Origin of the sequence: Ewingella americana (assembly GCF_006438725.1) — a bacterium.
GTDB lineage: Bacteria > Pseudomonadota > Gammaproteobacteria > Enterobacterales > Enterobacteriaceae > Ewingella > Ewingella americana_A.
The window spans coordinates 228,665-406,298 of the sequence record NZ_RCZD01000004.1; the positions used below are offsets into that span (position 1 = coordinate 228,665).

Sequence of the window (177,634 nt, forward strand, 5' to 3'; positions counted from 1 at the left end):
TCTAGCCATAGAGTGAAATGACTTTTCAAGGCCATTAATTGGGAGTTACGCTTTCCTTGCGAAAGTTGCGGAAAGGATTCACTGAGACTGAGATGAATAAAAGAACAAGCTTTGAGCTCATCACGTATGTCGATATTTTCAATAATAATCTTGGCGAGTTTTTCCTCGATAGAAATATTGAGGATGACTTGGTTTGCCTCAAACCAAACGGCATGCTCCTGAGCCCAGGCCGATTGTTCGGCTAGAAAGTGGGATAATTGCTGAGTGTCTAATAAATTCAAAACCAGCTCTGTCGGCATAATTAGTTTGCTGTCAATGCTTGCAAAGCGGCATATTAATTCAACCGCTAATAATTTCCCTTTACCGGAATATATAGGTTGGCAAAGGTAGTTGCTGTTAAAAGCCGTATCGAATTGTATTTTCATTTTTTTCCAAAACATCAACGGCGCTACGCAATGATTAATAACTCTGATGTGTATCAATAAAAATTAGGACGGTAACCGGGTGCCGAGGCATACCCAATGCAATCCTGTTACTGATACCAAAAAAGTGCCTATCTGGGGTTAAGCATGCTGCACAGATTTCCTAAAAAGAAGCGAAATCAATATTTTCAGAATACCTCCCCCTCCTTTGTTGCTCTCTCTTTTCAGGGGCATAAAAGGGGAAATCGGGTGTTATCTTTCAATCTTATCGTTAGCCGCACCTTCGTGCAACTGAGTAAATTCTTGCGCGTTTCATGAAAAAAAACACGCTGCAAATGTCGTTCACAACAGCAGTTGCTGGAACTCGATTTTTCTTATTGCACGCAACTGACCAGCCAATCTCGTAACTCACTGAGTTCAGCGCGCTGCTGCGGATACTGCGCAATTATATTCAGGCATACCGTCGCTATTTCAGAAGGCCGATATAACGTATCCACCAGTTGTGCTGCCAGCGCATTCAATGGCGAAGGGTTGAGACTGTCGGTAAAAAGCTGCGTGCGACTGATCCGGCCTTTTAAAATATCAAAGTGAATATCCACGCCGCCCCAGACAAAACGCTCATTCAGTAAATGGCTGAATGCTGGCGCTTTACCGAAATTCCACTCCCAACTGCTTTGTTTGGTGAATTGTTCAGCAAAACCAGGTAAATCGGGGAATACGTCAGGGGAGATGATTTCTGGCTCAACCCGTAAGCCATACCAATCAAAGAAGGATGTGATGATCGCATCGCATATTTGTGGATGATCAATACCAGGAATGAGTTCACCGAGATTAGCTACGCGCGAACGCACAGAGGTGATGCCCTTGGCTTGTAATTTTTTCGGATCAGGATTTAGATAGTCTGCCAGCCGGCTGAGGTCAGCATTGAGCAATAAAGTACCGTGATGGAAGCCACGATCCTGCGTTTCTTTATAGGCAGAACCGGAAATTTTACGTTCGCCATCGACAGTATTCGCCACCAAATCATTACGCCCCGAGGCACTGGCGTTGATACCCAACGATGTCAGCGCATTAAGAATAATGGCCGTTGAGACGCTTTTATCATATTCCGGCTTGCCCGCCATAAAGGTAAAGCAGGTATTACCCAAATCATGAAATACCGCCCCGCCGCCGCTGCTGCGTCTGGCAAGGCGGATACCATCCTGCTCCATGCGACGGGTATTGCACTCTTTCCACGGGTTCTGCGCTTGCCCAATAACCACGGTTTCAGCATTGCGCCACAGGAATAATACGCGCTGGGTGGTCATCTGGCGGAAGATACACTCTTCCACCGCAAGGTTAAACCAGGGGTCGAAGGAGTCGGAAAGCAGTAATCTGAGAGGTTTCATCACGTTTCATCCTGAAAGAGGTCTGACGTGATGATAGCAGGTTAAAAGCGAGCTAAATACGCGGAGGCAATGGGGAATTATGCCAGGCTAAATTCTACGTGCCTGCCAATAAACTTTGCGCCAATAGACGTTATCGAGCGAGGAACGCGTGACGCCCTGACTGGTGGAAGCATGGATAAACTGATCGCCGGTGTCGTAAATGCCCACGTGCAGGCCGTTTTCACCGCTGCCGGTTTTGAAAAAGACCAGATCGCCCGGAAGCAGTTCGTCGCGGGATACTTTATTGCCAATTTTGGTTTGAGCGGCGGTGGTGCGTGGCAAGATGACGCCAAAACGGTCACGGTAAGTGCGAAATACAAAACCGGAGCAATCAACGCCGCTTGGCTGTAAACCGCCATAGCGATATGGCGCACCATGCCACTGACTGAGTTGATCATTTAATTGTGCAACGACGGCGATGGAATCGGAGAATTTACCACTCGGCGGCGGTGCATGGCTGCTACACCCATTGAGTACCAGCGCGGCGGCTATCAGCAGGGAATATAGTGTTCCGGTCTTCCAACGCATGGCGGCCTTTCCTTCTGGATGACGGTCATAGTGAAAGGATCAAGCCAAAATCGGCTAAGACACGCCACTATGCTCTAAGATCTGGTTATTAGAGGATAAAAAGAATCTAACGCTATTTTATCCGTCATCCAATCGAAAAACGCAAATTTGTTGGAATTTATCGCTTTTAGTGAGCCTCCTGGCTCGGTTTACTGTGGATTAGCCAGACGCCAAACAGCACCAGTAATCCTCCACAGGTTTTCAGCAGATGGATATCTTCATTGAACCAGGGGAGCGAAACCGCGGCCAGATAGACCAGAGCATAGCTGAGACTCAGCAGCGTATACGCCCGATGCAACGGCAATATGCGCAGCGTGAAGTACCAGCAAACCATCGACAAGACATAACCGGTGATACCACAAGCTACCGATAATAACGCCGGCAAGTGGTTGAGTATCCAGGGTAATTGAATATCAGACAGTGAAAATAGCGGGATTTGTACCATTCCCCACTTCATCAGCAGTTGCGCGAGGGTCACCAACAATAAACTGGCACTTCCCCACGCGTAGCCTTTCATTATTTCGGTGGTTTTCATGCGTTAATACTCATCAGCGCTATCCCCAGCATGATAAAACCGACCCCTATCCAGTGGCGTCGGTCTACCTGTTCTTTGAAAATCCAGCGCGCGCTGAGGGTGATCAACACAAAGTTAAGGCTGAGCATCGGATACGCTATGCTCAGCGGCAGCTGTTGCAGCACGTGCAGCCACAACAGCATGGCAAACCCGAGCAGACATATCGCCACCGCCAACCAACGTAGAACCCGTGTGACATTGCCTTTCTCAACTTGCGAGGCTTGCTTTTGACAAAGCTGCCCCGCACAGGTCAGCATGCTGACCACTAATACCAACAGATAACCGGTCATGGCAGTTTGTTGTAGAACAACAGGGCTAAGCGATCCATTTCAACAATTTTATCCGGTACAGGAAGTTTGGAGTTATCAGCATCGATGCTCTCCTGCTTCACAGCAACCGCAACCATACCTTGCTGACGTGCATTTTGTAGCCATACAGGGAAGCGCTGAGCATCAATATAGCGATGTTGTGCATCAGGATAACTCAGGCCATATTGCACCTCCCCTTTTTCATCGTACATCAAGATATCGCTGCGTTTGAGTGTCCAGGCGAGCCCGGTTGCTATGCCAACGTTATCAGCCAAAACGTACTTGCTCTCTTTTAACAACGCGATATTGGCATCAATAAATGCCTGCGGCTGTTTGGAATCGATCACCTTTTGCGGAATAACCTGACCCACCAACAAAGCCAATACCAGCGGACAGGCGGCCGCCCAATACCAGCGATTACGCAATGAGGTCAGACTGAGTGCCCCCGCCAGTGCCCAAACCGCGAAGCACAAGATGGCAATGACGACTTTCGGGAACTCTGCGGCGGTGTAAACGGGCTTGATATGCAGCGGTAAGCGTCCGGAAATGACGACCAGCGCGATCACCGCCAGTACACCAAAGACAATGTTGATAATACCATTGGCCCTGAGGGCTTTAAGACGACCGGACAGTCGTATCTGGTCCAGATAATCCGCCATCAGCAAGGCCAGTGGTGCAAAGCACGGAAGGATGTACGTCGGCAATTTCCCTTTAGCGATGCTGAAGAAAATCAACGGCATCACCGCCCAACTAAGCAGGAAAAACAGTTCAGGACGCATCACGCGTTTGGTCCATCCACCCGCCACCGCGCCCGGCAGTAATCCCATCCACGGCAATGCACCAAGGAAGACCACCGGAATGTAGTACCAGAACGGCGCTTTGTGCTGGGCATTCTGTTCAGCGAAGCGCTGAATATGTTCGACCCAAAAGAAGTAATTCCAGAAGTCCGGCTCGCGGTGCGCAATCGCCAATACCCAGGGCAGGCTCAGCAAAACAGCACTGAGGATGGCCAGCGGCCCCCAACCAAACAGGGTTTTGAACCTTTTCTCGCGCCAGATAATCGGCAGCACGGCGATCACCGGGACGGCCAGCGCCAGAAAGCCTTTGGTCATAAAGCCCATACCACAAGCCAGGCCGAGCGCTATCCAGCTCAGTGCTTTATGCCGGGTACTGGTGACCCGCAGACAGTAATAACTGGCGACCATTGCAGCCGTCATCCACAGCGTGATCATCGGATCAAGAACGCTGTAGGTTCCGATAGTGAAAACCAGCAGGAAAGAAAGATAAATCAGTGCGGCAACACAGGCCGTCTGGCGGTTACGCCACATCAGCATCGCCAGCCAGAACACCATTATCGTACTAAGCAACGTGCAGAATACTGAACCGAAACGCACGGCAAAGTTAGTGTCACCGAAGATCATCTGGCTGAGGTTATTAAACCAGTAGCCCGCCACCGGTTTTTCAAAATAGCGCAGACCCAGCAGATGCGGCACCACCCAGTCACCCCGTTGCAGCATTTCGCGGCTGATTTCCGCATAGCGGGTTTCATCAGGCTGCCATAGCAGGCGGGTATTCAGTGGGACCAGATAAACCAGGGCAAAGAACAGGAGGAGTACGGTGCTCCACACACCTTTGTACGCTTTCAACATCAGGAAAAACCTTCTTGCTGGCAACCTAACCACCCTTCCCGTCCGGGGAAGGAGGAACGAACGACACGACCGACCGGTAAACTGGACAGATCGTCAGGCAATAGTTCACCCAGTGCACAGAACTGAATGCCCTGTTGAGCTGCGCGGGTCAGTAAATCGTCAAACATGTCGGCCAGCGACATACCTTCTACTTCGGCATGAATGGTATAGACCGGCACGCCGTTGTCATGCTCGATGGCCTGCAGGATAAAGTCATTAAACGTCGCCGTGGTCACTTCATTGCCAATGACTTCATCGTAGGTCGGCAGGGTCACAGGGATTTGTACCGTGCCTGTTTCGCCGTTTTCCAGCAGCGGTAAGAATGGCCGCTTGCCCCTGCAGTCGCTGTTGTAGCGAAAACCAAAGGTCTGTTTGACGTCAATCACCCGCTGGTCAGCGCGCCAACCGGCCACCGCAGAGCAATCCACCGCTTTGCCGATGCTGTTTTGCAGTGCTTCCAGACCGAGACGAATCTGTTTTTCCAGTTCAGGCTTAGACCATTTCGCCACTTTCGCCTGCCAGCCCTGATGATCCCAGGCGTGCAAGCCGACCTCATGACCACGCTCAGCCGCCTCTTTCATCAGTGGTGCGAAATCACGATAGATTTTTTTACCCGGCCACGCCGTACCGGCCAGCAGAATATCCAGACCGTACAGTGACGCCGCGTTAGAGCGCAGCATTTTCCACAGGAAGCGCGGACGCAAAAGGCGCCATAAATGACGCCCCATGTTGTCCGGACCTACGCTGAAGAAAAAGCTGGCAGTGATGTGATGTTTTTCCAGAACACGCAGTAACTGAGGGACACCCTTTCGGGTGCCGCTCCAGGTGTCGACATCAATTCGTAGACCGACTTTTTTCATCCACAAATTCCGTTATGCCTGATTGTTGTCTGGATTAACCGAACGCAGGAAGAAGTCGAGAGTTTTGTCGACGGTTTTATCCATCGAAACTTCAGGCGTCCAGTTCAGCAGACGTTTAGCATTTTTGATGCTAGGCGTGCGGTGCTCAACATCCTGATAGCCTTTACCGTAGTAGCTGCTGCTTTCCACAGATTTGAAACCGGCAAATGGCGGGAACTGATCGCGTAATGGGTGCGCTTCAAAGCTGCGCAACAGCATTTCGGCCAATTCACGGATGCTGGCTTCGTTAGTCGGGTTACCGATGTTCACGATCTGGCCGTCACAGCGGTTTTCTTTGTTCTCGATGATGCGGAACAGGGCTTCGATACCGTCGTTGATGTCGGTGAAGCAGCGTTTTTGCTCACCCCCGTCCACCAGTTTGATCGGAGAACCTTCTACCAGATTCAGGATCAACTGGGTAATGGCGCGTGAACTGCCGATACGTGCTGCGTCAAGGTTATCCAGACGCGGCCCCATCCAGTTGAATGGACGGAACAAGGTGAAGCGTAAGCCTTCTTTGACGCCATACGCCCAGATCACGCGGTCGAGCAGTTGTTTGGAGACGGAGTAGATCCAGCGCTGTTTGTTGATCGGGCCAACAATCAGACGTGAAGTATCTTCATCGAACTCTTTGTCGTCGCACATGCCGTACACTTCAGAGGTGGACGGGAAGATGATGCGTTTTTTGTATTTCACGCAATCACGGACAATTTTCAGGTTTTCTTCGAAATCCAGCTCGAACACGCGCAGTGGGTTGCGGGTATATTCGATTGGCGTGGCAATCGCCACCAGCGGCAGGATCACGTCACATTTCTTGATGTGATACTCGATCCATTCGGAGTGAATGCTGATGTCGCCTTCGACAAAGTGGAAATGCGGGTTATCCATGAAACGGGAAATGGCATCAGAGCTGATATCCAGACCGAAGATTTCATAGTTATCTTCGCGCAGCAGACGTTCACTCAGGTGGTTACCGATAAAGCCGTTCACACCGAGGATCAACACGCGGGTACGGCGTTTCATCGCGGACGTCGGTAATGAGCTGAGTTTTACATCAGGCATGATCCCCAGTTCCAGTGACAGGCGCGAACCCTGTACATAAAGGCCTGACTCACTCTGACCCGCCTGAATTTCCAGTGCACCTTCAGCACAAGCAACGACCAGCGGGTCGCTCGACAACACGGTTCCCGGTTGTTTGTCATGAGCAATCACCAGCGGACGTGAACGCCAGATGGTCATTTTACGCTGGCCGAGGTAGGTGAATGCCCCCGGATAAGGTTCGGTCACAGCACGGACCAGGTTATTAATTTCGGTTGCCGATTTGTGCCAGTGAATTTCACCATCAGCCGCAGTACGGCGACCAAAATAGCTGGCCTGAGATTCATCTTGTGGTGTCAGGGTGATCTGACCCTGCTTCATTTTAGGCAATACGTCGGCCAGCAGAACCTGCGCAGCATCGCGAACTTTAGCATGCAGGGTCAGCGCAATGTCATCAGCGCTGATTGGCACGGCGCGTTGTGCAACAATGTCGCCCGCATCGGGACGGCTAACCATTTTATGCAGAGTCACACCCGTTTCACTTTCGCCTTTCAACAGCGCCCAGTTAACTGGCGCCCGACCGCGGTAGCGTGGCAATAATGAACCGTGCAGATTGAAGCCGCCTTTTGGCGCCAGAGACAACACGTCATCGCTGATCATGTTGCGATAGTAGAAGGAGAAAATAACATCCGGCTGCAATTCACGGATACGGTCAACCCACAGCGGATGATTCACATCCTCAGGCGCATAAACCGGCAGATTTAAACCGGCACCCAAGCGGGCAACGGAGGCGAAAAAGTTGTTTTCGTCTGGCGAATCGGTATGAGTAAATACCGCTTGTACGTCATAACCTGCGTCAACTAAGGCCTGTAGCCCAACGCAACCAATATCATGGTACGCAAATACAATCGCTTTCATCACTCTTCTTCCTGGCTGTTTTCGTCAGAACGCATTCCAACGACTTTTTGAACAAAATAGCGGGGACGTGCACGAACATCGTTATAGATTCGCCCGATGTACTCACCGAGTAATCCCATGCCCACAAACTGCGCACCGATAAACATAAATAGCAGGGCAAACAGGGTGAAGACCCCATCTGCGGCCCATGCAGGCCCGTTGATTAAACGCATCAAAATCAAAAATACCGCGAGTACGAAACCAAACAGGGCAATGAGACTACCCACCACACTGAGCAAACGCAGCGGTGTAGTTGTCAGGCAGGTGATCAGATCGTACATCAGGTTAATAAGTTTCATCAGGCTGTACTTTGAGTCGCCAAATTCGCGTTCCGAATGCTGCACCGGAATCTCTGCGGTTTTGCGCGCAAAAGTATTCGCCAAAATAGGAATAAACGTGCTGCGTTCATGGCAATGCAGCATGGCTTCGATGATGTGGCGGCGATAGGCGCGCAGCATACAGCCGTAATCCCCCATGGATTTGCCTGTCGCACGCTGGATCATCATGTTGATCATTTTAGATGCAGACTTACGGAACCATGAGTCACGGCGGTTAGCGCGAACGGTGCCAACGACGTCATAGCCCTCTTCAGCTTTCGCCACCAGACGCGGGATCTCTTCCGGCGGGTTTTGTAAGTCGGCGTCAAGGGTGATCACCAGGTCGCCCGATACATGGCTGAAACCGGCCATAATCGCTGAATGCTGACCGTAGTTACGGTTAAGTAGCACAGCAATTATGCAGTTTTCCGGTTGCTCAGCAGCGTGAGTTAACATCTCTGCGGAACGGTCACTGCTGCCATCGTCGATTAAAATGATCTCGTATTTTTGAGTCAATTGACCACACGCGGCCTGCGTACGGGAAAGCAGTGCCGGCAGGCTCTCTTCCTCGTTATAGACCGGGATGACGATCGAGACTTTACGAATAGGTTCAAATTGTACCACTAGTGGGCCTCCACGAGGGAAAATAAGGCCGCGACAACGCGGTCTACATCGCTGTCCTGCATATCAGGGAACAGCGGTAAACTGCACAAACGGTCGGTGTTCCATTCGCTGTGTGGCAGGCTGAGAGTGGGATAACGATCGCGGTAATATTTTTGGGTATGCGCTGCACGGAAATGTAACCCGGTGCCAATGCCGAGGGCTTTGAGGCGCTCCATCAGGACATCACGGCTGATACCACAACGCGCTTCATCCACACGGATCATAAACAGATGCCACGCATGCAGGTGCGGATATTCCGGCACCTTCATTGGCAGGAACGGCGAATCCTGGAGCTTTTGCAGATACAAATTTGCCAATTCGGTGCGACGCGCATTGATTTCAGGCAGCCGACGCAATTGAACTACGGCAATCGCTGCATGAATATCAGAAAGGTTGTATTTGAAACCCGGTTCAATCACTTCAGCCTGTGGCTTACGCCCCTGCACTTCGCGGTCAAATGCATCAACCGCCAGACCGTGGAACTTCAACGCCCGGACTTTTGCTGCCAGTTCGTCGTCATCGGTCGCCACCAGACCACCTTCGGCACAGGTCATGTTTTTAATTGCGTGGAAGGAGAATACTGCCGTCCCCTGCGCACCAATCCAGCGATCGCGGTAACGGGTGCCTGCGGCATGGGCGGCATCTTCAACAATGGCAATGCCATGTTTTTCAGCCAGCGCGTACAGCGGGTCGAGATCCAAAGGTGCACCCGCATAATGTACCGGGATAATCGCTTTGGTTTTTGGTGTGATGGCGGCAGCGACATCGTCAACGCTAATCATCAGGGTATCCGGGTCAACATCAATCATTACCGGCTCTGCACCCAGCAGAACGATCATGTTAATGGTGGAAACCCAGGTCTGAGAAGGGGTGATAACTTCATCGCCGGGGCCGATGCCCAGCGCCATCAGGGTGACGTGCATACCGCCAGTTGCCGAACTGACGGCAATGGCGTGTTTACATCCGAAGGTCGCAGCAAAATCCTGTTCAAGTTGATGCGTCTGCGGACCTGTGGTGATCCAGCCCGAGCGCAGTACATGACTCACCGCCTCAATCTCTTCCTCGCCCATGGATGGACGGGAGAAAGGCAAAAAATTTTCCATGGCACAATCCTGCTAGAGGTAATTTACTCGAATCAAACTTTAGTACGAGTTTAATGAACAATGATTAAACGCCAGACTTCAATATTTCAGGCACAGTGCCAGTTTAAGCTTAATTAAACCTTAAGGCTCGTCAAGTTAACTTGATGAAAAATAGAAAGATATGTGATGATGTCGGTGATTGAAAAACAAATCCCCATAAATATCATAGGGATGGATAATTTCTGATTATGATTATATTAAATACTCTATTAACAATACTTCAACGAACTCGAATTTATTGTTAGCGCGCAATCTATTTTCACATGGATAATTAGATTGTAAACAAGCGTGTCATCAATTATTACAACACACTATTAAAGAATATTCTCATGTCACTTTTCCGACAGAGTCGTCATCAGCCACTGTCTTCCCGCCACATTATGCATCTGGAAATTAACGCCAAACACGCGGGTCAAACAGTTTACCTGCATAACATCTTCACGTTTTCCGGCAGCTATAACCTGCCCTTTCGCCATTAACCATACTTGATGGGCGTGGTGCAACGTGTGATTAAGATCGTGATCGCTGATGATTGCCGTACGCCCACTGGCACAAAATTGGGTGATAAGCCCGTCAAGAGCTTGCTGTTGGGCTACATCGAGGCTGTTCATTGGCTCGTCCAGTAACAGCAGCGTCCCCTGAGGATTGAGTGTCGGCCAGACTTGCAAAAGTACGGCAACCAGACGCACGCGTTGCCATTCCCCACCCGATAACCGTGTCACTGGCCGGCAGAGCTTATCCTGCAAGTGCAATGCCGATGTCAGCATCGCGATTGTTTGTTCGAGTAACGCGGTGTCAACCCCCGCAGGCTGGTGCAGTGAAAGATACTGAAACACCGGCATCATCGATACGGGGAGCGATTGTTGGCAAAGATAGCCGCGCAGCCTGGCACGCTGCACGCCCGTTATCCCTTCAAGCGCCTGTCCGGCGAGGTTGATATGCCCCTCCCCGTCCAGCATTCCGGCAATACGGGCCAACAGGCTGGTTTTCCCAGCACCGTTAGGGCCAATAATATGAACACGGCTACCGGTGCTTACGTGGGTTGTAAATGCCTGCACTCTCCCAGGCACACTCACTTTATGACATTCCAACATGGGCTATCCCTGCGCAGCAATGTGTCGTTATTTTGCCAGTGCCTGTTTGATGGCATCCAACAGCAGAGGATCTTCTGGCGTCATATCAGGCGCAAAACGCTGAATCACGGTGCCATCTCGGCCGATAAGGAATTTTTCAAAGTTCCAAAGAATATTCTCCGGGTGCAACGGCTCGCGCCCTTTACTGGCAAGACGCTGGTAGAACTCGCTGCCTTCGGGTTTGATGGCCTGCGGACAAGCAGCTATCAGGGCTTTGTACAGCGGATGTCGGTTTTCACCATTAACGTCGATTTTGCTGAACATTGGGAATTTGACACCAAAATGGGTGGTGCAGAAATGTTGAATTTCTTCTTCGGTGCCCGGCTCCTGAGCACCGAACTCATTGCATGGAAAGCCTAATACCTCAAAGCCCTGCTCGTGCCAAGCCTGATAGATGTTTTCCAAACCTTCATACTGCTTAGTCAGTCCGCATTGTGATGCGACGTTGACCACCAGCAGTACTGAGCCTTGGTAGGCACCCAGAGTCGTTGCCTCACCGTTAATTTTTTTCAGGGGAAGATCAAAAATTGCATTGCTCATCTTTTATATCCTGCGGTTATTTGCCAATGTCATTAAGGCTGAAAGGTAAACTGAAGCACAGTAAAGATAGTCCGTCTCGCGCATATCGTGCACTAATCCTGTCTGATTCAGGCGGCTTTGACCAGCAGCCAGATGAAAAGGGGTGCCCCCAGGGTTGCCGTCACCACGCCTATCGGCAGTTCCGCAGAGTAGAGTGCGATACGCGCAAGAACGTCAGCCAGCAGTAGCACAGCCCCCCCAACAAGGGCGCAGGCAGGCAATAAATGACGCTGGTCGGTAATCCCACAGAGCCGCAAAATATGAGGAATAATCAGCCCGACAAAACCGATCACGCCGGCTATCGCCACGCTCAGGCCTACGACCCACCCGACCGCCAGTACCAGAAGATTTCGCCATACGGCGATAGACACACCAAGCTGCTGCGCCTGTCCGATGCCCAGCGAGAGAAGATTCAGCGTTTTACCCTGAAAAATCATCCAGACGACCGCAGGAATTAACAATAACCCCAGCCAGCTTTGACGCCAGTCAACGCCACCGAAACCGCCCATCATCCAGTACATTAGCTGGCGCAAATCCAGGTTAGTACTGAAGTAAACCGACCAGGTCATGACTGCGCTGCAGACAATACCAATCGCAACACCCACCAGAAGCAAACGGGCGTTAGTCAGCAAACGCTGTCGGGCAAAATGCAGTAAAAAGAAGGTGATGATCAGTGCGCCGGCCACGGCTGAAAGGCTCATCAACCAGACAGGCAGCAGGCCATTTCCCAGCATGACACACAATACCAGCGCTACCCCCGCCCCATTAGCTACGCCCAGCAGGCCGGGTTCTGCCAGCGGGTTCTCAAACAGAGATTGCATCACTGCGCCGGAGACGGCCAGTCCGGCTCCCACCAGCACGACGGCAAGGGCTCGCGGCAGACGCAGTTGCCAGACAAAAAGTTGGCCCTGCTGGCCGAACCAGGCGTCCGGCCATAACCAGTTTTCACCGGCGCACAAACTAAACAGAAAAACCACGATCAGCACGCCGCCAAACAGGCACAATAAACGGCGGTCGCGGCGCTTTTGCTGCTGTTCGAGAGCGGTGAACGTGGGGATATCTTTCATCAGATCCGGCATGAGAATAGGCATCCTGACGCGTTTGCATGGCGGCAAATCAGCGAATACGGGGAGTAAGAGGATCAGTATCTTACCGATATTAAGCAGTTTTTTGCCTGATATCTCTTAAAAAATGAATAAAAAAAAGGCCAGCGCTTTCGCGCCAGCCTGAGAAATAAGAGTAAAGTTAGTGACGTTGGCCATCTGGAGGGATGGGTTGCCCGTTCCCTTGATGATCATTGTTCCCGCCCTGATGCTTATTATTCCCACCCTGATGGCCATTATTATCATGGTGCTGATCATCACGGTGACTGTTCTGATGAGGCTGCTCATGCCCGCGGTTGTGCGGGGGTCTCGGCGGCGGGGAGGGCTGCCAGCGGTCGCCGCGCCAGTACATGCCACGATCATTACGCTCGCCCACGTGATTTCCCTGATGGCCGCGCCACCACTGTGGTGGACGCCAGTCGTAACCATCCCAATAGTATCCGCGCTGATCCTGATCTCCGAGGTGAACAGAAACGCCGGGGACATTGACGTCAACGGTCACGCCTGCCTGTGCGACGACAGGCAATGCCAGTACACAACAAAGCAGTAAAAGAGATTTTTTCACAGTATTTACCTTATTAATTTTATTAACCTGTTCTTGAGGGAATTTATAACAAGCAGAAATAAGGCTGACTATGAGAGAAAAGGAGCTTTTCGGTTAACTTTCTTGCGGCTTACAATAACAATACAAATGTATCCCCGCAGAAATATAACAGCAGGGTAAAGAGTGGAAACCATTCAAATCTTATAATGCTCTTAACATATCTTAACGTAAGCCTGACAACAGCCTGACACCATTCTATTTATACTGAATGTGTTTATTCAAATGAAGGATATATTTATGCGTCGCATCTTAGCTTTCTTTAGTGTCGCTCTGGTTATCGTCAGCCTCAGTGGTTGCATCTTCCCCGGCCCTTACGGCCATGGCGGCGGTCATCATGACGGTGGACATCCGCACTACTGGCATTGATAGTTAATCTGTTAATGACTGGCTCTCATGGTTATCACTGACTGGCATCAGTAAAAACCATTATTTTCTTGGTCAAAGATATAATAAGGGGCTTCGGTCCCTTACTTTTATTTATAACGCAATGATTGCATCCATTCATAATAAATCACCCCACCGCGACTCAATTTAATCTATCAGACTATTCCTGAATACAAAACCTTCTTAACACTATATTTTCGTTTTAAGTGCGATTACTTTATATTTGTAATATCTAGCGCGACTTGAAAGGTGCATTTGCGGAGAAACCTAAAAAAAAGGCCGCTTGCGCGACCTTTTTGTTCAACTCACTTATTCTTTAGGAGTGGCATTCTCAACCCGGCTTTTCAACTTCTGCCCCGGACGGAAAGTCACCACACGGCGCGCCGTGATCGGAATATCTTCGCCGGTTTTCGGGTTACGTCCCGGACGTTGGTTTTTGTCACGCAGATCGAAATTGCCAAAGCCAGACAATTTAACTTGTTCGCCATTCTCCAAAGCGCGACGCACTTCTTCGAAGAATAGTTCGACCAGGTCTTTGGCATCCCGTTTGCTAAGCCCGAGCTTTTCAAACAGGTGTTCTGACATTTCAGCTTTAGTAAGCGCCATAGGTTCAATCCCTCAAGGATGCTTGGAATCGCTGCTTTAGAGCCTCTACGCATTTTGCAACGGTAGCGGCGATCTCTTCTTCTTCCAGTGTACGAGCGGTATCCTGCAATACCAGACTGATAGCCAGGCTTTTATAACCCTCTGCCACGCCCTTCCCACGATACACGTCAAATAAGTTTACGCCAACTACCTGATTTGCGCCAACTTTCTTACACTCCGCCAAAATATCGTCTGCGGGGACGTTTTCAGCAACCACAACAGCGATGTCACGACGGTTTGCCGGGAAGCGCGAAATGGCTTTCGCATCAGGCAGCACGCGGTCTGCGAGGTTATTCCACAACAATTCAAACACCACTGTGCGACCGTTTAGGTCAAGCTTACGTTCCAGCTCAGGATGGACTACACCAATGAAACCAATACGTTCGCCGCGTAAATAAATTGCTGCACTCTGCCCAGGATGCAGCGCAGGATTCGCTTCAGCTTTGAACTGGACATCATTTAATTTGCCAGTAAGTTCAAGAATCGCCTCAAGATCGCCTTTCAAATCGTAGTAGTCAACTGTCTGGCGCGCCAGATCCCAATGCTCTTCATTTTTATTGCCGGTGATCACAGCAGACAGCATGACGTCCTGACGGATACCCAGATTCGCTTGGATATCAGGTACAAAGCGCAGACCACTTTCAAAAATACGTACCCGGCTTTGTTGACGGTTTTGGTTGTAAACTGCGGAGGTCAACAAACCCGTCCATAGCGAAAGGCGCATGGCAGACATTTCAACCGAGATTGGACTTGGTAAAATCAGTGCTTCTTCGCCAGGATGCAGCAAACTTTGAATTTTTGGATCGACGAAGCTGTAAGTAATCGCTTCCTGGAAACCACGGTCAACCAGCAGATTTTTAACACGTTTTAATGACAAATTCGCTTCGCGATGCTTGGTCATTTCCAGATTGGCTTTAACCGGTACATCCGGGATGTTGTTGTAGCCATACACACGCGCGACTTCTTCAACCAAATCCTCTTCGATTTGCATATCGAAACGCCAGCTTGGTGCAACAGCCGTCCAACTATCACCCTGTTTTTCAACCTGACAGCCCAGGCGTGACAGAATGTCAGTCACCTGTGCATCACCAACATGATGGCCGATCAGGCGATCCAGTTTTTCACGACGCAGCTGAATGATCGCGGCTTTTGGCAAATCTTTTTCCGAGGTGACGTCAATGATCGGACCCGCTGCCCCTCCACAAATATCCAATAGCAGCGCCGAAGCGCGCTCCATGGCTTTATGTTGTAATGCAGGGTCGACGCCACGCTCATAGCGGTGTGATGCATCGGTATGCAGGCCCTGGCGGCGTGCACGGCCAGTGATGGACAATGGATTGAAGAAAGCACACTCCAGCAGTACGTCCTGCGTCTCTTCATTAACGCCCGAGTGTTCACCACCAAAAATACCGGCCATTGCCAGCGTTTTTTCGTGATCCGCAATAACTAACGTGTCGTCATTGAGCTTAGTTTTGGTGCCATCAAGCAGCGTCAGCGCTTCGTCTTTCTGCGCCATACGCACCACGATACCGCCCTGAATGCGATTCAGGTCAAATGCGTGCATCGGCTGGCCAAGTTCAAGCAGCACGAAGTTAGTGATATCGACAACCGGATCAATTGAACGGATACCGCAGCGACGCAGTTTCTCACGCATCCACAGCGGAGTGGCCGCTTTGACATTGATACCTTTAACGACACGACCCAGATAACGTGGGCAATCCTCGGTGGCCTGTACATCAATGGGCAGGACATCGTTGATGGTGGCCGCGACTGGCGACATGTCAGGTTCAGTTAACGGCAACTGATAAAATACCGCCACATCGCGGGCTACACCGATGATACCCAGACAGTCGGCGCGGTTTGGCGTCACGCTGATCTCAATGGTGCTGTCGTCAAGCTTGAGGAATTCACGAATGTCGGTACCGACCGGTGCATCAACCGGTAATTCGATGATGCCATCGTGGTCTTCGGAAATCCCCAGCTCAGAAAACGAGCACAGCATCCCTTCAGAAGGCTCGCCACGCAGTTTTGCTGCTTTGATTTTAAAATCACCCGGCAGCACGGCGCCCACGGTGGCTACCGCGACTTTCAGACCCTGACGGCAGTTTGGCGCACCGCAGACGATATCGAGCAAACGTTCGCCACCCACGTTCACCTTGGTGACACGCAGTTTATCGGCATTAGGATGCTGACCGCACTCGACAACTTCACCGACCACAACGCCGTGAAAAGCACCAGCAACTGGCTCTATGCCGTCAACTTCCAGACCGGCCATGGTAATTTGGTCAGATAATGCTTCGCTGCTGATGGCTGGGTTTACCCATTCGCGCAACCAGAGTTCACTGAATTTCATGTGATATTTCCGCCTTACTTAAACTGTTTGAGGAAACGCAAATCGTTTTCGAAGAATGCACGCAAGTCTGTCACGCCGTAGCGCAACATGGTAAGACGCTCCATTCCCATACCGAAGGCGAAACCAGAGTAGATTTCAGGATCAATGCCAACATTGCGCAGTACATTCGGATGCACCATGCCGCAGCCCAAGACTTCCAGCCATTTGCCATTTTTGCCCATTACGTCCACTTCAGCGGAAGGTTCAGTAAACGGGAAATAGGAAGGACGGAAACGGATCTGCAAATCGGCTTCAAAGAAGTTATTCAGGAAGTCATGCAACGTGCCTTTCAGATTGGTGAAGCTGATGTCTTTATCAACAATCAGGCCTTCCATCTGATGGAACATCGGTGTGTGTGTCTGGTCGTAATCGTTACGGTAAACGCGGCCAGGCGCGATAATACGAATAGGCGGCTGCTGCCCTTTCATGGTACGAATCTGTACACCAGAGGTCTGTGTACGCAACAAACGGGTGGCGTCGAACCAGAAGGTATCGTGGTCCGCACGGGCCGGGTGGTGGCTCGGAATATTCAACGCATCGAAGTTATGGTAGTCATCTTCAATTTCAGGCCCTGTTTCCACGGTAAAGCCCAACTCACCAAAGAAAGTTTCAATGCGGTCGATAGTACGGGTCACTGGATGCAAACCGCCGTTTTCGATGCGACGGCCAGGCAGAGAAACGTCGATAGTCTCTTCAGCCAGTCGGGCATTCAGTACTGCGGACTCCAGCGCATTTTTACGCGCATTCAAAGCATCCTGAACCTGCGTTTTCGCTTCATTGATCACGGCACCCGCTGCCGGGCGCTCTTCCGCTGGCAGTTCGCGGAGAGTTGTCATCTGGAGTGTCAGGTGGCCTTTCTTACCAAGATACTCGACACGCACGTTATCCAGCGTGGCAATATCCTGAGCACTCTCTACGGCGGCCTTGGCGTGGGCAACCAGTTCTGCGAGATGTGGCATTGCTTTCCTCTTCTTCTGGCCTGCATGGCCGGATGTGAAATAACTGTTATTAATCAGGGGCGCGATTTTGGCCCTGAACCTTAGTGAATAAAGAACAGATACAAAAAAGCCTCCACGAGGGAGGCTTAGGCGCTACTTTTCGTTTCTTCTCTTACGCGCGAAAGCCTTCCTGAATCAGGCGCTAAAGTAAAAAAAGAAACGGAAAATAGCAGCATTCATGCTTGCAGGTACCTTGTTGGTTTGACGCAAAACATGCGACGTGATCATCAGGATGGAATTAAACCATTAATCCGATTGATTATAAACAAAAAAGAGGGAGCAAGCTCCCTCTTTTTTAGCTGACTTACGCCAGTGCTGCTTTCGCTTTTTCGACCAGTGCGCTGAACGCGAACTTATCGAAAACGGCGATATCAGCCAAAATCTTACGGTCAATTTCAATAGAAGCTTTTTTCAAGCCGTTAATGAATTTGCTGTAAGACATGTCGTTCTGACGAGCTGCTGCGTTGATACGCGCGATCCACAGCTGACGGAACTGACGTTTCTTTTGACGACGGTCACGGTAAGCGTATTGACCAGCTTTGATAACAGCCTGGAATGCAACACGATATACGCGCGAACGGGCACCGTAGTAACCTTTCGCCTGCTTTAAAATTTTCTTGTGACGTGCACGTGCAATCACACCACGTTTTACGCGAGCCATATGCTCTCCTGAGTATTATTCTTGATTAAAAAAAAGTATTTATGCGTACGGCAGACATGCGGTGACAAGGCCCAAATCGTTCTTGGATACCATGCCTTTAGGACGCAAGTGACGTTTACGCTTAGTCGCTTTTTTGGTCAGAATATGACGCAGGTTTGCGTGCTTACGCTTAAAACCACCACTACCGGTTTTTTTGAAGCGTTTAGCGGCGCCGCGTACTGTTTTGATCTTTGGCATTTTACATTCCACTTCGCATTGTTATTAACATGAATCAGAAAGGCGAATTTTCCCCGCGCAGCGCAAGCACTGCGCGGGGAAAGTTACTTGGAAGCCTTACTGTTTCTTCTTAGGTGCGAGCACCATGATCATCTGACGGCCTTCGATCTTCGTAGGGAAGGATTCGACAACGGCCAATTCAGAATCTTCACACAGGTCTTTACGGACGCGGTTAAGCACTTCCATACCGATCTGCTGGTGCGCCATTTCACGCCCACGGAAACGCAGGGTGATTTTGGCTTTATCGCCATCTTCCAGAAAGCGAATCAGGTTGCGTAGTTTGACCTGATAGTCGCCATCATCGGTACCAGGTCGGAATTTGATTTCCTTAACCTGAATAACTTTTTGTTTCTTCTTCTGCTCTTTAGTCGACTTACTCTTCTCGTAGAGGAATTTGCCGTAATCCATGATTCGACAAACTGGCGGCTCGGCATTCGGACTGATTTCTACTAAATCGACGCCCGCTTCCTCAGCTTTTTCAAGAGCTTCATTCAGACTGACAATACCAATCTGCTCGCCATCGACGCCGGTGAGGCGAACTTCTTGCGCGCGAATCTCTTTGTTAATGCGATTAGGACGCGCCGGTTGAACTCGTTTTCCGCCTTTAATACTTTATTCCTCCAGTTGATGAAGACTTCTGCTGCGGATCTCCGCGAGCAGTTTGTCAACGACTTCGCTAACGGCCATGCTTCCTAAGTCTTTTCCGCGGCGGGTACGAACGGCAACTTTGCCCGCTTCGACCTCTTTATCGCCACAAACCAACATATAAGGAACACGACGTAGCGTGTGTTCGCGGATTTTAAAGCCAATCTTCTCATTTCTCAAGTCGGCTTTAACGCGAATGCCTGCTTCTTGCAGTTTTTTAGTTAATTCTTCGACATAGGTAGCTTGTACGTCAGTAATATTCATTACGACTACCTGAACCGGAGCAATCCATGTTGGGAAGAAGCCCGCATATTCTTCGGTAAGAATACCGATGAAGCGTTCCATTGAACCCAGAATTGCACGGTGAATCATTACCGGTACCTGACGATCATTGCTTTCGCCAATATAAGAGGCGTTCAGGCGGCCGGGTAATGAAAAGTCGAGTTGCACGGTACCACACTGCCACGCACGATCCAAACAATCATGCAAGGTGAATTCAATTTTGGGGCCATAAAACGCCCCTTCACCCGGCTGATATTCGAATTCAATCTTGTTTTCGGTCAATGCTGCCGCGAGGTCATCCTCGGCCCGGGTCCACATTTCGTCAGTACCAATGCGTTTTTCAGGACGGGTTGATAACTTAACCACAATCTTTTCAAAACCAAAGGTGCTGTACATGTCGTATACCAAGCGGATACAACTGTTAACTTCGTCACGTACCTGCTCTTCGGTACAGAAGATGTGAGCATCGTCCTGAGTGAAGCCACGTACGCGCATCAGGCCATGTAATGCACCAGAAGGCTCATTACGGTGACAGCTACCAAACTCAGCCATGCGTAATGGCAAGTCACGGTAAGACTTCAAGCCTTGATTGAAAATCTGTACGTGACCTGGGCAGTTCATCGGCTTGATGCAATACTCACGGTTTTCAGAAGAAGTTGTGAACATTGCCTCTTTGTAGTTATCCCAGTGACCGGTTTTCTCCCACAGTACGCGGTCCATCATGAAGGGACCTTTCACTTCCTGATAGTCATATGACTTCAGTTTCATGCGCACGAAGGCTTCCAGCTCACGGAATATAGTCCAGCCATCGTTGTGCCAGAAAACCATGCCTGGCGCTTCTTCCTGCATGTGGTAGAGATCCAACTGCTTACCGATTTTACGGTGATCGCGTTTGCCGGCTTCTTCCAAACGTTGCAGGTAAGAGTTCAGTTGTTTCTTCTCAGCCCAAGCAGTGCCGTAGATACGTTGCAGCATTTTATTTTTGCTGTCGCCACGCCAGTAAGCCCCGGAAGTTTTCTGCAATTTAAAATGATGGCAGAAACGCATATTGGGAACGTGGGGACCACGGCACATATCCACGTACTCTTCGTGGTGATACAAGCCAGGCTGGTCATCATGGCTGATGTTTTCATCCAGAATCGCCACTTTGTACTGCTCGCCACGATTTTCAAACGTATCGCGCGCTTCCTGCCAGCTGACTTTCTTTTTAATAACGTCGTAATTTTTTTCAGCCAGTTCATGCATACGCTTTTCAAGCAGATCAATGTCTTCCTGAGTCAGCGTGCGATCTAAATCGACATCGTAATAAAAACCATTGTCGATAACCGGACCGATAGCCATTTTAGTGTTTGGCCATAACTGCTTAATCGCGTGGCCTAACAGGTGCGCACAAGAGTGACGCAAGATTTCCAAACCGGCTTCGTCTTTGGTGGTGATGATCGCTAACTGTGCGTCTTCGGTGATCAAATCTGTCGCATCGACCAGTTCGCCATTCACACGGCCTGCGATACAGGCTTTCGCCAGACCAGGACCAATATCAAGGGCAACATCAAGAGGTGAAACAGCCGCATCAAACGAGCGCTGGCTTCCATCAGGAAGGGTAATAACAGGCATTTTAATTCCTTATCTACAGTGGTGCCCCACACGACAGAGCACATATAGAAAAATATTTGAGTGTGAATTCATTCGATTAGTTACGCTATTCAGCTCTACTTTGCCGAATATATGCACCCGTGAAGCCCTGATTTCATGACTTCAGGATGCGACGTAAAAAACGCCAGTCAGTGTAACATCCGTAAAGTGCGCTTTTCCAGCAACCTGAGTTGCTTAATGGTGATATTTTTCGTGTAATTCATGCCAGCACACTAACGTTAAAAGGACGTAATCAGATGGATGATAATTTATGACCGAAATCGGCCTGCTGTTTAAAGCCATCGGCTTAGGATTGGTGATCTTGCTGCCACTGGCGAATCCGCTGACCACGGTCGCATTATTACTGGGGTTATCAGGCAATATGACCGAACAAGAGCGCAACCATCAGTCATTGATGGCTTCGGTCTATGTGTTCGTTATCATGATGGTGACCTATTACGCAGGCCAGGTGGTGATGAATACCTTCGGTATTTCTATTCCCGGGCTGCGCATTGCCGGGGGGCTGATCGTCGCCTTTATCGGTTTCCGCATGCTTTTCCCTCAGCCCCATGCTGAAGAGAAAACCATGGTTGAGAACAAAACCGAGGAGATGAAAAAACAGGACTCACCGAATATCGCCTTCGTTCCCCTCGCCATGCCAAGTACGGCAGGCCCCGGTACCATTGCAATGATCATCAGCAGCGCCTCGGCTATTAAAGATGGCGTGGATTATCCTGCATGGGTTATCGCTGTCGCACCGGTTTTAATCTTTCTCATTATTGGCCTGATTCTTTGGGTTTGCCTGCGCAGCTCAGGCGCCATTATGCGTCTGGTCGGGAAAAGCGGGATTGAAGCAATTTCACGTTTGATGGGATTCTTACTGGTCTGTATGGGCGTGCAGTTTGGTATTAACGGAATTCTGGAAATTATTTCGCACTATCCATCAGCGACCTGAGAGGTACGCTGATGGACAGAATGAACAAGGCTTATCGCATCGCCAGATAAGCGTTGTTCACTTTCCACAAGTAGCGAGGCGCTTGCGGTGCAGGATGTTTCTGCTGTACGTGCTGATAAAATTGTTCCGGCGTCATCTGATTAATCTTCGCCACAGCATAGGTTTTGTCGCTGGAGAAGGTTCTCAGCAAGGCGCCGGCACCGTTCACATAGGCAACGGTGGTGGCATATCGTCGGGTCTGGGGATCGCTGATACCCGCCAACTGCTGTTGCAACATACTCAGATACGCGGTGCCTAAATCAATATTAACCGCCGGATCTTTCAATTCATGCGTACTGGGTTGACCGTAACGTCCTTTCATTCGATAGGCATCACGCCCTGCGGTTGACGCTTTCAATTGCATCAAACCCACGGCATTAGATTTGCTCACGACAGTGGGATTAAACCCTGACTCAACCTGAATAATCGCTTTTACCAGTGTTTCATCAACACCATAGGTATTAGCGGCCTGGTGGATAACGCTTCCGTAAGGTCCCTGATGCATCATGGACGTGTCCGGGGTAGCGGCCGGTGGATTCAGAAAGTGAGTCCGTTGTACCGGCGTTTCTTTAGCGCAACCTGCTAATAAAAGCGCGGCCATCAAATAAAGAATTTTTGGTTTCACGTTATGCCTCTCGCGACGTTGACGGAAGCCAGCATATACATCTTCTTCGCACACCTGAATATATTTTTTAGTCTATGATCAATAATGTTCTGTTAAACAAAGGTGTTAGAAGTTAGTCGATAAGATAAATCTGGTTATATTTGACCATTCATTTCATTTATTCCTATTTTTTGGTTTTTCATTGATCCCAACACACGACGTTTTGCGAGCGAATCGATATATATTTACCTCACGACCTGATTTAGCTGTGCGCCGGATCGGGTTTTTTAAGCGGTAAAAACGCTAACTTAATGAATTATCAGGCCAGTCCGAAGGGGTGATTCCATGTGGCAAGCCGTTAATCGTCTGTTAAGTGAACATCTTGGCAATGCTGAAATCCGCGAGCGTGTGGAGCTGCCGGGGGGAGAAATTCACCCCGCCTGGCGACTGAGCTACGGGGACCGCGACGTGTTTGTAAAATGCAATTCACGTGAAATGTTACCGATCTTTTCTGCTGAGGCAGATCAGCTCTCACTGCTTGCCCACAGCCAAACCGTGCGCGTACCAGAGGTTTATGGTGTCGGCAGCGATCGCGACTACAGTTTCCTGCTGCTGGAATATTTGCCGCTTGAACCGCTAGATGCCGACAGTGCTTACCTTCTCGGACAACAGTTATCTGACCTTCACCAGTGGAGCGAGCAGCTGCAATTCGGCCTCGATTTTGATAACGAACTGGCAACATTGCCGCAGCCCAATACCTGGCAGCGCCGCTGGGCGACTTTTTTCGCCGAACAACGCATCGGCTGGCAGTTACAGCTCGCGGCGGAAAAAAACATGATCTTTGGCAATATTGACGATATCACCGCCATGGTCGAGGCTCGTTTGCATAACCATCAGCCCCGCCCGTCCCTGTTACACGGCGATTTGTGGCCACATAATTGTGGTTTAGCGCCCAGCGGCCCGGTGATTTTCGACCCAGCCTGTTACTGGGGAGATCGCGAATGCGATCTGGCTATGTTGCCGTTATATCCTAAAGTCCCGGCTAATATTTATGATGGTTATCATAGCCGGACACCTCTTCCTGAAGATTTTGCCCTGCGTCAGCCGGTGTACCAGTTATATTATTTACTCAACCGAAGTAATCTTTTCGGCGGGCAACATTTGGTTGTGGCGCAACGTGCCGTTGAGCGCTTGCTACGCAGCGACGATTTATGAACAGACAAAAAAAAGCCTGAGTCAATTTCCGTCTCAGGCATGCTGGATTGTAATGAGAAAGAGTCTCTTATTGCAGCCTACATCAGCCGAATAAACCTAACAGTTTCAGAATAAAATAGGCAACGACCGCCAGAATAATTGGCAGGATATACAGTGGGAAGAACTGAACAAAAATAGTATGGCGCGGCAATATAATGCGCTCTTCAATTTGTTGTTTCGTCCGTCCTTCATTTCCCTTCGCTTGTTCCAGAATCAACTGATCCTGAACGCCTTCACGAATATGTATCACCTGACGTGACATTCTTGCGCCAGACGCCTGTAACGCCAGCCCGATGAAAATCAGCCAGTAAATGATGAAGAACATAATATTCGCGGAAGTAATGCCTTGCCCCAAAACCGGCACCGGTGAGTTGTACCAGAACATGTTCAGGAAAGAGGTGTTGAAACGCACCATATCGACCATAACATGCACAAAATCCAGCATCACGGCGTTGATCCCCTGCTGGGCCTTACTGTGCTCATAAACAAAGTTCAGTAGTGAAATCCCCGTGGACAATAATGCGGGAATGAACACAACCCACCCCATAATCCGTTTTAACACAGCAACACGTCCGGCTTGTTGATACGTCATGAATTCCCCTTGTAAGGACGTCTCAGTTATCGCCTAAGTTTACCTACAGATTATCGACACCGCCCAGTGTTTTAATGGCTTAGCGCAAAAGTCAGGGAAAATGGGGGGCCGGCGCGGTTCTTTTCACTATTTCATCCGCGCCGGAACGAATGCTAAAGTGACTTTCCCTTACTAAGGAGTGAAAACTAATGGCATATACACGCCCCGTTACTGCAGCAATTTTTGATATGGATGGCCTGCTGATCGATTCCGAACCTTTATGGACGCAGGCAGAATTGGACGTTTTTGCCGATTTAGGGCTAGATCTGTCACAACGACATTTATTGCCGGACACCTTAGGCCTGCGTATCGATCAGGTGGTCAGAATGTGGTATCAGGCCATGCCTTGGCAGGGGCCGACTCAAACTGAAGTCACACAGCAAATTATCGCCCGCGCCATTGAACTGGTGGAACAGACGCGCCCTCTCCTGCCAGGTGTCACACACGCGCTGGAATTGTGCCGTGAGCAAGGGTTGAAAATTGGTCTGGCTTCCGCATCACCTCTGCATATGCTGGATAAGGTGCTGGAGATGTTCAACCTCACCGCCTATTTCCAGATACGGGCATCAGCCGAAAATCTGCCGTACAGCAAACCGCACCCTGAGGTCTATTTACAGGCAGCCTCTCAGTTGCAGGTTGATCCCCTGAACTGTGTGACGCTGGAAGACTCTTTCAACGGGATGATCGCCACTAAGGCCGCACGTATGCGCTCAGTGGTTGTTCCAGCTCATGAATTCAGTGCTGATGCACGCTGGGCGCTGGCTGACGTCAAGTTGTCTTCGCTTGAACAGTTAAAGGCGGTACATATCCGCTAATGACACAGGGCGCACCGCAGGGTGTGCCCGTCGTTTTTAAGCCGGACTCACGTTAAAGAAAATCAGCGCGCTTAGGTGAAAATGTATCAATCAGCACACTGTCCTGCTCAAGTGCCACTACACCATGCATCTCATGTTTTACCGCCCGATAGGCATCTCCCGTCTTAAGCACTCTTTTTACACCGTCAATTTCCACTTCAAAACTGCCTGCGGCAACATAAGCGATCTGATCATGAATATCATGCTGGTGAGCAACCCCAATCGCTCCCCGATCAAAATGCACGGCCACCATCATCAGCTCATCACTCCAGGTCATGATCTTGCGCTTAATTCCATTTCCCAGCACTTCCCAGGGGGTTTCATCAAAAATAAAGAAAGTTTTCATCACAGATCTCCGTCACAGACGATGGCAAAATTACCTTATTGCGCCGCGATAAGCAGCGCTTCTTCAAGGCATTCTAATGATCGCAGCAGCATTGCCACGGTTTAATGTCTGAAATCTTGAACTCCCTCATAAAATAAATAAAACATCATTTCATTTTTATTGAATTAGCATCCCAATGCTTCTATGCTGCTTGCAACAAGGATGAGCCGGGCAACAGGAACCTTGCGGTGATGTCACTGCCACACACGCTGCAATCCGGTTCGGTGATTCCTCCATTCGTAACACTGACCACGCACGAGAGGCACAGACATGCAAGTCCGTCAAAGCATCCACAGCGATCATGCCAAACAGCTCGATACCGCAGAATTACGCCGCGAATTTCTGATCGAGAAAATCTTCGAAAAGAATAACTACACCATGACCTACAGCCATATCGACCGCATCATCGTCGGCGGTGTTATGCCTGTCGATATTAAGGTTTCCGTGGGTAATGAAGTGGGCAAGCAACTCGGCGTGAGCTATTTCCTTGAACGTCGCGAGCTCGGCGTGATCAATATCGGCGGGCCGGGGCTGATTGTCGTCGATGATATAACCTATGAAATAGGGCACGAAGAGGCATTGTATGTTGGCAAAGGGGCCAGGCAGGTTGAGTTCAGCAGCCTTGATTCGTCCAGGCCTGCCAAGTTTTATTACAACAGTGCGCCAGCACACACGACCTTTGCGAATAAAAAAATCACCTTAGCAGAAGCATCCCCGCAGACCATTGGCGACGCGGCAACCAGTAACCGCCGCACCATCAATAAATTCATTGTTCCTGACGTGCTTGAAACCTGCCAACTGACCATGGGCCTGACCAAACTTGAACAGGGAAGCTTGTGGAACACCATGCCGTGTCATACCCACGAACGCCGTATGGAAGTCTACTTTTACTTCGATATGGACGATGAAACTGCAGTCTTTCACATGATGGGACAACCACAGGAGACGCGCCATCTGTTGGTTCATAACGAACAGGCGGTTATTTCTCCAAGCTGGTCAATTCATGCAGGCGTTGGCACCAAACGCTATACCTTCATCTGGGGCATGGTGGGAGAAAATCAGGTATTTGATGATATGGACCACGTCAAAGTCAGCGAACTGCGCTAAACAGCCAGCTCTGCCCAATACCGGCGGAGCATCCCTTTACGGCGGGAGCGCCGTTGTATAAGTGAGAGAAAACATGATACTCAATACATTTGATTTAGCAGGAAAAGTAGCTCTGGTAACCGGCTGTAATACGGGTCTTGGCCAGGGAATGGCGCTTGGGCTGGCTCAGGCTGGTTGCGACATCGTTGGTGTCAATGTCAGCGCACCCGATGAGACAGCACAAAAAGTGACCGCTCTGGGTCGCCGTTTTCTTGATTTACGCGCCGATCTCAGCACGATTGCAGGCATCCCTGAGCTTATTGACACCGCAGTAAGTGAATTCGGCCATATTGATATTCTGGTCAACAATGCCGGAATAATCCGCCGCGAAGATGCTATCGAGTTTAGCGAGAAAAACTGGGATGATGTGATGAACGTAAACAGTAAAACGCTGTTTTTCATGTCGCAGGCCGTGGCGCGACAGTTCATAAAACAGGGACATGGTGGCAAAATTATAAATATCGCCTCCATGCTTTCCTACCAGGGCGGGATCCGCGTGCCTTCCTATACGGCGTCAAAAAGCGCAGTGATGGGTATTACGCGTTTGATGGCGAACGAGTGGGCAAAACACAACATTAATGTGAATGCCATCGCACCAGGCTATATGGCAACCAACAACACCGAGCAGCTGCGTGCGGACGAAGATCGTAGTAAAGAGATCCTCGAACGTATTCCTGCCGGGCGCTGGGGCATACCCGAAGATGTCATGGGGCCGGTTGTGTTCCTGTCCTCCAAAGCCTCTGACTACATCAACGGTTATACTATTGCAGTAGACGGCGGCTGGCTGGCACGATAGGTTGCCGAAATGTGATTGAAAGGCGCAAAATTTGCGCCTTTTTGCTTTTTTATCAACCTGTTGACAATTCGTTACAGCGTAACACTTCCCTGATTGTGACACTTTCACATATACTGGATAAAATAACAGTCATTCAGTTCGGAAGCTTCATGACGGCGGAAGGCCATCTCATATTTTCCATTGCCTGTGCGGTGTTCGCCAAAAAAGCACAGCTCTCACCGGAGCTGGCTCATGGTGATTGGTGGCATATTATCCCGGCGTCTCTGCTGACTTCGCTGCTGCCCGACATCGATCACCCAAAATCCCTGATAGGCCAACGCCTGAAGTGGATTTCGCATCCTATTGCCCGCATTTTTGGTCACCGGGGCTTTACCCACAGTTTGCTGGCGGTGATTGCCAGTATATTCTTATTCCGCACCCACTTTCCCCACGACTGGATGATCCCTGTTGATGCCCTGCATGCCATGATCATTGGTTATCTCAGCCATATCCTGGCGGATATGCTGACACCTGCCGGTGTTCCATTACTGTGGCCTTGCCGCTGGCGTTTCCGATTACCGCTGATCAACAGCCAAAAAGGCAATCAGCTTGAGCGGACGTTATGTTTGCTATTGGTCGGTTTCACCCTGTTCTGGCCAAACTGGACGCCCATTATTGGTGCAATAAAACCTGAGTCTTTCAGCAAAATTTTGAACCTGATCACGTAACTCTGGTTAAAAATCCATCACTTCGTATTTTTTGCATACAAAATACGATTAAACGTTATAAGAAATTCTTTTTGAATATAATTGATGACTGCACTGACCTGATATTCTGTCGCCCAATGCTGCGTGATGGTGCACTCCTCGCTGAGAACACCCGTAAGCAATTCATAACGATATAATGAAAATTTGGAGATCTGGGTATGAATCTTCCGCTCGTGATTAACGTAGTGGTCTTCGTTGCCCTCCTTCTGCTATTGGCGCAAACCCGCCATAAGCAATGGAGTCTGGCAAAAAAAGTATTAGTGGGTCTGGTAATTGGTGTGGTGTTTGGTCTGGCATTACAACTGATTTATGGCTCCGATGATCCGGTTCTTAAAGCCTCAATCAGCTGGTTTAACATTGTCGGTAACGGCTATGTGCAACTGCTGCAGATGATTGTTATGCCACTGGTTTTCGTCTCCATACTGAGTGCCGTTGCAAAGTTACATAACGCGTCTTCACTGGGTAAAATCAGTTTCCTAACTATCGGCACCCTACTGTTCACCACGCTCATCGCCGCATTGGTCGGTGTGTTCGTGACGGGCCTGTTTGGCCTGACCGCGGACGGCCTGGTACAAGGCGCTCAGGAAACCGCGCGTCTGTCTGCGCTGCAGAGCACTTACGTTGGTAAAGTCGCCGACCTGACGATGCCACAGCTGATTCTTTCCTTTATTCCTAAGAACCCGTTTGCTGATTTGACCGGTGCTAGCCCGACGTCAATCATCAGTGTGGTGATCTTCGCCGCCTTTGTTGGTGTTGCAGCCCTGCAATTGGTCAAAGACGATCAGGAAAAAGGCCCACGCGTTCTGGTGTTCATCGATACCCTGCAGGCCTGGGTAATGAAACTGGTTCGTCTGGTCATGAAACTGACCCCTTACGGCGTGCTCGCATTGATGACGAAAGTCGTCGCGGGTTCCAACGTGCAAGATATCGTCAAACTCGGTAGTTTCGTGGTCGCTTCTTACCTCGGCCTGGCGATCATGTTTGTGGTACATGCACTGTTACTGTCATTCACCGGCGTGAATCCGGCTAAGTTCTTCCGTAAAGTCTGGCCGGTGCTGACCTTCGCCTTCACCAGTCGGTCGAGCGCGGCAACCATTCCATTGAGTGTGGAAGCACAGACCCGTCGTCTGGGCATTCCTGAATCCATCGCCAGCTTCTCGGCTTCTTTTGGTGCGACTATCGGCCAGAACGGTTGCGCGGGTTTATACCCGACGATGCTGGCAGTGATGGTTGCACCAACGGTGGGGATTAATCCATTTGACCCAATGTGGATAGCCACGCTGGTCGGGATTGTGACCCTTAGCTCTGCCGGTGTTGCTGGTGTGGGTGGTGGTGCAACCTTCGCTGCGCTGATTGTTCTGCCTGCGATGGGCTTACCCGTGACGCTGGTTGCCTTGCTTATCTCGGTTGAACCGCTTATCGATATGGGCCGAACCGCACTCAACGTCAGTGGTTCAATGACCGCAGGGACCATCACCAGCCAATTACTGAAACAGACCGATAAATCAGTCATGGATGCTGATGAGAATGCGGAACTGGCGCATCGTTAATCGCCTATTCCGTCAGTTAACTGAGTGATAAAAAAACCGAAGCGCAGGCTTCGGTTTTTTTTGACTGCTCATCCGGCAAAAAATCAGAACGGATAATCGTGATAACCAAGCTGCTGTGAAATATTGCGTGCGGCAGTGTGCAGCATGCTGACATATTCACTTTTACGCTCTTCGGAGAAGCGGATGGTTGGGAATGAAATACTCAGCCCCGCAGTTACCACGCCGAAGCGATCAAATACCGGTACGGCGATGCATCGCAAGCCTTGCTCTTGTTCTTCGATGTCTTCGCCGAATCCCTGCTCACGCACAATCTCAAGCGCGGCACGCAACGCCTTGGCACTCAGAATAGTGTTATCGGTACTGCGGGTAAATTCCATTCCCGCCAACAGTCCATCCACTTCACTGCGATCGCCCCAGGCCATCAACACTTTGCCGATTGCCGTACTGTGCAACGGATTACGCCGTCCAATGCGTGAATGCATACGCAGGTTATACATAGAATCAATTTTGTGAATATAAACGATGCCATCTTCATCCAGCGCACCCAAATGGATTGTCTCGCGGGTCAGGCGCGATAATTCGCGCATCTGAATATCCGCGCTGCGGATAAGATCAACATTCTGCAAGGCTTTCGCCCCAAGTTCGAATAATTTCAGCGTCAGTGAGTATTTTTCCGACTCGCCTTCCTGCGCCACATAACCTAATGATTTCATCGTCTGAAGGAAACGGTAAACCGTGCTTTTTGACATCATTACGCGCTGTGAAAGCTCAGTAATTCCTATCTCGCGCTCTTCACCGAGGGCCTGTAAAATGCCAAAGACCTTCAGTACTGAGGAGACGGAATCCGGTTGTTTATCAAGATCTGCGATAGCCATAGTCTCTCTTACCTGCTCGCTTAAGTTTTGTTTCAAAAAAAATAGAACACGGTTTTCATTATACTGGCAAGCAATCAGGATACGCAATCACCAGCCAGAATTGCTGCGCTGTGCCACAGGTATTCATAATTTTTCTTACAATATTAAAATCATTCTCAATAATCACGGTTGTCACCTTTTAATCACTCACGTGATAATATCCCCACTTCTGATTATCTTAATGCCGACACTCATTCATGACTCTCACGCCCAATGACGGACTTCCCGTTCCGCAGCGCTATGGTGCGATCCTTGCTATCGCTCTCGGCATTACCGTTTCGGTGCTGGATGGTGCGATCGCTAATGTCGCATTGCCCACCATCGCCAGGGATCTGAATGCCAGTCCTGCATCATCAATCTGGGTGGTCAACGCCTATCAGTTGGCTATCACCATATCCTTGCTCTCACTGGCTTCGCTCGGCGACATTTTTGGTTATCGGCGTATCTACCAGACTGGCCTGTTGGTATTCAGTATTACGTCGCTGTTTTGTGCGCTGTCGGACTCACTGACTACCCTGACTATTGCTCGTATCTTACAGGGGTTTGGCGCGGCAGCGATCATGAGCGTCAATACCGCGCTGATACGCATCATCTATCCTCAGCGTTTTCTCGGGCGGGGAATGGGCATTAATGCGCTGATCGTGGCGGTCTCATCTGCCGCTGGCCCGACGGTAGCTGCCGGCATACTCTCCTTTGCGTCATGGCAATGGCTGTTTGCCATTAACCTGCCTATCGGGCTGGCAGCGCTGGCCCTCGGCTTGAAGTACCTTCCGGGCAACAGCACCAAAAGTCAGGGACAGAAATTCGATTTCACCAGCAGCATCATGAACGCCCTCACCTTTGGGCTGCTCATCACCGCCATCAGCGGGTTTGCACAAGGCCAAAACCGTCTGTTGATTTTGGGTGAGGTGGTGGCGTTATTGACCATTGGCTGGTTCTTTGTGCGCCGCCAGTTGTCACGTCCTTTCCCGCTATTACCGGTAGACCTGCTGCGCATTCCTATTTTTGCGATGTCTCTGGGTACGTCGCTGTGCTCCTTCAGCGCGCAGATGCTGGCCTTCGTCTCACTGCCCTTCTTCCTGCAAAACACGCTGGGACTCGACTCCGTTTCAACCGGCTTACTGTTGACACCATGGCCTCTGACCACCATGGTGATGGCACCGATCGCTGGCCGCCTGGTTGAGCGCTATCATCCCGGTATGCTTGGCGGAATTGGACTGATTGTGTTCTCGTTTGGTCTCTATTCGCTTTCGCTGTTACCTCACGACCCGTCGAATCTGAATATCATCTGGCGCATGTTGCTATGCGGTGCAGGCTTCGGGCTATTCCAGTCACCGAATAACCACACCATCATCACCGCCGCACCACGAAACCGCAGTGGTGGCGCCAGTGGACTGCTCGGTACGGCGCGACTCCTCGGCCAGACCACCGGCGCGGCTATGGTTGCACTGATGTTCAATCTTTTCCCTGAGCACGGCACGCATGCATCGTTAGTTCTGGCAGGAACGCTGGCAGGCAGCGGCGCGATAGTAAGTTTCATGCGCATGACCCAGCAAACATCAAGCCAGAAAGAGGCCGCAGGCAAGTCGTAACGGAATACCGCACTGCTAATTTTTGCCCATAAAAAAACCCGGCATCGCTGCCGGGTTTTCCATTTCTGTGGGTTATTTCTTGTTACTTCAGATATTGCCCGCTGCGTAACGCTTCAATGCGTTTATCCAGCGGCGGGTGCGACATAAACAACTCGCTAAATGACTTCGACTTACCGTTAATACAGAACGCCATCATGCTGCCGGCTTCCTGCGGTTCGTGGCTGGTTTTCAACCGTTGCAAGGCGGCAATCATTTTCTCGCGACCTACCAGCTTGGCTGATCCAGCATCTGCGTAGAACTCACGATGACGTGAGAACCACATGGTAATGATACTGGCCAGAATACCGAACACCAGCTCCAGCACGGTCGCTACAGCGAAGTAAATCATTGGGTTACCGCCATTGCTTTCTTCGCCGTCACGGTTGCCAGAAAGAAACCCTGACGCAACCTGAGCGATCAGGCGAGAAATAAAGATAACAAAGGTGTTCACGATGCCCTGGATCAACGTCATCGTCACCATATCACCATTCGCAACATGGCTGATTTCATGGGCGATAACCGCCTCAGCTTCATCCTGACTCATGCTTTGTAGCAGGCCAGTACTCACCGCTACCAACGAAGCATCACGCCGTGCGCCAGTTGCAAAGGCATTGATGTCAGGTGCGTGGTAAATCGCCACTTGCGGCATGGCAATGCCCGCCTGTTGTGACTGACGGCGAACCGTCTCAAGCAGCCAACGCTCCGTTTCGTTACGTGGTTGTTCGATGACTTCACCACCGACTGAACGCAGCGCCATCCATTTGGACATCAGTAAGGATACGAAGGAGCCACCGAAACCGAACAGGCCAGCCATGATCATCAGCCCTTGTACGCTGCTTGACTGAATACCCGTGAGGCTCAGTACCAGACCAAAGATCAGCATGACCGCCAGGTTAGTTATCAGGAACAACCCTATACGCATCATAAAATTTTCACTTCCTCATTGTTGTTTCATCATTGTGCAAGGTGAAGGCCACAAAAACTATCCGGCCGACTTAGATCCTATGGGCTAATGTTGCAGATTCAAGAGCCTGAGAAGTATAAGCCGTTAAATTCACAATACTTTACAAATCGCAGCGTTTGATTTCATATTCTTGCCGTATTTTCCTGCAATACGAGGGTATCCGTCCCCTGCAGATCCTCAGGCAATAAAAAAGCGCACCGGAGTGCGCTTTCATAAAGACTGATTTTTCAGACAACGTCAGCTTATTTGCTGGCCGCCGGTGCCTGATCGCCCTGGGTTTTCAGTAAACGAGCCAGATCAACAGCAATGTTGTCGGCTTCATCCAGATACGGGTCTGGAGCAACATAATCTTTCGGTAAATCTTCGAGAGATTTCAGCGGCTTCTTACCCTCACGAGCGAAACGCTCATTTAGGCGAGTCAGACGTGTAGCATCATCCTGCTTGTCTTCTTTATCACGCTGAGCGTAATTCAGAGAAACAATATCGCGTTTTTCTTTCAACGCTTTGTAGCGTGTAATATCTTGCTGGATGTACTGGAATTCCGGGTCTTTAGCGATACGCGCTTCGTGATCCTTCAGCAGCTCAGGTTCGAAAGGTTTCAGATCACCGGTCTTGGTGTAGGTCGCAGCGTTAACGCTGTCCCATGGCAAGGCGTTATCTTCAAATTTCTCACCCGTCTCAATCGCTTCAATACCGGTAGGCATCAGAATTTCAGGCGTTACGCCCTTACGCTGAGTGCTGCCGCCGTTAATGCGATAGAACTTCTGAATCGTGTATTGTACTGACCCCAACGCTGGCCACTCAGGGCGCAACATCTGATCGTAAATACGGTTCAGAGAGCGATATTGCTGGACTGTGCCTTTACCGAAGGTCGGTTCACCGACAATCAGCGCACGGCCGTAATCCTGCATAGCTGCGGCGAAAATTTCTGACGCAGAAGCGCTAAAACGATCAACTAAGACAACCAGCGGGCCTTTATAGTAGACGACGCCATCGGTATCGCTGTCCTGGCGGATACGCCCATTGTTATCACGTACTTGCACGACCGGGCCGCTAGGAATAAACAGACCTGAAAGTGATACAGCCTCGGTTAATGCACCGCCGCCGTTAGTACGCAGATCGATAACCAGACTGCTGACATCTTGCTTGGCCATTTTCTGCAATTGCACTTTAACGTCGTCCGTAAGACCAACGTAAAAGCCCGGGATGTCCATCACAGCAACTTTCTCATTGCCAACTTTCTTGATGGTCATTTTCACCGCGCGATCTTCCAAACGGATTTTCTCGCGGGTCAGAATAACGGTACGTGTTTTGGTGCCTTTACCTGCTGGCAGAATTTCGAGACGTACTTTGCTGCCCTTCGCGCCTTTGATCAGAGCGACAACGTCATCAAGACGCCAGCCGATCACATCAACCACACCTTTACTGGTCGCTACCTGCCCTACGCCGACAATTCGGTCACCGACTGCAATCGCTTTGCTTTTGGCCGCCGGGCCGCCTGCTACCATTGAGTTGATCACGGTGTAATCGTCGTCGCCCTGCAATACTGCACCAATACCTTCCAGAGACAGGCTCATTTCAGTATTAAACTGTTCAGTACTGCGCGGGGACAAATAGTTTGTGTGCGGGTCGATTTCATGCGCAAAGGCATTCATCACCAATTGAAAAACGTCTTCGCTGTTACTTTGCGTCAAACGTTTCATCGCAAAGCGATAGCGTTTGGTCAGCACATCTCGAATTTCCTGATCGTTCTTACCGGTCAGTTTGAGGTTTAGCTCATCATATTTGACTTTGGCATCCCATAAACTGTCCAGTTCTGCCCGGTCTTTCGGCCAGGGAGATTTAGCGCGGTCAAGATTAATTGTGTCGGTGCCGGTGAAATTCATCGGGCGAGCCAGCACTTGTAACGCATAGTTATAGCGTTCAAAGCGACGTTGCTGCGCCAAATTGAATAAGGCATACGGCGTGGTCAGTTGACCTGACTTCAGTTCTTCACCCAAGGTATTACGCTTGGATGCAAACTGTGCCACATCGGATGCCATCAATACGTTATGGCCATAATCGAGCATGTTGAGATAACGGTCGAAGATTTTCCCGGAGAAATCTGCATTAAGGTCAAACTGACGATAATGCGAACGGGTAAAGCGTGCCGTAACACGCTCGCTCACCGTGGCGTCCTGAGGTTCTTGTGTCAGTTGCTTGAGCTGATCGATAGTCACCGGTGCACTATCGTTAGCATAACTGGTGTTAACCAGACTGGCTCCTGACAACAACAGACCTGCAATAACGCTTAATCTGACAAATTTGTTCATGCCTGAGTTGGCCTCCGTATCAGAACTGCAAGTGTTCTGCGCGCACGATCATCGCCAGACCCGTAGAGAGCTGCACTCGGACACCGTCTTTGGCAATTTCCAAAACGGTAGCATCCATCGCACTCTGTCCTGCTCTGACTTTGATTTCCTGGCCAATTTGCAGTTTTGAGATATCTGTTACTGGCACCTGACGCGGTTCACGTTTTTCCTCACGCGGTGGGCGAGGTGTACGTGGTTTGCGATTTTCCTGACCAGCCACAGCTGCAGGCGCATTTTCACGACGCGGTGCAGGTTTCTTAGCAGCCGGACGTGGACGACGTGGTTCGGCTTCACCGGCTTCACGACGTTTTGCCTGTTGTTCGGCACGTTGTGCTTGAACGCGGGCTTTCGCTTCTTCTAATTGCTTACGTGCGTGTTCGACGTGCTGCTCTTCCAACTCGCCACAGGCATTGCCGTCAAGGTCAACGCGCTGTGCGCCAACTTTAACGCCGTACAAATAACGCCAGCTTGAGGTATAAAGGCGCAGAGCAGAGCGTAACTGAGTTTTGCTCAGATTCTCTTCACCTTGCACGCGTTCGACCAAATCCGCAAAGATACCGATCTTTAAAGGGCGTGCTTCGCCTTCGGCGCTAAAACAGAGCGGAAAACGCTCAGCCAAAAAGGCGATGACTTCTTTACTACTGTTCAACTTAGGTTGATTTTCCATGAAATTTCCTGATTACAACGGGTTTGCCAACCGGCGCAGGCATGAACAGGCGTCATTATAATGACGTCATCATTAAATGCCACGTTATCCGTAGATCAACTTACGATCAGATTGACATATTTTGCCGCATCGCTGTTTTGCAGATGTTGGCAAAGCCCGGCGACCAACTCTGTCAGCCCCTGTTCATCCGCTTCATCGAAGCGTTGATAAACCGTGCTGTCAATGTCCAGAACACCGATCACTGTGCCGTTAACGGTCACCGGCAACACAATTTCTGCATTGCTGGATGCGTCACATGCAATATGGCCAGGGAAGGCATGCACATCACCAACGCGCTGTACGCGGTTTTCAGCCACAGCCGTGCCGCAAACGCCTTTCCCAACGGGAATACGCACGCAGGCGATTTTGCCCTGAAACGGTCCCAATACCAGTGAGCTGCCATCCATCAGATAGAAACCCACCCAGTTAACCCCTTCAAGACGTTCAAAAAGCAAGGCGCTGGTGTTCGACAGAGTGGCAATAAAATTGTTCTCTCCGGCGAGCAATGCGCTCAGATCGCGTTTTAATTCCGCGTAGAATTCATCTTTATTCATGTAATAACCAATAATAACCCAGGAGCAGGCAGCCGTTATACTGTGCTTAACCTCTATAAAATAAGCATTAAATGCTTGTCTGAACAAGGTTAATCCTATGTGACTTCAAAAAGACTGACCTACAATGACTGTTTGCCGACCGCATAATACGTTATTTTGTCGGAAAAACCTGACAGATCTTAGCATCACTCTCCTGTTCTGCATTTCAGATGGGTGAACAATTGTTACAGCAGGCAAATTTACGCTCAGGCCCTATGAAAATACTCGCAATGTCAGGACCGTTACCGCAACCACGCTACCAACGCTGTAGTGAGTGCGATTACCTGTTTTCTATTCCCGATCTTAAAAAAACACAAACTGCGCATTGCCCGCGCTGCAATGCAAAAGTTGAAAAAGGCCGCGTTTGTTCTCTACCGCGTCTGATTATCATTGCCATCAGTATCCTTTTACTGATGCCTTTTGCCTATACCGAACCGCTGATCAGCATTCGTCTGCTGGGCACTCGCATTGATGCCAGCCTGTTTGAGGGGATCTGGCAGATGTCCAGCCAAGGCTCGCCTCTGACTGCCAGCATGGTGGCGTTTTGTACCATCGGTGCACCACTGACGCTGGCCTGTTCGATTCTCTATCTGCATTTTGGCAGCCGCTGGGGAATGAATCTCAAGCCCGTGCTGTTGATGCTGGACCGTCTGAAAGACTGGGTGATGCTCGACATCTACCTGGTTGGCATGGCTGTTGCCAGTATTAAAGTCAAAGAGTACGCGGATATCGACGTGGGTATCGCGCTGGCGGCCTACCTGATGATGACAGTTCTGGTCACCCTGACGTTGATTAATCTCAATATCGAACAGTTATGGGAAGAATTTTACCCACAACCACGCCCAAAGGGGATGCCTGCCTCACTTAAACTGTGCCTGTCGTGTAAATTCACAGGTCATGCTGATGAGCAAGGTCGCTGCCCACGTTGCCATGTCCCGATGACCGCACGTTACAAACATAGCCTGCAAAAGACCTGGGCGGCACTGATTGCCGCTATGGTGCTCCTGATCCCGGCTAACCTGATGCCTATATCTATCATTTACGCCAACGGGCAAAGAATGGAAGATACTATTTTCTCAGGCGTGGTATCACTGGCAACCTCCGGTAATGTGCCGATAGCCGCCATTGTTTTTATTGCCAGCGTCTTGGTGCCTTTTACCAAAGTCATCGTTATGCTGACCCTCTTGTTAAGCATTCATTTCAAAGCGATTCAGGGATTGAAAACGCGGATACGCTTACTGCGGCTGGTGACGTGGATTGGTCGCTGGTCGATGTTGGATCTGTTTGTTATTTCCCTGATGATGTCACTGGTCAACCGTGACCAGTTATTGTCATTTACGATGGGACCGGCGGGCTTCTTCTTTGGGACTGCCGTGATCCTCACAATACTTGCCGTAGAATGGCTGGATAGCCGCTTGATTTGGGATGCACATGCAACAGGAAACGCCGAATACACCGACTGAAGCGCGGGTTAAAAATAGACGCCGGATCTCGCCATTCTGGTTACTGCCGTTTATTGCTTTACTGATTGCCGGTTGGCTTATCTACAGCAATTATCAGGAGCGTGGTACCACGGTTACGATTGATTTCCAGTCAGCGGCAGGCATCGTCGCCGGACGTACGCCTGTCCGTTATCAGGGTGTGGAAGTGGGTACCGTTGAGTCGATAAGTCTTAGCAAAGACTTGCGCACTATCATGGTCAAGGTGAGCATTAAGAGTGATCTCGCTGACTCACTGCGTGATGGCACTCAGTTCTGGCTGGTGACACCCAAAGCGTCACTCGCGGGGGTATCCGGCCTTGACGCACTGGTTGGCGGGAACTACATCGGCATGATGCCGGGCACCGGTAAAGAGAAAGATCATTTCGTTGCGCTCGATACACAACCCAAATACCGCCTTAATACCGGCGAACTCATGATTCATCTGCATGCCCGTGATCTCGGGTCACTCAGCACCGGCTCGCTGGTTTATTATCGTAAAATTCCGGTCGGTAAAGTCTATGACTACGATATAGAAGCTGGAAATGACGGCGTCACAATTGATGTGCTGATTGATCGTCGGTTTGCACACCTGGTAAAAGACAGCAGCCGCTTCTGGAACGTCTCTGGCTTCAAAGGTGATTTCAGCCTGAGTGGTGCCAAAGTGGAAATGGAGAGCCTGGCAGCTCTGGTCAACGGCGCCATTGCGCTGGATTCGCCAACTGACGGTAATATTGCCAAGCAGGAACAGTCCTACGAGCTTTACCCTGATCTGGCGCAAAGCCAGCGCGGTGTTGAGATTGACCTCGATTTGCCAAACGGTGATGGCCTGAATGAGGGCCGCACACCGCTTATATATCAGGGCTTGCAGGTTGGCATGCTGACTAAAGTCACGTTACAGCCTGACAATAAAGTCACCGGCAAACTGACCGTTGATCCGTCAGTACTCGACATGATGCGCAGCGGAACCCGCATAGAAATGAACAGTCCGAAGATCAGCCTCAACAATGCCAAACTCAGCCAGTTGCTGACCGGCAATACGTTGGAGCTAATCCCCGGTGAAGGTCAGCCGCAAAAACACTTCGTGGTCCTCGACAGTAATCAACGACTGCTGCAAGACCCTGGCGTACTCAAGGTACAACTGATAGCCCCACAAACTTACGGTATTGATGCAGGGCAACCCGTGTTATTGCACGGCATTGTGATCGGTCAGATCTTAGACCGTAAACTGACCGACGAAGGTATTCTGTTTAACGTTGCCATCAAGCCCGAATACAAAGATCTGTTGCACAAAGACAGCAAATTCGTGGTAAACAGCCGGGTTGACGTCAAGTTAGGCATTGACGGCATGGAAGTACTGGGCGCCAGTGCTCAGGAGTGGATCGACGGCGGCGTGCGCATTTTGCCGGGCAGCAAAGGAGCACCAATGCAGAAATATCCGCTCTTCAGTAATGCTGAAAAGGCTGCAGAAGGCATCCAGGGGGAACAACCCGGTGCCACTCTGACCCTCACCGCCAAGAGTCTGCCCGATGTTCAAACCGGTTCGGTAGTGTTGTATCGTAAATTCCAGGTTGGTCAGATTGTTAACGTCACGCCAAAAGCCAACGAATTCGATATTGACGTTTATATCCGCCCCGAATACCGCAAACTTCTGACTGATAAAAGCATCTTTTGGGCCGAAGGGGGCGCGAAGGTCCAGCTTAACGGCAGCGGGCTGACAGTTCAGGCCTCCCCGCTTGACCGTGCGTTGAAAGGTGCGATCAGCTTTGATAACTTCGAAGGGGTATCGCTGAGTAAAGGCGTAAAACGGGTGTTGTATGACTCTGAAACCTCAGCGCGTGCCGTAGGCAGCCAGATAACCCTTAACACCTATGATGCCAGTAAACTCTCGCCGGGTATGCCAATTCGCTACCTCGGCATCACTATCGGTCAGGTGGAATCACTGAAACTTGAATCGAAACTCAATCAGGTATCAGCCAAAGCCGTACTGTATCCCGAATACGTCGATACGTTTGCCCGTGTAGGGACACGTTTCTCGATTGTCTCACCGGAAATTTCAGCAGGTGGCGTCAGTAACCTCGATACCTTGTTACAGCCTTATATCAACGTTGAAGCAGGTAAAGGCCCGGCCTCACGGACCTTCGATTTACAGGAATCGACCATCACAGACTCCCGGTATACCGATGGTCTGGGTATTGTGGTCGATGCCGCTGAAGTGGGGTCATTACAAATTGGTACGCCGGTGCTGTTCCGTGGAATTGAAGTCGGTACAGTAACAGGCTTCTACCTCGGCGCCATGGCGGACCGCGTCAATGTCACCTTGCGAATCAGCAAGAAGTATCAATATTTGGTTCGTGACAATAGCGTGTTCTGGTCGGCGTCCGGCTATAACTTGCAATTCGGCCTAACGGGTGGGGTGTTTAAAAGTGGCACCTTCCAGCAATTTATTCGTGGCGGCATTGCCTTTGCCACGCCGCCAACGACGCCGGTTGCGCCGACAGCGGCTGCAGGGCGACACTTCCTGCTTAACCCTGAAGAGCCAAAAGACTGGCAGAAATGGGGAACGGCGATCCCGAAAAACTGAGTGCCAGCGCGTCTCACTGAGGCCACCTTCGGGTGGCCTTTTTATTGCTATCGACCTTGTGCTTTTTGTCTGAGCCTCTCTGCACGCGGCATATGCCGTCAGGATCATGCTAAACTCGCGTCAATTTTATTATCCGTTCACCATCGACGAGATCCCCGACTTTGTCCAAACATGCCCAAGCGTCAACACATACCGCTAAACTTCCTCCCGCATTTCTCAATGCCACCCGTGAAATCATGCCTGCAGAACTGAGCATGGATGAATTTATTGCCGCGTGTAACCGCCCGCTGCGCCCCAGCCTGCGCGTCAACACACTAAAAATCAGCGTGGCCGATTTTATAACGCTGGCAGCGTCCTATCATTGGGAATTAACGCCGATTCCCTGGTGTGCGGAAGGTTTCTGGATCCGTCGTCACGATGATGATGAAACCCGCCTGGGCAATGCCCTCGCCCACCTCGCCGGTCTGTTTTACATTCAGGAAGCCAGTTCTATGTTGCCGGTCACCGCGCTGTTCGCGCATCAGACCGAGCCACAACTGGTGATGGACGTCGCGGCAGCCCCTGGCTCGAAAACCACTCAAATCGCCGCATTAATGAAAAATCAGGGCGGTATTGTGGCGAATGAATATTCCGCCAGCCGCGTTAAGGTGCTGCATGCCAACATCAGCCGCTGCGGCGTTACCAACACCGCGTTAACCCATTTTGATGGCCGCGTTTTTGGCGCAGCATTGCCGGAAACCTTCGATGCCATTCTGCTTGATGCTCCCTGCTCCGGCGAGGGCGTGGTCCGTAAAGACCCGGATGCAATGAGTAACTGGTCTGAAGCAAGCGTCGTCGAGATAGCAGCGACGCAGCGCGAACTGATCAACAGTGCTTTTCATGCGCTCAAGCCCGGTGGCGTACTGGTCTACTCAACCTGCACGCTGAACGCACAGGAGAATCAGCAGATTTGCCAATGGTTGCTGGATGAGTACCCTGATGCCGCAGAAGTCGAATCACTGGAAGGTTTATTTGCAGGCGCAGAAAAAACACTAACCACCGAAGGCTATTTGCATGTCTTCCCACAGGTGTATGACAGTGAAGGTTTTTTTGTGGCCAGACTGCGTAAAACAGCCCCGATAGACCGCCTGCCAGCCCCTGGGTACAAAGTCGGCCGATTCCCTTTTTCACCTTTATCGCGCAAAGACAGTGCCGACGTCATTCTCGCGGCCAAGGCATCAGGTATTGTCTGGCCGGAGAAAACCATGACGCTGTGGCAGCGGGACAAAGAGCTGTGGCTGTTCCCTGCAGTCCTTGAGCCTTTATTTGGTAAAGTCCGTTTCTCTCGTATCGGAATGAGGCTGGCTGAGCGTTTTTCCAAAGGTTTCCGCTGGCAGCACGAAGCGGTTATCGCCCTGGCTGCAACGTCCAGTAGCAACCATTTTCCTATTGATGACGAGCTGGCACAGGCCTGGTTTCGCGGGGTCGATATTTATCCACCACAAACCCCGGATACCGATGAGTGCACCGTCGTCTGGCAACAGCAACCGCTGGGTTTAGCTAAGCGAATAGGCAGCAGAATAAAAAACAGTTTGCCGCGTGAACTGGTCAGGGATGGGGCTATACGCCCGCAGAATCTGACCACTGATTGAACGTACTGCGACCAACAACAAAACATCTGATCACCACCGTGAATATTTCCCGATAAATATTCACGGTCTGACTTTCCTGTTCGATTACCCAACGCTGATCACAGTAATAACATTTTATGCTGCTAAATCATCATATTTCCTTATATATGCCAGCCACCTAATTTGAATTATTAGTAGGAATAATCCTAAGCAGGCATGTATTATTGCGTTCATGAATGCGATGCTGGGAAATTATTATTTCCAGATATGAAGCATATAGCCTGCTGTTGAGTAAAAGCCCTGCCAGTCGGAGAAGTATCATGTCGGATGAAATTCAGTACCTATCAACGGAGGGTAACCTTCTTCGAGAAATGGCTAGCCTTCGCGATATCATCGACAACAACTCTGACTGGATTTGGGAAGTTGACGTGGAGGGCCGCTATGTCTTTTCATCCAATAAATGCATCGAATTCCTCGGTGTCCCCCCTGAGCAGGTTCTGGGTAAAACACCTTTCGATTTCATGCCCGCAGGTGAAGCTGAACGCGTAAGCGCTCAGTTTGCGGCTATTGCAGAGCGTCGGGTACCGTTTGGCGGACTGCTTAATCGCAACGTCCGCGCAGATGGAAGCGAAGTTATTCTGGAAACCAGCGGTATTCCACTGTTTGGCCCCGATGGCGAATTTCGGGGCTACCGTGGCATTGACCGCAACCTGACCAACCTCGATCAGGCCCCCGGGCAACGTCTTTTCCAGTTAGAAGCTATCTACTCCAACGCACCGGTCGGATTATGTTTTATTGACCTGCAAATGCGTTACGTCACTGTGAATGACGCCATGGCCAGTATTATTGGTTTGCAGCCTTATGAAGCGATAGGCCGCAAAGTCAGCGCATTCCTGCCCGGCCTCTCTCCCCTGCTAACCAATGCGCTAGAGTTGGCACAGCGTAACGAAGTCACACCCGACAAAGAGTTCTCACTGCCGGGCAATAACCAAATCTTCTTCGTACGCATTAAAACGGCTTTTGATACTCAAAATCAGCTCACCGGGCTGTCAGTTGCCATGACGGATATCACCAGTCTGAAACGCATGGAACGCGCATTGCGTGAAAGTCAGGAGCACTACCGCAATATGGTTGAGCTGAATCCACAAATTCCGTGGACTGCGGATGCGAAAGGCATGCTTAATGACGTCAGTTCACGCTTTCAACGCATAACCGGCATGACACGTCAGGATATTCTGGCAGATAAATGGATCCAGAGTATGCATACCGAGGACCGCCGCGGTGCCGTGCAGACTTGGGAGCAGTGCTTGAAAACCGGTGCGCCGCTGGATATTGAAGTACGTTTTTGCCACGTCGACCGGGGCTGGAACTGGATGCGCATTCGTGCTGCGGCCAGTTATGCGCCTGATGGCTCAATTCAACGCTGGTATGGTACAGCGGAAGATGTGCATGAGCGCAAACTGCTGGAACTCAAACTGGTTAAAGCTAACCGCCGTCTTGAGATTCAGGCCCGTACCGACTCGCTAACAAAATTGCCTAACCGCCGTGAATTCAAAAAAGTCCTTAGCCATGAGTACATGCGTGCCAAGCGTAACCGCTCACCGCTTTCTATCGTCATGATTGATATCGACTACTTTAAACACTTCAACGACCATTATGGCCACCTGTCCGGGGATGCCTGCCTTCGTCTTGTTGCCAGAACGCTGCGCAAGTCACTCAAGCGTAATACCGATATCGTCACGCGTTTTGGTGGTGAGGAATTCGCCGCGATCCTGCCTGATACCGACCAGAAAGGTGCCTGGATAGTCGCGCGCCAAATTATGGAATCCATCGAAAGTTTGGGTATCAAGCATAGTTTCAGCGAATTTAACCGGGTCACCATCAGCCAGGGCATTGCAACCTATTCACCTGCGTTCGACCCAGAGCTTGCCGACCAGTCAGATATTGTCAGTGCTGCCGATGAAGCGCTGTATTTGTCTAAGAATCATGGCCGCAATCAGATTAATGCCATGCCCGTCTCCGCCCGTCACAATCAGCTGTAGGTATTGCCTGGCCCTGCCCTTACTAACCTGAAAATCAGCAACGTGCTATGAGGAGAAAATTCTTATGGCACTTTCAGTGCTGTCGTCTATTCTCAGTAGATGACCCAAACTGGTCATACCTCCTCCAATGTATTCTGACTTTCACACATTAAGGTGACTCTTATGGGTAAATCCGTGATTCGAATAGGTAGTTATGAAATCGATGACGCTGAGCTGTCTACTCCCGAAGCCAAAGGGGGTGACAAGGTATACATCCCTTGTAAATCTGACCCTGATTTGTGTATGCAACTTGATGCCTGGGACGATCACACCAGCGTCCCGGCTATTCTTGATGGGCGCCACTCAGTCCTTTACAAAGAAAAGTATGACAGTCAGAAAGATGAATGGATTATGAGACTGGAGTGAGCACACATGGCGAACAAGGTTTGTTCGCCATGCAGCAGATACTGTGTAGATCAGAAGGTTTCGAGTAGAACAAACTTCATCAGCAGCAGGGGCATATTAGGGGAAAACATCTCGTACTCCTCAAAGAAGCGTTGATGCTCTGTACGCCAAGATGCCAAAGTTCTGTCACCTTCACCTTCTTCCCATGCGTGTTGTTCTGTGACCAAATCAAACGGGACTTGTTTAACTTCAGTAAGTTTTACTGCACATACCGGATTATTACGGCCATCCACAATCACAAAAATTTCGCCGGGTTCGGGTTCGCCTTCGTCATCAAGATTCGCGCAGGTCGCCGTTTTAATGCCATCAATGACACGTTTAGCGACTTCATCAGCTTGCGCCTCGTTGTCTCCAAAAGACCAACGCTCTGCGGCTCTGTACTTTTGTGGGATTTGAGGGATCATAATTTATCCTTTTAATTAATAGGGTTCGTGTTATTCGCTAACTGCATCATGAGGCGTACATTGTGCCGGCATATTTTGCGGCCACTGACGTTTACTTCCCACCCCATACAACACCTGAATACCGCACTCGTTATCAACACGCGCCAATGGCTTGCCAGTGATATCGATCATCATTGAAGTCTTGTCAGTTGAAACGACGCTGACATTGCTGTCAAACGGAGAAACGGCATTAAATACCGGTGGAATAACAAAACTTCCCTGTGCATTGATGAAGCCATAGCGGTTATCTACTTCAGCAAACGTCAGTCCGTCTGACAACAATCCCAGATCAGAATAGCTAATATCCGGCACGACATTACCCTGCGCATCAATCCACACTTTAGAGGTGTCATCACGGGTCAAAACTGCACGCCCGTTCACCATTTGGCTGCCTTTACCCGGGACAGATAGCACCAGTTTACCCGTTGCATCGACATAGCGGGTGGTGGCAACATCGTCCTGCGGATCATAAGATACCGACATTTCACTGGCGAGTGGCAAATACCATTTTCCTGCCGGCATAGCAGCAACACGCGCCCCCGTATTGTCAATCAACTCAGTGCCCTGTGCCGTCGTCCGTAAGGCCCGGCCCTTAACAAATGCAGAGCTTTGTGCCGCATTAACTGGCGCGATTTGCCAACTGCCCTGTGTGGATAAATAACCTTCCTGCGGCTGGCGTGAGAGTTTTATCCAATCTCCAACGGCACTGATTTTGGTCTGTTGCTCGTGCAGTTGGATATTGCCCTGAGCATCCAGCAACCAGGATTGACCGCCTGCAGAAGTGGCTAAAATCCGGCCATCGCTGAATTGAGTTACATTTAACCCCTCTGTCGGAGCAATACGCTGCTTCGCATCCGTTCCCACAACTTCCGCTAATACTGAAGACGCTGACGTCTCTGCAACGGTTGGATCGGTCAGTAGCCAAAGGGCACCGTTGATGCGCTTAACTTCAGCATATTTAGCTTCAACCAGAGTTTTGCCGGTCAGGTCAACAATGCCCCATAAATTATTCGGCAGTTGCACATCAGCCTGACTGTTGGAATAGTGCCCAATCGACTGGTACACGGGTTGTGAGATGACTTTTTGAGTCACTGCGTCATAGATCCCCCACAATGCCCCTTCAGCCGCAGTTTCACGATACCGGAACCAACCATTGCCCAGAGATTCAAGTTCAAAGACATCGGGCAAGTTATAATGCTTCCCACTGGCATCAATTGCGGTGAGCTTACCGTTCAGGTAATCAAGCGCATAACCAGCCTCAAAGGGTGAGATATTGTCTTCGGTCAGTGGAATGAGGATCTTACCTTGGTCATCAACCACGCCGGTACCTTGGGCAGTTTTTACGATGTAGTGATTACTACCCAATGCGTCAGACGCTTCGCCTGCTGCTGCAGGCTGAATATCCTGCCACTTACTGTCCAGTTGAAGAGAGCCATCAGCGCGGACAAAACCCGCCCCTGATTTAGACGTTGAATCTATCGGGCGAACTAAGGCAACTGGCAACGATACTGAAGGACTCTCAGCACCATTTTTAACCGGTTCGAGACGGTATCCATCAAGTGTTGCCATACTTTTCTGAGTAAGCAGCGCCTTGCCGTTCTCATCGACAATATTGACAGTCACACCCTGAGAATTGCGCAACCATAAACGCCCGTTGATAACCTCAGCATCGGACACCTGAGAAAGCCACCCGACTGTCTGTGCCCCACCGATCATTCCCCCGGAAGGTGAAACGATGGCATTTACTTTTTGCTGTTCGCCTTTGATTGTCACCAGGAAGCGTCCAGAGTCTTGCTTCAGCGGCTGGCTACCCGAAGGTAACAGCAGGGGTTGTTTGCGCCCAGGGACATAGACAGAAACGGACTCTTTTGACTGGTTATCAAGAACATAATTACCCTGATAATTTAATGAGCCAGCCGTTTCGGCATCAAATGATGCAACAACAGTACTGTCGTTATCGAGTAATTTTACCGTATCTGAATTTTTAGCCAGCCAGAATTCTGGAGTGACTGCTTTTACTGATTGATATTTTTGCGTGTCAAGGGAACCGTCAGCACGAATAATCGTGAGCCCATCATTGTTTGATGCTAACGCCAGTTGATGATTATGCTCATCTAACTGAATATCTTTAAATTGCGGAGCAACACGCCAGACCAGATTTTGGTCTGCAATGCCATAACCTTTATCCGCATCACGCGCAATAAATAACCTGCCGCTGGCGAAAGGTTGAAGTATTTCCATTTTGTCATTGGCAACGTGACGCGCACCGTCGGGTGAAAGCAGAACCGTTTTATAATCCAGTCTTAAACGCGCAGGCTCACCATCGCTTAACAACGCGGTATCCACTAACTCATCCAACGCCTCACCAACCTGAGCACCTTTGCGATCAATAAGTTGTACTTTGCCATTTGACGTGACAACAGCAAAACCTGACTGCGTAAAGTTCTGGACCTCATCATAAACCGGTTGTATCAGCCAATTGCCTGTAGGGTCGATGTAACCCCACTTACCGTTTTGTTTTGCCGCCGCCACACCGAAGTGGTAGTCACCGACATTGTCGAAGGTTGGTTTGATAACCAGTTGACCCTGTACATCAAGAAACCCCCAGCGATGCCCGCTCAGTCCTTTTTCCGATGCCACATCATCGACAGAACGGCTGGCATCAGGCAATAACACCGCTGCTCGGCCTTCGTGCACATCGCGGATACAGTTATTCTGCATCCGCGGTAATGCCAGCAAGAGTTGTTTGTCAGATTTCTGCATTGGCAAAGGGGCAAAACAGTCCTGAGTTTGCCCGGCAATAGCAGGATGTGTAATGGCCAATAACGCCATCATACTGCCTGAGCGAACAGCAAACCCTATAGCCCGATATAACGACACTGGAGACTTCGACCGGGTCATTGCGCGCCTCCGTTGGTACAAGTCACAGGTTTGGAAGGCCAGAATTGATGTCCTTTGCTGTCAGTGATTAGCCGCTGGTTACAACGTATCTGCAACTGAGCTACCACTCCACCGTTGGTATTGAGCAACTGAGTCTGACCTTTCATGCCAACCCATGCACGTTTCTCACTGAAATCGCTCGCCCACTCGAAGGCAGGGACCATGGTGAAACGCCCACCTAAATTGATAAAGCCGTAATTGGAACCGTAAGTGGATTGCTTAACGGCTTTCGCCAAACCATCTTTGATCGGGCCCACTTTTTCGAAATAAGGACCAATGATTTTTTTACCGCTAGAATCAATAAATCCATACAGGCCCTTAGTATCATGCAGTGGCACGGTACCTTCACTGGCGTTATCAATTTGAAGGCTATCCAGGCCGGCATAACGCTGTATTTCATCGCCAGAACTGTCGAATAGTACCGTTTCACCCGTTGTTGGATCATTGAGTACCAGACGTGCCATAGACGGTAATGGTTCTGCGGATTCAAACCCGTCGAGAGGCGCGCCACCTGATGAGTCAATCAAAACTACACGGTTATCACTGACGGCACTGGCCCAGTTAAGAGGTTGTACAAAGTTCAAGGCTGCGGAATAAAGCGGCTGTATTTTCCACTCGCCCTGGCTATCAATGGCACCAAAGCGTGGCTCAAAGCCAAGTAACACCCAGTCACCATCAATATCTGTTGAAGATGGAACAATAGATCTACTCACTACGGCACGGCCGTCGTTGTCGATCAAAGCCACGCCACCTTCAGCAGGTTGAATCAGCCAGTGATCCTTTCCGACATTGACCGGCTTACTGAGCAAATCAGTTGCCACCGTTTGTCCATTCTGCGCATTGAAAATGCTGAAATGATTGGCTGCACTGTCACGCTCACCCGGCCTATCATTGTCAGCCATGATGAACATGCCATCGCCAATATATTGGGGTTTGCTGCTAAGTTCCGTATAGGGGGAAATCGCCCATTTGCCGCTCATAGCGATAACACCCCACCCACCATCTGCCCTTGCAACGGCATAACCTTCATAGAAATCTTCAATTTCAGTAAATTGAGGTGCCGCCAGGATACTTTTACTGTTGATGTCCCACAGCCCCCAGCGGCGATCTTTGCCCTCGCCTTGCGCCGTCAGCAATATCCCAGCATTCATACGCTGGCTTGTTTGAAGTATTTTGGCAGGCACATCAATAATGTTACCAGCACGGTCAATCACATGCCTGCTGTCAGCTTTTTCATCCGTGGTCGCCCAACTGTAATCCCCCTCAAATGGGGTGATTTGGGTAAAAATAGGCTGAATAACCCATTTACCACTGGCATCAATTGCGCCCATTTTGTTGTTCTCGGTACGAACGACTAACGGAGCCTGATGAACGCCACTGTCAAATGCTGACCATTGTGGATCGGAGAAGACTTCTCCTTGAGAAGTCAGGATGGCAGCAGGCTTTTTATTGTCATCTGATTTCAGCAGTGCCCAAGGCAGGCGGTGGGAGGCATCACTATCTTCTGTAAAGGGAAAATCAGCTTTTTCACGTAATTCATTGGCAGCCAAGGGTTGAACCTGGTAATCACGCAAAGCAGCCAATGTAGTATCAGCCAATAACCCAACCCCGTTGGTATCGTATATTTGAATGATCTGTGCTGACTTTCCGTCAGTTTGCATTACCCAAAGTCGACTGCCTTGCTGCAAGAGCTGAGGTTTATTGGCTTTAACATTGATGAATTGGTTTTGCGGTCCAATAAGGTTAACACCTTTAGCACCTTTCGTTACCAGCCAGTCGCCCCATATAACGAACTCCCCAGACTGATCAATGGAGACATCCTGCACTTTTTCGAGCTTATTATTCAGTAATTGCTGAGCATTATTGGCATCTGTTACCAGCCAACTTCCCGACTTAAGTACATAAACCGTTTTATATTGGTCTTTGCTGAGAGAAACACCTTGCCTGTCGAAGAAGCTCCACCCAGTTTTTCCTTTAACCGCAACCGTGTCGCCATTGAGCAAAGGGGCACTGCGGGTTTTTAAAATCATGGGATCAATGGCCCATTCGCCATTCTCGTCGAGATACCCCCAATAGCCACTGTCTGCTGCGTCGCGTTTTTGCGCCGGAATAAGCCCTGACTGAGGATTTCCCAACGCCATTACGTCATCGGGAAGTGCCAGCGACTTACTGGTTACAGCATTCCATAATGCAGGTGATACCTGAGCCCGAACGCTGGCTAAAGACTGGCCTCTGACAAAACCCTCGCTGGTTAGAGACGCTGAAAAAGGTAACGTTTTAATAACCGCGCCTTTACGGTCAATCAAAGCCAAGCGGTCGTCAGCCACAACTAAAGCGGTGCCTTGAGCATTAAAATCTGTCGCCCGGGTAAAACGAGGTTCAATAGCCCAGTGGCCTTTTTTATCGATAAAACCAAAGCGATCGTCTTTACGCGCAACGGCCAAGTCATTGGAAAATCCGCGAACTTCACGGAAAATGGGCTCAATTACCATATGTCCAGTAGGATCAACATAACCCCAAAGCCCTTGAGCATCACGGATTGATCCCATTAAAACCGGCGCCAGACCTTGCTGAAAGGGCAATTGACAGTTTTCAGCGGTTTTAGAACTGCTGCATGCCCGTAACCACGCTTCGTCTGCGTGAACCGGCAAGCTAAACGTCGCATTCAGAACTAACGCTAAGGCGCTAAAATTTCTGAGATGTTTGAATGTGTCGGAGCAAATCATCCGATTCCCTTAATGGCAAGATAATGAGAAAGTTTAGCGCACAAACCCTGATGATATCCGCTGAAGACACGTTAAACGGTAAAATTCCGATAATAATCAAGTTCAATGACACCAGCGCGCTACTGCTTACAGGGTGTCAGCTTGTGAGAAAAAAAGCAGCTAATTTATTACCCTGCAACCAATGAATACACTTTATAACGGCATTTTTGCGTAAAAATTCAACGGTATTATAAATATTTTTAGCATCACTGCTTTTTTGGTGTTGAAAAGCCGACATCTCACAGATATCAGGCATTCTTTAGCTGTCAACGCTCACTGCAAAAACACCGTTCCGAAGATGCACTGCACGCCTTCAAATACTAGAAAACCCGGTCAGGTACGTCCATGGGAAATATCTTGGCTTGCGAGAAGTCTCGGAGAAAACATTAACCTGTTTCATCAGTTGCATAACGGTATTGAATTGAACATTCCAGACATAAATAAAACGTATCAAAGCTACGTTTTTCCCTGTTGCCATAAGCTTTTCCCCATTGCATTCTGTCTAACAAATCACGCCACTACTCGGCAATGAAACCGGGTATTTCTTTTCGGAGCAGACAGAACATTGCCATGAATAATAAAAAATTTTGCACCATCGCTGACGTGGCCGATCTCGAAACCAACTTGCGGGAGTTTCGCCAACACCTGCACCAATATCCTGAGCTTTCTAACGAAGAAACTGAAACGGCTGCTTTAGTCGCCAGCAGATTGCGCGAATTGGGCTACGAGGTGACCACAGGCATCGGTGGTCATGGAGTCATCGGGGCAATGAAGCGTGGCTCAGGAACACGCAGTATCGGCATACGTGCGGATATGGATGCGCTACCCATCACCGAGCAAACGGGAGTGCCATACACCAGTAAAAACACCGGCAAGATGCATGCCTGTGGCCATGATGGTCATACAGCAATGTTATTAGGGGCTGCAGAACAACTGTCCCGCAGCCAACACTTTTCAGGCACGGTTAACCTTATTTTCCAGCCTGCCGAGGAAAGTGGTTTCAACAGCGGCGCAGAGAGGATGCTTGAAGAAGGGCTGTTCGAACGCTTCCCCTGCGATGCGGTGTATGGTTTGCACAATCACCCTGGTTATCCTGTCGGTAAAATGATGTTCAAGTCGGGCCCTTTTATGGCGGCCTGTGACACCGTGAATATCACCGTCTACGGTAAAGGCGGTCATGCAGCTCGCCCACATATGACCGTAGACCCCATTCTGGTTGCCAGCAGTATCGTGATCGCACTACAAACGTTAGTCTCACGTAATATCGATCCAAACGAAACGGCTGTAGTGACTGTGGGTTCTCTGCATTCAGGCCATGCAGCCAATGTTATCCCAGAGACTGCACGGCTGGAAATCAGCGTTCGGTCGTTTGATGCGGACGTTCGTAAAATTCTTGAAGAACGTATCCGAACACTGGTGGAACACCATGCCACAGGCTACGGTGCACGCGCCGACATTGAATATGTCCCCGGCTATCCGGTTTTAGTGAATCACCAAAAGGAGACCGAGTTTGCACAAGAAATCGCAAAGGAGCTCGTGGGGGAGCAAAACGTTATCGAGAATTTACCCGCTATTTCTGGTAGCGAAGATTTTGCCTATTTCCTGCAACAAAAACCCGGCTGCTTCTTGCGATTAGGTAACGGTGATAGTGCGACACTGCATAATCCCGCTTACAACTTTAATGATGAAAGTCTGCTGTTCGGGGCTGCATTCTGGACCCGTTTGGTTGAGCGATATCTGGTTGATAAGCCTATCTGACAGTGCTTTTAAAAGGCCATAAGCTGGTGTGACAGCCTGACGCTATTTCTAACTGTCTGTAGTAAAACCCTTAACTAACGACAAAAACCAAACCAGCGCATCCCAAAATGAAAATGGTTAGCATGTGCCGCGTTGTAATCCGGGCCAATGGAGTTTCCAAAATACTGGCAACTTTCGTTAAAGATAAGGCGGATAAAATTCCCGCTTCCGCCCTCTTGTCTCCAACCTTTGAGTACGGTCACATTCGTACCATTGCCTAAATGAAAACCGGCGATATCCAGTGCTTCTGCCGTCGCGTGTTCGCTCAGCCGTCCTTCAGCACGGTTGTACACATTACGGCACGCGTAACTGCCAAGGTGGTCAATACGGGTGAGTGCAGAGCCAAGCTGCACTTGCGCCTGAGGCTTTACAACCTGTGAAACAAACATCGCACTGCTCAATGCCAGCCTGCAACTGGCCAGAAAACCAGAACTCAATGAAACCGTGCCAAATCGCTGCACGTAGACCGGCGAATATAGCGGACAAGTACCGCGCCTATTTTCGACAACAGCATACGAGATAGCGCCCGCCTCCCTGGTTTTTTCTAATACCGCCATACACGCCTCTGGATTGTTATCCAAACGACGCAATTTGTACCTGGTCATGAAATTAGGTGGATCACTGACCGACAAAGGTGCAAATGGATCGTATTGAGGAGGTAAAAAACGACTGATCCACGGAGCGGTGTAAATTAAAACAACAAATAGAATGAGGATACCGATAATGTATCGCATGAGCACTGGCCTTATCACCGTAAGATTTTATCTCTTACCTCTTTAAATTTATAAAGATAGTTAGATCATTGTAACTTCAGTTGGAAGATGCGATTCATCTGAATCCACTGATTCATTTCATTGGCGGCAAAGTACCGGCAGAAGGTCATAATCAATAGAACCCTATACAACTGAGGTGAGCTTAAGTGATTGTTTTTAAGGTAAGTTGCTGATTTTAAAAATGGGTAAAAAAAAGACCGAATACGATTCCTATATTCGGTCTAGGGAAATGGCTCTTGGGAGAGAGCCGTGCGCTAAAAGTTGGCATTAATGCAGGCGGTTAAGCCGTACAACTTAAAGCGTAGTTGAGTGTTGGTTATTTTCCAGCCAATTAGTAACCAAGTGATAATAATAACGCTAAATTAATATCACTTTGTGACAACAATCTCAAAACATTGGATTAACAATGAAGAGTAAGATGTTGATTACCTCTCAGCAGAGCGTTTTGGCTTTAGCGATAAAAGGTGCGAGGCTCATCTTCTGCCCTGGTTTTTTCGGGTCATCGAGTAGGATTGTCTCTAGCGGAACGGCCTGAACCTGATGGGCTTTAACCTGTGCTCTCGCGATATCATTGAGCGGATACTGGGCCAACGTACTGTCATTAATGACGTACAGCGCGCTACCCGCCCGACATTGCAACATGACTTCTTCACGGGTAAATGCCCAGTCTTTGCCATATTGCAAGCGGGTAACCGTCGCCAGCTCTGGTGCAGCGAAGCTGCTGGCGGAGATTGCCATCAACAAGCAGACAAGGAGTGATTTCCTCATGACTATTCCTTATTTTTCAAGATTTACGGATACAAATTTGACGATTGCTTAGCGCGGTGCCAGCGTGGCAAACCAACTCACCAGCAGCAAGACTGCCAATGACAAACCGACTTCAAGCCAGGTTGTTGCAATCAGGCGTTGGTGTGCCAGTCGTGGGTTGACCACCATCAGCGGGACCAACCTATAACGGTTGTAAATCGCAACGCCCACCATGCCCCCCACCAGCACAATTTTTCCCCATAGCAGCAACTGATAAAGAGACGACAAGTCAGTCGGCCAGTGCTGTAAAATGATGGCACTATTAAGTGTACCGGTGATGATCACTAAACCTACGGCAATGTGCCCACAGGTGGAAAATCGAATCAGCGTAGTGATCGCATAAGGACGCATAGCCTGCTGCTCAGTGTTGTGCAGACACCACAACAGCGGTACCAGACTGCCAAACCAATAAGCGGCGCTGAGCAAATGCACAGCATGATTACTTCGCTGGACAATGCCGAGCAGACCTTCATGCATCGCTGCATGGCCGATAAGTGCCAGGCTTAACAGAAGTGCAGCGCTGGATAAAAGTATTATCCTCGAGCGCCCGGGCAGCCAATCCATCAGGCAAACCAGTAGCAATATTGCCGTCATTAGCAGGTGCCAGCGCCAGACCTCGCCAAAGGTGGTAGTCAGAACCAGCAGCCACACATTCAGGTTCAGGCCGTCTTGCCAGCCGTTGCCCATCAAACTGGCCTGTATCGCCAACATGCCGATGGAGGTCAGCGCCGCCAGACCGGCGGAAAGCGTCATTAATCGCTGGTTCTGGTGAAGTAATCCTGCCGCGAAACCTTTGGGGGCAAGCAATGTCACCATGACACTGATGCCAAAAACCTGCATCAGCGAAGCAAAATGAATGAACCGGCACAGGACGAATAGAGTGGCCAAAGTCATCGTTTACTGCACAGTGAAACTGTACTGCCCTTCCGTTTTGTGACCATCAACTGAAACGACTTTCCAGGACACAGTGTATTTACCCGCACTAAGTGGAGTGTTCAGTGGCACGATGGCCTGCGTATTGTCGTTGGCGGCGAGCACCAGCGCACCGGTTGCGACCTGGCTTTTATTAGGCCCGCTAAGGGTGACTTTGCTGAAATTAGGCTCGATCCCTTCACTGAAACCCAGGGAGAGTTCAGTTGGAGCCGTTTTGATGGAGGTATCAGCAGTTGGCGTCTCAGTTTTTAAATGTGCATGAGCGAAGGCCTGTTGAGACATCAGCCCGGCAACGAGTACAGCGGAAGTTGCCATAATACGGCAGAGAGAAGAGGATTGTTGAGACACAATTTTTCCTTAGCTTTCTGGTTGAGGGATTTTATCGCCGCAACTTTAGCGCAAAGTAGCCTTGTGAGTCTGTCAAATTTAAGCGGTCGGAGGGCAATATCTGAATGGACATCGCATTTGGCACGTTTGGCACAAAGAAAAACCGCAGCCCAATGTGCACGCATTCGCGAACACGGTCTGCGGTGTTATTCGTCATACGGGCTATCAGGCAACCGGCATCTGAGCTGCCATGGTTTTGAGATCTTTATCCACGAAGAACAGTCCATTGCCAGTATTGCTGACCAGGCCCAGTTTATCGAGGACGGATTTAAACAGAGTCTCTTCTTCATGTTGTTCTGCTACATACCACTGCAGGAAGTTGAAGGAGGAGTAATCTTTCAGCGTCATCGCCAGATCGGCAAGTTCATTGATCTTGTTGGTGATGTGTTGTTCATGTTCGTAAGTCTGCTGGAACAGGTCAGATAAGGATTCAAACTCAACGGGCGGCGCAGCAATGGCGCCCAGCAGCGGCAGCGCACCTGTGTCGCTGACATATTTAAACAGACGGTGCATATGTCCCATCTCTTCCTGGGAGTGCTTCATCAGAAACGCAGCGGCACCTTCAAAACCTTTATCACTGCACCATGCGCTCATTTGCAGATATAAATTGGCAGAATAAAATTCAAGGTTCAGCTGTTCGTTAAGCTGATCGATCATTTCTTTTTTAAGCATTATAGCTCCAGAAAATTGGCGTAATTGCAGGATGAATTCATTATTTTATGCATTATGCCGATCATCAAACAAAATAAAAACAGCTGCGTCACAATTATATCCACTTAAATAACATCAGATAATAACCCACTGTTTTAATTGCACTTAAATAAAAACATCAAATCTTATTGAGAACTATTCAAAGGCATTAAAACATTAAAAAGAATCATTCTTATTCTTTGCGCTATTTATTTTCGTCACTTACCGGCTTTATATGACAAATATTTTCTTGGAATAATTATCATTACCAGAATAAAAGACTTCTCATTCCATATGGTTTATCGGGATGTTGCTGCCGGCAGCATGTAGAAGGGTAAAGTCTGACGCCAGCATTCACCCCGCGAGCTGGCTCGGGTACAATGCGCACGAAACAGTGACTTTAGGAAAGAACAATGAGCAGTAACCTGGCAGAACTGACGAAAGAAGAGATGGATAAGATTAACGTCGATCTGGCTGCTTCAGCCGTGGCGTTTAAAGAACGCTATAACATGCCTGTGGTGGCTGAAATGGCGGAGCGCGAACAGCCCGAACCTCTGCGCGCTTATTTCCGTGAGCGTGTGGCGCACTACCGCGCGCTGTCCCATAAATTTTCCCGCCTGCCTTATGAACCAAAGCAAAAATAGCGGCAGTTCGCCGTCAGACGGGCATGATTATTTTTTACCAGTGGCAAACTGCTGATTGGCGCGAATTAGCTGATCAAGGATCCCCGGTTCATCGAACGAATGGCCCGCGCCTTCAATGATATGCAACTCGGCTTCCGGCCAGGCTTGTGCAAGATCCCAGGCATTTTGTACCTGACAAGCCATATCGTAGCGCCCATGGACAATCACTGCGGGAATATGCCGAATGCGCGTTACGTTTTGCAGCAACTGGTCGTCGCTGTCCATAAAGCCCATGTGCGTAAAATAGTGATTTTCGATACGTGCAAAAGCCAGGGCAAATTCATCCTCACCGAAAGAAGCGGCATCATCAGTCGGTAATAGCGTAACGGTCTCCCCTTCCCACAGGCTCCATATTTTTGCCGCCTGAAGTTGAACTGCTCGGTCGGGTGAAGTGAGTCGCTTACGGTAAGCGGCGATGACATCCTTTCGTTCTTCAAGAGAAAGAATCGACATCATACGCTGCCATTTTTCTGGAAAGAAACGCGATGCACCTTCCTGATAGTACCAGTCCAGCTCCTGTTTTCGGAGCGTGAAAATGCCGCGTAATACCATCTCGCTAACGTGTTCAGGGTGCGTTTGCGCATAAGCCAACGCCAGGGTGGCCCCCCAGGAACCGCCAAATACCAGCCACTTTTCGGCTCCCACCATCTGGCGTAAACGTTCGATGTCGTCCACCAGATGCCAGGTGGTGTTGTTATCCAGACTGGCGTGAGGTTTGGAACGCCCGCAGCCGCGCTGATCAAATAACATAACGTCATAGTCATTAGGATCAAATAGCTGACGGTGTACTGCTGAACAACCACCACCTGGCCCGCCATGAATGAAAACTGCCGGTTTTCCCTGTGGATTTCCACTGCGTTCCCAATAAATTTGATGACCGTCGCCGGTGTCCAACATCCCGCTGGCATACGCCTCTTTCGGCGGATATAACCCTTTCAATTTCGCCATGACGTTTCCTGTTTTTATTTTTCCAGAGTACTCACTCACGCGTGCGCTAGTGACCATAACAACGCATAGCGTAGGGCCGGTCAATCAACAACATGTTGTTAACAATAAAAAAGCGCATTTTTTCGATCAGTCGCGCAGTAATTACACAAGACGACAAAAAGGAATGCTGCCTATCGTTGAAAAAATCGCCGTCAAAAGACCCGCTGGAGAATAATTTGCGCAGAAACAGTCTGTTGAACGAAACTTCTCCGGCATCTCTTGCATGTTTGTGGAAATTAGCGGTAAATAGGTGAGCAACCCAATCCACTGGTTTTAGAGAGGCGATCATGAGTAAAGGGATGGATAGCAAAAAGAATGCGAAGAAGAAGCCGCTGAAAACTCCAGCCGAGAAGAAGGCAGAAAAGAAAGCCAAAAAAGCAACCGCGTAACGTTTGGTTGTTAGGCTGTGTGCTTCGTATTGAGACCAACCCGCTTATGGCGGGTTTTTTTGTTCAGTTTTGTGGCCGGGTCAATAGCAAATCCGACGATTTACACACTAAGGAAACAGCCATGAATGACATGATTATTGCGGCCGCCCAATTACGCTGTGCCGCCGGTGATATTGAAAATAATATTCAGCGCCATCTACAAACAGCTGAACAAGCCGCATTGCACAACGTCGATTTTTTGCTGTTTCCTGAACTGTCGCTCACAGGTTACGAGCCTCAACTGGCGGATCAACTGGCCATAACGCTTCAGGACCCACGTTTAGCCGGTCTTCGCGAAAGTGCAATCAAACACCAAATGACATTGGTGTGTGGCGCACCGCTACGCTCCAGCGATGCTGACGCGTTATATATCGGGGCAATTGTTTTCGCGCCTGACGGCACGCTGTACTCCTATACCAAACAGCATTTACATGGCACGGAAGCAGCTATCTTTACCGCAGGTCAGGGAGGCCCACTGTTGCAGGTACAGCAGCATCAGATTGGTTTGGCAATCTGTGCAGACATTCTGTCTGATTCTCATCCGCAGCACGCCGCCGACTGCGGTGCGACATTGTATGCCGCCGGTGTGCTTATCTCGAAAAAAAGCTATCCGCTGGAAAGTGCCATGTTGCAGCGTTATGCTGAAAAACATCGCATGGTCGTGATGTTAGCCAATCACTGTGCGCCCACCGGTGGCTGGGAACCCGCCGGTCAGAGCGCGATTTGGGATGAGGCCGGACGGCTCATTGTGGTCGCATCGACCAGCGATGACGCCTTAGCCATTGCCCGAAAAAGTGACGCCGGCTGGCTGGGTGAAGTACAGCGCTTAACGCTGACGGCATAATGTCAGCACAGAGGAGAAATCAGGTATGACGTTCCGGGTTATTGATACGGAAACCTGCGGCCTTGATGGCGGCATTGTAGAAATCGCGACGGTCGATGTGATTAACGGCGAAATTGTCCAGCCGATGAGCGACCTCATCAGCCCCGACCGCCCTATCAGCATCGATGCAATGGCTATCCATCACATTACAGAAGAGATGGTAGAAGGCAAACCGCGCATCGCCGCGGCCATCGGTAAATATCACGGCAGCCCGTATTACGTTGCCCACAACGCCGCGTTCGATCGCGGCGTACTGCCGGAAATGCATGGCGAATGGATTTGTACGGTGAAACTGGCACGGACGCTTTATCCCAATATCCGCTACAGCAATCAATATTTGCGTTATGCGCTGAATCTTGACGTTACGGTGCCTGACGGCTTGTATCCGCACCGTGCACTCTATGATTGTTATGTCACGGCGGCACTGCTGCAAAGGATTATGGCGGATTCAGGCTGGACCGCCGAACAGATGGTGGAGATCAGTAACCGGCCAGTCTTGTTGCGGACGCTAAAATTTGGCAAATATCGCGGGCAAAAAATTGAAGATATCGCCGAACAGGATCCGGATTATCTGCGCTGGATGTTGAAATCGATCAAGGATTTAAACGGGGATATGCGTTTTAGCATCGGGCACTACTTGTCCCAATAGAATGTAGAAAACAAGGCAGCCCTCACCGTAAGGTGAAGGCTGCCAGTATCGCACTCATTATTTTTTATCAGCCAACGCCAGCACAAAGGCATATTCAAGTGCGATATCTTCATACGCTTTGAAGCGTCCTGACTTACCCCCGTGCCCCGAGTCCATATCGGTATACATCAGCAGCTGATGGTCGTCCGTTTTCACGTCCCGCAATTTAGCTACCCACTTGGCAGGTTCCCAATATTGCACCTGAGAATCATGCAGGCCGGTCGTCACCAGCATATGCGGATAATCCTGCGCTTTCACCTGATCATACGGACTGTATTGCAGAATATAATCGTAGAAGGCTTTATCGTTTGGATTACCCCACTCATCATACTCTCCGGTTGTTAGCGGAATGGACTCATCAAGCATCGTGGTCACAACGTCAACAAACGGCACCTGCGCAACAATGCCGCGGTAAAGCTCCGGTGCCTGGTTAATCACCACCCCCATCAGTAAGCCTCCGGCGCTGCCGCCCATGGCATACACTTGATCGGCATCGCCATAACCCTTCTCCACCAGCGCTTTGGTCACGTCGATGAAGTCATGGAAGGTGTTCATTTTGTTGAGCAACTTGCCGTCTTCATACCACTGCTGACCCAGTTCCGCACCGCCGCGGATATGCGCCAGCGCAAAGACAAAACCGCGGTCGAGCAGGCTAAGACGGCTGCCGCTGAAAGCGGGATCCATACTACTGCCATAGGAGCCGTAAGCGTAAACCATCAGCGGATTGCTGTTAGCGCTGAACAGGTCGTGACGGTAAACCAGCGAAACCGGCACTTCTACGCCATCGCGCGCAGTAACCCACACACGTTCACTTCGGTAGTTCGCCGCATCAAAACGCTTCACTTCCTGCTGTTTAAGCAGTGTGCGTTCTCCGGTATCCAGATTCAGTTCGAACAAAGAACTTGGCGTAGTCATCGATGAATAACCGTAACGCAACAGCGCGGTGTCAGGCTCCGGGTTATATGCCAGCCAGGTGACATAGGTCGGGTCATCAAAGGCCAGCGATTTCTCGTCACCACTTTGCCAGTGAATCTGGCGCAGATGGGTCAGCCCCTGCTCACGCTCCTCCACCACCAGCCAGTCGCGGAACAGGCTGAAGCCTTCAAGCATTACCGCTTCTCGCGGTGCAATCAGCGTTTGCCACTGTGCCTCAATGTTGTCTGCACTTTTATACAGACCGAAATTTTTGCCATCCTTGCTGCTACTGATGTCCCGGTTGGAGCGAATATAAAAATCCCCCTGATAATGGTCCAGCGCATATTCGTGATCTTTACGACGTGTGAGGAACATCTGTGGTTTTGCCTGGGGATCGCTCGCGTCCAGTAACAAAACTTCTGAGGTGGTGGTGCTGTCGAGATGAATCAGGATGTATTTTTCTGAGGTCGTTTTATCCAGCCCAACATAAAAAGTGTCATCTTTCTCTTCGTACACTAATTGGTCGGTTTTAGGATTGGTGCCAACGGTATGGCGATAAACCTGATACGGCAGCAACGTTTTCTTATGTTTACGTACGTAGTACAGGGTTTGTGAGTCATTGCCCCACTCGCTGCCACCGGAGGTGTTTTTCAACACATCATCAGCCCAGCTGTCGTCCGACAGGTTTTTGATACGAATGTCATACTGACGGCGTGAAAGAAAATCTTCTGCCACCGCCATGCGCTGGTTATCCGGGCTGATATCCAGCCCGCCGAGCGTATAAAACTCGCTGTCACTGGCTCGCTCATTACCGTCAATTAACGTTTGCCATGCTTCACTTTCGGCGGCAGGCTGACGCAGGTAAATGGCATATTCGTTGCCCGGCTCATAGCGGGTCTGGTAACGGAAACCGTGTTTCACGTAAGGCACTGAGTGGTCCTGCTGGGCGATGCGTGCCACCATCTCTTCATACAGGGTTTCGCGCAGTGCCTGATGTGGCTGTAAAGCCTGCTCAGTAAAAGCATTTTCGGCAGTGAGATAGTTCAGCACATCGGCATCGGTGCGGTCATCGTCGCGCAGCCAGTAATAGTCATCGATGCGATTTTCGCCATGAATGGTCAGCGTTTTGGGGCGTTTTTCAGCCTTCGGAGGTGTCATCATCTCGCCTTCTCTCAATGTTCTTGATTGTGCAATCAGAGTGACAGGTTTATACAGGGAAACCAAGCGGTAAGGGCGCAGGGAAGCGTGGGTTGAACATGAAAAAAGCGCCGACAGGCAAGGCCATGACGACGCTTAAGGAAATTATTGCGGGTTGCCGTAGGTAATTTCGCCCAGTTGGCAATTAAGCGTAACCGGGTAGGTTTTGTCGGTGTGATCGCCACGCACTTTAACCGGAACGATCCATTTGGCATTGTCACCGGTAATGCTGTCGGGTGTGATCCACACGACTGGCGTTGACGTTCCGAGGATCTTTTTATCTGCATCCCAACGAGTAATACGGTTTTGCAGGAAATCGCGTTTAACCAGCGCCGCAAGTTCATCTTTACTGGCATTGCCGCACGGCGCGATTGTCGCGGTACGGTTTTCAGGTTCCGCCGCCTGCGCAACATGCACCACACTGCTCAACCCGGCCACTGCCACTAATGCACTAATCATTACTTTTTTCATGTACCGCCTCCTGAGCGTTATTTTCAGTCCCTGCTGACCACTGCACGGATTAATATCCTTATTCCGTATGTGGTCATCGTTAACAAGAACATAATAATCCCAGACAAGGACATAACACAACGTTAACATGAAGGCGGTATGAAACAACGTACTAGCGTAAAATAATTGCCTTACAGCCTTTGCCCTTAATTTTACCTTCCAGCAAACGTTGTAGCGCTTTTTTGGCGCTCTTTTGGCGGATGGCAACGTAGGCATGAATGGGGAACATGTCGATTTTCCCGACTTCTGCCGCCGTCAGCCCGGCTTCCCCGGTCAGCGCGCCCAAAATATCGCCCGGACGGATTTTGGCTTTGCGGCCACCGTCAATACACAGGGTGGCCATTTCGGGATCCAGCGCCACTGGCGAGGCAGACAATACCTGCGTCGCAGGCTGCCAGACCACGGTTTGGTGGGTGTAATCTTCCAGCGCATGCACGCGTACCATCTCCTGTGGCGTGACCAGGCTGACCGCCAGACCGCTGGTGCCCGCACGACCGGTACGGCCTACGCGGTGAACATGCACTTCTGGGTCAAAAGACAGCTCGTAGTTAATCACCAGCCCCAACTGTTTGATGTCCAGCCCGCGCGCGGCAACGTCAGTCGCGACCAGTACGCGACAACTGCCGTTGGAGAAACGCACCAGCACGCGGTCACGGTCACGCTGTTCGAGGTCGCCATTCAGTGCCAGCGCACTGATGCCTTTGCCTGCCAGCGCTTCGTACACTTCCTGGCAGTCACGTTTGGTATTGCAGAACACCACGCAGGAGGCTGGCTGATGCTGATACAGCACGGCCGTTAAAAGTGACAGACGCTGATGACGGTCGGTTTCGATAAACACCTGCTTGATATCGGCAATGTCATCTTCGCCTTCAATCTCCACGTTCAGCGGCTGGCGCTGAAATTTGTTGCTGATGCGTTCAATACCGCTTGGATAAGTCGCAGAGAACAACAATGTCTGGCGGTCCTGCGGTGCGTAGCTCACAACATCTTCAATATCTTCACTGAAACCCATGTCAAGCATGCGGTCCGCTTCGTCCAGCACCAACACTTTTAACTGATCAAGCTTGAGCGTGCCTTTACGCAGGTGCTCCTGAATACGGCCCGGCGTGCCAACGATGATATGCGCCGGATGCACCAGAGATTCAAGCTGAGGCCCGATAGCCTGGCCGCCACACAAGGTGAGGATTTTGATATTCTGGGTGAAACGCGCCAAACGGCGAAGCTCTTTGCTGACCTGATCGGCCAATTCGCGCGTTGGGCAGAGAACCAGTGCCTGGGTAACAAACTGACTGACGATAATTTTGTCCAGCAGACCGATACCAAAGGCAGCGGTTTTGCCACTGCCCGTTTTGGCTTTCGCGCGGACATCCTGCCCTTGCAGAATGGCTGGCAAAGACGCGGCCTGAATCGGCGTCATTTCGGCATAACCCAGTTCAATCAGGTTAGAAAGTTGCTCAGCGGGCAAAGTCAGGACGGAAAATGAATGCGTGCTCAAGGCGATAACTCTTTATATAAGGCAGAAAATTCGGGGCAGCGGCAGAAAACATGACGCCATGGTTTGGGATAAATGATAACAGAGACGCAGCTTCACTGCCTTATCCACCAAGTACCCTGGGCAAAATAACCCCCATAAAGCGTTGCCAGCATCTCGGACCTGAAGGTGCGCAATCGTTTTCGTCGTCACTATTTTCGGCTATACTGCGCCCGACCGGGTCACGCCTGGAACACTTCACGGGCCAGTGACACTGCGTCAGCACCTATTCTCAACCACCACAGATCTGGGTACGAAGCTATGTTAACCATGGGTACTGCACTGCGCTCTGGCGCAACTCGCGTGATGTTATTGGGTTCCGGCGAACTGGGTAAAGAAGTGGCTATCGAATGCCAGCGTCTTGGTCTGGAAGTGATCGCCGTGGACCGCTATGCCGATGCGCCAGCGATGCAAGTCGCTCACCGCAGCCATGTGATCAACATGCTCGACGGAGATGCACTGAAACAGGTTATCGAAACTGAGCGCCCTGATTTTATCGTGCCTGAAATCGAAGCCATCGCCACCAGCATGCTGGTAGAGCTGGAAAAACAGGGCCACAACGTGGTGCCCTGTGCTGAAGCCGCCCGCCTGACCATGAATCGCGAAGGCATTCGTCGTCTGGCCGCTGAAACGCTGCAACTGCCGACGTCTACCTACAAATTTGCTGACGACGAAGCCTCGTTCCGGACAGCTATCGATGAAATAGGTTATCCATGCATTGTTAAACCGGTGATGAGTTCTTCCGGCAAAGGCCAGAGCCTGATCCGCAGCGAAGAAACCCTGTTACAGGCCTGGGAATACGCCCAACAAGGCGGCCGTGCTGGTGGCGGACGCGTGATTGTTGAAGGGCTGGTGAAGTTCGATTTTGAAATCACGCTGCTGACCATCAGCGCAGTAGACGGTATTCATTTTTGTGCGCCAATCGGCCACCGTCAGGAAGATGGTGACTACCGTGAGTCCTGGCAACCACAGCAGATGAGCGAGTTGGCTTTGCAGCGCGCCAAAGAGATTGCCGAAAGCGTAGTGACCGCGTTGGGCGGCAAAGGGCTGTTTGGCGTCGAGCTGTTTATTTGCGGTAATGATGTGGTATTCAGTGAAGTTTCGCCTCGCCCGCATGACACCGGGATGGTGACGCTGATTTCGCAGGATCTGTCTGAATTCGCGTTGCACGTCCGCGCGTTCCTTGGTCTGCCAGTCGGGCAGATCCGTCAGTTTGGCCCGTCAGCATCCGCCGTTATCCTGCCAGAACTGACCAGCAACAATGTGACATTTAGTGGCCTGGAGCAGGCGCTGGTGGGTTCAAATCAGGTGCGCTTATTTGGTAAGCCGGAAATCAGTGGTAAACGTCGTTTGGGCGTGGCGTTATCGATTGGTGACAGCGTTGAGCAGGCGGTAGAAAACGCAAAACTGGCGGCAGCGGCGGTTATTGTAAAAGGCTAATTATCACCTCACGTTGATGTCAAAAAAACCGGGCCTGCAAAGGACCCGGTTTTTTATTATGTGTTAACGAGGAATAAACGGGGACTTACTCGTCTTCGTCGTCGAAAATAACGGTAACGCGATCGCCTTTATGCTTATCGCGAATTTCCTCTGCTACCGTGGCAATGGCTTCGCCACTGCTCATTCCGCCAGCCATCATTTCGCGGATACGGTCGGCGGCCTGTTCCTGTTCGCTGTGTGAAAGTGAAGGCATACCTGCAAGCATGGGAGTGTCCTGTTTCTGGGTGTCGGTATTAATTCGATGGGAAGTGGCGCTGTCTGAGCGCAACCACCGTGATTGACCAGAGAGTATACGCCTTCTTCTTCCGCTGGCCTATGGTGCAGAAATCTATGTTAGGATCACAGCCTGTCCCCGAAACGTGTCAGAAACCGTGAAACCGTCCATGCAACCTGCCCAGTCCGTTACATCTTATTCGTTACATTACCAACCCGATGCCCTGCTCACGCGCTTTGCCCCCCTCTCTTCACAGCCCTGGGCGATGCTGCTGCATTCGGGTTCGGCGCAACATGCGCATAACCGGTTCGATATTATGGTCGCCGATCCGCTCATCCGGCTGACAACACGGGGCGACCAGACAGAAGTTGCGACACATCAGGGGAGTGAGCTCAGCGCAGCCGACCCTTTCGTCCTGCTGGAGCAGCAGTTGGCGCAGTGCGGGCTGCAGGCGGAATCTCATGCCGATCTGCCTTTTTTAGGGGGTGCACTCGGTCTGTTTGGTTACGACCTTGGTCGGCGGGTAGAAACGCTGCCCACCACGGCCTGCCAGGATATTGATTTGCCGGACATGGCAGTAGGAATTTACGACTGGGCGTTGATCGCCGATCACCACTTGCAACGGCTAACGCTGGTATGCCACGGGGATGTGCAAACCCGTCTGGCGTGGCTGGAACATCATGCTGCACAGGTAGAACCGGAACCGTTTCATCTGCATGGCGGCTGGCAGGCCAATATGAGCCGCGAAGAGTACGGCGTGAAATTCCGCCAGATTCAGGACTACCTACACAGCGGCGACTGCTACCAGATCAATCTGGCGCAGCGGTTTACCAGCCGTTATTCGGGTGATGAATGGCAGGCTTTTTTAACACTCAATGCGGCTAATCGTGCCCCCTTCTCAGCGTTTATCCGCCTGTCGGAAAACGCCGTGCTGAGCCTTTCGCCCGAGCGTTTTCTGTGGCTGGAAAAACAGCAGGTACAAACCCGCCCAATTAAAGGCACGTTGCCACGGCTGGCTGATGACCAGGCCGATGCACAGCAGGCCTTACGCCTTGCCACATCAGAGAAAGATCGCGCGGAAAACCTGATGATTGTCGATCTATTGCGCAATGATATCGGCCGTGTGGCAACGCCCGGCAGCGTGCGCGTGCCTGAACTGTTCGTGGTCGAACCCTTCCCGGCGGTGCATCACCTGGTCAGCACAATTACGGCACAGTTACCGCCAGAGTGCCACGCCAGCACGTTATTGCGTGCCTGCTTTCCGGGAGGGTCAATCACCGGTGCGCCGAAAGTGCGTGCCATGCAAATCATCGAACAACTCGAACCCCACCGCCGTAATGCCTATTGTGGCAGCATCGCCTACATCAGTTGCTGCGGCACGATGGACAGCAATATCACCATCCGCACCTTGCTGACCGAAGGCGGACATATTTACTGTTGGGCCGGCGGCGGCATTGTGGCCGACAGCCTGGAGCAGGCCGAATATCAGGAAACGTTCGATAAGGTCGCACGCATTTTGCCACAATTAGGGGAATCGCTGCCGTGAGCATGCCTGAAGAGCCGCTGGCTTCTGCACGTTACTCACCGGCAGTTATGGAATTCATCCGCCGCTTTCAGTTGCAGTTACCGATATCACCGTCGCCTGCGCTGCGCGGACGTCGCCAGGCCGCAGTGCTGATTCCAATCATCTGTCGTGAACAACCGACGCTGCTGTTGACGCGACGTGCAGATTTTCTGCGCAACCACGCCGGTCAGGTGGCGTTCCCCGGGGGGGCTGCCGACGCATCGGATGCTTCGTTGATCGTGACTGCACTGCGGGAAGCACAGGAAGAGGTGGCGATCCCGCCGGCTGACGTCTATGTGTTAGGTACACTGGCACCGTTTGACAGCAGCAGCGGTTTTCAGGTTACGCCGGTGGTCGGTTTACTGCCTGTAGATGTACCTTTGCATCCCTGCGAGGACGAAGTCGCTGAGCTGTTTGAAATTCCGCTTGAAGAGGCCTTTAACCTTGCCCGTTACCATCCCCTCGATATTCACCGCGCCGGAAAACATCACCGCATTTACCTTTCGTGGTATCAGCAGCAGTTTGTCTGGGGGCTGACTGCCGCCATTATCCGCCAGTTGGCCGAACAGATTCAGGCCTGAACTCTCAGCGCCCGCCCAAAAAATCACAAATAAGTCACAATTTTGCATCAAATTAATTTATTTCATGCGAAAAAAGCAACTTTCCGTCACAAGCCCTTTTAGACTGTATGTTAAGTCAGGCATAAAACTGCGATAATCCACTATCAATTAAGTGTTACACAGTAAATTTATCCGGGCATGGCGCTCATTTCAGTGCCATCTCCCAAAATAGGAGTATTCGACGTGATTAGCGTTTTCGACATGTTCAAGGTCGGGATTGGCCCTTCCAGTTCCCATACTCTCGGCCCAATGAAAGCGGGCAAACAGTTCGCTGATGACCTGCTCGAAATGGGCATGATGCCTGATGTGACGCGTGTTGCTGTGGATGTCTACGGTTCACTCTCACTCACCGGGAAAGGCCACCACACCGATATCGCCATCATTCTCGGCCTGGCGGGCAATAAACCGGATACCGTGGACATTGACGCCATTCCGCACTTTATCCGCGATGTCGAGCAACGCCAGCGTTTACCGTTAGGTGAAACACATCACGAGGTGGATTTCCCACGCGATACCGGCATGGTGTTTCGCGGTGAGAATCTGCCTAAGCATGAAAACGCGATGCAAATCCACGCGTTTTCTGGCGATAAGCTGCTGTATAGCAAAACCTATTATTCCCTCGGCGGCGGTTTTATTGTTGACGATGAGCATTTCGGTCAACCGGTTCTCAATGAAGTCAGCGTGCCTTACGCCTTTAATTCGGCCAGTGAAATGCTGGCAAAATGTAAAGAGAACGGGCTGTCGCTCTCGGGCCTGATGATGAAAAACGAGCTGGCCCAGCACAGTAAACAAGAGATCGAACAGTATTTCGAAACGATCTGGCACACCATGCAGGCCTGTATTGATCGTGGCCTGAACACCGAAGGCGTGCTGCCTGGACCGCTGCGCGTGCCGCGTCGTGCCTCAGCGTTGCGCCGTATGCTGGTGTCCAATGACAAGTTGTCCCAAGACCCAATGAACGTGATTGATTGGGTAAATATGTTCGCACTGGCAGTGAATGAAGAGAATGCTGCAGGTGGACGGGTGGTGACTGCACCGACTAACGGTGCCTGCGGGATAGTCCCTGCCGTGCTCGCCTACTATAACCAGTTCGTTGAATCGGTCAGCCCGGATATTTATCTGCGCTATTTCCTGACCTGCGGTGCCATAGGCATTTTGTATAAAATGAATGCGTCTATATCGGGTGCCGAAGTGGGTTGTCAGGGTGAAGTGGGCGTTGCCTGTTCGATGGCGGCTGCGGGTTTAGCCGAATTATTGGGCGGCAGCCCGGTTCAGGTGTGCATCGCAGCTGAAATCGGCATGGAACATAATCTGGGGCTGACCTGCGATCCGGTTGCCGGCCAAGTGCAAGTTCCTTGCATCGAACGCAATGCGATTGCGTCGGTTAAGGCAATTAACTCTGCACGTATGGCGCTGCGCCGTACCAGTGAACCACGCGTTTCGCTCGATAAAGTGATAGAGACTATGTATGAAACCGGCAAGGACATGAACGCTAAATACCGTGAAACATCACGGGGCGGTTTGGCTATCAAAGTACAATGTGATTAATCAGTCGCACCTATAGCCTGTTACCAGCATCCTGTTTCGGCGTTGAGAACCGGGATGCTGCCGCAGGAAATCTTTCGCATAGTGGTACAAACGATAAAATCGCCTCTATTAACAAAAACCCTCTGTATTATCTGGATAACTCTTTTCATATGCTTGCATTCAACCTCCGGGCTACGGCATTCTGAACGCTTTGCGAAACGCTGTTACCTTATCTTTTCTGGTTGTGACTCCCCAATAAAACCAATTAGCCGCTATAACCAGCAGAATAAAAGAGTATGAGTAAGAGCGACTTTAAGTGACAACGTCACATTTGCGAAAAACATCGGAACACAAGGATTATCACGATGCCTTTCAACCAGATTGCGCTTGCGAAATATCGCTACTATCGCCTGGCACTGGCTACAGCGATGGGGCTTCTGACGTTAATTTTGACGCTTGGCTTCCGCATTTACGAACAGACACGGGTGATTGAGCAGACACAGCAGCGGGTAGCCTGGCATACCATTAATAAATTGGAGCTGTTGCTGCAACCGGCCAATCTCGTGGCCTTCGATAGCCTCATTCAACCTGGCCAACAGTGTTTGTCGCAACTACCGGTGCTGCAGCAGGTGGTGGCGCGGTTACAGACATTGCGCGGTATTTCTCTGGTTCAGGACGGAAAGATTGTCTGCTCCAGTCTCGTCGGCCCCGTGAATTATGATTTCAACCAACTCTTCCCCCTGCTGGCGCTGGGCAAAAGTCATCTCCAGTTGCGTGCGTCAATGCTGGCTCCCGATTCTATCCCCACGCTGGTGCTGTGGCGCCCTGAAGGTGCCAATAACCGCAACGGCCTGCTTTTTGTGTATAACATCAGCGTGCTGGCTAATTTCCTGCTTGAACCCCAACTCCCCTATGCCAGCAGCATTGTGCTAAATGTGATGAATAAAAGTCTGGAGTACGATAATACCCAGATCATCCATCGCGACGCGCTGAAGCAGACACCGACACTCTCGGCACACTCAAGTCATTACGACTTCTCCGTTTCCATTTATGGCGATGATGCCTCCACGCTGGCCTGGCACGCATTGCCTAACCATCTGCCGCTGTCACTGCTTATCAGTCTGCTGACCGCCTTTGCCATATACCTGCTTTCAGGTAGCCGCATCAGCCTGGCGTACCCTATCAGCCATGCCATTTCTCACCGTGAATTTCAGGTCTATTGTCAGCCGATCATTAATAGTACTGATGGCCGTTGCGTTGGGGTTGAGACGCTAATGCGCTGGAAAAATCGCCGCCAGGAGTGGGTATCACCCGATGTATTCATACCGCTGGCCGAGCAGCATGACCTGATCATTCCCCTGACCCGTTATCTGATCAAACAGGTGAGTGACAATCTTGCACTGTTTCCGGCACGGCCGGATTTCTACGTCAGCATCAATGTGGCTGCTCAGCATTTCAGCGATATGGTGATCGTCGATGATATTCGCCGATTATGGTTATGTGCAGACCCTCAACTTTCCTTGATGCTCGAACTGACTGAACGCACCCGTTTGCAGGAGCTTCGCGCCGAGCAAATCAGTGTGCTCAAAGAAATGGGCATTATGCTGGCTATCGACGATTTCGGCACCGGCCACAGTTCGCTCAGCTACCTGAAAACGCTCAATCCTGATGTACTAAAAATTGACCGCGCGTTCACGGCATCCATCGGTACCGACGCCATCAACGCCACGGTCACCGATAGCATTATCACTCTCGCTCAGCGCCTAAAACTGAAACTTATCGCTGAAGGCGTAGAAACCCGCGAGCAGGCCGAGTATCTGCGTAAGCGCAAGGTGGATTCACTGCAGGGCTATTATTTTGCCCGCCCGATGCCGATCGATATTTTCCCGCTATGGCTTGACCGGTATGAAAAAGAGGGTCTGAGCGCGTTCGCCCCTACAATATAGCCATGTCAGACAGATAAAAAACGGCGACCGAAGTCGCCGTTGGCATTCATAAGAGACCTATGTCCCCAGGCTTACTCGCCTTCACGCCACTCGTCTGCGTTGGCTTTTGTGATACGAACCCGGTCGATGCGGTACTCCGAGACGTCAAGGATCTCAAAGGTCAGCGGCGGCATGGTAATAATTTCCCCTGCCACTGGCATTTGCCCTGACTGCGACAGCAGGAAGCCCGCCAGTGAGGCGTAATCCGCCGTTGGGCTGACCAGGTCGGTGGTATCAAGCAGCTGTTGCAGCAAGTGCAAATCGGTGCCGCCTTTGGCAATCCAACCATCACCATCGACTATCACATCAGGGGTTTCGTCTTCATCCGGGAACTCACCGGCAATCGCCTCCAGAACATCCAGCGGCGTGACCAACCCCTGAATCACACCGAATTCGTTACTCACGACCACCAGGCGCCCTTTTGCCCGCCGCAGTACGGCCAGCAGGTTAATGACATCCATGGTTTCTGGTACGACAATCGGTGGAGTTTTCTCCGCGAACGCCACGATGTTTTCACCATTTTCCAACGCCACCAGCAGGTCTTTGGCGCGAACGACGCCAATGACATCATCAAGTGAGTGACGGCATATTGGGAACAGGCTGTGCGGCGTATCGAGAAGCTGCATACGGATCTCCGCCGGTGAGCGCTCGCAGTCGACCCACGAAATTTCGGTACGAGGCGTCATGATGCTCCGCAGCGAACGTGATGCCAGTGTCAAAACGCCGCTTATCATATGACGCTCTTCCTCCGCAAAGGTCTCAGACGCACGTTGAGACGGCGCCTCGGCATGATCTTCATCCTGATTCTGACGCTTTCCCCCCATCAGGCGCTGAATGGCCTCAGCGGTACGCTCACGCATTGGCCGGTTCGACTGGCTCTTCAGGAAGTTCCGGCGGGCAATCTGGTTAAACAACTCAATCAGAATTGAGAAGCCGATTGCGGCGTACAGGTAACCTTTCGGAATATGGAAGCCAAAACCTTCGGCAATCAGACTCAGACCGATCATCAACAGGAAGCTTAAACAGAGCACGACCACTGTCGGGTGATTGTTCACAAAGCGCGTCAGCGATTTGGACGCCAGCAGCATCACGCCCATGGCGATCACCACGGCGGTCATCATGACTGCCAGATTGTTCACCATACCGACGGCGGTGATCACCGCGTCAAGGGAGAACACCGCATCCAGCACCACGATTTGTGCCACCACCGACCAGAAACTGGCGTAACCGCGATTGTTGTTGCCGTGGCTTTCATGCCCCTCCAGCCGCTCATGCAGTTCGGTGGTGGCTTTGAACAGCAGGAAGATTCCGCCCAGCAGCAAAATCAAATCACGTCCTGAGAAACTGAATTGCGCAACGCTGAACAACGGCGTAGTGAGTTTGACCATCCATGAAATAAGCGACAACAAACCGAGGCGCATGATCAGCGCCAGCGATAAACCGATAATGCGGGCTTTATCGCGCTGTTTAGGCGGCAGTTTATCGGCAAGGATGGCAATAAACACCAGATTGTCGATGCCCAGAACAATCTCGAGCACCACAAGTGTCAGCAAACCGACCCAAATCGATGGGTCCATTAAAAATTCCATATCAGGCCCCGTTATGAGCAGTGTGAGAACAAAGACGCAATACGTTCCCGCCAGACAAAGTCTGTGGGTTGTGATCAGTGGGGATCAGTGGAAACGCTTTCAATGCGACGATAACCCGACCTGAAAAGGTGAAGTTGCCGGAAAAAAGAGGTGAAAAAATAGAGGATAAGTGACGTCGGTGACAGTCCATAGGGAGGGCTGAGGCCCGATACTCCTGTTCAATAGTGTGGAAAACAACTCTATCAGGAATCATTAATGTGGAAAAGAATGTTTTTTTACCGGCAGCATCGTTTTGTAACACCTATGCTGTTTTTATATGCAATGCACCAACACATTCACTTCAGGTATTTCAATAGCAGACAGAAGTCACAAAATTTATTTTTTCACACACTAAAATAAATCGGGTCGCACAACCTGTTGAGGTTTTGCAGTACATACTTTTTATTGTTTATCAGAAAGTAATGCCTTAAACGCAAGGACGTTCTGAGTCAGACACTCAATGAACATTGCGCAAGGACAGCAAACATTCGCTGAAGGAATAAAAAGCGGTGAATGACATCAGCACCATCACTTATGTGCATAACCCTTCACAGGGTTAACAGAGGAGGTAGCGAGTGAGTATTGCTATTATCATCGGCACGCATGGGTCAGCAGCGGAACAGTTGCTGAAAACGGCGGAAATGATCTTAGGTGAACAGGACAACGTTGCCTTTATCGATTTCGTTCCCGGCGAAAATGCCGAAACATTGATTGAGAAATACACGGCAAAGCTGGGTGGGCTTGATACCAGCAGCGGCGTTCTTTTTCTGGTTGATACCTGGGGAGGCAGCCCGTTTAATGCCGCCAGCCGTATCGTTGTCGATAAAGAAAACTATGAAGTCGTCACCGGGGTTAACATCCCAATGCTGGCAGAAACCTTTATGGCGCGTGACGACAATCCTTCCTTTGCGGAACTGGTCGCCATCGCCGTTGAGACCGGCCGTCTCGGTGTCAAAGCCCTGAAAACACCTGAACCAGCAACGGAAACGCCTGTGGCTCATCCTGCTGCTTCAGCCCCAAAAGTTGCTGCTCCTGCCAAACCTACTGGTCCTAACGATCATATGAAAATCGGCCTGGCCCGTATCGATGACCGCTTGATTCATGGTCAGGTTGCGACGCGCTGGACCAAAGAAACCAATGTTAACCGCATTATTGTTATCAGTGACGAAGTCGCTGCTGACCACGTGCGCAAAACATTGTTGACTCAGGTTGCTCCTCCGGGCGTGACTGCCCACGTTGTTGATGTTGCTAAAGCTATTCGCGTGTATGACAACCCAAAATATTCCGGCGATCGCGTCATGCTGTTATTCACCAACCCAACCGACGTCCTGCGCGTGGTGGAAGGTGGGGTGAAAATCACCTCGGTGAATATCGGTGGTATGGCATTCCGTCAGGGTAAGACTCAGGTTAATAACGCCGTATCCGTCGATGAAAAAGATATCGAAGCTTTCAAGAAATTGAATGCTAAAGGTATTGAGCTTGAGGTGCGTAAGGTCTCTTCCGACAGCCGCCTGAAGATGATGGATCTCATTAACAAGATGAATTAATAAACTCAGCGAATTAAAGCGACAGATTTCCTCAACGTTGTCTGTTTTTGATGAGCTTATTTTACTCAGCGTTTTTTTGGTTATAGGAGAAGTGCAATGGAGATCACCACACTACAGATTGTGCTGATATTTATTGTTGCATGTATTTCCGGGATGGACTCCATCCTGGATGAGTTCCAGTTCCACCGTCCGCTGGTGGCTTGTACATTGATCGGTATTATTCTCGGCGATATGAAAACCGGGATCATTATCGGTGGTACGTTGGAAATGATTGCTCTGGGTTGGATGAACATCGGTGCCGCCGTGGCCCCTGATGCCGCCCTCGCCTCCATTATCTCAACCATTCTGGTTATCGCAGGTGGTCAGTCGGTCGGTGCGGGTATTGCCCTGGCTATCCCTCTGGCGGCCGCTGGCCAGGTTCTTACCATCATCGTTCGTACTATCACCGTGGCCTTCCAACATGCGGCTGACAGTGCGGCAGAGCGCGGCAACTTAAGTACGCTGTCCTGGATCCACGTTTCGGCGCTGATCCTGCAGGCCATGCGTATCGCTATTCCTGCCGTGATCGTGGCTGTTTCTGTCGGTACCGAAGTTGTTCAGGTCATGCTGTCTTCCATTCCTGCAGTCGTCACCAATGGTCTGAACATCGCAGGCGGCATGATTGTCGTTGTCGGTTACGCGATGGTCATCAACATGATGCGCGCTGGCTATCTGATGCCGTTCTTCTACCTCGGTTTCGTTACCGCTGCTTTCACTAACTTCAACCTGGTTGCCTTGGGTGTGATTGGTGTGGTTATGGCAGTGCTGTACATCCAGTTGAGTCCTAAATACAACAAGTCTGCACATGCAGCGGGACCAGCACAGGGTGTTAACGATCTCGATAACGAATTGGATTAAGGGTGAAAGAAATGGTTGATCAAACTGCAGTTAGCCAAACCCCAGAAAAAAAACTGACACCGGGTGATATTCGTGGTGTGTTCTTGCGCTCGAATCTGTTCCAGGGTTCATGGAACTTCGAACGTATGCAGGCACTGGGTTTCTGTTATTGCATGGTACCGGCGATTCGTCGTCTCTATCCTGAAAATAACGACGCACGTAAAGCGGCGATCAAACGCCATCTGGAGTTCTTTAACACCCATCCTTACGTTGCAGCCCCTGTGCTTGGCGTGACGTTGGCGATGGAAGAACAACGTGCCAATGGTGCGCCGATTGATGATGCGGCAATCAACGGCTTGAAAGTCGGCCTGATGGGCCCACTGGCCGGTGTCGGTGACCCGATCTTCTGGGGTACTGTTCGCCCGGTGTTCGCAGCCCTCGGTGCTGGTATCGCGATGAGCGGTAGCCTGCTCGGACCTTTGCTGTTCTTCATCCTGTTTAACCTGGTACGCCTGCTGACCCGCTATTACGGTGTAGCCTACGGCTACACCAAAGGTGTCAATATCGTTAACGATATGGGCGGCGGTTTCCTGCAAAAACTGACTGAGGGGGCGTCAATTCTCGGCCTCTTTGTCATGGGAGCCTTGGTTAACAAATGGACGCACGTCAATATTCCATTAGTGGTATCGAGGATAACCGACCAGACCGGTCATACGACGGTAACAACGGTACAAACTATCCTCGATCAGTTAATGCCGGGCCTGGTCCCGCTGTTGCTGACCTTCGGTTGTATGTGGTTGTTGCGTCGTAAAGTTAATGCCCTGTGGATCATCATTGGCTTCTTCGCCATTGGTATCTTTGGTTACTGGATTGGCCTGCTAGGTCTTTAATCGCAGACAAAACCGGGGGACACTCTCCCCCGGTTTTTTTATGCCCGTTGATTGGGCTATCATGTTGTCCCGCCGGTTACACACCCGGTAAGTCCGCTGGAGAAGTTTCATGTCCGTCACTGATATCGTCCTCGCCCTTTTCTCTCTTCTGCTGCTGGCGTATGCCGTCTACGATGAATTCCTGATGGGAATGAACAAAGGAGTCACCCGCCTGAAGGTGAATTTACGCCGTCGCAACAAACTGGACTGCATAATCTTCATTGGTCTGCTGGCGATTTTGCTCTACAACAACATCAATGCGCAGGGAACCGCGGTAACCAACTATTTATTAATCGCCCTGGCGCTGATCGCTTTCTATATTTCATTTATCCGCTGGCCAAAACTGTTGTTTAAAACAACAGGCTTTTTCTATGCCAATGCTTTCATTACTTATGACCGTATCAAAGCGATGAATCTTTCAGAAGATGGCGTTTTAGTGATTGATCTGGAACAGAGAAAATTATTAATCCGGGTAAATAACATGGATGACTTACAGAATATTTATAATTTAATGATTGAAAATCAGTGAGTTACAACAAGTATGCAATGGGCTATATTTGATAGCCTTATATTTAATTCATATCCTTTGGCCACAAATATATATTCATCATTAAGTCCACAGTTTGTGAGTTTATTATTTAATCAATGTAATTAATGTGTGTACTTAATGAAAATCATTAGCCTGAAAAAACCTAAACCTTATTTTATTTGTTGTTGTTCTCAATTTAAATATTATGTTAAGGTTGCGCCGTCATTTGGGGAGTAGCCGGTTTTTACATCAATTTGCCCTGCGCAAAGTATGTGAAAACGCCCGTATCAACATACTCGTTTTAACAATAAAACGTGGTGCGGGCAGCCTGAAAGGTTGGCGAGACCATAGACGCGTAGCTCCGTCGTAAGGTTGGGGGTGGGTTACGTGTATATGGAAATACCCGGCCGGGGTTACTCTCGTGAATTTATCCGCAACGCTTATTCTGGCTTTTGGCATGTCAATGGACGCTTTCGCGGCGTCAATCGGCAAAGGAGCCTCTCTTCATCGTCCACGCTTTCGTGAAGCCTTGCGCACCGGTCTCATCTTTGGTGTGATCGAAGCCATTACTCCGCTGATCGGTTGGGGCATTGGCCTGGTCGCCAGCAAATATATTATGGCGTGGGATCACTGGGTGGCATTCACCCTGCTGTTTATCCTCGGCGCACGCATGATTGTCGAAGGCCTGAAAGATAAACCTGAAGAAGAGAGCACCAGTCAACGCAGTCACGGCTTCTGGATACTGGTGGTCACCGCCGTAGGTACCAGTCTTGATGCCATGGCGATTGGCGTCGGCCTGGCCTTCCTGCAGGTCAATATTATTCATACTGCTTTAGCTATTGGCATGGCGACCATGATCATGGCCACCCTCGGAATTATGCTCGGACGGTTTATTGGCCCACTGTTAGGTAAATGGGCTGAGGTACTTGGAGGGGTGGTACTGATTGGTATCGGCTTTAATATCCTGCTGGAACATTTAGGCTATATCGGCTGAGATTCCTGCTGGTGCGTCATCAGAATTACGCTGATGCAATCTGATGACGAAATCCGTTTCGCAGGCAAATACCCTTTCATTTTTTAATGCCGTCCCCATCTCTTGTGTTGCACGCCACGCAAACGGCGTCATCTGCAACAAATCAAAGGCTTCAGTGCCGCTGAGTGTCATAGGATATGCCAATGTCTCCGAGCGTATCCGCTCAAATCCTGCCAGCTGTTCATCCATTTCTGCGTGTAGTTGCACCTCTGAATAAAGACAGGCCTTAAGCTGATATAAGTGCCTCGGCCCGGGAGCTACGGTCAACACCAGACCGCCCGGCTTGACTGCGCGATATAATTCTTCCGCCTTACAGGGCGCATAAATTCGTAACACAGCATCGAGAGATTGATCAGCAAACGGCAGACGATGGCTGGAAGCCACACAAAACTGCACGTTGTGATAACGTTTCGCAGCATTACGTACAGCCACTTTCGCAACGTCCAGCCCAAAGACGGTGATAGCCCTGTGTTGCATGAGTCTGCTTGCCACTTCGGTAGTGTAGTACCCTTCGCCACAGCCGATATCCAACAATGTTTCAGCATCAGCGGGAAGCACTTCATCAAGCAATTGTGCAGTGCGATCGCGCAACGGCTGATAATGTCCGCCATCCAAAAAGCGACGCCGTGACACCATCATCTCAGGGCTGTCTCCGGGTTGCTTTGAACGCTTATGCTGTACGGGCATCAAATTGACATACCCTTCTTTCGCATGGTCAAACTGATGATTCTGCGGGCATCGCCACTGTTTTTCAGTGAGTGTAAGTGGTTGATGGCAAAGCGGGCATTGATAACTCATGAAGGATCCAAAGATGTGTCAGGGCGCCAAACTGCATAATGTCGTCAAGTCTAAAGAAGGCACCTGTCAGTTGCAACTGCTGGCATAATTGCGAAAAAGCCAGCTACACTAAGCGCTCGTGGCTTTACCTTTTGAAGTGATTTCATATGACTGATATTTCGGCCTTACTGAGCCAAATCCCCGGGACCTACTACGGTTTTGGCAATAAAAGTGCCTTGCTGCCTGACGTACTGCAACCCTTTGAAGCGACACGCCCCAATAAGAAGCAGGTCCACGGTGTGCGCATCGTTGACGTGGTCGAACCGGCTCAGGAGAGTGGAGAGGCCGATGGTTTTTATACCGCGTTACCCGGCATCTTACTGACTGTTTTCAGTGCAGATTGCCTGCCGGTGATCTTCTGCAGAAAGGATGGGAAGCGCGTTGGTGTGATTCATGCAGGCTGGCGAGGGCTGAAGGCCGGCATCATTGAGAAAATGGCTGAGCGCATCAATCAGGACGGTTCAACCGCTAACTGGGTGGCGTCAGTGGGTCCTTCGGCGCACCCTTGCTGTTATGAAGTCAGTCAGGCGTTGGTCGATGAGTTCCTGACAGAACTGGATCTGCCTCCTGCGCTGATGGTCCCTTCGCCACGGTATCTGAACCTTGCAGCCATTGCTGAAGCTAAACTGTATCAACTTGGCTTTGGATCGGTAGACCACGCCGGTAGCTGTACGATTTGCAGCACGGTTTCTGACACATCCGGTAGCGAGAGTTATAAATACACCAGCTTTCGCCGCAATAGCCACCAGCGGGCTGAAAACCCTGCACATCCAGGTATCAGTGGCAGAAACCAGCAGTCAGGTATCATCATCATTCCAAAGTGACAGAGACAAAAAAACCCGCACATGGCGGGTTTTTACAGCGCTAGGCTGCTTAGATAGCCATTACGTTCACGGCTGAAGGGCCTTTCTGGCCGTCCTGGATTTCGAACTCTACGTTCTGGCCTTCAGCCAGAGTTTTGAAGCCGTTACCCTGGATTGCAGAGAAGTGTACGAACACGTCTTTGCTGCCGTCAGCAGGAGTAATGAAACCGAAACCTTTAGATTCGTTGAACCACTTAACTTGACCTTTGATCTTTGCCATCTTGAGTATTTCCTTTGGATTGTTTTTAACCGCCCGAAAGCGTTACATAGACAAACTAGAGTCGTTACTGCTTGAGGCACTAAGATATAAATCGGCAGAGAAGCGGTATTCAACGATAACGTTTTTACTCAGGTCTTCTTTACTGAAAATGCCACACATATACAGAACCGTACCTCGTTTTACCCAGATGCGTTATCACATACTCTGAATTCGATGGCAAGCCATTTTTAATCAGTGATGGATGTGTCGCACATATTTGAGTTGCTTAGCGGCGGTGACTCTCCTGCTAAGCTGAAATATGTTGATAGACATGCTTTTTTCTGCTTAACAGTTCAATCAGCCTGTCACTCAAAGCAATAACGACCCGCCCTGATTATTGATCATTTAATGCCGTACGATAAGCGTGAAAAACACATTTATTTGAATTTTTATCTTTTACGTTATTCCCCAGAGGGCTGAGGTAAACCGGACCCTTTGCGCGTGGAATACACCCGATGTCCCACCCACTTCAGATTGGTCAGATGACATTCAACCCTATGTTGCCTGCCTTGTATGGCAGAAAAGTGTCAGACAGGCGAGAAACAGTCTGTTCATTTTTAAACCGTACTGAGATCGCTGCAGGCGTCACATTACTGACGGGTTATGCATTAGCCAAAAGAGGCGTACCCTCAGCCTGCGGTGCAATAGATTCATGATAAGCGAATAAACTGCACCGTGACCGTGCAGAGGTGCTGTTATTTTTGTTAAAAAATTCCGAATGCAAAAAAATGACAAACCTAAAGTAAATGTCCTGATGAGAAAAGGGAAATAGCGGTCAACATCAATTTTTGACAATATGATGAAATAATAATTTTCCGAAGATTACATTGTTGTGGCAGGTATTATCACTCTCTCTATCTCCTGCGCTTCGACATAAATATAATTCACCATGTTAAGTAATAATTTAACCGTGACGTACTTCACGATTTTATTTATTGATGGAGAAAAAAGCCTTCAACGCTCAACTTGTTATGCGCAGTAGACTTCCCGCCTCTGGTGATCCTGGCCTCATGCAAGATAGGATCTTCTGTGCGAATTAAAAATGCAGCAGGCAATAAAGAGCTGCCTTTATTCCCTGCTGCTTCAAACATCATTTCAGTCCGGTAATATACTCTGGCCTATTTTCAGCGGTGAAAAATGCGGCCCTATATCCTTTCTCCCCAGCGTCGCCTGGGCTAATTCCAGTAAAGGCGCATCCAGGGATTCATCGGCCAATTCAAATACACCCCAATGAATGGGTACGGCTTTACGGCATTTTAGCTCGGAAAACACCGTCACGGCCTGCTGGGGATCCATATGCTGTGCACTCATGAACCATCTTGGTGCATAAGCGCCAATAGGGATGGCAGCAAGATCGAAGGGACCCAACCGGTGACCGATCTCTTTAAACTGATTGCTATAACCACTGTCGCCGGAGAAATAAAAACGCAGTGCCGCGCTGCTCACCACCCAACCACACCACAAAGAGCGATTACGATCCCAGGGTGTCCGCATACTCCAGTGGCGCGCAGGAACGGCATGGAAAGTCAGCCCCCACATGCTGTGCTGCTGCCACCAGTCAAGTTCTTCAACATAGTGTGCCCCCTGACGTTCTATCCAGCGCTTCATCCCCAAAGGTACGATAAAAATCAGCTGCGGAAATCGCTTCAGCAGCTTTTTGATGGTCGACTTATCCAGATGATCATAGTGATTATGCGACAACAGGACATAATCAATTTGCGGCAAGTCTGCGACGCTGGCCGCTACCGGAGTCTTTCTTTTCGGGCCGTAAAACCGCAATGGCGATGCCCGGTCAGAAAGTGCGGGGTCGGTCAGTACAGTTTTCCCAGCAACCCGGAGCAGTAAGCACGCGTGGCCGAGAAACCACAGCCGGTCTTCTGTCCCGTTGAAATCCGCTTTTTGCCACCACTGCGCAATAAACTGCTGATAGCCCATCTTGGGTGGTTTTGGCAATTGCTGCGTTTTACGCTCGCGTTGCCACCGTTTAAAGTCGCCATCCTTGCGATCATGGGGTTCAGGATTGGTGAATCCTTCCGGCGTATGGTGCGCCCTTGTAGCATCGTAATAGCGATTCTTGACGGTCATAACACTCCTGCGGTTTCGGGACAATAAATCACAACTGCGCGGGTTGTTGCCTGTTCCGATCACAGGCCAAACCTTTAAATAACATAAAATCCACAAACAATGCTTATCACAAAGTGCATGTAAATGTGGCCAGCATGAACCCGACAGGCCAACCTTCCCGCCTTCTTCCCGCCTTAAGTAAATCTTAAGAAGACAATGTTGTTATGGTGATAAGTAACTCAAGGAGGCAACATGACTCAGCACAATTCAAGCCGTTCAAGCCTTTTCATCGAACGTGTTAACAACGGATTTAACACGCAGCGTCAATACTGGGCACTCTGGTTCAAATCACGTCTTCGCCGCACTCGGGTGCCGCAGGTCTTTATGCTGATGGCTGGCGTACTGCTCAGCGCATTAATGCTGAGCATCGTTATGGCGACCATTGTTACTTTTGACATCGCTTTGCTTTTGGTTTCAGTGCTCAAAAGGCCATTTCACCGCAAAAAAACTCTGCGGTTCACGGTATTCAGGGCCAATGCATGAGTCAGACCGTTAAATAAAAACCGCGCTGAAAGGTAAGTTTCAGCGCGGTTGGGTATTAATGGAAAACAGTTGTACAAAGTCTTACTGCATACACAGCGTTAAGGCTTTCCTCAGGCCGCCTCGGCACAAAGTTTGGTGAGATTTCTGGCTCCGATCATAAGGGTAGCAACGTAGGATTGTCGGCGGGTAACAACTTCTACCGCCACTCGAGCATTTTTATATTTGATCAGGTAAGTCGAGGGCCAGCCCTGGCGTCGTGTGCCATAAGCTTTTTCGTGACTGTCAATGGCTGCATGGGCAACCACCAGATGGGAGAGAGTTTTATCACCTTTAATGATGCGCTTCATAATGGACTCCGCCTTAGACACAATTGTCAAAATGAGGAAACATTAATCACTTGATACGCATCGCTTTATGCGACGCTTATTCGAATCACTTCTTTGCAACTTTGTTACAGATTGAGTATCTCTGCGGTTTTCTTTATGCGCAAGTTTTACTTAGCAGGAAGCAGATCATCGCTGCGCGCAGCGGTCTGTTGCTGTGAGCATTCCAGAGTCCCTGCTCACTGACGATCTGTGCTGACCAGGAGGTTTTATCCGGTGTTTCGGTCGCATTAAGGCTGATTTTGTTGGCGCAGATGATCGGCCATGCATCGGTGGGGTTATTACAATAATCTTTGCCTTTGACGCCGCCGTAGGGATACCACTTCTCAGGTTCTTCGCCGGTCAGCAGGGCAATACCGTGGTTCACTTCACTGTCGTTCTCTTCGGACCATTTAATCATGAGTCTTTCCATCATATGAAATTGCTGCGTTGCAATGAGGCTACGACAAAATTAAGACAGTTTTATGACCGGTGAAGTGACAGTAAAGTACAGATAAAGAAAAGCCCGCCGGGATTGGGCGGGCTCTCATCAAAAACGAAGGATTATCTTTCTGGAATAAACCCACGCAGACTGAGTGCAGAATCATCATCCATCAATTCCACGGGTGCCTGCCCCTCAACCTGCCCGGCTAAAATTTTCAACAACTCAGTTTGTTGGCGCTGATGATCAGCAATTTCCTGCAAAAGCTGAATTTGTTGGTTGGCGCGGACGCTGGCCCGATTGACAACAAACCACAGCAGTAAAAACAGTAAAACAAAAAGTACACACAGCACCAATGAGGCCAGGCTGGATTGGCCCATTGCGAGATCAAACATTGACTACCCTACTGCTTAATTTTTCCGAACGGATATCTTACCACTCCAACTCGGTCAGGGAAGACATTCGCAAAAAAACAGCGCTTCCGGCTCCAGGACCTCCGCCCACAATGCTACCAGGGGATAAAAGAGGTGATCGAACAGACACCCAGATCAAAATTTCCACCCTGGTCACAATAGCTATTCAGCGCAAGAAGATACAACGCGACGCAGACAAACAGAAAAACCACGAACATCAAGATTTTCCTGATATTGAAGACTGGCCTTTTCAGTTTGACGGCACCTTGCTTACGGTTTAAAGCGCGTTTATTGAGGCTCAAAGTCTGCACCCGACACGTAGATAATAATTGATTAATCCTACGCCATGGAACTTAAACAAAATTATAACAAAGTATTCTGCATATTCTCCCTGAGCACGGATTCCTTAACGACATGTCGTAGAAATGTCTGACACGGCCCTTCAATGGAATCAGGGACATTCCACCGCTTCTCATTCCTGAGCAATAGCACAGAGATTTACACTGAATGGTCCTGTAAAGGGTCATTTTTATGCATTCTGAAGCAGCTAAGAATTACCTGTATTTTTCAGTGAGGGATAGCGATGAAATATCCATTACATCTATACTTCTCAACATCCTGAGGCCCTCAGGAAATACAATAAGAGGAATACTGCTGATGAGTGCAATCAAAGCCATCATAGTACTGGCGATTATTTACGCCGTTTTTCTGTTTTCAGGTTATGGCGTGACGGTAGGCAGCAGTGAAAATGCCGCAGGCTTGGGGCTTAAGTGTCAATATTTGACAGCGAGGGGCATCGTCGATTCCCAGTATTTGCATACTGACAGCGGGATTATCGGCGTGGCTAAATGTCCTATTTTCAAACAGGTCGATGAAGTCGTAGATAAAAAATAATGCTCAGGATGCCTGCTATTGCGGGCATCCTTCTTTACTATTCCACCATACCGCGATTAACTGTCGTGCTTGGTAAATTTCAGATCAATAAGAGAGATGGCTTTCTCGATAGCGCGTTTAGTCACAGGATCTGACCCTGCCGGGTGGCGTGAGAAATCAATACTTTTCAGCTGATGCGACATTTTGTCACGCACTTCCGTCGGCGCAATCACATCGATCACATCCAGAATCTGCTTAATCACTAACTGACACGCCACCAGATCGGATTCAAATTCCTGCTCTTTCGTTAATAGCTCAGACATGCGGGCTCCTTTCTCTATTCCACTCATCATAAAATTGCGGCCGTCAGAATAACATGTCGCGTACTCTTTTTACCCCGCCCTGTTCGTTATCTCAAAGGTTGCCGCCAAGGCTGCTCAAATATCAGCCAAACGGACAGGCCCGGCTGTGGTTATAACAGCAAATCTTCTATGCTTAATAGAGTGGAGCGAAAAGGGGAAACTATGTTCGCACTTGTATTAACCATTTGTTATCTCGGTGGCGGCTGCGAAGATTTAGCCATCGATGCTTTTGATACCAAGCAACAATGTATGGTGGCTATGCGCCAGGAAGGTTTACGCCACGCGGCATGTTACCCCATTGAAGATTTCATTGATGGTTACTGGTCACCGGCTCAGGAAAATGCCGACTTCTGAGGCCAAGATCCCCTATTTTATGCTGTTCTTGGCCCTTGCTTAACATAAATGTAACTAAAGTATTGCCAAACATGACGACCAAAGGTATCACTACCCTGTTACTCATTGATATTTAACTATATTGACAGGGCAGGAAATGGCAATGACGATGCAAAGACGTAAAGCGGTTTTCAAGAAAATCCCTCTGGCTCTCTTTCTTTCCGGTGCTTTCCTTACTTACTTTCCCGCGTTTGCCGCACAGGTACCTGCAGGCGTTGAACTGGCAGCAAAACAGGAAATAGTGCGTAACAACGGCAGCGAACCGGCTTCCCTTGACTCCCACAAAGTCTCCAGCGATGTGGAATTCAATATTCTCGGCGATCTGTTCACCGGTCTTGTGATCATTGATGACCAGGGCAATCCTCATCCCTCTTTAGCCACAAGCTGGGAGAATAAAGATAACAAGGTCTGGACGTTCCATTTACGCCCGGATATCAAATGGTCTGACGGCTCACCCATTACCGCTCAAGACGTGGTCTTCAGCTGGCGTCGCTTGGTCGACCCGACTATCGGTTCACCGTACGCGACCTATCCCGGCAGTATGCACATGCTTAATGCCGTTGATATCGTCAACGGCAAGAAGAAACCGGATACGTTGGGCGTGAAAGCGCTGGATGAACACACGGTTGAGGTCACGCTGGATCAACCTATTTCTTATTTCCTCGGTATGCTGGCCCACCCGACCCTCTTCCCGCTCAATGAGGCCGCCATTACAAAATACGGTGATAAATGGACTCAGCCGGGCAATTTAGTCAGCAGCGGTCCTTTTAAACTTGATAGCTGGACAGTCAACGAACGCGTTGTTGCCGTGCGCAACCCTAATTATTGGGACAACGAACACACCGTCATCAATAAAGTCACGTATTTACCGATTGTTTCCGGCACCGCAGACGTAAACCGCTATAAAGCCGGCGAAATTGACATCACATCAACGGTTCCAGAAATACAATTTTCCTCACTGAAAAAACAGTTGGGTGGTCAGGTTCACGTCGGCCCTAAACTGGGTGTTTATTACTACTCACTGAATACGTCCAAACCGCCATTTAACGATGCCCGCGTCCGTTTAGCCCTCAACCTTGCCTTAGATAAAGACATTATTGCTGGCAAAGTGTTGGGCCAGGGGCAAAAGCCGGCATGGAATATCGTCCCGGATAACACCGGTGGTTTTGATTTTAAGAAAAGTAAATATCAGCAAATGACTCAGGAACAGCGTGTCGCTGAAGCGAAAAAACTGCTCAGTGAGGCCGGTTATGGCCCTGATAAGCCCCTGAAATTTAATCTGCTGTATAACACCTCAGAATCACATCAGCGCATCGCTATCGCAGCGACATCCATGTGGAAGAAAAATCTGGGCGTTGACGCCACACTGCAGAATCAGGAGTGGAAAACCATGCTGGATACCAAGCGTCAGGGAAACTATGACGCTATACGTTATGCCTGGATTGCCGATTACAACGAGCCATCAACGTTCCTCAATACACTGCGCACGGGTGACAGCGAGAACTCATCGAAGTTTAGTGATCCCGCTTATGACAAAGCGCTGGATAACGCTTTAAATGCAACCGACAAAGCGCAAGTCGGTCAGTATTATCAAGAGGCTGAAAATATTTTGAGTACTCAGGTACCGGTGATCCCGCTGTACCAGTATGTAAGTGCCAAACTGGTCAAACCTTATGTGGGTGGCTATGACAATCTCAGCCCGCTGGGATATATCTACGCCAAAGATTTATACGTTATTAAGCATTAAAAACGTTATTAAATAATCGGTAACACCTGTTTTCATACGGCTTTCTGGCAGGCTTCAGCCACCGGGAAGCCGTATTCGCACCCTGCCATCGGCCCCCTGTTTTCTTCACATGCTAAAAATCCCTGCTCCACGAGACTTGCCACGCCGTGTCCAGATGCTAAATTGGGTATAAATCACACAACGGGAGGTAAGATGAAATTCTCGGAAAGTGAGATCCAACCACTATGGGATGAAGTCTCGCGCATTATTGGTGATGCCGTCATTCAACTGCATCATCACGGTAAACCCTTTAACGCGGAGGCACTGGTCGGGTATCTTAGCCACCAACTGGGCGAAGCCGGAGAGGTAAAACGCCGCGTCCTGCTGGGTGCTGCGATTAATATGTTGAAAACTAACCGCATGCGTAACTGATCACCCGCATCAGGTCAGGCTGAAAGCACAATCTCGGGCGACACTGTGCGCAGACACTTTTCGAGCACCACATAACTGCCTTTATCGCCATACACGTGGCTGTTGATCACCATCCAGTGCAGTGTGGCTTCAAAGTCTGCAATCAGTTCCCGTGCATCCAGCCACGGTTCTCCGACTCTTTCTCCTTCGTGATCGATAAAAAAGTAGTCGTAATTCGCGGCCGTAACAAAAATGCTGCTTGGCGCATCGGCATTCGCTTCTTTATCGATAGCCCACCCGATGACCTCCTCCCCAAGTTCCCCCTGAGCCAGCGCCCGGTTGATGATCCCCAGCGTATCGAACTCAACGGGGCGGGGTAATGCCTCGATCATTGTGGCCCTAATTGTTTTATAAAAAAGAACGAAATTTTGCATGACCACCTCGAATATGCACCCACTCATCCTCCGGCTACACACGTAGCCAGAGGATAATTGTCGGTAAACTGATTTATTAATTAGAAGGTTCGCAGTAAAAAGCGTTACCTCAACGTCACTCACCCATCTTATTTAGACTGAGCCGCCCTTCCCTGAGCAAACAGAAATATTCTTTGGGTAATATCATCCGCCCCCAGGATATTACCTTTTTGTTCCAGGTTGGCGCGGGCGTAGGCAATATTATGGGCCTGATCGACCATCGTGATCACCTTATCACGCGTATTTTTATCAAGATTCCCAAGTAAAGTTGTCAGGATTGCCTGATAAGCGTTCGACGCGTAGGTCAGCTGTTTTTCGCGTTGTTCAAGCGCATCAATACGCGCTACCAGAGACTGCAAAAGGTCATGATCAGACATAGCGGCATCCTTCTGTTCTGGTGGATATGACCTCATTTAATACTGGCAGCGAATGAGTGCTCCATGCATACCACAAGGTTTGTTAATAAGTTTAGCAGAAACAGAAAAAGTGCTTTGTGGCCGTTTACCCCCGGAGGTAAACATCCGGCTGATAGCGCTCCATCAATATATTCATTAAACCAATATTCAACAGATCATCAACTCCCTGTGCTAATGAATCGAGTTGTAACTGTGATAATTATTTTTACTGGCAAGCGAACGCAGATGCCTTCTGGTTTACCACGCTATATCGAAAATTTTGCGTAACAACCGCAGTACCTGGTTACAGATAGATGAATGGCATAACGTCCCGTGCTGTGACATTTTCACCATCAGGTTTACTGGATTAACATGATGAAGAGTGAGATGAGATTTATGGCAAGAAATACGGTTACAACTCTGGCTTTAGCACTGATGCTTTCAGCAAGCTCATTGGCTCATGCGGCCGGTTGCATTAAAGGGGCTGTCGTTGGCGGAGTTGCAGGACATCTTGAGCATCATGCCGTTCTCGGGGCCATGGCCGGTTGCGCCGTGGGCCATCATATGGCGGCAAAAGCCAAGGCCGAGCAGGCTAAAGCGGCGGGAAAATAGTCGCATATTCACTGCATGGCACCACGTTTTACTCACTTAATCACTCAGTTTAAGACGGCGAGACTACCCGGTTTCGCCCTTCCTGCTTAGCACGATACAGCGCTTCATCCGCTTTTTTCAGTACCCGCTCGACCTGATTCTTACCATGGCCCCCCGCAGCAACACCCAAAGAGATGGTGATCTTACTGGCCTGTGGTATCTGCATCTCTTCGACACTTTGGCGCAAACGTTCAGCAATTAACGTTGCCACTTCAAGTGACGTACCTGGCAATACCATCAGAAACTCTTCCCCACCGTTACGGCACAGGATATCGCTCTCTCGCGAACCTGCACGAATTTGCTGGGCCAGTTGCTTGATCACCTCATCACCTACATCATGACCATGGGTATCGTTGATCTTTTTGAAATGGTCGATATCCAATGCAATCACTGAAAAATTCAGCTTCATTTGCTGAATATACTCCAGTGCGCTCGCCAGCCCGCGTCGATTGAACAATCCGGTCATCGGATCGGTTTGTACTTCAAACTTCAGCTTGCCGATTTTTTTTTGCAGCAAACTGATGCCAACCAGCAATGCACGCTTGAGCTGCGTCGCCTCAAAATACCAATCGGGTATCAAACGGATGCTATTAGAGATGTCCGGTTTGTCCATGTTATTGGCACTGCTTGCCAACTGACGGAGCGGTCGCGCAATCAAACGCGACAGGATCCAGACGCACAACAGCGTTAATAACGCCAGCGGCGTTAAGTGACGCAGCACCTTAAACATCAGCCCCTGCAACGGTTTAAGGGTCGAGTCTGTCGGCCTGATCGTAATGATAGCCCACCCGGTTGAAGGCACCACCGCATAGCCCGCCAATACGGGCTCACCCACAGTATTGACCATCGTCATGCTGCCATTTGACACATTTCTGACAGCGTATGTAATCGGTTTAGGCGCCAGCACTTCACCGATGCGCGCAGGGTCATGGTGGTAGAGGATCCGCCGGTTGCGATCAAGTACCACAATGTAGGAACCATCGCGGTAATAGTGCTCCCCCAGCAATTCGTTAAGTATGCTTTTTTGGCGTAAGTAAATAGTGCCGCCAATATATCCGCGGTAAAGGCCCTCAGCGGTAATGATCGGGGTGGAAATATTGATTACCAGATTATTGGCGGCCGAAATATAGGGCTTGCTGATCAACGGTCGGCGCAGTTTCAGGGCTTCGAGGGCACCGGGGGTGCTCAGCTTGCGTCCCATTAATTGCAGGCTGTCAGGAGATGTGGCGCGGATAAAACCCTGCGCATCGGTGATCCCCACCGAGTTAAAACTGTCACTCTGGTATTTCAGACGTGCAGTTTCTGCCTGCAGGGCGGCAGTATCGTCAAACTTAGCCGCTGCAATACGGCTGCTGTAGGACAGCTGTTTTTGCATGCTAAGGATAAAAAGCTCAGTGCTGGATGCAAGTTTAGTGGCATAAACCCGATTAGCTTCCAGCGTATTGTCGATAAGCAACTGCCGCTGCACACTGTAACTGGCATAGAAACTGTTCGCCAGGGTCACAAAAGCACTGGTCACGGCCAGAATCAGGATCAGGCGACGTAGATCGAGACGAAAAAAGACGCTGAAAAAAGATGAACGTGACAAGGTAATGGCCCCGGAGAAAAAAGTGGCTAATGTTTACCACCGTCGGCTCTTCTGCACAAGAAGATGGGCAAAAAAACGTCTGCCATTTCGAGGCGACAGCCCTGGCTTTGGCCTCTACGCCACAGGTATTGAAACCATCACGAAATTCTCAAGAAACCTGGTTTCGGCGGCCGTCTGGTTTTCAGCCATGATCCATAACTCAAGGTCAGTTATTCCCCCCATCTTCAGGAAAATTCTCATATAGTTTTGTCATCGGCATCATGCAATGGCAAAATGCTACAAACTCAATTTTGCGAATTTTTCGATTGAATACTTTTTTACGTTATGCATCGGTCGGGGTAGTCAACACACTTATCCACTGGGTCACATTCTTTGTACTTATATTTATAGGTGTAACCAGCCAAGCTTTGTGCAACTTTGCGGCATTCTCGCTCGCAGTTTCATTCTCTTTTTTTGCCAATGCACGATTAACGTTCAAAGCACAAACCACGACCTTGCGTTACCTGCTTTACGTTGGATTCATGGGCATGCTGAGTTACGCAGTAGGATGGGCGTCAGACTCATACCGTATCCAGCCAATATTCACCCTTATCGTCTTTTCAGTAATCAGCTTAGTTTGCGGGTTCTTTTATTCTAAATTCATCGTTTTTCGGAGTCATAAAGCGTGAGAATTTCCCTGGTAGTTCCCCTACTCAATGAGGAGGATGCTATACCAATTTTTTATAAATCAGTGCGCGAATTTCACGGATTCACAGGTTATGAGGTTGAAATAGTTTTTATCAATGATGGCAGTAAAGATGCCACAGAGTCGATTATTCGTGCTCTTTCCGTAGTGGATCCTCTTGTGGTTGCTCTTTCCTTTACACGTAATTTCGGCAAAGAATCTGCATTGTTTGCTGGACTTGAGCATGCGAGCGGAAATGCAGTAATTCCCATTGACGTAGATCTGCAAGACCCTATTGAGGTTATCCCTCTGCTTATAGAAAAGTGGCAAGCGGGAGCGGATACAGTACTCGCTAAACGAATTGATCGAAGCTGCGATGGACACCTAAAACGCAAATCAGCAGAATGGTTCTACAAAATTCACAATAAAATAAGTGACCCAAAAATAGAAGGGAACGTAGGCGATTTTCGCCTGATGTCACGAGAGATGGTCGAAAATATTAAACTCATTCAAGAGCGGAACCTATTTATGAAAGGTGTGCTTTCATGGGTAGGCGGCCGGACTGATATTATTGAGTATACCCGTGCAGAACGCATAGCAGGAAAAACAAAGTTCAATGGCTGGAAACTATGGAATCTAGCCATTGAAGGGATCACATCATTCTCTACCCTCCCTCTTCGTATTTGGACATACATCGGGCTATGCGTAGCGGCGATGTCCTTCTTATACGGCACCTGGATGATCGTAGATACTTTGGCATTTGGCAACCCTGTGCATGGCTACCCTTCTATTTTAGTATCGATACTCTTTTTGGGTGGAGTGCAACTAATCGGAATCGGTGTGCTGGGAGAGTATATCGGTAGAATTTATATTGAGACCAAGCATAGGCCTCGTTACATAATAAAAAGATGAGATGAGATTTTAAATGATTTGTAAAAATGACCAGAAGACCTTAGCGTTCTACTCGGGGGTAGCTCTGCTATTCATATATCCTCTTATCAACGCGGGGGTATTTTACAGAGATGATTTGGACAGAGCCATCACTGGACAATATGGGTGGCGTGGTTTAGGTAGGCCCATGGCAGATATTCTAATGAGAATCCTCTCTGCCAGCGGTCACTATAATCTTGACCTATTCCCATATACCATGCTTGCATCTTGCGTATTTTTAGGTGCTTCATCTTTATTGCTCAGCAAGCATTTAAATAGAATGGACGTTCCACACACAATTTTCGTTGCCGCCCTTTTAGTCTTCAATCCCTACATATTGCAAAATATCGCCTACAGATATGATTCTTTAGGAATGGCTATTGCCTTCTACTTAGCCGTTTTAGCGTATACTTATAGAGATAAAAGCATAATTCGTGAGAGAACGATAAAAATAATATCAGGCATTACTGCTTTAACACTATATCAGCCATGTGCAAACATATTTATCGGGTTACTTGCAGCAGACATTATGATCCTGGGGATTAGAAATAATTCATCCACATACGATTCAATAAAACTCGTCATAAGAAAAGCTGCAGAGTTTATATTTTTTTACATTTGTTATATGCTATTTTTTTCCACTAAAAACAACTCGCGTGCAGAGCTAATATCTCCTAACTCTGAAGGTTTAAAACGCTTATCCAATTCTATAAAAAATCTCTATGAACTTGTTTCATCTTACTTCCATGGTCCTGTATATATTTATTTTGCAATACCTATATTGATCGCGCTTTCATTTTCAATGACTAAATTTTTCCACAGCAAAAAAAAGTTATTGATATTTATTACGTTCACCATAGCGTCAGTTTTTATTTTTTCGTTTTCTCTATTGGGACCAACTATCTTCCTGCAGGAGGCTCCTGTGTTGCCAAGAACACTGATATCCTTCTCAGTACTGTTTGTGATCATCGCAATTTTAATCGTTGAACTCTGCCCTAAATTTAGATATTTAGCATTGATCCCTATAATTACAACCTTTGCTTTCAGCGCTCAACTTAGTAGCGCTCTAAAATCTCAACGTGATTACGAGGATTTTGTTTTTAGCATGGTAGCAAGAGATATCCTTAACTATAAAAATATAAAATCAATTGGAACTGTGGGTCAAGTAAATATTAATGAGCGGACAAAGTTGCTAATAGAAAACAAGCCACTAATTGGCTATTTCCTTAGTCCTGCTACTGAATTCCTTGCCTCATTTCAACTCATTAATAAAGGAATACCACAAATGTCACATGGTTATGGTGACGAACAGGGCAATAAACAAAATATTGAAAACATTGTAAAAGAGAACATAGCTCCGGTTGTTTCAAATAAAGACTACTCTATTTACATAAAAGATAGTTTAGCAGTGGTTAAATTAGGTAATGACAACCTTAACTAGCTGTCCATGTTGTGAATTCCCCAAGACGGTTGAGCAATAAAAAACGGGAGCTTTCTTAGCTCCCGTTTGGGTGAATCCGCAAATCCGAATTACATATTTGCGATCATCGCGTCACCAAACTCTGAACATTTCAGCAGTTTAGCGCCTTCCATTTGACGTTCGAAATCATAGGTCACGGTTTTCTTAGCAATCGCGCCTTGCATGCCTTTAACGATCAGGTCTGCCGCTTCGAACCATTCCATATGACGCAACATCAGAGCGATACAAATAAGGTAATACATTGATTTATAATGCGAATAGCCTACTTACCTTATCTCTTTATATGCAAAAGCTGGTGTTTGTAAATATTTGATTTTACTTAGAATAAATTTAGTTTTGCAGAAAGAATTTTGGCGTTTATCCTATCCTGATTCATTCTAAAAGGATAAAAAATGCCTCCGCTCGTATATGACAAAAAAACTCATCTTTACGACGTCAATGGTGACCTTTTGAGTGAGGTCAAAATCGATATTGTTCCGGGTGCTGTACACCTGTTGTATTTTGGTGAGCTGGAAGGAAATCAGATTTTAAAACTGGATGATGGCCGTGAAATCGTTTTGAAAGGATTTGAGCAAAATAAGGAAAATCCCTCTAAGCATATTGTGTATGCTGCAATTTAGTAAGGTGAAGAAGGCTCAATACGTATACTCTTGCGCATGCGTGATTTTTCAGTAAATTAGACGAGTCACTTTCCGGCTTCTGTTCACGACAATGCACATGTGTGAAATATCTATGCTCCATGCATGCCCCATAGATTCGTTTATACTTTTACCCGCATCGTGTACGCTGGATCACGCAGGACACCGGCATCAGATGATGCACCATCCTAAAAATTCCCAGCTGACTATATAGAAAGGCAACTCGCACACGTATCGAAAGATAAAATACGAGGCATCTATAATCACGCGCAGTAGTTGCCGGAACGCGCAGAGATGATGCAGTGGTATGCCGACTATCTCGATTCTCTGTGATCTGAAAGGTTGTAAGATGAACCTCAAATGGTAAGATCCGCTGAAATTTTTCAGGGTTGACACTGTGAAATCATTAACGGCACACAGACAGGCTGTGGTGTATGCATCTGTTGGCTTGGCTAACATAGCTGACTATCATGATATCCATATCAATAGCCGTAAAAGAGTTTTATCAAGAATTACTGCGCTAATTAAGACGAGCACAATGATGCTATTTGATAACAAGGAACGATACGTTAAATGACCAAGAATAAGTATGGGACGCTGCCTGATTCTAACCACAGATCAAGACCTCATATGATCTTTGTATGGATTATGTTTTCTGTAAGTTTTCTGCCTATTGTCTTAGCGATACTTCAGTCACCAGCACTTTTTGGCCCCCTAACAAATGCATTCCCAGCGATTAAATCACTTAGTGACTGGTATTCATCCAAAGTAGAGCAAGTGCAGGAAATGCGTATCTTGACCCCATTTCCTACACAGTGGGATGGCTCTTGGTATGCGATTGATAAAAATTATGGCCACTTTGAAAAATGGTTTAACGATCACATGGGGCTTAGAGATTTTTTCATCAGATCCAAGAATGAATTGGATTATAGGCTTTTCGGGTCATCAACCCGCGTCTATTATGGTTCTGACAACTATATCTATGGGAGAAACCTCCTTGATAATGAGTTGCCAGCCACTGAAAGGGAAATGGCTTCCTCAGAAAGCAGGAGTGCCATTATAAATGGCATGGCTTCCTTTACTGAAGACCTTAAAAAGCAGGGAGTTACAACATATTTCATTACTCCCATGCAAAAAGAATACTTTGTTAAAGATCGGCTTCCATTTTTTGCCCCTCACGTTCCGCAAAACAGTAATTTTATGCATTTCTACAACGCCCTGAAAGCAGACTCGAGACTGAATATTATTGACGTTGACCAATTGATCAAGTCTGTCCCAGGTGAATATAGTACGTTTTATACGCAAGACTTTCATTGGACGAATGTATCTGCATACTATATATCTCGCGATCTAGTAAATCGCATTGCGACTAAAGAGAAATCTCCTTTGGTTTGGAATCATAAGCTCGAAATTGAATATATTCCGTTCCTTGGATCTGATGCGAGATTTTCATCGCGCCTTATAGCCGATGAGCATGTGATGGAGCCGGATGTTAAGAAAACGTGGCTCCCAATTCATAAAATAAGTCGATTGAATGTTGCTCAGACAGGTCTTGAGTTCGAAACTGATGCTGTGCAGGGAAATGGGTTACTCCCGGAAACATGCATGTTTGGAAATAGCTTTAGCGATGGAATGTTAGATGTTGGCGTGACTGATTTCTTTAGCAAGTTTACTAAGTTGGATAGAAATCGTCCGTTGTCAGATGTTCCAAAGTTAATAGAGGGAAGATGTAAGTATCTCATTGTTCAAATTTTGGACATTCAGCCCGGGCACTGGTTATATTTCAAGAGTCAATATAGGAAAGGAATTTAAAAAATGGTTTTCTCATCACCGGCATTCTTATTTATTTTCTTTCCATTATTTCTTGCAATTTACTTTTTACTGCCCATAATTATGCGCAATGGGTTTATTTTGCTTGCAAGCATTTTATTTTACTTGCTTGGAGTGGGTTCTTTAGTAGCGGTTGCCGGTGTTCTTCTTTTAATAAATTGGTTGGCTGCATTGAAAATAGGCGCTATATACAAAGATGGAGGAGACTCCCTGGAAAAATATGTATTGTTGTTTACAATAATTGCAAACATTGCTCCACTTGTTTTTTTTAAATATCTTATTTTCTTTGCTAGTATTATAAATGATTTGTTTGGTTTTAATTATATTACCAAAATCAAAGATCTGCACTTGGTGCTTCCTCTTGGGATTTCATTTTATGTTTTCCATTTCATTTCATACATAACTGATGTTTATCATAAAAAAATAACACCAGAAAAAGACCTGAAAAAATTCGCTGTCTACATTTCTCTTTTTCCTCATTTAATTGCTGGTCCTTTAGTAAGATACTCAGAGATAAAGCAACAACTTGATGTAAAACATCGACGACTAATTAAAAGTGATGTTTTTTGGGGCATGGTGATTTTCTCTATAGGTCTTGCAAAAAAAACACTGATAGCCGATCCGCTCGGCGTCGTAGTCGATGCAACGCATAATCCGATTGCCATTATTACGACATACTCAGCGTGGCTTAGCTCAATATGTTACTCTTTCCAAATATACTTTGACTTTTCAGGGTATACAGATATGGCGATCGGTATGGCTAGAATGGTCGGATTTCGATTCCCTCGCAACTTTAACCGACCGTATGCCGCCAATACTATAACTGAGTTCTGGAAGCGCTGGCATATGACTCTATCGCGGTGGTTGCGCGATTATGTATATATCCCTCTCGGCGGCAATAGAAGTACTGAGTTGAAAACCTACCGAAATCTATTTGTGGTATTCGTTGTATGTGGCTTATGGCATGGTGCCGCTTATACATTTCTCATCTGGGGTGTAGGCCATGGGTTATTAATTATCCTTGAACGAATGGGGATAATTAAGTTGGAAAAATTAAAACTTGGCAGCATTCCATTACTGGTTTTGACAACATTACTTTGGGTGCCGTTCCGTAGCGTCGACCTCGCAGAAACTAAAACATTTTTTAGAGCGATGTTTAATATTGGTGATAATGTTCAGATATGGACGGAGGCTAATTTAGGTTTAGCAGACCCGAAGGTCATATTTATACTAATACTTTCGCTTACCATTTGCCTACTGAAAGACAGAGTTTTTTATAAATTCAGAGATACTTTGTTCAAACACCCAGTAGTTATTGGCGCCTACAGCCTGATTGTTTATTTCCTATCTTGCATCTCCATAGTAGAACACGGATTTAACCCATTTATATATTTCCAATTCTAATCAAAAAGAACCAATTCCACAGATATTTTCACAAGCATCCCGCTCATTGGTCAGATAAGCAATTTCAACGCTGCCAAAACTTGAGCATCATTGCTTGAATCTAAGGATAAACCACCAGCAGTAACGACATCGGCTAATTCACGCTGGACCGTATTAAACCAGGCGGCATCTAATATTGTCGGCAGCGTTCCTGCAGCAACATTGCCATTTGTCCATTCGCCGTTGGCATCCGCTGTGGACGTAATACTTCCAATTTTTTGCATAAAAAATCCTCGCCAGTAAAGGCGCTTAAAGTTGAATAAAAAATCAATTAAGAGGAATAACCAAACTTCACGATGGTGTGTGAGGGAGCCAGACCAGTGAGCCTGCATTCCAGGCGCTTATTACCCCAAGACCGTAGAGGGTCTCCGCAATAAGACATCCCGGCCTGAGCATAAGTGATCGTCGTTTTCGGTGCGGTGACCAGCCGGGTAAAGGGCCAATTCTCTCCATTTAACGCATCACCACAAACAGACATCCCTACGCGAGCCTCTCTAAAAACAGAGATCGTGATGTCATACACTATCTGGGTGACTGGGGTAATCCCCGCAACTATGCCGTCATCGATGAGCCACTTCAGGGCCTCCGAGGCATAACTTTCTGCCTTATTAGCCGTGGCCACAGTGAGCTTTTGGCGGCGAAGAAGCCAAAGCCTGGAACCAATCGGGTATTCCTGTTCAATATCACCCCACCACCCGCGCCGGTCCTCTCCGTCATATTCATCGTCTGCCCGCGCCAGCCAATCGGTAAAGAGGCTGATCAGGATGGCGGTGTCGAGATCGTTGCCCTCCTGCAGGTCGCCTGACGCCTCAACCTAATCACCGACGGATTGTTCCGCGTTCCAGAGCGTTGTTATGTCTGTCATTAAACCTGCTCCCCCGGTTTCTCACTGGTCGGTGATGAACTGCCGCTCTGCACATTTTCCACAACATGATTGTGCCCGTTGTAGGTATCGCGCAAATTTTTCAGGGTAGTGGTGTTACTGCCTGCGTTATCAATAATATCACCCGTGCATTTTAGCACCGGCGTGTCGGCATAGATTTCTTCTGAGGCAACGATGGTCACCTTCGTCGAGTTGATGACTTTCGCCGGCTGGCCATTAGCATCAATTTCTATCCCCGTTTCGCTCAGCTTCATGTGCATCCCCCACAGGTTGTATAGGATAGTTTCACCCGGATTAAGGCCGGTCTTTCGGCTGCCTTTATGCCCGGAGGCGATCACAATAGCGTTTGAGCGGTCACCGTACCCGCAGACGGGGGCCATGTTCGGGAGCAATCGCAATAAGACGGGTACGCATGCGGGAATATTCTTGTCCAACGGCAGAGATCATATCTTTGTATGGCAGCACCTGGCCTGATTTGATCTCGTACTCGAGCTGAGTTAATAGCGCCAGAAAGTTTTATTTCAACGTTCTGGCCCCGTCAAGTGTCATTTTGGCGTCGCGTTCTGCGACCATGCGTTCAACAATTTTCGTCGGTGAATCTTCGGGGTCACTCGCAGATTTGTTATCTAAGTTGTTACCCTTGGACTTGTTACCTACTTTGTTACCCTGTTTGTTACCTGTTGCACTTTTATCGTTTTTTTTCTCGGCGCGTGTAACAGTTTTTCGGTAGCGAGCAATGTTGGCATTTGATGCTTCAACATCGATGTCGTCACCATCAAGAACCAGCCAACCACGGGCCTTCCACGTTGTTACCGTCTTGCGGCTGACGTCGTGAAGTTTGGCAAAATCTGACTGGTTCATTTGTTACCTCAGTTGTTACCTGTTACCTAAATTTCAAAATTTTATAGCTAGGCGCAGAACGCGGCGCGCAATGCCCGTGAGTTAAAAAAGTCCGGGGAAGGACCCATTTTTTTATTGGGCGTAAAGCCGGCCGACTGGAGGCAAATATAAAAAAAGCTGCCAATTGGCAGCCTAATTGTTGAATTTGATTTGCTAATCCACGGTGATGCGCACAAATACTTCAGTTCCGCATCATTGAACGTTTAAAAACATAAAATATCGGAACGTCTTTACCGGACACAAGGCATAGATACTCAGAAGTTATTAGGACACAAAAGTCAGATGATGACTGATAGGTATAACGATGATCGGGGCAAAGACTGGGTTGTTTTGGCAATTTAATTGGTATGATTTTCAATCGGTTTTGCAGAAGGGTTTTGCAGAAGAAATTTAGAAGGGTTGAAAAATAAAGGGGGCGCACTGCCCCCGATGTTCATTTTAACAATGCCGCAATTACATATTTGCGATCATCGCGTCACCAAACTCTGAACATTTCAGCAGTTTAGCGCCTTCCATTTGACGTTCGAAATCATAGGTCACGGTTTTCTTAGCAATCGCGCCTTGCATGCCTTTAACGATCAGGTCTGCCGCTTCGAACCATTCCATATGACGCAACATCATTTCTGCAGAAAGAATAATTGAACCTGGGTTCACTTTATCCTGGCCTGCATATTTTGGTGCCGTGCCGTGAGTTGCTTCAAACAGTGCGCAATCAGAACCGATGTTAGCGCCCGGTGCGATACCGATGCCGCCAACCTGCGCCGCCAGGGCGTCAGAAATGTAGTCACCATTCAGGTTCATACAGGCAATGACGTCATATTCAGCCGGACGCAACAGAATCTGTTGCAGGAAGGCATCAGCAATCACGTCTTTAATGATGATATCTTTGCCGTTGTTCGGGTTCTTGATTTTTACCCATGGGCCGCCGTCGATAAGCTCACCACCAAACTCTTCACGAGCCAGCTGGTAACCCCAATCTTTGAATGCACCTTCGGTGAACTTCATGATGTTGCCTTTGTGAACCAAAGTCAGGGAATCACGATCGTTAGTAATGGTGTATTCGATGGCAGCACGAACCAGACGTTTGGTGCCTTCTTCAGAGCAAGGCTTGATACCGATGCCGCATTCCTGTGGGAAACGGATTTTCTTCACGCCCATTTCTTCTTGCAGGAATTTGATCACTTTGTCGGCTTCAGCAGAACCGGCTTTCCATTCAATACCTGCGTAGATATCTTCGGAGTTCTCACGGAAAATCACCATGTCGGTGTCTTCCGGGCGTTTTACCGGGCTAGGTGTACCGGTGTAATAACGTACCGGGCGCAGGCAGATATAGAGATCAAGCTGTTGGCGCAGGGCAACGTTCAGGGAACGGATACCACCACCGACGGGTGTGGTCAGTGGGCCTTTGATGGCAACGCGGTAATCGCGGATCAGGTCCAGCGTCTCTTCTGGCAACCATACATCTTGACCGTACAGTTCTACCGATTTCTCACCAGTGTAAATTTCCATCCAGGAAATTTTACGTTCGCCCTTATAGGCTTTTTTAACGGCTGCATCTACCACTTTGATCATGGCAGGGGTAACGTCAACGCCAATACCGTCGCCTTCGATGAACGGGATAATAGGATTATTAGGAACGATCAGTTTACCCTGGGCATCAACTGTAATCTTTTTACCTTCTGCCGGAACCACTACTTTGCTTTCCATTAACCTCTCCTTCGAGCGCATTTTTGTTAAAAATTTGTAAGATGCGGATCGATATTACTTGAATAATGTCCGCGCGCCAATCTGAAACCGTTTTCACGTATAATGCGCTAATTCTCCCTGACTTCAATGCCTATGAAACCGATCTCTGTTAAAAATCACCACGTTAACCGTTTCAGCAAGCGGCCTGAGCGGACACACCCGCCACAACATGGCCTGCGTAAACTGCTGCTTTTCAATAAGCCGTTTGATGTCCTGCCGCAGTTTACCGACGAAGCAGGCCGTGCCACGCTCAAAGACTACATCTCATTAACAGGCATATACGCCGCAGGCCGCCTCGATCGCGACAGTGAAGGTTTACTGGTACTGACCAACGATGGCAAACTGCAGGCGGCGCTGACTCAACCGGGCAAACACACTGGCAAAGTCTATTTTGTGCAGGTAGAGGGAGTGCCGGATGTCGCTTCCGTCAGCGCATTACGCGACGGCGTTGCGCTGAACGATGGAAAAACCCTACCGGCAGGCGTCGAGGTTGTAGAAGAACCGCAGTGGCTGTGGCCTCGAAATCCGCCGATACGCGAACGAAAAACCATTCCCACCGCCTGGCTGAAAATAACATTATATGAAGGCCGTAACCGGCAGGTTCGTCGTATGACCGCCCACGTGGGTTTTCCGACCTTGCGTCTTATCCGCTTTAGTATGGGTGAATTTACCCTCGGTGATTTACAACCCGGTCAATGGAAGGAGATCTCAGATGTTTAAACCGCATGTTACCGTCGCCTGCGTTGTGCAGTCGCAGGGGCAATTTTTGATTGTCGAAGAAACTGTCAATGGCAAAGTGACCTGGAATCAGCCCGCCGGTCATCTTGAAGCCAATGAAACCTTGTTCAGCGCCGCTAAGCGCGAACTGTACGAAGAGACAGGCATTCATGCTGAGCCGCAATCTTTCCTTAAATTGCATCAATGGCAGGCACCAGACGGCACGCCCTTTCTGCGCTTCGCGTTTGTGATAGATCTTGACCTACAACCGTCGACTGAGCCGCAGGACAGTGAAATAGACCGCTGCATCTGGGCCAGTGCCGAAGAAATTATCGGCTCGACGCAGTTGCGTTCACCTCTGGTGGCGGAAAGCATCCGTTGTTATCAACTCACTGCGCGTTATCCACTGGACCTGCTGGCCAATTTTAATTTGCCGGAATAACCTTTCTTACCGGTTGTTGCTACCCTGTGAATCAGCGATGCGGCAACCGGCCCGACGTGATAAAATTGCGCGCTTTCTTTTTTACGTAGTCCGGGTTTCTGTGGTGTTTTGTTGCGCGCGGCCTTCATCCTCGTGGGACATTTGCCAAAAAAACATCCGCATTACCGGGCAATTTATTCATGTTTTTCGGGACTATTATGTCTGACAACAGCCAGAAAAAAGTGATCGTCGGGATGTCCGGCGGCGTCGACTCCTCCGTTTCGGCCTATTTGCTGCAACAGCAAGGCTATCAGGTGGAGGGCCTCTTCATGAAAAATTGGGAAGAGGACGACAATGAAGAGTACTGCACCGCCGCCACCGATCTTGCCGATGCGCAGGCCGTGTGCGACAAACTGGGCATGAAACTGCACACCGTGAACTTTGCGGCGGAATATTGGGACAACGTGTTCGAATTATTCCTCGAAGAGTACAAAGCGGGGCGTACACCCAACCCAGATATCCTGTGCAACAAAGAGATTAAATTCAAAGCCTTTCTGGAGTTTGCAGCTGAAGATTTAGGCGCGGACTACATTGCAACCGGACACTACGTGCGCCGCAAAGACTTTAACGGCATCAGCCATTTGCTGCGCGGTACTGACGGCAACAAAGATCAGAGCTACTTCCTCTATACGCTTGGGAGTGATCAAATCGCCCAAAGCCTGTTCCCGGTGGGTGAACTGGAAAAACCGGAAGTACGCCGCATTGCCGAAGCGCTGGATTTGGTCACCGCTAAAAAGAAAGACTCCACCGGTATCTGTTTTATCGGCGAGCGCAAATTCAAAGACTTCCTTGGCCGTTACCTGCCTGCTCAGCCGGGCCCGATTAAAAGCGTTGATGGTCAGGACATGGGCCAGCATCAGGGGCTGATGTACCACACACTCGGTCAGCGCAAAGGGCTGGGGATTGGCGGTCAGAAAGATGGCGGCGAAGATCCATGGTACGTAGTGGAAAAAGACGTGACGAATAACATTCTCTACGTGGCACAGGGCGCCGAACACCCACGCCTGATGTCGGTGGGTCTGATCGCCCAGCAGCTACACTGGGTGGACCGTAAACCCGTTACCGAACCTTTCAAATGCATGGTGAAAACCCGCTATCGCCAGCAGGACATCCCCTGCACCGTCACACCGTTGGGCGAAGACCGCATTGACGTGCATTTCGACGCACCGGTCGCCGCAGTGACACCCGGCCAGTCAGCGGTGTTTTACATCGGTGAACTCTGCCTCGGTGGCGGCATTATCGAACAGCGTCATCCGCTGTAAAGCTGACCATCTTGATACGGGACGCTCACGGCGTCCCGATTTATTTTATCCAGATCGACCTCGCAAATCTGCACTGATTCCGAACTGTGTTTAGTGTGTATTTTGTGGCATGATCTGTCGCCTCAGATTCGCCCTGCTGGCCATTTCTTCTTAACTGAAGCCGGTTGCCGGGCGAACAACGCTTACAGGAGTAAACGTGGCTAAAAATTATTATGACATTACGCTGGCACTGGCCGGAATGTGCCAATCAGCACGCCTTGTTCAACAACTGGCCCACGATGGTCATTGCGCACAGGAAGAAATGTCAGTGTCGTTACGCAGCCTGCTGGAGATGAATCCGGCGTCTACGCTGGCGGTTTACGGCAATAATGAAGCCAACCTGAAAATGGGGCTGGAAACGCTACTGGGTGTTCTGAATGCTAACCGCCAGGGGCCTGGTGCTGAATTAACGCGCTACGCATTGAGCCTGATGGTGCTGGAGCGCAAGCTCAACGCCAATAAAGCGGCGATGAGCAAGCTCGGCGAACGCCTTGACCAGCTTGACCGCCAGTTGGCGCACTTTGAACTGGAATCAGAAACGATGCTCAGTTCACTGGCCGCCATTTATGTTGATATTGTCAGCCCGGTCGGCCCACGTATTCAGGTCACCGGATCGCCCACGATTTTGCAAAACGCTCAGGTTCAGGCCAAAGTCCGGGCCGTGCTGCTGGCAGGTATCCGCTCAGCGGTTTTATGGCAGCAGGTAGGCGGCGGACGCTTACAGCTCATGTTTTCCCGCAATCGCTTGTTTGAACAGGCGAAAAATATTTTAGCTCATTGTTAATAAGATCCCAGGAGTTGCTACCGATGGAATTATCCTCACTGACCGCCGTTTCCCCCGTTGATGGTCGCTACGGTGATAAAGTCAGCGCGCTGCGCACTATTTTCAGCGAATTTGGACTGCTGAAATTCCGTGTACAGGTTGAAGTACGTTGGCTGCAAAAACTGGCAGCCTGCGCAGACATCAAAGAAGTCCCTGCTTTTGAAGCCGACGCAAACGCTTACCTTGACCAGTTAGTGGCGAATTTCGACGAAAAAGATGCTCAGCGTATTAAAGACATTGAGAAAACCACCAACCATGACGTTAAAGCGGTTGAGTATTTTCTGAAAGAAAAAGTGGCCGCTGTCCCTGCCCTGCACGCAGTATCCGAATTTATTCACTTCGCCTGTACGTCAGAAGATATTAACAACCTGTCTCACGCCTTGATGCTGCAAACCGCGCGTCAGGAAGTGGTTGCGCCGTACTGGCTGAAGATCATCGACTCCCTCAAAAGTCTGGCCCATCAGTTCCGGGACATTCCGCTGTTGTCGCGTACCCACGGTCAGCCCGCTACGCCATCTACCATTGGTAAAGAGTTTGCTAACGTGGCCTACCGCATGGACCGCCAGTACAAACAGCTGCAACAGGTGGAAATCCTTGGGAAAATCAACGGTGCAGTCGGTAACTACAACGCCCACATCGTGGCTTACCCTGAGGTTGACTGGCACAAATTCAGCGAAGAGTTTGTGACTTCACTCGGCATCACCTGGAACCCGTACACCACACAGATCGAACCGCATGACTACATTGCGGAACTGTTCGACTGCGTGGCGCGTTTCAACACCATTCTGATCGACTTCGACCGCGACATCTGGGGCTACGTCGCCCTGAACCACTTCAAACAGCGCACCATCGCTGGTGAAATCGGTTCTTCCACCATGCCGCACAAAGTCAATCCGATCGACTTTGAAAACTCCGAAGGCAATCTCGGTTTATCTAACGCCGTGTTACAGCATCTGGCCAGCAAACTGCCAGTTTCCCGCTGGCAGCGTGACCTGACGGACTCCACAGTGCTGCGTAACCTCGGCGTCGGTCTCGGCTATGCGTTGATCGCCTATCAGGCGACCATGAAAGGCATCAGCAAGCTGGAAGTCAATGAAGCGAATCTCGCCTTCGAGCTCGATCACAACTGGGAAGTACTGGCCGAGCCAATCCAGACCGTGATGCGCCGTTATGGTATCGAGAAGCCTTATGAAAAGCTGAAAGAACTGACCCGCGGAAAACGCGTTGACGAAGCCGGCATGCAGACATTCATCGACAGCCTGCCATTGCCGGAAGACGAGAAAGTCCGTCTCAAAGCCATGACACCGGGCAACTACATTGGCCGCGCAGCTAAAATGGTTGATGAACTGAAGTAAGTTTTCAGATTGTGCCAATAAGGCGACCTTCGGGTCGCCTTTATCTTTAAACAGGCGGTAAAAAACCGTTATCTCCCCTATTTATAAAGCGACCAGCGCTGGTAGAGAATGCCCCTCTTGAATCCTTTTGCATGCCAACCAGGTTTGATTTAAATCCCTCAGACATCTCTTTTGGCATTTTCTTTCATAGAGACCTATAGCCGTTTATACTCGGTTTACCTTCTGTTTAACTTGCCTTCCAACATGTTTATCCGACGTTGAAGATAATCATCCTGAATCAGCTACAGTTGTGCCGAGATTATTATAAAAACTGGCCAGGGTTCAGCCCTGCATCAAAAAGGAGTTGCTATGCGAATTCTGGTTGTTGAAGACAATGCGCTGTTACGCCATCACCTTTCGGTACAAATGCGTGAAATGGGGCATCAGGTCGATGCAGCAGAAGATGCGAAAGAAGCTGACTACTTTTTGCAGGAACATGCGCCGGATATCGCCATTGTTGACCTCGGACTACCGGGTGAAGATGGCTTGAGTTTGATCCAACGCTGGCGCAGCCATCAGGCCAATCTGCCGATTCTGGTACTGACCGCACGTGAAAGCTGGCAAGACAAAGTTGCCGTGCTGGAAGCAGGTGCTGATGATTACGTCACTAAACCTTTTCATCTGGAAGAAGTCATCGCACGCATGCAGGCGCTGATGCGCCGTAACAGCGGCCTGGCTTCTCAGGTCATCACCATGGCCCCATTCCAGATTGATCTGTCGCGCCGCGAGCTGACCGTAAATGACCAGCCGGTGAAACTCACCGCTTTCGAATACACCATTATCGAAACATTGATCCGTAATGCGGGCAAAGTGGTCAGTAAAGACTCGTTGATGCTACAACTCTACCCTGACGCCGAACTGCGCGAGAGCCACACCGTGGATGTACTAATGGGCAGGCTGCGCAAAAAATTCCAGGCCGAATATCCGACTGATGTCATCACCACCGTGCGTGGTCAGGGTTATCGCTTTGACATTCGTTCGTAACGCTGGCTGACATTCAATTGATTAAACTTCGTCATCTCAAACCTTTTTCGCTGCGTTCACGCTTTATGTTAGCGACGGCGATGGTGGTGCTCGCACTGTCACTGGCTTACGGACTAGTGGCGGTGGTCGGCTATATGGTGAGCTTTAATAAAACGGCGTACAGCCTGCTGCGCGGGGAAAGTAATTTATTCTTCAGCCTCGCCCAATGGCGCGACAATAAGCTGACTATCAACGTTCCCCCCGATCTGGATCTCAATTCCCCCACGCTGGTGTTCATTTATAACAATAAAGGCGATCTGCTGTGGGCCGAGCGCCGTCTGCCGCAGCTTGAAGCACACATCGATAAGTCGTGGATGAATAAACCCGGCTTCTATGAGATGGATACCGACACTCAGGTCAGCAGCGAAGTGGTCGGAAATAACCCGCAGGCGCAGGATAAACTGAAAGATTATGATGACACCGATGCCAGCGCGCTGACCCACTCGATTGCTGTCAATACTTATGCGGCAACCAGCCGCCTCCCTGCATTGAATATTGTGGTGGTTGACACGATACCTCAGGAGTTGCAGCGCTCGGACCTGGTTTGGGAATGGTTCAGCTATGTGCTGCTGGCAAACCTATTGCTGGTGGTACCGCTGCTGTGGCTGGCAGCTTACTGGAGTCTGCGGCCGATTAAAGCCCTGATCAGACAGGTGGCCGAACTCGAAACCCACGAACGCGAAGCTCTGGACGAAAACCCACCGCGTGAGCTAAAAGGCCTGGTGCGTAACCTCAATACTTTGCTGTACGGTGAGCGTGAGCGCTATGACCGCTACCGTACAACACTTGCTGACCTCACTCATAGCCTGAAAACGCCACTGGCTGTGTTGCAGTCAACGCTGCGTTCGCTGCGCAACAGCAAGCAGATGACTATCGAACAAGCTGAACCGGTGATGCTTGAGCAGATTAGCCGTATATCTCAACAGATCGGCTACTACCTACACCGTGCGACGCTGCGTTCAGAGCACACTCTTTTGATCCGCGAAGTACACTCTGTCCCACCGCTGCTCGACAGCTTATGCTCTGCGTTGAACAAAGTGTATCAGCGTAAAGGTGTGGTGCTGACGCTAGATATTTCGCCTGAAATTACCTTTATCGGCGAGAAAAATGACTTTATAGAAGTGATGGGTAACGTCATCGACAACGCCTGTAAATATTGCCTGGAGTTTGTGGAGATCAGCGCCGTATATGCCGAAAATCAGCTGGTGATACTGATTGAGGATGACGGTCCCGGCATTCCTGAAAGCAAACGCACCGTAATTTTCCAGCGTGGACAGCGGGCCGATACATTGCGCCCCGGCCAGGGTTTAGGACTCTCGCTCGCCAGTGAAATTATTGAGCAGTATGACGGCGAAATCATCATCGGTGACAGCCCGCTAGGCGGCGCCAGCATGCGTGTGTGCTTTGGCCAACAACACGACGCCGACCTCGATTAAGTCAACATCGCGCCGCTGCAATCTACATCGCTCTCAGTAAATGAAATTTGCTGGTGATTGCCCAATGCAGCCGCCGCTCCTTCCGTTATAATCCTTTCCAGACATCTCTTTCATGCCCTTCGAATATGCACGATATATTGAAGGCGCAACATGGCGGCAACCGGGTAAACGCCCGCACGCTTAGCCACTTCAATGACTGGGATGAGCGAGCGAAGCCAACACCGCTGCAATTTGAAATATGAAGGGTACAAACTTATGGATTATCAACTCGATTTGGACTGGACAGACTTCTTACAACGTTACTGGCAAAAGCGCCCTGTCGTGCTTAAGCGTGGCTTCAAAAATTTCGTTGACCCTCTCTCCCCTGATGAGCTGGCTGGTCTGGCAATGGAAAGCGAAGTAGACAGCCGTCTGGTCAGTCATGAGGATGGCCGCTGGCAGGTCAGTCACGGTCCATTTGAAAGTTATGATCATCTGGGTGAAAACAACTGGTCGATTCTGGTTCAGGCCGTGGATCACTGGCATGAACCCTCTGCTCGCCTGATGCACCCTTTCCGCCATATTCCTGACTGGCGCATGGATGACCTGATGATTTCCTATTCAGTACCAGGCGGCGGCGTTGGCCCGCATTTTGATCAGTACGACGTATTTATCATTCAGGGAACTGGCCGCCGTCGCTGGCGGGTGGGTGAAAAAGTCCCAATGAAACAGCACTGCCCGCATCCCGATTTACTGCAAGTCCAGCCCTTCGATGCCATCATTGACGAAGAACTGGAACCGGGCGATATCATCTATATTCCACCGGGTTTCCCGCATGAAGGCTATTCGCTGGAAAACTCGCTCAACTACTCGGTCGGCTTCCGTGCACCCAATGCCCGCGAGATGATCAGTGGTTATGCCGATTACGTCCTGTCCCGCGAATTGGGCAGTAAACGTTATGGAGACCCTGAACTGGTTGAACGCGAACACCCGGCGCTGGTGTTGCCCGAAGAAATTGACAGCCTGCAAAACATGATTTTGGAGTTAGTGGGTAACCCAGAACATTTTGACAGCTGGTTTGGTGAATTTATTTCCCAGTCACGCCATGAGCTGGATCTGGCACCGCCGGAGCCGCCGTATCAGGCGGGTGAGATTTATGAGCTACTGGAGTCAGGTGAAACACTGCAACGCCTCAGCGGTCTGCGTGTCGTGCGCATTGGTGACGTATGCTACGTCAACGGTGAAGCGATGGTCACTGAACAGATGGCTGCAGCCGATGCCATAACTCGCCATTTTACGGTGACCCGTGAGATGCTGGGCGCGGCGCTGGAGGATCCGTCCTTCCTCGCCCTGCTCTCTGCGCTGATTAACAACGGCTACTGGTATTTCAACGATTAAATTCATTTCATAAAAAAGGGCATTTTAATGCCCTTTTCATTTAGCTCAAGCGTAATTACGTTTGAAAATAAAAGTGTGTACTTTTATTCTATCCTGATTTTAAGCGCCATATTATTATCGCGAAGTGTATTACATACCGCTGCAATCTGCTTTGGGGTAGAAATAGAGAAACGATCCACCATGAATCCAAATTTTTTATCTCTCAAGTGGGAATTTGCCAACCCTGTTTTTAATATCCTGTTAACAATACATGCGCCGTTCTTTGAAATAGCATGAAACGAGGGATGATCTTTTTTATGGCAAATCTCCCGCCATGTTTTTCTCATCGCCGAACTATTTAGACTTTTTACGCCATAAAGTACATCGGGTCCACGCCTCTCTATACCATAATCAATTTCATAATTGTTTGCTACTGCAGCCTGATACTTGTGTAACAAGACTCTCCCCCCAGCAATGTTGGGCCGCCAACTGACGTAGTTGCTTTCATTATCGAGGTGGCCTATAAACATTGATGCATGCCCCATTCGAATACCTTTTGAATACCAGATTAATACCCATACATTAATTTCGCTGGTGAATTCATAATATGAAGATCTGAGTTTCGCAAACTCTTTCAGTTCGACCAAGTCTTTTAAACCTAACAAAATAAAAAATCCCAAAATATAACCATAAAAATTCGCCACAAAGCCTTATCTTCAGCGCAACCGAAATATAACGTCAAAAATACTGGAATGGTCTAATTTAGCATGCATTTTTATTTTTACCGCCATATTGTTATCACGCAAGTTATTACAAACCACAGCGACCCGTTTCGGGGTACACGTATAAAAACCACCGTCCATCACGCCAAACACTTTATGCCTAAGAGGAGAGTGTACTAAGCCAGCCTTCAGTATTCTCCTAACAATACTTGAGCAATTTTTTGACATTAATGTAAATGATGCATTTTCTTTAATACAAATATCCCGCCAGGCAATTCTCATTGCGTAATCATCCAATCCTTTCAATCCATACACTACGTCTGGCACTCTCTTTTCTAAAGAACAGTCAGCTTCATAGCCATTAGATACTCCCGCTGGATATTTTACGAAATAGCTTACATGTCCGTGATATTGCGGCCACCAACTTACGCAGGAACTTTGTTTCGATATATCACCAATAAACATTGAGGCATGCCCCATATCATGACTATTGGCATACCAAATAAATAACCTGATCAACATCACTTGAGGTCACTTTTCGCCTAATAAAATCTCTAATACCTTGAGTCTGTTCTAAAAAAGACAAATTAAATTCTCCATGAGATGTAAAATACAATGCTTAATTAAGAAAATTACGGTTGTAATCTAATGAGATACCTAGCGTAATCTTATCAGGGTTTTAAATAATGATTTTTTACTATTACGCTCAGGCACAACTATTTTCCAGGCCGCATTATTATCCCGTAACAAATTACAAATAACAGCGATCCGTTTAGGCGTCCAAATATATTGGCTACCATAAAACATCCCAAGTACACGATGTCTTAATGGTGAACGGGTTAAACCGGCTTTAAGCACGCGACTGACAATTGATGCACAATTTTTAGAGAGTGGAGAGAATGATTAATTTTACCGACTCACTATATTATGCCAGGCCATCTGCATTTCACGGACATCTAATCCCCGCAGGCCATAAATCACATGCGGACTATTTTCCTCAGAAAAACAGTCCATATCATAGCTGCTTGTTTCAAATTCATAATTTTGCGTTTCTGGATTTAAAGTCGATTGTCTAAGTGAAGGGCTCTTGCGGAAAAATTCCGATATTCCCTCCCTTGTATTTTTAGGCCACCAACTGACATAAGGACTTTCTATCGATAGATCGCCTATCAACATGGCGGCATGCCCCAGATGTCCATCCTCAGGATACCAGACAAACACCCATGCATTGATCTCATTTTTAAAGTAACAATCCCACGATTTAGCCGCGATAAAATCTTGTATCTGTTGAAGCGTAGTGAACATAATTACTCCATTTAATAAAACATTCCATTTTATAACCTCGCCATAAAAACCATAGATAATGACGAAATAAGATCGTCATATTCAATAAAATAAGGCATCTTGTCAAATCAATATACCATTTACTTAATAAGTATAATTAGAGTAAATAAATAAAATTGGAATATATTATTTTTGAATAAAAGGAGAAAGAATAAAAACTTGCAGAAAAAATTAGAAAGGCATTACCGGTAATGACCCATTACCGGTAATGGGTCAAGGCTCAACCACGCGCTCTATTGGCGGTGAGCTCAGCAATGCGCATGATCACCTCCACAGCTTTTTCCATCCCCTCGAGCGTAATGAACTCATGCTTACCGTGGAAGTTATATCCGCCGGTAAAAATATTCGGACAAGGTAGACCACGGAATGAGAGCTGTGCGCCATCCGTACCACCACGGATCGGTTTCATCACCGGTTCAATATCGCACGCCAGCATCGCTTGTTTTGCAATTTCAATAATGTGCGGATGCTGCGTCACTTTGTCATGCATATTGTAATAATGATCATCAAGCGTCACCTCAATATAACAATCTCGGTGTAGCCCTTTACCGACCACGTGGGCGACATCAATGATTTTTTGTTTGCGGGCTTCGAAATTGATTTTGTCAAAATCCCGGATGATATAATGCATCTCCGCGCGCTCAACCGTGCCTTTCATTGACGTCAGATGGTAAAAGCCTTCATAATTTTCAGTATTTTCGGGAGTTTCAACGACCGGTAATTCATTGTGGAAACGGGCAGCCAGCGACAACGCATTGACCATTACACCTTTGGCACTGCCAGGATGCACATTATTACCCACAATTTTTATGGTGGCTGACGCCGCATTGAAGTTTTCAAACTCCAGCTCACCTACGCCACCGCCATCTACGGTATAGGCCCACTCAGCGCCAAATGCTGGAATATCAAAAGATTGTGCCCCTTTGCCGATCTCTTCATCTGGCGTGAACGCCACCCGCAGCGGGCCGTGTGGCTGGTGGCTATTTTTGAGCCTCACCATCGCGGTGATAATGGCGGCGATCCCGGCTTTGTCATCTGCACCTAGCAGCGTTTTGCCGTCAGTGGTGATCAAGGTCTGGCCGAGCAGTTGGTGCAGCACCGGAAACATCACGGGTGATAGCACTTCGTCGCCGTTGCCGAGCGCAATATCACCGCCACGATAATTCTCGACGATCTGCGGATTGACGTGTTTCGCAGTAAAGTCCGGTGCAGTATCCAAATGGGAAATGAAACCAATGGTCGGAACCTGCCAGGCGACATTGCCAGGCAACGTGCCCATGACGCAACCTTTGTCGTTGAGCGTAACCTGGTCGAACCCCAGTTCAATCATCTCGTTACGTAATTCACGTGCCAGCTTCATTTGCCCTTCAGTACTGGGCGTATGCCTGACATTGGCTTTCGATTGGGTATCAAATGAAACGTAGTGGAAGAAACGATCGAGCAACTTATCCATATTTAGGTATCCTCTGGCAGTTGACTTTTATTATGCGCAGCATGAATACCGCAAATATTGCGTCAGGTCATTTTTCCCCAAGTTTAGTGGAGGAAGTGTTCTGCACCGGCGCAATTTTTACTGAATTTCGCGAAATAGAGGGAAAAAACGAGGGAAAAGAGGGAAAAAGCCCGGCTAGTGCCAGGCATTATCTTCTTTGGTCAAAAAAGCGTGAACAAACTCGGGGACGACCTCACTGGCAAGGCCGTACTTTTTCTCGTCAAATTCACTTTCGACCTGACTCGGCTCGAGATTCAGCTCAATCGTAAAAGCGCCCCCCAGACGCGCTTCATGGACAAAACCCGCAGCCGGATAAACATGGCCCGAAGTGCCGATAGAAATGAAGAAATCTGCTTTCGCCAGTGCCTGATAGATTTCATCCATGCCAATGGGCATCTCACCAAACCAGACAATATGCGGACGCAGGGGCGCGGGGAACTGGCAGCAGTGGCACTTATCATTCACGCTAAGATCGCGCGGCCAGTCGAATACGTGCCCAGACGCGGTACAACGCACTTTAAGCAGTTCACCATGCATGTGCATGACGCGCTTGTTGCCCGCACGCTCATGCAGATTGTCGATGTTCTGCGTCACGAGCAAAAAGTTATCGCCCAGCGCATCTTCCAGCATTGCCAGCGCCTTGTGCGCTGCGTTCGGTTGGATCTCAGGCTGTTGTAACTGCTGACGGCGCGCATTATAAAATGCCTGCACCCGTTCAGGGTCACGGCGATAGCCTTCCGGGGTAGCAACGTCCTCGACGTTATGTTCTTCCCATAACCCGTCCGCCGCGCGGAAGGTGCGGATGCCCGACTCCGCAGAAATCCCTGCACCGGTCAGGACCACGACAAACGGCCGTTTCAATGACGCTGCAGCCATATTGTCACGATGGAAAATACTTGAGCGAAAACGTTGGTGTCGTATGCGCTTATTTTTGCGAAACCGACACAGACGATGGCGTGTGCGCATAAGTGCTCCTGCTTTTACAAGTCTGTTAAAAGTTTCTACTGGCCGCCACTGAGTACGCGTGCCGGATCAATGCGGCTGGCGCGCCGCGCCGGATACCAACTGGCAACAAGGCTAAGTACCAGCGCGGTAAACAGCACGCCCGCAACGTCCAGCCAGTGAAGTTCCGACGGTAAAAAGTCGATAAAATAAATATCGCCCGACAGGAATTGATGTCCGGTAATTTTTTGCAGCGCATTGATAATATTGGTCAGTTGATATGACGCAATCACACCCACCACCACGCCGCAGAGACTGCCCACCAGCCCGGCTAACAAACCATACCAGATGAATACCGCACGAATAAGCCCGTCTTTGGCGCCGAGTGTACGCAGAATCGCAATATCACTGCTTTTATCTTTTACGGCCATCACCAGCGTCGAGACGATATTAAAACAGGCCACGCCGATTACCAGCACCATGGCCATATACATGATGGCACGCACCATTTGGATATCACGGTACATGTAACCATAGGTGCCGATCCAGCTGCTGATATAAACATAGGCCTGCGTCACTTCACCGGCATCACGCACCAGTTTCTGCGCAGCAAAAACATCATTCACTTTGATATCAATGCCGGTGACGCTGCTGCCCATGTCCTGATACTGCTGGGCATCTGCCAGCGGTACCATGGCTAAACTGTGGTCGAGCTGACCGCTTAACTGCAAGATTCCGGTGACGTGCAGACGGATGCGTTTAGGCTGGAGCAGCTTCATTTCCGGGTCGCTGTTCGGGATCATCACCCTAACCCAGTCATCCTGTTTTACGCCAATGGCATCGGCGACGCCTTTACCCAGAATGACCTGCTGTTCGCCCGCTTTAAAACTCTGCCAGGCATTACCCAGGACAAAACTCGGTGCTGCGCTGACGCGGGATTCCTGCTGGGGGTCAACCCCTTTGAGTTTGATCGCGCGCAGCTTGGCGCCGTGTTCAATCAGACCGTTAAATTCAACATAAGGTGCCGCAGCAGCGATGCCTGGCACTTTTTCAATGCGTTCCTGCACGCCCTGCCAGCCGTCAAATGGCTGATTGACCGGGCGTATTTCGCCGTGTGGTACCACGGCAAGCACGCGTTCTTTCAATTCCCGCTCAAAACCGTTCATGGCACTGAGGCCAACAATCAGCACCGCCACGCCCAACGCGATGCCGAGCGTCGAAATGATCGAAATCAGCGACACCATACCGCTGCGGCGGCGGCCACGGCTAAAGCGCAGGCCGATTAAAAGAGAAAATGGGATAGCTGACATCACTTAGCTCCCAGCAGGGTCGAATCCTGTTGCAACTTCCCGTCACGCATCTCCAACTGACGGTTCATGCGCTTGGCCAGTTGCAGGTCATGGGTGACGACCAAAAAGGCCGTGCCCTGACGCACATTCAATTCCCCCAGCAGGTCGAAAATGCTGTCTGCGTTTTTTTGGTCCAGGTTACCGGTCGGTTCATCAGCCAGTACCAGCGACGGGTTGTTCACCAGTGCACGGGCAATGGCCACACGCTGACGCTCGCCGCCAGAGAGTTCAGACGGGCGGTGTTTGCTACGGTGTTGCAGGCCAACTGCCGCCAGCATCGCCATGGATTTTTCTTCCACGTCAGCAGCTTTGCCTTTACCAATTAACAGCGGCATGCCGACGTTTTCCATCGCGGTAAAATCTGGCAGTAAATGGTGGAACTGGTAGATAAAGCCCAGTTCGCGATTACGCAATTCGGCCTTAGCTGCGGAAGACATCGTATTGAGCGAAGTGCCTTTAAACACGACTTTGCCGGACGTCGGGGAATCAAGGCCACCCAGCAGATGCAAAAGAGTGCTTTTACCTGAACCAGAGCTGCCGACAATCGCCATCATTTCGCCCGGCTGGATAGCAAAAGAGACATCGCGCAGCACGTCGGTGTGCATTTTACCTTCCGTGTAAGTCTTACAGAGGTTTTCGCACTGCAATAATAGGTCGCCCTGCGATGATAAAATGTTACTCATAACGTAAAGCCTCTGCAGGTTGGGCGGCAGCTGCGCGCCACGAAGGGTAAAGCGTAGATAATAAAGCGATCGCCATGGCGATCAGCGCGATAATCAGCACTTGTGGGGTTTCGATGTCCACGGGTAGTGAAGCGCCATCGAGCATCAGGCCAATCGCAGGCATGATGTTATTCAACTGGGTAGCCAGTACCACGCCGAGCACAGCACCGAGCAGCGCGCCGATGATCCCAGCACTCGCCCCCTGCACCATAAACACCGCCATGATCTGACGGCGGGTCAGTCCCTGCGTTTGCAGAATCGCCACTTCGCCCTGCTTCTCCATTACCAGCAGGCCGAGGGAAGTAATGATGTTAAAAGCCGCCACGGCAACGATCAGGCTCAGCAGCAGACCCATCATGTTTTTTTCCATGCGCACCGCCTGGAATAACTCACCGCGACGTTCGCGCCAGTCTTTCCACTCGGTGCCTTTCGGCAGGGTTTGCGCGCTGAGGCTATCAACATCCAGCGGCTTGTCGAGGAACAGACGCCAACCGGTGACATACCCTTTCGGGTAGAGCATCAGGCGGGATGCATCCTGCTGATTAACCAGCATCTGGTAGCCGTCCACTTCACTGTTGGCGGCAAAGGTTCCGGCAACGGTGAACAGGCGCTGGCTGGGAATGCGGCCCATTGGGGTGAACTGGCTGACGCTGGTGACCATCAGACGCAACTGGTCGCCGCGTTTGACTTTCAGCTGTTGTGCCAGTTGGTCGCCGAGAATGACGTTGTACTGACCCGGTTGCAGCACCTGTTGATTCACCGCCACCATATAATTGGAGAGCGGGTCTTTCTCATCAGGATTCACGCCCAGCATCACGCCGACGGCCACACTGCCGGGGCTTTGCAGCACCACGTCGCCGGTGGTCAGTGGCACGGCGCGGGTTACGCCCCTCAGCGCAGCGACATCGCCATGAGTGATTTTTTGGGGATCCAGCGACCCCTGTGCCGTGGTCACCAACGCCTGAGGCATCAGACCCAGAATGTTACCCTCCAGATCCTTCTCAAAACCGTTCATGACCGATAACACCGTCACCAGCGCCATCACCCCGAGGGTAATACCGATGGTAGAAAGCCAGGAGACAAACCGCCCAAAGCGGTCTGAAGCACGCCCGCGCATGTAGCGCAGGCCTATAAATAACGCGACAGGTTGATACATGACATCCGTTTTACGTGCTTGGCCGTGTTAAGTGCATGGCGCAGACTAAAGTGATCAAGGATAATAAAGGCTAGTCCCGCTTTATGGAACCACTAACGGTATTAACCCCCCGGCTTTATTGTCTTTTATAGATTTTATTATTGGATAATCGGGTTGACCCCGATAAGCACAGCATCGCAAGATACGCTCTGCAAATCAGGTCCAGATGGCCGCCGACAACGAGATAACAAAATAGCCTATGCCTCAAGATCATCGTTATTCTTTGCCTGAACGTCCCGGCGATACCCGCGCACTGGGGCAGCTCACGGGTTCTGCATGCGCATTGGAATGTGCCGCAATCAGCGAACGTCACGCCGGTCCGGTGATGCTCATCGCACCTGACATGCAAAATGCCCTGCGCCTGCGCGATGAAATTCAGCAATTTACCGACCTGAAAGTGATCAACATTTCTGACTGGGAAACGCTGCCATACGACAGTTTTTCGCCACATCAGGAGATCATCTCTTCCCGCCTCTCAAGCCTTTACCAATTGCCAATGCTCGAGCGCGGCATCATTATTTTGCCGGTTAACACGCTGATGCAGCGGGTTTGTCCTCACGAATTCCTGCACGGCCACGCGCTGGTCATGAAAAAAGGCCAGTTGCTATCGCGTGACAAACTGCGTGCCCAACTGGAGCAAGCGGGTTACCGCAGTGTTGATCAGGTGATGGAACACGGTGAGTTTGCCACGCGTGGCGCCCTGCTGGACCTCTATCCGATGGGCAGCGACGAGCCGTACCGCATCGACTTTTTCGACGATGAAATCGACAGCCTGCGGGTGTTTGACGTCGATACCCAGCGCACGCTGAGTGAAGTCGCACAGATTAACCTTCTGCCTGCACACGAATTCCCGACCGACAAAACCGCCATCGAACTGTTTCGCAGCCAGTGGCGTGAAAAGTTCGAAGTGCGCCGCGACGCCGAACATGTTTATCAGCAGGTGAGTAAAGGCACGTTCCCAGCCGGGATCGAATACTGGCAACCGCTGTTTTTCAGCCAGCCGCTGACCACGTTATTTAGCTATTTGCCGAAAAATACCCTGCTGCTCAATACCGGCGATCTGGAAAGCGCCGCCGACCGTTTCTGGCTTGACGCGACTCAGCGCTATGAGAGCCGCCGCGTAGACCCAATGCGCCCGCTGCTGGAACCTGAAACCCTGTGGCTACGGGTGGATTCACTGTTTAGCGAGTTGAAAGAGTGGCCGCGCATTCAGTTGAAGACTGACGTACTGCCGAACAAAACCGCCAATACAAACCTCAGTTATCAGGCGTTGCCGGACCTCTCCGTGCAGCCGCAAAATAAAGCGCCGATGGATAACCTGCGCCGCTTTAACGAATCCTTCGCGGGCAGCCTGGTGTTCTCGGTAGAAAGCGAGGGGCGTCGCGAAACCCTGCAGGACCTGTTGGCGCGGATTAAGCTTAATCCGACGCTTATCACCCGTATTGAAGAAGCTCAAACGACAGGCCGTTACATCATGATCGGCGCCTGCGAGCGCGGTTTCCTCGACAGTGACAAACAGTTGGCGCTGGTTTGTGAAAGCGATCTGCTCGGTGAGCGCGTTGCACGCCGTCGTCAGGACAGCCGCCGCGCCATTAATACCGACACGCTGATCCGCAATCTGGCGGAATTGCGCACCGGCCAGCCGGTGGTACATATGGAGCACGGTGTCGGACGTTATCTCGGTCTGACTACGCTGGAAACCGGCGGCATCAAAGCCGAATACCTGATCCTCACCTATGCGGGTGAAGACAAACTTTACGTACCGGTTTCTTCGCTGCACCTCATCAGCCGCTATGCCGGAGGCGCTGATGAAAGCGCGCCGCTGCACAAGTTAGGCGGTGAAGCCTGGTCCAAGGCCCGGCAGAAAGCGGCCGAAAAGGTTCGCGACGTCGCGGCCGAGTTGCTGGATATCTATGCCCAGCGCGAAGCCAAAAAAGGTTTCGCCTTCAAACATGACAAGCAGCAGTACCAATTGTTCTGTCAGACCTTCCCATTTGAAACCACACCAGACCAGGCTCAGGCGATTAACGCCGTATTGACCGATATGACTCAGCCACTGGCGATGGACCGTCTGGTATGTGGCGACGTGGGCTTTGGTAAAACCGAAGTGGCGATGCGCGCAGCATTTCTTGCTGTCTCGAACAATAAACAGGTTGCCGTACTGGTGCCAACCACGCTGCTGGCACAACAGCACTTCGACAACTTCCGTGACCGTTTCGCCAATTGGCCAGTGCGCATCGAAATGATGTCGCGTTTTCGCAGTGCCAAAGAACAGAATGTGGTACTGGAACAGGCGATCGACGGCAAGGTGGATATCATCATCGGTACCCATAAATTGCTGCAAAGTAATTTGCACTGGAAGGATCTCGGCCTGCTGATTGTCGATGAAGAGCACCGCTTCGGCGTGCGCCACAAAGAGCGTATCAAAGCAATGCGGGCCGATGTGGATATTCTGACCCTGACCGCGACCCCCATTCCGCGCACGCTAAACATGGCGATGAGCGGGATGCGTGATTTATCGATCATTGCCACGCCACCGGCACGCCGTCTGGCGGTCAAAACCTTCGTACGTGAATACGACAGTCTGGTTATCCGCGAAGCCATCTTGCGTGAAGTTTTGCGCGGCGGCCAGGTCTACTACCTGTTTAACGACGTAGAAAACATCGACAAAGCTGCCGACAAACTGGCTGAACTGGTACCGGAGGCACGCATTGCCATCGGCCACGGTCAGATGCGTGAACGCGATCTCGAACGGGTCATGAACGACTTCCACCACCAGCGTTTCAATGTACTGGTATGTACCACCATTATCGAAACCGGCATCGATATTCCGAGTGCCAACACCATCATTATTGAGCGCGCAGATCATCTCGGCCTGGCACAGTTGCATCAACTGCGAGGCCGCGTCGGGCGCTCGCATCATCAGGCTTATGCCTACCTGTTAACACCGCCGCCAAAAGCGATGTCAAAAGATGCCTTAAAGCGCCTGGAAGCCATCGCGTCGCTGGAAGATTTAGGTGCAGGGTTTGCGCTCGCGACGCATGACCTTGAGATTCGTGGTGCGGGCGAACTGCTTGGTGAAGGCCAAAGCGGCCAGATGACCAGTATCGGTTTTACGCTGTATATGGAGCTATTAGAAAACGCGGTCGAAGCACTTAAAGAGGGGCGTGAACCGTCGCTGGAAGATTTGACCACCAGCCAGACAGACGTTGAAATGCGCATGCCAGCCCTGTTGCCGGAGGAGTATATTCCTGACGTCAACACGCGTCTGTCCCTGTATAAACGCATTGCCAGTTCAGGCAGCGAGAGCGAACTCGATGAGCTGCGCGTGGAGCTGATTGACCGTTTCGGCACATTGCCGGACGGTGCACGGAATCTGCTACTTATTGCGGTGCTGCGTCTGAAAGCCAAAGCGTTGGGCATCAAGCGTATCGAAGGTAATGAACGCGGTGGTTTTGTCGAATTCAGCGAGAAAAATCGTGTGAATCCAGGCTATCTGATTGGTCTGTTGCAGAAACAGCCTCAGATTTACCGTCTCGACGGACCGACTAAGCTGAAGTTTATGATTGACCTGACTGACCGGCCGAAACGCCTAAAATTCGTGGACGATTTACTGGCAGCCTTCGCAGAAAACCTGACCTAACGCACCCAGTCATTACGCACAAAAAAGCCTGAGGTCGAAACCTCAGGCTTTTTTGTGAAACGGCTTCAGATTAGGTACGAGTCAGCTGTAACTGGCCACCTTTATCCAGAGGAATTTGAGTGCCCGGATCATGATCCATGCGCACTTTACCCTGCTGATCGCCGATTTTGTAAGTCACGTCATAACCCAGATTTTTTTCTGACTTATCATACACCGTACTGCAACGCTGTTGCTGCGTGGTGTAGGTATCACCTTCCTGCATACTGCTCTGTACACGGTTACCGGCATAGCCGCCACCCAGCGCACCGGCTACGGTCGCAACATCGCGACCACGACCGTTACCAAACTGATGCCCCAACACACCACCTGCAACGGCACCCAGCACGGAACCGGCAATCTGATGCTCATCCTGCACCGGGCGTCTGTGAGTAACAGTGACGTTACGGCACTCCTGGCGAGGCGTTTTGACCGTTTCTTTAATCGGCGTTGCGCTGAGTACCTGCGCATACTGCGGACCTGAAGAAAAGACATTCATACTTGCGACTGCTGCGATGCCGAGCGCGGCAGCAACACCGATACCGACGCCAGCTAACATTGATTTGTTCACAGGACATCCTCCTGAAAATGTTACCACGCATTCTGTGACCCCTTCGTACCGGACCTCCCATCTGTCTAAAGAGTGAGATACCGTGTCGGGTAACAGGACCTCAATCGGCATAGCCGGTTTTTGAGGGATCGGCGTGCGTGAATCGCCGTCTGTAAACAACGTAAAGTCTGCACAAAGTTTTACATTCCGGCAATAAGACTCAAGGACGAAAAGAGCATCTGTGACTGGCGAAACGAGGGTTTAGGAGGATTCTTAGCGAACGAAATTGTTTATATGAAATCTTATGCTGAATGTGATCAGGATAGCGGAAAAAGTTCAAAAGCCTGTTATTACAGGCTTTTGAAATGAATCGATTCAGCCTAGCTGGCTAAAAAATAGCTTAGTGCAGTTTTAAACGGGGACGAATTACTTTGTTAATTCCCCCTACCAGCATCATCAGCCCGGTTTTGGTGTAGCCGTGCAGCGCAATCTGGTGCATGCGGTAAAGCGAGACATACACGATACGTGCAATACGCCCTTCCACCATCATTGAGCCTTTCATCAGGTTACCCATCAGACTGCCAACCGTACTGAAGCGCGACAGAGAGACCAATGAGCCGTGATCTTTATAGACGTACTCTTTCAGACTCTGGCCCTTGCGCTGCGCCATAATATTGTCGAAACAGCGTGACGCCATCTGGTGTGCGGACTGAGCACGTGGAGGGACAAATCCCCCGCTTTTTTGTGGGCAGGAGGCGCAGTCGCCAATCGCAAAGATGTTAGGATCAAGTGTGGTTTGCAGCGTCGGCTCCACCACCAACTGGTTGATACGGTTAGTTTCCAGACCGGCAATCTCTTTCATGAAGTCAGGCGCTTTAATGCCCGCCGCCCACACCATCAGGTCGGCTTCAATAAACTCACCATCTTTGGTGTTCAGACCCTTTTTCTCGGCGCTGGTAACCATGGTTTTGGTCAACACTCGCACGCCCAGTTTGGTCAGTTCCTGATGTGCCGCAGCGGAAATACGCGGTGGCAAAGCAGGAAGAATACGTTCACCGGCTTCCACCAGCGTGACATTCAGCGCCTGGCTGTCCAAACCCTCGAAACCATAACTGTGCAGCTGTTTAACGGCATTATGCAGCTCAGCCGACAGCTCAACGCCGGTCGCGCCGCCGCCGACAATCGCAATGTTCACTTTCTTCTGCTTGTCCGCGCTGGCGGAAAACTTCAGGAACAGATTGAGCATTTCGTTATGGAAACGGTGGGCCTGATGTGGGTTGTCGAGGAAGATACAGTGATCTTTCACGCCGGGTGTACCAAAGTCATTTGACGCACTCCCCAGCGCCATCACCAATGTGTCGTAGGTGATATCACGTGCGGGGACCAGGACCTCACCGTTTTTTTCATCGATGATTTCAGCCAGCTGAATGGTTTGTGTCTCGCGGTTAATATCAACCAGCGAGCCGATCTGGAAGTTAAAGCCGTGGTTACGGGCGTGTGCCAGATAGCTCAGCGCGTCCACACCGTCGTCCAGGCTGCCGGTGGCCACCTCATGTAACAGCGGCTTCCATAAATGGCTGTGGTTACGGTCCACCAGCACGATTTCGGCTTTCTTTTTGCGACCAAGTTTATGACCCAGGCTGGTAGCAAGCTCCAGACCACCGGCACCACCGCCGATAATCACGATTTTCTTCATGGATGTAGTCAACATGACCCCCTCAAATGTGAACCAATTGTTATCTAAGAGTAAAATTATTATCCTTAGAATACATAGGGTTGGCTTAAGTTAAATCGGTATCTGCCCCGAGAATAACATGCGTGGTGATTTGGTCATACCAAAATTGACATACATCAATTTAAATCCATTCAGTGGAAATCACTTAGCGGAATGGCACGGTTTTTGACCTTTTTGAATCAGGGGGTTAGGAGGGAATCACAGAAAAACTTCATTATGAATGAGAAATGCAGCGGGCATGATTTGCCAAAAAAAAACGGCCACAGATACTTGCCTGTGACCGTTTGTTCCCTCACCGAACGATCAGGCGAGATTTTTAAAGGCTTTGATCCGTTGTAGATGCGTCGAGATATCTTTGAATTTGTGGCTCTGCTTGTCATCCCACACGATTTGGTAGAAATGGTGCAGCACATCTGCCGTTTTCTGGCTGTCGATCACACCGTCTTCACGTGACAGAATTACCAGGCAGCGATCGCGGTTTTTCTCGCGGAAATCACTGATGCACTTAGTGGCGATATCAAGATATTCCTCAGGACGGTCGATTTTACCGGTCATGTTATCCTGCGGCACGAGGTTAGGGTTGAACATGACCTGACGGATCCCACACAGATACCCAATGCGCTCGGCCCAGAAACCTCCCAGACCCACGCCGCAAATCAGTACTCTGTCATCCCCGGATTGCTGGATTGCCTTATGGACTTCCTTCAGCAGATGCTGCATGTCATGACGCGGATGGAGCGTGCTGTAACTGATAAAGCGGACATCGGGATCAATAAATTGCAGCTGCAGCACCTTTTCATGGTTGCCGGGGCTGGTTGAGTCAAAGCCATGCAAATATATAATCATCGTTTTCCTCATCCTGATTGCGCATTGAGAACATCAAGGTTAATGACATTAGGTTGCCATTTAGTACGCTGACTGTTTGTGGTCCTGCCAGCGGGCATCCAGTTCGGTTAATTCCCGGTGGGCAAGTTGCCAGCGGCTTGAATTGAGCAAGTCCCTGCGCGCATCTTTACCCGTATATTTGCCTCGATGGTACAACCTGGCAACATTGTCTGCTTTGACCGGAGACAGGTTATCCAGCACGCTGACCGCCCCTGAGCGGTTGTTACAGACTAAAATCATATCGCAACCAGCATCCAGCGATGCCTGACCACGTTCGGCATAACTGCCCATGATTGCCGCGCCTTCCATCGATAAATCATCAGAGAAAATCACGCCCTTAAAGCCGAGTTCCTGACGCAGGATTTTTTGCAGCCAATAGGTTGAACCGCTGGCGGGACGCGAGTCTGCCTGAGTATAGATAACATGCGCGGGCATCACCGCATCCAGTAATTTTTTGTCATTTAACTGGCGGAAAATCGCCATATCATGTTCGCGGATAACCTCCAAAGGGCGGTCGTCACGCGGCGTTTCTTTATGAGAATCCGCAGTCACGGCACCGTGACCTGGGAAATGTTTGCCGGTGGTTTTCATACCTGCACCATGCATACCCAAAATAAACTGTTCTGCCATGTCAAGGGCCTTTGCCGGTTCGGCATGGAAGGAACGCTCACCGATGGCGGCGCTGACATGACCGATGTCGAGGACCGGCGCAAAGCTGATGTCGATATCCATGGCAATCATTTCGGAGGCCATCAGCCAGCCCGCTTCTTTTGCCAGACGCTGGCCTTCGTGAATTTCATTGAGTGCGGCAAAAGACTGCGCCGCCGGAACACGGGTAAAGCCTTCACGAAAACGCTGTACGCGCCCACCTTCCTGATCGACGGCCAGAACCAGACGTTCACGGGAAACTTCACGGATCTGGCGGATCAATTCATGCAACTGAGCGACATCATGGTAGTTACGGGTAAATAAGATCAAACCGCCAACCAGAGGATGTTGCAAAATCTCTCGTTCTTCGGCATCCAGCTCGTAGCTGGCAACGTCTAGCATTACTGGACCCACGTCTGTGCCCTCCATAATTTATTTTGTTTTATCACCGGTGCGTCCGCTGGCGAAAAGTCGCTCACGCAGCGGTTGCGCACCGTCTGAATACGCATTGTCGCCAGTCTGATGCCAGCGGACTTCGTACCACATCAGCATGAGATAATCGACCCACATCGTCCAGCGGCGAATTTGGCGTACCAGCCGTGCCGTATCCCGGTAACCACCAGCGACCGCATACGTAGACAGGAAACTCCGCTGCTGCTCTGCAGTCCAGTCATTGCTGCGAAAAAGTGCTGCTAATTCAAGGGCGATATCGCCATCAGCAGCATATTCCCAGTCAATCAGCCGTAAAGTTTGCCCATCACAGACCAGATTTCCAGGGTGTACATCCATATGGAGTACCGCCAGTTTTAAGGGGGTGGGCATCTGTGCGCGCATCATATGCTGTTGCAGGCGCAGCCACTTCGGCGTCAAACGCCTGCGGTCAATCTGTTGCCAGTAACGGGCTAACTGCTGACGTAGCAATAATCGGTGGCCGCACGGTGCAAGGCGGTGTAACCGGGCCAGCAACTGGCTGAGGCGCAGTTGAAACACCATGTCAGTGGCAGATGTGGCGTCGCAGGTGTTCCCTTCCAGCCACTCCACCACCAGCCACTGAGGAGAAAACAGTGTGATCTCTGGTGCAATACCCAACCCGGCAAGATGTTGTAAAACAGCCTTTTCCCGCCGCCTTTGCACGCCAAGCCGGGCTTTTTCTGCTGACTGAATTCTTGCTAACCATGACTGCGTTGGCGTCTCTATTTTCCAGCTTTCACCCGTCAGCCCTGCCACCGGGCTTAAAAGACAACCGGCGGAATATGCCGCCGGAAGTTTTTGCGCAAGAAATTGTTCGAGTACGGCCTTAATGTTGAACGGCACCGTTACCGGACCAAACAATTTCACCGCTCGGCACGGTCATCAACTGCATTTTCAGCATCGGTGCTTTGACCTCGCCAGTGACTGTGCTGTAAAGCACGTACTGGGCATTGACGTAGCGTGCCAGGCCAATAGCTTTGCTGCGAGATCCTAAGCTGTCGTCAACCGACAAGCCCAATGACTGCTTGGCCGTCGCGAGTTGAGAATCAGGGACAACCTGGAATTTGTTGTTAGTTGCCAGTGCGTCATGCAGTGCAGCGGTGGCTTTGCTTACTGGCAGTGAGCCATTGGTACTGTTTTTCACGCTGTCGAGCAACAGAACGCTGCCCGCCTGCACACCATCGGCCTGTAACATTTTAGCCACCATGGGCTGAACGCTTGCGCTCCAGTTGATGGTCTGCACTTTCGGAGGCTGCGGAACAGTTTCAACCGGCGGCTGCCCCGAGGTTTCCGGCGTTCCCGGCTCAACAATGACGGGTGCAGTCGGCTGCTGAGGCTCTGCCGGCTGCTGTTTGGTTGGCAGTGTACAACCACCGAGGATCAGGGCAGCCATCGCCACCATGAGGAAATACTTTTTCATCAACCTTCTCCGTACAGGAAAATTAGAGGTAAAGATAAACACGCACACTGTACGCATCGAGATTGCCATTCAGGGAGGATATGTTGATTTCCGTGTTGGCTGGCACGGTGACGGTACGCGCTTCGGCTATCGGCAGGAGATCCAGCCCCTGTTTGTCATACCAGTAAAAACGGTAATGCAGCGTCACGGCGTGCGGTTGGCTGTTGCTGAGCACGCTAACGGCTTGTTTGCGACCATCCACTTCAGAAATAGACGGCGCGCCGGGGATAATGCCCGCCGTCAGCACCGGCGATTCCATGATGACAGTTTGCTCACTGTTCAGCGCAATATGCGGATTACTGCTACAGCCCATCAAGGCCATAACGGGTAACAATGCCATCAAAAATCGCATGGTCTTTCCTTATCAACGAGAAAGCATTACTGGCGCGAAAGCAGCGGACCCAGCGCACGGCCACCGACCAAATGCATATGGATATGATAAACCTCCTGGCCTCCATCACGATTGCAGTTAACAATCAGGCGATAGCCGCTTTCGGCGATACCTTCCTGCTCAGCGATTTTGGCGGCGACGGTCATCATGCGGCCCAGCGCTGCTTCATGCTCAACGGTAACGTCGTTCATGGTTGGAATGAGGATATTCGGGATGATCAGAATATGACTAGGTGCCTGAGGAGAAATATCCCGGAACGCGGTGACAAGCTCATCCTGATACACTACATCGGCAGGAATTTCACGGCGGATAATTTTGCTGAAAATCGTCTCTTCGGCCATCTTGGCTGTCCTTTCAAAGTCAAAAGCGGTGTACGCCAGTATGAGTGACAATTTCTATTCCTTTCAACCTGATTACGATTTTTAAGGCGCAAATGGCGCAGAAACCGCCAGCCAGCACGAAAAACCTCCCGTACAGAATTCCAGCCATAGAAAAAGGAGGCCGAAGCCTCCTTAGTGAACAAGGTAAGAGCTGATCTCAGGATCAGTGGTTACGCATGTACTCGTCCATATCGGTTTTCAGGTTATCAGACTTGGTACCAAAGATTGCCTGAACACCAGAACCTGCAACGACAACGCCTGCTGCGCCCAATTTTTTCAGGCCAGCCTGATCCACTTTAGACACATCTGCAACACTTACACGCAGACGAGTGATACAGGCATCAAGGTTAGTGATGTTGTCTTTACCACCGAACGCCTGAACCAGAGAAGCAGACATTTCTGTACCGCCCTGAATCGTGGTTTCGCTGGCAGTGTCTTCACGCCCTGGTGTTTTCAGGTTCAGTTTCACAATCAGGAAACGGAAGATGCTGTAGTAAACCACGGCGTAAATCATACCAACTACTGGGAACAACCAGATACGGCTGCTATTACCGCTCAACACGATAAAGTCGATCAAACCGTGTGAGAAGCTCGTGCCATCGCGCATACCCAACAGAATACAGATTGGGAACGCCAGGCCGGCCAGAATAGCGTGGATCACATACAGTATCGGGGCTACGAACATGAAGGAGAATTCGATTGGCTCGGTGATACCAGTCAGGAACGCAGTCAACGCAGCGGAGATCATGATGCCGCCGACTTTTGCACGGTTTTCAGGTTTCGCTGAGTGCCAGATAGCAACAGCTGCAGCAGGCAGACCGTACATTTTGAACAGGAAGCCACCAGACAATTTACCGGCAGTTGGGTCGCCAGCCATGTAACGCGGGATATCACCGTGGAACACCTGACCGGCGGAGTTCACATACTCACCGATTTGCATCTGGAATGGAACGTTCCAGATATGGTGCAGACCAAACGGTACCAGTGCACGTTCAACTACGCCGTAAATACCGAAGGCAACCACTGGGTTCTGATAGGCAGCCCACTGAGAGAAGGTTTGGATTGCACTGCCAATTGGCGGCCAGATGAAGGACAGAACCACACCCATCACGATCGCAGCCATACCAGAGATGATCGGTACGAAGCGTTTACCGGCGAAGAAGCCCAGATATTCTGGCAACTTAATACGGTAGAAGCGGTTAAACATATAGGCTGCAATCGAACCGGCAATAATGCCGCCCAGAACACCTGTATCAGCAAGGTGTTTGGCGACAATCTCTTCGGCCGGTAAATGCAGGATCAACGGGGCGATGACTGCCATGGTTTTGACCATGATGCCGTAAGCCACCACCGCCGCCAGTGCAGATACACCGTCGTTGTTGGTGAAACCAAGTGCCACGCCAATGGCAAAAATCAGCGGCATGTTAGCGAAAACTGAACCACCCGCTTCCGCCATGACGTGGGAAACGATCAGTGGCAGCCAACTGAAGTTTGCAGAACCGACACCAAGCAGAATACCTGCAATTGGTAGTACGGAAACTGGCAACATCAGCGATTTACCGACCTTCTGAAGGTTTGCAAACGCGTTCTTAAACATAATTGAGTGTGCTCCTGAGTAATGATGTTTTTTGATACTTCTCACGGCGCTCGCTTATTTACGCTGCGAACTGCCGAGTTGCAAGGTTATGAAAACCCTTGGCGTTCAGAGTGTCTGAGCACCCCTTTTGAATTTTTACGCAGGGTAAAATAATTCCCTTTGTTAATGTTTGATGGCAGTCACGTTTTGCCGAAAAAACGGCGTAGACTCAGTAAAAAACGGCGTTTTTTCTAAAGAAAATCCGAATCATGCTCATCAAACAGCCCGAAACGGGTGTGCACATTACCCGTTCAGGCGATTAATTACGAGTTGTAAAATAATTCCAGTCAATATGACTGGGCTCAAGGTCAGATCAGGGAGGAAGTATCGAGGTGGAACAGGCGAGAAAAGTTTGCAGTGGTTGCCTGCGCCAGTTGCTCAATACTCACGCCTTTGAGCACAGCGAGGTATTCAGCGATATCACGAACGTAAGCAGGCTGATTTTCTTTCCCGCGATACGGGACCGGCGCCAGATAAGGTGAATCCGTCTCGACCAATAAGCGATCCAGCGGCACATAGCGCGCGACGTCACGCAACTGCTCAGCATTGCGGAAGGTGACGATGCCCGAAAACGAAATGTAAAAACCGAGGTCGAGCAGGAATTTGGCAGTAGATAAATCTTCGGTAAAGCAGTGCAGAACACCACCGCATTCGCCCGCCTGTTCATCGCGTAAAATATCCAGCGTATCCTGACGTGCATCACGGGTATGAACAATCACCGGCTTATTCAGTTCGCGGCCAACACGGATATGGTGACGGAAAGAGTCCTGCTGAAGTGTAAGCTGGTGATCTTCTTTCTGATAAAAGTAATCCAGCCCGGTTTCACCCAATGCGACCACGTTGAGGTCCGCAGCCAGACGCCGCAGCTCCTCGAAATCATAGCCCTCTTCGATATTTAAAGGGTGTACGCCGCAGGAAAATGCCACATCAGGACGCTCGCCAATGAGTTGAGTCATGGCTGTGTAACCTGGCAGGGTAGTGGCGACAGCCAGCATAAATTTCACATCACGTTCGCGGGCTTTTTCCAGCACCGCATCCACGCCGCTATGTAGCTCGTTGTAATCCAGGCTGTCCAGATGACAGTGGGAGTCGACTAAAAACATAATATTTAACTCTTTACGATGGTTGTGCAGGCCGCTACGCCGGTGAAACCCGCGTACCGCTTAGGGAAGAATCAGAACGGAACTCACTCAGGGACATATCCCATTCGAGGAGTTGCTCAGTCAGTATTAGTTCACGGTTCACACCAATGATCGTCAGCAATTGCTGGCGGCAATGCATCCAGGCCTGAACACTTTTTTGCAGTGCATCATTGGCCTGCAACCCGGCAATTTGTGCGATTAACGGCTGCTGATCGTGATTAATAATAAACTGCCCGGCATTTTGCTGCCATTTGATGGCATCCAGCAATAAAGAACAGAGCCATTGCAGGCGATCAGCCACATCGTCATGGTTCAACTGAATCATCAACGACAGCATATCTCGCTGCTGGCAACTGGTCGTCAACTGCTGACACAGCGCCATTCGCTGTTTCCAGCGCTCAGGTTGTAACAAGGCCAGCGCAGCTAACGGCGTGCCGTTGCTCAGCCGTAAAGCTGTTTTAATCGCAACAGGGTCAGCGTTGAGCTGCCGCCCAATCCACTGCGTGGTCGGAACTTCATCAGGCGTAGGCAGATGCCAGTAGAAACAACGGCTGCGCAGTGTAGCGAGTAAACCGGAAGTTTCCCGGCAACCAATCAGAAAGTAAGTTTTTGCTGGCGGCTCTTCCAGCGTTTTCAATAAGGCGTTAGCGGCAGCCTCCGTCAGCAATTCAGCTTCAGGCACCCATACCACTTTTGCCCCACCCTGCTGAGAGTAGTTATAGAGTGTTTCAATCAGTTGACGCACGGGATCAACACCCAGCGAGTTTTTGCCCTTTTCCGGCATCAGCACGTGCCAGTCAGGGTGATTACCGGCAATCATCAGTTGGCAACTGTGGCATTTTCCACAACTTTTCTCGCCATCCTGATGCTGACACAATAACCAGCGGCTCAGACCATACACCAGCGCAGCATCGCCCATGCCATTGGCGGCATGCATCAGCATGGCATGGTGCCCACGGCCAGACTGATATTGGCCGACGAGCTGCCGGTAGGGAGCACTAAGCCAGGGATACCAGGTCATTGCTGATTACCTTCCTGCTGCTGGGCTTTAAACCACTGAGACAGAGTCTTTTCTATTGAAGCACTGACCTGCTCCAGTGTTTGAGATGCATCAATGGTTTTAATGCGGCTGTCTTCAGCCGCCAGGCTGAGATAGCGTTCGCGGGTGCGCTCAAAGAACGGCAGCGCCTCTTTTTCGATGCGATCCAGTTCACCGCGTACGCTGGCGCGTTGCAGACCAATCTCAGGAGGTAAATCGAGATACAGCGTCAGATCCGGGCGGAAATCACCGAGAACGGTGTCGCGCAGCGAGCGCATCAGTTCGGCGTCAATACCACGCCCACCGCCCTGATAGGCCTGAGAGGAGAGATCATGACGATCCCCCACCACCCAGGCACCGCGTGCCAGTGCAGGAAGGATCACTGTCTCTACCAGTTGAACCCTTGCGGCATAAAGCATCAGCACTTCTGCTTTGACCGTAGGTTTATCGTCTTCCACGCCACGTTTGAAGAGATCCCGGAGTTTTTCGGCCAATGGGGTACCGCCCGGTTCGCGGGTAAACACGATATCCTCAACACCGAGGTTGCGCAGTTGGTTGACGACGACATCGCGTGCCGTGGTTTTACCGGCCCCTTCCAGACCTTCAATAACGATAAACTTACTTTTCATTCTTATTTTTCAATGCCTCGCGATACACACGCACCGCTTTATTGTGATTTTCGAGGTTAGTGGTAAAAGTATGCCCGCCTTTGCCATCTGCCACAAAATAAAGATAAGGCGTTTTAGCCGGGTGCGCAGCCGCAACGATCGATGCCTCACTCGGCATAGCAATTGGCGATGGCGGCAGACCTGGAATCACGTAGGTGTTATACGGCGTCGGTGTTTCCAGATCTTTACGGGTGATATTACCGTTGTAGCTTTCACCCATTCCATAGATCACAGTGGGGTCCGTTTGCAGACGCATACCAATGCGTAAACGGTTAATGAATACTGAGGCCACTTCCGGGCGCTCGTCTTTCACCGCCGTTTCCTTTTCGATTATTGACGCCATGGTCAGCATTTCGGTCGGCGATTTATAAGGCAGAGACGTGTCACGTTCGTTCCAGAGCGTATCGACAGTTTTTACCATGCGCTGATGCGCGCGTTTGAGCAGGGACAGGTCCGTCATACCGGCTGTATAAAGATAGGTATCAGGATACAACCAGCCTTCCGCATTGGTGGCATCTTTCATGCCGATGGCGGTTGCGATCTCTTCGCCACTTTTCCCGGTAAGCTCATGCTTCAGATAACCTGAGTTTTGCAACAATTTCATCCAGTCACTCAGTTTAAAACCTTCCACCAAGCGCACGCTGAACTGGGCTTCTTTACCGCTTTTAAGCAGTTCGAGCATCTGGCGTACTGTCATCCCTTTTTCAAAGCGATAAGTCCCTGCTTTGAACTCGCTGAGCTGAGGTTCAATGCGTAGCAGCCAAGAGAAATAAGGATTTTCCTGCATCAGTTTGTGTTTGACCAGCAGCGTTTCCAGCACCACCCGCCCCGTGCCAGCGGGTAGCGTAAAGATCGTTTCCTGACTTACATTGATGGGACGATCGGCAAAACGCTCTACTTTGTTATAAGCAAAAAACACCATACCGAGTATAAGCAACAGGATTAGGGCGGAGATCTTGAGTTTTTTATTCTTCATAAACATTCACTTTTAACGCGCGGTTTTAACAAACCTGGTGTAAAAAATCGTACAACTGCGACGACGTAAAGTGCCAGTCTTGAGCCTGTCGGACCGGCAGGATGGGCATCAGCGCGTTGCAAATAATCACCTCATCCGCATCATGCAAGACGTCAGGTGGTTGTTTGACAACAGAAATGGTATAAATTTCCGATTGTTCAAGTAAAGAAATGATTTGGCTGCGCATAATTCCCGCAACACCTGAGGCGGAAAGATCCGGGGTGAAAATCTGGTCACCTTTACGCCAGAATATATTCGCGGCACAACATTCCACCAGCATCCCTGAGGTATCAACCACCAGCGCCTCATGGGCATCCGTCTGGTCAAGATGCAAACGGATCATGACCTGCTCTAACCGGTTAAGGTGTTTGATTCCGGCGAGCAACGTATTCTGGCCCAACGCCACCGGGCTTAGCGCGAGTTTTACACCCAGCCGCCGCCACTGATGGTAGTGCCCCGGATAGTCAGAAACGGAAACAATACGAGTGGGCGAACCACAACCCTGCGAACTGTACCCGCGACCGCCCTCTCCCCGGCTGATAATGGCTTTAACCACCCCTTCCTCGCGCATGCTTGCAGCGTGGGCCATTTCCTCTTCCAGTGCCGTCCAGTCTGCACCTTCAATCATCAACCGCTGCGAGGCAGCTTTTAGCCTTTCAATATGCGCTTCAGCAAACTGAATTTTTCCTGCAGTAACACGTGCTGTGGTAAAACTTCCGTCACCGAATTGTGCCGCGCGGTCACTGGCTGACAGCAAACTGGCTGAGATACCGTTAATCCACATATTCACTCCCCCTGTATCCCGCTGTATGGCCTGACTGACTGAAGAGCCTGAAGCATTTTTGCTTGCCCATCAAGTAGACCATTCCTGATTTACGATGGGAATGTCAGACAGCAGAAAGGCCCGCAAACGGGCCTTTCTGGGATGGAAAAACACCGTGTAATGGTTCGTTAGATTTTACGGAACACCAGTGATCCATTGGTGCCACCGAAGCCAAACGAGTTACACAACGTGTATTCCATATTTTTGACCTGACGGGCTTCGTGCGCGACGAAATCCAGATCACAACCCTCGTCAGGGTTATCAAGATTGATGGTGGGTGGTACAGCCTGATCGCGAAGCGCGAGCAAGGTAAAGATTGACTCCACTGCACCCGCTGCGCCCAGCAGATGACCGGTCATAGACTTCGTCGAGCTAACCAGTACACGGTGCGCATCTGCACCAAATACCGATTTAACGGCCTGAGTTTCTGCTTTGTCGCCGGCCGCCGTCGAGGTGCCATGTGCATTGATATAACCAATTTTGGCCGCCGAAATCCCCGCATCACGCAGAGCATTTTCCATCGCCAGCGCTGCACCTGCGCCGTCTTCAGGAGGTGACGTCATATGGAAAGCATCACTGCTCATACCAAAACCGACAATTTCAGCATAAATTTTAGCACCGCGTTTTTTCGCGTGCTCATACTCTTCCAGCACCATGATACCTGCGCCGTCGCCCAGCACGAAACCATCTCGATCTTTATCCCACGGGCGGCTCGCGGCCTGAGGGTTATCATTGCGGGTAGACAATGCACGTGCTGCGCCAAAGCCACCAACCCCCAGAGGGGTACTGGCCTTCTCAGCACCACCGGCCAGCATAACATCGGCATCATCATAAGCGATGATGCGAGCCGCATGACCAATATTATGAACACCTGAAGTACAGGCTGTGGCAATAGAAATGCTCGGTCCACGTAAACCAAACATGATGCTCAGATGACCGGCAATCATATTGACGATAGTGGAGGGAACAAAAAATGGGCTGATCTTGCGTGGTCCGCCGTTAACCAGTGAGGTATGGTTTTCTTCAATCAGACCAAGGCCGCCGATACCTGAACCAATGGCTGCACCAAAGCGCGGGGCGTTCTCGGCAGTGACTTCAAGCCCGGAGTCCTGCATGGCCTGAATACCGGCGGAAATACCGTATTGAATGAAGTAATCCATCTTGCGCGCATCTTTACGCGAGATGTAATCTTCACAATTAAAATCTTTTACTAAGCCAGCAAAACGCGTTGCATAGGCACTAGTATCAAAATGATCGATTAGGCTAATGCCACTCTGACCGGCAAGAAGAGCGCTCCATGTGGACTCTACAGTATTGCCGACAGGAGACAGCATGCCAAGTCCAGTCACTACAACTCGACGCTTAGACACGTGTGTCCTCCAGGGAGGGAGAAAAGTGATACGGTGGGACAAAAAAAACTTAGGCGGTCGAGTGACCGCCTAACTATCTAAACTAAAAGCAAATTAGCTTACTGCTGGCTAGCGTTGATAAAATCAATAGCTGCCTGAACAGTAGTGATCTTTTCAGCTTCTTCGTCAGGGATCTCGGTATCAAACTCTTCTTCCAGAGCCATAACCAGCTCAACGGTGTCGAGAGAATCAGCGCCAAGGTCGTCTACGAAAGACGCAGCATTAACTACTTCTTCCTGTTTAACACCCAGCTGTTCAACAATGATTTTCTTAACGCGTTCTTCGATAGTGCTCATACTCTTAAATTTCCTATCAAAACTCGCTTTCGCGATGGTTTTCGTAGTGTATAAAATGTTGGAAAAGATGCAACTAAATCCCGGCTGGTCAAACCACGAATTTGCTCTATTTTGCGGTTTTTACCGCAAATAACGCAAATAGTTTCGTAATTTTTAAATCATGTACATGCCACCATTGACATGTAATGTTTCGCCAGTGATGTAGCTGGCCTCGTCAGAGGCTAAAAAAGCAACTGCGCTGGCAATCTCTTTTGCATCACCCAACCGGTTGGCTGGAACTGATGACAAAATGCCTGCGCGTTGATCATCTGTCAACGCCCTTGTCATGTCCGTCTCAATAAAGCCGGGAGCAACGACGTTGACAGTAATGCCGCGTGAAGCAATTTCACGCGCCAAAGACTTGCTAAAACCAATCAAGCCAGCTTTAGCCGCCGCGTAGTTCGCCTGCCCTGCGTTACCCATAGTTCCAACAACAGAACCAATAGTAATGATCCGGCCAAACCGCTTTTTCATCATAGCCCGCATTACTGCTTTTGACAGCCGAAACACAGAAGTCAAATTCGTATCCAGAATATCCTGCCACTCGTCATCCTTCATACGCATGAGAAGGTTATCACGTGTGATGCCGGCATTATTAACTAAAATGTCAATTTCGCCAAATTCAGCTCGAATCGTAGCCAATACCTGCTCAATCGATGCAGAATCAACCACATTGAGGGCAATCCCTTTACCCTTTTCGCCTAAATACTCACTGATTGCTTCAGCGCCTTTCTCGCTGGTCGCGGTGCCAATCACTGTTGCACCACCGGCCACTAATTTTTCTGCGATAGCACGGCCAATACCACGGCTTGCGCCGGTGACCAGGGCAATTTTACCTTCGAAGCTCATACCTACCCCTTTTTATTGTCCAATCGCCGCTGACAGGCTGACAGAGTCGTTCACTGCCGCCGCAGTCAGGGTGTCAACAATACGTTTGGTCAGGCCGGTCAATACCTTACCCGGGCCAACCTCGACTAAGTGCTCAACGCCCTGCGCCGCCATGAATTCTACTGACTCAGTCCAGCGGACGGGATTGTAGAGTTGGCGAACCAGTGCGCTGCGAATAGCTTGCGGAGATGTTTCTACCTTGACATCCACGTTATTCACGACCGGATATTGAGGCGCACTGAAAGTCACATTTTCGAGTGCTACGGCCATTTTGTCAGCAGCCGGCTTCATCAAAGCACAGTGAGAAGGCACGCTGACAGGCAGCGGCAACGCACGTTTTGCACCAGCGGCTTTACAAGCAGCACCAGCACGTTCAACAGCTTCTTTGTTCCCCGCAATCACAACCTGTCCCGGCGAATTAAAGTTCACCGGAGAGACAACCTGTCCTTGCGCGGACTCTTCGCACGCTTTAGCAATAGCATCGTTATCGAGGCCGATAATTGCCGACATTGCGCCAGTACCCTCGGGCACAGCTTCCTGCATCAGTTTGCCACGTAATTCAACCAGCGAAATGGCCTGTTTGAAATCCAGCACGCCAGCACACACCAAAGCAGAATATTCACCCAGGCTATGTCCTGCCATAAATACCGGGTCAGTGCCTTTCTGTTGCTGCCAGACCCGCCAGATAGCCACGGAAGCAGCCAGCAAAGCAGGCTGAGTCTGCCAAGTTTTGTTCAACTCTTCAGCCGGCCCCTGTTGTACCAACTGCCATAAATCATAACCTAGTGCAGAAGAAGCCTCAGCAAAAGTTTCTTCGACAATCGGGTAGGTTGCGGCTAAGTCAGCCAGCATTCCCAGAGCCTGTGAGCCCTGGCCAGGAAAAACAACTGCTATTTTTGTCATTTTCATTATCCTGTTAAATCAAAAACGTATCAGCGCCGAGCCCCAGGTAAAGCCACCGCCAAATGCTTCAAGCAATACCAATTGCCCGCGTTGGATTCGTCCATCACGGACTGCTTCATCAAAAGCTGCAGGCACAGATGCCGCAGACGTATTGCCATGACGATCCAGCGTAATAACAACTTTATCCATCCCCATACCCAGCTTTTTAGCCGTAGCACTGATGATCCGCAGGTTCGCCTGATGCGGAACCAGCCAGTCGAGTTCGGAGCGGTCGAGGTTATTTGCTGTCAGAGTTTCATCGACAATGTGAGCCAGTTCAGTCACGGCCACTTTGAAGACTTCGTTACCAGCCATTGTCACGTAAGCGGGTTTTTCCGGCTCAGACTGACTTGGATACGGTAACGTCAGCAAATTGCCATAATGGCCGTCTGCGTGCATGTGCGTAGAAATAATGCCAGGCTCTTCGGATGCGCCCAGCAATACAGCACCTGCGCCATCGCCAAACAAAATCACGGTGCCACGATCTTGAGGATCGAGTTTACGCGACAACACATCGGAACCGATCACCAGCGCATGTTTCACTGCGCCGTTTTTAATGTATTGATCGGCCACGCTTAGCGCATAGGTAAAACCGGCACAAGCGGCAGCCAGATCAAAGGCGGCACAATCTTTGATACCCAGCATATTCTGCAATTGACAGGCAGAACTAGGGAACGCGTGGGAAGATGAGGTCGTTGCAACAATGATTAAACCCACATCGCTTGCGCTGACGCCGGCCATTTCAAGCGCTTTTTCAGCTGCATGCAGGCCCATAGTGGCCACAGTCTCATCTGGCGCAGCGATACGACGTTCACGAATACCTGTGCGGGTGACGATCCACTCGTCGGAGGTATCCACCATTTTTTCTAAGTCGGCATTAGTCCGAACTTGCACGGGCAAATAGCTCCCCGTACCGAGAATTTTTGTATACATGTACGATCAGTCACTCTTGGGTAATACAGCCTTAAGGCGCGCGGCTATCCTGGTAGGAACTTGCCGCTGCACCGCCTGCACAGCCTGTTCGATAGCAACGGCAAACGCGCGCTGGTTTGCCCCGCCGTGGCTTTTAATAACGATGCCCCGTAATCCTAACAAACATGCGCCATTATACTGGTCTGGATTCAGATGGCCGAAGCGCTTTGCTAACTTCTTCTGCAAAATACGACCTAACCATTTCAGCCACCAGGCCTTCTTGCCACCCTCCCCAGAGGATTTTAACAGTGACAAAAACATCCTTATTACACCTTCCATGGTTTTAAGGGTGACATTACCAACGAAACCGTCACACACCATGACATCAGTCTTACCGGTTAACAGGTCATTGCCTTCAAGATAACCGATATAGTTGATTGCGGGTGTATTTTTTAGAATAACCGCCGCACCCCGGATGTTATCCAACCCTTTTGACTCTTCCTCACCAATGTTCAGTAAGGCTACGCGTGGGTTCGAAATACCGATGACCTCTTCAGCCATTACCGAGCCCATCACGGCAAATTGGACCAGCATTGTGCTGTCACACTCAACGTTCGCCCCCAGATCAAGCACCACCGTTTTACTGCGCTGTTGATTCGGTAAAACCGTCATCAACGCCGGGCGCTCTATACCTTCGAGAGGTTTTACTATCATTTTCGCCAAACCCATCAACGCACCGGTATTACCGGCGCTGACACAGGCCTCAGCGTCTCCACTTTTGATAAGTTCCAACGCCACACGCATTGAACTGCCCTTACTGGCACGAATAGCTTGAGATGCACGAGCGTCACTGGCTATAACTGATTCAGCAGGAATAATCCGAATTCTTTCCATTTGGGAAGCATCGGCTTTTACGAGAAATGGCGTGATTGCGTCGGGATCACCGACCAGAAGAAGATTGAGTTCAGAATTAGAGGTCAGTGCCTGCAATGAAGCAGGCACTGTGACGGAAGGACCGAAGTCCCCGCCCATTACATCTAACGCAAGGGTTAGACGAGTCAAGGAATCGCCTTGCTAGTACTTATCACCATGATTGATCACGCAAATAAGTAGCAAGCAAATCTTAGCCGATTACCTTGCGACCGCGGTAGAAACCGTCGGCAGTGATATGGTGACGCAGGTGAGTTTCACCAGAAGTTTTGTCCACAGACAGAGTGGAGGTGGTCAGAGCATCGTGAGAGCGACGCATGCCACGTTTAGAACGGGTTGGTTTATTTTGTTGTACGGCCATGGACCTTACTCCTTAAGTACTTTTCTTTAAACTCGCTAATACGGCAAATGGATTTGGTTTCTCCACCTCTGCAGGCAGTTTACCAAACACCATGTCCGCGTCGGACACTTCACAGTGTTCAGATTCATGTACCGGAACGACAGGTAATGAAAGAATGATTTCATCTTCAATCATCGCCAGCAGATCAACTTCGCCAAACTCATCGACTTCAATCGGCTCGTACGCTTCCGGTAATGCCTCAGCCTGCTCATCATTGCGGACAGGACTAAAACAATACGTTGCGTGAACCTGGTGTTCAAACGTCTTACCACATCTCTGACATTCCAGAGTTACGGTAACGTCAGACTGGCCATTAATGACCGCCAGACGCAGATTGTCGATATCAAACGACAACGAGGTTTGGACATCAGAATCAACACTAACCACTGATGCTGCTAACCGTGTTACCTGTTCAGGCACATAGACACCGGAGTAATCTAAACGCTTTTGGGCTGTACGAACCGCATCAACGGCCAAGGGTAATTTTACTTTTTGCATAGGGCGCGCATATTAACTTTGTAACGACGTAGAGTCAAAGAAAAAGGCCTTAAAACCGCACCTTTCACCAATATTCGCTTCCACAGCGGCAGACAGTTTAAAATGAGCGATTCAATAACGCTATGCTTTGTGGAAAAAATTATGAATCTCCCGCCTAAAAAGCTGTTGCTGGCCTCCACATCCCCCTACCGCAGGGCGCTGCTGGAAAAAACAATGCTGAGTTTCGCTTGTGCAGCGCCAGATATTGACGAATCACCACTCCCCGGTGAATTACCGGCGGAGCTGGTACAAAGACTGGCAGAAGCGAAAGCACGCGCATTAGTTCTTTCACATCCAGGCCATTACATTATTGGCTCGGATCAGGTTTGCGCGATTAACGGGCAAATAACCGGCAAGCCTCATACTTTTGATAACGCATTGATACAATTACAAGCTGCCAGCGGACAGACCGTCACTTTTTATACCGGCTTATCGCTGGTTGACAGTGATACCGGAGAGACACAGACACTTTGCGAAACGTTTGACGTGACTTTCCGTCACCTGACGGGGGCGGAAATTCGGGGCTATTTACAGACAGAGCAGCCCTACGACTGTGCAGGAAGCTTTAAATGTGAAGGTCTGGGCATCAGCCTCTTTGAACGTCTCAACGGCAGAGACCCAAATACCTTAATTGGCTTACCGATTATTGCCTTGCTGGATTGCTTACGGGCCAAGGGAATTAATCCTCTGCTGAGCTAAGTGATACGTTAATAATGAATAAAGCGCCTTTCAGCGCTTCATTCATTATTGCATTGCGTGTTTTGCAGACTCAGGACTTCGCCGGTTTCAGTCGGAGCTTCTTCAGGCAATTACGTAGTTTCAGGTCCAGCGGCGCTTCAATACGCATAGTCTCACCTGTACCTGGATGTTCAAAGCGTAAAGCCGCAGCATGCAGGAACAGACGATTCAGCCCCGTGCCCGCGAGTTGCCCGTCAAATTCGCGATCGCCATAGCGGTCATCAAAAGCGATTGGATGTCCCGCATATTGCGCATGGACACGAATCTGATGCGTTCTTCCTGTGACCGGGCTAGCTTTAATTAACGTCGCAAATTCATAACGTTCTTCAATTTTGAAGCGTGTTTCAGAGGGTTTACCCTCGGCATTCACACGAACAATACGCTCACCGCTTTGCAGAATGTTTTTCAGCAAAGGGGCCTGGACGACTTTGCAATGCGATTGCCACTCACCACGCACTAGCGCCAGGTAATCTTTCTGCATGCCTTTCATACGCAGTTGCTCATGCAAAGAACGTAATGCCGAACGCTTTTTGGCCACAAGCAATACGCCGGAAGTATCACGGTCCAGACGATGCACAAGTTCCAGGAAACGGGCCTCAGGACGAAGAGCACGTAGCCCTTCAATCACGCCAAAACTCAGGCCACTTCCACCGTGTACCGCAGTGCCGGAAGGTTTATTCAGGATCAGTAAATGATCATCTTCGTATAAAATACAATCCGTCAGCGCCGCAACTTTATCGAGTTTAGCGGAGACAGGAATTTCATCACGTTCGGCTACACGCACCGGAGGAACACGCACAACATCCCCCGCCAATAATTTATATTCTGGCTTGATACGCTTTTTGTTAACGCGAACTTCACCCTTTCGCACAATGCGATAAATCATGCTTTTTGGCACGCCTTTAAGGGTTTTGAGCAGGAAGTTATCAATGCGTTGCCCGGCTTCGTCTTCAGAAATGGGGATTAGTTGTACAGATGGATTCTCAGTTTTCATGGCTCGCGATTCTAAATATCCGGCACGTTCCGCGCCACAGTTTTTTTATGTGCTTAACTTGTAGCTTACCAGTAACCGACAAGGAAAACCTGAACGACTGTATATAGTGGGGTGGATTATCAATGCGGCACATCTCGCATAAGTATAAGAATCTTTACTGCAAGCGGTAAAGTCACCTTGCTATCACGGTGCATGCAATGGAATAATGAAGTTACTTTCTGCGTTGTTTCTCTTAAGTTAGGGAAAACGCAGGAATTATAGATTTGCCTGATCACACAAAAACGCAGCAATGGCGTAAGACGTAATGTGAAATCAAGCAATTAGCGGGCTGCGGGTTGCAGCTTGGCCGGCAAATGGAATCAGATCTGTTAACCTAAATTCAGAGGCTATTCCCCTAATAAAAGTACTGCTTTCATAACGCTGGTGTTCTTCAAACGGCAAAAGCAGACTTACCGAAATAATGCGCCCCTATGCAAGCGACAACCGTGAGGTTGACGACTTTGCGAGAAGACTCGGGGCCAACGGTTTACCCGGTCATGAGGTTATTTTGCCCGCAACTCTGTCAATAATGGAAAAATAACGAGTAAGTTAAGATGAAAAGAATGTTGATTAACGCGACTCAGCAAGAAGAGTTGCGCGTTGCCCTTGTAGATGGACAGCGTCTGTATGATTTGGATATTGAAAGTCCGGGCCATGAGCAGAAAAAAGCTAATATTTACAAAGGGAAAATCACCCGCATAGAACCTAGCCTTGAAGCGGCATTCGTTGACTATGGCGCGGAACGACACGGTTTTCTCCCCCTCAAAGAAATTTCCCGCGAATACTTCCCTAGCAACTATTCCTCGCATGGTCGCCCTAACATCAAAGATGTTTTGCGTGAAGGCCAGGAAGTTATTGTTCAGGTTGATAAAGAAGAACGTGGTAACAAAGGTGCAGCGCTGACGACATTTATCAGTCTGGCCGGCAGCTATTTAGTGTTAATGCCGAATAATCCGCGCGCTGGGGGTATTTCCCGCCGTATTGAAGGCGATGACCGAACTGAACTGAAAGAAGCTCTGTCCTCTCTGGAATTGCCAGATGGTATGGGCCTCATCGTGCGCACTGCGGGTGTTGGTAAATCCGCCGAAGCACTGCAGTGGGATCTGACTTTCCGTCTGAAACATTGGGACGCCATTAAGAAAGCCGCTGAAGGTCGCCCTGCCCCTTTTCTGATCCATCAGGAAAGCAACGTCATTGTCCGTGCATTCCGTGATTATCTGCGCCCTGATATCGGCGAGATCCTGATTGATAACCCGAAAGTCCTGGAGCTTGCGAAAGAACACATCGCTGCTTTGGGTCGGCCTGATTTCAGCAGCAAAATCAAACCATACATTGGTGAGATCCCGCTGTTCAGCCATTATCAGATTGAATCGCAGATTGAATCCGCTTTCCAGCGCGAAGTACGCCTTCCTTCTGGTGGTTCGATTGTCATCGACAGCACCGAAGCGCTAACCGCCATAGATATCAACTCCGCACGCGCAACCCGCGGCGGCGATATCGAAGAAACGGCCTTTAACACCAACCTGGAAGCGTCTGACGAAATCGCACGTCAGTTGCGTCTTCGTGACCTCGGCGGCCTGATTGTTATCGACTTCATTGATATGACGCCTGTGCGCCATCAGCGTGAAGTGGAAAACCGTCTGCGTGATGCTGTTCGTCAGGACCGTGCACGTATTCAGATTGGCCGCATCTCACGCTTTGGTTTGCTTGAAATGTCTCGTCAACGCCTCAGCCCTTCATTGGGTGAGTCGACGCATCACATCTGTCCGCGTTGTGCTGGTACTGGGACTATTCGTGATAATGAATCCCTGTCACTGTCAATTCTGCGGTTGATCGAAGAAGAAGCGCTGAAAGAGAACACTAAGGAAGTCCACGCTATCGTTCCGGTGCCTATTGCTTCGTACCTGCTGAACGAAAAACGTGACTCTGTCAACGCCATTGAAAAACGTCTGGGTGGCGTGCGGGCAATTATCGTTCCTAACGATCAAATGCAAACACCGCATTACTCGGTTCTGCGTGTACGCAAAGGTGAAGAATCTTCGATATTAAGCTATTTACTGCCTCAGCATCATGAAGCAGAAATGCTGCAACCTTCAGAAGAAGTGCCTAATGAGCGTAAGCGTCCTGAGCAACCCGCTCTCGCTGCCTTTGCACTGCAAGGCGAAGCGCCGCCGTCTTCTTTCGAACAACCGGATGCCGTTGAACAACCGGAACAAGCCCGTGCCGCAACTATTAATGCTCCAGTTGCCGAGAAATCTGGTTTCGTCAGTCGCCTCCTCAGTGGTTTGAAAGGCCTATTTGCTTCAGAACCTCAATCTGAAGTCAAACCGGTAGAAACACCGAAAGTTGAAGCTGAAACCACTGAAAGCGAAAATCGCCGTAACGGTGAACGCCGTAATCAACGTCGTCAGGGCGGTGGCCGCCGTGAACGTAACGGTGAACGCGGAGAGCGCAGCGATCGTGGCAACCGCGATAACCGCAGCGAAGGTCGTGAAAACAATCGTGACAACCGCGGTGAAAGTCGTGAAACACGCGAAAACAGCCGCGAGCCACGCGAAGATCAGCGTCGTAATCGTCGCAATCAGGAACCGGTAGCTGTTTCTGAAGTCGTTACGGAACAAGAAGTCGATACCATCACTTCCCGTGATGAGCAGCAGCAACCGCGCCGTGAACGCGGTGATCGCTCTCGTCGTCGTTCCGATGATAAACGTAAAGGTCCGCAGGAAGAGAAAGTTCAAGAAGTCGTTGCTCAGGAAGTGGCTGTCACTGTCGCACCTGCTCCGGCTATTGAAGAAATTGAACAGGAAGATCGCCAACCGACACAGCGTCGTCAACGTCGCTCTCTGTCTCAAAAAATCCGCTTCGAGTCTGAAGTTGACCACGAAGCAGAAGCCGCTGCACAGCAGTTGATCACCGGCATCATGCCAACCTCCGTTGCTCCTCAGGCTCAGGAAATTGCCCCGGCAGCACCAGAGGTCGAACGTGCTACCAGCAATGATAATGATGACAATCAAGGTGACAACGGTCGCGAAGGTGGCATGCCACGCCGCTCACGCCGCTCACCTCGTCATTTGCGTGTCAGCGGTCAGCGTCGTCGCCGTTATCGTGATGAACGTTACCCGTCGCAGTCACCAATGCCGCTGGCAGGTGCCTTTGTCTCTCCAGAAATGGCATCAGGCAAAGTGTGGATCAGCTACCCGGTAGCACAGGCAACAGATCTTCAGGAAACGGCTGCTGATAGCGCTGAAGTTCTGATAAACCAGGTCGACATTGCCCAGGAAAATACGCCTGCAGTCGCAGAAGCGGCTGACGTTGCCGTGCAAAACGTACATGCTGAAGTAGAAGTGGCACCGACCACTGAAACTAAAGCTGTCGAGTTAGCATCTGTCGATTCTGACGTGGTTAGCGCACCAGTTGAACAGCAGCAGGTACAACCTGAAGTAACGGCTGCACAGCCTGTTGCCGATGAACCTGTACTGGTTGAAGCCGTAACCGAAGAACCGGTTGAAACAACTCCAGTAGTCGAAGTGAAGCCTGAAGCATTGCAACCGATTGTTGTTGAACCGGTCGCTGTGGCTACAGAAGCTCCAATTAACGTAGTTGTTCCTGCCGCTAAACCGGCACCAGTAACTATCGCTGCTGCACCCGTTGAGCTTGCTCCTCGCTTCAAGCATCATGCAACCTCTCCGATGACCAAAGCCCCGGCCCCGGTCTATGTGCAGGAACCTACTCGTCAAAGCGACTGGGTCCGCCCTGAGTTTGACTTTGAAGGTAAAGGTTCAGCCGGTGGCCATGCTGCCGTTAGCACGGCAACTGCGCCAGCAACCAAGCCGACTATGCCAACTGAGTAATGTTGCATCACGTCTTTAAAAAAAAACCCGCTTCGGCGGGTTTTTTTTATCAGTTGTCAGCATATGCTTTTTAGCATCAAGCCATGGTTTTAAGACGTTTGATATCCAAACGTACCAGCTTACCTTCCAACCGGCGGGCAAAATTCACAAAGTGTTCAGTATCGTTGTGTTGAGACAATGCCTCTTTCGATGCCCAGCGCTCGTAGAAAACAAAAGTGTCAGAATGGTCAATATCACGGTGTAATTCATATTGCAGGCAACCCACTTCCTGACGACTTGGCTCAATCACTTCGTGCAATGCATCTGTTACCTCACTCAAAAACTCAGGTTTAACGATAACAGTGGCAACGACTCTGATTTCCATAATCTTCTCCTGTGGTATAAATAATGTAGATGAAAGCGATTGTTAACAACGTCCTGCCTATACTATGAACCTCTAGCCGTATTAATTTCAACGCTAACTTTATTAAACAGATGCAACGGAACACATTTGCACTTATCCTTGTTCTCCGCCGTTAATGCTCCCATTACTGCACCTGATCCCATTGTCTTGTCTCTCAATGCCGGAGTTCTACCTGATGACTGCAACACCGCAAGTTTTGAAAATTCGCCGCCCTGATGACTGGCACATTCACCTTCGTGACGACGATATGCTAAGCACCGTTCTGCCATTCACCAGTGAAGTTTTTGGCCGGGCTATTGTTATGCCTAACCTGACGCCCCCCGTGATCAGCGTAGAAGCCGCGATTGCTTACCGCAATCGCATTCTTGCCGCCGTCCCTGCCGGCCACCGTTTTACCCCGCTGATGACCTGCTATCTGACAGATTCACTTGATCCTGAAGAAGTCGCACGCGGTTACCGCGAAGGTGTTTTCACTGCGGCAAAGCTTTATCCGGCGAATGCGACGACTAATTCGCAGCATGGCGTATCAGACATTAAAGCGATACACCCCATCTTAGAACGCATGCAAAGCATCGGCATGCCGCTGTTGATCCACGGCGAAGTGACACACAGTGATGTGGATATTTTCGACCGCGAAGCGCGCTTTATTGATGAGGTCATGGACCCTATCCGTCTTCACTTCCCTGAGCTGAAAATAGTATTTGAACACATCACCACCAAAGAAGCCGTGCAATATGTCCAGGCGGGCAATCAGTATCTTGGTGCTACCATTACCCCGCAACATTTGATGTTCAACCGTAATCATATGTTAGTCGGTGGCGTGCGCCCTCACCTGTTCTGTTTACCTATCCTCAAGCGCAACGTCCACCAACAGGCACTGCGTGAAGTGATTGCCAGCGGCTCGGACCGATTCTTCCTTGGTACTGACTCCGCCCCCCACACTAAAGGCCGTAAAGAGTCCAGCTGTGGCTGCGCAGGGTGTTTCAATGCACCACTCGCTATACCGTCATACGCCACTGTGTTTGAAGAGATGAGTGCCTTACAGCATTTCGAAGCTTTTTGCTCTTTTAATGGCCCGCGGTTCTACGGTCTGCCGCTTAACGACGATTTTATCGAAGTGACCCGCACAACTGTGGTTCAACCGGAAGAAATAGCCCTCGGCAATGAATCCGTGGTGCCCTTTTTGGCTGGACAAACGCTGAACTGGACCGTGACCTCCTGCTAAAGGTGCCTGGGAGCAGAACGTAATATTCTGCTCTCTGCTACTTTACCAATGCCACTAAGACTCTGCTTGCTTACCTGAAAAATTAACTGTATAAATATACAGTTCAATTTATTCGGGAGGTATTATGCGTGTTGAAGTCACTATAGATAAAACCAAACCTCTGCCAGCCGGCGCTATCGAAGCATTGTCTGGTGAATTAAGTAAACGTATCAACCAGCAGTTTTCCGATACCGATAATAAAATTCAGGTACGTTACGCAGGCTCGAACCATCTTTCTGTAATGGGTGCGCCCAAAACAGACCGCGATCGTATTGAAGAAATTTTGCAGGAAACGTGGGAAAGCGCTGATGAATGGTTCACTACTGACTGATCCACATTAAGCCAGTTAGTACACGCCGCTAGCTATGCTTAATGCGTTAACGAGATTAATAATAATCAGGTTGAGGAAACCAGGCTCTTTGAGCCAATGCTTTTTTCGCCGGGCGTCGCTGTCCGGCTTTTTTGACTTCTTCCTGCTCAATATTCATTCACTTTACTGCCATAAATTTTTGTTAAGTCAATAACGACCGCCTTTCATCATTTTTCCTCACACTTTATTTGCGCTTAAATACACGATTGCTCGCCATAAACGCTTTTAAATGTTTATACTCAAAAAGCTCACAAAATAATGAGCCGCCTTGATCCTCGCTAGTCACTCACGTTAGTCACTACACATTAAGGGGTCTATATGGACAGAAATGATGAAGTTATTCAGACACACCCGCTTGTAGGTTGGGATATCAGTACTGTGGACTCTTACGATGCCATGATGATACGTCTTCATTACCTGTCTTCTAAAGACCAACCGACAGAAGATGCGCAGGTAGACAGAACTTTGTGGTTAACCACAGATGTTGCAAGGCAATTGATAAACATTCTTGAAGCCGGTATAGAAAAGATTGAATCCAACGAGTATGAATATATTGATCATCGTAAACATTAATTCCGCTTCATTAGACGTTTCACTCTAAAAGCACTCTCGACTCACGTCAGAGTGCTTTTCTCATTTGTGGCCTCTAAACCTAGTTACTCTGCCTTTAGGTATTCGTCAAAAACAGTACGCACCTTGCCTTTGACCCGCGAAACTCTCTATCATGAACGTCACCAAATTGTTAAAACCCATCTTAGGAACCTAAACAAATGGAGTATGACCTCATTGTGATCGGCAGTGGTTCAGTCGGTTCAGCCGCTGGCTATTACGCGACACGCGCCGGGCTGAAGGTACTGATGATTGACAGCGCCATGCCGCCACATACAGAAGGCAGCCATCATGGGGAAACACGCATTATACGTCATGCTTATGGCGAAGGGGCGCGCTATGTCCCGATGGTACTCAGGGCGCAACAACTGTGGGATGAACTGGCCCAAACCAGTGGCGAAAAAATTTTCCACCGCAGCGGTGTGATCAATATTGGCCCGGAAGGTTCCGAGTTCATCACTAATGTGAAAAACAGCTCAGTGGAGTATGCCCTGAACACCGTCACCATGAATGCCGGTGAGATACGCGCAAAATGGCCGCTTATCAGCATTTCAGATGATTACTGTGGGGTTTATGAGCCTGATTCTGGCTATCTGCAAAGTGAAATTGCCATAGCTGCATATATTCGTCTTGCGCGTGAAGCTGGTTGCGCGCAGCTGTTTAAGTGCCCGGTCGAATCAATCGATTACGATGTTCAGGGAGCGATAGTGACGACTCATGAAGGAACATATCGTGCAGCTAAAATAGCGTTAACAGCAGGAACCTGGGTCAAAAAATTACTGCCGGAACTACCGGTTAACCCAGTGCGTAAGGTTTTTGCCTGGCACCATGCCGATGGCCGCTACAGTGAAGAGAACCACTTCCCCGCTTTTACCTTTGAAACACTGCAAGGCGACCAGTTTTATGGTTTCCCTTCGGTCAAAGATGGGCTAAAACTAGGTAAGCATAACGGTGGTCAACCGATCGACTCGCAGAAACAGCGTAAACCTTTTGGCGCCGTAGCCGCAGATGGTAGTGAAGTGTTTAATTTCCTGCGTCACCATTTGCCAGGTGTCGGCGTCTGTTTGCACGGTGCAGCCTGCACCTATGATGTTACAGCAGATGAAGATTTCATCATCGACACCTTGCCTGGGCGCAACAACACGCTAGTGATCACAGGTCTTAGCGGCCACGGCTTTAAATTTGCCAGCGTTCTTGGGGAAATTGTTTCTGAGTTTGGACAAAACACGACAAGCTCCTTCAACCTAAAACCCTTCTCTCTTTCACGCTTTTCCTGATAAATCCTCAGTTTTTAATACTCCCGGCCGCTCTGGCTGGGGTAATGAAGTAATACTTAATTCATTATTACGTTAAAACACTTCTTTCTGATGAATTTCGGGGGTTGATCAATACCCATGTTTTTTCGAATTGACATCCTTACAGGGAAAAATTTATCCTTTCAGCAGTTATCACAGGAGTGATAGCGGCCGCGCAAACATGCGCATTGACAAGGAAGTAATATGAACTTATTAGTCATAGAATCCTGTGGTTTTACCCGTCTTGGTATATATTCTTTGCTGATGAAAAATGAAAGCATTCATATTACGGATTGCGAAAGCATTTCTCAGGCGATGCAGGAAATCCTGGACATTCAACCCGATATTATTCTTTTAAATACGACCCAATATTGCTATCACTCAGAATTTTCTTGTGAATTGAGAGAGTTCATCGAACGTGTAAAAAATATTAAGATGTATTGCTATGTGGATGCTCAATATCCAGTCGCAGAAACGCCTATTTCGGTGACGAGAGATATCTACATATTAAATAAACAGCTTTTAACTCACTTATTAAAAAACATCATTTTGCATCCTGACCTTTACTTATCTACCAAAACACCCTGCATCAGTCGTTCGATTTTCAGTGACCAAGAAATTTTGGTGATGAATTATTGGATGTCAGAAATGCCCAATTATCGCATAGCTCGAAAACTGGAGATAAGCAGTCGCACTGTCTATGTACACAAACGCCATCTGGCGCAGAAAATAAAAGTAAGAAACCGGCTAGAGTTTTGCTTCATTTACAACTTTATTAGATATCTATTCTGGCCAATTGATCCAATATCACGAGCCCCGCTAAGCCGTCAGGCAAAAGAAGAAATTCTGACGCTGTATAAATAATATCATCATGTTTCTTACCCGACGAAAAACCAAAGGCCACCCAATGTGGCTTTTGGTTTTTATTGCATCAGCTTATGCTGCTATTTTCGCATCACTTACCCTTCCCCCAATAGACAAAATTTCATGTCACACCATCGGTACTCCAAACGTGGCGCTTAGCAATCGGACTGATAAAACAAGCAGTAACATACTGAGGTGGAGGAATAAACATAATGCCCATTATATTATGTAAACCCTTTGGAGAGTGAAATTAATCACCGGTTTACGCGGATAACATTATCTTCACTGTCGGTTATTAACGGCATCAAATAAGGTATATGACCTTTGGATAATCCATAACATTAAGTGCATATGAAGTTGTACTCTGTTCAATATTGGGATCTCTGGCATATTGTCATGCATCTATTATAGTACCGGCAGAATGCATGAATATAATTCAAAATATATAATTCTATTTTTAGTCAATAAAACTGACCATTGTAAAAGCCTTACCGTTGATGACAAAAGCTGACAAATGCAGTCACAACCGAGTCTAAATAATGAGACTTGAGTATCATGGTGAGTCTCTCGATATCACTGAATAACTCTAGCCCGTTACCATCAAAAATAATGAACAAGTTAAATTAATGCATTTAATAATGAATAATATATTGCCAAAATGTTTCTGGATGTTTATTTTCTAATTTGACGGTGTAATGTACTTATAAGGAAATTGGATGTTGTGGAGAAACTCACCGGTCCGGTTCGGACATATATCGGTACTAATTCATTGGGTGGTCGCTCTGACCGTCTATGGTTTGTTTGTTCTTGGTCTGTGGATGGTCGGGTTGGGCTATTACGACTCCTGGTATCACCGTGCACCCGAATTGCACAAAAGCATTGGCATCCTGGTCTTTGCATTGATGATATTCCGCTTGTTTTGGCGCTTTATTTCCCCCCCACCCCGTCCGCTTGAAAACTATAGCAAAACAACACGTTTGGGTGCCTGGCTGGCTCATTTGTTGTTATTCGTTGGCCTGTTCAGCATCTTGATCAGCGGGTATTTAATTTCTACCGCAGAAGGTCAGCCGGTTTCTGTTTTCGGTTGGTTTGAAATCCCTGCCTTTTTATTTGGATTGCCGCAACAGGCTGATATCGCCGGTACTGTTCACCTATGGTTGGCCTGGGGAGTGGTCATTATTTCTGCGTTACACGCCCTGGCTGCATTGAAACATCACTTTATGGACCGGGACAGCACGCTTGTGCGCATGTTAGGGCGTAGTCCCAATTAACTTGTTAGATAAATGGAGGTTGTTCACTATGTTAAAAAAAACCACTCTGGGCCTGACTCTGGCTTCTTTATTACTGACGGTTGGCAGTGCAACTGCCGCAAATTATAAAATAGATAAAGAAGGTCAGCACGCCTTTATCGAATTCCGCATCAAGCATTTGGGTTACAGCTGGTTGTATGGCAGCTTTAACGATTTCGATGGCGGTTTTACATTTGATGAAAAAACCCCATCAGCCGATAAAGTCAATGTCACCATCAACACCACCAGCGTGTTTACCAATCATGCAGAACGTGACAAGCACCTGCGCAGCGCAGAGTTCCTTAATGTGACCAAGCATCCGCAGGCCACCTTTATCTCAACTTCCGTGAAACAAGAGGGCGATGCACTGTCGGTGACCGGCGACTTTACACTGAACGGCATAACAAAACCGCTGACATTGCAGACTAAATTGCTCGGCCAGGGAAAAGATCCATGGGGTGGATACCGTGCCGGTTTTGAAGCGGCGGGAAATATTAAGCTGAAAGATTACGGTATCACTACCGACCTCGGCCCCGCCTCTCAGGACGTCGAACTGATTATTTCGGTTGAAGGCGTGCGGGAAAAGTGATCCTCACGGGGTATTAAGCAGCGATAAAAAAGGGCTCAATCTCATGAGCCCTGATTCATCAATACTATAGAGCTAAAACAATTACTCTTTTTCCGGCACCGGAATATGCATAGTGCTATGCAATAGCCCCTTGGACTTATTAAAAATCTTGATACCGTTTTCACGCCCGGCACGCAACGCCCGTTGTTCTTCGCGCGGTAACTTCAGCTCGGTCTGACAAATATCACTGCAACAGCCACCAAACTTGGCAGCGCAGGTTGGGCACTGAATAAACAGCAGATGACAGCCATCATTTTTGCAGTTGGTATGATCATCGCAGGGTTCGCCGCACTGATGGCAATGCGCAATCACATCTTCAGAAATCCGCTCCCCCATGCGCTCATCAAAAACAAAGTTTTTCCCTTTGAATTTTACTGGTAAACCCTGCTCTTTAGCCCGGCGGGCATATTCAATGATACCGCCTTCCACGTGATATACATTTTTAAAGCCTTTGTGCAGCATGTAGGCGCTGGCTTTTTCACAGCGAATTCCACCGGTGCAATACATGACGATTTTTTTGTCTTTATCTTCCTCGAGCATATCGACGGCCATCGGCAACTGATCGCGGAAAGTATCCGACGGTACTTCAAGCGCCTGATCAAAATGCCCGACTTCGTATTCGTAGTGATTCCGCATGTCGACGAAAACAGCATCAGGATCGTCGATCATGGCATTAACCTGCTCGGCTTTCAGGTATTGCCCCACGTTTGATGGGTCAAAACTCTCGTCGTCAATGCCATCGGCAACAATGCGTTCACGCACTTTGAGGCGCAACACCCAGAAGGACTTCCCATCATCTTCCAGCGCGATGTTCAGGCGAACCTGATCGAGTGCCGGGTGACTGGCAAAAAGCGCTGTTTTAAACGCCGCGAACTGGCTTTCCGGGACGCTCACTTGTGCATTGATCCCCTCTTTCGCCACATAAATACGGCCAAACACGTTTAGTTTGGTCAGGCAGACATAGAGCACATCGCGGAAAGCTTTCGGATCGTCGATATGGAAATATTTATAGAAAGAAACTGTGGTCCGCGGCTCGGTTTCGGCCAGCATGCGCGCCTTCAGTTCCTCGTTAGAAATTCGGTTATGTAACACTGGCATGGTGTACGTTCCTGTCTTTCATGGAGGCTATATTAATGGACATCTTTAACGATGGTGTTGTTGCATGCGTTTAATCAGAAGCAACTTTTCAAGCGGCAATATTATACATTAAAGCAACAACTGCGACATCTTCCGTTGCAGCGTTTTACCGCAAAAACGCGGCAAAAATGGGCAACCAGTACACGCAAAGTGGCAGAAATACGATACCTTAAAGTAGGTGAGCATTAATTATTTCATTCACAATCATGCATTCATCAACGGCAATGAGGGAACTATGAGCAAGCTTTTCGAACCAATCTCACTGGGTAATTTGACCTTGGCTAACCGCATTATCGTCGCGCCAATGTGCCAATATTCTTCGGACCACGGTAAAGCGACCTCGTGGCACCATGCACATCTGGGGCAACTCTCTTTTTCCGGTGCGGGATTACTGATCCTTGAAGCGACCGCCGTCGAAGCCATCGGTGGCATAACGCCACGGGATTTAGGTCTGTGGGATGATGAAACTGAAGCGGCCATGAAAAGCCTGGTGACGTCAATTCGCGACAACAGCCGCATTCCGCTTGGCCTGCAACTCGGGCACGCAGGCCGCAAAGCTTCTTGCCAAGTGCCATGGGAAGGCGGCAAACAGCTCACGCCTGAACAGGCGGGGTGGCAGACAATTTCTTCGTCCGCCTTGCCGTTTGCAGAAACAGACACCGCACCACAAGCTATGACGTTAGAACGAATTGCCCAACTGAAGAAAGCCTATGTGGACTCTGCCAAGCGAGCAGATCGTCTGGGCTTTGATCTGCTTGAGCTGCACGGCGCGCATGGCTATTTACTTCACCAGTTCCTGTCACCTCTTGCTAATCAGCGCAATGATCAGTACGGCGGTTCACTAGAAAACCGCATGCGCCTGCTGCTGGAAATCTTTCAGGAACTCCGCGCAGTCTTTCCGGCGAACAAACCGATTGGCGTACGTATTTCAGCAACCGACTGGGTCGACGGCGGTTGGGATCTTGAACAGTCAGTCACCCTGGCCAAAGAGTTGGATAAATTGGGCTGTGACTACATTCATGTTTCCAGCGGCGGATTAAGTCCGCAGCAAAAAATCAGTGTTGGCCCTAACTACCAGGTACCCTTCGCGGAAAGAATTAAACAAGAAGTGAAGATGCCGGTGATCGCGGTAGGCCTCATCACCGAACCTGAACAGGCGGAGGCCATCATCAACACAGGTCAGGCTGACATGATTGCCCTGGCGCGCGGTATTCTTTATAACCCACGTTGGCCATGGCATGCGGCAGCGAAACTGGGCGCAAAAATCAGCGCACCTAAACAATACTGGCGTAGCGAACCCCATAACGTTAAAGGGTTATTCCTTTCCGAATAACGGTCATTCGCTGTCAAATGGGCAACGCCATGTTGCCCATTTTTTAAGTTGCTTATCTATTGATTTTTCATATGACAACCACAATAAACATTGAAAATACCAATAAAATTGCCGGTAGAATTGACAAAATGCCACTGTCTGCCGATATTTAATCAATTGAAATAACGGAATATTCAGTGAATCGTCTCATAAAAAATCCACATACCTGATTTTTCATGCACAGATGTGAATAAATTAGCTATTAATGCCGTCCGCTTTCACCTGAAACCAAAAAAGTGCCACAATGTATCATTGTGCTTCAGGAAATAAATCACAGTGGACAGATTGGTCAGGCTGTGACGTTTTTCCGTTGCGGGCTACTGCACAAGACAGAGCTTATATTTTCTTACTTCGACACTGACGCAGAGATTTTATGACTCAGGTACCGACCTTTACATCTTCACTATTACATCCGCGTTACTGGCTAACCTGGATGGGGTTAGGGCTGCTTTACTTACTGGTGCTTTTGCCTTATCCGGTCATTTACCGCCTGGGCACAGGCCTTGGCCGCTTCTCAATGCGTTTTTTAAAACGCCGCTTTCATATTGCACAGCGCAATCTTGAGCTCTGTTTCCCGGACATGAGCCGTGAACAGCGCGATCATATGGTGCTGAAGAATTTCGAATCTGTCGGCATGGGGCTATTTGAAACCGGTATGGCCTGGTTCTGGCCTGATCGCCGTATAGAACGCTGGTTTAAAGTCAGTGGACTGGAACATGTTCAGAAAGCCCGTGACAACCAGCAGGGCGTGTTGTTAATTGGCGTGCATTTCCTGACACTGGAGTTGGGTGCACGCATTTTTGGCATCCATAATCCAGGTGTCGGCGTTTATCGCCCCCATGATAATAAGTTGATGGACTGGATCCAGACCAAAGGCCGTATGCGTTCTAACAAGGCCATGATCGACCGCAAAGATCTTAAAGGCATGATCCGCAGCCTGAAACAGGGCGATATTATCTGGTACGCACCGGATCACGACTATGGTCCACGCAGCAGTGTATTTGTGCCTTTCTTCGCCGTAGACAAAGCTGCGACCACCACAGGAACTTATCTTCTGGCGCGCATGGGTAAACCTGCGATCATTCCGTTTACCCCACGTCGTCTGGAAGGGGGTAAAGGTTATGAGTTACTGCTCCACCCGGCGGTGGAGAATTTCCCACTGGATGATGAAGTCGCCGCGGCCGCTTATATGAACAAAGTGGTGGAAAGCGAGATCAGGCTCGCGCCTGAGCAATACATGTGGCTGCACCGCCGCTTCAAAACCCGGCCAGAGGGCGAACCTTCGTTGTATCAGGCGACCGAATAACCCCCCTGTTCAGATTTCGGGCCGGCACTCCTGCGGCCCGAAATCTGAGTTGTTTCCCACCCTCGTTACTTTTCTTCACGATTTTATCCCGCCTTTCATTACCTTCTTTGATCTGTCTCCTCTCCCTAAAATTTATGAACCTGTATTTTACTTTTTGCGTTAACTTTTCCGTAACATTATTGATGTGACTGATTATTAGGCGCATAATTATCCAGCTAAACGATAGTTAACCGCCTCTGCACGCCTTTCATCGGCTGCGCAGAGTTAATGGACCTCTCTCATCGGTATTTTATGACTTCGGAACCTGCATCAGAAACAGCACCTGCCCCAATAAATTGGAAGCGTAATCTTTTCGTCGCCTGGATCGGTTGTTTTCTCACCGGCGCTGCGTTTAGCCTGATCATGCCTTTCCTGCCGCTGTATATTGAAACCCTCGGCGTTACCGGTCACGAATCCCTGAATATGTGGTCCGGCCTGGTTTTCAGTATCACATTCCTGTTTTCGGCCATTGCATCTCCCTTCTGGGGTGGGCTGGCTGACCGCAAGGGGCGAAAAATAATGCTACTGCGCTCAGCGCTTGGCATGGCTATCGTGATGGCCCTGATGGGGTTTGCACAAAATATCTGGCAGTTCCTGGTTTTACGCGCCCTTCTGGGGTTGCTCGGCGGCTTTGTGCCGAATGCCAATGCACTGATTGCAACCCAAATTCCGCGCAATAAAAGTGGCTGGGCTTTAGGTACTCTCTCTACGGGGGCAGTCAGCGGTGCGCTGATTGGTCCGCTGGTCGGGGGATTACTGGCCGATACTTACGGATTGCGGCCGGTGTTTTTCATCACCGCCTGCGTGCTGTTTTTGTGTTTCCTAATGACCCTCTACTGCATTCGTGAGCAATTTGTCCCAGTGAATAAAAAGGACATGCTGAACCGTAAACAGGTTTTCGCTTCGCTAAAGAACCCTAAACTGGTGCTGTGTCTGTTTGTTACCACCATGATCATTCAGGTGGCGACAGGGTCGATTGCGCCAATCCTGACACTCTTTGTTCGCGAACTGGCAGGCAATACGCAAAATCTGGCGTTTATCAGCGGGATGATCGCTTCAGTGCCTGGGGTGGCCGCGCTGATGAGTGCGCCAAGACTTGGGAAACTAGGGGACCGGATTGGCCCGGAAAGAATTCTGGTGGCGATGCTGGGCATCTCGGTACTGCTACTCATACCGATGGCCTTTGTACAGAATCCGCTGCAGTTAGGGATCCTACGCTTTATGCTCGGTGCCGCCGATGGTGCTTTATTGCCAGCAGTGCAAACCCTGCTCATCTATAACTGCACCAATCAGGTCGCAGGCAGGGTCTTTAGCTATAACCAGTCGTTCCGCGATGTGGGAAATGTCACAGGCCCACTGCTGGGTGCTGCGGTGTCGGCAAGTTACGGATTTCGCACAGTATTTTTTGTTACTGCATTAGTGGTCCTGTTTAATGCCGCCTACTCCTATTGGTGCCTGCAACGCCGTCCGCGCCAGGCGATGATCGAATAACGCTTATCAGATACGCCATTCTCGTTGTGCAAGCACTACGCGATAACCGTCGGTATCTTCGAATGTTTTGCCGGTGTTATCCCAATAAGGATTGTATGAGGCAACCTCAATGAAACCGGCAGTTCGCATCTGCTCGCACTGTTTTTGCCACCCCTGCGAATCGGGCATATAAAATACTAACAAGTTATCCTGCGTGGGCGCCCTGCCCACAGGAATTCCCCGATGATGGGTAAATTCCAGATGGTAGTGATGCTGTGGATGCCCGACCATTATCCCATCAAACCCCAGATGATCTTCGAAATCCCCCAGCAGTTCGAAACCCAGCCCATCGCAATACATCTGCGCTATGCGTTGCAGGTTATCGGTTGGGCGAGCGATACGTAAAATACATTCGCGTGGAATCATAGGGTTTCCCGGTGAGTATTCAGCGATGAAAATCGCTAAAACTAATCAATTTATGCGCTATTGGGCATCGAAAACTTGCATCCTGGGACATAGCGTCAACAATTAGTGAATCAGAGAAAAAATCAGCCGACTTTTTTACTGTATCGTGTTAGCCATTAATTACTAACGATTTCATCAAATATTAGTCGGAACCCCCGTGAAAGCCACTCAGGAGAAAAAGATGAGTATGTATGCAACCCTGGAAGAAGCCGTTGATGCCGCCCGCGAAGAATTTCTTGAGTCCGCGCAGGAAACAACAGACAGTGACGAAACGCCGGTCCCGGAGCAATTTAACCTACAAAAATACATTCTGCAGGATGGCGACATCATGTGGCAGGCGGAATTTTTGTCTAAAGAAGGGGAGTCGATTGAAAGTCTGACCTTCCGTAGCGGTGCGGCAGCACAAGCCATTTTTGATGACGACTATGATAAGCGCGAGTTGGAAGAAGAGTGGCTGGAAGAGAGCACGCTGTATGAATGGGACGAAGGTGAGTATCAGCATGAACCGCCACTGGACACTGAAGAAGGCGAAGCTGCTGCCAGTGAATGGGATGACGAAGACGACTATCCCGGCCGCGATATAGACTAAATCTTCAGGTTCTCTGCATCATTCGTAAGGGCCGTGGCGTGCGTCAATCGGCAGCATGAAGGTGTCGACAATCATCGAAAGTGGCACATCGATCACGGTGACATAACGCCACGCCCCCTCACGAACATCCCATTGTACGCCCGGATAGTATTGATTACCGTGCCCCTGACCGGGCACGGTACGGCTGATTATGCTGCCACAGCCGCTTAATGCTACTGCCGCAATTGCCATTACCGCACTGCGTAAGACCAAACGTTTCATCACGTCACTTACCTGTTAAAGCCGATAAAAAGGGCAGCATGCATCAGCATACTGCCCATTATTTCTTCAGCGTAAATTCGGCTTACCCGTTTCAGGCAGGCTTCATTTCCAACGTTTGCGTTTCAGGGAATGCCTGAGCGTTACGTGGTAATTCGCTGTAATACTCGCTCCAGGCACGTTGGTCCGGCTGCGTCCACACGGCGGAGTGCAGACGAGCCATCAGCACCGGGTCGCTCAGCAAGATCAAACGGTCTGCTTTGCCCAACGCCTTAGGGCCGGTTTTGAAAGCCTGCTCAAGACGTTGTTGACGGCCATTTTCTACGCCAGGACGCAACAGGTGACGGGACGTCGCCATACCCGTAGCCAGTGCGTTGAAGCTTGGGTCAAATACGGCATGCATGAAGCCGTTCAGCAGTTTGCGTTCACGGTTAAGCTTGAGATATTCCTCGGTCGCTACCAGTTCACGTGGCGGGTTGTACTCTTCCGGGATCAGGAACAGCTTGGCTTTCTTGCTCTTAATCCCCAGCGTCGCACGGCTCGAAAGTACAGAAACGATTGGCGAAAGGATCAGCGAGAAGACAATAGGCGCCAACCACCACAGGAAGCGCAAGTCCAACCATGCCATTCCGCCTGCCCACACGGCACCTAACAGCAGTTGCGAACCATGCCGTTTGAAGGCTTCGCTCCACGGCGTGTCATTATCGTCACGCTGCGGTGAGTTCCAGACCACTTCCCAACCCAGGAAAGCACTGACCACGAACACGGTGTGGAACAACATACGAACCGGAGCCAGCAAGACGGAGAACAGCATCTCCAGCAACATCGACATGAACAGCCGGATCCCGCCACCGAACTCTTTTGCGCCCTTCGCCCAAATCAGCACGATGCTGAGAAGTTTAGGCAGGAAGAGCAACACTAACGTGGTGGAAAACAGTGCAATGGCCAGTTCAGGGCGCCACTGTGGCCAGACCGGGAACAACTGACGGGGTTGCAGGAAGTACTGCGGCTCCATCAGGGTGTGGACCACCTGCAATGCTGTGGATAAGGCCAGGAACATAAACCATAACGGCGCAGACAAGTAGGACATCACACCGGTCAGGAATACTGCACGGTGAACCGGGTGCATCCCTTTGACCAGGAACAGACGGAAGTTCATCAGGTTACCATGACACCAGCGGCGGTCGCGTTTCAGCTCATCCAACAGGTTCGGCGGTAACTCTTCATAACTACCCGGCAGGTCATAAGCAATCCAGACACCCCAACCGGCACGGCGCATCAACGCGGCTTCCACGAAGTCATGGGACATAATGGAACCTGCGAATGAACCTTCACCCGGCAGTGGTGCAAGCGCGCAGTGTTCAATGAACGGTTTCACACGAATGATGGCGTTATGGCCCCAGTAGTGTGATTCACCCAATTGCCAGAAGTGCAGACCGGCGGTAAACAGCGGACCGTAGACGCGGGTAGCAAACTGCTGACAACGCGCATACAGCGTATCCATGCCTGACGCTTTTGGCGCAGACTGAATAATACCAGCGTTCGGGTTGGCATCCATCAGACGTGAGAGGCCAGTGAGACATTCACCGCTCATGACGCTGTCGGCATCCAGAATCACCATATAGGCGTATTCCCCACCCCAGCGACGGCACCAGTCATCAATGTTGCCACTTTTACGTTTCACACGGCGGCGGCGGCGGCGGTAGAAAATACGCCCATGCCCTTCCACATCACGGCAAACTTCCATCCAGGCTTTTTGTTCTGCTACGCAGATGTCTGGATCATAGCTGTCGCTCAGGACATAAATGTCGAACTGGTCAAGATCACCGGTAGCCTTTACCGATTCGTAAGTCGCCCGCAGACCCGCGAACACGCGTTCCACATCTTCATTACAAATTGGCATGATAAGCGCTGTTCGGTTTTTCGGATTCAGCGGTTCAAGGCCGGTAGTTGAGGCCGTGATGCTGTATTTATCCCGCCCGATGAGCAGTTGTAAAAAGCCCATCAGTGCCGTCCAGAACCCGGCAGAAACCCAACAGAACAAGATGGCAAACAGCACCAGTATGCCGGTCTGTAAGACATACGGCAGCAGTTGCAGCACTGATTGTAACCAATCCTGATTGAGCATATCGGCAGGATCGATCAGCGCCCATCCCTGATAAGGCAGGATGGTTTTCATATACCAGGTGGCAATCGCCGTTTGCACCAACATCAGAATCAGCAGGGTGTAACGACGCACCGAACCGGCATGACGCCATCTTTTCTCTGACTCCGGCATATCAGACGAGGTATACCGACGCGCGACGGTGCCGCGCCCCATCATGGAGTCCCAGAAACGACCTACCGGATTAGTGCGCCAGACATCAGGAAACATGCTGGAACGCTTAACCGGCGGCATGGCGCTGACGATGGTACGGCCTTCATTGTCCACATCGGACAAGGTACCGTTCTCCATTGCATCAGGCCAACTGGCGGCCACGCGGGCCTGGACAGAAACCAGTGGCGCATCGATATCAGAGATATCGATGCTTTGCGTTGACGCACCGCCCAACCGGCGGTGCACGGTAGCAAAGGCCTCGTCTTCAGCAGAAGGAAGCTGCTGAGTGAGGGCCGCTTTCTGTTCTTCAGGAAGCGGCAAAGCCTTCACGTAATCTTGGGTAGAATGCGTTGACTTATTCATTTGCAGGCAGCTGATAGCTCCAGGTTTCACTCAGTGTTTTTTCGCCATTCACCAGGGAAGCACGCATTTCGATCGGCTTCTTAGGATCTTTCACTTTCAGGCGCAGCGTCAGACGCCAGCCTTTAGTTACTGGATTATAGCGGACAGTGTTTTCAACCAGTTCACCGTTGTCGCCGATACTGACCTGAGATGCTACCGGAGTATCACTTTTCAGGGCTTTCAGATTCGGACCAACAAAATCAACCAGGAATGCCACACTGCCATCAACTTCGCGGGTCAGATTCGACTGTTTCACATCACCGGTGGAGCGCATCGTGCGCTGTACCCACGCCAGATCAGGCGAATGCAGTTTTTCTTCATCACGGCTGAAGTGTAGGCGGTAATTCAGATCAAGGGGCTTGCCGACGTCAGGCAACTGATCAGGCGTCCAGAAAGCGACGATGTTGTCGTTGGTTTCATCGGCGGTAGGAATTTCCACCAGCTCAATTTTGCCTTTGCCCCACTCACCTTTGGTTTCGACCCAGCCACTTGGACGCAGGTCATAACGGTCGTCGAGATCTTCAAAATTGGAGAACTCACGACCGCGTTGCAGCAGACCGAAACCTTTCGGGTTTTCCATCGTGAACTGACTGACGGCCAGATGTTTCGGATTATTCAGCGGACGCCAGATCCACTCACCGTTGCCGGCCTGAATGGAAAGACCGTTTGAGTCATGCAGCGCCGGGCGGTAGTTCATCACCGGAGAAGGCTGGTTTGCCCCAAACAAGTACATACTGGTCAATGGCGCTACGCCCAATTTGCCGACCTTGTCACGCAGATAGACTTTAGACTGTACGTCAACGGTGGCTTCTTTGCCCGGGTAGACGTCCAGACGATAAGCGCCCGTCGCACGCGGGGAGTCAAGCAGTGCGTAAATGACCAGGTGTTTTTCATCCGGGTTCGGACGTTCAATCCAGAACTCGCGAAAACGCGGGAACTCTTCCCCTGACGCCAGTGCGGTGTCGATGGCCAAACCACGGGCGGACAGACCATAAACCTGGCCCTTACCAATCACGCGGAAGTAGCTGGCGCCCAGCACGCTCATAATTTCATCATCTTTATCGGCTTTATTAATAGGATAAAGAACTTTGAAACCGGCGAAGCCAAGGTTTTTGACCGTGTCAGCATCGTGTTTCACATTGCCAAAATTGAAATAATCCGGGCTGTACTTGATTTCTTTGACGGCGTTGGCTGACACTTCGTTGATTTTCACCGGGGTATCGAAGTACATGCCCTGATGATAGAACTCAAGCTTGAAAGGCGTGTTCAGGTTTTTCCAATACGCTTTATCATGATTGAATTGAATTTGTTGGTAGTCCGCGAATTTCAAATCGCGAAGCTGTGATGGAAGGTTACTTTTCGGTGCTTCATAGCCTTTATCGGCTAACGCTTTGGCTTGTTTGGCAACATCATCAATAGAAAAAGCCCAGGCAGATGAAGAGATCAAAGACATCAACACTGCGGCACTTAGCAAACGGACTTTAGTCATACGTGGCCCTTTGGAAAAATTTTTACCCGGCACATTCCCTCCTTTACGTGCGCTAAACTCATCATTCTATTTTAAAGGAACGGTCAGGTTTCCGACAACATGAGAGATTGATGGTTCATCCCTTTGATGAACCGTTTAAGCACACAACCGTACAAGGATATCAATTCGTTGAAACTCCGGCTATGGAAACTTGTCCTATAACATAGTAGGTTCTCCACAGATGAATTAAGCTAACGTAAAGAGTGAACACTTTTCGTTACCACACATTATTACCCTGTTCGCAATTTAGGCACTAAAATCAGGATAAGCGTCATTAAATGGATACGTTATGAAACCACAAAGTAATCAGCGTGAGTTCTTCTTGGACTCTATCCGAGCCTATTTGATGCTGCTCGGCATTCCATTCCATATATCATTGATTTACTCCAGCCATGTCTGGGCGGTAAACAGTGCTGTACCCTCCCATGGTTTAACCATATTCAATGATATAATCCATGCTTTCCGTATGCAGGTGTTCTTCGTAATATCCGGCTACTTCTCTTATATGCTGTACGAGCGGTATGATGCGCAGAAGTGGTTGAAGGTACGCCTTGAGCGCGTCGCAATCCCGCTGGCTGCGGCCTTCCCGCTGATCACGCTGCCGCAGCTCTACTTCCTGATGAAATTTACGGACAAGTTTTCCAACTGGGATAGCCTAGATCTTTACCAGAAAATCAATATCACCGTTTGGGAAATGGTTTCGCATTTATGGTTCTTATTGACCCTGGTGATCCTGACCAGTATTTGTTTTTACTTATTTAAATTCATTAAAGAAATTAAGAATAATCGCATTAACTTAATTAAGAATAAGACTAATACGTTAGGAAAACTCTCAATTATATTTTTATTTATTGGCTTGATTTATGCCACTGTTAACCGGGCAATTTCTATTTTTGCGCCAGAACTGTTATCTAATGGTGCATTCAATTTCATCATTATGCAGACACTGTTCTATCTACCATTTTTTGTGGTAGGTGCATTTGCTTTCAAATTTGCCTGGCTAAAAGAACTTTTCATCAAACCCTCAGCATGGGCTGGCGTTACCAGTTTGTTCCTGTTCCTCGCGTACATGATCAATCAGCACATCAACACGCCACAGCTTTACTCGATGGAACTCGACGCGATCATCACCTCGCTGCTGGGTATTCTGATGGTGAATGTGGTGTTCTCCTTCAGCCACTATGTGTTGAATTTCCAGTCTCCGTGGATAACTTATCTGGTGAACTCATCCCTGTTCATCTACCTGGTGCACCATCCGCTGACCCTGATCTACGGCGCATTTATCACCCCGCGGATTAATAACGACTGGGTGGGTTTCCTGGTCGGGCTGGTGTTTGTGTTCGGGATTGCTTTCATATTGTACGAGATCCACAAACGTATCCCTGTCCTGCGTTTCCTGTTCTCGGGTAAACCGCAGCAGGCTCAATTGAAGCAGACCCGCGGCCCTAACCCACCGCAGAATCAGCATACGTAGTCAGTCGTTCGGCATTTACCCATAAAAAATTAAAAAAGGCGGCCATGGAGTGATTCCTGGCCGCCTTTTCGCTTTTATAGCACTTTTGCCAGGCGGCCTCTGATAGCACTGAAAACCGATCAAGAGATCCGGGCATTGTTGGGTGGTACCCTCGACCCGGTCATTCGTGCGCAGTGACATTGACTTACTGCCGGTGAAGGTAGCTATTGTTTGCCAGACCGGCATTGCAACGGAAAATGCAGAAACGGTCGAAAAGATATCCACGATGGCGATTACCCCCAATGCCCTACCCGGCTATTGCACCCGTTTCTGTACTGGTCAGCACCGCGCCTTTAAAAGCCAATGAAGCTCAACTGTGCAAAGCACTTTTACACTGCAAAGCCCCGTTGACAGCTGAAATCAGTAAACTGGATGTGAAGTAAGACGCAATTGAAACCAAGCGGAAAATAGAAAAGCGCCCCGACAGGCGCTTTAATTATTATGTTGCAGCAGGGAAAATGAAGATTGTTTACAAATTATTCATTACAACGGAATAATACGCATTAGCATTTAAGAACGCCCATCTCTTTTGCCCAGAGCCCGACTTGTTCCGGATAAATAAAGGAAATATCATTATCCAGCGGACGAGTAGTAGAGGGTAATACCATCGCAAGGCAAGGATAAGCGGCGGGTCGACTCTCAAACAGAAAATCGTCCAACTCCTCTTCAGTCAACAGGCTGTCGCCCTGAATACCGTCGATCATAAAGTAGGTTTTCATCATCCACTCACGGTACTCAAAATCATTTTTAATCATATACATAGATGGTTCTCAGGGATTTACTGTTGTCACTGCCGCTCCCCTGAATATCTGACGAATAATTTCGTTCAGGGCCACGACGTGAAAATAAAATCGAGCCATCCGTTGCTGATTCAAGCAACATAAAATTAACAATGTGCGAAGGAATAATCAAGCAGCACTTTATCTTAAAGTTATATAGACGGGAGGAAACCGAAAAAGGTGACGTACTGTCATTCAATCAATATTTTTTATGAATGTGATGACATTTATTAATATAAAAAATAAATAATTAAACACTGAAAATAGAGATATAAGAAGGACTGAAGAAGAACAAAATAGACGTTGAGGATGCCTGAGCATTGTCACCGCCAACCCTGTTCTCAAATTCTTTTTTACTTTTTTAGCACGCCAAATCTGTTTATCACCGTGTTACCAGCGGCCCGGAGGGGGACCCTCGCGCCATCCGGGAGGGGGTCCTTCATGCCAGTGCGGCGGAGGGGGGCCTTCACGCCAATAGTGGTCATGATGCCAGTAACGTGGAGGAGGTGGTTCCGGTTCGTAATAAACCCAATGCCCCCGGCCCTCATCACGGTAATGGTGATCCCACCAGCCCGGTTCACGCCAGCCACCACCATCCCAATAATACCCACGTGGATCGCGATCACCGACATGCAGTGACAGGCCGGGGACGTTGACCCCTATCTCGACATCCGCCTGAGCAACGGCTGGCAAACTCAGCATGACAGCGAGAACTAAAATTAATTTTTTCATACGATACCTCACGACCTGCTTATCAGGTGATGCAAAGGTACCTCCGGCTATCTTACTGTTCTATAGGAATTTATCCCATTTACTCAGGCCTCACGCTCTCCTTACACATGCGTCAAAATAGACATACATTGCCGGAGGGGCCAACGTGTTAACAACAAAGGACAATTTGCTGTAGTTGCTTAAATTGCAAACATTAAAAAAACCGCCGGAGCGGTTTCTTTTTTTCAAAGCGTAAAGCGCTTTGTTATGGACTTTAAGACGAATTAGATTTTGCAACCTTCGCAGTCACTTTCATCCTGAACCACGTCAGGCACGGCAGAGGCTTTCTCGGCAGCTTTTTCTTCCGCTTTTTCCAGTGCAGCATCTATATCAAAATCAAAAATATCGTCACTCATTTTCTTCACCTTAAATTATCAAACGCTGTCAGCATTATAAACCAGTGCTCTGCCTGCTGCTCTTTTTAATCTTCCGACGGGCACATTTTGTCACTACATGTAGTGGCTTCGGGCAAAAGAAACACCATCTTGCACACTTTCACGCCACTCAGATTTGCGCTACCTACGGTCGGTGACCATAGTTAAAGAGAGCAATACTCTGAATAGTTGAATAAAAGGAGAATGAGATGACAACGTCAAACATACAGGCTTGGGCTGACACACGTGAAACGTCGCATGAAATTGCAGAAGCTATTTTTGAACTGGCCGGGAATGATGAAGTGCTGGCGCAACAGATCTGGGAGGAAGGCAATGATGAAGTGCTCCCGTTAGCATTTTCCAAAACTCAGCAAGACCATCTGTTCTGGGGAGAAGAGAAGATAGAGCGTAAAAACGTGTGATTCAGGATCGGCTAAGACCCTGAGCCAAAAGCTCAGGGTTGAAACCAGAGTGAATCAGTTGTCGAAACCAAATCCCATCTGATGTGCCCACTCGAAAACCTGCTCTTTGTAGACAAATCGCGGTTCACAAACACCCGGTTGACCCGGTGTCTGGATCATCACAGCGACGCAAGGATAGGAAAGCGGCCGCGCATCAAAGATAAAATCGTCAACGTCTTGATCGACGAATTCACTGGTTTCGCCCACCGCACTGACCTGAAAAATTTCTTCCATGATCCAGTTACGGTATTCAAACTCATTGTTGATAAACGTCATCATTCGCCCCTTAATTGTCGATCTCTGCTTATTCTAGCTGTCATCGCGCTATAACTCACCCGTGCTGCGCCTCAGAACCACAGCAAGGGCACATTTCGACACGCGAGACCGACATTTCAGCGTGGCCATCGCACTCCCATTCAACCCGCAACGCCTCTCCCTCTGGGCAAAGTTCGTGCAGATTTTCAAACGGAATAAAACGCTAAAAATGATTCGCCTGACCTTGCATGGTTTCAGTCAGCAGTAAGGTATCACCTGCGTAAATATGCGCAGTGGCTGTTGCATCCTGTTTTTCACAGGCAGAGGCTAGCGTTGAGTCAGAAGGAAGTTTATATAGATGGTGAATAGTGAGTTTGATACGTTCCACTGCGGCTCCCGTTCTGAGCTGATATTTCTTCCGGTCGCATGATTAAATTCACCAGCCGAATATTTCAGTGTCAGTTTATCAGAAGCGCAGCAGTAACGTCATTGCTGGAAAGAAAGTCAAACGGAGGATCAGTGAGCAATCTGCACACTGTCTAGCGTGCGGTTCAATAGCTGGTCTTGCCGTGCAAGATCGTAAACGTCATAGAAATCAATTGCGCCTTTGTTGCGGACAATCGCTTCGATACGGTTTTTAACCCGCGGACTGACCTCTTTCGCACTCAATAACTGCGCCACCGCCTCATCAGAAATTTCGCGACTGAAGTACCATTCCCCGTTATAGCAGACGCGCAGATCAAGCACGCCAATGTCTTCATAACGATAAGTGGGCTTGATTTCCAGCAGCAACATGGCTGACATAAACAGCAGAAAAGCGGTGAAACCGACGAACCACCACACCCCCATATAGGGCGATACATACATGACAATCGCCACCAGAATGTAACCCGCCAACATAGCGAGGCACAGCCATGGATGGTTAACAAAAAACTCACTGTTGATGCGCGGTTTACCGTCACGGCCTTCAAGACGATTAATCCGATCAATTTCACTATTTAATATATTTTTGATTACGTCCATCTCAAACCCTCACGACAGGTGCGACTATACTCAATCTGATAACAAGATTTTATCATGGTCACTGTTATAGCACGTAGAGCAGTTGACCGCAGTTGAGGTTGAAACTGTTATAGCTCAACCTTTTTTCATTTGCTGCAAAAGGACCCTCTTCGCTGATACCAAGCATAAGGAGAACATCATGGCATTTATGATCGTTGAGAGGCCGGCAAAAAAGCTCGTGAGTTACCGGGTAGTCGGCCCTTATGAAAACACCATTAAGGAAGGCTTCCGCCATTTGATGGCCTGGTCTGAACGTCATCATCAGAAGCATCTTGAGTGGTTGACGCTGTACCACGACAACCCGAATATCACTCCGGGAGAGAAACTGCGCGCTGACACTTCTGTTTGCGTGGCAGATAATTTTATTCTTGATGACGCCGAAGGGCTGGCGTTGCAAACGTTGCCAGGCGGTACTTACGCGGTCTACCACACCACTATTGCCGACGGAAATTTTGCTAAGGCCTGGACTGATTTTTACGCCCAGTATATTGCCAACAGCGGTTACCGGCCGGATGGCAAAGCTTGCTTTGAACACTATCTCAATGACGGCTCAGAAAATGGCGTCTGGGAAGTGGTCTTTTACCAGCATGTGGAAAAGATACCCACCATCCGCTGACCCTTATCAGGTTAGCAGGTTGATATCCGACTGGTGACAGAAATCGACATATGCCGGGGCTGGCATGGCGTCAGTCACCAGCGTGTTAAAGCGGGCAAGAGGTGCGATCGCAGCGGGTCGCACCTGTTCGAATTTGCTGCTGTCAACCACCAGGATGTTCTGCTCGGTCCTTTCCATCGCCTGATGCTTCATCAGCAACTCATCGAAATTAAAACAGCTCACTCCGTACTGAATGCTCACGCCGGCAGCTGAGATAAAGGCTTTATTCGGCCGAATATAATCAAGCTCATTGCTGCGTCCAATCGGCGTGAAAATGCTGTTGCTCGATTTAAAGGCCCCGCCGCATAAAATCACCTCGCAGTGAGGCTTCTCCTGCAGTGCCAAAAAAGTATTGAGAGAATAGCAGACGGCAGTGAAAATCCGCGCTTCGGGGATGCTTTCAATAATGTACGGCGTGGTGGTACCGCAATCGAAAAACACCGTATCTTCATCTTCCACCAGACTGGCAGCGATTCTTGCCAGGCGCCGTTTCTCTTCGACCTGACGCATTTTCTGTTCACTAACATAATAGTGCGTCGCCGGACTGTTCTTTGGGTCAATAACAATGTACCCACCGAGCAGGATCACCGGCGAGGGTGCGGCGTTCAAATCGCGGCGAATGGTCATTTCAGACACATCGAGCAACAGCGCAGCTTCTTTTAAATGAATTTTGTCGGATTTTTTCAACGCCAATAACAGACGCTGGATCCTATCTTCGCGCTTATTTTCCATAATGATGTCTTTATCAGTATCCAAAAGGCTATCGGCCACTATACCTGTGCATTGTGGGGGCCGGCAAACCGATATGCCACAGAAATTGTTATAATTATAACATTTTATTATGGCAACTTACTCAATCAGTGGGGGTTGCTGAGGCCAGAACGGCCCTTTCTATTGAGATAAATGTCACATTTAAAACATTCTACGGTTGTAATGTTACTGTGATAACAAAATAATAGAGCAATAATGCGCCGACGGGAGAGAACATGGGCATGACAGCACAGGAATCAAAGAAAGCGACCTTTATCCATCACAGTATAAATGCGCCCTGTATTACTACGATGACAAACAGCCCCATCAGCAAGGGCAGCCGGGAATGTCATCAGGCAAGGGTTGTCGCACAACTGGGAAGCCCACAGAGGGTCAGTACTCGCCTGCCTGAAAATGATGATGACCTGATCCGCTGTAAATTACTTCTGCTGCAACTGGACAGCCCGTCAGACAGCCTCTGCGCCACGATAGAATCTGCAGAACGATGCGGCATCACCGTGATACTCACCCCTGCGCCCTCAAGCACTACGCGGGACGCAGCCCTCGCCTGCCGCGGTGATTTTCTGATTGCCAACCAGACTGAATTGGAAGCGCTTACAGGCTTGCCGGTAGGATCTTTTATCCAGATGGAAGAGGCAACCAGATGTTTACTGCAGCGGGGGCTGAACAATGTGATCATCACCCTGGGTGAGCGCGGCTGCTTGTGGATGAGCCACGGCAAAACGCGCCATGTTGCAGCATATAAAGTACAAGAAGTGGATACCCGTGGCGCCGGGGATGCTTTCATTGGCTGCTTCGCCCATTACTACGCCAAAGACGGCGATGTGATGAATGCGCTGGAGCACGCCTCTTTATATGCCGCCTGCAGTGTCACTCACAAAGGCATACGTCGCTCTTATCCTTCGCTGGCCGAATTCCAAGCCTTCAGGCCGTAAGACGCCGTATTTATTGAATTTGCTGGACAGTGAGATAACCGCCAAACACCGCGCCAGTATCAATGTAATGCTGATTGGCAAAAACCTGCGGATGCTCGACGGGCGTATGCCCGAAATAAAATGCCTGTGCACCACTGATGTCACTATAACGCCCTGCCAGAGCGTAATTGATCCGCTCACGGTTCCAGATCACCTGGTAACCATCCAGGGGTTTACCAAATTCATAGAGGTCTGAGGTGTAATCAGCATGAGCCACCACAACGACGCCTTTGAGGGTGCTGATTTCAATCACATGCGGCAACTGGTCCGCCTTGTTGATCAACCGACGGGCCTCTTCTTCCCTTTCGCCCTCCAGCGCATAAAACCATTCCCCGCCATTACGTAACCAGCGTTCGATGTTAGTTTCATTCAGTGCATCAATCGCCATTTGTTCGTGATTACCGCGCACGCAGACAAACCATGGCTCCTCGATCAACGCCAGACAGCCGATACAGTCAGGGCCACGATCGGCAAGATCGCCCACCGATATCAACAGATCACTGGCTGCATCAAAACGCACACGTTCAAGTTGCTCCTCCAGCATGGAAAGACAACCATGCAGATCGCCAACCACGTAGATGTGGCGGTAATCGGCACCTTCAATTCGTTGATAGATAATCGGGGACATAGGAGTTGAAGAGATCCAGTCATTCAGAGAATAGATTGAGTGTAACGTAACTCAGAAGAAGTAATGAAGAGTACAACCTGCCGCAAATACATCAGACAGTGAATTTTTTTTTGCGCGTTAACGAAAAGCCAGAAAGCCGTCAGGTCGCGGTTCCTGACCCTCTTTTAGAAACTGCCTACACCTTGTTGCGCTTAAAATCCACTAATAAAAAAATTACCGCTAAGTGATTGACGCCTTTTCGCGCTATACTATGGGCCGCTCGGAATAAAACCGGAGGTTTTATGAGTTCCACCGTTGTAAACACTCGTGATGAGTGCCCGTTGTGCCAAAGCACTAATAAGACGTCGGTTAACATGTCGGCGAAAATTGTCACCGTAACCTGCACCTCTTGTGGCCGCTACAGTATCTTCCGTAAAACCATGGAAGAAATCTCGATAGACCGTAAGAAGCGCGTAGCTTTGCAGGCATTTTTTACCAGCCAGCCAAACTACCATTTGCCTTTGTCAATCAGGGCACTGAGCAACACTGATACATCGGGTGAAATCTAACCCTAAAAACGCCCCTCGGGGCTGTTTTAACCTCTTCCCTGTTTGATGTTTCCCTTCTGGTTCGTCTTACATTATATCGGTTCGCAAAAACAGCGCACATAAAAGAGCGGGGCCTTTCCTGCTCTTTTTTCATTTATTCCGCTATTGTTCAGTAAATAGTCCTGCTTTGCACCTATTCTTAAAACCGTCCTATAATGATTTGAAATTTCTAAAAAATACTTTATCTGATAAATATCTCACGCTTTACACCGTGGAGTTATTTGAACAAAGGACGTAAAAAATGAGATTAAGAAAAAAACGCATTAAGCCTATGCAAATCAACGACATTACCATCATCGACGACACCAAACTCAAGAAAGCCATCACCGCCGCCGCCTTGGGCAACGCCATGGAATGGTTCGACTTTGGTGTGTATGGCTTCGTTGCATTTGCACTAGGTCAGGTCTTTTTCCCGGGTGCAGATCCCGGTCTTCAGATGATCGCCGCTTTGGCAACCTTCTCCGTTCCATTCCTGGTCAGACCGTTGGGTGGCCTGTTCTTTGGTGCATTAGGCGATAAGTTCGGACGGCAAAAAGTCCTCTCCGTCACCATCATCATTATGTCGATCAGTACCTTCTGTATCGGGTTAATCCCCGGCTACGCCACGATAGGTATTTGGGCACCAATACTCTTATTACTAGCAAAACTCGCCCAGGGCTTTTCTGTCGGTGGGGAATATACCGGTGCCGCTATTTTTGTCGCCGAATACTCACCTGACAGAAAACGTGGATTCCTTAGCAGCTGGCTTGATTTCGGCTCCATCGCAGGGTTCGTCTTAGGTGCCGGCGTGGTTATCCTGATCTCCAGCATCGTCGGAGAACAAAACTTCCTCGACTGGGGCTGGCGTATTCCGTTCTTCGTCGCTGCACCGCTGGGCTTGATCGGTATTTATCTCCGTCATGCACTGGAAGAGACCCCGACTTTCCAGCAGCACGTGGACAAAATCGACAGTGATTTGCGTAACAACATTGCTGAACCGCCGAAAGTCTCTTTCCGCGAGATCCTGACAAAACAGTGGAAGAGCCTGATCGTCTGCGTGGGTATCGTCATTGCAACAAACGTCACTTACTACATGCTGCTGACGTATATGCCGAGCTACCTGTCGCACAGCCTGCATTACTCTGAAGACCACGGAGTATTGATTATTATTGCCATCATGGTCGGTATGCTGTTCGTGCAGCCATTCATGGGGATGTTGAGTGATAAAATTGGCCGTAAACCGTTTATCATCGCCGGGAGTATTGGTCTGTTCGTTCTGGCAATCCCGAGCTTTATTCTGATTAACAGCGGCGTTATTGGCCTGATTTTTTGCGGATTATTAATTCTGGCGGTGCTGCTTAACTGCTTTACCGGTGTGATGGCATCTACGTTGCCAGCCATGTTCCCCACCAACATCCGTTATAGTGCCCTGGCTATTGCCTTTAACATCTCCATCATGGTGGCAGGTATTACACCAACCTTCGCTGCCTGGCTGGTTGAATCTACCCACAACCTTTACATGCCAGCCTACTACCTGATGGTGGTATCTGTGATTGGTCTGGTTACCGGTGTGTTTATGAAAGAAACTGCTAACAAACCGTTGAAAGGCGCAACACCCGCAGCTTCTGACCGCGCTGAAGCGAAAGAGATCCTGCAGGAGCATCATGATAATATCGAACACAAGATAGAAGATATTGATGCGCAGATCGCCGATCTGGAAACGAAGAGAAAGAACCTGATCGCGCAGCATCCTGAAATTAACTAATTTCAGCACAGAGTGCGGTTAACATAAAAAAGCCGGTCAGTGAAAACTGCCCGGCTTTATTTTGGCACTTAATAGCTTAATCAATGTTCAGCAGTACTGATCTGGATGCTAAAACTCAGTTCTCAAGCTCATAAGTCAGCGTGATATCAACCTTCAGCAGTTTGGATACAGGGCACCCTTCTTTCGCCTGCTTAATGATTTTATCGAAAGTGTCTTTCTCAATGCCAGGCAATTTGACCTTACTGTCCAGCGCCACTTTGGTGATAGCAAATCCACCATCGACCTTATCGAGTGAAACGACAGCTTTCGTATCAATACTCTCAGGGACAAACCCCTCATTGCCGAGCATTAACGAAAGGGCCATTGAGAAACAGGCAGAATGCGCGGCGCCAATCAACTCTTCCGGGTTACTCCCCGGCTTGCCTTCGAAGCGGGTATTAAACCCATAAGGTTGGTCTTTGAGTGCACCGCTCTCGGTGGAGATGTAGCCTTTGCCCTGCTTAATATCACCTTCCCAATGTGCATGCCCGTATTTATGAATGGTCATATTACTCCTCCGTTTCGTTAAACATAGCTAATGAGTATAGTTGATGAGCAAAAGTTTGGAGTGAGAATCCCCTGAAAGCGAGTGGCAAAACAGAGTGGGCTGAGTATTAATGAAGGTTGATAATAGAGGAGAAAGAGTATGTTTAAGCCAGACGATATTGTGCAATCGAAGACCGGCGGCCCACAAATGATAGTGCTAAGTGACGAGGGGGAAACGCTGTTGTCCGCGCGTGTAGATGATGCAGAAAAACAGGCGATCCGCATACCGGCTGACTCAGTAAATCTTTACCATAAAGATGGTGATTTTGGGGTGTGCTGAAACACTCACTGTCAGTGAAACACCTCTTGAGCTCTTCGCCATCTAGATAAACTTTGTAAAACTGCCCCGGATTAATTCTTATACCCGGGTCATCATCCAGAACGGTTAAGCGCATTCGACTCCCCTTTTGCAGACATAAAAAAACCGCCCGTAGGCGGTTTAAGAGTTTGCATTATTTATTTCAGAAGCTCTTGAATTTGGTCAGCGAGACCTTTGATTTGTTCGGTCACATTTTCCAAATCATATTTAACTTTATGAGCATTAGTTGAGCTCGAAGGCGCAGCAACACTTGCTTTAGCTATTTCAAGTGCAGCTTGAACTGCAAGTAATCGCTGGTTACGATCGTCTTTAAGATGGTAATCATTCAACATCAGAATCTCCTTTTCAAAATGGAATTGTCAGATTACGCCCAAGATATATTCTAATAAAGCATTATCACAGACACTCAGTGAATGCCTGCTGTAATGCCTACTCAGCCCGCTGGCTGGATTTCGACATAGTATTCTTTGCCCTGCTCGAACTGGTTGAATGCGTCAGGGTTTAAAATATGCATCTGAATCTGGCCGCCCGGCGTGAGCTTAGACCAGGCTTCATTTTCATGGCTGCCGGAAGTGACGGCGCTCATATGGATGGTGCGGCTTGAATCATCATCTGCCTTCTGAATGAAATGGCAGCGGAATTTCGCTTTTACTGTCATGGTCTTTTCCTGTCAGTTAATTTTGCAACGCTTCTGGGCTTCAGAGGCATACCCCTGAAGGTATTGGATCACTTTGTCGTCTTTGATGGCGCTGGCTCGGAGATCGAGAACAGCCCGTTCACCAGCGCCAGAGAGTTCGATTTGTGCTACATCGCCCACGCCGCCGGTGCTGGCAATGCTGTTCCTGATGAGCTGACTGGTGGCAAGGTTTGCTGCTGCGATCCGCACCCGGCGAGTACCAGCAGCGACATCAGCGCGCAACCGATCATTTTTGGACTGCTCATCGGCTAATTCCTTTGTGTGATTGGCATCCAGCGCAGCCAGCGCGGTTTGTGCCGCTTCGGTGCGTTTCTTCTGGTTGGTCAGGTCAATCACGGCCTGATCACTGATTTTCTTCAGCTCTGCGGTGTGGGTTACTTTCAGCTTTGACACGTCGGCGTCCCAGAGAAGCCCTTCAATCCACCAGACCAGCGCGGCGGACAGCAAGATGGCAACAGCCGATTTCCAGTAAGCCTTCAGCACAGCAGCGATCAATGATGTTTCCACAATTTGCCTCTCAGACTCCCAGGGCTTTTTTGGCAACAACCTGACGGGCCTGACGATCAGCCAGTCCGTTATCACCACCATTGATGCGTTTGGTCAGCCCTACAAAGTCACCAGAGTCGGCAAAGCTGTTGCAATTATTGGCTTTCCAGAACCAGCCCGCCGACCTGTAAGTATCCCAGCTTTAGTTCCAGGCACTTTTTGAGATTTCCGGTTTCTCAGCCATCAGCCGGTATTCTTCCGGCGTCAGGTTATTCAGGGATTCATGAGGCCGCTCACTGTTATATTCATTCAGCCAGCGCTCCGTTATTTCCCGTGCTTCATTCAGTGTTCTGAACAGATAAAAATCCAGTATTTCGGTCCGGTACGTTCGGTTAAACCGTTCGATAAATGCGTTTTGCGTCGGTTTGCCTGGCTTGATAAATTCCAGCATCACGCCATGCTCTTCGGCCCATTGCGCCAGAGC

At 49.5% G+C, this 177,634-nt stretch carries 181 protein-coding genes, 5 pseudogenes, 1 riboswitch and 1 other annotated feature (1 of these 188 only partly in view); of the genes and pseudogenes, 71 read left to right on the top strand and 115 right to left on the bottom strand.

What is annotated here, in order from left to right; all coding sequences use genetic code 11:
• The 14 genes from EAH77_RS09160 to EAH77_RS09225 all read right to left on the bottom strand — a co-directional run.
• A protein-coding gene (locus tag EAH77_RS09160) for an EAL domain-containing protein (RefSeq protein WP_140471893.1) crosses the window boundary here: on the bottom strand, positions 1-425 show its 5' portion. Its footprint begins 304 nt before the window's first position; 425 of the gene's 729 nt are visible here — the first part of the coding sequence; its start codon is at positions 423-425; its stop codon lies off the left edge, out of view.
• Positions 426-796: 371 nt separating this feature from the next.
• On the bottom strand, positions 797-1,810 hold the full coding sequence (locus EAH77_RS09165; RefSeq protein WP_140471895.1) for a lipoate--protein ligase A: 1,014 nt from the start codon (positions 1,808-1,810) through the stop codon (positions 797-799).
• An 87-nt stretch (positions 1,811-1,897) separates the two neighbouring features.
• Complete coding sequence (locus tag EAH77_RS09170) at positions 1,898-2,377, bottom strand: NlpC/P60 family protein (protein ID WP_140471897.1); 480 nt, start codon at positions 2,375-2,377, stop codon at positions 1,898-1,900.
• Between the two features lie 166 nt (positions 2,378-2,543).
• Positions 2,544-2,933: a 4-amino-4-deoxy-L-arabinose-phosphoundecaprenol flippase subunit ArnF gene (arnF, locus tag EAH77_RS09175; protein ID WP_140472221.1), complete on the bottom strand. Its 390-nt coding sequence runs from the start codon at positions 2,931-2,933 to the stop codon at positions 2,544-2,546.
• Positions 2,934-2,947: 14 nt separating this feature from the next.
• Positions 2,948-3,280, bottom strand: a complete 333-nt coding sequence (arnE, locus tag EAH77_RS09180) for a 4-amino-4-deoxy-L-arabinose-phosphoundecaprenol flippase subunit ArnE (protein ID WP_140471899.1) — start codon at positions 3,278-3,280, stop codon at positions 2,948-2,950.
• Positions 3,277-4,944: a lipid IV(A) 4-amino-4-deoxy-L-arabinosyltransferase gene (arnT, locus tag EAH77_RS09185; RefSeq protein ID WP_194150502.1), complete on the bottom strand. Its 1,668-nt coding sequence runs from the start codon at positions 4,942-4,944 to the stop codon at positions 3,277-3,279. Before arnT ends, arnE begins: the two co-directional genes overlap by 4 nt.
• Before the next feature lie 2 nt (positions 4,945-4,946).
• Positions 4,947-5,846 (bottom strand): 4-deoxy-4-formamido-L-arabinose-phosphoundecaprenol deformylase, encoded by a 900-nt coding sequence (gene arnD / locus EAH77_RS09190; protein WP_140471903.1) that lies wholly within the window; start codon positions 5,844-5,846, stop codon positions 4,947-4,949.
• Positions 5,847-5,858: 12 nt separating this feature from the next.
• Complete coding sequence (arnA, locus tag EAH77_RS09195; protein WP_140471905.1) at positions 5,859-7,841, bottom strand: bifunctional UDP-4-amino-4-deoxy-L-arabinose formyltransferase/UDP-glucuronic acid oxidase ArnA; 1,983 nt, start codon at positions 7,839-7,841, stop codon at positions 5,859-5,861.
• Positions 7,841-8,821, bottom strand: coding sequence for an undecaprenyl-phosphate 4-deoxy-4-formamido-L-arabinose transferase (gene arnC, locus EAH77_RS09200; protein WP_140471907.1), 981 nt, complete (start codon positions 8,819-8,821; stop codon positions 7,841-7,843). Before arnC ends, arnA begins: the two co-directional genes overlap by 1 nt.
• Positions 8,821-9,963: a UDP-4-amino-4-deoxy-L-arabinose aminotransferase gene (gene arnB, locus EAH77_RS09205; protein WP_140471909.1), complete on the bottom strand. Its 1,143-nt coding sequence runs from the start codon at positions 9,961-9,963 to the stop codon at positions 8,821-8,823. The genes arnC and arnB overlap by 1 nt, the downstream gene beginning before the upstream one ends.
• A 371-nt stretch (positions 9,964-10,334) precedes the next feature.
• Positions 10,335-11,096, bottom strand: coding sequence for a vitamin B12 ABC transporter ATP-binding protein BtuD (gene btuD, locus EAH77_RS09210; protein WP_140471911.1), 762 nt, complete (start codon positions 11,094-11,096; stop codon positions 10,335-10,337).
• A 27-nt stretch (positions 11,097-11,123) separates the two neighbouring features.
• A complete protein-coding gene (locus EAH77_RS09215) occupies positions 11,124-11,675 on the bottom strand; it encodes a glutathione peroxidase (protein ID WP_140471913.1) in 552 nt (183 codons plus the stop codon).
• 107 nt (positions 11,676-11,782) lie between these two features.
• A complete protein-coding gene (gene btuC / locus EAH77_RS09220) occupies positions 11,783-12,781 on the bottom strand; it encodes a vitamin B12 ABC transporter permease BtuC (protein ID WP_140472223.1) in 999 nt (332 codons plus the stop codon).
• A 178-nt stretch (positions 12,782-12,959) separates the two neighbouring features.
• Positions 12,960-13,382, bottom strand: a complete 423-nt coding sequence (locus EAH77_RS09225; RefSeq protein WP_140471915.1) for a DUF2502 domain-containing protein — start codon at positions 13,380-13,382, stop codon at positions 12,960-12,962.
• 276 nt (positions 13,383-13,658) lie between these two features.
• On the opposite strand from EAH77_RS09225, the gene EAH77_RS25685 reads away from it, so the two are divergent.
• On the top strand, positions 13,659-13,787 hold the full coding sequence (locus tag EAH77_RS25685) for a hypothetical protein (RefSeq protein ID WP_277752553.1): 129 nt from the start codon (positions 13,659-13,661) through the stop codon (positions 13,785-13,787).
• Between the two features lie 327 nt (positions 13,788-14,114).
• On the opposite strand, the gene ihfA is transcribed toward EAH77_RS25685, so the two are convergent.
• From ihfA to thrS, 8 genes are all read right to left on the bottom strand, one after another.
• Positions 14,115-14,411: an integration host factor subunit alpha gene (ihfA, locus tag EAH77_RS09230; RefSeq protein ID WP_004717732.1), complete on the bottom strand. Its 297-nt coding sequence runs from the start codon at positions 14,409-14,411 to the stop codon at positions 14,115-14,117.
• A 4-nt stretch (positions 14,412-14,415) separates the two neighbouring features.
• Positions 14,416-16,803: a phenylalanine--tRNA ligase subunit beta gene (pheT, locus tag EAH77_RS09235; RefSeq protein ID WP_140471917.1), complete on the bottom strand. Its 2,388-nt coding sequence runs from the start codon at positions 16,801-16,803 to the stop codon at positions 14,416-14,418.
• Between the two features lie 14 nt (positions 16,804-16,817).
• A complete protein-coding gene (gene pheS / locus EAH77_RS09240) occupies positions 16,818-17,801 on the bottom strand; it encodes a phenylalanine--tRNA ligase subunit alpha (protein WP_140471919.1) in 984 nt (327 codons plus the stop codon).
• A 99-nt stretch (positions 17,802-17,900) separates the two neighbouring features.
• Positions 17,901-18,025: a sequence feature (Phe leader region), on the bottom strand.
• Positions 17,976-18,020, bottom strand: a complete 45-nt coding sequence (pheM, locus tag EAH77_RS25335; protein ID WP_106120997.1) for a pheST operon leader peptide PheM — start codon at positions 18,018-18,020, stop codon at positions 17,976-17,978. It overlaps the preceding feature by 45 nt.
• Before the next feature lie 119 nt (positions 18,026-18,144).
• A complete protein-coding gene (gene rplT, locus EAH77_RS09255; RefSeq protein ID WP_034791189.1) occupies positions 18,145-18,501 on the bottom strand; it encodes a 50S ribosomal protein L20 in 357 nt (118 codons plus the stop codon).
• A 39-nt stretch (positions 18,502-18,540) separates the two neighbouring features.
• Positions 18,541-18,738 carry a 50S ribosomal protein L35 gene (rpmI, locus tag EAH77_RS09260; protein WP_140471921.1) on the bottom strand — a complete coding sequence of 66 codons (198 nt, stop codon included), beginning with the start codon at positions 18,736-18,738 and terminating at the stop codon, positions 18,541-18,543.
• Between the two features lie 96 nt (positions 18,739-18,834).
• Entirely contained in the window at positions 18,835-19,386 is a 552-nt protein-coding gene (infC, locus tag EAH77_RS09265) for a translation initiation factor IF-3 (RefSeq protein ID WP_013576136.1), read from the bottom strand.
• A 3-nt stretch (positions 19,387-19,389) separates the two neighbouring features.
• Positions 19,390-21,318 (bottom strand): threonine--tRNA ligase, encoded by a 1,929-nt coding sequence (thrS, locus tag EAH77_RS09270; protein ID WP_140471923.1) that lies wholly within the window; start codon positions 21,316-21,318, stop codon positions 19,390-19,392.
• A 289-nt stretch (positions 21,319-21,607) separates the two neighbouring features.
• Between thrS and EAH77_RS09275 the strand changes: the two genes are divergently transcribed.
• A complete protein-coding gene (locus EAH77_RS09275; protein WP_140471925.1) occupies positions 21,608-22,291 on the top strand; it encodes a MarC family NAAT transporter in 684 nt (227 codons plus the stop codon).
• Positions 22,292-22,322: 31 nt separating this feature from the next.
• Here EAH77_RS09275 and EAH77_RS09280 read toward each other — a convergent pair whose 3' ends face one another.
• Entirely contained in the window at positions 22,323-22,955 is a 633-nt protein-coding gene (locus tag EAH77_RS09280) for a transglycosylase SLT domain-containing protein (RefSeq protein ID WP_140471927.1), read from the bottom strand.
• Between the two features lie 324 nt (positions 22,956-23,279).
• Here EAH77_RS09280 and EAH77_RS09285 point away from each other — a divergent pair, with 324 nt between their 5' ends.
• Positions 23,280-24,149, top strand: coding sequence for a fructosamine kinase family protein (locus EAH77_RS09285; RefSeq protein WP_140471929.1), 870 nt, complete (start codon positions 23,280-23,282; stop codon positions 24,147-24,149).
• An 82-nt stretch (positions 24,150-24,231) separates the two neighbouring features.
• On the opposite strand, the gene EAH77_RS09290 is transcribed toward EAH77_RS09285, so the two are convergent.
• Positions 24,232-24,780 (bottom strand): YniB family protein, encoded by a 549-nt coding sequence (locus EAH77_RS09290; protein WP_140471931.1) that lies wholly within the window; start codon positions 24,778-24,780, stop codon positions 24,232-24,234.
• Between the two features lie 188 nt (positions 24,781-24,968).
• On the opposite strand from EAH77_RS09290, the gene hxpB reads away from it, so the two are divergent.
• Positions 24,969-25,634, top strand: a complete 666-nt coding sequence (gene hxpB / locus EAH77_RS09295) for a hexitol phosphatase HxpB (protein WP_140471933.1) — start codon at positions 24,969-24,971, stop codon at positions 25,632-25,634.
• Between the two features lie 52 nt (positions 25,635-25,686).
• Here the strand turns inward: hxpB and EAH77_RS09300 are convergent, their stop codons facing one another.
• The gene (locus EAH77_RS09300) at positions 25,687-26,019 is read right to left on the bottom strand and encodes a cupin domain-containing protein (protein ID WP_140471935.1); all 333 of its coding nucleotides are present in this window, start codon (positions 26,017-26,019) and stop codon (positions 25,687-25,689) included.
• A 309-nt stretch (positions 26,020-26,328) separates the two neighbouring features.
• Between EAH77_RS09300 and kduI the strand changes: the two genes are divergently transcribed.
• The 4 genes from kduI to EAH77_RS09320 all read left to right on the top strand — a co-directional run bounded on the left by kduI (position 26,329) and on the right by EAH77_RS09320 (position 30,296).
• A complete protein-coding gene (gene kduI / locus EAH77_RS09305; RefSeq protein WP_140471937.1) occupies positions 26,329-27,165 on the top strand; it encodes a 5-dehydro-4-deoxy-D-glucuronate isomerase in 837 nt (278 codons plus the stop codon).
• A gap of 73 nt (positions 27,166-27,238) precedes the next feature.
• The gene (gene kduD / locus EAH77_RS09310; protein WP_140471939.1) at positions 27,239-28,000 is read left to right on the top strand and encodes a 2-dehydro-3-deoxy-D-gluconate 5-dehydrogenase KduD; all 762 of its coding nucleotides are present in this window, start codon (positions 27,239-27,241) and stop codon (positions 27,998-28,000) included.
• Positions 28,001-28,149: 149 nt separating this feature from the next.
• The gene (locus tag EAH77_RS09315) at positions 28,150-28,707 is read left to right on the top strand and encodes a metal-dependent hydrolase (protein ID WP_140471941.1); all 558 of its coding nucleotides are present in this window, start codon (positions 28,150-28,152) and stop codon (positions 28,705-28,707) included.
• Between the two features lie 197 nt (positions 28,708-28,904).
• Positions 28,905-30,296 carry an L-cystine transporter gene (locus EAH77_RS09320; RefSeq protein ID WP_140471943.1) on the top strand — a complete coding sequence of 464 codons (1,392 nt, stop codon included), beginning with the start codon at positions 28,905-28,907 and terminating at the stop codon, positions 30,294-30,296.
• 83 nt (positions 30,297-30,379) lie between these two features.
• Here EAH77_RS09320 and kdgR read toward each other — a convergent pair whose 3' ends face one another.
• Positions 30,380-31,171: a DNA-binding transcriptional regulator KdgR gene (gene kdgR / locus EAH77_RS09325; protein ID WP_140471945.1), complete on the bottom strand. Its 792-nt coding sequence runs from the start codon at positions 31,169-31,171 to the stop codon at positions 30,380-30,382.
• A 236-nt stretch (positions 31,172-31,407) separates the two neighbouring features.
• Between kdgR and EAH77_RS09330 the strand changes: the two genes are divergently transcribed.
• Positions 31,408-32,802, top strand: a complete 1,395-nt coding sequence (locus EAH77_RS09330; protein WP_140471946.1) for an MFS transporter — start codon at positions 31,408-31,410, stop codon at positions 32,800-32,802.
• An 82-nt stretch (positions 32,803-32,884) separates the two neighbouring features.
• Here the strand turns inward: EAH77_RS09330 and htpX are convergent, their stop codons facing one another.
• The 4 genes from htpX to EAH77_RS09350 form a co-directional block, all read right to left on the bottom strand.
• Positions 32,885-33,766 carry a protease HtpX gene (gene htpX, locus EAH77_RS09335; protein ID WP_140471948.1) on the bottom strand — a complete coding sequence of 294 codons (882 nt, stop codon included), beginning with the start codon at positions 33,764-33,766 and terminating at the stop codon, positions 32,885-32,887.
• Positions 33,767-34,047: 281 nt separating this feature from the next.
• Positions 34,048-36,117 carry a carboxy terminal-processing peptidase gene (gene prc / locus EAH77_RS09340; protein WP_140471950.1) on the bottom strand — a complete coding sequence of 690 codons (2,070 nt, stop codon included), beginning with the start codon at positions 36,115-36,117 and terminating at the stop codon, positions 34,048-34,050.
• Positions 36,118-36,136: 19 nt separating this feature from the next.
• The gene (gene proQ, locus EAH77_RS09345; RefSeq protein WP_140471952.1) at positions 36,137-36,823 is read right to left on the bottom strand and encodes an RNA chaperone ProQ; all 687 of its coding nucleotides are present in this window, start codon (positions 36,821-36,823) and stop codon (positions 36,137-36,139) included.
• Positions 36,824-36,918: 95 nt separating this feature from the next.
• The gene (locus EAH77_RS09350) at positions 36,919-37,416 is read right to left on the bottom strand and encodes a GAF domain-containing protein (protein ID WP_140471954.1); all 498 of its coding nucleotides are present in this window, start codon (positions 37,414-37,416) and stop codon (positions 36,919-36,921) included.
• Positions 37,417-37,670: 254 nt separating this feature from the next.
• On the opposite strand from EAH77_RS09350, the gene yebS reads away from it, so the two are divergent.
• From yebS to EAH77_RS09375, 5 genes are all read left to right on the top strand, one after another.
• Positions 37,671-38,918, top strand: a complete 1,248-nt coding sequence (gene yebS, locus EAH77_RS09355) for a membrane integrity lipid transport subunit YebS (RefSeq protein WP_140471956.1) — start codon at positions 37,671-37,673, stop codon at positions 38,916-38,918.
• On the top strand, positions 38,887-41,517 hold the full coding sequence (locus EAH77_RS09360; protein ID WP_140471958.1) for a PqiB family protein: 2,631 nt from the start codon (positions 38,887-38,889) through the stop codon (positions 41,515-41,517). The genes yebS and EAH77_RS09360 overlap by 32 nt, the downstream gene beginning before the upstream one ends.
• Before the next feature lie 161 nt (positions 41,518-41,678).
• Positions 41,679-43,148, top strand: coding sequence for a 16S rRNA (cytosine(1407)-C(5))-methyltransferase RsmF (gene rsmF / locus EAH77_RS09365; RefSeq protein WP_194150498.1), 1,470 nt, complete (start codon positions 41,679-41,681; stop codon positions 43,146-43,148).
• 299 nt (positions 43,149-43,447) lie between these two features.
• Positions 43,448-45,169: a diguanylate cyclase gene (locus EAH77_RS09370; RefSeq protein ID WP_140471962.1), complete on the top strand. Its 1,722-nt coding sequence runs from the start codon at positions 43,448-43,450 to the stop codon at positions 45,167-45,169.
• 162 nt (positions 45,170-45,331) lie between these two features.
• Entirely contained in the window at positions 45,332-45,574 is a 243-nt protein-coding gene (locus tag EAH77_RS09375) for a DUF1480 family protein (RefSeq protein ID WP_140471964.1), read from the top strand.
• Between the two features lie 50 nt (positions 45,575-45,624).
• Here EAH77_RS09375 and EAH77_RS09380 read toward each other — a convergent pair whose 3' ends face one another.
• The 3 genes from EAH77_RS09380 to EAH77_RS09390 are packed head-to-tail and all read right to left on the bottom strand — an operon-like array spanning position 45,625 to position 51,722.
• On the bottom strand, positions 45,625-46,017 hold the full coding sequence (locus EAH77_RS09380) for an ASCH domain-containing protein (protein ID WP_140471966.1): 393 nt from the start codon (positions 46,015-46,017) through the stop codon (positions 45,625-45,627).
• A gap of 30 nt (positions 46,018-46,047) precedes the next feature.
• Positions 46,048-48,957, bottom strand: coding sequence for a WG repeat-containing protein (locus EAH77_RS09385; protein ID WP_140471968.1), 2,910 nt, complete (start codon positions 48,955-48,957; stop codon positions 46,048-46,050).
• Complete coding sequence (locus tag EAH77_RS09390) at positions 48,954-51,722, bottom strand: WG repeat-containing protein (RefSeq protein ID WP_140471970.1); 2,769 nt, start codon at positions 51,720-51,722, stop codon at positions 48,954-48,956. Before EAH77_RS09390 ends, EAH77_RS09385 begins: the two co-directional genes overlap by 4 nt.
• A 609-nt stretch (positions 51,723-52,331) precedes the next feature.
• On the opposite strand from EAH77_RS09390, the gene EAH77_RS09395 reads away from it, so the two are divergent.
• Entirely contained in the window at positions 52,332-53,519 is a 1,188-nt protein-coding gene (locus EAH77_RS09395; RefSeq protein ID WP_140471972.1) for a M20 aminoacylase family protein, read from the top strand.
• Positions 53,520-53,593: 74 nt separating this feature from the next.
• On the opposite strand, the gene EAH77_RS09400 is transcribed toward EAH77_RS09395, so the two are convergent.
• From EAH77_RS09400 to ftnA, 5 genes are all read right to left on the bottom strand, one after another.
• Complete coding sequence (locus EAH77_RS09400; protein WP_140471974.1) at positions 53,594-54,292, bottom strand: extensin family protein; 699 nt, start codon at positions 54,290-54,292, stop codon at positions 53,594-53,596.
• A gap of 471 nt (positions 54,293-54,763) precedes the next feature.
• On the bottom strand, positions 54,764-55,099 hold the full coding sequence (locus EAH77_RS09405; protein WP_140471976.1) for a YebY family protein: 336 nt from the start codon (positions 55,097-55,099) through the stop codon (positions 54,764-54,766).
• Positions 55,100-55,147: 48 nt separating this feature from the next.
• The gene (gene copD, locus EAH77_RS09410) at positions 55,148-56,032 is read right to left on the bottom strand and encodes a copper homeostasis membrane protein CopD (protein WP_140471978.1); all 885 of its coding nucleotides are present in this window, start codon (positions 56,030-56,032) and stop codon (positions 55,148-55,150) included.
• A 3-nt stretch (positions 56,033-56,035) separates the two neighbouring features.
• Positions 56,036-56,386 (bottom strand): copper homeostasis periplasmic binding protein CopC, encoded by a 351-nt coding sequence (copC, locus tag EAH77_RS09415; RefSeq protein ID WP_140472225.1) that lies wholly within the window; start codon positions 56,384-56,386, stop codon positions 56,036-56,038.
• Between the two features lie 237 nt (positions 56,387-56,623).
• Positions 56,624-57,130: a non-heme ferritin gene (gene ftnA / locus EAH77_RS09420; protein WP_140471980.1), complete on the bottom strand. Its 507-nt coding sequence runs from the start codon at positions 57,128-57,130 to the stop codon at positions 56,624-56,626.
• Positions 57,131-57,561: 431 nt separating this feature from the next.
• On the opposite strand from ftnA, the gene EAH77_RS09425 reads away from it, so the two are divergent.
• Positions 57,562-57,792, top strand: coding sequence for a DNA polymerase III subunit theta (locus EAH77_RS09425; RefSeq protein ID WP_140471982.1), 231 nt, complete (start codon positions 57,562-57,564; stop codon positions 57,790-57,792).
• Between the two features lie 27 nt (positions 57,793-57,819).
• On the opposite strand, the gene pip is transcribed toward EAH77_RS09425, so the two are convergent.
• Positions 57,820-58,779, bottom strand: coding sequence for a prolyl aminopeptidase (gene pip / locus EAH77_RS09430; RefSeq protein WP_140471984.1), 960 nt, complete (start codon positions 58,777-58,779; stop codon positions 57,820-57,822).
• 549 nt (positions 58,780-59,328) lie between these two features.
• Here pip and EAH77_RS09435 point away from each other — a divergent pair.
• Together EAH77_RS09435 and exoX are read left to right on the top strand one after the other, a co-directional pair.
• On the top strand, positions 59,329-60,090 hold the full coding sequence (locus EAH77_RS09435; protein WP_140471986.1) for a carbon-nitrogen hydrolase family protein: 762 nt from the start codon (positions 59,329-59,331) through the stop codon (positions 60,088-60,090).
• Positions 60,091-60,115: 25 nt separating this feature from the next.
• A complete protein-coding gene (gene exoX / locus EAH77_RS09440; RefSeq protein WP_140471988.1) occupies positions 60,116-60,778 on the top strand; it encodes an exodeoxyribonuclease X in 663 nt (220 codons plus the stop codon).
• Between the two features lie 57 nt (positions 60,779-60,835).
• Here the strand turns inward: exoX and EAH77_RS09445 are convergent, their stop codons facing one another.
• From EAH77_RS09445 to dbpA, 3 genes are all read right to left on the bottom strand, one after another.
• Entirely contained in the window at positions 60,836-62,893 is a 2,058-nt protein-coding gene (locus EAH77_RS09445; RefSeq protein WP_140471990.1) for a S9 family peptidase, read from the bottom strand.
• Between the two features lie 141 nt (positions 62,894-63,034).
• Positions 63,035-63,400: a protein YebF gene (gene yebF, locus EAH77_RS09450; protein ID WP_140471992.1), complete on the bottom strand. Its 366-nt coding sequence runs from the start codon at positions 63,398-63,400 to the stop codon at positions 63,035-63,037.
• Positions 63,401-63,551: 151 nt separating this feature from the next.
• Complete coding sequence (dbpA, locus tag EAH77_RS09455) at positions 63,552-64,934, bottom strand: ATP-dependent RNA helicase DbpA (RefSeq protein WP_140471994.1); 1,383 nt, start codon at positions 64,932-64,934, stop codon at positions 63,552-63,554.
• Between the two features lie 297 nt (positions 64,935-65,231).
• Here dbpA and purT point away from each other — a divergent pair, with 297 nt between their 5' ends.
• Positions 65,232-66,410 carry a formate-dependent phosphoribosylglycinamide formyltransferase gene (purT, locus tag EAH77_RS09460; RefSeq protein ID WP_140471996.1) on the top strand — a complete coding sequence of 393 codons (1,179 nt, stop codon included), beginning with the start codon at positions 65,232-65,234 and terminating at the stop codon, positions 66,408-66,410.
• Positions 66,411-66,495: 85 nt separating this feature from the next.
• On the opposite strand, the gene EAH77_RS09465 is transcribed toward purT, so the two are convergent.
• The gene (locus tag EAH77_RS09465) at positions 66,496-66,675 is read right to left on the bottom strand and encodes a YoaH family protein (protein ID WP_140471997.1); all 180 of its coding nucleotides are present in this window, start codon (positions 66,673-66,675) and stop codon (positions 66,496-66,498) included.
• Between the two features lie 178 nt (positions 66,676-66,853).
• On the opposite strand from EAH77_RS09465, the gene pabB reads away from it, so the two are divergent.
• The 4 genes from pabB (at position 66,854) to EAH77_RS09485 (ending at position 72,341) form a co-directional block, all read left to right on the top strand.
• Entirely contained in the window at positions 66,854-68,230 is a 1,377-nt protein-coding gene (pabB, locus tag EAH77_RS09470) for an aminodeoxychorismate synthase component 1 (RefSeq protein WP_140471999.1), read from the top strand.
• Between the two features lie 2 nt (positions 68,231-68,232).
• Positions 68,233-68,829, top strand: a complete 597-nt coding sequence (locus tag EAH77_RS09475) for a CoA pyrophosphatase (RefSeq protein ID WP_140472227.1) — start codon at positions 68,233-68,235, stop codon at positions 68,827-68,829.
• 222 nt (positions 68,830-69,051) lie between these two features.
• On the top strand, positions 69,052-70,416 hold the full coding sequence (locus tag EAH77_RS09480) for an L-serine ammonia-lyase (RefSeq protein ID WP_140472001.1): 1,365 nt from the start codon (positions 69,052-69,054) through the stop codon (positions 70,414-70,416).
• Positions 70,417-70,760: 344 nt separating this feature from the next.
• Positions 70,761-72,341, top strand: a complete 1,581-nt coding sequence (locus EAH77_RS09485; protein WP_140472003.1) for an EAL domain-containing protein — start codon at positions 70,761-70,763, stop codon at positions 72,339-72,341.
• A gap of 71 nt (positions 72,342-72,412) precedes the next feature.
• Here the strand turns inward: EAH77_RS09485 and EAH77_RS09490 are convergent, their stop codons facing one another.
• Positions 72,413-73,969, bottom strand: coding sequence for a TerC family protein (locus tag EAH77_RS09490; protein ID WP_140472005.1), 1,557 nt, complete (start codon positions 73,967-73,969; stop codon positions 72,413-72,415).
• A 614-nt stretch (positions 73,970-74,583) separates the two neighbouring features.
• Between EAH77_RS09490 and manX the strand changes: the two genes are divergently transcribed.
• From manX to mntP, 5 genes are all read left to right on the top strand, one after another.
• Positions 74,584-75,555 (top strand): PTS mannose transporter subunit IIAB, encoded by a 972-nt coding sequence (gene manX, locus EAH77_RS09495; protein ID WP_140472007.1) that lies wholly within the window; start codon positions 74,584-74,586, stop codon positions 75,553-75,555.
• A gap of 96 nt (positions 75,556-75,651) precedes the next feature.
• Complete coding sequence (locus EAH77_RS09500; protein WP_140472009.1) at positions 75,652-76,452, top strand: PTS mannose/fructose/sorbose transporter subunit IIC; 801 nt, start codon at positions 75,652-75,654, stop codon at positions 76,450-76,452.
• An 11-nt stretch (positions 76,453-76,463) separates the two neighbouring features.
• Positions 76,464-77,321: a PTS mannose transporter subunit IID gene (locus tag EAH77_RS09505; protein WP_140472011.1), complete on the top strand. Its 858-nt coding sequence runs from the start codon at positions 76,464-76,466 to the stop codon at positions 77,319-77,321.
• Between the two features lie 109 nt (positions 77,322-77,430).
• Positions 77,431-77,889, top strand: a complete 459-nt coding sequence (locus EAH77_RS09510) for a DUF986 family protein (RefSeq protein ID WP_140472013.1) — start codon at positions 77,431-77,433, stop codon at positions 77,887-77,889.
• Positions 77,890-78,104: 215 nt separating this feature from the next.
• A riboswitch (yybP-ykoY riboswitch) is annotated at positions 78,105-78,304 on the top strand.
• 6 nt (positions 78,305-78,310) lie between these two features.
• Positions 78,311-78,883 (top strand): manganese efflux pump MntP, encoded by a 573-nt coding sequence (gene mntP / locus EAH77_RS09515; protein WP_140472015.1) that lies wholly within the window; start codon positions 78,311-78,313, stop codon positions 78,881-78,883.
• On the opposite strand, the gene rlmA is transcribed toward mntP, so the two are convergent.
• Complete coding sequence (gene rlmA, locus EAH77_RS09520) at positions 78,866-79,720, bottom strand: 23S rRNA (guanine(745)-N(1))-methyltransferase (protein ID WP_140472017.1); 855 nt, start codon at positions 79,718-79,720, stop codon at positions 78,866-78,868. The genes mntP and rlmA overlap by 18 nt on opposite strands.
• A 146-nt stretch (positions 79,721-79,866) precedes the next feature.
• Here rlmA and EAH77_RS09525 point away from each other — a divergent pair, with 146 nt between their 5' ends.
• Positions 79,867-80,583, top strand: coding sequence for a polyphenol oxidase family protein (locus EAH77_RS09525; RefSeq protein WP_140472019.1), 717 nt, complete (start codon positions 79,867-79,869; stop codon positions 80,581-80,583).
• 49 nt (positions 80,584-80,632) lie between these two features.
• Here the strand turns inward: EAH77_RS09525 and cspE are convergent, their stop codons facing one another.
• The 4 genes from cspE to EAH77_RS09540 all read right to left on the bottom strand — a co-directional run bounded on the left by cspE (position 80,633) and on the right by EAH77_RS09540 (position 82,966).
• A complete protein-coding gene (cspE, locus tag EAH77_RS09530) occupies positions 80,633-80,842 on the bottom strand; it encodes a transcription antiterminator/RNA stability regulator CspE (protein WP_140472021.1) in 210 nt (69 codons plus the stop codon).
• Between the two features lie 42 nt (positions 80,843-80,884).
• Complete coding sequence (locus EAH77_RS09535) at positions 80,885-81,001, bottom strand: DUF2627 domain-containing protein (RefSeq protein ID WP_140472023.1); 117 nt, start codon at positions 80,999-81,001, stop codon at positions 80,885-80,887.
• Positions 81,002-81,813: 812 nt separating this feature from the next.
• Positions 81,814-81,975 (bottom strand): hypothetical protein, encoded by a 162-nt coding sequence (locus EAH77_RS25135; protein WP_161985786.1) that lies wholly within the window; start codon positions 81,973-81,975, stop codon positions 81,814-81,816.
• A 1-nt stretch (position 81,976) separates the two neighbouring features.
• Entirely contained in the window at positions 81,977-82,966 is a 990-nt protein-coding gene (locus EAH77_RS09540; protein WP_140472025.1) for an MBL fold metallo-hydrolase, read from the bottom strand.
• Between the two features lie 231 nt (positions 82,967-83,197).
• Here EAH77_RS09540 and EAH77_RS09545 point away from each other — a divergent pair, with 231 nt between their 5' ends.
• Positions 83,198-83,488 (top strand): hypothetical protein, encoded by a 291-nt coding sequence (locus EAH77_RS09545; RefSeq protein ID WP_140472027.1) that lies wholly within the window; start codon positions 83,198-83,200, stop codon positions 83,486-83,488.
• A 110-nt stretch (positions 83,489-83,598) separates the two neighbouring features.
• Here the strand turns inward: EAH77_RS09545 and EAH77_RS09550 are convergent, their stop codons facing one another.
• The 4 genes from EAH77_RS09550 to EAH77_RS25785 all read right to left on the bottom strand — a co-directional run bounded on the left by EAH77_RS09550 (position 83,599) and on the right by EAH77_RS25785 (position 84,923).
• The gene (locus tag EAH77_RS09550) at positions 83,599-83,835 is read right to left on the bottom strand and encodes a DUF4060 family protein (protein ID WP_140472029.1); all 237 of its coding nucleotides are present in this window, start codon (positions 83,833-83,835) and stop codon (positions 83,599-83,601) included.
• A 133-nt stretch (positions 83,836-83,968) separates the two neighbouring features.
• Positions 83,969-84,271: a phage protein NinX family protein gene (locus EAH77_RS09555; RefSeq protein WP_140472031.1), complete on the bottom strand. Its 303-nt coding sequence runs from the start codon at positions 84,269-84,271 to the stop codon at positions 83,969-83,971.
• 143 nt (positions 84,272-84,414) lie between these two features.
• The gene (locus tag EAH77_RS09560) at positions 84,415-84,687 is read right to left on the bottom strand and encodes a YebO family protein (protein ID WP_140472033.1); all 273 of its coding nucleotides are present in this window, start codon (positions 84,685-84,687) and stop codon (positions 84,415-84,417) included.
• A gap of 113 nt (positions 84,688-84,800) precedes the next feature.
• On the bottom strand, positions 84,801-84,923 hold the full coding sequence (locus tag EAH77_RS25785; protein WP_140472035.1) for a PhoP/PhoQ regulator MgrB: 123 nt from the start codon (positions 84,921-84,923) through the stop codon (positions 84,801-84,803).
• Between the two features lie 439 nt (positions 84,924-85,362).
• Between EAH77_RS25785 and EAH77_RS09570 the strand changes: the two genes are divergently transcribed.
• Positions 85,363-85,599, top strand: a complete 237-nt coding sequence (locus tag EAH77_RS09570; protein WP_140472229.1) for a YobH family protein — start codon at positions 85,363-85,365, stop codon at positions 85,597-85,599.
• A 56-nt stretch (positions 85,600-85,655) separates the two neighbouring features.
• Here the strand turns inward: EAH77_RS09570 and EAH77_RS09575 are convergent, their stop codons facing one another.
• Complete coding sequence (locus tag EAH77_RS09575; RefSeq protein WP_140472037.1) at positions 85,656-85,901, bottom strand: DUF2766 family protein; 246 nt, start codon at positions 85,899-85,901, stop codon at positions 85,656-85,658.
• A 201-nt stretch (positions 85,902-86,102) separates the two neighbouring features.
• Here EAH77_RS09575 and EAH77_RS09580 point away from each other — a divergent pair, with 201 nt between their 5' ends.
• The 3 genes from EAH77_RS09580 (at position 86,103) to EAH77_RS09590 (ending at position 88,491) form a co-directional block, all read left to right on the top strand.
• Complete coding sequence (locus tag EAH77_RS09580; protein WP_140472039.1) at positions 86,103-86,294, top strand: YebW family protein; 192 nt, start codon at positions 86,103-86,105, stop codon at positions 86,292-86,294.
• Between the two features lie 148 nt (positions 86,295-86,442).
• Positions 86,443-88,080 (top strand): ABC transporter substrate-binding protein, encoded by a 1,638-nt coding sequence (locus EAH77_RS09585; RefSeq protein WP_431306760.1) that lies wholly within the window; start codon positions 86,443-86,445, stop codon positions 88,078-88,080.
• A gap of 192 nt (positions 88,081-88,272) precedes the next feature.
• Entirely contained in the window at positions 88,273-88,491 is a 219-nt protein-coding gene (locus EAH77_RS09590; RefSeq protein ID WP_140472043.1) for a DUF2767 family protein, read from the top strand.
• A gap of 14 nt (positions 88,492-88,505) precedes the next feature.
• On the opposite strand, the gene EAH77_RS09595 is transcribed toward EAH77_RS09590, so the two are convergent.
• Positions 88,506-88,862 carry a hypothetical protein gene (locus tag EAH77_RS09595; protein WP_140472045.1) on the bottom strand — a complete coding sequence of 119 codons (357 nt, stop codon included), beginning with the start codon at positions 88,860-88,862 and terminating at the stop codon, positions 88,506-88,508.
• Positions 88,863-89,032: 170 nt separating this feature from the next.
• Positions 89,033-89,320, bottom strand: coding sequence for a sigma-S stabilization anti-adapter protein IraP (locus tag EAH77_RS09600; RefSeq protein ID WP_140472047.1), 288 nt, complete (start codon positions 89,318-89,320; stop codon positions 89,033-89,035).
• A gap of 414 nt (positions 89,321-89,734) precedes the next feature.
• On the opposite strand from EAH77_RS09600, the gene EAH77_RS09605 reads away from it, so the two are divergent.
• Positions 89,735-89,950, top strand: coding sequence for a hypothetical protein (locus tag EAH77_RS09605; RefSeq protein WP_140472049.1), 216 nt, complete (start codon positions 89,735-89,737; stop codon positions 89,948-89,950).
• Between the two features lie 49 nt (positions 89,951-89,999).
• Here the strand turns inward: EAH77_RS09605 and EAH77_RS09610 are convergent, their stop codons facing one another.
• Positions 90,000-91,577, bottom strand: coding sequence for a sensor domain-containing diguanylate cyclase (locus tag EAH77_RS09610; protein WP_241673429.1), 1,578 nt, complete (start codon positions 91,575-91,577; stop codon positions 90,000-90,002).
• 260 nt (positions 91,578-91,837) lie between these two features.
• Here EAH77_RS09610 and EAH77_RS09615 point away from each other — a divergent pair, with 260 nt between their 5' ends.
• From EAH77_RS09615 to EAH77_RS09625, 3 genes are read left to right on the top strand one after another with little or no spacing between them, the layout of a single operon-like run.
• Positions 91,838-92,245 (top strand): GtrA family protein, encoded by a 408-nt coding sequence (locus tag EAH77_RS09615; protein WP_140472053.1) that lies wholly within the window; start codon positions 91,838-91,840, stop codon positions 92,243-92,245.
• Entirely contained in the window at positions 92,242-93,153 is a 912-nt protein-coding gene (locus EAH77_RS09620; protein ID WP_140472055.1) for a glycosyltransferase family 2 protein, read from the top strand. Before EAH77_RS09615 ends, EAH77_RS09620 begins: the two co-directional genes overlap by 4 nt.
• Before the next feature lie 13 nt (positions 93,154-93,166).
• A complete protein-coding gene (locus tag EAH77_RS09625) occupies positions 93,167-94,612 on the top strand; it encodes a glucosyltransferase domain-containing protein (protein WP_140472057.1) in 1,446 nt (481 codons plus the stop codon).
• An 89-nt stretch (positions 94,613-94,701) separates the two neighbouring features.
• On the opposite strand, the gene EAH77_RS09630 is transcribed toward EAH77_RS09625, so the two are convergent.
• On the bottom strand, positions 94,702-94,881 hold the full coding sequence (locus tag EAH77_RS09630; protein ID WP_347237669.1) for an isocitrate/isopropylmalate family dehydrogenase: 180 nt from the start codon (positions 94,879-94,881) through the stop codon (positions 94,702-94,704).
• A 162-nt stretch (positions 94,882-95,043) separates the two neighbouring features.
• On the opposite strand from EAH77_RS09630, the gene EAH77_RS09635 reads away from it, so the two are divergent.
• From EAH77_RS09635 to EAH77_RS09645, 3 genes are all read left to right on the top strand, one after another.
• Positions 95,044-95,271, top strand: a complete 228-nt coding sequence (locus tag EAH77_RS09635; protein WP_140472061.1) for a hypothetical protein — start codon at positions 95,044-95,046, stop codon at positions 95,269-95,271.
• A gap of 591 nt (positions 95,272-95,862) precedes the next feature.
• On the top strand, positions 95,863-97,101 hold the full coding sequence (locus EAH77_RS09640; protein WP_206664883.1) for an alginate O-acetyltransferase AlgX-related protein: 1,239 nt from the start codon (positions 95,863-95,865) through the stop codon (positions 97,099-97,101).
• A 3-nt stretch (positions 97,102-97,104) separates the two neighbouring features.
• Positions 97,105-98,523, top strand: a complete 1,419-nt coding sequence (locus EAH77_RS09645; protein WP_140472063.1) for an MBOAT family O-acyltransferase — start codon at positions 97,105-97,107, stop codon at positions 98,521-98,523.
• Positions 98,524-98,579: 56 nt separating this feature from the next.
• On the opposite strand, the pseudogene EAH77_RS09650 reads toward EAH77_RS09645, so the two are convergent.
• The 5 genes and pseudogenes from EAH77_RS09650 to EAH77_RS09665 all read right to left on the bottom strand — a co-directional run.
• Positions 98,580-98,786, bottom strand: a pseudogene (locus tag EAH77_RS09650) (hypothetical protein); the annotation flags it as partial.
• Positions 98,787-98,833: 47 nt separating this feature from the next.
• Positions 98,834-99,052: pseudogene (locus EAH77_RS25790) on the bottom strand (YmfQ family protein); the annotation flags it as partial.
• A 96-nt stretch (positions 99,053-99,148) separates the two neighbouring features.
• Positions 99,149-99,358: pseudogene (locus tag EAH77_RS25795) on the bottom strand (phage GP46 family protein); the annotation flags it as partial.
• Positions 99,359-99,426: 68 nt separating this feature from the next.
• Positions 99,427-99,699 (bottom strand): hypothetical protein, encoded by a 273-nt coding sequence (locus EAH77_RS09660; RefSeq protein ID WP_241673430.1) that lies wholly within the window; start codon positions 99,697-99,699, stop codon positions 99,427-99,429.
• A gap of 262 nt (positions 99,700-99,961) precedes the next feature.
• Positions 99,962-100,306, bottom strand: a complete 345-nt coding sequence (locus EAH77_RS09665; protein WP_241673431.1) for a hypothetical protein — start codon at positions 100,304-100,306, stop codon at positions 99,962-99,964.
• 246 nt (positions 100,307-100,552) lie between these two features.
• Between EAH77_RS09665 and EAH77_RS25515 the strand changes: the two are divergent.
• Positions 100,553-100,687 (top strand): annotated as a pseudogene (locus EAH77_RS25515) (integrase); the annotation flags it as partial.
• A gap of 111 nt (positions 100,688-100,798) precedes the next feature.
• Here EAH77_RS25515 and icd read toward each other — a convergent pair.
• Positions 100,799-102,052 carry an NADP-dependent isocitrate dehydrogenase gene (icd, locus tag EAH77_RS09675; protein WP_140472067.1) on the bottom strand — a complete coding sequence of 418 codons (1,254 nt, stop codon included), beginning with the start codon at positions 102,050-102,052 and terminating at the stop codon, positions 100,799-100,801.
• 132 nt (positions 102,053-102,184) lie between these two features.
• On the opposite strand from icd, the gene rluE reads away from it, so the two are divergent.
• From rluE to EAH77_RS09715, 8 genes are all read left to right on the top strand, one after another.
• Positions 102,185-102,811, top strand: coding sequence for a 23S rRNA pseudouridine(2457) synthase RluE (rluE, locus tag EAH77_RS09680; protein ID WP_140472069.1), 627 nt, complete (start codon positions 102,185-102,187; stop codon positions 102,809-102,811).
• Positions 102,804-103,250, top strand: coding sequence for an NUDIX hydrolase (locus tag EAH77_RS09685; RefSeq protein ID WP_140472071.1), 447 nt, complete (start codon positions 102,804-102,806; stop codon positions 103,248-103,250). Before rluE ends, EAH77_RS09685 begins: the two co-directional genes overlap by 8 nt.
• A gap of 179 nt (positions 103,251-103,429) precedes the next feature.
• Positions 103,430-104,551: a tRNA 2-thiouridine(34) synthase MnmA gene (mnmA, locus tag EAH77_RS09690; RefSeq protein WP_277752554.1), complete on the top strand. Its 1,122-nt coding sequence runs from the start codon at positions 103,430-103,432 to the stop codon at positions 104,549-104,551.
• Positions 104,552-104,747: 196 nt separating this feature from the next.
• The gene (gene hflD, locus EAH77_RS09695) at positions 104,748-105,374 is read left to right on the top strand and encodes a high frequency lysogenization protein HflD (protein ID WP_140472075.1); all 627 of its coding nucleotides are present in this window, start codon (positions 104,748-104,750) and stop codon (positions 105,372-105,374) included.
• Positions 105,375-105,397: 23 nt separating this feature from the next.
• Positions 105,398-106,768, top strand: coding sequence for an adenylosuccinate lyase (purB, locus tag EAH77_RS09700; RefSeq protein WP_140472077.1), 1,371 nt, complete (start codon positions 105,398-105,400; stop codon positions 106,766-106,768).
• 348 nt (positions 106,769-107,116) lie between these two features.
• The gene (gene phoP / locus EAH77_RS09705) at positions 107,117-107,791 is read left to right on the top strand and encodes a two-component system response regulator PhoP (RefSeq protein WP_140472078.1); all 675 of its coding nucleotides are present in this window, start codon (positions 107,117-107,119) and stop codon (positions 107,789-107,791) included.
• A 20-nt stretch (positions 107,792-107,811) separates the two neighbouring features.
• Positions 107,812-109,266 carry a two-component system sensor histidine kinase PhoQ gene (gene phoQ, locus EAH77_RS09710; RefSeq protein WP_140472235.1) on the top strand — a complete coding sequence of 485 codons (1,455 nt, stop codon included), beginning with the start codon at positions 107,812-107,814 and terminating at the stop codon, positions 109,264-109,266.
• A 255-nt stretch (positions 109,267-109,521) separates the two neighbouring features.
• Positions 109,522-110,643 (top strand): cupin domain-containing protein, encoded by a 1,122-nt coding sequence (locus EAH77_RS09715; RefSeq protein ID WP_140472080.1) that lies wholly within the window; start codon positions 109,522-109,524, stop codon positions 110,641-110,643.
• An 83-nt stretch (positions 110,644-110,726) separates the two neighbouring features.
• On the opposite strand, the gene EAH77_RS09720 is transcribed toward EAH77_RS09715, so the two are convergent.
• The 8 genes from EAH77_RS09720 to lolC all read right to left on the bottom strand — a co-directional run bounded on the left by EAH77_RS09720 (position 110,727) and on the right by lolC (position 118,349).
• Positions 110,727-111,326: a hypothetical protein gene (locus EAH77_RS09720; protein WP_140472082.1), complete on the bottom strand. Its 600-nt coding sequence runs from the start codon at positions 111,324-111,326 to the stop codon at positions 110,727-110,729.
• Between the two features lie 12 nt (positions 111,327-111,338).
• On the bottom strand, positions 111,339-111,866 hold the full coding sequence (locus EAH77_RS09725) for a hypothetical protein (protein WP_161985787.1): 528 nt from the start codon (positions 111,864-111,866) through the stop codon (positions 111,339-111,341).
• Between the two features lie 387 nt (positions 111,867-112,253).
• Complete coding sequence (locus tag EAH77_RS09730; protein WP_140472086.1) at positions 112,254-112,649, bottom strand: hypothetical protein; 396 nt, start codon at positions 112,647-112,649, stop codon at positions 112,254-112,256.
• A 259-nt stretch (positions 112,650-112,908) separates the two neighbouring features.
• Positions 112,909-114,141, bottom strand: a complete 1,233-nt coding sequence (pepT, locus tag EAH77_RS09735) for a peptidase T (RefSeq protein WP_140472088.1) — start codon at positions 114,139-114,141, stop codon at positions 112,909-112,911.
• A 174-nt stretch (positions 114,142-114,315) separates the two neighbouring features.
• Positions 114,316-115,146 carry a Sir2 family NAD+-dependent deacetylase gene (gene cobB, locus EAH77_RS09740; protein ID WP_140472090.1) on the bottom strand — a complete coding sequence of 277 codons (831 nt, stop codon included), beginning with the start codon at positions 115,144-115,146 and terminating at the stop codon, positions 114,316-114,318.
• A 35-nt stretch (positions 115,147-115,181) separates the two neighbouring features.
• Entirely contained in the window at positions 115,182-116,432 is a 1,251-nt protein-coding gene (lolE, locus tag EAH77_RS09745) for a lipoprotein-releasing ABC transporter permease subunit LolE (RefSeq protein WP_140472092.1), read from the bottom strand.
• Complete coding sequence (gene lolD / locus EAH77_RS09750) at positions 116,432-117,154, bottom strand: lipoprotein-releasing ABC transporter ATP-binding protein LolD (RefSeq protein ID WP_140472094.1); 723 nt, start codon at positions 117,152-117,154, stop codon at positions 116,432-116,434. The genes lolE and lolD overlap by 1 nt, the downstream gene beginning before the upstream one ends.
• Complete coding sequence (lolC, locus tag EAH77_RS09755; protein WP_140472096.1) at positions 117,147-118,349, bottom strand: lipoprotein-releasing ABC transporter permease subunit LolC; 1,203 nt, start codon at positions 118,347-118,349, stop codon at positions 117,147-117,149. Before lolC ends, lolD begins: the two co-directional genes overlap by 8 nt.
• Positions 118,350-118,587: 238 nt before the next feature.
• On the opposite strand from lolC, the gene mfd reads away from it, so the two are divergent.
• Positions 118,588-122,031: a transcription-repair coupling factor gene (gene mfd / locus EAH77_RS09760; RefSeq protein ID WP_140472098.1), complete on the top strand. Its 3,444-nt coding sequence runs from the start codon at positions 118,588-118,590 to the stop codon at positions 122,029-122,031.
• Between the two features lie 70 nt (positions 122,032-122,101).
• Here mfd and EAH77_RS09765 read toward each other — a convergent pair whose 3' ends face one another.
• The 22 genes from EAH77_RS09765 to yceD form a co-directional block, all read right to left on the bottom strand.
• On the bottom strand, positions 122,102-122,638 hold the full coding sequence (locus tag EAH77_RS09765) for a glycine zipper 2TM domain-containing protein (protein WP_140472100.1): 537 nt from the start codon (positions 122,636-122,638) through the stop codon (positions 122,102-122,104).
• 379 nt (positions 122,639-123,017) lie between these two features.
• Positions 123,018-124,325: an NAD(P)/FAD-dependent oxidoreductase gene (locus EAH77_RS09770; RefSeq protein WP_140472237.1), complete on the bottom strand. Its 1,308-nt coding sequence runs from the start codon at positions 124,323-124,325 to the stop codon at positions 123,018-123,020.
• Positions 124,326-124,655: 330 nt separating this feature from the next.
• Positions 124,656-125,198 (bottom strand): alpha/beta hydrolase YcfP, encoded by a 543-nt coding sequence (gene ycfP, locus EAH77_RS09775; protein ID WP_140472102.1) that lies wholly within the window; start codon positions 125,196-125,198, stop codon positions 124,656-124,658.
• A 60-nt stretch (positions 125,199-125,258) separates the two neighbouring features.
• Positions 125,259-126,287: a beta-N-acetylhexosaminidase gene (nagZ, locus tag EAH77_RS09780; RefSeq protein ID WP_140472104.1), complete on the bottom strand. Its 1,029-nt coding sequence runs from the start codon at positions 126,285-126,287 to the stop codon at positions 125,259-125,261.
• 30 nt (positions 126,288-126,317) lie between these two features.
• Positions 126,318-127,223 (bottom strand): phosphotransferase, encoded by a 906-nt coding sequence (locus tag EAH77_RS09785; RefSeq protein ID WP_431306758.1) that lies wholly within the window; start codon positions 127,221-127,223, stop codon positions 126,318-126,320.
• Complete coding sequence (lpoB, locus tag EAH77_RS09790) at positions 127,183-127,776, bottom strand: penicillin-binding protein activator LpoB (protein ID WP_140472106.1); 594 nt, start codon at positions 127,774-127,776, stop codon at positions 127,183-127,185. Before lpoB ends, EAH77_RS09785 begins: the two co-directional genes overlap by 41 nt.
• A gap of 22 nt (positions 127,777-127,798) precedes the next feature.
• Positions 127,799-128,167 carry a YcfL family protein gene (locus EAH77_RS09795; RefSeq protein WP_140472108.1) on the bottom strand — a complete coding sequence of 123 codons (369 nt, stop codon included), beginning with the start codon at positions 128,165-128,167 and terminating at the stop codon, positions 127,799-127,801.
• Positions 128,168-128,193: 26 nt separating this feature from the next.
• Positions 128,194-128,547: a purine nucleoside phosphoramidase gene (hinT, locus tag EAH77_RS09800; protein ID WP_140472241.1), complete on the bottom strand. Its 354-nt coding sequence runs from the start codon at positions 128,545-128,547 to the stop codon at positions 128,194-128,196.
• A gap of 202 nt (positions 128,548-128,749) precedes the next feature.
• Entirely contained in the window at positions 128,750-130,183 is a 1,434-nt protein-coding gene (gene ptsG / locus EAH77_RS09805) for a PTS glucose transporter subunit IIBC (RefSeq protein WP_140472110.1), read from the bottom strand.
• A gap of 347 nt (positions 130,184-130,530) precedes the next feature.
• Positions 130,531-131,325 carry a metal-dependent hydrolase gene (locus EAH77_RS09810; protein ID WP_140472112.1) on the bottom strand — a complete coding sequence of 265 codons (795 nt, stop codon included), beginning with the start codon at positions 131,323-131,325 and terminating at the stop codon, positions 130,531-130,533.
• A gap of 34 nt (positions 131,326-131,359) precedes the next feature.
• Positions 131,360-132,385: a DNA polymerase III subunit delta' gene (holB, locus tag EAH77_RS09815; protein WP_140472114.1), complete on the bottom strand. Its 1,026-nt coding sequence runs from the start codon at positions 132,383-132,385 to the stop codon at positions 131,360-131,362.
• Positions 132,382-133,032, bottom strand: coding sequence for a dTMP kinase (gene tmk, locus EAH77_RS09820; protein ID WP_140472116.1), 651 nt, complete (start codon positions 133,030-133,032; stop codon positions 132,382-132,384). Before tmk ends, holB begins: the two co-directional genes overlap by 4 nt.
• The gene (mltG, locus tag EAH77_RS09825) at positions 133,022-134,047 is read right to left on the bottom strand and encodes an endolytic transglycosylase MltG (RefSeq protein ID WP_140472118.1); all 1,026 of its coding nucleotides are present in this window, start codon (positions 134,045-134,047) and stop codon (positions 133,022-133,024) included. Before mltG ends, tmk begins: the two co-directional genes overlap by 11 nt.
• A 25-nt stretch (positions 134,048-134,072) precedes the next feature.
• Complete coding sequence (gene pabC, locus EAH77_RS09830; protein WP_140472120.1) at positions 134,073-134,870, bottom strand: aminodeoxychorismate lyase; 798 nt, start codon at positions 134,868-134,870, stop codon at positions 134,073-134,075.
• 167 nt (positions 134,871-135,037) lie between these two features.
• Positions 135,038-136,279, bottom strand: coding sequence for a beta-ketoacyl-ACP synthase II (gene fabF / locus EAH77_RS09835; protein WP_140472122.1), 1,242 nt, complete (start codon positions 136,277-136,279; stop codon positions 135,038-135,040).
• Positions 136,280-136,377: 98 nt separating this feature from the next.
• Positions 136,378-136,614: an acyl carrier protein gene (acpP, locus tag EAH77_RS09840; RefSeq protein WP_015690190.1), complete on the bottom strand. Its 237-nt coding sequence runs from the start codon at positions 136,612-136,614 to the stop codon at positions 136,378-136,380.
• Between the two features lie 153 nt (positions 136,615-136,767).
• On the bottom strand, positions 136,768-137,502 hold the full coding sequence (fabG, locus tag EAH77_RS09845; RefSeq protein WP_140472124.1) for a 3-oxoacyl-ACP reductase FabG: 735 nt from the start codon (positions 137,500-137,502) through the stop codon (positions 136,768-136,770).
• A gap of 12 nt (positions 137,503-137,514) precedes the next feature.
• Positions 137,515-138,444 (bottom strand): ACP S-malonyltransferase, encoded by a 930-nt coding sequence (fabD, locus tag EAH77_RS09850; RefSeq protein ID WP_140472126.1) that lies wholly within the window; start codon positions 138,442-138,444, stop codon positions 137,515-137,517.
• Between the two features lie 18 nt (positions 138,445-138,462).
• Positions 138,463-139,416 (bottom strand): beta-ketoacyl-ACP synthase III, encoded by a 954-nt coding sequence (locus tag EAH77_RS09855; protein WP_140472128.1) that lies wholly within the window; start codon positions 139,414-139,416, stop codon positions 138,463-138,465.
• A gap of 6 nt (positions 139,417-139,422) precedes the next feature.
• On the bottom strand, positions 139,423-140,457 hold the full coding sequence (gene plsX / locus EAH77_RS09860) for a phosphate acyltransferase PlsX (RefSeq protein ID WP_140472130.1): 1,035 nt from the start codon (positions 140,455-140,457) through the stop codon (positions 139,423-139,425).
• Between the two features lie 61 nt (positions 140,458-140,518).
• Entirely contained in the window at positions 140,519-140,686 is a 168-nt protein-coding gene (rpmF, locus tag EAH77_RS09865; RefSeq protein ID WP_013576249.1) for a 50S ribosomal protein L32, read from the bottom strand.
• Between the two features lie 12 nt (positions 140,687-140,698).
• The gene (gene yceD, locus EAH77_RS09870) at positions 140,699-141,223 is read right to left on the bottom strand and encodes a 23S rRNA accumulation protein YceD (protein WP_140472132.1); all 525 of its coding nucleotides are present in this window, start codon (positions 141,221-141,223) and stop codon (positions 140,699-140,701) included.
• A gap of 141 nt (positions 141,224-141,364) precedes the next feature.
• Between yceD and EAH77_RS09875 the strand changes: the two genes are divergently transcribed.
• Complete coding sequence (locus EAH77_RS09875; protein WP_140472134.1) at positions 141,365-141,961, top strand: Maf family protein; 597 nt, start codon at positions 141,365-141,367, stop codon at positions 141,959-141,961.
• 70 nt (positions 141,962-142,031) lie between these two features.
• Here EAH77_RS09875 and rluC read toward each other — a convergent pair whose 3' ends face one another.
• Positions 142,032-142,994: a 23S rRNA pseudouridine(955/2504/2580) synthase RluC gene (gene rluC, locus EAH77_RS09880; protein ID WP_140472136.1), complete on the bottom strand. Its 963-nt coding sequence runs from the start codon at positions 142,992-142,994 to the stop codon at positions 142,032-142,034.
• A 593-nt stretch (positions 142,995-143,587) separates the two neighbouring features.
• Between rluC and rne the strand changes: the two genes are divergently transcribed.
• Positions 143,588-146,884, top strand: coding sequence for a ribonuclease E (gene rne / locus EAH77_RS09885; RefSeq protein ID WP_140472138.1), 3,297 nt, complete (start codon positions 143,588-143,590; stop codon positions 146,882-146,884).
• Positions 146,885-146,960: 76 nt separating this feature from the next.
• On the opposite strand, the gene EAH77_RS09890 is transcribed toward rne, so the two are convergent.
• On the bottom strand, positions 146,961-147,248 hold the full coding sequence (locus EAH77_RS09890) for a putative quinol monooxygenase (RefSeq protein ID WP_140472140.1): 288 nt from the start codon (positions 147,246-147,248) through the stop codon (positions 146,961-146,963).
• A 214-nt stretch (positions 147,249-147,462) separates the two neighbouring features.
• On the opposite strand from EAH77_RS09890, the gene pyrC reads away from it, so the two are divergent.
• The 7 genes from pyrC (at position 147,463) to EAH77_RS09925 (ending at position 153,567) form a co-directional block, all read left to right on the top strand.
• Positions 147,463-148,512, top strand: coding sequence for a dihydroorotase (pyrC, locus tag EAH77_RS09895; protein ID WP_140472142.1), 1,050 nt, complete (start codon positions 147,463-147,465; stop codon positions 148,510-148,512).
• Positions 148,513-148,636: 124 nt separating this feature from the next.
• The gene (gene dinI / locus EAH77_RS09900; protein WP_140472144.1) at positions 148,637-148,882 is read left to right on the top strand and encodes a DNA damage-inducible protein I; all 246 of its coding nucleotides are present in this window, start codon (positions 148,637-148,639) and stop codon (positions 148,880-148,882) included.
• A 357-nt stretch (positions 148,883-149,239) separates the two neighbouring features.
• Positions 149,240-149,494 (top strand): biofilm formation regulator BssS, encoded by a 255-nt coding sequence (gene bssS / locus EAH77_RS09905; RefSeq protein WP_140472146.1) that lies wholly within the window; start codon positions 149,240-149,242, stop codon positions 149,492-149,494.
• Positions 149,495-149,691: 197 nt separating this feature from the next.
• Positions 149,692-150,807: an N-methyl-L-tryptophan oxidase gene (gene solA / locus EAH77_RS09910; protein WP_140472148.1), complete on the top strand. Its 1,116-nt coding sequence runs from the start codon at positions 149,692-149,694 to the stop codon at positions 150,805-150,807.
• Between the two features lie 222 nt (positions 150,808-151,029).
• Positions 151,030-151,689 (top strand): LuxR C-terminal-related transcriptional regulator, encoded by a 660-nt coding sequence (locus tag EAH77_RS09915; protein ID WP_140472150.1) that lies wholly within the window; start codon positions 151,030-151,032, stop codon positions 151,687-151,689.
• Positions 151,690-152,405: 716 nt separating this feature from the next.
• Positions 152,406-152,960 (top strand): cytochrome b, encoded by a 555-nt coding sequence (locus tag EAH77_RS09920; RefSeq protein WP_140472152.1) that lies wholly within the window; start codon positions 152,406-152,408, stop codon positions 152,958-152,960.
• A gap of 28 nt (positions 152,961-152,988) precedes the next feature.
• Positions 152,989-153,567 (top strand): YceI family protein, encoded by a 579-nt coding sequence (locus EAH77_RS09925; RefSeq protein WP_140472154.1) that lies wholly within the window; start codon positions 152,989-152,991, stop codon positions 153,565-153,567.
• A gap of 81 nt (positions 153,568-153,648) precedes the next feature.
• On the opposite strand, the gene EAH77_RS09930 is transcribed toward EAH77_RS09925, so the two are convergent.
• Positions 153,649-154,704 carry a rhodanese-related sulfurtransferase gene (locus EAH77_RS09930; RefSeq protein ID WP_140472156.1) on the bottom strand — a complete coding sequence of 352 codons (1,056 nt, stop codon included), beginning with the start codon at positions 154,702-154,704 and terminating at the stop codon, positions 153,649-153,651.
• Between the two features lie 274 nt (positions 154,705-154,978).
• Between EAH77_RS09930 and EAH77_RS09935 the strand changes: the two genes are divergently transcribed.
• The 3 genes from EAH77_RS09935 (at position 154,979) to mdtG (ending at position 158,951) form a co-directional block, all read left to right on the top strand.
• Positions 154,979-156,076 carry an NADH:flavin oxidoreductase/NADH oxidase gene (locus EAH77_RS09935; protein ID WP_140472158.1) on the top strand — a complete coding sequence of 366 codons (1,098 nt, stop codon included), beginning with the start codon at positions 154,979-154,981 and terminating at the stop codon, positions 156,074-156,076.
• 412 nt (positions 156,077-156,488) lie between these two features.
• Positions 156,489-157,421 (top strand): Kdo(2)-lipid IV(A) acyltransferase, encoded by a 933-nt coding sequence (locus tag EAH77_RS09940; protein ID WP_140472160.1) that lies wholly within the window; start codon positions 156,489-156,491, stop codon positions 157,419-157,421.
• A 291-nt stretch (positions 157,422-157,712) separates the two neighbouring features.
• The gene (mdtG, locus tag EAH77_RS09945) at positions 157,713-158,951 is read left to right on the top strand and encodes a multidrug efflux MFS transporter MdtG (RefSeq protein WP_140472162.1); all 1,239 of its coding nucleotides are present in this window, start codon (positions 157,713-157,715) and stop codon (positions 158,949-158,951) included.
• Positions 158,952-158,957: 6 nt separating this feature from the next.
• On the opposite strand, the gene EAH77_RS09950 is transcribed toward mdtG, so the two are convergent.
• Positions 158,958-159,356, bottom strand: a complete 399-nt coding sequence (locus EAH77_RS09950; RefSeq protein WP_140472164.1) for a VOC family protein — start codon at positions 159,354-159,356, stop codon at positions 158,958-158,960.
• A 220-nt stretch (positions 159,357-159,576) separates the two neighbouring features.
• On the opposite strand from EAH77_RS09950, the gene EAH77_RS09955 reads away from it, so the two are divergent.
• On the top strand, positions 159,577-159,984 hold the full coding sequence (locus tag EAH77_RS09955; protein WP_140472166.1) for a MysB family protein: 408 nt from the start codon (positions 159,577-159,579) through the stop codon (positions 159,982-159,984).
• An 18-nt stretch (positions 159,985-160,002) separates the two neighbouring features.
• Here the strand turns inward: EAH77_RS09955 and EAH77_RS09960 are convergent, their stop codons facing one another.
• From EAH77_RS09960 to EAH77_RS09970, 3 genes are all read right to left on the bottom strand, one after another.
• Entirely contained in the window at positions 160,003-160,245 is a 243-nt protein-coding gene (locus tag EAH77_RS09960; protein ID WP_194150499.1) for a YceK/YidQ family lipoprotein, read from the bottom strand.
• A 91-nt stretch (positions 160,246-160,336) separates the two neighbouring features.
• Positions 160,337-162,922 carry a glucans biosynthesis glucosyltransferase MdoH gene (gene mdoH, locus EAH77_RS09965; RefSeq protein ID WP_140472170.1) on the bottom strand — a complete coding sequence of 862 codons (2,586 nt, stop codon included), beginning with the start codon at positions 162,920-162,922 and terminating at the stop codon, positions 160,337-160,339.
• On the bottom strand, positions 162,915-164,450 hold the full coding sequence (locus EAH77_RS09970; RefSeq protein ID WP_140472172.1) for a glucan biosynthesis protein G: 1,536 nt from the start codon (positions 164,448-164,450) through the stop codon (positions 162,915-162,917). The genes mdoH and EAH77_RS09970 overlap by 8 nt, the downstream gene beginning before the upstream one ends.
• Positions 164,451-164,778: 328 nt before the next feature.
• On the opposite strand from EAH77_RS09970, the gene mdoC reads away from it, so the two are divergent.
• The gene (mdoC, locus tag EAH77_RS09975; RefSeq protein ID WP_140472174.1) at positions 164,779-165,963 is read left to right on the top strand and encodes a glucans biosynthesis protein MdoC; all 1,185 of its coding nucleotides are present in this window, start codon (positions 164,779-164,781) and stop codon (positions 165,961-165,963) included.
• Between the two features lie 542 nt (positions 165,964-166,505).
• Here mdoC and EAH77_RS09980 read toward each other — a convergent pair.
• The 3 genes from EAH77_RS09980 to EAH77_RS25690 form a co-directional block, all read right to left on the bottom strand.
• Complete coding sequence (locus EAH77_RS09980; protein WP_140472176.1) at positions 166,506-166,763, bottom strand: hypothetical protein; 258 nt, start codon at positions 166,761-166,763, stop codon at positions 166,506-166,508.
• A gap of 408 nt (positions 166,764-167,171) precedes the next feature.
• The gene (locus EAH77_RS09985; RefSeq protein ID WP_140472178.1) at positions 167,172-167,513 is read right to left on the bottom strand and encodes a DUF2502 domain-containing protein; all 342 of its coding nucleotides are present in this window, start codon (positions 167,511-167,513) and stop codon (positions 167,172-167,174) included.
• Between the two features lie 263 nt (positions 167,514-167,776).
• Entirely contained in the window at positions 167,777-167,908 is a 132-nt protein-coding gene (locus EAH77_RS25690; protein ID WP_277752555.1) for a hypothetical protein, read from the bottom strand.
• A gap of 227 nt (positions 167,909-168,135) precedes the next feature.
• On the opposite strand from EAH77_RS25690, the gene EAH77_RS09990 reads away from it, so the two are divergent.
• Complete coding sequence (locus EAH77_RS09990) at positions 168,136-168,348, top strand: YccJ family protein (RefSeq protein ID WP_140472180.1); 213 nt, start codon at positions 168,136-168,138, stop codon at positions 168,346-168,348.
• A gap of 54 nt (positions 168,349-168,402) precedes the next feature.
• Here the strand turns inward: EAH77_RS09990 and EAH77_RS09995 are convergent, their stop codons facing one another.
• The 3 genes from EAH77_RS09995 to EAH77_RS10005 all read right to left on the bottom strand — a co-directional run bounded on the left by EAH77_RS09995 (position 168,403) and on the right by EAH77_RS10005 (position 169,665).
• The gene (locus EAH77_RS09995; RefSeq protein ID WP_241673432.1) at positions 168,403-168,666 is read right to left on the bottom strand and encodes a hypothetical protein; all 264 of its coding nucleotides are present in this window, start codon (positions 168,664-168,666) and stop codon (positions 168,403-168,405) included.
• 199 nt (positions 168,667-168,865) lie between these two features.
• Positions 168,866-169,030 carry a hypothetical protein gene (locus tag EAH77_RS25520; protein WP_241673433.1) on the bottom strand — a complete coding sequence of 55 codons (165 nt, stop codon included), beginning with the start codon at positions 169,028-169,030 and terminating at the stop codon, positions 168,866-168,868.
• A 128-nt stretch (positions 169,031-169,158) separates the two neighbouring features.
• Positions 169,159-169,665, bottom strand: coding sequence for a YlaC family protein (locus EAH77_RS10005; RefSeq protein ID WP_140472182.1), 507 nt, complete (start codon positions 169,663-169,665; stop codon positions 169,159-169,161).
• 178 nt (positions 169,666-169,843) lie between these two features.
• Here EAH77_RS10005 and EAH77_RS10010 point away from each other — a divergent pair, with 178 nt between their 5' ends.
• Complete coding sequence (locus tag EAH77_RS10010; protein ID WP_140472184.1) at positions 169,844-170,320, top strand: GyrI-like domain-containing protein; 477 nt, start codon at positions 169,844-169,846, stop codon at positions 170,318-170,320.
• Between the two features lie 6 nt (positions 170,321-170,326).
• Here EAH77_RS10010 and deoR read toward each other — a convergent pair whose 3' ends face one another.
• The gene (deoR, locus tag EAH77_RS10015; RefSeq protein WP_140472186.1) at positions 170,327-171,091 is read right to left on the bottom strand and encodes a DNA-binding transcriptional repressor DeoR; all 765 of its coding nucleotides are present in this window, start codon (positions 171,089-171,091) and stop codon (positions 170,327-170,329) included.
• Between the two features lie 254 nt (positions 171,092-171,345).
• On the opposite strand from deoR, the gene EAH77_RS10020 reads away from it, so the two are divergent.
• Positions 171,346-172,065, top strand: coding sequence for a PfkB family carbohydrate kinase (locus EAH77_RS10020; RefSeq protein ID WP_140472188.1), 720 nt, complete (start codon positions 171,346-171,348; stop codon positions 172,063-172,065).
• Between the two features lie 10 nt (positions 172,066-172,075).
• Here EAH77_RS10020 and EAH77_RS10025 read toward each other — a convergent pair whose 3' ends face one another.
• On the bottom strand, positions 172,076-172,732 hold the full coding sequence (locus tag EAH77_RS10025) for a metallophosphoesterase (protein ID WP_140472190.1): 657 nt from the start codon (positions 172,730-172,732) through the stop codon (positions 172,076-172,078).
• A gap of 281 nt (positions 172,733-173,013) precedes the next feature.
• Here EAH77_RS10025 and EAH77_RS10030 point away from each other — a divergent pair, with 281 nt between their 5' ends.
• Together EAH77_RS10030 and proP are read left to right on the top strand one after the other, a co-directional pair.
• Entirely contained in the window at positions 173,014-173,280 is a 267-nt protein-coding gene (locus EAH77_RS10030; protein ID WP_140472192.1) for a hypothetical protein, read from the top strand.
• 280 nt (positions 173,281-173,560) lie between these two features.
• Positions 173,561-175,063, top strand: coding sequence for a glycine betaine/L-proline transporter ProP (proP, locus tag EAH77_RS10035; RefSeq protein ID WP_140472194.1), 1,503 nt, complete (start codon positions 173,561-173,563; stop codon positions 175,061-175,063).
• A 115-nt stretch (positions 175,064-175,178) separates the two neighbouring features.
• Here proP and EAH77_RS10040 read toward each other — a convergent pair whose 3' ends face one another.
• Positions 175,179-175,610, bottom strand: coding sequence for an OsmC family protein (locus EAH77_RS10040; RefSeq protein WP_140472196.1), 432 nt, complete (start codon positions 175,608-175,610; stop codon positions 175,179-175,181).
• 138 nt (positions 175,611-175,748) lie between these two features.
• On the opposite strand from EAH77_RS10040, the gene EAH77_RS10045 reads away from it, so the two are divergent.
• On the top strand, positions 175,749-175,928 hold the full coding sequence (locus tag EAH77_RS10045; RefSeq protein WP_140472198.1) for a DUF2158 domain-containing protein: 180 nt from the start codon (positions 175,749-175,751) through the stop codon (positions 175,926-175,928).
• A gap of 176 nt (positions 175,929-176,104) precedes the next feature.
• Here the strand turns inward: EAH77_RS10045 and EAH77_RS10050 are convergent, their stop codons facing one another.
• The 5 genes and pseudogenes from EAH77_RS10050 to EAH77_RS10070 form a co-directional block, all read right to left on the bottom strand.
• Positions 176,105-176,299, bottom strand: coding sequence for a hypothetical protein (locus EAH77_RS10050; RefSeq protein ID WP_140472200.1), 195 nt, complete (start codon positions 176,297-176,299; stop codon positions 176,105-176,107).
• Between the two features lie 101 nt (positions 176,300-176,400).
• Positions 176,401-176,625 (bottom strand): hypothetical protein, encoded by a 225-nt coding sequence (locus EAH77_RS10055; RefSeq protein WP_140472202.1) that lies wholly within the window; start codon positions 176,623-176,625, stop codon positions 176,401-176,403.
• Between the two features lie 12 nt (positions 176,626-176,637).
• Positions 176,638-177,171, bottom strand: a complete 534-nt coding sequence (locus EAH77_RS10060) for a lysis system i-spanin subunit Rz (protein WP_241673434.1) — start codon at positions 177,169-177,171, stop codon at positions 176,638-176,640.
• Between the two features lie 10 nt (positions 177,172-177,181).
• Positions 177,182-177,334, bottom strand: a pseudogene (locus tag EAH77_RS25745) (glycoside hydrolase family 19 protein); the annotation flags it as partial.
• An 18-nt stretch (positions 177,335-177,352) separates the two neighbouring features.
• A partial coding sequence (locus tag EAH77_RS10070; RefSeq protein ID WP_140472206.1) for an integrase core domain-containing protein occupies positions 177,353-177,634 on the bottom strand: 282 nt, incomplete at its 5' end.

Excerpts from the sequence above, each read along its gene's own strand:
- EAH77_RS09165 (WP_140471895.1), bottom strand. The coding sequence starts at position 1,810 with ATGAAACCTCTCAGATTACTGCTTTCCGACTCCTTCGACCCCTGGTTT.
- EAH77_RS09170 (WP_140471897.1), bottom strand. The coding sequence starts at position 2,377 with ATGCGTTGGAAGACCGGAACACTATATTCCCTGCTGATAGCCGCCGCG.
- arnF (WP_140472221.1), bottom strand. The coding sequence starts at position 2,933 with ATGAAAGGCTACGCGTGGGGAAGTGCCAGTTTATTGTTGGTGACCCTC.
- arnE (WP_140471899.1), bottom strand. The coding sequence starts at position 3,280 with ATGACCGGTTATCTGTTGGTATTAGTGGTCAGCATGCTGACCTGTGCG.
- arnD (WP_140471903.1), bottom strand. The coding sequence starts at position 5,846 with ATGAAAAAAGTCGGTCTACGAATTGATGTCGACACCTGGAGCGGCACC.
- arnA (WP_140471905.1), bottom strand. The coding sequence starts at position 7,841 with ATGAAAGCGATTGTATTTGCGTACCATGATATTGGTTGCGTTGGGCTA.
- arnB (WP_140471909.1), bottom strand. The coding sequence starts at position 9,963 with ATGGAAAATTTTTTGCCTTTCTCCCGTCCATCCATGGGCGAGGAAGAG.
- btuD (WP_140471911.1), bottom strand. The coding sequence starts at position 11,096 with ATGTTGGAATGTCATAAAGTGAGTGTGCCTGGGAGAGTGCAGGCATTT.
- EAH77_RS09215 (WP_140471913.1), bottom strand. The coding sequence starts at position 11,675 with ATGAGCAATGCAATTTTTGATCTTCCCCTGAAAAAAATTAACGGTGAG.
- btuC (WP_140472223.1), bottom strand. The coding sequence starts at position 12,781 with ATGAAAGATATCCCCACGTTCACCGCTCTCGAACAGCAGCAAAAGCGC.
- EAH77_RS25685 (WP_277752553.1), top strand. The coding sequence starts at position 13,659 with ATGCGTCGCATCTTAGCTTTCTTTAGTGTCGCTCTGGTTATCGTCAGC.
- ihfA (WP_004717732.1), bottom strand. The coding sequence starts at position 14,411 with ATGGCGCTTACTAAAGCTGAAATGTCAGAACACCTGTTTGAAAAGCTC.
- pheT (WP_140471917.1), bottom strand. The coding sequence starts at position 16,803 with ATGAAATTCAGTGAACTCTGGTTGCGCGAATGGGTAAACCCAGCCATC.
- pheS (WP_140471919.1), bottom strand. The coding sequence starts at position 17,801 with ATGCCACATCTCGCAGAACTGGTTGCCCACGCCAAGGCCGCCGTAGAG.
- rplT (WP_034791189.1), bottom strand. The coding sequence starts at position 18,501 with ATGGCTCGCGTAAAACGTGGTGTGATTGCACGTGCACGTCACAAGAAA.
- rpmI (WP_140471921.1), bottom strand. The coding sequence starts at position 18,738 with ATGCCAAAGATCAAAACAGTACGCGGCGCCGCTAAACGCTTCAAAAAA.
- thrS (WP_140471923.1), bottom strand. The coding sequence starts at position 21,318 with ATGCCTGTTATTACCCTTCCTGATGGAAGCCAGCGCTCGTTTGATGCG.
- EAH77_RS09275 (WP_140471925.1), top strand. The coding sequence starts at position 21,608 with ATGACCGAAATCGGCCTGCTGTTTAAAGCCATCGGCTTAGGATTGGTG.
- EAH77_RS09285 (WP_140471929.1), top strand. The coding sequence starts at position 23,280 with ATGTGGCAAGCCGTTAATCGTCTGTTAAGTGAACATCTTGGCAATGCT.
- EAH77_RS09290 (WP_140471931.1), bottom strand. The coding sequence starts at position 24,780 with ATGACGTATCAACAAGCCGGACGTGTTGCTGTGTTAAAACGGATTATG.
- hxpB (WP_140471933.1), top strand. The coding sequence starts at position 24,969 with ATGGCATATACACGCCCCGTTACTGCAGCAATTTTTGATATGGATGGC.
- EAH77_RS09300 (WP_140471935.1), bottom strand. The coding sequence starts at position 26,019 with ATGAAAACTTTCTTTATTTTTGATGAAACCCCCTGGGAAGTGCTGGGA.
- kduI (WP_140471937.1), top strand. The coding sequence starts at position 26,329 with ATGCAAGTCCGTCAAAGCATCCACAGCGATCATGCCAAACAGCTCGAT.
- kduD (WP_140471939.1), top strand. The coding sequence starts at position 27,239 with ATGATACTCAATACATTTGATTTAGCAGGAAAAGTAGCTCTGGTAACC.
- EAH77_RS09315 (WP_140471941.1), top strand. The coding sequence starts at position 28,150 with ATGACGGCGGAAGGCCATCTCATATTTTCCATTGCCTGTGCGGTGTTC.
- EAH77_RS09320 (WP_140471943.1), top strand. The coding sequence starts at position 28,905 with ATGAATCTTCCGCTCGTGATTAACGTAGTGGTCTTCGTTGCCCTCCTT.
- kdgR (WP_140471945.1), bottom strand. The coding sequence starts at position 31,171 with ATGGCTATCGCAGATCTTGATAAACAACCGGATTCCGTCTCCTCAGTA.
- EAH77_RS09330 (WP_140471946.1), top strand. The coding sequence starts at position 31,408 with ATGACTCTCACGCCCAATGACGGACTTCCCGTTCCGCAGCGCTATGGT.
- htpX (WP_140471948.1), bottom strand. The coding sequence starts at position 33,766 with ATGATGCGTATAGGGTTGTTCCTGATAACTAACCTGGCGGTCATGCTG.
- prc (WP_140471950.1), bottom strand. The coding sequence starts at position 36,117 with ATGAACAAATTTGTCAGATTAAGCGTTATTGCAGGTCTGTTGTTGTCA.
- proQ (WP_140471952.1), bottom strand. The coding sequence starts at position 36,823 with ATGGAAAATCAACCTAAGTTGAACAGTAGTAAAGAAGTCATCGCCTTT.
- EAH77_RS09350 (WP_140471954.1), bottom strand. The coding sequence starts at position 37,416 with ATGAATAAAGATGAATTCTACGCGGAATTAAAACGCGATCTGAGCGCA.
- yebS (WP_140471956.1), top strand. The coding sequence starts at position 37,671 with ATGAAAATACTCGCAATGTCAGGACCGTTACCGCAACCACGCTACCAA.
- EAH77_RS09360 (WP_140471958.1), top strand. The coding sequence starts at position 38,887 with ATGCAACAGGAAACGCCGAATACACCGACTGAAGCGCGGGTTAAAAAT.
- EAH77_RS09370 (WP_140471962.1), top strand. The coding sequence starts at position 43,448 with ATGTCGGATGAAATTCAGTACCTATCAACGGAGGGTAACCTTCTTCGA.
- EAH77_RS09375 (WP_140471964.1), top strand. The coding sequence starts at position 45,332 with ATGGGTAAATCCGTGATTCGAATAGGTAGTTATGAAATCGATGACGCT.
- EAH77_RS09380 (WP_140471966.1), bottom strand. The coding sequence starts at position 46,017 with ATGATCCCTCAAATCCCACAAAAGTACAGAGCCGCAGAGCGTTGGTCT.
- EAH77_RS09385 (WP_140471968.1), bottom strand. The coding sequence starts at position 48,957 with ATGACCCGGTCGAAGTCTCCAGTGTCGTTATATCGGGCTATAGGGTTT.
- EAH77_RS09390 (WP_140471970.1), bottom strand. The coding sequence starts at position 51,722 with ATGATTTGCTCCGACACATTCAAACATCTCAGAAATTTTAGCGCCTTA.
- EAH77_RS09395 (WP_140471972.1), top strand. The coding sequence starts at position 52,332 with ATGAATAATAAAAAATTTTGCACCATCGCTGACGTGGCCGATCTCGAA.
- EAH77_RS09400 (WP_140471974.1), bottom strand. The coding sequence starts at position 54,292 with ATGCGATACATTATCGGTATCCTCATTCTATTTGTTGTTTTAATTTAC.
- EAH77_RS09405 (WP_140471976.1), bottom strand. The coding sequence starts at position 55,099 with ATGAGGAAATCACTCCTTGTCTGCTTGTTGATGGCAATCTCCGCCAGC.
- copD (WP_140471978.1), bottom strand. The coding sequence starts at position 56,032 with ATGACTTTGGCCACTCTATTCGTCCTGTGCCGGTTCATTCATTTTGCT.
- copC (WP_140472225.1), bottom strand. The coding sequence starts at position 56,386 with ATGGCAACTTCCGCTGTACTCGTTGCCGGGCTGATGTCTCAACAGGCC.
- ftnA (WP_140471980.1), bottom strand. The coding sequence starts at position 57,130 with ATGCTTAAAAAAGAAATGATCGATCAGCTTAACGAACAGCTGAACCTT.
- EAH77_RS09425 (WP_140471982.1), top strand. The coding sequence starts at position 57,562 with ATGAGCAGTAACCTGGCAGAACTGACGAAAGAAGAGATGGATAAGATT.
- pip (WP_140471984.1), bottom strand. The coding sequence starts at position 58,779 with ATGGCGAAATTGAAAGGGTTATATCCGCCGAAAGAGGCGTATGCCAGC.
- EAH77_RS09435 (WP_140471986.1), top strand. The coding sequence starts at position 59,329 with ATGAATGACATGATTATTGCGGCCGCCCAATTACGCTGTGCCGCCGGT.
- exoX (WP_140471988.1), top strand. The coding sequence starts at position 60,116 with ATGACGTTCCGGGTTATTGATACGGAAACCTGCGGCCTTGATGGCGGC.
- EAH77_RS09445 (WP_140471990.1), bottom strand. The coding sequence starts at position 62,893 with ATGATGACACCTCCGAAGGCTGAAAAACGCCCCAAAACGCTGACCATT.
- yebF (WP_140471992.1), bottom strand. The coding sequence starts at position 63,400 with ATGAAAAAAGTAATGATTAGTGCATTAGTGGCAGTGGCCGGGTTGAGC.
- purT (WP_140471996.1), top strand. The coding sequence starts at position 65,232 with ATGTTAACCATGGGTACTGCACTGCGCTCTGGCGCAACTCGCGTGATG.
- EAH77_RS09465 (WP_140471997.1), bottom strand. The coding sequence starts at position 66,675 with ATGCTTGCAGGTATGCCTTCACTTTCACACAGCGAACAGGAACAGGCC.
- pabB (WP_140471999.1), top strand. The coding sequence starts at position 66,854 with ATGCAACCTGCCCAGTCCGTTACATCTTATTCGTTACATTACCAACCC.
- EAH77_RS09475 (WP_140472227.1), top strand. The coding sequence starts at position 68,233 with ATGCCTGAAGAGCCGCTGGCTTCTGCACGTTACTCACCGGCAGTTATG.
- EAH77_RS09485 (WP_140472003.1), top strand. The coding sequence starts at position 70,761 with ATGCCTTTCAACCAGATTGCGCTTGCGAAATATCGCTACTATCGCCTG.
- EAH77_RS09490 (WP_140472005.1), bottom strand. The coding sequence starts at position 73,969 with ATGGAATTTTTAATGGACCCATCGATTTGGGTCGGTTTGCTGACACTT.
- EAH77_RS09500 (WP_140472009.1), top strand. The coding sequence starts at position 75,652 with ATGGAGATCACCACACTACAGATTGTGCTGATATTTATTGTTGCATGT.
- EAH77_RS09505 (WP_140472011.1), top strand. The coding sequence starts at position 76,464 with ATGGTTGATCAAACTGCAGTTAGCCAAACCCCAGAAAAAAAACTGACA.
- EAH77_RS09510 (WP_140472013.1), top strand. The coding sequence starts at position 77,431 with ATGTCCGTCACTGATATCGTCCTCGCCCTTTTCTCTCTTCTGCTGCTG.
- rlmA (WP_140472017.1), bottom strand. The coding sequence starts at position 79,720 with ATGAGTTATCAATGCCCGCTTTGCCATCAACCACTTACACTCACTGAA.
- EAH77_RS09525 (WP_140472019.1), top strand. The coding sequence starts at position 79,867 with ATGACTGATATTTCGGCCTTACTGAGCCAAATCCCCGGGACCTACTAC.
- cspE (WP_140472021.1), bottom strand. The coding sequence starts at position 80,842 with ATGGCAAAGATCAAAGGTCAAGTTAAGTGGTTCAACGAATCTAAAGGT.
- EAH77_RS09535 (WP_140472023.1), bottom strand. The coding sequence starts at position 81,001 with ATGTGTGGCATTTTCAGTAAAGAAGACCTGAGTAAAAACGTTATCGTT.
- EAH77_RS25135 (WP_161985786.1), bottom strand. The coding sequence starts at position 81,975 with ATGATGTTTGAAGCAGCAGGGAATAAAGGCAGCTCTTTATTGCCTGCT.
- EAH77_RS09540 (WP_140472025.1), bottom strand. The coding sequence starts at position 82,966 with ATGACCGTCAAGAATCGCTATTACGATGCTACAAGGGCGCACCATACG.
- EAH77_RS09545 (WP_140472027.1), top strand. The coding sequence starts at position 83,198 with ATGACTCAGCACAATTCAAGCCGTTCAAGCCTTTTCATCGAACGTGTT.
- EAH77_RS09550 (WP_140472029.1), bottom strand. The coding sequence starts at position 83,835 with ATGAAGCGCATCATTAAAGGTGATAAAACTCTCTCCCATCTGGTGGTT.
- EAH77_RS09555 (WP_140472031.1), bottom strand. The coding sequence starts at position 84,271 with ATGATTAAATGGTCCGAAGAGAACGACAGTGAAGTGAACCACGGTATT.
- EAH77_RS09560 (WP_140472033.1), bottom strand. The coding sequence starts at position 84,687 with ATGTTTGATCTCGCAATGGGCCAATCCAGCCTGGCCTCATTGGTGCTG.
- EAH77_RS25785 (WP_140472035.1), bottom strand. The coding sequence starts at position 84,923 with ATGTTCGTGGTTTTTCTGTTTGTCTGCGTCGCGTTGTATCTTCTTGCG.
- EAH77_RS09570 (WP_140472229.1), top strand. The coding sequence starts at position 85,363 with ATGAGTGCAATCAAAGCCATCATAGTACTGGCGATTATTTACGCCGTT.
- EAH77_RS09575 (WP_140472037.1), bottom strand. The coding sequence starts at position 85,901 with ATGTCTGAGCTATTAACGAAAGAGCAGGAATTTGAATCCGATCTGGTG.
- EAH77_RS09580 (WP_140472039.1), top strand. The coding sequence starts at position 86,103 with ATGTTCGCACTTGTATTAACCATTTGTTATCTCGGTGGCGGCTGCGAA.
- EAH77_RS09585 (WP_431306760.1), top strand. The coding sequence starts at position 86,443 with ATGCAAAGACGTAAAGCGGTTTTCAAGAAAATCCCTCTGGCTCTCTTT.
- EAH77_RS09590 (WP_140472043.1), top strand. The coding sequence starts at position 88,273 with ATGAAATTCTCGGAAAGTGAGATCCAACCACTATGGGATGAAGTCTCG.
- EAH77_RS09595 (WP_140472045.1), bottom strand. The coding sequence starts at position 88,862 with ATGATCGAGGCATTACCCCGCCCCGTTGAGTTCGATACGCTGGGGATC.
- EAH77_RS09600 (WP_140472047.1), bottom strand. The coding sequence starts at position 89,320 with ATGTCTGATCATGACCTTTTGCAGTCTCTGGTAGCGCGTATTGATGCG.
- EAH77_RS09605 (WP_140472049.1), top strand. The coding sequence starts at position 89,735 with ATGGCAAGAAATACGGTTACAACTCTGGCTTTAGCACTGATGCTTTCA.
- EAH77_RS09615 (WP_140472053.1), top strand. The coding sequence starts at position 91,838 with ATGCAATGGCAAAATGCTACAAACTCAATTTTGCGAATTTTTCGATTG.
- EAH77_RS09625 (WP_140472057.1), top strand. The coding sequence starts at position 93,167 with ATGATTTGTAAAAATGACCAGAAGACCTTAGCGTTCTACTCGGGGGTA.
- EAH77_RS09635 (WP_140472061.1), top strand. The coding sequence starts at position 95,044 with ATGCCTCCGCTCGTATATGACAAAAAAACTCATCTTTACGACGTCAAT.
- EAH77_RS09640 (WP_206664883.1), top strand. The coding sequence starts at position 95,863 with ATGACCAAGAATAAGTATGGGACGCTGCCTGATTCTAACCACAGATCA.
- EAH77_RS09645 (WP_140472063.1), top strand. The coding sequence starts at position 97,105 with ATGGTTTTCTCATCACCGGCATTCTTATTTATTTTCTTTCCATTATTT.
- EAH77_RS09660 (WP_241673430.1), bottom strand. The coding sequence starts at position 99,699 with ATGAAGCTGAGCGAAACGGGGATAGAAATTGATGCTAATGGCCAGCCG.
- EAH77_RS09665 (WP_241673431.1), bottom strand. The coding sequence starts at position 100,306 with ATGAACCAGTCAGATTTTGCCAAACTTCACGACGTCAGCCGCAAGACG.
- icd (WP_140472067.1), bottom strand. The coding sequence starts at position 102,052 with ATGGAAAGCAAAGTAGTGGTTCCGGCAGAAGGTAAAAAGATTACAGTT.
- rluE (WP_140472069.1), top strand. The coding sequence starts at position 102,185 with ATGAAACCGATCTCTGTTAAAAATCACCACGTTAACCGTTTCAGCAAG.
- EAH77_RS09685 (WP_140472071.1), top strand. The coding sequence starts at position 102,804 with ATGTTTAAACCGCATGTTACCGTCGCCTGCGTTGTGCAGTCGCAGGGG.
- mnmA (WP_277752554.1), top strand. The coding sequence starts at position 103,430 with ATGTTTTTCGGGACTATTATGTCTGACAACAGCCAGAAAAAAGTGATC.
- purB (WP_140472077.1), top strand. The coding sequence starts at position 105,398 with ATGGAATTATCCTCACTGACCGCCGTTTCCCCCGTTGATGGTCGCTAC.
- phoP (WP_140472078.1), top strand. The coding sequence starts at position 107,117 with ATGCGAATTCTGGTTGTTGAAGACAATGCGCTGTTACGCCATCACCTT.
- EAH77_RS09715 (WP_140472080.1), top strand. The coding sequence starts at position 109,522 with ATGGATTATCAACTCGATTTGGACTGGACAGACTTCTTACAACGTTAC.
- EAH77_RS09725 (WP_161985787.1), bottom strand. The coding sequence starts at position 111,866 with ATGTTGATCAGGTTATTTATTTGGTATGCCAATAGTCATGATATGGGG.
- EAH77_RS09730 (WP_140472086.1), bottom strand. The coding sequence starts at position 112,649 with ATGTTCACTACGCTTCAACAGATACAAGATTTTATCGCGGCTAAATCG.
- pepT (WP_140472088.1), bottom strand. The coding sequence starts at position 114,141 with ATGGATAAGTTGCTCGATCGTTTCTTCCACTACGTTTCATTTGATACC.
- cobB (WP_140472090.1), bottom strand. The coding sequence starts at position 115,146 with ATGCGCACACGCCATCGTCTGTGTCGGTTTCGCAAAAATAAGCGCATA.
- lolE (WP_140472092.1), bottom strand. The coding sequence starts at position 116,432 with ATGTCAGCTATCCCATTTTCTCTTTTAATCGGCCTGCGCTTTAGCCGT.
- lolD (WP_140472094.1), bottom strand. The coding sequence starts at position 117,154 with ATGAGTAACATTTTATCATCGCAGGGCGACCTATTATTGCAGTGCGAA.
- lolC (WP_140472096.1), bottom strand. The coding sequence starts at position 118,349 with ATGTATCAACCTGTCGCGTTATTTATAGGCCTGCGCTACATGCGCGGG.
- mfd (WP_140472098.1), top strand. The coding sequence starts at position 118,588 with ATGCCTCAAGATCATCGTTATTCTTTGCCTGAACGTCCCGGCGATACC.
- ycfP (WP_140472102.1), bottom strand. The coding sequence starts at position 125,198 with ATGATTATATATTTGCATGGCTTTGACTCAACCAGCCCCGGCAACCAT.
- nagZ (WP_140472104.1), bottom strand. The coding sequence starts at position 126,287 with ATGCTAGACGTTGCCAGCTACGAGCTGGATGCCGAAGAACGAGAGATT.
- lpoB (WP_140472106.1), bottom strand. The coding sequence starts at position 127,776 with ATGAAAAAGTATTTCCTCATGGTGGCGATGGCTGCCCTGATCCTCGGT.
- EAH77_RS09795 (WP_140472108.1), bottom strand. The coding sequence starts at position 128,167 with ATGCGATTTTTGATGGCATTGTTACCCGTTATGGCCTTGATGGGCTGT.
- hinT (WP_140472241.1), bottom strand. The coding sequence starts at position 128,547 with ATGGCCGAAGAGACGATTTTCAGCAAAATTATCCGCCGTGAAATTCCT.
- ptsG (WP_140472110.1), bottom strand. The coding sequence starts at position 130,183 with ATGTTTAAGAACGCGTTTGCAAACCTTCAGAAGGTCGGTAAATCGCTG.
- EAH77_RS09810 (WP_140472112.1), bottom strand. The coding sequence starts at position 131,325 with ATGTTTTTAGTCGACTCCCACTGTCATCTGGACAGCCTGGATTACAAC.
- holB (WP_140472114.1), bottom strand. The coding sequence starts at position 132,385 with ATGACCTGGTATCCCTGGCTTAGTGCTCCCTACCGGCAGCTCGTCGGC.
- tmk (WP_140472116.1), bottom strand. The coding sequence starts at position 133,032 with ATGAAAAGTAAGTTTATCGTTATTGAAGGTCTGGAAGGGGCCGGTAAA.
- mltG (WP_140472118.1), bottom strand. The coding sequence starts at position 134,047 with ATGAAGAATAAAAAACTCAAGATCTCCGCCCTAATCCTGTTGCTTATA.
- pabC (WP_140472120.1), bottom strand. The coding sequence starts at position 134,870 with ATGTGGATTAACGGTATCTCAGCCAGTTTGCTGTCAGCCAGTGACCGC.
- acpP (WP_015690190.1), bottom strand. The coding sequence starts at position 136,614 with ATGAGCACTATCGAAGAACGCGTTAAGAAAATCATTGTTGAACAGCTG.
- fabG (WP_140472124.1), bottom strand. The coding sequence starts at position 137,502 with ATGAGCTTCGAAGGTAAAATTGCCCTGGTCACCGGCGCAAGCCGTGGT.
- fabD (WP_140472126.1), bottom strand. The coding sequence starts at position 138,444 with ATGACAAAAATAGCAGTTGTTTTTCCTGGCCAGGGCTCACAGGCTCTG.
- EAH77_RS09855 (WP_140472128.1), bottom strand. The coding sequence starts at position 139,416 with ATGTATACAAAAATTCTCGGTACGGGGAGCTATTTGCCCGTGCAAGTT.
- rpmF (WP_013576249.1), bottom strand. The coding sequence starts at position 140,686 with ATGGCCGTACAACAAAATAAACCAACCCGTTCTAAACGTGGCATGCGT.
- yceD (WP_140472132.1), bottom strand. The coding sequence starts at position 141,223 with ATGCAAAAAGTAAAATTACCCTTGGCCGTTGATGCGGTTCGTACAGCC.
- EAH77_RS09875 (WP_140472134.1), top strand. The coding sequence starts at position 141,365 with ATGAATCTCCCGCCTAAAAAGCTGTTGCTGGCCTCCACATCCCCCTAC.
- rluC (WP_140472136.1), bottom strand. The coding sequence starts at position 142,994 with ATGAAAACTGAGAATCCATCTGTACAACTAATCCCCATTTCTGAAGAC.
- rne (WP_140472138.1), top strand. The coding sequence starts at position 143,588 with ATGAAAAGAATGTTGATTAACGCGACTCAGCAAGAAGAGTTGCGCGTT.
- EAH77_RS09890 (WP_140472140.1), bottom strand. The coding sequence starts at position 147,248 with ATGGAAATCAGAGTCGTTGCCACTGTTATCGTTAAACCTGAGTTTTTG.
- pyrC (WP_140472142.1), top strand. The coding sequence starts at position 147,463 with ATGACTGCAACACCGCAAGTTTTGAAAATTCGCCGCCCTGATGACTGG.
- dinI (WP_140472144.1), top strand. The coding sequence starts at position 148,637 with ATGCGTGTTGAAGTCACTATAGATAAAACCAAACCTCTGCCAGCCGGC.
- bssS (WP_140472146.1), top strand. The coding sequence starts at position 149,240 with ATGGACAGAAATGATGAAGTTATTCAGACACACCCGCTTGTAGGTTGG.
- solA (WP_140472148.1), top strand. The coding sequence starts at position 149,692 with ATGGAGTATGACCTCATTGTGATCGGCAGTGGTTCAGTCGGTTCAGCC.
- EAH77_RS09915 (WP_140472150.1), top strand. The coding sequence starts at position 151,030 with ATGAACTTATTAGTCATAGAATCCTGTGGTTTTACCCGTCTTGGTATA.
- EAH77_RS09920 (WP_140472152.1), top strand. The coding sequence starts at position 152,406 with ATGTTGTGGAGAAACTCACCGGTCCGGTTCGGACATATATCGGTACTA.
- EAH77_RS09925 (WP_140472154.1), top strand. The coding sequence starts at position 152,989 with ATGTTAAAAAAAACCACTCTGGGCCTGACTCTGGCTTCTTTATTACTG.
- EAH77_RS09930 (WP_140472156.1), bottom strand. The coding sequence starts at position 154,704 with ATGCCAGTGTTACATAACCGAATTTCTAACGAGGAACTGAAGGCGCGC.
- EAH77_RS09935 (WP_140472158.1), top strand. The coding sequence starts at position 154,979 with ATGAGCAAGCTTTTCGAACCAATCTCACTGGGTAATTTGACCTTGGCT.
- EAH77_RS09940 (WP_140472160.1), top strand. The coding sequence starts at position 156,489 with ATGACTCAGGTACCGACCTTTACATCTTCACTATTACATCCGCGTTAC.
- mdtG (WP_140472162.1), top strand. The coding sequence starts at position 157,713 with ATGACTTCGGAACCTGCATCAGAAACAGCACCTGCCCCAATAAATTGG.
- EAH77_RS09950 (WP_140472164.1), bottom strand. The coding sequence starts at position 159,356 with ATGATTCCACGCGAATGTATTTTACGTATCGCTCGCCCAACCGATAAC.
- EAH77_RS09955 (WP_140472166.1), top strand. The coding sequence starts at position 159,577 with ATGAGTATGTATGCAACCCTGGAAGAAGCCGTTGATGCCGCCCGCGAA.
- EAH77_RS09960 (WP_194150499.1), bottom strand. The coding sequence starts at position 160,245 with ATGAAACGTTTGGTCTTACGCAGTGCGGTAATGGCAATTGCGGCAGTA.
- mdoH (WP_140472170.1), bottom strand. The coding sequence starts at position 162,922 with ATGAATAAGTCAACGCATTCTACCCAAGATTACGTGAAGGCTTTGCCG.
- EAH77_RS09970 (WP_140472172.1), bottom strand. The coding sequence starts at position 164,450 with ATGACTAAAGTCCGTTTGCTAAGTGCCGCAGTGTTGATGTCTTTGATC.
- mdoC (WP_140472174.1), top strand. The coding sequence starts at position 164,779 with ATGAAACCACAAAGTAATCAGCGTGAGTTCTTCTTGGACTCTATCCGA.
- EAH77_RS09980 (WP_140472176.1), bottom strand. The coding sequence starts at position 166,763 with ATGTATATGATTAAAAATGATTTTGAGTACCGTGAGTGGATGATGAAA.
- EAH77_RS09985 (WP_140472178.1), bottom strand. The coding sequence starts at position 167,513 with ATGAAAAAATTAATTTTAGTTCTCGCTGTCATGCTGAGTTTGCCAGCC.
- EAH77_RS25690 (WP_277752555.1), bottom strand. The coding sequence starts at position 167,908 with ATGAGTGACGATATTTTTGATTTTGATATAGATGCTGCACTGGAAAAA.
- EAH77_RS09990 (WP_140472180.1), top strand. The coding sequence starts at position 168,136 with ATGACAACGTCAAACATACAGGCTTGGGCTGACACACGTGAAACGTCG.
- EAH77_RS09995 (WP_241673432.1), bottom strand. The coding sequence starts at position 168,666 with ATGATGACGTTTATCAACAATGAGTTTGAATACCGTAACTGGATCATG.
- EAH77_RS10005 (WP_140472182.1), bottom strand. The coding sequence starts at position 169,665 with ATGGACGTAATCAAAAATATATTAAATAGTGAAATTGATCGGATTAAT.
- EAH77_RS10010 (WP_140472184.1), top strand. The coding sequence starts at position 169,844 with ATGGCATTTATGATCGTTGAGAGGCCGGCAAAAAAGCTCGTGAGTTAC.
- deoR (WP_140472186.1), bottom strand. The coding sequence starts at position 171,091 with ATGGAAAATAAGCGCGAAGATAGGATCCAGCGTCTGTTATTGGCGTTG.
- EAH77_RS10020 (WP_140472188.1), top strand. The coding sequence starts at position 171,346 with ATGGGCATGACAGCACAGGAATCAAAGAAAGCGACCTTTATCCATCAC.
- EAH77_RS10025 (WP_140472190.1), bottom strand. The coding sequence starts at position 172,732 with ATGTCCCCGATTATCTATCAACGAATTGAAGGTGCCGATTACCGCCAC.
- EAH77_RS10030 (WP_140472192.1), top strand. The coding sequence starts at position 173,014 with ATGAGTTCCACCGTTGTAAACACTCGTGATGAGTGCCCGTTGTGCCAA.
- proP (WP_140472194.1), top strand. The coding sequence starts at position 173,561 with ATGAGATTAAGAAAAAAACGCATTAAGCCTATGCAAATCAACGACATT.
- EAH77_RS10040 (WP_140472196.1), bottom strand. The coding sequence starts at position 175,610 with ATGACCATTCATAAATACGGGCATGCACATTGGGAAGGTGATATTAAG.
- EAH77_RS10045 (WP_140472198.1), top strand. The coding sequence starts at position 175,749 with ATGTTTAAGCCAGACGATATTGTGCAATCGAAGACCGGCGGCCCACAA.
- EAH77_RS10050 (WP_140472200.1), bottom strand. The coding sequence starts at position 176,299 with ATGTTGAATGATTACCATCTTAAAGACGATCGTAACCAGCGATTACTT.
- EAH77_RS10055 (WP_140472202.1), bottom strand. The coding sequence starts at position 176,625 with ATGACAGTAAAAGCGAAATTCCGCTGCCATTTCATTCAGAAGGCAGAT.